At 73.4% G+C, this 227478-nt stretch carries 213 protein-coding genes, 2 tRNA genes, 3 rRNA genes and 9 pseudogenes (2 of these 227 only partly in view); 138 read left to right on the top strand and 89 right to left on the bottom strand.

The window, feature by feature from the left end; all coding sequences use genetic code 11:
- The 4 genes from HOP40_RS28245 to HOP40_RS28230 all read left to right on the top strand — a co-directional run.
- Positions 1–374, top strand: the end of a protein-coding gene (locus HOP40_RS28245) for an ABC transporter ATP-binding protein (protein WP_172164308.1). Its footprint begins 454 nt before the window's first position; the window shows 374 of its 828 coding nt (coding positions 455–828); its start codon lies beyond the left edge, outside the window; it ends in the stop codon at positions 372–374.
- Positions 371–1093, top strand: coding sequence for an alpha/beta hydrolase (locus HOP40_RS28240; RefSeq protein WP_172164305.1), 723 nt, complete (start codon positions 371–373; stop codon positions 1091–1093). The genes HOP40_RS28245 and HOP40_RS28240 overlap by 4 nt, the downstream gene beginning before the upstream one ends.
- Positions 1090–1554 (top strand): cupin domain-containing protein, encoded by a 465-nt coding sequence (locus tag HOP40_RS28235; protein ID WP_240157326.1) that lies wholly within the window; start codon positions 1090–1092, stop codon positions 1552–1554. Before HOP40_RS28240 ends, HOP40_RS28235 begins: the two co-directional genes overlap by 4 nt.
- 107 nt (positions 1555–1661) lie before the next feature.
- Positions 1662–3125 carry an alkaline phosphatase PhoX gene (locus HOP40_RS28230; RefSeq protein WP_172164302.1) on the top strand — a complete coding sequence of 488 codons (1464 nt, stop codon included), beginning with the start codon at positions 1662–1664 and terminating at the stop codon, positions 3123–3125.
- Between the two features lie 4 nt (positions 3126–3129).
- On the opposite strand, the gene HOP40_RS28225 is transcribed toward HOP40_RS28230, so the two are convergent.
- The 5 genes from HOP40_RS28225 to HOP40_RS28205 form a co-directional block, all read right to left on the bottom strand.
- On the bottom strand, positions 3130–3606 hold the full coding sequence (locus HOP40_RS28225) for a DUF5134 domain-containing protein (RefSeq protein WP_172164299.1): 477 nt from the start codon (positions 3604–3606) through the stop codon (positions 3130–3132).
- Positions 3607–3609: 3 nt separating this feature from the next.
- On the bottom strand, positions 3610–5544 hold the full coding sequence (locus HOP40_RS28220; protein ID WP_172164296.1) for a primary-amine oxidase: 1935 nt from the start codon (positions 5542–5544) through the stop codon (positions 3610–3612).
- A gap of 14 nt (positions 5545–5558) precedes the next feature.
- Positions 5559–6983: an APC family permease gene (locus tag HOP40_RS28215; protein WP_172164293.1), complete on the bottom strand. Its 1425-nt coding sequence runs from the start codon at positions 6981–6983 to the stop codon at positions 5559–5561.
- A gap of 156 nt (positions 6984–7139) precedes the next feature.
- A complete protein-coding gene (cynS, locus tag HOP40_RS28210; RefSeq protein WP_172164290.1) occupies positions 7140–7610 on the bottom strand; it encodes a cyanase in 471 nt (156 codons plus the stop codon).
- Positions 7591–7956: a cupin domain-containing protein gene (locus HOP40_RS28205; protein ID WP_172164287.1), complete on the bottom strand. Its 366-nt coding sequence runs from the start codon at positions 7954–7956 to the stop codon at positions 7591–7593. The genes cynS and HOP40_RS28205 overlap by 20 nt, the downstream gene beginning before the upstream one ends.
- Before the next feature lie 83 nt (positions 7957–8039).
- Here HOP40_RS28205 and HOP40_RS36655 point away from each other — a divergent pair.
- A pseudogene (locus HOP40_RS36655) lies at positions 8040–8876 on the top strand (helix-turn-helix transcriptional regulator); the annotation flags it as partial.
- A 17-nt stretch (positions 8877–8893) separates the two neighbouring features.
- On the opposite strand, the gene HOP40_RS28190 reads toward HOP40_RS36655, so the two are convergent.
- The 4 genes from HOP40_RS28190 to HOP40_RS28175 all read right to left on the bottom strand — a co-directional run bounded on the left by HOP40_RS28190 (position 8894) and on the right by HOP40_RS28175 (position 11744).
- Positions 8894–9247, bottom strand: coding sequence for a sigma factor-like helix-turn-helix DNA-binding protein (locus HOP40_RS28190; RefSeq protein ID WP_240157324.1), 354 nt, complete (start codon positions 9245–9247; stop codon positions 8894–8896).
- Between the two features lie 66 nt (positions 9248–9313).
- Entirely contained in the window at positions 9314–9925 is a 612-nt protein-coding gene (locus HOP40_RS28185; RefSeq protein WP_240157323.1) for a class F sortase, read from the bottom strand.
- Positions 9926–9927: 2 nt separating this feature from the next.
- Positions 9928–10362 (bottom strand): excalibur calcium-binding domain-containing protein, encoded by a 435-nt coding sequence (locus HOP40_RS28180; RefSeq protein ID WP_172164284.1) that lies wholly within the window; start codon positions 10360–10362, stop codon positions 9928–9930.
- A gap of 176 nt (positions 10363–10538) precedes the next feature.
- Positions 10539–11744 (bottom strand): PP2C family protein-serine/threonine phosphatase, encoded by a 1206-nt coding sequence (locus HOP40_RS28175; RefSeq protein WP_205346953.1) that lies wholly within the window; start codon positions 11742–11744, stop codon positions 10539–10541.
- Between the two features lie 116 nt (positions 11745–11860).
- Here HOP40_RS28175 and HOP40_RS28170 point away from each other — a divergent pair, with 116 nt between their 5' ends.
- A complete protein-coding gene (locus tag HOP40_RS28170) occupies positions 11861–12040 on the top strand; it encodes a hypothetical protein (protein ID WP_172164281.1) in 180 nt (59 codons plus the stop codon).
- Between the two features lie 22 nt (positions 12041–12062).
- Here the strand turns inward: HOP40_RS28170 and HOP40_RS28165 are convergent, their stop codons facing one another.
- A complete protein-coding gene (locus tag HOP40_RS28165) occupies positions 12063–12770 on the bottom strand; it encodes a DsbA family oxidoreductase (protein WP_172164278.1) in 708 nt (235 codons plus the stop codon).
- 386 nt (positions 12771–13156) lie between these two features.
- On the opposite strand from HOP40_RS28165, the gene HOP40_RS28160 reads away from it, so the two are divergent.
- From HOP40_RS28160 to HOP40_RS28150, 3 genes and pseudogenes are all read left to right on the top strand, one after another.
- Entirely contained in the window at positions 13157–13390 is a 234-nt protein-coding gene (locus tag HOP40_RS28160) for a hypothetical protein (protein ID WP_172153794.1), read from the top strand.
- A 575-nt stretch (positions 13391–13965) separates the two neighbouring features.
- Positions 13966–14700, top strand: a pseudogene (locus HOP40_RS36155) (maleate cis-trans isomerase family protein); the annotation flags it as partial.
- Positions 14701–15314: 614 nt separating this feature from the next.
- Complete coding sequence (locus HOP40_RS28150) at positions 15315–15947, top strand: class I SAM-dependent methyltransferase (RefSeq protein WP_172164272.1); 633 nt, start codon at positions 15315–15317, stop codon at positions 15945–15947.
- Here HOP40_RS28150 and HOP40_RS28145 read toward each other — a convergent pair.
- Genes HOP40_RS28145 through HOP40_RS28135 form a run of 3 tightly spaced genes read right to left on the bottom strand, consistent with a single transcriptional unit; the run spans position 15880 to position 17307 of the window.
- Positions 15880–16245, bottom strand: coding sequence for a DUF2256 and DUF3253 domain-containing protein (locus tag HOP40_RS28145; RefSeq protein ID WP_172164269.1), 366 nt, complete (start codon positions 16243–16245; stop codon positions 15880–15882). The two genes, HOP40_RS28150 and HOP40_RS28145, sit on opposite strands and share 68 nt — an antisense overlap.
- A complete protein-coding gene (locus tag HOP40_RS28140) occupies positions 16238–17017 on the bottom strand; it encodes a shikimate dehydrogenase (RefSeq protein WP_172164266.1) in 780 nt (259 codons plus the stop codon). Before HOP40_RS28140 ends, HOP40_RS28145 begins: the two co-directional genes overlap by 8 nt.
- A 20-nt stretch (positions 17018–17037) precedes the next feature.
- A complete protein-coding gene (locus HOP40_RS28135) occupies positions 17038–17307 on the bottom strand; it encodes an MSMEG_0570 family nitrogen starvation response protein (RefSeq protein WP_240157839.1) in 270 nt (89 codons plus the stop codon).
- A gap of 60 nt (positions 17308–17367) precedes the next feature.
- Between HOP40_RS28135 and HOP40_RS28130 the strand changes: the two genes are divergently transcribed.
- Complete coding sequence (locus tag HOP40_RS28130; protein WP_172164260.1) at positions 17368–18102, top strand: decaprenylphospho-beta-D-erythro-pentofuranosid-2-ulose 2-reductase; 735 nt, start codon at positions 17368–17370, stop codon at positions 18100–18102.
- Here the strand turns inward: HOP40_RS28130 and HOP40_RS36150 are convergent.
- The 3 genes from HOP40_RS36150 to HOP40_RS28115 form a co-directional block, all read right to left on the bottom strand.
- The gene (locus tag HOP40_RS36150) at positions 18099–18716 is read right to left on the bottom strand and encodes a class I SAM-dependent methyltransferase (RefSeq protein WP_240157322.1); all 618 of its coding nucleotides are present in this window, start codon (positions 18714–18716) and stop codon (positions 18099–18101) included. The two genes, HOP40_RS28130 and HOP40_RS36150, sit on opposite strands and share 4 nt — an antisense overlap.
- 409 nt (positions 18717–19125) lie before the next feature.
- Positions 19126–19602, bottom strand: a complete 477-nt coding sequence (locus HOP40_RS28120; protein WP_172164254.1) for a DUF309 domain-containing protein — start codon at positions 19600–19602, stop codon at positions 19126–19128.
- Between the two features lie 984 nt (positions 19603–20586).
- Positions 20587–20660 (bottom strand) — tRNA-Leu (locus HOP40_RS28115).
- Positions 20661–20810: 150 nt separating this feature from the next.
- Between HOP40_RS28115 and HOP40_RS28110 the strand changes: the two genes are divergently transcribed.
- The 6 genes from HOP40_RS28110 to HOP40_RS28085 all read left to right on the top strand — a co-directional run bounded on the left by HOP40_RS28110 (position 20811) and on the right by HOP40_RS28085 (position 27177).
- On the top strand, positions 20811–21413 hold the full coding sequence (locus HOP40_RS28110; protein ID WP_240157838.1) for an ANTAR domain-containing response regulator: 603 nt from the start codon (positions 20811–20813) through the stop codon (positions 21411–21413).
- A gap of 194 nt (positions 21414–21607) precedes the next feature.
- Positions 21608–22834, top strand: a complete 1227-nt coding sequence (locus tag HOP40_RS28105) for a branched-chain amino acid ABC transporter substrate-binding protein (protein WP_172164248.1) — start codon at positions 21608–21610, stop codon at positions 22832–22834.
- 107 nt (positions 22835–22941) lie between these two features.
- On the top strand, positions 22942–23874 hold the full coding sequence (locus tag HOP40_RS28100; RefSeq protein WP_240157321.1) for a branched-chain amino acid ABC transporter permease: 933 nt from the start codon (positions 22942–22944) through the stop codon (positions 23872–23874).
- Complete coding sequence (locus HOP40_RS28095; protein WP_172164245.1) at positions 23871–25658, top strand: branched-chain amino acid ABC transporter permease; 1788 nt, start codon at positions 23871–23873, stop codon at positions 25656–25658. The genes HOP40_RS28100 and HOP40_RS28095 overlap by 4 nt, the downstream gene beginning before the upstream one ends.
- On the top strand, positions 25655–26458 hold the full coding sequence (locus HOP40_RS28090; protein ID WP_240157320.1) for an ABC transporter ATP-binding protein: 804 nt from the start codon (positions 25655–25657) through the stop codon (positions 26456–26458). Before HOP40_RS28095 ends, HOP40_RS28090 begins: the two co-directional genes overlap by 4 nt.
- Positions 26455–27177 (top strand): ABC transporter ATP-binding protein, encoded by a 723-nt coding sequence (locus HOP40_RS28085; RefSeq protein WP_172164242.1) that lies wholly within the window; start codon positions 26455–26457, stop codon positions 27175–27177. The genes HOP40_RS28090 and HOP40_RS28085 overlap by 4 nt, the downstream gene beginning before the upstream one ends.
- Positions 27178–27183: 6 nt before the next feature.
- On the opposite strand, the gene HOP40_RS28080 is transcribed toward HOP40_RS28085, so the two are convergent.
- Genes HOP40_RS28080 through HOP40_RS28065 form a run of 4 tightly spaced genes read right to left on the bottom strand, consistent with a single transcriptional unit; the run spans position 27184 to position 30031 of the window.
- Positions 27184–27666, bottom strand: coding sequence for a cupin domain-containing protein (locus HOP40_RS28080; RefSeq protein ID WP_172164239.1), 483 nt, complete (start codon positions 27664–27666; stop codon positions 27184–27186).
- A complete protein-coding gene (locus HOP40_RS28075; RefSeq protein WP_172169364.1) occupies positions 27663–28052 on the bottom strand; it encodes a hotdog fold thioesterase in 390 nt (129 codons plus the stop codon). The genes HOP40_RS28080 and HOP40_RS28075 overlap by 4 nt, the downstream gene beginning before the upstream one ends.
- A gap of 45 nt (positions 28053–28097) precedes the next feature.
- Positions 28098–29219 (bottom strand): DNA glycosylase AlkZ-like family protein, encoded by a 1122-nt coding sequence (locus HOP40_RS28070; protein WP_172164236.1) that lies wholly within the window; start codon positions 29217–29219, stop codon positions 28098–28100.
- Positions 29216–30031, bottom strand: a complete 816-nt coding sequence (locus HOP40_RS28065) for a class I SAM-dependent methyltransferase (protein ID WP_172164233.1) — start codon at positions 30029–30031, stop codon at positions 29216–29218. Before HOP40_RS28065 ends, HOP40_RS28070 begins: the two co-directional genes overlap by 4 nt.
- Before the next feature lie 220 nt (positions 30032–30251).
- On the opposite strand from HOP40_RS28065, the gene rpsA reads away from it, so the two are divergent.
- The 5 genes from rpsA to HOP40_RS28040 all read left to right on the top strand — a co-directional run bounded on the left by rpsA (position 30252) and on the right by HOP40_RS28040 (position 35516).
- Positions 30252–31748 (top strand): 30S ribosomal protein S1, encoded by a 1497-nt coding sequence (rpsA, locus tag HOP40_RS28060; RefSeq protein WP_172164230.1) that lies wholly within the window; start codon positions 30252–30254, stop codon positions 31746–31748.
- Between the two features lie 154 nt (positions 31749–31902).
- On the top strand, positions 31903–32589 hold the full coding sequence (locus HOP40_RS28055) for a hypothetical protein (protein ID WP_172164227.1): 687 nt from the start codon (positions 31903–31905) through the stop codon (positions 32587–32589).
- A 23-nt stretch (positions 32590–32612) separates the two neighbouring features.
- The gene (gene coaE / locus HOP40_RS28050) at positions 32613–33794 is read left to right on the top strand and encodes a dephospho-CoA kinase (RefSeq protein ID WP_172164224.1); all 1182 of its coding nucleotides are present in this window, start codon (positions 32613–32615) and stop codon (positions 33792–33794) included.
- A gap of 88 nt (positions 33795–33882) precedes the next feature.
- Positions 33883–34863 (top strand): RNA polymerase sigma factor, encoded by a 981-nt coding sequence (locus HOP40_RS28045; RefSeq protein WP_172164221.1) that lies wholly within the window; start codon positions 33883–33885, stop codon positions 34861–34863.
- A complete protein-coding gene (locus tag HOP40_RS28040) occupies positions 34863–35516 on the top strand; it encodes a hypothetical protein (RefSeq protein WP_172164218.1) in 654 nt (217 codons plus the stop codon). Before HOP40_RS28045 ends, HOP40_RS28040 begins: the two co-directional genes overlap by 1 nt.
- On the opposite strand, the gene HOP40_RS28035 is transcribed toward HOP40_RS28040, so the two are convergent.
- A complete protein-coding gene (locus tag HOP40_RS28035) occupies positions 35509–36051 on the bottom strand; it encodes a ribonuclease FAU-1 family protein (protein WP_172169361.1) in 543 nt (180 codons plus the stop codon). The genes HOP40_RS28040 and HOP40_RS28035 overlap by 8 nt on opposite strands.
- A gap of 61 nt (positions 36052–36112) precedes the next feature.
- Here HOP40_RS28035 and uvrB point away from each other — a divergent pair, with 61 nt between their 5' ends.
- From uvrB to HOP40_RS28020, 3 genes are read left to right on the top strand one after another with little or no spacing between them, the layout of a single operon-like run.
- Positions 36113–38308 carry an excinuclease ABC subunit UvrB gene (gene uvrB / locus HOP40_RS28030; protein ID WP_240157319.1) on the top strand — a complete coding sequence of 732 codons (2196 nt, stop codon included), beginning with the start codon at positions 36113–36115 and terminating at the stop codon, positions 38306–38308.
- A gap of 25 nt (positions 38309–38333) precedes the next feature.
- Positions 38334–39578, top strand: coding sequence for a glycosyltransferase 87 family protein (locus HOP40_RS28025; RefSeq protein ID WP_240157318.1), 1245 nt, complete (start codon positions 38334–38336; stop codon positions 39576–39578).
- Positions 39575–39928, top strand: coding sequence for an MmcQ/YjbR family DNA-binding protein (locus HOP40_RS28020; protein WP_172164212.1), 354 nt, complete (start codon positions 39575–39577; stop codon positions 39926–39928). Before HOP40_RS28025 ends, HOP40_RS28020 begins: the two co-directional genes overlap by 4 nt.
- Positions 39929–40394: 466 nt before the next feature.
- Here the strand turns inward: HOP40_RS28020 and HOP40_RS28015 are convergent, their stop codons facing one another.
- Complete coding sequence (locus HOP40_RS28015) at positions 40395–41306, bottom strand: LysR family transcriptional regulator (protein ID WP_172164209.1); 912 nt, start codon at positions 41304–41306, stop codon at positions 40395–40397.
- 71 nt (positions 41307–41377) lie between these two features.
- Here HOP40_RS28015 and HOP40_RS28010 point away from each other — a divergent pair.
- Positions 41378–42265: pseudogene (locus HOP40_RS28010) on the top strand (EamA family transporter); the annotation flags it as partial.
- A 2-nt stretch (positions 42266–42267) separates the two neighbouring features.
- Here HOP40_RS28010 and HOP40_RS36145 read toward each other — a convergent pair.
- The 7 genes from HOP40_RS36145 to HOP40_RS27980 form a co-directional block, all read right to left on the bottom strand.
- A complete protein-coding gene (locus HOP40_RS36145) occupies positions 42268–43119 on the bottom strand; it encodes a hypothetical protein (RefSeq protein ID WP_240157317.1) in 852 nt (283 codons plus the stop codon).
- Positions 43120–43211: 92 nt separating this feature from the next.
- On the bottom strand, positions 43212–44120 hold the full coding sequence (locus HOP40_RS28005) for an ABC transporter permease (protein ID WP_172164203.1): 909 nt from the start codon (positions 44118–44120) through the stop codon (positions 43212–43214).
- Positions 44117–46885 (bottom strand): alpha/beta fold hydrolase, encoded by a 2769-nt coding sequence (locus HOP40_RS28000; RefSeq protein WP_240157316.1) that lies wholly within the window; start codon positions 46883–46885, stop codon positions 44117–44119. Before HOP40_RS28000 ends, HOP40_RS28005 begins: the two co-directional genes overlap by 4 nt.
- A 46-nt stretch (positions 46886–46931) precedes the next feature.
- Positions 46932–47237 (bottom strand): antibiotic biosynthesis monooxygenase family protein, encoded by a 306-nt coding sequence (locus HOP40_RS27995; protein ID WP_172164200.1) that lies wholly within the window; start codon positions 47235–47237, stop codon positions 46932–46934.
- A 15-nt stretch (positions 47238–47252) separates the two neighbouring features.
- The gene (locus HOP40_RS27990; RefSeq protein ID WP_172164197.1) at positions 47253–48209 is read right to left on the bottom strand and encodes a DNA polymerase domain-containing protein; all 957 of its coding nucleotides are present in this window, start codon (positions 48207–48209) and stop codon (positions 47253–47255) included.
- A gap of 2 nt (positions 48210–48211) precedes the next feature.
- Positions 48212–48727 (bottom strand): metallophosphoesterase family protein, encoded by a 516-nt coding sequence (locus tag HOP40_RS27985; RefSeq protein WP_172169352.1) that lies wholly within the window; start codon positions 48725–48727, stop codon positions 48212–48214.
- A gap of 13 nt (positions 48728–48740) precedes the next feature.
- Positions 48741–49115: an FKBP-type peptidyl-prolyl cis-trans isomerase gene (locus HOP40_RS27980; protein ID WP_172164194.1), complete on the bottom strand. Its 375-nt coding sequence runs from the start codon at positions 49113–49115 to the stop codon at positions 48741–48743.
- A gap of 190 nt (positions 49116–49305) precedes the next feature.
- Here HOP40_RS27980 and HOP40_RS27975 point away from each other — a divergent pair, with 190 nt between their 5' ends.
- Positions 49306–50370 (top strand): sodium:calcium antiporter, encoded by a 1065-nt coding sequence (locus tag HOP40_RS27975; RefSeq protein ID WP_172164191.1) that lies wholly within the window; start codon positions 49306–49308, stop codon positions 50368–50370.
- Between the two features lie 22 nt (positions 50371–50392).
- On the opposite strand, the gene pqqE is transcribed toward HOP40_RS27975, so the two are convergent.
- The 7 genes from pqqE to HOP40_RS27940 form a co-directional block, all read right to left on the bottom strand.
- A complete protein-coding gene (gene pqqE, locus HOP40_RS27970) occupies positions 50393–51475 on the bottom strand; it encodes a pyrroloquinoline quinone biosynthesis protein PqqE (RefSeq protein ID WP_172164188.1) in 1083 nt (360 codons plus the stop codon).
- Complete coding sequence (pqqD, locus tag HOP40_RS27965; protein WP_240157315.1) at positions 51468–51749, bottom strand: pyrroloquinoline quinone biosynthesis peptide chaperone PqqD; 282 nt, start codon at positions 51747–51749, stop codon at positions 51468–51470. The genes pqqE and pqqD overlap by 8 nt, the downstream gene beginning before the upstream one ends.
- Positions 51739–52467 (bottom strand): pyrroloquinoline-quinone synthase PqqC, encoded by a 729-nt coding sequence (pqqC, locus tag HOP40_RS27960; RefSeq protein WP_172164185.1) that lies wholly within the window; start codon positions 52465–52467, stop codon positions 51739–51741. Before pqqC ends, pqqD begins: the two co-directional genes overlap by 11 nt.
- An 8-nt stretch (positions 52468–52475) precedes the next feature.
- Positions 52476–53375, bottom strand: coding sequence for a pyrroloquinoline quinone biosynthesis protein PqqB (pqqB, locus tag HOP40_RS27955; RefSeq protein WP_172164182.1), 900 nt, complete (start codon positions 53373–53375; stop codon positions 52476–52478).
- A 100-nt stretch (positions 53376–53475) separates the two neighbouring features.
- Complete coding sequence (gene pqqA / locus HOP40_RS27950) at positions 53476–53568, bottom strand: pyrroloquinoline quinone precursor peptide PqqA (protein ID WP_172164179.1); 93 nt, start codon at positions 53566–53568, stop codon at positions 53476–53478.
- A gap of 41 nt (positions 53569–53609) precedes the next feature.
- Positions 53610–55298 carry a PQQ-dependent dehydrogenase, methanol/ethanol family gene (locus tag HOP40_RS27945; protein ID WP_172164176.1) on the bottom strand — a complete coding sequence of 563 codons (1689 nt, stop codon included), beginning with the start codon at positions 55296–55298 and terminating at the stop codon, positions 53610–53612.
- Positions 55299–55313: 15 nt separating this feature from the next.
- Complete coding sequence (locus HOP40_RS27940) at positions 55314–55772, bottom strand: MSMEG_3727 family PQQ-associated protein (protein WP_172164173.1); 459 nt, start codon at positions 55770–55772, stop codon at positions 55314–55316.
- Positions 55773–56317: 545 nt separating this feature from the next.
- Between HOP40_RS27940 and HOP40_RS27935 the strand changes: the two genes are divergently transcribed.
- Entirely contained in the window at positions 56318–57085 is a 768-nt protein-coding gene (locus HOP40_RS27935; protein WP_172164170.1) for a hypothetical protein, read from the top strand.
- Here HOP40_RS27935 and HOP40_RS27930 read toward each other — a convergent pair.
- From HOP40_RS27930 to HOP40_RS27880, 11 genes are all read right to left on the bottom strand, one after another.
- Positions 57072–57833 (bottom strand): ribonucleotide-diphosphate reductase subunit beta, encoded by a 762-nt coding sequence (locus HOP40_RS27930; protein ID WP_172164168.1) that lies wholly within the window; start codon positions 57831–57833, stop codon positions 57072–57074. The genes HOP40_RS27935 and HOP40_RS27930 overlap by 14 nt on opposite strands.
- A gap of 11 nt (positions 57834–57844) precedes the next feature.
- The gene (rd, locus tag HOP40_RS27925; protein ID WP_338053038.1) at positions 57845–58054 is read right to left on the bottom strand and encodes a rubredoxin; all 210 of its coding nucleotides are present in this window, start codon (positions 58052–58054) and stop codon (positions 57845–57847) included.
- 62 nt (positions 58055–58116) lie between these two features.
- Positions 58117–58548 carry a YkvA family protein gene (locus HOP40_RS27920; protein ID WP_240157314.1) on the bottom strand — a complete coding sequence of 144 codons (432 nt, stop codon included), beginning with the start codon at positions 58546–58548 and terminating at the stop codon, positions 58117–58119.
- Between the two features lie 72 nt (positions 58549–58620).
- Positions 58621–59889: an iron uptake transporter deferrochelatase/peroxidase subunit gene (gene efeB, locus HOP40_RS27915; RefSeq protein ID WP_172164162.1), complete on the bottom strand. Its 1269-nt coding sequence runs from the start codon at positions 59887–59889 to the stop codon at positions 58621–58623.
- Positions 59889–61337 (bottom strand): EfeM/EfeO family lipoprotein, encoded by a 1449-nt coding sequence (locus tag HOP40_RS27910; RefSeq protein ID WP_172164159.1) that lies wholly within the window; start codon positions 61335–61337, stop codon positions 59889–59891. The genes efeB and HOP40_RS27910 overlap by 1 nt, the downstream gene beginning before the upstream one ends.
- A gap of 75 nt (positions 61338–61412) precedes the next feature.
- Entirely contained in the window at positions 61413–63518 is a 2106-nt protein-coding gene (locus HOP40_RS27905) for a S9 family peptidase (protein WP_172164156.1), read from the bottom strand.
- A 26-nt stretch (positions 63519–63544) separates the two neighbouring features.
- Complete coding sequence (locus HOP40_RS27900) at positions 63545–64816, bottom strand: LCP family protein (RefSeq protein ID WP_172164153.1); 1272 nt, start codon at positions 64814–64816, stop codon at positions 63545–63547.
- Between the two features lie 148 nt (positions 64817–64964).
- On the bottom strand, positions 64965–66089 hold the full coding sequence (locus tag HOP40_RS27895; RefSeq protein ID WP_172164150.1) for an ABC transporter substrate-binding protein: 1125 nt from the start codon (positions 66087–66089) through the stop codon (positions 64965–64967).
- Positions 66090–66102: 13 nt separating this feature from the next.
- Positions 66103–66846: an ABC transporter permease gene (locus HOP40_RS27890; RefSeq protein WP_172164147.1), complete on the bottom strand. Its 744-nt coding sequence runs from the start codon at positions 66844–66846 to the stop codon at positions 66103–66105.
- On the bottom strand, positions 66843–67652 hold the full coding sequence (locus HOP40_RS27885) for an ABC transporter ATP-binding protein (RefSeq protein ID WP_172164144.1): 810 nt from the start codon (positions 67650–67652) through the stop codon (positions 66843–66845). The genes HOP40_RS27890 and HOP40_RS27885 overlap by 4 nt, the downstream gene beginning before the upstream one ends.
- The gene (locus tag HOP40_RS27880; protein ID WP_205346951.1) at positions 67649–68530 is read right to left on the bottom strand and encodes an ABC transporter permease; all 882 of its coding nucleotides are present in this window, start codon (positions 68528–68530) and stop codon (positions 67649–67651) included. The genes HOP40_RS27885 and HOP40_RS27880 overlap by 4 nt, the downstream gene beginning before the upstream one ends.
- Positions 68531–68645: 115 nt before the next feature.
- Here HOP40_RS27880 and HOP40_RS27875 point away from each other — a divergent pair, with 115 nt between their 5' ends.
- On the top strand, positions 68646–69413 hold the full coding sequence (locus HOP40_RS27875) for an AraC family transcriptional regulator (protein ID WP_240157313.1): 768 nt from the start codon (positions 68646–68648) through the stop codon (positions 69411–69413).
- A 24-nt stretch (positions 69414–69437) separates the two neighbouring features.
- On the opposite strand, the gene HOP40_RS27870 is transcribed toward HOP40_RS27875, so the two are convergent.
- On the bottom strand, positions 69438–70124 hold the full coding sequence (locus tag HOP40_RS27870; RefSeq protein WP_172164138.1) for an MBL fold metallo-hydrolase: 687 nt from the start codon (positions 70122–70124) through the stop codon (positions 69438–69440).
- A gap of 153 nt (positions 70125–70277) precedes the next feature.
- On the opposite strand from HOP40_RS27870, the gene HOP40_RS27865 reads away from it, so the two are divergent.
- Genes HOP40_RS27865 through HOP40_RS27845 form a run of 5 tightly spaced genes read left to right on the top strand, consistent with a single transcriptional unit; the run spans position 70278 to position 74799 of the window.
- Positions 70278–71498 (top strand): ABC transporter substrate-binding protein, encoded by a 1221-nt coding sequence (locus HOP40_RS27865; RefSeq protein WP_172164135.1) that lies wholly within the window; start codon positions 70278–70280, stop codon positions 71496–71498.
- 4 nt (positions 71499–71502) lie between these two features.
- On the top strand, positions 71503–72360 hold the full coding sequence (locus HOP40_RS27860) for a branched-chain amino acid ABC transporter permease (RefSeq protein WP_172164132.1): 858 nt from the start codon (positions 71503–71505) through the stop codon (positions 72358–72360).
- Positions 72357–73328 carry a branched-chain amino acid ABC transporter permease gene (locus HOP40_RS27855; RefSeq protein ID WP_172164129.1) on the top strand — a complete coding sequence of 324 codons (972 nt, stop codon included), beginning with the start codon at positions 72357–72359 and terminating at the stop codon, positions 73326–73328. Before HOP40_RS27860 ends, HOP40_RS27855 begins: the two co-directional genes overlap by 4 nt.
- Entirely contained in the window at positions 73325–74086 is a 762-nt protein-coding gene (locus HOP40_RS27850; RefSeq protein WP_172164126.1) for an ABC transporter ATP-binding protein, read from the top strand. Before HOP40_RS27855 ends, HOP40_RS27850 begins: the two co-directional genes overlap by 4 nt.
- Complete coding sequence (locus HOP40_RS27845) at positions 74083–74799, top strand: ABC transporter ATP-binding protein (protein WP_172164123.1); 717 nt, start codon at positions 74083–74085, stop codon at positions 74797–74799. Before HOP40_RS27850 ends, HOP40_RS27845 begins: the two co-directional genes overlap by 4 nt.
- Positions 74800–75819: 1020 nt before the next feature.
- Here HOP40_RS27845 and HOP40_RS27840 read toward each other — a convergent pair.
- Complete coding sequence (locus HOP40_RS27840; RefSeq protein WP_172164120.1) at positions 75820–76221, bottom strand: OsmC family protein; 402 nt, start codon at positions 76219–76221, stop codon at positions 75820–75822.
- A 135-nt stretch (positions 76222–76356) separates the two neighbouring features.
- Between HOP40_RS27840 and HOP40_RS27835 the strand changes: the two genes are divergently transcribed.
- The 8 genes from HOP40_RS27835 to HOP40_RS27800 all read left to right on the top strand — a co-directional run bounded on the left by HOP40_RS27835 (position 76357) and on the right by HOP40_RS27800 (position 84395).
- Complete coding sequence (locus HOP40_RS27835) at positions 76357–76863, top strand: DUF2617 family protein (RefSeq protein ID WP_172164117.1); 507 nt, start codon at positions 76357–76359, stop codon at positions 76861–76863.
- Positions 76860–77261, top strand: a complete 402-nt coding sequence (locus HOP40_RS27830) for a DUF4247 domain-containing protein (RefSeq protein WP_172164114.1) — start codon at positions 76860–76862, stop codon at positions 77259–77261. Before HOP40_RS27835 ends, HOP40_RS27830 begins: the two co-directional genes overlap by 4 nt.
- A 14-nt stretch (positions 77262–77275) precedes the next feature.
- On the top strand, positions 77276–77719 hold the full coding sequence (locus HOP40_RS27825) for a DUF350 domain-containing protein (protein ID WP_172164111.1): 444 nt from the start codon (positions 77276–77278) through the stop codon (positions 77717–77719).
- Positions 77720–77735: 16 nt separating this feature from the next.
- A complete protein-coding gene (locus tag HOP40_RS27820; RefSeq protein WP_240157312.1) occupies positions 77736–79292 on the top strand; it encodes a polyamine aminopropyltransferase in 1557 nt (518 codons plus the stop codon).
- A gap of 42 nt (positions 79293–79334) precedes the next feature.
- Complete coding sequence (locus HOP40_RS27815) at positions 79335–79931, top strand: SMI1/KNR4 family protein (RefSeq protein ID WP_172164108.1); 597 nt, start codon at positions 79335–79337, stop codon at positions 79929–79931.
- A gap of 278 nt (positions 79932–80209) precedes the next feature.
- The gene (gene uvrA / locus HOP40_RS27810) at positions 80210–83134 is read left to right on the top strand and encodes an excinuclease ABC subunit UvrA (RefSeq protein WP_172164105.1); all 2925 of its coding nucleotides are present in this window, start codon (positions 80210–80212) and stop codon (positions 83132–83134) included.
- Between the two features lie 241 nt (positions 83135–83375).
- Positions 83376–83624: a hypothetical protein gene (locus HOP40_RS27805; RefSeq protein ID WP_172153793.1), complete on the top strand. Its 249-nt coding sequence runs from the start codon at positions 83376–83378 to the stop codon at positions 83622–83624.
- A gap of 183 nt (positions 83625–83807) precedes the next feature.
- Positions 83808–84395: a hypothetical protein gene (locus tag HOP40_RS27800; RefSeq protein ID WP_172164102.1), complete on the top strand. Its 588-nt coding sequence runs from the start codon at positions 83808–83810 to the stop codon at positions 84393–84395.
- A gap of 49 nt (positions 84396–84444) precedes the next feature.
- Here the strand turns inward: HOP40_RS27800 and HOP40_RS27795 are convergent, their stop codons facing one another.
- The 4 genes from HOP40_RS27795 to HOP40_RS27785 are packed head-to-tail and all read right to left on the bottom strand — an operon-like array spanning position 84445 to position 87044.
- Positions 84445–85119, bottom strand: coding sequence for a class I SAM-dependent methyltransferase (locus HOP40_RS27795; RefSeq protein WP_172164099.1), 675 nt, complete (start codon positions 85117–85119; stop codon positions 84445–84447).
- Positions 85116–85358 carry a hypothetical protein gene (locus HOP40_RS35625; RefSeq protein ID WP_205346949.1) on the bottom strand — a complete coding sequence of 81 codons (243 nt, stop codon included), beginning with the start codon at positions 85356–85358 and terminating at the stop codon, positions 85116–85118. The genes HOP40_RS27795 and HOP40_RS35625 overlap by 4 nt, the downstream gene beginning before the upstream one ends.
- 19 nt (positions 85359–85377) lie before the next feature.
- Positions 85378–86229: a class I SAM-dependent methyltransferase gene (locus HOP40_RS27790; RefSeq protein ID WP_205346948.1), complete on the bottom strand. Its 852-nt coding sequence runs from the start codon at positions 86227–86229 to the stop codon at positions 85378–85380.
- A complete protein-coding gene (locus tag HOP40_RS27785; RefSeq protein WP_172164096.1) occupies positions 86226–87044 on the bottom strand; it encodes a hypothetical protein in 819 nt (272 codons plus the stop codon). The genes HOP40_RS27790 and HOP40_RS27785 overlap by 4 nt, the downstream gene beginning before the upstream one ends.
- On the opposite strand from HOP40_RS27785, the pseudogene HOP40_RS36880 reads away from it, so the two are divergent.
- Positions 86961–88298, top strand: a pseudogene (locus tag HOP40_RS36880) (AfsR/SARP family transcriptional regulator); the annotation flags it as partial. The gene HOP40_RS27785 and the pseudogene HOP40_RS36880 overlap by 84 nt on opposite strands.
- A 1728-nt stretch (positions 88299–90026) precedes the next feature.
- Here HOP40_RS36880 and HOP40_RS36875 read toward each other — a convergent pair.
- Complete coding sequence (locus HOP40_RS36875) at positions 90027–90500, bottom strand: GNAT family N-acetyltransferase (RefSeq protein WP_420821829.1); 474 nt, start codon at positions 90498–90500, stop codon at positions 90027–90029.
- 159 nt (positions 90501–90659) lie between these two features.
- On the opposite strand from HOP40_RS36875, the gene HOP40_RS36870 reads away from it, so the two are divergent.
- The 6 genes from HOP40_RS36870 (at position 90660) to HOP40_RS27755 (ending at position 95865) form a co-directional block, all read left to right on the top strand.
- Positions 90660–91721: an alpha/beta fold hydrolase gene (locus HOP40_RS36870; protein ID WP_420821828.1), complete on the top strand. Its 1062-nt coding sequence runs from the start codon at positions 90660–90662 to the stop codon at positions 91719–91721.
- A 174-nt stretch (positions 91722–91895) separates the two neighbouring features.
- Positions 91896–92591, top strand: a complete 696-nt coding sequence (gene infC, locus HOP40_RS27775) for a translation initiation factor IF-3 (RefSeq protein WP_172169337.1) — start codon at positions 91896–91898, stop codon at positions 92589–92591.
- 37 nt (positions 92592–92628) lie between these two features.
- Positions 92629–92853: a 50S ribosomal protein L35 gene (gene rpmI, locus HOP40_RS27770; RefSeq protein ID WP_172164090.1), complete on the top strand. Its 225-nt coding sequence runs from the start codon at positions 92629–92631 to the stop codon at positions 92851–92853.
- A 34-nt stretch (positions 92854–92887) separates the two neighbouring features.
- Positions 92888–93274, top strand: coding sequence for a 50S ribosomal protein L20 (rplT, locus tag HOP40_RS27765; RefSeq protein ID WP_172164087.1), 387 nt, complete (start codon positions 92888–92890; stop codon positions 93272–93274).
- Positions 93271–94083: a TrmH family RNA methyltransferase gene (locus HOP40_RS27760; protein WP_172169334.1), complete on the top strand. Its 813-nt coding sequence runs from the start codon at positions 93271–93273 to the stop codon at positions 94081–94083. Before rplT ends, HOP40_RS27760 begins: the two co-directional genes overlap by 4 nt.
- A gap of 75 nt (positions 94084–94158) precedes the next feature.
- Complete coding sequence (locus HOP40_RS27755; RefSeq protein WP_172164085.1) at positions 94159–95865, top strand: carbamoyltransferase family protein; 1707 nt, start codon at positions 94159–94161, stop codon at positions 95863–95865.
- On the opposite strand, the pseudogene HOP40_RS27750 reads toward HOP40_RS27755, so the two are convergent.
- Together HOP40_RS27750 and HOP40_RS27745 are read right to left on the bottom strand one after the other, a co-directional pair.
- Positions 95862–96853: pseudogene (locus HOP40_RS27750) on the bottom strand (IS481 family transposase). The gene HOP40_RS27755 and the pseudogene HOP40_RS27750 overlap by 4 nt on opposite strands.
- A 132-nt stretch (positions 96854–96985) precedes the next feature.
- The gene (locus HOP40_RS27745; protein WP_205346946.1) at positions 96986–98413 is read right to left on the bottom strand and encodes a N,N-dimethylformamidase beta subunit family domain-containing protein; all 1428 of its coding nucleotides are present in this window, start codon (positions 98411–98413) and stop codon (positions 96986–96988) included.
- A 48-nt stretch (positions 98414–98461) separates the two neighbouring features.
- On the opposite strand from HOP40_RS27745, the gene pheS reads away from it, so the two are divergent.
- The 3 genes from pheS (at position 98462) to HOP40_RS27730 (ending at position 103527) form a co-directional block, all read left to right on the top strand.
- A complete protein-coding gene (gene pheS / locus HOP40_RS27740) occupies positions 98462–99496 on the top strand; it encodes a phenylalanine--tRNA ligase subunit alpha (protein ID WP_172164082.1) in 1035 nt (344 codons plus the stop codon).
- An 8-nt stretch (positions 99497–99504) separates the two neighbouring features.
- Complete coding sequence (gene pheT / locus HOP40_RS27735; RefSeq protein ID WP_172164079.1) at positions 99505–101991, top strand: phenylalanine--tRNA ligase subunit beta; 2487 nt, start codon at positions 99505–99507, stop codon at positions 101989–101991.
- A 72-nt stretch (positions 101992–102063) separates the two neighbouring features.
- Positions 102064–103527 (top strand): carboxylesterase/lipase family protein, encoded by a 1464-nt coding sequence (locus HOP40_RS27730; RefSeq protein WP_172164076.1) that lies wholly within the window; start codon positions 102064–102066, stop codon positions 103525–103527.
- Between the two features lie 318 nt (positions 103528–103845).
- Here the strand turns inward: HOP40_RS27730 and HOP40_RS27725 are convergent, their stop codons facing one another.
- On the bottom strand, positions 103846–104562 hold the full coding sequence (locus HOP40_RS27725) for a hypothetical protein (protein WP_172153792.1): 717 nt from the start codon (positions 104560–104562) through the stop codon (positions 103846–103848).
- 54 nt (positions 104563–104616) lie between these two features.
- A pseudogene (locus tag HOP40_RS36140) lies at positions 104617–104874 on the bottom strand (DNA alkylation repair protein); the annotation flags it as partial.
- A gap of 596 nt (positions 104875–105470) precedes the next feature.
- On the opposite strand from HOP40_RS36140, the gene argC reads away from it, so the two are divergent.
- The 24 genes from argC (at position 105471) to HOP40_RS27600 (ending at position 135375) form a co-directional block, all read left to right on the top strand.
- Entirely contained in the window at positions 105471–106496 is a 1026-nt protein-coding gene (gene argC / locus HOP40_RS27715) for an N-acetyl-gamma-glutamyl-phosphate reductase (protein WP_172164074.1), read from the top strand.
- Positions 106493–107653, top strand: coding sequence for a bifunctional glutamate N-acetyltransferase/amino-acid acetyltransferase ArgJ (gene argJ, locus HOP40_RS27710; RefSeq protein WP_172164071.1), 1161 nt, complete (start codon positions 106493–106495; stop codon positions 107651–107653). Before argC ends, argJ begins: the two co-directional genes overlap by 4 nt.
- Positions 107637–108527, top strand: coding sequence for an acetylglutamate kinase (argB, locus tag HOP40_RS27705; protein ID WP_172164068.1), 891 nt, complete (start codon positions 107637–107639; stop codon positions 108525–108527). The genes argJ and argB overlap by 17 nt, the downstream gene beginning before the upstream one ends.
- Positions 108524–109708 carry an acetylornithine transaminase gene (locus HOP40_RS27700; protein ID WP_172164065.1) on the top strand — a complete coding sequence of 395 codons (1185 nt, stop codon included), beginning with the start codon at positions 108524–108526 and terminating at the stop codon, positions 109706–109708. The genes argB and HOP40_RS27700 overlap by 4 nt, the downstream gene beginning before the upstream one ends.
- Positions 109705–110628 carry an ornithine carbamoyltransferase gene (gene argF, locus HOP40_RS27695; RefSeq protein WP_172164062.1) on the top strand — a complete coding sequence of 308 codons (924 nt, stop codon included), beginning with the start codon at positions 109705–109707 and terminating at the stop codon, positions 110626–110628. The genes HOP40_RS27700 and argF overlap by 4 nt, the downstream gene beginning before the upstream one ends.
- Positions 110625–111110, top strand: coding sequence for an arginine repressor (locus tag HOP40_RS27690; RefSeq protein WP_172164059.1), 486 nt, complete (start codon positions 110625–110627; stop codon positions 111108–111110). Before argF ends, HOP40_RS27690 begins: the two co-directional genes overlap by 4 nt.
- A 41-nt stretch (positions 111111–111151) precedes the next feature.
- Positions 111152–112591: an argininosuccinate synthase gene (gene argG, locus HOP40_RS27685; RefSeq protein WP_172164056.1), complete on the top strand. Its 1440-nt coding sequence runs from the start codon at positions 111152–111154 to the stop codon at positions 112589–112591.
- Positions 112591–113997: an argininosuccinate lyase gene (argH, locus tag HOP40_RS27680; protein ID WP_172164053.1), complete on the top strand. Its 1407-nt coding sequence runs from the start codon at positions 112591–112593 to the stop codon at positions 113995–113997. Before argG ends, argH begins: the two co-directional genes overlap by 1 nt.
- 25 nt (positions 113998–114022) lie before the next feature.
- On the top strand, positions 114023–115273 hold the full coding sequence (locus HOP40_RS27675) for an aspartate aminotransferase type Ic (protein ID WP_172164050.1): 1251 nt from the start codon (positions 114023–114025) through the stop codon (positions 115271–115273).
- Positions 115270–115890, top strand: coding sequence for a DNA-3-methyladenine glycosylase (locus HOP40_RS27670; RefSeq protein ID WP_172164047.1), 621 nt, complete (start codon positions 115270–115272; stop codon positions 115888–115890). Before HOP40_RS27675 ends, HOP40_RS27670 begins: the two co-directional genes overlap by 4 nt.
- Positions 115891–115912: 22 nt before the next feature.
- On the top strand, positions 115913–117208 hold the full coding sequence (tyrS, locus tag HOP40_RS27665; RefSeq protein WP_240157311.1) for a tyrosine--tRNA ligase: 1296 nt from the start codon (positions 115913–115915) through the stop codon (positions 117206–117208).
- A 422-nt stretch (positions 117209–117630) separates the two neighbouring features.
- A 16S ribosomal RNA gene (locus HOP40_RS27660) occupies positions 117631–119157 on the top strand.
- A 385-nt stretch (positions 119158–119542) separates the two neighbouring features.
- Positions 119543–122659, top strand: a 23S ribosomal RNA gene (locus HOP40_RS27655).
- A 147-nt stretch (positions 122660–122806) separates the two neighbouring features.
- Positions 122807–122923 (top strand): 5S ribosomal RNA (gene rrf / locus HOP40_RS27650).
- Together the 16S, 23S and 5S rRNA genes form the textbook arrangement of a ribosomal RNA operon.
- A gap of 1778 nt (positions 122924–124701) precedes the next feature.
- The gene (locus tag HOP40_RS27645) at positions 124702–125991 is read left to right on the top strand and encodes a hypothetical protein (RefSeq protein WP_172164044.1); all 1290 of its coding nucleotides are present in this window, start codon (positions 124702–124704) and stop codon (positions 125989–125991) included.
- Entirely contained in the window at positions 125988–127028 is a 1041-nt protein-coding gene (locus HOP40_RS27640; RefSeq protein WP_205346945.1) for an HAD-IIA family hydrolase, read from the top strand. The genes HOP40_RS27645 and HOP40_RS27640 overlap by 4 nt, the downstream gene beginning before the upstream one ends.
- On the top strand, positions 127025–127210 hold the full coding sequence (locus HOP40_RS27635; protein ID WP_172164041.1) for a hypothetical protein: 186 nt from the start codon (positions 127025–127027) through the stop codon (positions 127208–127210). Before HOP40_RS27640 ends, HOP40_RS27635 begins: the two co-directional genes overlap by 4 nt.
- Before the next feature lie 5 nt (positions 127211–127215).
- Positions 127216–128004 (top strand): TlyA family RNA methyltransferase, encoded by a 789-nt coding sequence (locus HOP40_RS27630; protein WP_172169319.1) that lies wholly within the window; start codon positions 127216–127218, stop codon positions 128002–128004.
- Complete coding sequence (locus HOP40_RS27625) at positions 128001–128912, top strand: NAD kinase (RefSeq protein ID WP_172164038.1); 912 nt, start codon at positions 128001–128003, stop codon at positions 128910–128912. Before HOP40_RS27630 ends, HOP40_RS27625 begins: the two co-directional genes overlap by 4 nt.
- 50 nt (positions 128913–128962) lie before the next feature.
- Complete coding sequence (recN, locus tag HOP40_RS27620; protein ID WP_172164035.1) at positions 128963–130777, top strand: DNA repair protein RecN; 1815 nt, start codon at positions 128963–128965, stop codon at positions 130775–130777.
- Between the two features lie 63 nt (positions 130778–130840).
- Positions 130841–132025 carry a putative cytokinetic ring protein SteA gene (gene steA, locus HOP40_RS27615; RefSeq protein WP_172164033.1) on the top strand — a complete coding sequence of 395 codons (1185 nt, stop codon included), beginning with the start codon at positions 130841–130843 and terminating at the stop codon, positions 132023–132025.
- A complete protein-coding gene (locus HOP40_RS27610; RefSeq protein WP_172164030.1) occupies positions 132022–132924 on the top strand; it encodes a copper transporter in 903 nt (300 codons plus the stop codon). The genes steA and HOP40_RS27610 overlap by 4 nt, the downstream gene beginning before the upstream one ends.
- Before the next feature lie 124 nt (positions 132925–133048).
- Positions 133049–134758 carry a CTP synthase gene (locus HOP40_RS27605; RefSeq protein ID WP_172164027.1) on the top strand — a complete coding sequence of 570 codons (1710 nt, stop codon included), beginning with the start codon at positions 133049–133051 and terminating at the stop codon, positions 134756–134758.
- A gap of 53 nt (positions 134759–134811) precedes the next feature.
- Complete coding sequence (locus tag HOP40_RS27600; RefSeq protein ID WP_275691376.1) at positions 134812–135375, top strand: NUDIX domain-containing protein; 564 nt, start codon at positions 134812–134814, stop codon at positions 135373–135375.
- 10 nt (positions 135376–135385) lie between these two features.
- Here HOP40_RS27600 and HOP40_RS27595 read toward each other — a convergent pair whose 3' ends face one another.
- Entirely contained in the window at positions 135386–135880 is a 495-nt protein-coding gene (locus HOP40_RS27595) for a DUF1707 domain-containing protein (protein WP_240157310.1), read from the bottom strand.
- Positions 135881–135931: 51 nt separating this feature from the next.
- Between HOP40_RS27595 and HOP40_RS27590 the strand changes: the two genes are divergently transcribed.
- Genes HOP40_RS27590 through HOP40_RS27580 form a run of 3 tightly spaced genes read left to right on the top strand, consistent with a single transcriptional unit; the run spans position 135932 to position 139220 of the window.
- Complete coding sequence (locus tag HOP40_RS27590; RefSeq protein ID WP_172164022.1) at positions 135932–136918, top strand: LLM class F420-dependent oxidoreductase; 987 nt, start codon at positions 135932–135934, stop codon at positions 136916–136918.
- A 34-nt stretch (positions 136919–136952) separates the two neighbouring features.
- Complete coding sequence (locus HOP40_RS27585; protein ID WP_172164019.1) at positions 136953–138290, top strand: FAD-dependent oxidoreductase; 1338 nt, start codon at positions 136953–136955, stop codon at positions 138288–138290.
- A gap of 15 nt (positions 138291–138305) precedes the next feature.
- A complete protein-coding gene (locus tag HOP40_RS27580) occupies positions 138306–139220 on the top strand; it encodes a site-specific tyrosine recombinase XerD (protein ID WP_172164016.1) in 915 nt (304 codons plus the stop codon).
- A gap of 174 nt (positions 139221–139394) precedes the next feature.
- Here HOP40_RS27580 and HOP40_RS27575 read toward each other — a convergent pair whose 3' ends face one another.
- Positions 139395–140576, bottom strand: coding sequence for an NADH:flavin oxidoreductase/NADH oxidase (locus tag HOP40_RS27575; protein WP_172164014.1), 1182 nt, complete (start codon positions 140574–140576; stop codon positions 139395–139397).
- A gap of 300 nt (positions 140577–140876) precedes the next feature.
- Between HOP40_RS27575 and HOP40_RS27570 the strand changes: the two genes are divergently transcribed.
- The 10 genes from HOP40_RS27570 to HOP40_RS27525 all read left to right on the top strand — a co-directional run bounded on the left by HOP40_RS27570 (position 140877) and on the right by HOP40_RS27525 (position 148895).
- Positions 140877–141776 carry an AAA family ATPase gene (locus tag HOP40_RS27570; protein ID WP_172164011.1) on the top strand — a complete coding sequence of 300 codons (900 nt, stop codon included), beginning with the start codon at positions 140877–140879 and terminating at the stop codon, positions 141774–141776.
- Positions 141773–142543 (top strand): segregation and condensation protein A, encoded by a 771-nt coding sequence (locus HOP40_RS27565; protein WP_240157309.1) that lies wholly within the window; start codon positions 141773–141775, stop codon positions 142541–142543. Before HOP40_RS27570 ends, HOP40_RS27565 begins: the two co-directional genes overlap by 4 nt.
- Entirely contained in the window at positions 142483–143124 is a 642-nt protein-coding gene (gene scpB / locus HOP40_RS27560) for an SMC-Scp complex subunit ScpB (RefSeq protein WP_420821771.1), read from the top strand. The genes HOP40_RS27565 and scpB overlap by 61 nt, the downstream gene beginning before the upstream one ends.
- A gap of 9 nt (positions 143125–143133) precedes the next feature.
- On the top strand, positions 143134–143910 hold the full coding sequence (locus HOP40_RS27555; RefSeq protein ID WP_172164008.1) for a pseudouridine synthase: 777 nt from the start codon (positions 143134–143136) through the stop codon (positions 143908–143910).
- Positions 143911–144051: 141 nt separating this feature from the next.
- Complete coding sequence (cmk, locus tag HOP40_RS27550; protein WP_172169310.1) at positions 144052–144726, top strand: (d)CMP kinase; 675 nt, start codon at positions 144052–144054, stop codon at positions 144724–144726.
- The gene (locus HOP40_RS27545; RefSeq protein WP_172164005.1) at positions 144723–145382 is read left to right on the top strand and encodes a lysophospholipid acyltransferase family protein; all 660 of its coding nucleotides are present in this window, start codon (positions 144723–144725) and stop codon (positions 145380–145382) included. Before cmk ends, HOP40_RS27545 begins: the two co-directional genes overlap by 4 nt.
- Complete coding sequence (der, locus tag HOP40_RS27540; protein WP_240157308.1) at positions 145379–146815, top strand: ribosome biogenesis GTPase Der; 1437 nt, start codon at positions 145379–145381, stop codon at positions 146813–146815. The genes HOP40_RS27545 and der overlap by 4 nt, the downstream gene beginning before the upstream one ends.
- 20 nt (positions 146816–146835) lie before the next feature.
- Positions 146836–147492: a response regulator gene (locus HOP40_RS27535; protein WP_275691316.1), complete on the top strand. Its 657-nt coding sequence runs from the start codon at positions 146836–146838 to the stop codon at positions 147490–147492.
- Position 147493: 1 nt separating this feature from the next.
- On the top strand, positions 147494–148591 hold the full coding sequence (locus tag HOP40_RS27530) for a sensor histidine kinase (protein WP_172164002.1): 1098 nt from the start codon (positions 147494–147496) through the stop codon (positions 148589–148591).
- A gap of 230 nt (positions 148592–148821) precedes the next feature.
- Positions 148822–148895, top strand: a tRNA-Pro gene (locus HOP40_RS27525).
- A 110-nt stretch (positions 148896–149005) separates the two neighbouring features.
- On the opposite strand, the gene HOP40_RS27520 is transcribed toward HOP40_RS27525, so the two are convergent.
- Positions 149006–150205 carry a site-specific integrase gene (locus HOP40_RS27520; RefSeq protein ID WP_172164000.1) on the bottom strand — a complete coding sequence of 400 codons (1200 nt, stop codon included), beginning with the start codon at positions 150203–150205 and terminating at the stop codon, positions 149006–149008.
- Positions 150202–150438: a helix-turn-helix domain-containing protein gene (locus tag HOP40_RS36135; protein WP_240157307.1), complete on the bottom strand. Its 237-nt coding sequence runs from the start codon at positions 150436–150438 to the stop codon at positions 150202–150204. The genes HOP40_RS27520 and HOP40_RS36135 overlap by 4 nt, the downstream gene beginning before the upstream one ends.
- A gap of 388 nt (positions 150439–150826) precedes the next feature.
- Here HOP40_RS36135 and HOP40_RS27510 point away from each other — a divergent pair, with 388 nt between their 5' ends.
- Complete coding sequence (locus HOP40_RS27510) at positions 150827–151609, top strand: thermonuclease family protein (RefSeq protein WP_172163995.1); 783 nt, start codon at positions 150827–150829, stop codon at positions 151607–151609.
- A gap of 317 nt (positions 151610–151926) precedes the next feature.
- Here the strand turns inward: HOP40_RS27510 and HOP40_RS27505 are convergent, their stop codons facing one another.
- Positions 151927–152184 (bottom strand): aldo/keto reductase, encoded by a 258-nt coding sequence (locus tag HOP40_RS27505; protein ID WP_172163993.1) that lies wholly within the window; start codon positions 152182–152184, stop codon positions 151927–151929.
- A 350-nt stretch (positions 152185–152534) separates the two neighbouring features.
- Here HOP40_RS27505 and HOP40_RS27500 point away from each other — a divergent pair, with 350 nt between their 5' ends.
- Positions 152535–153971 carry an aldehyde dehydrogenase family protein gene (locus HOP40_RS27500; RefSeq protein ID WP_172163991.1) on the top strand — a complete coding sequence of 479 codons (1437 nt, stop codon included), beginning with the start codon at positions 152535–152537 and terminating at the stop codon, positions 153969–153971.
- A 60-nt stretch (positions 153972–154031) separates the two neighbouring features.
- Here the strand turns inward: HOP40_RS27500 and HOP40_RS27495 are convergent, their stop codons facing one another.
- Complete coding sequence (locus HOP40_RS27495) at positions 154032–155159, bottom strand: CaiB/BaiF CoA transferase family protein (protein WP_172163989.1); 1128 nt, start codon at positions 155157–155159, stop codon at positions 154032–154034.
- 358 nt (positions 155160–155517) lie between these two features.
- Between HOP40_RS27495 and HOP40_RS27490 the strand changes: the two genes are divergently transcribed.
- The 10 genes from HOP40_RS27490 to HOP40_RS27445 all read left to right on the top strand — a co-directional run bounded on the left by HOP40_RS27490 (position 155518) and on the right by HOP40_RS27445 (position 165073).
- Positions 155518–155985 (top strand): cupin domain-containing protein, encoded by a 468-nt coding sequence (locus HOP40_RS27490; protein ID WP_172163986.1) that lies wholly within the window; start codon positions 155518–155520, stop codon positions 155983–155985.
- 2 nt (positions 155986–155987) lie between these two features.
- Positions 155988–156503, top strand: a complete 516-nt coding sequence (locus tag HOP40_RS27485; RefSeq protein ID WP_172163983.1) for a pyridoxamine 5'-phosphate oxidase family protein — start codon at positions 155988–155990, stop codon at positions 156501–156503.
- The gene (locus tag HOP40_RS27480) at positions 156500–157279 is read left to right on the top strand and encodes a glutamine amidotransferase (RefSeq protein WP_275691315.1); all 780 of its coding nucleotides are present in this window, start codon (positions 156500–156502) and stop codon (positions 157277–157279) included. The genes HOP40_RS27485 and HOP40_RS27480 overlap by 4 nt, the downstream gene beginning before the upstream one ends.
- Before the next feature lie 36 nt (positions 157280–157315).
- Positions 157316–158314, top strand: coding sequence for a LacI family DNA-binding transcriptional regulator (locus HOP40_RS27475; RefSeq protein WP_172163980.1), 999 nt, complete (start codon positions 157316–157318; stop codon positions 158312–158314).
- A gap of 10 nt (positions 158315–158324) precedes the next feature.
- Positions 158325–159308, top strand: a complete 984-nt coding sequence (locus tag HOP40_RS27470) for a PfkB family carbohydrate kinase (RefSeq protein WP_172163977.1) — start codon at positions 158325–158327, stop codon at positions 159306–159308.
- A 388-nt stretch (positions 159309–159696) separates the two neighbouring features.
- Positions 159697–161169, top strand: a complete 1473-nt coding sequence (locus tag HOP40_RS27465) for a nicotinate phosphoribosyltransferase (RefSeq protein WP_240157306.1) — start codon at positions 159697–159699, stop codon at positions 161167–161169.
- A gap of 81 nt (positions 161170–161250) precedes the next feature.
- On the top strand, positions 161251–161910 hold the full coding sequence (locus tag HOP40_RS27460; RefSeq protein ID WP_205346943.1) for an HAD family hydrolase: 660 nt from the start codon (positions 161251–161253) through the stop codon (positions 161908–161910).
- The gene (locus tag HOP40_RS27455; protein WP_240157305.1) at positions 161907–162938 is read left to right on the top strand and encodes a ribose-phosphate diphosphokinase; all 1032 of its coding nucleotides are present in this window, start codon (positions 161907–161909) and stop codon (positions 162936–162938) included. The genes HOP40_RS27460 and HOP40_RS27455 overlap by 4 nt, the downstream gene beginning before the upstream one ends.
- A 217-nt stretch (positions 162939–163155) precedes the next feature.
- On the top strand, positions 163156–164325 hold the full coding sequence (locus HOP40_RS27450) for an acyl-CoA dehydrogenase family protein (protein ID WP_420821770.1): 1170 nt from the start codon (positions 163156–163158) through the stop codon (positions 164323–164325).
- Between the two features lie 163 nt (positions 164326–164488).
- Entirely contained in the window at positions 164489–165073 is a 585-nt protein-coding gene (locus tag HOP40_RS27445) for an LOG family protein (protein ID WP_420821769.1), read from the top strand.
- Positions 165074–165564: 491 nt separating this feature from the next.
- Here the strand turns inward: HOP40_RS27445 and HOP40_RS27440 are convergent, their stop codons facing one another.
- The 3 genes from HOP40_RS27440 to HOP40_RS27430 form a co-directional block, all read right to left on the bottom strand.
- Entirely contained in the window at positions 165565–165786 is a 222-nt protein-coding gene (locus tag HOP40_RS27440) for a hypothetical protein (protein ID WP_172163974.1), read from the bottom strand.
- A gap of 278 nt (positions 165787–166064) precedes the next feature.
- Positions 166065–167360 carry a tyrosine-type recombinase/integrase gene (locus tag HOP40_RS27435; RefSeq protein WP_240157304.1) on the bottom strand — a complete coding sequence of 432 codons (1296 nt, stop codon included), beginning with the start codon at positions 167358–167360 and terminating at the stop codon, positions 166065–166067.
- On the bottom strand, positions 167357–167563 hold the full coding sequence (locus HOP40_RS27430; RefSeq protein WP_172163971.1) for a helix-turn-helix transcriptional regulator: 207 nt from the start codon (positions 167561–167563) through the stop codon (positions 167357–167359). Before HOP40_RS27430 ends, HOP40_RS27435 begins: the two co-directional genes overlap by 4 nt.
- A gap of 529 nt (positions 167564–168092) precedes the next feature.
- On the opposite strand from HOP40_RS27430, the gene HOP40_RS27425 reads away from it, so the two are divergent.
- Positions 168093–168983: an STAS domain-containing protein gene (locus tag HOP40_RS27425; protein WP_172163968.1), complete on the top strand. Its 891-nt coding sequence runs from the start codon at positions 168093–168095 to the stop codon at positions 168981–168983.
- 98 nt (positions 168984–169081) lie between these two features.
- On the opposite strand, the gene HOP40_RS27420 is transcribed toward HOP40_RS27425, so the two are convergent.
- The 3 genes from HOP40_RS27420 to HOP40_RS27410 all read right to left on the bottom strand — a co-directional run bounded on the left by HOP40_RS27420 (position 169082) and on the right by HOP40_RS27410 (position 170734).
- Complete coding sequence (locus HOP40_RS27420) at positions 169082–169636, bottom strand: GntR family transcriptional regulator (RefSeq protein ID WP_172163965.1); 555 nt, start codon at positions 169634–169636, stop codon at positions 169082–169084.
- A 115-nt stretch (positions 169637–169751) separates the two neighbouring features.
- Complete coding sequence (locus tag HOP40_RS27415) at positions 169752–170402, bottom strand: copper chaperone PCu(A)C domain-containing protein (RefSeq protein ID WP_172163962.1); 651 nt, start codon at positions 170400–170402, stop codon at positions 169752–169754.
- Positions 170399–170734, bottom strand: a complete 336-nt coding sequence (locus HOP40_RS27410; RefSeq protein ID WP_172163959.1) for a hypothetical protein — start codon at positions 170732–170734, stop codon at positions 170399–170401. Before HOP40_RS27410 ends, HOP40_RS27415 begins: the two co-directional genes overlap by 4 nt.
- A gap of 103 nt (positions 170735–170837) precedes the next feature.
- On the opposite strand from HOP40_RS27410, the gene HOP40_RS27405 reads away from it, so the two are divergent.
- Entirely contained in the window at positions 170838–171311 is a 474-nt protein-coding gene (locus HOP40_RS27405; RefSeq protein ID WP_172163956.1) for an NUDIX domain-containing protein, read from the top strand.
- A gap of 31 nt (positions 171312–171342) precedes the next feature.
- Complete coding sequence (locus HOP40_RS35620; RefSeq protein ID WP_205346942.1) at positions 171343–171780, top strand: hypothetical protein; 438 nt, start codon at positions 171343–171345, stop codon at positions 171778–171780.
- Positions 171781–172027: 247 nt separating this feature from the next.
- On the opposite strand, the gene HOP40_RS27395 is transcribed toward HOP40_RS35620, so the two are convergent.
- Positions 172028–173632 carry a GGDEF domain-containing protein gene (locus HOP40_RS27395; protein WP_172163953.1) on the bottom strand — a complete coding sequence of 535 codons (1605 nt, stop codon included), beginning with the start codon at positions 173630–173632 and terminating at the stop codon, positions 172028–172030.
- A gap of 314 nt (positions 173633–173946) precedes the next feature.
- On the opposite strand from HOP40_RS27395, the gene HOP40_RS27390 reads away from it, so the two are divergent.
- From HOP40_RS27390 to HOP40_RS27375, 4 genes are read left to right on the top strand one after another with little or no spacing between them, the layout of a single operon-like run.
- Positions 173947–176454: a glycosyltransferase gene (locus HOP40_RS27390; protein ID WP_172163950.1), complete on the top strand. Its 2508-nt coding sequence runs from the start codon at positions 173947–173949 to the stop codon at positions 176452–176454.
- On the top strand, positions 176451–177689 hold the full coding sequence (locus HOP40_RS27385; RefSeq protein ID WP_172163947.1) for a hypothetical protein: 1239 nt from the start codon (positions 176451–176453) through the stop codon (positions 177687–177689). Before HOP40_RS27390 ends, HOP40_RS27385 begins: the two co-directional genes overlap by 4 nt.
- 34 nt (positions 177690–177723) lie before the next feature.
- A complete protein-coding gene (locus tag HOP40_RS27380; RefSeq protein WP_172163944.1) occupies positions 177724–178854 on the top strand; it encodes a glycosyltransferase family 4 protein in 1131 nt (376 codons plus the stop codon).
- Positions 178851–180452 (top strand): phospholipid carrier-dependent glycosyltransferase, encoded by a 1602-nt coding sequence (locus HOP40_RS27375; RefSeq protein WP_172163941.1) that lies wholly within the window; start codon positions 178851–178853, stop codon positions 180450–180452. Before HOP40_RS27380 ends, HOP40_RS27375 begins: the two co-directional genes overlap by 4 nt.
- An 18-nt stretch (positions 180453–180470) precedes the next feature.
- Here HOP40_RS27375 and HOP40_RS27370 read toward each other — a convergent pair whose 3' ends face one another.
- Together HOP40_RS27370 and HOP40_RS27365 are read right to left on the bottom strand one after the other, a co-directional pair.
- Positions 180471–181919 carry a glycosyltransferase family 4 protein gene (locus HOP40_RS27370; protein WP_172163926.1) on the bottom strand — a complete coding sequence of 483 codons (1449 nt, stop codon included), beginning with the start codon at positions 181917–181919 and terminating at the stop codon, positions 180471–180473.
- On the bottom strand, positions 181919–182653 hold the full coding sequence (locus tag HOP40_RS27365) for a glycosyltransferase (protein ID WP_240157303.1): 735 nt from the start codon (positions 182651–182653) through the stop codon (positions 181919–181921). Before HOP40_RS27365 ends, HOP40_RS27370 begins: the two co-directional genes overlap by 1 nt.
- 251 nt (positions 182654–182904) lie before the next feature.
- Here HOP40_RS27365 and HOP40_RS27360 point away from each other — a divergent pair, with 251 nt between their 5' ends.
- A complete protein-coding gene (locus HOP40_RS27360) occupies positions 182905–183585 on the top strand; it encodes a response regulator transcription factor (RefSeq protein ID WP_172163920.1) in 681 nt (226 codons plus the stop codon).
- On the top strand, positions 183585–184886 hold the full coding sequence (locus tag HOP40_RS27355; protein ID WP_172163917.1) for a HAMP domain-containing sensor histidine kinase: 1302 nt from the start codon (positions 183585–183587) through the stop codon (positions 184884–184886). Before HOP40_RS27360 ends, HOP40_RS27355 begins: the two co-directional genes overlap by 1 nt.
- On the opposite strand, the gene HOP40_RS27350 is transcribed toward HOP40_RS27355, so the two are convergent.
- The 7 genes and pseudogenes from HOP40_RS27350 to HOP40_RS27325 form a co-directional block, all read right to left on the bottom strand.
- Positions 184782–185333 carry an ANTAR domain-containing protein gene (locus HOP40_RS27350; RefSeq protein WP_172163914.1) on the bottom strand — a complete coding sequence of 184 codons (552 nt, stop codon included), beginning with the start codon at positions 185331–185333 and terminating at the stop codon, positions 184782–184784. The genes HOP40_RS27355 and HOP40_RS27350 overlap by 105 nt on opposite strands.
- A 70-nt stretch (positions 185334–185403) precedes the next feature.
- On the bottom strand, positions 185404–185928 hold the full coding sequence (locus HOP40_RS36130; RefSeq protein ID WP_240157302.1) for a hypothetical protein: 525 nt from the start codon (positions 185926–185928) through the stop codon (positions 185404–185406).
- Between the two features lie 98 nt (positions 185929–186026).
- Positions 186027–186440 (bottom strand): annotated as a pseudogene (locus tag HOP40_RS36865) (DUF2306 domain-containing protein); the annotation flags it as partial.
- Between the two features lie 238 nt (positions 186441–186678).
- Positions 186679–187449: a CPBP family intramembrane glutamic endopeptidase gene (locus HOP40_RS27340; protein WP_172163911.1), complete on the bottom strand. Its 771-nt coding sequence runs from the start codon at positions 187447–187449 to the stop codon at positions 186679–186681.
- A 33-nt stretch (positions 187450–187482) separates the two neighbouring features.
- Complete coding sequence (locus HOP40_RS27335) at positions 187483–188310, bottom strand: ABC transporter permease (protein ID WP_172163908.1); 828 nt, start codon at positions 188308–188310, stop codon at positions 187483–187485.
- Positions 188307–189227: an ATP-binding cassette domain-containing protein gene (locus HOP40_RS27330; protein ID WP_172163905.1), complete on the bottom strand. Its 921-nt coding sequence runs from the start codon at positions 189225–189227 to the stop codon at positions 188307–188309. Before HOP40_RS27330 ends, HOP40_RS27335 begins: the two co-directional genes overlap by 4 nt.
- Positions 189224–189991, bottom strand: coding sequence for a CPBP family intramembrane glutamic endopeptidase (locus tag HOP40_RS27325; RefSeq protein ID WP_205346940.1), 768 nt, complete (start codon positions 189989–189991; stop codon positions 189224–189226). Before HOP40_RS27325 ends, HOP40_RS27330 begins: the two co-directional genes overlap by 4 nt.
- Before the next feature lie 325 nt (positions 189992–190316).
- Between HOP40_RS27325 and HOP40_RS27320 the strand changes: the two genes are divergently transcribed.
- The 3 genes from HOP40_RS27320 to HOP40_RS27310 all read left to right on the top strand — a co-directional run bounded on the left by HOP40_RS27320 (position 190317) and on the right by HOP40_RS27310 (position 194383).
- Positions 190317–190991: a response regulator transcription factor gene (locus HOP40_RS27320; protein ID WP_172163902.1), complete on the top strand. Its 675-nt coding sequence runs from the start codon at positions 190317–190319 to the stop codon at positions 190989–190991.
- 78 nt (positions 190992–191069) lie between these two features.
- Complete coding sequence (locus HOP40_RS27315; RefSeq protein WP_172163899.1) at positions 191070–192320, top strand: sensor histidine kinase; 1251 nt, start codon at positions 191070–191072, stop codon at positions 192318–192320.
- Complete coding sequence (locus HOP40_RS27310; protein ID WP_172163896.1) at positions 192317–194383, top strand: GAF domain-containing sensor histidine kinase; 2067 nt, start codon at positions 192317–192319, stop codon at positions 194381–194383. The genes HOP40_RS27315 and HOP40_RS27310 overlap by 4 nt, the downstream gene beginning before the upstream one ends.
- On the opposite strand, the gene HOP40_RS27305 is transcribed toward HOP40_RS27310, so the two are convergent.
- On the bottom strand, positions 194266–194691 hold the full coding sequence (locus HOP40_RS27305) for a response regulator (protein WP_172163893.1): 426 nt from the start codon (positions 194689–194691) through the stop codon (positions 194266–194268). The genes HOP40_RS27310 and HOP40_RS27305 overlap by 118 nt on opposite strands.
- A gap of 1403 nt (positions 194692–196094) precedes the next feature.
- Between HOP40_RS27305 and HOP40_RS27300 the strand changes: the two genes are divergently transcribed.
- Both HOP40_RS27300 and HOP40_RS27295 read left to right on the top strand, forming a co-directional pair.
- Positions 196095–196541, top strand: coding sequence for a histone-like nucleoid-structuring protein Lsr2 (locus HOP40_RS27300; RefSeq protein ID WP_172163890.1), 447 nt, complete (start codon positions 196095–196097; stop codon positions 196539–196541).
- Between the two features lie 568 nt (positions 196542–197109).
- The gene (locus tag HOP40_RS27295) at positions 197110–197262 is read left to right on the top strand and encodes a hypothetical protein (protein WP_172163887.1); all 153 of its coding nucleotides are present in this window, start codon (positions 197110–197112) and stop codon (positions 197260–197262) included.
- On the opposite strand, the pseudogene HOP40_RS27290 reads toward HOP40_RS27295, so the two are convergent.
- A pseudogene (locus tag HOP40_RS27290) lies at positions 197259–197573 on the bottom strand (integrase core domain-containing protein); the annotation flags it as partial. The gene HOP40_RS27295 and the pseudogene HOP40_RS27290 sit on opposite strands and share 4 nt — an antisense overlap.
- Before the next feature lie 383 nt (positions 197574–197956).
- On the opposite strand from HOP40_RS27290, the gene HOP40_RS27285 reads away from it, so the two are divergent.
- The 13 genes from HOP40_RS27285 (at position 197957) to HOP40_RS27225 (ending at position 208458) form a co-directional block, all read left to right on the top strand.
- Entirely contained in the window at positions 197957–198253 is a 297-nt protein-coding gene (locus HOP40_RS27285; RefSeq protein ID WP_172163884.1) for a hypothetical protein, read from the top strand.
- Positions 198254–198652: 399 nt separating this feature from the next.
- Positions 198653–199888 carry a hypothetical protein gene (locus HOP40_RS27280; protein WP_172163880.1) on the top strand — a complete coding sequence of 412 codons (1236 nt, stop codon included), beginning with the start codon at positions 198653–198655 and terminating at the stop codon, positions 199886–199888.
- Positions 199889–200010: 122 nt separating this feature from the next.
- Entirely contained in the window at positions 200011–202674 is a 2664-nt protein-coding gene (locus HOP40_RS27275) for a winged helix-turn-helix domain-containing protein (RefSeq protein WP_240157301.1), read from the top strand.
- A 133-nt stretch (positions 202675–202807) separates the two neighbouring features.
- Positions 202808–203497, top strand: coding sequence for a hypothetical protein (locus HOP40_RS27270; protein WP_172163874.1), 690 nt, complete (start codon positions 202808–202810; stop codon positions 203495–203497).
- A gap of 181 nt (positions 203498–203678) precedes the next feature.
- Entirely contained in the window at positions 203679–203936 is a 258-nt protein-coding gene (locus HOP40_RS27265; protein ID WP_172163871.1) for a hypothetical protein, read from the top strand.
- 207 nt (positions 203937–204143) lie between these two features.
- Positions 204144–204284 carry a hypothetical protein gene (locus HOP40_RS27260; RefSeq protein ID WP_172163868.1) on the top strand — a complete coding sequence of 47 codons (141 nt, stop codon included), beginning with the start codon at positions 204144–204146 and terminating at the stop codon, positions 204282–204284.
- A gap of 5 nt (positions 204285–204289) precedes the next feature.
- Complete coding sequence (locus HOP40_RS27255) at positions 204290–204448, top strand: hypothetical protein (protein WP_172163865.1); 159 nt, start codon at positions 204290–204292, stop codon at positions 204446–204448.
- A gap of 134 nt (positions 204449–204582) precedes the next feature.
- Positions 204583–205107 (top strand): DoxX family protein, encoded by a 525-nt coding sequence (locus HOP40_RS27250; protein ID WP_172163862.1) that lies wholly within the window; start codon positions 204583–204585, stop codon positions 205105–205107.
- 127 nt (positions 205108–205234) lie between these two features.
- Complete coding sequence (locus tag HOP40_RS27245; RefSeq protein ID WP_205346939.1) at positions 205235–205924, top strand: hypothetical protein; 690 nt, start codon at positions 205235–205237, stop codon at positions 205922–205924.
- 89 nt (positions 205925–206013) lie between these two features.
- Complete coding sequence (locus tag HOP40_RS27240) at positions 206014–206631, top strand: DUF2306 domain-containing protein (RefSeq protein WP_240157300.1); 618 nt, start codon at positions 206014–206016, stop codon at positions 206629–206631.
- Complete coding sequence (locus HOP40_RS27235; RefSeq protein ID WP_172163856.1) at positions 206628–206873, top strand: hypothetical protein; 246 nt, start codon at positions 206628–206630, stop codon at positions 206871–206873. Before HOP40_RS27240 ends, HOP40_RS27235 begins: the two co-directional genes overlap by 4 nt.
- A gap of 311 nt (positions 206874–207184) precedes the next feature.
- Positions 207185–208231: an NAD(P)-dependent alcohol dehydrogenase gene (locus HOP40_RS27230; protein WP_172163853.1), complete on the top strand. Its 1047-nt coding sequence runs from the start codon at positions 207185–207187 to the stop codon at positions 208229–208231.
- 86 nt (positions 208232–208317) lie between these two features.
- The gene (locus HOP40_RS27225; protein ID WP_172163850.1) at positions 208318–208458 is read left to right on the top strand and encodes a hypothetical protein; all 141 of its coding nucleotides are present in this window, start codon (positions 208318–208320) and stop codon (positions 208456–208458) included.
- A gap of 75 nt (positions 208459–208533) precedes the next feature.
- On the opposite strand, the gene HOP40_RS27220 is transcribed toward HOP40_RS27225, so the two are convergent.
- Positions 208534–209190, bottom strand: a complete 657-nt coding sequence (locus tag HOP40_RS27220) for a response regulator transcription factor (protein ID WP_172163847.1) — start codon at positions 209188–209190, stop codon at positions 208534–208536.
- On the bottom strand, positions 209184–210311 hold the full coding sequence (locus HOP40_RS27215) for a sensor histidine kinase (RefSeq protein WP_172163844.1): 1128 nt from the start codon (positions 210309–210311) through the stop codon (positions 209184–209186). The genes HOP40_RS27220 and HOP40_RS27215 overlap by 7 nt, the downstream gene beginning before the upstream one ends.
- Before the next feature lie 374 nt (positions 210312–210685).
- Here HOP40_RS27215 and HOP40_RS27210 point away from each other — a divergent pair, with 374 nt between their 5' ends.
- The 4 genes and pseudogenes from HOP40_RS27210 (at position 210686) to HOP40_RS27195 (ending at position 212113) form a co-directional block, all read left to right on the top strand.
- Positions 210686–211204: a hypothetical protein gene (locus HOP40_RS27210; RefSeq protein WP_205346938.1), complete on the top strand. Its 519-nt coding sequence runs from the start codon at positions 210686–210688 to the stop codon at positions 211202–211204.
- Positions 211205–211419: 215 nt separating this feature from the next.
- Positions 211420–211656, top strand: coding sequence for a hypothetical protein (locus tag HOP40_RS27205; RefSeq protein WP_172163841.1), 237 nt, complete (start codon positions 211420–211422; stop codon positions 211654–211656).
- A gap of 92 nt (positions 211657–211748) precedes the next feature.
- Positions 211749–211859, top strand: a pseudogene (locus HOP40_RS36860) (hypothetical protein); the annotation flags it as partial.
- A 5-nt stretch (positions 211860–211864) separates the two neighbouring features.
- Entirely contained in the window at positions 211865–212113 is a 249-nt protein-coding gene (locus HOP40_RS27195) for a DUF2568 domain-containing protein (protein WP_476705429.1), read from the top strand.
- A gap of 111 nt (positions 212114–212224) precedes the next feature.
- On the opposite strand, the gene HOP40_RS27190 is transcribed toward HOP40_RS27195, so the two are convergent.
- Positions 212225–213574 carry an MFS transporter gene (locus HOP40_RS27190; RefSeq protein WP_172163835.1) on the bottom strand — a complete coding sequence of 450 codons (1350 nt, stop codon included), beginning with the start codon at positions 213572–213574 and terminating at the stop codon, positions 212225–212227.
- Positions 213575–213802: 228 nt separating this feature from the next.
- On the opposite strand from HOP40_RS27190, the gene HOP40_RS27185 reads away from it, so the two are divergent.
- Positions 213803–214483: a hypothetical protein gene (locus HOP40_RS27185; RefSeq protein WP_172163832.1), complete on the top strand. Its 681-nt coding sequence runs from the start codon at positions 213803–213805 to the stop codon at positions 214481–214483.
- A gap of 309 nt (positions 214484–214792) precedes the next feature.
- Here the strand turns inward: HOP40_RS27185 and HOP40_RS27180 are convergent, their stop codons facing one another.
- Together HOP40_RS27180 and HOP40_RS27175 are read right to left on the bottom strand one after the other, a co-directional pair.
- Positions 214793–214981 carry a helix-turn-helix transcriptional regulator gene (locus HOP40_RS27180; protein ID WP_172163829.1) on the bottom strand — a complete coding sequence of 63 codons (189 nt, stop codon included), beginning with the start codon at positions 214979–214981 and terminating at the stop codon, positions 214793–214795.
- A 20-nt stretch (positions 214982–215001) separates the two neighbouring features.
- Positions 215002–217824, bottom strand: coding sequence for an AfsR/SARP family transcriptional regulator (locus tag HOP40_RS27175; protein WP_172163826.1), 2823 nt, complete (start codon positions 217822–217824; stop codon positions 215002–215004).
- Between the two features lie 68 nt (positions 217825–217892).
- Between HOP40_RS27175 and HOP40_RS27170 the strand changes: the two genes are divergently transcribed.
- The 5 genes from HOP40_RS27170 to HOP40_RS27150 are packed head-to-tail and all read left to right on the top strand — an operon-like array spanning position 217893 to position 221385.
- Positions 217893–218264 carry a hypothetical protein gene (locus HOP40_RS27170; RefSeq protein ID WP_172163823.1) on the top strand — a complete coding sequence of 124 codons (372 nt, stop codon included), beginning with the start codon at positions 217893–217895 and terminating at the stop codon, positions 218262–218264.
- Positions 218237–218953, top strand: a complete 717-nt coding sequence (locus tag HOP40_RS27165; protein ID WP_172163820.1) for a DUF4386 family protein — start codon at positions 218237–218239, stop codon at positions 218951–218953. The genes HOP40_RS27170 and HOP40_RS27165 overlap by 28 nt, the downstream gene beginning before the upstream one ends.
- On the top strand, positions 218950–219504 hold the full coding sequence (locus HOP40_RS27160) for a hypothetical protein (protein ID WP_172163817.1): 555 nt from the start codon (positions 218950–218952) through the stop codon (positions 219502–219504). Before HOP40_RS27165 ends, HOP40_RS27160 begins: the two co-directional genes overlap by 4 nt.
- On the top strand, positions 219501–220496 hold the full coding sequence (locus HOP40_RS27155; RefSeq protein WP_172163813.1) for an NAD-dependent epimerase/dehydratase family protein: 996 nt from the start codon (positions 219501–219503) through the stop codon (positions 220494–220496). Before HOP40_RS27160 ends, HOP40_RS27155 begins: the two co-directional genes overlap by 4 nt.
- A gap of 10 nt (positions 220497–220506) precedes the next feature.
- On the top strand, positions 220507–221385 hold the full coding sequence (locus HOP40_RS27150; protein WP_205346937.1) for an SDR family oxidoreductase: 879 nt from the start codon (positions 220507–220509) through the stop codon (positions 221383–221385).
- A gap of 1054 nt (positions 221386–222439) precedes the next feature.
- Here HOP40_RS27150 and HOP40_RS27145 read toward each other — a convergent pair.
- Positions 222440–223477 carry an NAD(P)-dependent alcohol dehydrogenase gene (locus HOP40_RS27145; protein WP_240157299.1) on the bottom strand — a complete coding sequence of 346 codons (1038 nt, stop codon included), beginning with the start codon at positions 223475–223477 and terminating at the stop codon, positions 222440–222442.
- A 32-nt stretch (positions 223478–223509) separates the two neighbouring features.
- Positions 223510–224274 carry a DUF4386 domain-containing protein gene (locus HOP40_RS27140; protein WP_172163810.1) on the bottom strand — a complete coding sequence of 255 codons (765 nt, stop codon included), beginning with the start codon at positions 224272–224274 and terminating at the stop codon, positions 223510–223512.
- A gap of 243 nt (positions 224275–224517) precedes the next feature.
- Between HOP40_RS27140 and HOP40_RS27135 the strand changes: the two genes are divergently transcribed.
- Positions 224518–227478: the 5' portion of an AfsR/SARP family transcriptional regulator gene (locus HOP40_RS27135; protein WP_205346936.1), read on the top strand. The gene runs 348 nt beyond the window's last position; only the first 2961 of its 3309 coding nucleotides appear in the window; it begins with the start codon at positions 224518–224520; its stop codon lies off the right edge, out of view.

Below are 227478 nucleotides of genomic sequence, written 5' to 3'. Positions count from 1 at the left end.
AGCGCCAGCGGGCCGCCATCGCCCGCGCGATGGTGCTCGCGCCGCGGCTGCTGCTCGCCGACGAGCCGGTGAGCGCGCTCGACGCGGCCGGGCGCGTGCAGGTGCTGGAGCTGCTGCTGCGCCTGCGGGAGGACGGCGGCCCCGGGATGCTGTTCGTCTCCCACGACCTGGGGTCGGTCGCCGGCACCACCGACCGGGTCGCGGTGCTGCACCGCGGCCGGATCGTCGAGTCCGGGCCGACGCGGCGCGTCGTCACCGCTCCGGAGCACCCCTACACCCGGCTGCTGGTCGGCTCCGCGCCGACGGTCGACGGGCACTCGCTGAGCCGTACCGAGCGCGCGGAGCTGCGCGCGGAACTGGAGGAGATCGCATGACCGTGGCCGCAGCGGACACGCTCACCTGGACCGGTCCGCCGGAGGTCGCCCCGCGGGGCACGCTGGTCGTCCTGCCCGGGCGGGGCGAGCACCCCGGGATCTACGAGCGGTTCGGACGGCGGATCGCCGTCGACGGGTACCGGGTGACCGCCGTCGCCGACCCGGTCGCCGACGCCGGGAGAGCGGCGTCGCTGGTGGCGGCCGCGCTCGACGGGGCCCCGGGCCCGCACGTGCTCGTCGGCTCGGACACCGGCGCGCTGCTCGCCGCCGCGCTCGTGGCGGACGGCCGGGTCCCGGCCGACGCGCTGGTGCTGGCCGGGCTCCCCGCCGGACCCCCCGGCGCGCCGGAGCCGGACGGCGAGGTCGCCGCACGCACGGCCTGCCCGACGCACGCGGCCCGGATCGCCGCACCCGACGGCGTGCGCGCCGGCGCGCTGGCCGAGCCGGTGCCCGACGGCTGGCTCGAGCGCGCCGACCCCGCCCGGATCGGCGTCCCCGTGCTGGGACTGCACGGCGCCGCCGACGCCGTCGCCCCGCTCGACGCCGCCCGGGCCTGGTACGCCCGGGTGCCGCTGGCCGAGCTGGTCGCGGTCACCGGGGGACGGCACGACGCCCTCAACGACGCCACGCACCGCACCGCCGCCGCGTCGGTGGTGCTGTTCCTGGAGCGGCTGCGGCTCGGCGCGGACCTCCCGCTCATCGCACGGGTGACCCGGTGACCGCGCAGGGCTTCCACCCCGACCTGGGCACGGCCCCCGCGCCGCCCGCGCGCATCCACCACGTCCGCGCCGGCGAGCTGACCGCGGACACCGCGCAGACCCCCGGGATGCGGCGCTACGAGGCGATCAGCGGCCGGACCGTCGGGTCGGCCGTGCTCTGGACGGGCGAGACGCACGTCGCCCCGGCCACGAGCTCGGGCGACCACCACCACGGCGAGGCCGAGACGTCGATCTACGTCGTCTCCGGGCGTCCCGAGTTCGTCTTCCACGACGGCACGGACGAGGTCGTGGTCCGCACCGGTCCCGGCGACCACGTGTTCGTCCCGCCCTGGCTGCCGCACCGCGAGGTCAACCCCGACCCCGACGACCCCGCGGTCGTGGTGATCTCCCGCTCGACGCAGGAGGGGATCGTCGTCGCCGTGCCCTCGCTGCGCCCGGCGGACGGAGCGGCGCCGGGCTGAGGTGCCCCGGTAGCGCGATGGCGGGCAGAGGTTCATCCGGAGGCCACCGCTCGTTCGTCGTCGGGGTATGGGGTCGGGGGGTCACCACCACCCGGAAGAGGGACACGATGAGCTCGTTGCACGACGTTCCGCACCCGCACGACGACGACACCGCACCGCGACCGGCGGGGGTGAACCGCCGCGCGCTGCTGCGCGCCGCGACCGCAGGCGGCCTGGGGATCGCCTTCGCCGGCAGCATCGACGCCGTCGCCGGCACCGCGGCCCACGGCGCTCCCACCCGTGTCGCGGCCGGGTACGGCCCGCTGGTCGCCGACCCGGCGGCGACGCTGGCCCTGCCCGAGGGCTTCTCCTACCGCATCGTCGCCCAGGCCGGTGTGACCACGCTGTCCGACGGCGGCGAGCCCACGCCCAGCGACATGGACGGCACGGCCTGCTTCGCGACCGGTGGGGGCTTCACCCTGGTCAACAACCACGAGATCGGCGGCAACGAGCCGTTCCGGGTGCCGGCGCGCGACGGGCTCACCTACGACCCCGGCGCCGGCGGCGGCACCACGAACATCGAGGTCGACGCGGACGGGGAGCGCGTGGGCGAGTACGTCAGCGTCGCCGGCACGCACAACAACTGCGCCGGCGGCGTGACGCCCTGGGGCACCTGGCTCACCTGCGAGGAGACCGAGGCCCGGGCCGGGGGCGCGCTCACCAAGGACCACGGCTTCGTGTTCGAGGTCAGCCCGGTCGCGGAGGAGAACCCCGGCAACAGCCCGGTCCCGCTGACGTTCCTGGGCCGCTTCGCCCACGAGGCCGTCGCGGTCGACCCCGACTCGTCGGTCGTCTACCTCACCGAGGACGCGTCCGGGCCCAACGGGCTGCTCTACCGCTGGGTCCCGCCGGCGGGGTTCTCCGGCGAGAAGTGGGAGCTCAAGGCGCTCGCGGAGGCCACCGGCGGGAGCACGGCCGGCGCGCTGCAGGCCATGCGCTGCCTGCGCGGCAGCCAGCACGTCCGCGACCTGTCCGAAGCCACCCGCCCGGGCACCCGGTACCAGGTGGAGTGGTACGACGTCCCCGACCGGCTCGCCGGCACGGTCCCCACGCGGGTCCAGCTCCCCGAGGACCGGGTGACCCGCAGCCGCAAGTTCGAGGGCGCGTGGTGGGGCGACGGCGGCGCCTACATCGTGGCGAGCTACGCCCGGACCGAGGACGGCAGCGTCAACCCGCACGACGGCCAGGTCTGGTTCTACGAGCCGCGGACCGAGAGCATCACGCTGCAGACGATCTTCGGGGTCAACCCGGCCCCCGAGCAGGACGGGACGAACTTCGACGGCCCCGACAACATCACCGTGTCCCCCTACGGCGGGGTCATCCTCGCCGAGGACGGCGAAGGGGTGCAGCACCTCGTCGGGGTCACCGACCAGGGGCAGTCCTACGCCCTGGCCCGCAACGACCTCAACGACAACGAGTTCGCGGGCCCGACCTTCAGCGAGGACGGCGCGATCCTGTTCGCCGCGATCCAGTCACCCGGCCACGTCTTCGCCATCACCGGGCCGTGGCGCCGCCCGTCGAACGGCTCCTGACCGGTCACACCAGGGTGAGGAAGGTCGTCGCCATGGCCGCTCCCATGACGAGGTGGGCGGCGGGCTCGGAACGGGAGCGGGAGCTCGTGAGGGAGTGCCACCAGGTGCCGGTCCGGACCGCGAAGTAGCCGGTCAGGGCCAGGCAGAGCACGCCGACGGCGAGCCCGCCGTGCTCGCGCGGGAGCAGCGGCATGAGCACCATCGCCGCGCCGGCCGCGCAGCTGTGCAGGGTCTCGGCGGCGCTGCTCTCGCCCCGGCCGCGACCGGCCAGGGCGAACAGGCAGGAGACGGCGGCGAGCACGGCGGAGATCCCGTGCCCGCCCGCCGCCATGGCGCCCATGGCGACCGCCATGACGCCGTGCCCCAGCGCGGTGGAGCGGTGCGCCGGGGCCCGGCGGGCGCGGGCCAGGAAGACCACGGCGGCGGCGAGGCACGCCGCGCCGAGGACGGCCTCCCAGAGGCCCGCGCCCGCGTGGTGCACGGCTCAGCCGTCCTCGGGCCGGCGGTCCTTGCCGGGACCGTGGACGTCGCCCTCGGTGTGGCAGTGCCCGCCGGAGGACGCCGGGACGTTCAGCGCCGGGTTGCGGTCGAAGAACCCCGAGGGCTTGAGCACGAAGCCGGTGTAGTCGACGGGCATGATCGGCCAGTCCTCCGGGCGCGGGAAGTGCGTGAGCCCGAAGGTGTGCCAGACGACGATGTCCTCGCCGTCGACGGGCCGGTCGGCCTGCACCCACGCCGGGAGGCCGGCGCCGCCCGGGTTCTGGTTCACGAAGTCCCCGGCCGGGTAGCGCTCGTCCTTGTCGTACCCGGTGACCCACAGCGCCTTCGTGGCGAACGTGGCGCGCGAGTGGATGCTCGACGCCTCGTCGGCGAGCAGGGTCGGCTGACCCAGCGGGTGCAGGGCGTAGCCGACGGGCTGGCCCAGCGCGTTGGTCTTCTCGGTGTTGACGATGTGCCAGACGCGGCCGGTGGAGGCGTTGGCGTCGCGCTGGGCATCGGACTCACGGCTCAGGCGCGTGACCTTGCGGCGGAACGCGTTGCCGTAGGGGTTGCCCTCGCCCATCGGGACGCGGGCGGCCTCGACCTCCTCCACCGCGTTCGCCGTGCCGTCGACGGTCATGTCGAGGCGGGCGGAGAACAGGTGCTGGTGGAACGGGGCGCCCAGGCCCGGGGCGATCTCGGTCGCGTACTCGCCGGGGGTTCCGGAGGTGAACACGATGCCGGTGGCCTTGCACTCGAGCTCGATGGTGCCGTCGAGGTAGAGGTACCAGTAGAAGCCGTAGTCGTAGTTGCCGATCGGGGTGAAGAAGCTGATCACCAGGCGGCGCTGGCGGCGGGTCTCACGGGCGCCGGTGAACATGTCGGAGTGCTTCCAGAGGACGCCGTAGTCCTCCTCGTGCATGCAGATCGCGTTCTCGATGGTGCGGGGGTTGCCGAGGTCGTCGGCGATGACGGCGTCGGTGTAGAGGATGTCGCCCAGGCAGTCGCAGCCCAGCTGCAGGGAGTCGGCGTAGCGGGCGAACATGTACTCGCCGCAGTCGAAGTAGTTCTGCCAGAACCGGACCGGCGACGGGTCGGCGTAGGGGACGACCATCTCGGCGACCGAGGCGCGGTAGCAGATCGGGCGGCCGTCGAAGCTGATCTGGTGCAGGGTCAGGCCCTCGCGCTCGTTGAAGCCGATGCGCAGGTCCCAGTTGCCCCAGCGCACGCGGCCGTCCTCGACGGTGAAGCTGCGGCCCTCGGGCTGGGTGATCTCGATGGGCTTGAGGTCCAGCGGCGCGCCCTGGACCTGCGGGTCGTCGAAGTTGCCGCTGGTGGCGGGCACCTCGTGGACGGCCTCGTCGACGACGCGGTCGACCCGGCGGCCGGTGAGGTCGACGTAGGCGACCATCCCGTCGATCGGGTGCGCCCACGGGTGGTCCTTCTCGTGGTCCTGGCGGAACCCGAACGCGCGCACGACCCGGCGGCCGGGGGTCTCGGGGTAGTCGGTGAACGCGCCGGCGGACAGCGGGACCGCGCGCACGGTGGTGGGGTCGATGCCGCGGCGCTCGAGGGCCGCGAGCCACTCGGGCGAACTGTTGAGGACGTCCTCGATGAACTCGAACTCGGTGTCGATGATGGGCGGCTGGCCCTCGGTGACCGGGTCGATCCGGCGCTGGGTGACCACGGAGCGGGAGTCGGTGGAGACCACGACGTCCCAGGAGGTGCCGGTGGCGATGTCGAGCAGGACGACGCGGAAGCGGCGGTCGGCGCCGCCGCCGGCGAGCACCTCGTCCTTGGCGGGCTCCTCGGGCGCGAAGAAGGTGTAGCGGACGTTCTCGCCGAGCAGCCCGGAGTCGAGCAGGACCTCGCGGACGGTGGTGACCTCGGCCTCGCTCGTCATCGCGAGCGCGTGGGTGCGGTTCTCGAGTGTGGTCATGGGTGGTTCTCCTTTCAGGCCGCGTCGGCGGCGAGGGAGGGGATGGACGGATCGGAGGCCGGGCGCACGCGGGACCAGACGACGCCGAAGACGACGGACAGCACCAGGACCGCGAAGATCACGGAGGCCAGCAGCCCGGAGCCGCCGATCAGGGTGGGGAAGTTCGAGACGGTGAGGACCAGGCAGGCCAGCAGGCCGACCAGGCCGAGGGCGGGGGCGGCCACGGTGTGCCACACGCGGGAGTCGACGCGGGTGCGGCGGAAGAAGACGATGACCGCGGCGCAGGTCAGCGTCATCAGGGCGAGCACGCCGACGGTCGAGGTGCCGGCCATCCAGGCGAAGACCTGCGCGACCGGGTCGAGCCCGGCGATCGCGAAGACGACGAGGAAGGCCGCGGCGACGGTGCTCTGGGTCAGCGACGCGACGTGCGGGGACCGGTGCCGGGGGTGGCTGCGGCCCACGGCGGAGTGCAGCGCCCCGGAGTTGCCGAGGGCGAAGTAGTAGCGGGCCAGCACGTTGTGGAAGGCCAGCGCCGCGGCGAACAGGCTGGTCATGAGCAGGACCTGGGCGACGTCGCCGCCGACCGGCCCGAGGACGTTCGTGATCGTCGTGACGATCATGCCGCCCGGGTCGGCCGCGGCGGCCTCGACGGCGGCGGCGTCGCCCCACGCGGACACGACGGCCCAGCTGGACAGCGTGTAGAACACGCCGATCAGCAGCAGCGCGGTGTAGGTCGCGCGCGGGATGGTCCGCTCCGGGTCGACGGCCTCGTCGCGGAACACCGCGGTCGCCTCGAACCCGATGAACGAGGCGATCGCGAACATGATGGCGATCCCGAGCGAGCCCGAGACGACCTGCGGGGGCGAGACGAACGCGGTCGAGAACTGCTCGCCCCGGCCGACCACGACCGCGTCGAACACCAGCACGATCGCCACCTCGGCGATCAGCAGGGCGCCGAGCACCTTGCCGGACAGCTCGATGTTGCGGAACCCGAGGAGGCCGACGACGGCGACCACGAGGAGCGACCAGATCCACCACGGCACGACCGGTCCGCCCCAGTTCTGGACCAGGGCGTCGATCACCGCGCCGATGTAGCCGTACACCGCGAGCTGCACGGCCGCGTAGGTGACCAGCGCGAGGAACGCCGAGCCGAGCCCGAGCGGGTGCCCGAGCCCGCGCTGCACGTAGGCGTAGAACGCGCCCGCGTCCGGCACGTGCCGGCTCATCGCGCAGAACCCGACCGCGAACAGCAGCAGGATCCCGCAGCAGAGGGCGAAGGTGGTGGGGAAGGCGGCGCCGTTGCCGGCGGCCAGCCCCAGCGGGACCGTGCCCGCGATGACGGTCAGCGGCGCCGCGGCGGCGACCACCATGAACACGATCGACCCCACCCCGAGCCTGCCGGTGAGGGTGCGTGGTGGTTCCGGATCCGTGACGCTCATACGCGCTCCAGTGATGTCCGTGGGTGACTGCGGACACCGTGGCGGCCTCGCGCCGGCCCGGCAACGGCCGTTCTCATTCGGGCGCCACCTGGCGAGGGGGATTCTCGTTCGGTGCGTTCCCGCTGATCACGGATGTGGGAGGGCCGCGCGAGGCCCTCACCACTGGTACGGCAGGAACTTCCCGTCGAACGTGACGACCACCCTGTCGCCGTCGGGGTCGGGCCGGCGGGCGACCGTCAGGTGGAAGTTGATGGCGCTCATGATCCCGTCGCCGAACTCCTCGTGGATCAGCGCCTTGATTGCGGCGCCGTAGACGTCGAGCGCCTCGTGGAACCGGTAGACGGTGGGGTCCGACGCCGTCTCGGGGTCGGGGGTGCGGGTGGGCTGGAGCTGCAGGGCCTCGACGACCTCGTCGTCGAGCCCGAGGAGCGCGCCGACGGCCTGCGCCTCCTCGGCCGGGACCGGGTGCTTCCCGAGCAGCGCGGCCACGGTCCACACCGGGGCGCGTCCGACGGCCTGCGCGACCTCGGCCCACGTCAGGCCGCGCCGGATGCGAAGCCGGTCGACGATCCGACCGGCCCCGGCCTTGTCCAGGAACCTCACGGGCTCAGGCGGAGTAGTAGTCATTGCCCCTCGAGAACTCGAGGAAGCGGCAGTCCTGCTCGCCGACGGCCCAGGCGTCGTGCCCGGGCGGCAGGAGCATGACGTCGCCGGCGGAGAACTCCTCGGTCGCGCCGTCGGCCATCCGCACGCCCAGGGTCCCGGCGCCGACGTAGGCGACGTGGGGCAGCTCGCACAGCTCGGTGCCGGCGTGGTCCTTGAGGTCGCTGGACCAGCGCGCCCCGACGGCGAACGTCACCTCGGTGACGCTGACGCCGTCGAGCTCGGCGGTCCTCTTCGAGATCAGGCCGTGCGCGTCGCTCTCGACCGCGGCGAGGGTCGCCTTCTGCATCACGGGGTTGTACGTGCCCATGGTGGCTCCAGGGTGGTGGGAGGATCCGGTCCGGCCATCCCATCCCACGGCGCCGGGCGGGGCCAGGGCGATCCGCGCGGCGGGTGCGGCGTTCCGCGCAGGCGGGGGCGGCGGTAACACGCGCACAACCTCGCCGACACGTGCGTGGACGACGCTGCACGCACCGGGCCCCCGCCATCGAGCCCCCCGTCGAGCCGGAGAACCGTGATGCCGCCGCCCGCCGACCTCGCCGTGCAGATCCTCGCCCGGGTGCCGCTGCCCGTCTGGGTCCTCGACGTCGACGGTGTGGTGGCGTTCGCGAACGACGCCGCGGCCGCGGCGCTGGGCTACCGGGACCCCGGTGTCCTGCGCGGCCTGCAGGGCCACGAGACCGTGCACCACCACCGTCCCGACGGCTCGGAGTACCCCGTGGCGCAGTGCCCGCTGCTGCGGCCGGCGTCGACGGGGGAGGCGGCCGCGGCCGACGACGAGTGGTTCATCCGCCGGGACGGCACCCTGCTGCCGATCGCCTGGTCGGCCGCGCCGATCGAGCTGTCGAACGGCCGCGGCACCGTCCTGTGTCCTTCCGGGACCGGACCCCCCGGCTCCCGCGGCCCGTCGACGGCGCCGGGCACGACGGCCCCGGGCACGACGGCCTCGTCGAGACGGTCGTCGACCACGTCGTGCGGCACGCCGCCGATCCCGCGCTCACCCCCCAGCGGCTCGCCCGCGAGCACCACGTCTCGCTGCGCCTGCTGCAGTCGCTCTTCGCCGCCGAGGGCACCTCGCCGGCGCGCTGCATCCGGGAGCAGCGCCTCCTGCTCGCGCGCGGGCTGCTGCTGGAGGGGACACCGGTGGCCGTCGCGGCGACGCGGAGCGGGTTCAGCGAGGTCGGCACGTTCACCCGCGCGTTCCGGCGCTGGGCGGGCACGACACCGTCGGCGTTCGCGAGCCGCGCTCAGGCGCCGCCGACGCGGCGGATCCCCACCGGCGAGGTGCCGTCGAGCGCGGCGACGAGGTCCTCGCGCGCGCGGGCGACGCGGGAGCGGATCGTGCCGACCGGGCAGCCGCAGACCTCCGCCGCCTCGGCGTAGCTCAGGTCCAGCAGCTGGGTGAGCACGAACGCCTCGCGGCGGTCGGCGTCGAGGGCGTCGACGAGACCGCGGAGCAGCACGGCCTCGTCCACCGCCGAGCGCACCAGGCCCGGGCGGGGCGCGACGGCGGCGGCGAGGGCGTCCCAGTCCTCGACGCCGCTGGTGCGGGGTCTGCGCACCGCGGTGCGGACCGCGTCGGCGCAGACGTGGCGCGCCACCGAGAGCAGCCAGGTGCGCGCGCTCGAGCGGCCGCCGAAGCCCGGCAGCGAGCGACTGACCGGTCCTCAGGCCGCCCCCGTGAGCCGGGCGTAGACGACGATGTTGTCCTCGTAGTCCCCGGTGCCGCCGTCGAACTCCCCGCCGCAGGTGATCAGGCGCAGCTCCGCCCGGTCGACGTCGCCGTAGACGGCGTCGCTGGGGAAGCTGTCCTTCGCGTACTGCTCGACCCGGTCGACGGTGAACACGGCGGTGGAGCCGTCCGCGCGCCGCACCCGCACCTCGTCGCCGGGCTCGGTGTCGCGGAGGCGGTGGAAGACGCCCGGCTCGCCCTTCCAGTCGACGTGCGCGGCGAGCACCGCGGGCCCGATCTCGCCCGGGGTGGGCGACAGGGCGTACCAGCCGGCGGTGGTGCCGTCCGGCGGGACCTCCATCGTGCCGTCGTCCTGCAGGCCGAGGTCCATCATCGCGCTGTCGACGCCGAGCGCCGGGATCACCACCCGCTCCGGCCGCGACTCCGCGAGCACCGTCGGCCGGTCCGCCGCCGGCGCGGTGGTGGTCGGGGTGGGGGCGACCGGAGCGGCCGGGGCCACCGGCTGCTCCGCGCCGCAGCCGGAGAGCAGCAGCGCGAGGGCCGCCCCCGCCAGGACGCGGCGGGGACGGCCGGGACGGCTGCGCACGGTCAGCGGGCGGTGTGCGCGCGCCGGCGCACGGCGGCCGCGGTGACGCCGAGGGCCAGCACCCCGCCGACGAGGAGCGGGGCGGGCGCCGAGCCCGACGAGCCGTCACCGGTGTCGACGCCGCCGCGCGGCACGACGGAGACCTGGGCGTCGTCGTCGTCCGCCGGCGCGGGCGCGGTGGTCTCGGCCGGCTGCTCGTCGACGGGGTCGGTCTCGGCGGGCGTGGCCGCGGCGTAGTCGTAGTTCTCGCAGGCCTGGCCGTTGCCGTTGGCGTCGAGGCGCTCGGGGTCGCCGGGGAGCAGGGCGGCCTGGGCCTCCTCCTGCGAGGAGAAGTCCTTGCAGTCGCGGTCGGCGGTCTGAGCGGACGCGATGCCGGCGAGCGGGAGCGTCGCGGCGGCGGCCACGAGGCAGGACACGGTGAAGGTGCGGAGTCGCATGGTTCCTCTACGTCGTCGTCGGTGTCGGGTGTCTTGTCGGGGAACGACGCACTCCACGCGCACGGGGATGACGGCAGGGAGCCGTCGGACGCGGGGAGCGCGTACGACGGGCCTTCGTCGATGCAGCGGAGAGTGTTACACCCGTCACCGACCGGAGCCGGTCGGCCGGTGCGCGGTCAGTCGTCGAGCACGAGGGCCAGGACCGCGATGTCGTCGTGGGCGTGGTCGCGTCCGACGAGCTCGGACATGACCGCCGCCGTCACCTTCTCCGCGGCGTCGGCCCGCACGGCGCGGCGGAGCAGTTCGAGGCCGGTGTCGATGTCGGCGTCGCGGCGTTCGACGAGGCCGTCGGTGTAGAAGCAGACGGCCGCGCCGGCGTCGAGGTCGAGCTCGACGACGTGCCGGGGGAGCGTCGCGTCGACGCCCAGCGGCAGGTCGGGTCGCAGGTCGAGGACCTCGGACTCCCGGCCGGGGCGCGCGACGACCGGCGGCGGATGGCCCGCGGTGGAGACCCGGAGCCGCCGGAGGTGGGGCTCCAGCACCGCGCACAGCGCCGTCGCCAGCGTCGACGGCTCGAAGAACCGCACGTGCTCGTTGACCCGGGCCAGCAGCTTCGCCGGGTCCTCGACGTCGAGCGCGTGCGCGCGGAACACCGTGCGCAACCGGCCCATCGTGACCGCCGCGGGCAGGCCGCGGCCCGCGACGTCGCCCATGACGATGCACACCCGCCCCGAGGGCAGCTCGAACACGTCGTACCAGTCACCGCCGACCTGGCCCTCGCCCGGCACGTAGCGCGCGTCGAAGCCCAGGCCCGGGACGGGTGGGAGCGCGGCCGGCAGGAGGCTGCGCTGCAGCGCGGCCGCGGCCGTCCGCTCGGCCTGCGAGCTCCGGGCCCGGGTCGCCAGCGCCACGCGGTCGGCGACGAGCTGGAGCAGGCCCGCGTCCTCGTCGGTGAAGCGCCGCGGCGTCAGCGTCCCGACGTGCAGCACGCCCAGGACGTCGCCCTCGACGAGCAGCGGCACCCCCAGCAGGGACCGGATGCCGCGCCGGACCAGCAGCGGGTTGCGCACGGTCGCCGGGCTGACCTCCTCGAGGATGACGGGACGCTTCTCGGCGGCGATGCGGCCGGCGAACCCCGCACCGAGCGGGATGCGCACCCCCTGCTGGACCTCCTCGTCGATGCCGTGGGCCGCGGTCGCGATGAGGTGGCCGCCGGAGGGGTCGAGCAGCAGCACCGCGACCGTGTCGACGTCGAGGACCGCGCCGAGGCGCGTGACCAGCGCCCGCAGCAGGTCCTCGACGCTGAGGTGGCCGAGGTCGCCGTCGAGCAGCGCTTCGATCCGGCGCATCCGCTCGAGGTCCTCGCTGGGCGCGGACGACACGCCGGAGAGCCTAGCCAGGGTCGGGCCGATCGGCCGGGTGTCCGGCGACCGGGGGCGCGACTATCGTGCTCTGGTCGAGTGAACGCCGAGCTCGAGGAGCAAGCACCGTGCCGCCGATGAAGGATGTCGACGGGGACGTCGACACGCTGTCGACCTCACGCAGCGCCCGCTTCCAGTCCCGCTACCTGCGCGAGCGCGCGCGGGACGCGGTGGCGCGGGCCGAGGCGCTGCGGTCGGAGAGCAGACGACTGTTCGCGCGTTCCTGGTTCGGGTCCCGCCCGGCCGGACGGGCCTGACCGGCCGGCCCCGGGCCGGGACTCAGACGGCGCAGGTGCCGTCGGTGCAGACCCCGGCGTCGGCCGACCCGGCCGGCGTGAGCACCTGCAGCGGGTGCGACTCGGCCCAGGCCGTCTCCAGAACGTGCAGGAGCTGGTCGGCCGGCTGCGCGCCGGAGACGCCGTAGGTCGCGTCGACGACGAAGAACGGCACGCCGCTGATGCCGTAGGCGCGGGCCTGCTGCTCGTCGGCGCGCACGGCGTCGAGGTAGCGGTCCGACGCGAGCACCTCGCGGGCCTCGGTCTCGTCCAGCCCCGCCTCGGCGGCGAGCCGGGCCAGGGTCTCGTGGTCGCCGACGTCCTCGCGCTCGCTCACGTACGCGCTCACCAGCCGCTCCTTGACCGCGTCCTGGATCCCGCGGTCGTGGGCGAGGTGGATCAGGCGGTGGGCGTCGACGGTGTTGCCGCCCCGGGCGTCCTCCAGGTGGAACTCCCAGCCCTCCTCCGCCGCGGTCGCGGTGATGCCGCCGACCATCTCCCGGGCCTTGTCGACCGAGGTCCCGTACTTCCCGGCGAGGTGCTCCACCAGCGTGCCGTCGCGCTGCTGCGGGGCCGTGGGGTCGAGCTCGAAGCTGCGCCAGCGCACGGTGACCTCGTCACGGTGCGGGAAGCGGGCGAGGGCGCTCTCGAACCGGCGCTTGCCGATCGCGCACCAGGGACAGACGACGTCGGACCAGATCTCCACCTGCATGTCGCGATCAACCACGTCGTTGCCTGGGGTGTTCCTGCGTCGTCGGGGGTGTTGTGTCACGGTCGTTGTGGGGGCGGTGGTTCCGTCGATCATGTCGGCCCCGGCCTGCGCGACGCCGCTCCGACGGGTCGGTTCTGGTGATCATCGAGAGGGTGACGTGGCGGTCGTGGGCAGGGCTGTGGTGGTGCGGTTCCGACGATCAAGGTGGGTCCGGACGGACTAGCCGGCCGGCAGTGCGGGGTCCGGGCGCGTGATCGTCGGGAGTGTGACGTGAGGGTCGTCGGCAGGGCCGTGGTGCTGCGGTTTCGGTGATCACCAGTCCAAGATCTTCGGGAGTGTGACGTGGGGGTCGTCGGCGAGACCGTGGTGGTGCTGTCTCGGCGATCATGGCCCGGCCCCACCCGGCGCCCGCCCGGCTCCGGCCGCCCCCCGCCCGCCCGCCCGGCCCGACGCAGCCCGCCCGCCCGCCCGGCCCGACGCAGCCCGCCCGCCCGCCCGGCCCGACGCAGCCCGCCCGCCCGCCCGGCCCGACGCAGCCCGCCCGCCCGCCCGGCCGCCGCGGCCCGGCCGCCCCGGCCCGGCCCGACGCGCCGCCACCGCCGGACTCGGGCCACCCGTGATCGTCGAAAGTGTGACGAGCGGGTCGTCGGCGAGACCGTGGTGGTGCGGATCCGGTGATCACCGGTCGGAGATCGTCGGGAGTGTGACGTGCCGGTCGTCAGGGAGACCGTGTTGGTGCGGTCTCGGCGATCATGGCTCGCGAGCGCCGAACCCGCCCGACCCGGCCCGGCCCGGCCCCCCGACGCACCGCCGGAGCCGGACCCAATCGCCCGTGATCGTCGAGAGTGTGACCAGACGGCCGTCAGCACGACCGTGGCGGTGCGGTCTCAGCGATCACCCACCGGTGATCGCCAGGAGTGTGACGTCAGGGCCGTCGCCGCGACCCTGGCGGCGCAGTCCCGACGATCATGAGGGCCCCGGGCTCGACCCGCCGCCGGCGCCGCAGATCATCGTCCGGAGCGCCACACAGCACCCGTCGGCAGCACCGCCGACTACCGGCCCCCAACCGCCGGCAATCCGACACCAGGGCCCCGGCCCCACCGCCCCGACGATCACCCGAAGTGGACACGACCGTTCGGCGCGGCCTCACAGGCCCGTAACACTGCGGACGCCAGGCGGGCCCTACCGTGTGCCCATGCACGAGGACCTGGGTGCGGGTGTGCTCCCTCCGCCCGACCCCGCAGGCGGTATCGGCGTCATCGTCCCGTTCGACTTCGCCCTGGACCGGGAGCTCTGGCGGTGGGTGCCGGAGCCCGTCGAGCTGCACCTCACGCGCACCCCGTTCGTGCCGTCCCCGGTCACCGCGGAGATGGCGCGGGCGATCAGCGACCCCGAGCCCGTCCGGTGCGCCACGCGCGACCTCCTCGAGCCCGGCCCCGGCATCGTCGCCTACGCCTGCACGTCGGGCAGCTTCGTCGACGGCATCGCGGGGGAGCGGGCGCTGCTCGACGTCATGCACGCCGCCGGCGCCCCGCACGCGCTGACGACGGCGGGCGCGCTGGTGTCGGCGCTCGGGGCCGTCGGGGCGACGCGGGTCGCGATCGTCACGCCCTACGTCGACACCCTGACCGAGCTCCTCGGTGCGTTCCTCGCCGCCCACGGCATCACGTCGACGTCCGCGGTCGGGCTCGGCCTGCTCGGTCAGATCTGGCGCGTGTCCTACGAGGAGGTCGTGCGGGCCGTCCGCGCCGCCGACCGCCCCGACGCCGAGGCCGTCTTCATCTCCTGCACCAACCTCGCCACCTACGACGTCATCGCCCCGCTCGAGCGCGAGCTCGGCAAGCCGGTGCTCACCGCCAACCAGGTGACGATGTGGGCCGCGCTGCAGGCGATGGGCGTCGCCGCGAGCGGGCCGGGGCAGCGCCTCATCTCCCGCGACGCGTCCCGCGTGCCGCACCTGCGCGCCGTGCCCGACCCCTCGCCGCTGCTGCGCCGCTCCGGCGGGTCGGCCGCGCTGCACCGCGTCCGCGTCCGGCTGCCCGACGAGTCGGGCGCGCTGGCCCGCCTCGCCGACGCCGTCGCCTCGGCCGGGGGCAACATCCTCGGGCTGTCGGTGCACGGGCAGGACTCGACGTCGGTCGTCGACGAGCTGATCGTCGGCGGCGCGTCCGACCCGGAGCTGCTGGCGGGCTCGGTGCGGTCGGCGGTCGGCCGGGCGGCGGGCGCGGTGCTCGTCACCGAGGCCGACCCGCACGACCTCGTCGACGGCCAGACCCGCGCGCTCGACCTCGCCGCGCAGGCCGTGCAGAACGGTGACCCCGCGGCGGCGCTGGCGGCGTTGCTGCACGCCGACTCCGTCGAGACCGTCGACGAGGAGCCGGCCACCGAGCCGCACGTGCTCACCGTCCCGGCCCCGGCGGCGGAGGGCTGGCTGGTGGCGCGGCGGTCCTGGGCGCCGTTCACCGTCACCGAGACCGCGCGCGCGGAGGCGTTCGTCCGGGCCCTGCTCGCGCTGACGTCGGTGCCGCCGGCGCTCGACGCGCCATGAGCCTGCCTCCCGACTGGTCGCAGTGGCGCGACCAGGTCGACCTCGACGGCTACGACGAGCGCTGGGCCCGCATCGAGGCCGAGGGCGGCAACCCGCACGGCGAGGCCGACTTCGTGCGCTCCCACAACCCGCGCTCGGTCCTCGACGGCGGCTGCGGCACCGGGCGCGTCGGCATCGAGCTCGCGCGCCACGGGATCGCGGTGCTCGGCGTCGACCCCGACGCGGACATGATCGCGGCCGCCCGCGCCAAGGCGCCCGAGCTGGAGTGGCTGCGCCTCGACCTCGCCGACCTCGACCGCCCCGAGCGCTTCGACCTCGCCGTCCTCGCCGGCAACGTCATCCCCTACGCGGAGCGCCGCGCCGAGGTCGTGGCCGCGTGCGCGCGGCACCTGGTCCCCGGCGGGCGGCTCGTCGCGGGCTTCCAGCTGCAGGCGGGCTGGCCCACCCTGGCCGAGTACGACGCCTGGTGCGTCGCGGCCGGCCTCACCCGCGAGGGGCGCTACGCGTCCTGGGACCGCCTGCCCTACGCCGGCGGCGACTACGTCGTGACCGTCGACGTCCTCAGGGCCGGCGGATCCGGATCGGGCCCTTCGCGGCCGACGGGTCCACCACCCGGCCACCCTGGGTGATCACGACCTCGCCCGCGTCGACGAGCCGGCGCGCGGCGCGACGGGCCGGCTCCATCAGCTCGCGCCACCCGTCGGCGTCGACGCGCCGGGCCGCCTCGGACGGGCAGATCGTGCCCGACCGCGACGCCAGCAGGTCGGTGATCGCCGCCTCCAGGCGCCGGTCGACGTCGGTCACGCCGCGGCGCCGGCACGCGGCCGAGCAGTAGCGCACGGACTCCCAGTCGCGCTCCCACTTCTTCCGCCACTCGATCCGCCGCCCGCACGCGGCGCACACCTTGTCCTCGGGGGTGTCAGGCACGGGCGGTCACCGCGGCGTCGAGGGCGGCGCGCATGGCGTCGACCGGCCCGGGACGCCCCGTCATCAGCGCGACCTGCGCGACCGCCTGGTGCAGCAGCATCTCCAGCCCGCTGACGACGCGCGCCCCCGCGGCCGCGGCCGTCGCGGCGAAGGCGGTGGGCCACGGGGCGTAGACGACGTCGAGCACGGTGCCCGCCGCTCCGGTCACCGCGTCGGCCGCGCCCTTCGGGAGCGTGCTGACGACGACGTCGGGCGCGTCGAGGTCGAACCCCTCGCGGATCCGCGGGGCGACGCCGAGCCGGTCGGCGGCGGCGCGCAGGTCGGCGCTGCGGGCGGCGTCGCGCACGCGCACCTCGACGTCGTCGACGCCCAGCTCGCGCAGCGCCGCCAGCGCCGCCTGCGCGGTGCCGCCCGCACCCAGCACGACGGCCCGCCCGCGCACCGACCCGAGCGCGGCGACGATCCCGGCGACGTCGGTGTTGTCGGCGAACCAGCCGCCGTCGCGGCGCACGAGCGTGTTGGCCGCGCCGGTCGACGCGGCGAGCTCCGACACCGTCGTGGCGACGTCGAGCGCGACCCGCTTGAGCGGCATCGTCAGCGACAGCCCCGCCCACTCCGGCCCGAGCCCGGCGACGAAGCCGGCCAGCTCCGGCTCGGTGCACTCGTGCCGGTCGTAGTGCCAGCCGTCGAGACCGAGCGCCGCGTAGGCCGCGGTGTGCAGGACGGGCGAGAGCGAGTGGGCGACCGGGGAGCCGAGGACGGCAGCGCGCATCACCCCAGGCTAGTGCCGTCCTACGTCCGGAACCGCTCGACGTGCACGGTGCCACCGTCGAACCCGCCGGCGGCGGCCTCGATCTGCGCCACCGCGACCGGTGCCATGGAGCAGCCCATCCCGTACTTCGCGCGCACGCGGGCGTCGGCGATGCCCATCGCCTCACGGACGCGGTCGACGAAGTCGGCGACCGGGTAGTCGTGTCCCGCCTCCAGGTACTCCCGCACGATCAGCGACGGGGAGTAGTAGGTCTGGTGCGACCCGTCGGGCCACCGCACCTCGAACAGCATCTCCGGCACGCCCGCCACGCTAGATCGGCGACGTTTCCGGCGTGTGTCAGGCTCGCCGTCATGGGGACGGTGCTGGTGCTGGGCGGACGCAGCGAGATCGGGGTCGAGGTGGCGCGGCGGCTCGCCCCGGGCGCGACGGTGGTGCTCGCCGCCCGCCGGGCCGACGACCTGGACGACGAGGAGAAGCTGCTCCGCGAGGCGGGTGCGGCGGCCGTCGACCGGGTGGAGTTCGACGCCGACGACCTCGCCGCCCAGCGCCCCGTCCTCGACGCCGTCCTCGCGCGGCACGGCCGGCTCGACACCGTCGTCGTCGCGTTCGGGGTGCTGGGGGAGCAGGCGCGGGCCGAGCGGGACGTCGGGCACGCGCTGGCCGTCGTGCACACCGACTACGTCGCGCACGTCGCCGTCCTCACCCACCTCGCGTCGCTGCTGCGGGAGCAGGGGTCGGGCGACCTCGTCGTGTTCTCCTCGGTCGCGGGCGCGCGGGTGCGCCGCGCCAACTACGTCTACGGCTCGGCGAAGGCGGGGCTCGACGGCTTCGCCTCCGGCCTGGCCGACGCCCTGCACGGCTCCGGCGTGCGGCTGCTGCTCGTGCGCCCGGGCTTCGTGATCGGGCGGATGACCGAGGGCATGGCGCCGGCCCCGTTCTCCTCGACGCCCGCGCAGGTCGCCGACGCCACCGTCCGCGCCCTGGCCTCCGGGCGCGGCGAGGTGTGGGTGCCGGCGGTGCTGCGACCCGTGTTCGCCGTGCTCCGCCACGCCCCGCGCGCGGTGTGGCGGCGCCTGCCCCGCTAGAGGGCCGCCGCCCAGACCGCGTACAGCGGGTCGCCCGGCGTGCCCGGCGGCGTCCGCAGCGCGCCCGTGACCTGCCCGAACCCCTCCGACAGCGCGAAGAACGCGTTGACGATCTGCAGGTGCGTCTCGTCGTCGGACGCCAGCCAGCCGCGGATCGCCTTCGTCGGGAAGCAGCGGTTCGAGAACGTCACGACGAACCGCCCGCCCGGCCGCAGCACCCGCGCGACCTCGCGGAGCACCGCGACCGGCTCCACGAGGTAGTCGACGGAGACGCAGCACGTGGCGTCGTCGAAGGAGCCGTCGTCGAAGGGGAGGGAGGGGTCGGTGTTGAGGTCGTGGACGACGTGCGCGGCCAGCAGCGGGTTCGCGGCCAGCTCGGCCTCGTTCATGCCGAGCCCGACGAGACGGCGCGGTGGGGTGGTGAAGTGCGAGATCCAGGACGAGCAGAGGTCGAGCACCTCGCCGTCGAGCCCGAGCTCCGCGTAGAGCGCCCCGACCGCCGCGATGGCCCGGTCGTCGATGTGGGTGACGAGGCGCGGCGGACCGTAGAAGTCGGTGTCGGGGGAGGGGTCGGCGCGGTCGAAGAAGCCCGGCGGGAACACGGCGTCGGTCACGCCTCGACGGTAGGCGGGGGGCGGGTGGGGCGCGCGGGGAGCGTGGGTGGGGGCGGTGCGAACTGCGCACTCGTCTACGTCTTGCACATGTCCGGACGTGTGTGGTGCGCCAGCAGGTGCGCGGGACGGTGGGCGACGGGCGCATCCGCGTGCTGGCGGCGCGGTTGGGCGGCGCGGTTGGGCGGCGCGGTTGGGCGGCGCGGTTGGGCGGCGCGGTTGGGCGACGCGGTTGGGCGACGCGGTTGGGCGACGTGGTTGGGCGGCGCGGGTGGGCGGCGCGGGTGGGCGGCGCGGGTGGGCGGCGCGGGTGGGCGGCGCGGGTGGGCGGCGCGGGTGGGCGACGTGGTTGGGGGCGCGAACCATCGGCGTGGTTCAGCGGTGCGGCGGATCGGCGGGGTCGGCGCGCGGGTCACGCGCGCGTCAACCGGGGGCTCAGGTCGTCGGAGGTCGGGGCCGCGCCGCCCTCGATCCGCCGGGCGAGGGCGTCGGCGTGGGCGGTGAGGCCGGGCAGGTCGAGGCCGGCGGGGGCGTCGCCGACCCAGCGGCGGACGTGGTCGGCGCCGCGGTCGAGCAGGGCGACGGCACCCCGGGCGTTGCCGCGCTGGGCGTGCGTCAGGCCGACGGCGAGCTGGGCGAGCCCGCGCCACAGCTCCCGTTCCGCCTCGGGCGCGGCCTTCCACGCCCCCTCCAGCACCTCGTGCGCGCCGAACGGCAGGCCGGCGTCGAGCAGGCGCTGCGCCTCGGCGACGGCCTCGTCGGCGGTGAGCACCAGGTCCTCGGGCACCCGCTCGACGCCGTCCGCCCCGTGCGGCAGCGGCCGCCCGGCGGCGTCCCGGGGGCGGGCGTTGCGCGCCCTCCCCGCCTCGTCCCGGTCGCGTGCGGTCATCGGACCAGGGTGTCAGCAACCCGGGCGGGGCACCGGACGAGCGGTCCGCCCGCCAGGTCCCACCCGCACGGCAGCCGCAGCGGACCGGCCACTCCGCGCGGCGGGCGCGGGTCGTCGGGGGTGGCGGCGGGCCGAGGTGCACGGTGTCGGCGGAGCGAGGGAGACCGGACGGCCGTCTGACGCACGCGTTCCCGTCTGCCGCGCGCGTTTCCAGCTCCCGCGCGCCGCCGGGGGCGCGCGGGAACGTGTTCAGTGCGCGGGAGCCTGCTCGGCGCGCGGGAAGGGCGAGGCGCCCGCCGTGATCGCGTCGCCCACGGAGATCAGCGTCGATCAAGGTGAGATGGTCGTCGCCGGTGATCCACGGGCGACCATCCGCCCTTGATCGGCGAGAACGGGCCGCTGCGCCCCGCCGCCCCGCTCCCGCGCCGCCCGCGCGCCGCCCTCGCCCGCTGCCGCCCCCCGCCGCCCCCCCCGCCGCCCGCCGCCGCCCGCCGCCCGCCCCCCGCCCGCCGCCCGCCGCCGCGCGCCGACCACCCGCTGCCGCCCCCGCCGCGCGCCTGCCACCCGCTGCCGCGCCCCGCTGACCTGCCGCTCCACGCGCCCACCGCAGCCGGCCCGCGCGCCGATCAAGGGGAAATGGTCGTGATTGGTGATCCACGAGCGACCATCCACCCTTGATCACCCTGCTCGGCCGGCCGGGGGCCGGGCGGGAGGCCCCGTTGCCGCGTCCCGCTCCACGCGCCCACCGCAGCCGGCCCGCGCGCCGATCAAGGGGAGATGGTCGCGGCTGGTGACCCACGAGCGACCATCCGCCCTTGATCACCACGCTCGGGGGGCCGGGTCGCGGGCGGGCGGGCGGGCGCGGGGCGGCCGGGGCCCGGTCGGGAGGCCGCGCTCGAGGGGCTCGGGCTGCAGCGGCGGCAGGCCCGCCGGCCGCGGCCGCCGCGGGGAGGGAGGGAGGCCGCACACAGCCCACCACCGCAGTGCCCCCGGTGCGATTCGAACGCACACTGGGTGGGTTTTGAATCCACTGTCTCTGCCGGTTGGACTACGGGGGCGGCGAAGGTCACGATAGCGGGTGCCCCCACCGCACCGGATCACAGCAGCCGCCCCCCGGCGGGCCGATACCCTGGACGCTTCCGGTTCGACCCCCGTCCGGTGTGAGGAGATGCCCGGTGACCCAGTCGGTTTCCGAGGAGAGCAGCCCCGTGGAGGCCACCGCACCGGTGGTCGGTCTGCGCGTGCTGGTGGTCGAGGACGAGGCGCTGATCCGCCTCGACCTGACCGAGATGCTGCGCGAGGAGGGCTACGTCGTCGCCGGCGAGGCCGGTGACGGCGAGCAGGCCGTGAAGCTCGCGCGCGAGCTCGCGCCCGACGTCGTGATCATGGACGTCAAGATGCCGAAGGTCGACGGCATCGCCGCGGCCGGGGAGATCGTGGGGGAGCGCATCGCGCCCGTCGTCATGCTCACGGCGTTCAGCCAGCGCGACCTCATCGAGCAGGCGCGCGACGCCGGCGCGATGGCGTACCTGGTCAAGCCGTTCGCCCGGCACGAGCTCGTGCCGGCGATCGAGCTGGCCGTGTCGCGGTTCGCCGAGAAGAAGGCCCTGGAGGACGAGGTCGCCACGCTGACCGACCGCCTCGAGACCCGCAAGCTCGTCGACCGGGCCAAGGGCCTGCTGATGAGCCGCCAGTCGATGTCGGAGCCCGACGCGTTCCGCTGGATCCAGCGCACCGCGATGGACCGCCGGACGACCATGAAGGCCGTGGCGGAGGCCGTCGTCGAAGGGCTGAACCCTCCGCGCGCCTGATCTTCCCTCACGCACGGCTACGCGCCCGATCACGGTGCGCGATGTCCGAGTTGCGGTCCGGTAAAGGACGGCGGGGGGGTGGTGACGCGCCGTCCGCCGTCCGTCTAACGTCCCCGTCGCTTCCCACAAGGCGGGAGCGGCGTGGCGGTCGGGCGCCGCGAGATCGAAGTCGTGCAGTACGGAAGGACAACACCATGAGTCGGAGGCGCGCAGTCGTCACCGCCGCGATCCTCGCCGGGGGCCTCGTGCTCTCGGCCTGCGGTACGAACCGGGAAGAGGGTGGCGGCGCCGCCGGAGGTGCCTGCGACACGAGCAAGGGCACGCTGGTGGTCGGCATGGTCGCTCCGCTGTCCGGGCCCCTGTCGGCCCTGGGCCTCGGGATGCAGAACTCGGCCGACCTCGCGGTCGACCAGGCCAACCAGAACTGCACCGTGCCGGGCTACGCCCTGCGCCTGCAGGCCGAGGACGACCAGTCCCAGCCCGCCATCGCGGCGAACGCGGCCACGCGGCTCGCGTCGGACCCCAACGTCGTCGGCGTCGTCGGCACGCTGAACTCCTCGACCGCGCAGACCGTGCAGCCGATCCTGCTCGAGCGCGGGATCGTCCAGATCTCCCCGGCGAACACCAACCCCACCCTGACCCAGGGCGAGAACTACGCGACCGCTCCGCAGCGCGCGTTCTCGAACTACTTCCGCGTCGCCACCACCGACGCGGTGCAGGGCCCCTTCGGCGCCCAGTACCTGGTCAACACCGCCGGCAAGAAGAGCATCGCGGTGATCGACGACGGCAAGACCTACGGTGCCGGCCTCGCGGCCGCGTTCGCCGCCGAGGCGGAGCGCCTGGGCGCCACCATCGTCTTCACCGGCAAGGTCGGCGAGAACGACACCGACTTCTCCGGCATCGTCACGCAGGTCCGCGCCGCCAACCCGGACGCGGTCTACTACGGCGGCGAGTACCCCGCCGCGGGTCCGCTGTCGGCGCAGATCGCCCAGGGCGGCCTGAACATCCCGGTCATGGGTGGCGACGCCCTGATCAACGCCGAGTACGTCCCGCTGGGCGGGCGTCCCGGTGACCTGGGCACCAGCGTCGGCGCTCCGGCGGAGACCCTGGACAGCGCGAAGCAGTTCATCGCCGACTACGAGGCGGCGAACTACGTCGAGGGCTACGAGACCTACGGCGCGCTGACCTACGACTCCACGAACATCATCATCAACTCGCTGGTCACGGCGCTGGGCGGCGGCGACTGGTCCGAGGACACCCGCGGCGCGGTCGTCGAGGCCGTGCAGGCCACCGACTACCAGGGCGCGGCGGGTCCGGTCACCTTCGACGAGTTCGGTGACACGACCAACAAGCTGCTGACGGTCTACACGGTCGAGGGCGACGCTTTCGTGCCGCTCGAGACGGGCACCTACGAGGGCTGACCTCTGGTCAGTCGATGAGCGACCCCGACCAGGGGCCGCACTGTTCGAGCCGAGCGGTGGGGGTGGGCCACGAGCCCGCCCCCACCGCGGCGTAGGAGGGACCCCTCTTGCTGTCCACGTTCCTGTCCCAGGTCGTCAACGGCCTGATCCTGGGGTCGTTGATCGGGCTCATCGCCCTGGGCTACACGATGGTCTACGGGATCATCCAGCTGATCAACTTCGCCCACGGCGAGATCTTCATGGTCGGTGCCTACGGGGGCCTGGCCATGTTCACCTACCTGCTCCCCACCGCGATCCAGAACCAGTGGTGGTACGCGCTGCCGCTGCTGCTCATCGCGGGCGCCGGCATCGCCGTGATCGTCGCGGTGCTCATGGAGCGCTTCGCCTACCGGCCACTGCGCAACGCCCCCCGGCTCGCCCCGCTGATCACCGCGCTCGGGGTCTCCGTCGCCCTGCAGGAGGCGGTCCGGGTCTTCTACCCGAACGCCACCGCGGCCGTCCCGTTCCCGAAGGTGTTCGTCGAGGGCACGCTCGCGATCCCGGTCGGTGACGGCATCGTCCCCATCCGCTACACCGGCGTGCTGATCATCGTCGTGTCGCTGGTGCTGGCGTTCGCGCTCAACGCGTTCGTCAACGGCTCCCGGATGGGCCGCGCGATGCGCGCCACCTCCCAGGACCGCGACGTCGCGCGGCTCATGGGCATCGACCCCGACCGCGTGATCGTGCTGACCTTCGTCCTCGGTGCGGCCCTGGCCGGCGTCGCGGGCATCCTGTACGGCGCGGACCTCGGCCTGATCAACATCAACATCGGCCTGCAGAACGGCCTGTTCGCGTTCACCGCGGCCGTGCTGGGCGGCATCGGCAACATCAAGGGCGCCGTCGCGGGCGGCCTGGTGATCGGCCTGGTGAAGACCCTCGGCGGGCAGTACCTGCCCGGCGGCAGTCCCTACGACTACGTCTGGATCTTCGTGGTGCTGATCGCGGTGCTGGTCTTCCGTCCGCAGGGCTTCTTCGGCGAGACCGAGCGGGTGCGCGCATGAGCAGCACCCTGGAGGAGCAGCGGGCGGCCCCGACCCCCGCACCGTCCGGACGCCTGGCCGGGCTCGCCGCCTACGCCACGCCGCTGCGCGTGGCCGGTGCGCTGCTGACGATCGTCGGCGCCTACCTGCCCTGGGCCACCTTCGTGCTCAACGAGGGTCCCTACCCCGAGCAGTCGACGCTCGAGTTCTTCACGGTGCCCTTCGGGGTCACCGGCTTCCGGCTGCACCTGGTGCTGTTCGGGATCGCCGCGCTAGTCGTGGCGCTCGTGGCCGTCCCCGCGAAGGGCCGCATCCTGCGGGCCGTCGGGATCGGCGTCATCGCGATCAGCGTCGTCAACGGCGTGTTCATCGTGGCCGAGGGCGGCGGGTTCGGGGCGATCACCGTGGCGGACGGCATCGCGTTCGGCGCGATCGTCGCGCTGGTCGGCGGCGTGCTGCTCGTCGTCGGTGCGGTGGCCGGGGGCGTCGAGCCGCAGCCGGTCTGGGACCGGCGGCTCAACACCTGGGTCGAGCGGGCCCTGCTGGTCGTGGTCTTCCTGCTCCTGCTGCTGCTCGTCGCCGCGGTGCTCACCAGCGGTGGTCAGGGCGGCGGCGCGATCTACGCCGGCCCGATCTTCCTGTCCGTCCTGGGCGCGGTCGGCGGCCTGATGGCCGCCCTCTCGGCGTCGGGCGTGCTGGGCTGGATCACGGCGATGACGGAGCGGCACCGCCTCTACAGCGTGCTGCTGCTGCTGGTCATGGCGCTGCTGCTGCCGCTGACGTCGGCGGGCACCGAGTACTGGATGACGGTCGCGGCCACCATCGGCGTCTACGCCGCCACCGCGATCGGGCTGAACATCGTCGTCGGCCTCGCCGGCCTGCTCGACCTCGGCTACGTCGCGTTCCTGGGCATCGGCGCGTTCGTCGCGGCGAACCTGTCCGGCGCGGCGGCGTCGACGATCGGGATCGCGCTCCCGTTCCCGCTGGTCATGATCATCTCGGCGATCGTCGCGGGCGTCTTCGGCGCCATCGTCGGCTCGCCGACGCTGCGCGTGCGCGGTGACTACCTGGCCATCGTGACGCTGGCGTTCGGCGAGATCTTCGTCCGCAGCGCGCAGAACAACATCGGCGGGCTCACGGGCGGGTCGAACGCGATCCCGAACATCCCGCCGGTGTCGCTGTTCGGCACCGACTTCAACGACAGCGTGCAGATCGGCGGACTCGAACTGCCGCCGGGCTTCCTCTACTACGTGCTGATCGTGCTGATCATCTCCGTGGTCATGGTGATCTTCGCGAACCTCAAGTTCTCCCGGCTCGGCCGGGCGTGGATCGCGATCCGCGAGGACGAGGACGCCGCCCGGGCCATGGGCATCCGCACCGGCCCGATCAAGATCCTCGCCTTCCTCATCGGGGCCATGCTGGCCGGGCTGGCCGGGGCGTTCTACGCCCACAAGCTCGGCACGGTCTCCTACGAGAGCTTCCGGTTCCTGGAGTCGGTCACGCTGCTCGCGGCCGTCATCCTCGGCGGCATGGGCACCATCCCGGGCGCCGTGCTCGGGGCGTCGGTGCTGTTCGTCCTGCCCGAGAAGCTGCGCGAGTTCTCCGAGTACCGGCTGCTGCTGTTCGGCATCGCGCTCGTGCTCATCATGCGGTTCCGACCGCAGGGCATCCTGCCCGACGCGCACCGCCGCGCCGAGCTGGCGCCGGAGACGGACCCGTCGATCGTGGCGGCCGAACACAAGGCCGCGGAGCACGAGGCCGCGCCTGCGGCCCGGACCACCGACGGGAAGGGGGCGTCGTCGTGACCGACTCGATCCTGGCGGCCACCGGCGTCACCATGAAGTTCGGCGGGCTGACCGCGCTCAACGACGTGTCCTTCGGGCTGTCGGAGGGCGAGGTCATCGGGCTGATCGGGCCGAACGGCGCCGGCAAGACGACGCTGTTCAACTGCCTGACCGGCCTGTACTCGCCCACGGCGGGGCAGGTCGCGCTGCGCGGCAAGCAGCTGCCCGAGGACCCGGCGAAGGTCACCGAGCTCGGCGTGGCCCGCACGTTCCAGAACATCCGCCTGTTCCCGTCGATGACGGCCACGGAGAACGTCCTGGTCGGGCGGCACTCGCGGATGAAGCAGAGCCCGTTCTCGTCCCTGCTGCACGGGCCGGGCTTCCGGCGCAGCGAGGCCGAGGCGGCCGCGCGCTCCGCGGAGCTGCTGGAGTTCGTCAACCTCACCCGGTTCTCCGACGAGCTCGCCCGCAACCTGCCCTACGGCGACCAGCGGCGGCTCGAGATCGCCCGCGCGCTGGCCACCGACCCGTCCGTCCTCCTGCTCGACGAGCCCACCGCAGGCATGAACGCGCAGGAGACGGAGGTGACCCGGCAGCTCATCTTCGCGATCCGCGACCTGGGCGTCTCGGTCGTCGTCATCGAGCACGACACCAAGTTCATCTTCACGCTGTGCGACCGGGTGCTGGTGCTGGTGCAGGGCGAGCTGCTCGTCGAGGGCACGCCGGACGAGGTGCGGGGCGACCCGCGCGTGGTCGAGGCCTACCTCGGGGCGCCGCCGGAGGAGATCGAAGCGCAGCTACACGCGGGGGAGCAGCCGTGAGCTTTCTGGAGGTCAACGACCTGACGGTCGCCTACGGCGCGATCCAGGCCGTCCGCGGGGTCTCGTTCACCGTGGAGAAGGGGCAGATCGTCAGCCTGATCGGCAGCAACGGCGCGGGCAAGACCACGACGCTCCGGACGATCTCCGGGCTGCTGCGCCCGGTGACGGGGTCGGTGGTGCTCGACGGGAAGCCGATCCACGCCCTGCCCGCGCACGAGATCCTCGGGCTCGGGGTGGCCCACAGCCCCGAGGGCAGGCGGCTGTTCGCGCGGATGACGGTGGAGGAGAACCTCCGCCTCGGCGCCTACACCCGCTCCGACGAGCCGGGCATCCTGTCCGACCTCGACCGCGTCTACGACCTGTTCCCGGTGCTCGGCGAGCGCCGCCGGAACAAGGCAGGCCTGTTCTCGGGCGGCGAGCAGCAGATGCTCGCCATCGGGCGGGCGCTGATGTCGCGGCCGAAGCTGCTGATGCTCGACGAGCCGTCGATGGGTCTCTCGCCGATCATGACGCAGAAGATCTTCTCGACGGTCCGCGAGCTGCGCGACGAGGGCACCACGGTGCTCCTGGTCGAGCAGAACGCACTGGCGGCGCTGGCGCTGTCGGACCGCGCGTACGTCATCGACCTGGGGCGGACCACGCTCTCGGGCACCGGGCCGGAGCTGCTCGCCGACCCGCGCGTCCAGGAGGCCTACCTGGGCGAGGGCGTCGCGAACTGAGGGCCCTCACGGGAGGCCGCGCAGGTTGACCTGGTCGTGCCGCGCCGCCAGCTCGTCGATCTCCTCGGCGGTGGGCGGCACGTCCCGGGTCGCCAGCGCGGCCATCTCGGCGAAGTACTGCTCCCGCGGCTGCCCGGCCGGGGTGAACAGGATGAGGAAGCGCGCCTCGTCGTCGCCCTCGGGGTGGAAGGCGTGGACGCCGCGTCGCGGCACCCGGACCAGGTCCCCGGGTGCCGCCGACGTCCACCGGTCCCCGGTGCGGACGGCGAGCCGGCCCGACAGCACGTAGAAGGACTCGCTGAAGCCCTCGTGGTAGTGCGGCACCGGGCCGGGCGAGCCGGCCGGGAGGCGGGCCTCGAACAGGCCGTACTCCTCGTCGGTCACCGACCCGGGGGCCAGCAGCACGGTGGTCATCGCCGGGCTCACGATCCGCGGGCTCTCCGCGGCGAGCCGGACGACGCCGTCGGGGTGGTCGGACAGGTAGGTCATGCGGACCGGGGCTTCGTGTCGCGGTGCAGGCAGGTCAGCTTCGCCGTGCAGACGCGACGGCCGTCCTCGTCGGTGACGACGATCTCGCTGGTGGAGGTCGAGCGGCCGACGTGCAGCGGGCGGGCCACCCCGGTGACGAACCCGGCGGTCGCGGACCGGTGGTGGGTGCAGGCGAGCTCCAGGCCGACGGGGAAGCGCTCGGGCAGTGCGTGCAGCGCCGACAGCGTCGAGCCCAGCGTCTCGGCGAGCACCGCGCTCGCGCCGCCGTGCAGCAGCCCGAACGGCTGCTTGTTGCCCGCCACCGGCATCCGGCCGACGACCTCCTCGAGCGTGAGGCTCACGAGCTCGATGCCCATGCGCTCGGCGAGCTGCTCGGTCGTCTGCATGGGCGGGAGGTTCTCGGGATCGATCGGCACGCCCCGGACCCTAGGTCAGCCGCCGACCGCGACCCGCACCACGCCCACCCCGAGCAGCGGCCCGTAGAGCGCCGCCGCGGCGGTGAGGGCGTCGGGGTCGGGCGCCGCGGCGAAGGGCCGCACGGTCAGCGTCGCCGTCCCCCCGGCGACGGCGTGCTCCCACACCCCGGCCACCACCCCGTCGACGACGAGCACGGGCGAGATCCAGCCCGCCGTGCGCGAGACCTCGGCGGTGCGGTCGGCGGGGACGGCGCGGACGCGGTGGCTCAGCGGGGCGAGCACCCACGGGTCGAAGCCGGGCAGCAGCAGCGGGGCGTCGGCGGGGTCGGTGCCGCCGTCGGGGACGGCCGCCAGCTCGTCGACGTCCCCCGCGCGCACGAGGAACCCGGGCTCCCCGTCGACGGCGACCTCGGCGAGCGCGTCGGCGTTCGCGCGGACCGTGCGCCTCGCGGGCGCGGGCTGCTCGCCCCACCAGCGCGCGACGTCGGCCGCGGTGGCCGGGCCGTTCGCGGCCAGGAAGCGCAGCAGCACCTCCCGCTCGGCCTCGGCGGCCGGGGGAGGGGCGAGCGGGCGGCCCAGCCAGGCGGCGGGGGAGACGAACGTGACGGCGCCGTCGGCGGCGGGGCCCGAGCACAGCAGCCCGCGCGCCGCGGCCGGCTTGAGCAGCGCGCCCCAGCCCGTCGACAGCGGGCCGGCGACCCCCGGGTCGCCCAGGTGCGCGACGACGGCGTCGACGAGCTCCGCCCGGGTCAGCGGCACGTCCCCGAGCACCTCGCCGATCGCGTCGGTGACCGCGTGCAGCTGCGCGGCGGTGACGCCGTGCTCGCGCTCCCACGAGGGCGGGAACCGGCGCCGGGCGTCGCGGGCGGTCAGGGCGCCGACCCAGAGGTCGATCTCGTCGGCCGGGAGCAGGTGCAGCGTGCCGCGGGCGGCCCAGGTGCGGACGAGCCGGCGCGCCGCCAGGTCGGCGTCGGGCGCCGAACCGCACCGGACGCCGCTGATCAGGGCGGCGCACGACGCCACCTGGGCGTGGACGCCGCCGAGCGCCCGGGCCACCTCGACCGGCGACGGGCCGGGGGAGAGCAGGAGCTGGCGCCGGACCCGCCACCGCCGCACCTGTCGCCAGGTGAGCTTCACGGCCGCTCGCACACGAAGACCGCGGTGCCGGGGAACAGCGCGCCGCGCAGCGGGCTCCACTGCCCCCACACGCGGTCGCGGCCCTCGGGCCACTCGGGCTCCACGACGTCGCGCAGCACCAGCCCGGCGGCGACGACGTCGCGCACGCGGTCGCCGATCGTGCGGTGGTGCTCGACGTAGGTGGCCGCGCCGGTGTCGTCGACCTCCACGTAGGGGGTGCGGTCGAAGTACGACTGGACGACGGTGAGGCCGTCAGGGCCGGGGTCGTCGGAGAACATCCAGCGCATCGGGTGGTTGACCGCGAACACCCACCGCCCGCCGGGGCGCAGCACGCGCGCGACCTCGCGCATGACGCGCTCCGGCTCGGCGACGAAGGGGACGCCCCCGAACGCCGAGCACGCGACGTCGAAGGAGGCGTCGGCGAACGGCAGCCGCTCCGCGCCCGCCTGCACGAGCGGGACCGCCACGCCGGTGGACGCGCCGAGGGCCGCGGCGTGGCGCAGCATCGCGGCGGACAGGTCCAGTGCGACGGCCCGCGCCCCCTGCGCGGCCAGCCAGCGCGCGCACGGCGCCGACCCGCAACCGATCTCCAGCACGTCCTTCCCGGCGACGTCGCCGAGCAGCCCGGCGTCGGCCTCGCGCAGGCCCTCGGGGCACCAGACGAAGTCGACGTCGCCGATGTCGGAGGCGTGCTCGGCCAGGTAGTCGTCGGCGTCGGCGTCCCACCACGCGCGGCTCGCGCGCTGCGACTCCGCCCCGTCGACGGCCCGCCGCGCGACCCCCGTGGTCCCCAAGAGCTCCTCGGCACTCACCGGCCCATCGTCGCAGCTCGCGACGGCCCACCCGCGTTGTGCCGTGGTTCACCTCCCGCGTAGCATGGTGGGAGCACTGTGGTCAACGCCGCGGCGTCCGCGCCGGTGGTCCTCCACGGGCTCCTCGTACCACCAGATCAAGGGTGACAGCACCACGTCACGAGCCGTACACCACCAGCCCAGCACCACGCCGACATCCATCACCGGAGCACCCCACTACATGTCCACCGACACCACCGCCGCGCCGACCTCCACGACCCCCCAGGTCGCCATCAACGACATCGGGTCGGAGGAGGACTTCCTCGCCGCCATCGACAAGACGATCAAGTACTTCAACGATGGCGACATCGTCGAGGGCACGATCGTCAAGGTCGATCGTGACGAGGTCCTGCTCGACATCGGCTACAAGACCGAAGGGGTCATCCCTTCCCGCGAACTGTCCATCAAGCACGATGTGGACCCCGCCGAGGTCGTGTCTGTCGGTGAGTTCGTCGAGGCCCTGGTCCTCCAGAAGGAGGACAAGGAAGGCCGCCTGATCCTGTCCAAGAAGCGCGCGCAGTACGAGCGCGCCTGGGGCACGATCGAGGCCCTCAAGGAGGCCGACGAGCCGGTCGAGGGCACCGTCATCGAGGTCGTCAAGGGTGGTCTCATCCTGGACATCGGCCTCCGCGGCTTCCTCCCGGCCTCGCTGGTCGAGATGCGCCGCGTGCGCGACCTGCAGCCCTACGTCGGCCGCAAGATCGAGGCCAAGATCATCGAGCTGGACAAGAACCGCAACAATGTGGTCCTGTCCCGCCGCGCGTGGCTCGAGCAGACCCAGTCCGAGGTCCGCAGCGAGTTCCTCAACCAGCTGGCCCGCGGCCAGGTGCGCAAGGGCGTCGTGTCCTCGGTGGTCAACTTCGGTGCGTTCGTCGACCTCGGTGGTGTCGACGGTCTGGTGCACGTGTCCGAGCTGTCCTGGAAGCACATCGACCACCCCTCCGAGGTGGTGGAGGTCGGCCAGGAGGTCACCGTCGAGGTCCTCGACGTCGACCTCGACCGCGAGCGCGTCTCGCTGTCGCTCAAGGCCACGCAGGAAGACCCGTGGCGCCTGTACGCCCGCACCCACGCGATCGGCCAGATCGTCCCGGGCAAGGTCACCAAGCTCGTCCCGTTCGGCGCGTTCGTGCGCGTCGAGGAGGGCATCGAGGGCCTGGTGCACATCTCCGAGCTGGCCGAGCGCCACGTGGAGATCCCGGAGCAGGTCGTCCAGGTCGGCGACGACGCCATGGTCAAGGTCATCGACATCGACCTCGACCGGCGCCGCATCTCGCTCTCGCTCAAGCAGGCCAACGAGGGCATGACGGTCGACACGGAGTTCGACCCCACGCGCTACGGCATGGCGGCGGAGTACGACGACCAGGGGAACTACATCTACCCCGAGGGCTTCGACGTCGAGTCCGGCGACTGGCAGGAGGGCTTCGAGGCCCAGCGCGAGGCGTGGGAGAAGGAGTACGCGGAGGCCCACGTCCGCTACGAGCAGCACATCACGCAGATCAAGAAGTCGGCCGAGGCCGAGGCCGAGGCGGCTGCCGACGGCGGGGGCACCAGCTACTCGTCCGACACCGCCGACGCCGAGGCGGGCACGGGCGGCGGCGCGCCGGCCCAGTCCGGCGGCTCGCTGGCCAGCGACGAGCAGCTCGCGGCCCTGCGCGAGAAGCTGTCGGGCGGCGCCTGATCAGCAGGTAGCACACCGGGACGGCCCCGGCGACCACACGGTCGCCGGGGCCGTCCCCGTTCGTCGCCCTGCGTCGGTCACGGTTGCGCTGCGTTCCCCGAACGCGCCGCTCCGGAGGCCACCGGATCGCCCGGACCGCACTACCCTTGGACCCGTGGGTGGGGGAACACGGGCGGGTGCGGTACGGCTCCTGGTGGTGCTGCTGGGGCTGGTGGTGGTGGCGGGGTGCGCCTCGACCGATGTCGAGACCACGGCGGTGCCCACGTTCGCCGTGTCCACCGGCACCGCTTCGGGCGAACCGGGGGAGCCCGACCGCAACGGCGCCCTGCCCACCGAGTGCGGTGAGCTGCTGTCCGCCGCCGACCTCGGGGCCCTGCTGGGCCTGCCGCTCGACAGCGTCACGGTCCGCACCACGATCGGCATCGCCGAGCCGTCGGTGGGGCGCACCGAGCGCGTCGCGTGCCGCTACTCCGGCACCGGGACGGTCCGCGGGACCCTGCTCGACATCAACGCGGCCCGCTACACCGACGCCGCCGCCGCGGCGGCCCAGTGGGGCAAGAACACCGGTGTGGAGGACGGCACCCGCCGCGACCTCTCCATCGGAGCCGCACCGGCCGCGCTGTTCGACCGCGCGCGCGAGTCGGTCCTCATGGTCACCTTCGACGACGACACGCTGACCTTCGTCCTGCCGGAGGGGCCGCGTCCGGGCGGCCGGGCCCGCGGCGACGTCCTCGTCGACCTCGCGCTGCGCGTGCTGCCGGTCGTCGGCCCGCCGCGGACCGCCGAGCCGGTGGTCCCGTCGCCGGCCGCGAGCGAGGGCCCCGCGGTCGCCGCCGGATAGGGCCATCCCCTAGCGTGCGGCGCATGCTGCGCGTGGGGCTGACCGGGGGTATCGGATCGGGCAAGTCGACGGTCGCGCGGCGGCTCGTCGCCCGCGGGGCCGTCCTCGTCGACTCCGACGTGCTGGCCCGCGAGGTCGTCGCCGCCGGCACCGACGGCCTGGCCGAGATCGTCGCGGCCTTCGGCGAGGAGGTCCTCGGCCCGGACGGGGGGCTCGACCGGCCGGCGCTGGCGTCCGTCGTCTTCGGCGACGCCGACGCCCGCGCCCGGCTCAACGCGATCGTGCACCCGCGGGTGCGGGCCGCGTCCGACGCGCTGATCGCCGCCGCTCCGGCCGACGCCGTGGTCGTGCAGGACGTGCCGCTGCTCGTCGAGGGCGGGATGGCGCCGTTCTTCCCGCTGGTCGTCGTCGTGCACACCGAGGCGGAGGAGCGCGTGCGGCGGCTGGTGGAGCAGCGGGGGATGCCCGAGGCGGACGCGCGCTCGCGGATCGCCGCCCAGGTCGACGACGACGCGCGCCGCGCCGCCGCCGACGTGTGGCTCGACAACTCCGGCGCCCCCGACGCGCTCGAGGCCGTGGTCGACGCGCTGTGGGACGAGCGGCTGGTGCCGTTCGAGGCGAACCTGCGCCGCGGGGAGGCCGTCCGCACGACGGAGGCCGTGCTCGTCGACCCCGACCCGGACTGGCCGGCGCACGCCGCGCGGCTCGCGGCGCGGGTCTCCGCGGCCGCGGGCGGGCGTGAGGTCGCGCACACCGGTTCGACCGCCGTGCCCGGCCTGCCCGCGAAGGACGTGATCGACCTGCAGCTCGCCGTCGGGTCGCTCGACGAGGTGGCCGGGTTCCGCGGGGCGCTCGAGGCCGTCGGCTTCCCGTGGCGGCCCGAGGTCGATCACGACAACCCCAAGTCGCCGGGCGCCGCCTGGCCCAAGCTGTACCACGGCACCGCCGACCCCGGTCGTCGCACGCACCTGCACATCCGCGAGATCGGCTCACCCGGTTGGCGGTACGCGCTGCTGTTCCGTGACTGGCTCCGCGCCGACCGGGAGGCCCGGGAGGAGTACCTCGCGGTGAAGCGGAGGGCCGCCTCGGAGTCGGGGGGCGACGGGCCGCGCTACGCCGACCTCAAGGAACCCTGGTTCGACGGGGCCGCCGACCGCGCGGAGGCCTGGGCCGTATCGTCGGGGTGGGTTCCCTCGTTGGCCTGAGTGGAGATGACCCGCCGGTAACGGAGCGCGACCGCTCCACGATGGAGTGACAGAGGGCCGGACAGGACGAACGGGACGGGGAGTCGATGTGAGCGCGCAGGTCGAGCACCGCGCGGACGGGACCGACGGCGAGCAGGGGCTCCAGGAGCAGCCGCACGCCGAGGACCCGCGCGTGGACGAGCCCTCCGCCGACGCCCCCGGTGCTTCCGGCAGCGGCCCGGAGGCCGGCGACGAGCCCGCTCCCGCCGAGGCGCCCACCACCGTCGCCGAGGCCCCGACCAGCGCGGCCGACGTCCCCGACGGCTCCGGCGAGCCCCCCACCGCCTACGCCCCGACGGCGTACGCCGCCCCCGCCTCCGGCGGGTCGCCGGTCGCCGACCCGTACGCGCCCACGGCGTACGCGCCGGTCCCGCACACCTCCGGCCCGCACACGCCCGGCCCGCACACCCCTGCGCCGTACCAGCCCTACGCCCCGGCGTCCGGCGGCTCGGCGCCGGTCGTCGTGCAGGACGCCCCGGCCCCGTCCCCGGCCTCGCTGCGCATCGACTTCGGTGCGCACCTGGAGGCCAACTACCAGCGCCTGGTCGCCCAGCTCTACGCGATCACGCTCGACGCGGGCGAGGCGCACGACGTCGTCCAGGACGCGTACTCGCGGGCCTGGCGCAAGTGGTCGGAGATCCGCGTCGGCCCCGACCCCACCGGCTGGATCCGCCGCGTCGCCGTCCGCTCCACGCAGCGGGGCTGGCGCCGGGTCCTGGAGCGCGTCGGGCTCGCCCGCACGCGGCCCGTCGGCGACGGCGACGCCCGCACCGCGGCCCTCCTCGGCGCCCTCGGGCGCCTGACCATCGCCGAGCGCCGCGCGGTCGTGCTGTTCCACATGGTCGGCATGTCCCGGCGCGATATCGCGTCCCTCGAGCAGGTCCCCGCGGAGACCGTCCGCGACCGCCTCCGGCGCGCCCACCAGGTGGTGTCCGAAGGCATGGCCGACGAGCTGCCGAGCGTGCTCGGCGTCGCCCCGGCCTACGACGACCCCTACACGCCCCACGCGGGTGCGGAGAGGCAGTACTGATGGACGCCCTGACCCGGGTCACCGACGAGTTCCGCCGGCTCGACGACGAGTTGGCGGCGGCCGTCACGCTGCCGCAGGTCGACGACGTCATCCGGCACGCCGGTTCGACCAACCGGGCCAGCACCGCCGCCGCTGTCGCCGTCATCGCGGTGGGCGCGCTGGGCGGCGTCACCGCCGTCACGCAGATCGGGAGCGCACCGGCCACCGCGCAGGTCGCCCCGGCCGCGTCCGCCATCGGGGAGGCCGTCCCGGTGCTGCCGGAGTCGACCACCGCCACCACCACGGTCGTCCCGCCGCCGACCACGGAGGAGGCCGCGCCCGCGGAGGAGACGGAGCGGTCGTCGGCCACCACCCGCCGGCAGACGCGCGAGCGCAACCCCGTGGCCCCGCCCACGACGGCGGCCCCGCCGCCGGTGGTGGTGGCGCCGCCGCCCCCCGTCGTGACCACCACGCGGCCGCCGGCCACTACGACGCAGCCGAACAACGAGGGGACGCCGGACCCGACGACGCCGCCCGTCACGACGACGAATCCGCCGGACGAGACCACCACCACCTCGATGCCGCCGTCGAGCGAGACGGAGACCAGCGAGCCCACCGAGTCCGGCACCATCTCGCCCGGAAGCCAGGCCGGCTCCCGCGCCGGGATCAGCTGACGCCGCGCCACCCCGGGCCCGGCCGCTCCCGCCAGGTCAGGACGACGCCCAGGCTCCCGAGCCAGGCGTCGAGGTCGTGCCCGTGCGCGGCCAGGCCGTCGACCGCGCGGTGGGTGCGGTGCATCGCCGTCTCCGCCGCGCCCGGGTCGAGCACCCCGCAGGCCACCGCGCCGACGAACTCGTCGACGTCGATCACGGTCGAGTCGAGCCCCGTGCGGACCACGATGTCGAGGTAGTGGTCGGTGAGCAGCCACCGGTGGCCGTCGCGCACGACGTCGCACACGTCGAGGTAGAAGTCCTGGTCGCGCTCGTGGCCGGGGTTCCACCACCAGTCGGTCACGGCGAGCCCGAGGTCGGGCAGCAGCCACGTCTGCATCCAGTGCGCCGTGGGGCGGGCCACCATCGCGCGGCTCATGTACAGCCCGAACGGCGTCTCGCGGTACTCGTCCACCTCGCGCACGTGGCCCTTGGTGTCGACGTTGAGCCGGGCGGGGACGTCGAAGGTCGCGGTCTTCGGCGGGTGCACGGGCCCGATGCTGTCAGAACCGGGCCGCCGTCGGCGGAAACTGTCGGTGGGGGCTCGTACCCTGGGGGACGTGGCATTCGCAACCGAGGTTCCCGGCAGCGCACGTGATCACGGGCAGCACGAGGGTGACCTGCCGCTCGCGCACTCCGAGCACCGCCCGGTGGGCGACATCCCGCGCACGGGCGGGAAGTTCGAGGTGGTCAGCCCGTACGACCCGGCGGGCGACCAGCCCGCGGCCATCGAGGAGCTGGAGAAGCGCATCCGCGGCGGCGAGCAGGACGTCGTGCTGCTGGGCGCCACCGGCACGGGCAAGTCGGCCACCACGGCCTGGCTGATCGAGCGGCTGCAGCGGCCGACGCTGGTGATGGCGCCGAACAAGACGCTCGCCGCCCAGCTGGCCAACGAGCTGCGCGACATGCTGCCGAACAACGCGGTCGAGTACTTCGTCTCGTACTACGACTACTACCAGCCCGAGGCCTACATCGCGCAGACCGACACCTACATCGAGAAGGACTCCTCGATCAACGAGGACGTCGAGCGCCTGCGCCACTCGGCCACGCACAACCTGCTGTCCCGGCGCGACGTCGTCGTGGTCGCGTCCGTGTCCTGCATCTACGGCCTCGGCACTCCCCAGTCCTACCTCGACCGGTCGGTGCAGATCGCGGTCGGCGACACGATCGACCGCGACACGCTGCTCCGCGCCCTGGTCGACGTCCAGTACACGCGCAACGACCTCGCGTTCAACCGCGGCACGTTCCGGGTGCGCGGCGACACCGTCGAGATCATCCCGGCGTACGAGGAGCTGGCGCTGCGGATCGAGTTCTTCGGCGACGAGGTGGAGTCGCTGTACTACCTGCACCCGCTCACCGGTGACGTCGTCCGCCAGGTCGACGAGCTGCGCATCTTCCCGGCCACCCACTACGTCGCGGGGCCGGAGCGGATGGAGCAGGCCGTCCGGGGCATCGAGAAGGAGCTCGAGGAGCGGCTCGCGCAGCTGGAGGGCCAGGGCAAGCTGCTGGAGGCGCAGCGGCTGCGCATGCGCACCCAGTACGACCTGGAGATGATCCGCCAGGTCGGGTTCTGCTCGGGCATCGAGAACTACTCGCGCCACATCGACGGCCGCGGCCCCGGCACGGCGCCCGCCACGCTGATCGACTACTTCCCCGACGACTTCCTGCTGGTCATCGACGAGTCGCACGTCACGGTGCCTCAGATCGGCGGCATGTACGAGGGCGACATGTCCCGCAAGCGCAACCTCGTCGAGTTCGGGTTCCGGCTGCCCTCGGCGGTCGACAACCGGCCGCTCACGTGGGAGGAGTTCGCCGACCGCATCGGGCAGACGGTGTACCTCTCGGCCACCCCGGGCAACTACGAGCTCTCCCGCACCGGCGGCGAGTTCGTGGAGCAGGTCATCCGGCCCACCGGCCTGGTCGACCCCCAGGTCGTGGTCAAGCCGACCAAGGGCCAGATCGACGACCTGGTGCACGAGATCCGCGAGCGCTCCGAGCGCGACGAGCGGGTCCTGGTCACCACGCTGACGAAGAAGATGGCCGAGGACCTCACCGACTACCTGCTCGAGCTGGGCATCCGGGTGCGCTACCTGCACTCGGAGGTCGACACGCTGCGCCGCGTCGAGCTCCTGCGCCAGCTCCGCCTCGGCGAGTACGACGTGCTGGTCGGCATCAACCTGCTCCGGGAGGGCCTCGACCTGCCCGAGGTGTCGCTGGTGGCGATCCTCGACGCCGACAAGGAGGGCTTCCTCCGGTCGGGCACCTCGCTGATCCAGACGATCGGCCGCGCGGCGCGCAACGTGTCCGGCGAGGTGCACATGTACGCCGACAAGATCACCGACTCGATGCGGCACGCGATCGAGGAGACCGACCGCCGCCGCGCGAAGCAGATCGCCTACAACACCGAGAAGGGCGTCGACCCCCAGCCGCTGCGCAAGAAGATCGCCGACATCCTCGACCAGGTCTACAAGGAGGCCGAGGACACCGAGGTGGTGCCGATCGGCGGGTCGGGCCGCAACCAGTCGCGCGGCAAGCGCGCGGCGGGGGAGGCGGGCCGGGCGAGCAGCGGGGTCGTGTCGGGGCGCGACACGAAGTCGATGCCGCGGGCGGAGCTGGCCGACCTCGTGCAGTCGCTCACCGACCAGATGCTCGCCGCGGCCCGCGACCTGCAGTTCGAGCTGGCCGGGCGGCTGCGCGACGAGATCGCCGACCTGAAGAAGGAGCTGCGCGGGATGGACGCCGCCGGGATCCGGTGACCGCGGGCCGGATACCGTGGTCGGCGTGACGGTCACCGAGGAGGCGGGCGCGCGGGCGCCGGTCCTCCTGCGCGACCCGCGCCGGATCCTGCCGTTCACGGTTCCGCTGCTGGCGCTCGTGCTGACCGGGCTGGTCGTGCACACCGGCGGGCGGCACATCGACCTCGAGGTCTACCGCTTCGGCGTGCAGGCCTGGCTGTCGGGCGGCGACATGTACGGCCCGCTGCCCGAGACCTCCGGGCACATCGCGCTCCCGTTCATCTACCCGCCGTTCGCGGCGCTGCTGATGACGCCGCTCGCGGTGGTGCCGTGGGTCGTCGCGTGGCCGGCGCTGCTCGCGCTGTCGGTGCTCGCGCTGGGCGGCACGCTCTACGCCTTCGCCCGGCGGCTGTGGCCCTCGGGCGGGCGCGGCGGGGCGCTGTCCACCGCCTCGATCGCGCTGCCGCTCGCGCTGGCGGTCACGCCCGGCTACGCGATCGACTTCGACACCCCGGTCGAGGGCTACCCCTACGCGCTCGACCCGGTGCTGCAGACGATCGAGTTCGGGCAGGTCAACCTGCTGCTCATGGCGCTGGTCGCGCTCGACTGCCTGGTCGACCACCCGCGCTGGCCGCGCGGGATGCTCATCGGCATCGCCGCCGCCGTCAAGCTGACGCCGGCGGCGTTCGTGCTGTTCTTCCTGCTGCGCCGCGACTACCGGGCCGCGGCCGTCGCCGCGCTGTCCGGACTCGTCGCCACCGCCGCCGGGTTCGCCGTGGCGCCCCGCGAGTCGCTCGCGTTCTGGCTCGGCAACCCCACCGGCGGCGTCAGCGGCTCGCCGTTCTTCACCAACCAGACCGTGCAGGCCGTGCTGGTGCGGGCCGGCGTCGACGGCACCGCGCGCACGGTCGCCTGGCTGGCCCTCTCGGCCGCGCTGCTCGCCCTCGTGGTGCCGGTGGTCCGCCGCGCGCCCGCGCCGCTCGCGCTCGTCGCCGTCGCCGGGGTGGCGCTGCTCGCGTCGCCGACGTCGTGGTCGCACCACTGGGTGTGGGTCGCGCCCGCGCTGCTGGTCGCGGCCGCCTCGGCCTGGCGGGCCCGGTCGGCCGGGTGGGGGCTGGTCACGGTGCTGGCCGCCACGGTGTTCGTCGTCGCCCCGCACCGGCTCGGGCTGCCGCGCGCCGGGGAGGCCGAGCTCGGCTGGACGGTGTGGCAGCAGGTCGTCGGCAGCACCTACGTGTGGTTCACGGCGCTGCTGCTGGTGGTGCTGTTCCTGCGGTGGCGGCGGGCGTGACCCACGAGGAGCTCGTGGCGCACTGCCTGGCGAAGCCGTGCGCCGTCCCGGACAGCCCGTGGGAGAACGACCTGGTCGCCAAGGTGGGCGGCAAGATCTTCGCGTTCCTGGGTGACGGGGCGGGCGGGGGCACCCTGGGCGTCAAGTGCGGCCGCGACGCCGACGAGGCCGCCGAGCTGCGCCTGCGCTTCCCCGACGCCGTCACGGTCTCGGCCTACATCGGGCGCCACGGCTGGAACACCGTCCGGCTCGGCGTCACGCCCGGCCCCGACGACGACGAGCTGCGCGAGCTCGTCGACGCCTCCTACGACGCGGTCGTGGCGAAGCTCCCGAAGCGCCTGCGGCCCTGACGGGCGTGCTCCTGGGACCGCTGCTCCGGGCGCTCGCCGTGCACACCCTGGCCACGGCCGCCGCCGGCGTGCTGCTGCGCCTGCTCCGGCCGCCCCTGCGCGCACGGTGGTTCCGCGTGGGCGCCGCCGAGCGGCGCTGGCACCGCCGCGCCGGGGTGGCGGGCTACCGCCGGGCGCTGCGCGCGCTCGGGTGGGAGCGCGTGATCGCCCGGGTGCGCGGCTTCGACGGCACCCGCGCCGGGCTGCCCGGGCTCGACCGGCACACCCGCCTCTCGGAGGCCTCGCACCTGCTGGGCGGAGCGGCGGCGCTGCTGCTGCTCGGCACCGATGCGCGGAGCGCGGCCCTGGCCGTGGCGGTCCACGCGCACCCGGTGCTGCTGCAGCGGGCGCTGCGGGCGCGGATCGCCGCGGTGACGGTGACGGTGACGGTGACGGTGACGGTGACGGGAACAGGGACGGGGGACCGTCAGCCGGCCCGCGAGGTGATCGCGGCCGCCTCCGCCACGAGCGCGTCGAGCACCGTCCGCACGGCCGGGCGGGCGGCCGCGCTGGGCCGCAGCACCGCCTCCACCAGCCGGGCGGCCCGCACCCCGGCCAGCGGGCGGCGGACCAGCCGCCGCCCGCCGCGGTCGTCGGTGGAGTAGCGGGGCAGCAGCGCGATCCCGCGCCCGGCCGCGACGAGCTCCTCGGTGACCGAGAAGTCGTTGATCCGTTGCACGACCCGCGGCGCGGTGCCGGTGCGCACCGCGAGCGAGCGCAGCACGTCGTCGACGGGCCAGCCCACCTCCACGCTGATCCACGACTCGCCGGCCAGCTCGTCGAGGCGCAGCCGGCGCCGGCGCGCGAGCCGGTGCCCGGGCGGGAGCACGACGTCGAGCGGCTCGCGCAGCAGCGGCACGACGTGCCGGCCGGGCGCGGTGCCGGGCCCGTGCTCGTCGCGGTGGGTCACGACGACGTCGAAGTCGGCGGTGAGGGCGACGACGGCGGCCGGGCTCATGTCGACGTCGCGGCACGCCACCTCGACGCCCGGCGCGGCGTCGAGCCGGGCCAGCACCCCGGCCAGCATCATCCGCGCGGCCGACGGGAACAGCGCCACGCGCACCAGCCCGCGCGGCGTCGTCCGCAGCCCCTCGACGGCCGCCTCGGCGCGGGCGAGCGCGGCGAGCACCTCCTCGGCCTCGGCGGCGAGCACCCGCCCGGCGTCGGTGAGACGCAGGCCGCGCCCGGCGGGCTCGGTCAGCGCCGTGCCGACCTCCTCGGCCAGCGCCCTGAGCTGCTGCGAGATCGCCGAGGGCGTGAACGACAGGGCGGCGGCGACGGCGGTGACCGACCCGCGGTCGGCGAGCTCGCGCAGCACCCGCAGCCGCTGGACGTCCATGAAGCCAGGCTAAAGCATCCCTGCAGAACGATTCGCTGGTCTGGAGGGACGGCGGCCCGCAGGGTGGAGGCGTGCCCCTCCGCGACCGCCTGCTCGCCGTCCTCGTCGCCGCCCTGTGGGGCGGCAACTTCCTCGCGATCCACGTCGGGCTCGAGCACTTCCCCCCGCTGTTCCTGGCCGCGCTGCGGTTCGCGCTGATCGCGGTGCCGACGGTGCTGCTCGTGCCGCGCCCGCAGGTGCCGCTGCGCTGGCTGCTCGGCTACGGGCTGGGGTTCGGGACCGTGCAGTTCATCGGCCTGTTCGTCGCGATGGACATCGGGATGCCGCCCGGCCTCGCGTCGCTGGTGCTGCAGGCGTCGGCGCCGTTCACGGTGCTGCTGGGGGCGCTGCTGCTGCGCGAGCGGCTCGCCGTGCGCCAGGGCGTCGGGATCGGGCTGGCCGTGCTCGGGCTCGCCGCGATCGTGGTGGCGCGGGCGCAGACCGCGGCGGTCCTGCCGGTGCTGCTCACCCTGCTCGGGGCGCTGGGCTGGGCGTTCGGCAACCTCGCCAACCGGCTCGCGCACGCGCCGAACCCGCTGCACCTGACGCTGTGGATGTCGGTGGTGCCGCCGGTGCCGCTGCTCGCGATGTCGTGGCTGACGGAGGGCCCGCAGGCGGGGCTCGACGCGCTGGTGGCCGCGGCCGGCCCGTCCGGGGTGCCCGGGCTGCTCGCGCTGGCCTACCTCGTCGTGCCCGCGACCGTCCTCGGCTCCGGGATCTGGACGTGGCTCATGGGGCGGCACCCGGCCGGCGTCGTCGCGCCGTACTCGTTGCTGGTGCCGGTCGTCGGGATGGGGCTGGCCGCCGTGGTGCTGGGGGAGCGGCCCTCGCTGGTCGAACTGGTGGCCGGCACCGTGATCGTCGGGGGTGTCCTGCTGGGCACACCCGGGGTCACGGCGCCGGCCACCTCACCGGCCCCGCCTCAGGGCGTTGCGGTCGGGACCGGTGGCACGGCGCGGTCGACGCGGCGGTGGAACCGCATCCCCGCGAGGCCCCCGAGGACGGCGCCGACCAGGCCGACCACGAGGGCGGCGGCCAGCGCGCCGATGGCGGCCGGGGTGAACGCGGACGGGTCGACGACGCCGCCGACGAGCGCGGCGACCGGGGTGAGGTCGACGGGCGTGCCGGACACGGCGATGAGCACCGTCACCGCGACGGCGACGAGCACGGCCCAGATCCACACCGCGACGCCCTGGCGGGCCCCGTCGAAGCGGGCCATGCGGCCGGCGACGTACCCGCCGCAGAAGTAGGCGAGGAACAGCACGACCGCCACGACGATCGCGGCGACGATCCCCTCCGGCGGGCCGCCGGGGGCGGTCGTCAGGCCGTAGCCCTCGGTGACGCCCGCCACGATGCCGCTGAGCAGCACCGCGGTGCCCAGCGCGGTGAGCCAGCCGAAGAACGCCGACCCCCACTTGATGCCGCCGAACTGGCGGCGCTGCTCGGTGCGCGCGGCGCGGCGCTGCTGGCGGGGGGTGAGGGCGGTGCCGCCGGCGGTCCCGGTCGCGACCGTCGGGGCGTCGGCGTGGCCGCCGCCGGCGGCGTAGGTGCCCGGGGGGCGCTGGTCGACCCCGCGCTGGTCCACACCGCGGGGGTCGTTGTCGCGGGGATCGGTGCCGCGGGGGTCGACGCCGCGGGGGTCGGTGCCCCGCGGGTCGGGGTCCCGGTGGTCGGGGGCGCGGTGGTCGCCGACCCGGTCGTGGGGTGCGGGGCCGTGATCGGGGGTCCGGCCGTAGTCGGCCGCTCCCGGTCCGCGGTCGGTGCTGGACGTCATCTGGGGCTCCCTCGTCACGCCCGTCGATGACGGGCCGTGCGGGGGTGTACCCACAACCGGTGACCGACCACACACCGGGCGGGACACCGACGTCAGCTCGTGACGTCCTTGCGTCCGAACCGGTACACGGCGGCCGCTCCGAGCACGAGTGCCCAGGTCAGCGAGGAGAACACGCCGCGGGTCATGGCGTCCCAGTCGACGTCGGTGGCGAGCAGGTCCGACCACGCCGTCGAGAAGCGGGTGGGCAGGAAGTCGCGCAGGTCCTCCAGCGCGGTGATCTGGTTGAGGATCTGGCTGACGATCGACGCCATCACCGCCCCGCCGACGGCACCGAGCGGGGCGTCGGTGGACACCGACAGCAGCAGCGCCAGCGCCGCCACCCAGCTCAGCTGCACGGCCACGTACAGCGCGCCGAGCAGGACCCGACCGGCGCCCGCCGCGAACGTCAGGGACTCGCCGGTGGGGCTGACCAGGTTGCCGGCGCCGTAGGCCAGGCCGCCCACGAGCAGCGCCACCAGCGGCAGGGTGAGGATCGCGGCGAGCGAGAGCCCGGCCGCGACGACCGCCTTCTGCCGCAGCAGCCGCGTCCGCGGGATCGGCGCGGCGAGCAGGTAGCGCAGGCTCGACCAGGACGCCTCCGCGGCCACCGTGTCGCCGAAGAACAGCGCGACCACGACGACGAGCAGGAACCCGGCCGAGGCGAACAGCGCGAACACGGCGAAGTTCGTGCCGCTGCCCTGGGCGAGGTCGACGAGGTTGAGCGAGCCGGTGGGCGGGCCGTCGGGCGCCAGCGAGAACGCGATCCACAGGATCACCGGCAGTGCCGCGACCAGCCCGAACGTCACCTGCGTGCGGCGCCGCCGGAGCTGGCGCACCAGCTCGACGCGCAGCGGGAGGGTCGAGCCGGGCCGGTAGGCCGCGGGCGGCGGCCCGGCGGCGAGGGCGCCGACGGTGCCCTTGCGGGTGCTGGGTCCGGGCGTGCTCGGTCCGGGCGTGGTCACGACGGGCCGTCCTCTCCGACGAGCTGCAGGAACGCGTCCTCGAGGCGGCGCCGCGGCCCGGCCGACGCGACGTCGACCCCGGCCGTGACGAGCGCCCGCACCGCCGACGCGCGCGGGGTGCCGTTGAGCTCGGCGTGCACCTGCTCCCCGTCGACCTCCACCGCGTGGACGCCGGCGAGCGCGCCGAGGACGTCGGCCGCCCGGGACGGCGCGTCGACGGCGAACGTCGCGGCCCCGCCCCCGGCGATGACGTCCTCGACCGAGCCGTCGGCGACGACCTGGCCGTGGTGCATGACGACCACGTGGTCGCACGTCTGCTCGACCTCGGCCAGCAGGTGGCTCGACACCAGCACGGTGCGCCCGCCCGCGGCGTAGCGGCGCAGGACCTCGCGCATGGCGTGGATCTGGGGCGGGTCGAGCCCGTTGGTCGGCTCGTCGAGCACGAGCAGCTCGGGCAGGCCGAGCATGGCCTGGGCGATGGCCAGGCGCTGGCGCATGCCCTGGCTGTAGGCGCCGACGCGGCGCTGCACGCTGGCGCCGAGCCCGGCGATCTCCAGCGCCTCGTCGAGGTGGGCCTCCGCGGTGGGGCGGCCGGTGGCGGCCCAGTACAGGCGCAGGTTGTCGGCGCCGGACAGGTGCGGCAGGAAGCCCGGCCCCTCGACGAAGGCCCCGATCCGGGCGAGCACGGGGGCGCCGGGCCCGACGGGCTCGCCGAACGCGGTCATCGTGCCCGCGGTCGGGCGGATGAGGCCCATCAGCATGCGCAGGACGGTGGTCTTGCCGGCGCCGTTGGGTCCGAGCAGGCCCAGCACCTGCCCGCGCTCGACACGGAAGGACACGCCCCGCACGGCGCTGAACCCGCCGCGGTAGGTCTTGGCGAGGTCGCGGATCTCCAGCGGCGGGGCGTCCGGGGCGGGGTCGACGGCGGCCGCGCCGCGCCGGCGCAGCAGCGCGGCCGCGCCCCAGGCCAGCAGCGCGACGCCCAGCACGACGCCGATCCCGACGGCCGGGCCGAGCGGCACGGTGTTCGCCGTGACGGCCTCGCCGGGCACGACGGGGACGGTCAGCACGGTGCCGGCGTCCACGGACCAGGCCGCCGGGTCGGTGCCGCCCGCGTAGGCCTGGTCGGTGGTGCCGACCGTGACGACGACGCGGTTGCCCGCCTCCACCGGCGCGACGACGCCGGGCAGCGTCACCGGGACGGTGACCGGGGAGCCGTCGGCGGGGACCGCGACCCGCACCGGCGCGACGGCCCCGCCGAGCAGGGTGCGCGTGCCGTCCGGGGTGACCTCGGAGGCCGAGACGAACAGGATCGCCTCGTCGGGGCCGGGCTGGCCGGGGACGCGGGAGACGGTGAGGTCGATCCGGGGCGCGCCGGTGAGCAGCAGCGGGTCGGCCAGCGCGGCCGAGGCGTACTGCGCCGACTGGCCGGGCAACGCCGCGGTGAGCGCGGAGATCCGGCCGCCGAGGCTGCCCAGCGCCCCGCCGAGCCCGGGCAGCGCGGTGATCGCGGCGGGGCTGCCGCCCGCCGGGGTGGCGACGACGCGCGCGCCGCCGGTCAGCGCGAGGTCCTGCGTCGGCACCGCGCCGGCCCCGGCCAGGCCGGGGTAGCCGGCCGCGACGACCGTGCGGCCGGTCGCGGTGCTGCTGCCGGCGCGCAGGCCGCTCTCGACGCCGTAGGAGAACGTCGTGCCCGGGTCGTCGCCGGTGCCGAGCAGGTGGTGGTCGAACCAGTCGCCGACCGCGGTGCGCACGTCGTCGGCCGGGGCGGCGCCGTCGTGCCCGCCCGCGTACCAGCGCACCTGCACCGGGGTGCCGTTCGCGGCGATCTCGCGGGCGTTGGCGTCGGCCTGGTCGAGGCCGAACAGCGTGTCCTGCTCGCCCTGCACCAGCAGCGTCGGGGCGGTGATCCGGCCGGTCACGGTGCGGGGGGAGGAGCGCTCGAGCAGGGCCGCCGTGGCCGGGGACAGGCGCCCGGTCGTCGCGGCGTCGGTGTAGGCGGCGCAGACCTCGGGGGTGAACCTGCCGCAGGTGGGGGAGGCGCCGGGTGCGGGGGCGGCGGGGACGGCGGGCCTCGTGGCGTCGTCGGTGCCCGGCTCGCCCGGCGCGCCCGTGCCCAGGCCCGCAGAGAAGAAGACCCCGGCCCAGCCGCGCTTGAACACCCCGTCGGCGGCGAAGGCGCCGCGCGCCGGGGTGTCCGCGGGCAGCGCACCGGCCGCGGCGGCGTTGGGGAACAGCGCCTGGCCCAGGTCGTTCCAGGTGATCACCGGGGCGATCGCGTCGACGCGGGGGTCGTAGCCGGCGAGCAGCAGCGCGAGCGCCCCGCCGTACGACGCCCCGGTGACGCCCGCGCGCGGGTCGCCCGGCCCGTCCTGCACGACCTCGGGCATCGCGGCGAGCCGGTCGAGCAGCGCGCTCGCGTCGGCGACCTCGGCGTCCGGGGCGTTGAGCGCGATCTGCCCGGTGCTCGCGCCGAACCCGCGGGCCGACCAGGCGAGCACGACGAAGCCGCGGTCGGCGAGCGCGCGGGCGTCGTCGTCGACCGAGGCCTTGCTCCCGCCGAAGCCGTGGGCGACCAGCACCGCCGGGGCCGGCGTCGTCGCGGGGAGGTAGAGCGTGGTGTCCAGCGTGGCCCCGGGGACGTCGACGCGCGCCTCGGTGACGCTCCCCGGGCCCGAGCTCGGAGCGGGGGAGGCGAGGGCCGTGGCGGGGACGAGCACGAGGAGCGCGAGCGCGAGCAGCAGCACGCGCGGGAGGCGGGGCACTCCTGCGACGCTAGGCGACCGGCCGTGACCCGCCCTCAGCCGCCTCTCAGTCCCCGGGATGCGCGACGAGCTCCTCGACGTGCTCGACCGTCGGCGGGCCGTCGAAGAAGGGGCCGACGATCGCGCGCCACTGCGGGAACAGCTCGGACTCGCGGAAGCCGACGGTGTGCGCCTCGACGCTGTCCCACTCGATGAACAGCACGAACCGGGTGGGCGTCTCGATGCTGCGGGTGAGGCGGGCGCCGCGGAACCCGGGGCTCTGCGCGGCGAGCGCGAGGCCCTCGCGCACGGCGTCGGCGAACTGCTCCTGCTTGTCGGGGAGGACGGCGAAGTCGGCGATCTCGGTGATCATGGCCTCATCCTCGCATCACTGCCGGCGCGCCCGCGCCCGCCGCTTGCCCTCGTGCATGGCGGCCACGCGGGCGACCGGGATGGTGTGGCCCTGCTCGACGAGGTCGGCGGGCAGCGCCTGCGGCGCGGGCAGCGCGGCGGCCCACGGGTCGGCGTCGCCGAGCAGCCCGGGGGCGGTGCGGATCGTGAAGTCGGTGGGGTGGACGCCCGCGAGGTCGTCCCAGGCCACCGGGAACGACACGGGCGCCCCGGGCCGCACGCGCGGGCTGTAGGCCGCGACGATCGTGGCGCCCCCGGCCCGGGTGGAGTCGACGAAGACCTTCCCCTCCCGGTCCTCCTTGATGTACGCGGTGGTCGCGACGGCGGGGTCGAGGGCCGCGGCCCGGGCGGCCAGCGCGCGGGTGGCCGCGGCGGCGTCGTCGACGGCGGACGGCTCCAGCGGCACGACGACGTGCACGCCCTTCGCACCGCTCGTCTTCAGCGCGCCCGCGAGCCCGGAGTCGGCCAGCGCCCGCCGCACGAGCGCGGCGGCGGCCACGACGTGCGCGAAGTCGTCGTCGACCGGGGGGTCGAGGTCGATCACGAGCTGCGTCGCGACGGTGTCCCCGGCCCGCATGAGCGTCGGGTGGTACTCGACCGCGCGCTGGTTGGCGAACCACAGCAGGGTGCGGCGGTCGTCGCACAGGGCGTAGTGGACCTCGCGCTGCGAGGCGTGCGCCCACGCCGCCGTGGTGGCGATCCAGTCGGGCGCGTACTTCGGGACGTTCTTCTGCATGAACGGCTCCTGCCCCGGCCGCACGCGCACCACCGACAGCGCGCGCCCGGCGAGCCCGGGCAGGATCCGGGCGGAGACGGCGTCGAGGTAGTCGACGAGGTCGCGCTTGGTGGCGCCGGAGCCGTCGAACAGAGGGCCGTCGAGGCTGCTAAGCTCGACGCCCTCGCGGGTCTCCTTCGGCGCCTTCTCCTTCGCCACCGTCAGCGCTCCACGCGGTGCGGGGTCTCCAGGTGGTGCAGGGTCACCGCGCCGAGGATGCCACCGTCGACCTCGGCCGTCATCCAGGTGTGCGTCGGCTGCCGGCGCCGGTCGGTGGGGGAGCCGGGGTTGAGCAGCCGCAGCCCGGACGCCGTCGTGGAGTCCCAGGGGATGTGGCTGTGCCCGAACACGAGCACGTCGGCGTCGGGGTAGGCGGTGGAGCAGCGCTTCTCCCGGCCCTTCGACGAGCCGGTCTCGTGCACGACGGCGAACCGGACCCCGCCGAGCTCGGCGCGGGCCACCTCGGGGAGCCGGGCGCGGAGGGCGTCGCCGTCGTTGTTGCCGTGGACGCCGACGAGCCGCCGCGCGCGGGCCTCCAGCGCGTCGAGGGCGGCCACGGAGATCCAGTCGCCGGCGTGGATCACCACGTCCGCGGCGTCGACGGCGTCCCACACCGGCGCGGGCAGGTCGCGCGCCCGCGCCGGGAGGTGGGTGTCGCTGAGGATCAGGAGGTGCAGGGCCCCGGTCCGATCAGGAGACGCCGAGCAGGTCGACCACGAAGATCAGCGTCTCGCCGCTCTTGATCGCGCCGCCGGCGCCGCGGTCGCCGTAGCCCATGTGCGGCGGGATGACGAGCCGGCGGCGTCCGCCGACCTTCATGCCGACGACGCCCTGGTCCCAGCCCGCGATGACGCGGCCGGCGCCGAGGGGGAAGCGGAACGCGGAGCCGCGGTTCCAGGAGGCGTCGAACTCCTCGCCGCTGCTGTGCGCGACGCCGACGTAGTGCACCTCGACGTTCTGGCCCGCGCGGGCCTCGGCGCCGTCGCCGACGACGAGGTCGGTGACGAGCAGGTCGGCGGGCGCCGGGCCGTCGTGCGGGTCGACCTCGGGCTTCTGCTGGGCCACGGTGGTCCTCTCGTTGGTGGGGTGCGCGGACGACAGCCTGCCAGACCGGCTGACGGGGTGCCGGGAGCGATCCCGGGAACGCGCGGTGCTTCGGCACTAGCGGGCGACGACGCCGGTTTGCGACCATCGGGGCGCGGTTGCGGGGAACCGCACGATGTCGGCAGTGCGGCCGGTGCGAGGGGGAAGTCGCATGACCTCCGTGTTCGTGTTCATCTCCGGCGCGACGCTGCTGGTGTTCAGCGCCGAGAAGCTGATCGGCTACCTCGTGGGGGCCGCGAGCGGCCTGCGGGTCTCGCTGTTCCTGCTCGCGATCGTCTTCACGGGCATCGAGTTCGACGACATCTTCCTCGGGGTCGCGCTGAACCTCGAGGACCTCAGCGGCGTCGCGCTGGGCACGGTCTTCGGCACGGCGATCTCGCTGACCGGGGTCGTGCTCGCGATCGCCGCGATCCTCACCCCGGTGCGGCTGCAGATCCCGCGCGACTACGTGGCGCTGCTGGCCGGAGCACCGCTGGTGATGATCGTGTTCACGCTGACGGCGCCGCTGACCCTCGTCGACGGCGTCGTGCTCGTCGCCCTGTTCGTGCTGTTCATCACCTACGTCGCGGTCCGGGAGTCCCAGCGGGCGATCCCGGTCTTCCGCAACGCCGAGATCTACGCGGGGATGGTGGAGACCGGCGGCGGGCGGGAGGACCGGGCGGAGGGGGACCCGGCGGAGGGGGAGCAGGCGCCGGGGACGTCGTTCGCCGACGAGATGCCCTTCGCCGAGGCGCGCAGGCTCCCCGGCTGGGCCGGGCTGGCGCTGGCGCTGCTCGCGCTCACCGGTCTCGTCGTCGGCGCGGCGACCACGGGCATCGGCGTCGAGGGGATCCTGGAGGCCTACGGGATCGAGGGCACGCTCTTCGGCGCCACGATCGTCACCGCCGTCCTGACCCTGGAGGACGTCTTCCTGACGGTGGAGCCCATCCGGAGGGGCGCGCCGGAGGTCGGGATCGGCAACGTCATCGGGAGCGTCGTCTTCTCGGTGACCGGGAAGCTCGGCGTCATCATCCTCGCGGGCGGCGCGATCGTCGTCGGTCCGGACGTGCTCACCTGGCACCTGACCGCGCTCATCGCGGTGACCGGTCTCGCGGCGTACTTCCTGTGGACCGGGCGGTTGCAGCGGTGGCACGGCTTCGTCCTGCTCGCGCTGTACGTCGCCTACTGGGTCCTGAGCTTCGTCGTGCTCGGGGGACCCCCGATCGAGGTCGACTAGCCCCACCCACCGTCCCCCGCACTCAGGCGCGGTGCGGACGCGGGACGAGCACCTCCTCGTGCCGTCGGCCTCCCGCGTTGGCCGCCTCGACGGCGTCGGCCACGAGGGCGTGGTCGGGCGAGAGGTGGCACACCGGATCGGTGCGGGCGGCGTCGCCGGTGAGCTGGAACGCCTGGCAGCGGCACCCGCCGAAGTCGATCTCGCGGCGGTCGCAGGTCCGGCAGGGGTCGCTCATCCAGCCGGTGCCGCGGAACGCGGTGAACACCGGGGCGTCGTCCCAGATCCGCTGCAGGGACTCCTCCCGCACGCTGGCCCGCGGCAGCGGCAGGGTCTGCGCCGCCGGGCAGGGCAGCGCGTCGCCGTTGGGGGCCACGGTCAGCTGGCGCGCGGCCCACCCGCCCATGCAGGGCTTGGGGTACGCGCTGTAGTAGTCGGCCAGCACGTGCAGGACCTCCATCCGGCCCGCCAGGCGCTCGCGCGCGGCGCGGACGACGTCCTCGGCGGCGGCGAGCTGGGCGCGGCTGGGCAGCAGCGCCGCCCGGTTGCGCCACGCCCAGCCGTAGTACTGGGTGTTGGCCAGCTCGACGCGGTCGGCGTCGAGCTCCTCGACCAGCGCGATGATCTCGGCGAGGCGGTCGATGTTCTGCCGGTGCACCACCACGTTGACCGTCAGCGGCCAGCCGAGCTCCTTCACCACGGCGGCCGCCCGGAGCTTGCGCTCGAACGACGGGATGCCGGCGATGCGGTCGGAGGTGGCGGGCTCGTCGGCCTGCACGCTGACCTGCACGTGGTCGAGCCCGGCCTCCTTCAGCTCCTCCGCGCGGCCGCGCGAGAGCCCGATCGCACTGGTCACCAGGTTCGTGTACATGCCGAGGTCCGCGGCCGTGCGCACCAGCTCGACGAGGTCGCGGCGCAGCAGCGGCTCGCCGCCGGAGAGGTGGCACTGCAGCACCCCCATCGCGGCGGCCTCGGTGAACACGCGCTGCCACTCGGCGGTGCCCAGCTCGTCGTCGTAGGCGGCGAGCTCGAGCGGGTTCGAGCAGTAGGCGCAGGCCAGCGGGCAGCGGTAGGTGAGCTCGGCCAGCAGTCCGAAGGGCCTATCCATCACTGATCTCCACACATCGCTTCGTGACGAGCCGGGCGAGGAACGCCGTCACCTCGTCGTCCACCACCCGCTCGTAGCGGACCCGCAGCGCCGCGGCGACGTCGGACACGGTCCGCCGCCCGTCGCACAGGCCGAGGATGTCGGCGCCGGTCGGGTTGAGCACGATCACCGACTCCGGGCCCAGCAGCACGTGCCGCTCGCGGGTCGGGTCGAACCGCATCCGGACGTGGCGCGCCAGCGCCGGGCGGCCCGACGGCGGGACGTCACCCGGCACGGGACCGGTCCCCGTACGCCTGGTCGATCGCGTCCATCATCGACCACAGGACGTCGCACTTGAACGACAGCGCGGCCACCGCCGCGTCCTGGTCCTGCAGGGTCCGGCAGTACCGCAGCACCACCTCCAGGGCGTGCTCGGAGTCGCGGGGCGCCTGCTCCAGGCGGTTGCGGAAGTAGGCCAGGCCCTCCGGTGCGATCCAGGTGTAGCGCTGCTCGAACGCCCGGAGGCGCTCGGCCATCAGGTCCGGCGCGAACAGCTCGGTCAGCGACGACGCGACCGCCTCCACCCAGGGCCGCGTCCGGGCGAACGTGACGTAGGCGTCCACCGCGAACCGCACGCCCGGCACGAGGTGGCGGTGGTCGGCGATCTCCTCGCGCCGCAGCCCGCAGGCCTCGCCGAGGCGCAGCCACGCCTCGATGCCGCCCTCGCCGTCCGCGGTGCCGTCGTGGTCGGTGATGCGGCGGATCCAGCGCCGGCGCACCGCCGGGTCCGGGCAGTTGGCGAGGATCGCGGCGTCCTTGCGCGGGATCATCTCCTGGTAGTAGTAGCGGTTGGCCACCCACCCGCGGATCTGGGCGGGAGCGAGCAGGCCCTCGTTCATCCGCAGGTGGAACGGGTGCGCGCTGTGGTAGCTCTGCGAGTGCGCGCGCAGCCGCTCGACGAGGGCGTCGACCTCGGGGGGCGCTCCCGTCGTCATCGCGTCCGTGTCCGTCATCGTGTCCGTCATCGTGCGGGGACCTCCACCTCGAGACCGTCGTGGGCCACTTCCATCCCGCACCGCTCGACGTGGCGCCGTTCCGGCGAGTCCTCGAGCAGCATCGGGTTGGTGTTGTTGATGTGGACGTAGATCCGGCGGGCGATCGGCAGCCCGGCCAGCTGCTCGAGGCTGCCCCCGGGGCCGCCGACGGCGAGGTGCCCCATGCCGTGGGCCGTCTTCGCGGCCAGGCCGAGGCGGATCATCTCGTCGTCGTGCCAGCAGGTGCCGTCGACGAGCAGGCAGTCGACGCCCTCGAGCTCGGCGAGCACGGCCGGCGTGAGCTCCTGCACGCCCGGCAGGTAGACCGCCGCGGCCCCGGTGGCCTCGTCGGTGAACCGGTAGCCCACGACCCGCCCCTCGCCGGTGCCCCCGCCGAAGCGGTCGTGCTTGCCGGTGGGGGCGTCGAACGCCTGGTAGGAGATGCCGCCCAGCGACACCTCCTTCCCCGGGACGACGGGGGTCCACCCGACGGGGCAGTAGCGCTCCAGGGTGGTCAGCACGCCGGTGCCCGCGGTCAGCGTCGCGTGCGTCGCCGCGGTGGCGTGCAGCTCGATCCCACGTCCCTCCCGCAGCAGGAGCAGCCCCAGGGTGTGGTCGAGCTCGGCGTCGGTGAGCAGCACCGCCTCCAGCGGCGTGGCCCGGCCGGCGCCGGGGTGCAGGCGCGGGAACGCCTCGACCTGCGCCCGGACGTCGGGGGAGGCGTTGACCAGGAACCACCGCTCGCCGTCCGGGCTCACGGCGATCGAGGACTGCGTGCGCGCCCGGGCCGGCCGGGTGCCCTCGCGGACCGCCCGGCACGTCGGGCAGCTGCAGTTCCACTGCGGGTAGCCCCCTCCCGCCGCCGATCCCAGCACCCGCACCCGCATTCGCGCCCCCGTCCTCGACGCCGGGGAGGGGCGCCGGAACCCGTGTCCCGGCGCCCCTCCCCGTCCGTCGTCCGCCGTCGTCGTCCTCAGGCCGTCGGCCTCAGTCCTCCGAGCGAGCGATGTACATCGTCACCTCGGGCGCACACCCGACTTCGTCGAAGTCGGGCGCCTCCCACTCGGCGAGACGCTCCATGTGCCGTCACCTCCCTCCTGCGTGTCGTGCGGGGTGCGGACCTAGTCCTCGGGCAGCGCGAAGACGAACAGCGAGTCGCCCGACGCGGCGCCGAGCAGCCCGGGCGTGAAGCCCTCGACCCACCCGCCGAACCCGGTCGGCACCGCGACGTACTGCCGGCCGTCGATGCTGTACGTGCTGGGGCTGCTGTGGTGGCCGCTGCCGCACTGGAACTGCCACAGCTTCTCCCCGGTCGCCGCGTCGAGGGCGATGAACTCACCCGTCGCAAGGCCCACGAAGACCAGCCCGCCCGCCGTGACCAGCGTCGAGGCCGTCATCGGGTACTCGTAGCGCCAGCGCCACTTCTCCTCGCCGGTCAGCGGGTCGACGGCGCTCACGAAGCCGTAGAAGTCCTCGAGGTCCACGGCGACGCCCGCGCCCCAGTACGGGATGCTCTCCTTGAACTCGCGGCGCCGCCGGGTCGCGGTGGCCCCGACCTCCTGCACCGGGATGTACACCAGCCCCGTCTGGGGGCTGTAGGACATGTGCGTCCACTCCTTGCCGCCGGCCGGCCCCGGCCAGAAGTGCACCGGGACGCCCTCCTCGTCCGGGTACAGCTTGGGCGTGACCTTGCCGTCGGGGCTGATCTCGCCCCAGGTGATCCGGTCGACGAAGGGGAAGACCCGCACCAGCTCGCCGTTGGTGCGGTCCAGGACGAAGAAGTACCCGTTCTTGTCCGCGTGCGCCATCAGCTTGCGGCCGTCGGGCGCGTCGAACAGCAGGTTCTCCATCGTGGAGTCGTAGTCCCACAGGTCGTGCGGGGTGAACTGGTAGTGCCACCGGATCTCGCCGGTGTTCACGTCCACCGCGACGACGCTGTCGGTGTAGAGGTTGTCGCCCGGGCGGACCCCGCCGTCGAAGTCGGGCGCCGGGTTGCCGGTGCCCGGGAACAGCAGCTCCAGCTCCGGGTCGTAGGTCGGGGTGACCCAGCAGTTCGCCCCGCCGCGCTGCCACGCCTCGCCGTCGTCGGGCCAGGTCTCGGAACCGGGCTCACCCGGCTTCGGGATCATGTAGCGCCGCCAGCGGCGCTCCCCGGTGTCGGCGTCGAAGGCGTCGAGGCACCCGCGGGTGCCGAACTCGCCGCCCGAGCTGCCGACGATGACCATGTCCTTCACGAGCAGCGGCGCCACGGTGCGGCTCTCCCCGGCCCGCACGTCACCGGCGGTGGTGTCCCAGACCTTCTCGCCGGTGGTGGCGTCGAGGGCGATCACGTGGGCGTTGAGGGTGGCCATGTAGACCTTCCCGTGCCCGACGGCCACCCCGCGGTTGACGTTGCCGCAGCACAGCGAGACGTCGTAGGGCGAGGCGTGCTTGTACCGCCAGAGCTCCGCACCGGTCTTCGCGTCCAGCGCCCAGCACCGGCCGTCGGGGCCGGAGACGTACATGACCCCTTCGACGACGATCGGGCAGGCCTCGAACGAGTAGGTCGAGGCGCCGGCCTGCATGCCCGTCGAACCGGCCTGGAACACCCACGCGGGGGACAGGCGCCGGACGTTGTCCTTGCTGATCTGGTCGAGCTCGCTGTAGCGCTGACCGTCGAAGGTGCCGTAGTAGGTGAGCCAGTTCTCCGGCTCCGTGCGGGCGCGCAGGATGCGGTCGTGGTCCACGTTGCCCGTGGCGGGCGCACTGCCCTTGATGGCGCTGAGCTGCATCTGCGGGATCGCGGCGCCCGCGTCGACGTAGTCGGTCATGGTCTGCTCCTCATCTCACGGGCGCGGCTGCGGCGGGCGGTCGAGCTTGGCGTGGTCCGGTACTTCCCCGCCGATGACGATGGCGCCGGTCAGGCCGCGGCCCTCGTCGTTCCCGGTCGTGGACCCGTAGTAGTAGGTGCCCGGGCCGTCCAGGTTGAGCGAGGCCGTGCCCTTCGAGTGGTTCACCAACCAGATGATCTTGGGGTCCCCGTTGTGCGGCAGCACCGCGCAGTGGGTGTTCTTGTCGTCGTTGATGAGCGTGAGCTCGAGGTTCCCGCCGTGGGGCAGGATGAGGGTCCCGGGCTCGAAGCAGAGCTCGTCCTCGGGGATCCGGACGGTGGCGGTCATGGTGCCGTCGGGCCCCTCCTCGGCGTGCCCGACGCCGCCGGAGCCGAGCAACCGGCCCAGGCCGGTCGCGTTCTGCCGGTGCAGGCCGTCGGCCAGCTTGCCCGAGGGATCGTCTGTCGTCGTCATCTGCCGTACCTCCTCGTCACGAACGTCCGTCCTGCCCACGGCAGCGTCGCCACCACCTGGGTCCTCCCCTCCTCGTCGGTCGTCCACGGCCGGAGGGCCGTGGCGGGTCGGGGATCGTCGGCGGAGGAGGCTCGTCGGACGGGGAACCGGGTGCTCCCGGCGATCCCGGACCCGCTCACGGGCACTCCCACGTGCGCCTCCATGCGTGCGCAGCCGAGCACCGCGCAGCCGGGCACAGGGGTGCCGCCACGGGGTCACTCGGCCGTCTGCCGATGATGTCGACCACTGGGGCGGCAGGACACGGGTCCGCGGCGCTGTCGAGAACGGCCATCGGAAGTGTGTGCTGAGCCACATTCGACCCTACGGAGCGGGTCCGAGATCGGCAAGGGGGGAGCGGCGGTCGATGTGGATCGCCGTCCCGGCGGCCCCGGGACGGCGTGGATCCGGCCCGCCGAGGCGGTGTCCGGGAGCCGGTCGCGGTCCTATAGTGCGACGGGGCCGACGTCGACGCGGACGCCGGCCGGACCGTCCACGCAGGGGGGCTCGTGCGGAGGTTCGGATCACCCGAGGCGCTGGCGCGGCTCAGCGCCCGGTGCGCGCACGCCGACAGCGTCGAGCTGAAGGCACTGCTCGTGCCCCCGGCCGGACCGGCCGCCGAGGCGCTGACCGGGCGGTGCGCGCCGACGTGGAGCGTGCGCCAGACGTACCTGCTCGACACCCCGGCCCTGGACCTGCTGGAGGCCGGGGTGGAGGTCCGCCTGCGGCGCCGGGCCCGCGGCCGCTTCGACCTGTCGGTGTCCACCTGCCGCAGCGGCGACGCCCGCCGGCGGGCGTTCCCGCGCGGGGTGCGCGTGGAGGTCGACGTCGTGCCGGGGGCGCTGTGGCAGGACGTCGAGGTCCGGCGGGAGGTCGACGCGGCGGCGGCGGCCGACGTGATCGCCGGCGCGGCCCGGTCCCGGGAGCTGCTCACCGCGGACCAGTCCGCGTGGGCGCGCCGCGCCGCGCACGGGTGCGTGGACGAGGGGCACCTGCGCCGGCTGGGGGTGCACGGGCCCCTGGTGGTCCGCCGGGTCAAGGTCGGGGCCGACCGGCTGGGCCTGCACCGGGCCGACCTGGAGCACTTCCGGTACCCGAGCGGCCGGGAGCTGCTCGAGCTCTCCACCCGCTGCTGGCCCCGGGAGGTGCTGGCCACCGCCACGGCGTTCGAGCAGCTGCTCGACGAGCGGGACGTCGTCGTGGCGGCGGGGCACCGCACCAAGGCCTCGATGTGGCGCGACGAGATCGGTCAGCGGGCCGCGGTCACCAGAACTTGATGCCGGCGGCCTTGAGCCGGCGCCGGTGCTGGCGCACTGCGGTCTCGATGGCCTCGGTGGTGATGAGGTCCCCCCAGACCTTGGCGGCCGTCTCGCCCTGCTCGAGCAGCGCGTCGGCCTCCTCCCGGCCGATCGCCGCGCTCTGCACGACGCGCGACCCGAACCCGATGTGCCAGCGCTCGTCGCGCAGCACCAGCTCCATCCCCTTGCGCACCCCCGGCAGCCCGACCGACAGGCCCTCGAGCGCGTCGAGCATCGCGTGCTGCCCCGCCAGCAGGACCACGCCCTCGATCACCATGTGGTAGAGGCCGACCGCGGCCGTCAGGCCCGCGTGGTCCTCGGCGAGCCGCCGTGCGGTGGCCGGCAGGCGGTGCTCGAACAGGTCGACCAGCTCGTCGCCGACGTGGGCGCGCAGCGCGTCCCGCCGCTGCGCGGGCAGCTCGCCGGGGACGCAGGCGACCTCGGCGGAGACGCGGTCGAAGAAGCGGGCGTGGCGCGCCTCGTCCCGGGCCTGGGCCTGGAAGACCGCCGCCATCGACTCGTCGGGCGCCGCCGCCTCGTAGGCGCCGAGCTGCCCGGACACCGAGGTCTCGGCGATGACGAACCCGGCGACCAGCCCGAGCACCCGCGCGTTCTCCGCCCCGGTCAGCCGCGGCCAGGCCTCGCGGTCCGCCGAGAAGTCGATGGCCTTCTCGTCCCACTGCAGCGACTCGGCCAGCTGTGCGAAGTGGGCGTATCCGGTGATCATGACCGTGGTCCTCAGTCCTCCGGGAACTCTCCCGGCTCCAGCTCGCGGAAGTCCGCCTTGGTGGCACCGCAGATGGGGCACATCCAGTCGTCGGGGATGTCCTCGAAGGGCGTGCCCGGTTCGATGCCGCTGTCCGGGTCGCCCTCGGCGGGGTCGTAGACGAACCCGCAGGGCTCGCAGATCCACCGCGTGGGCGAGGCCTGCAGCGTGCCCTGGTCCACCCCCACCACCTCCCGACGTCACCTGCGTCACCCCCGAGGGAACCAGGTCGGGCCGCGACCCGCTACCGGGGCTCCGGGTCGCGGTCGGGTCGGCGGCGGCCGTCCAGCAGCCTTTCGAGCAGGCGGAGCTCGGCGGGCCAGGCCGCGACGAGCTGGTCGCGCGGGATCGAGCGCGCGGCGTAGCGCAGCAGGAGCACCACGGCGACGACGTCGTCGAGCGGCCCGATCACCGGCAGGAACTCCGGCAGCAGGTCGATCGGCGACACCACCCAGATGATCGCCACCAGCAGGGCCACCTTCGCGCGCCGCGGGACCGCGGGGGAGCGGCGCAGCCGCCGGGCGGTCGTGACGCAGGCGGGCAGGAACTCCGCGATGTCGCGGAGCAGACCCGGCGGCAGCCTGCTGGCCAGCAGCACCATGACGACGCACAGCACGCCCCAGACCGCGGCGGCGATCCCCAGCCCGGTCAGCCACGCGGCCCAGTCGACGTCCACGGGCGACATGGTGCGCCCGACCCGGGCGCCGGGACAAACGGGGTGGCGTCCCGGTGCCGCGGGTGCGGACCGCTAGGCGGGGTTGCCGAAGAGCGTGCGGCCCCAGTGGTCGCCCGTGCCCACACCCGGCGGGCAGGCGAACAGCGCCGAGCTCGTGTGCACCAGGTACTCCATCATGATGTCCTTCGTCGACAGCGCCTGCTGCATCGGCACGAACTGCGCGCCGGGGTCGCGGACGAAGGCGATGAAGAACAGGCCGGCGTCGAGGTGGCCCTCGGCGTCGGTGCCGTCGATGAAGTTGTAGCCGCGGCGCAGGATCCGCACCCCGCCCAGGGTGGAGGAGTGGGCGAGGCGCACGTGCGAGTCCATGCCGACCAGCGGGCCGGAGCCGTCGGGTCGGGTGGCGGAGAAGTCGACCTCGGCGAACTCGTCGGTGGCACCCAGGGCGGCACCGCTGCCCTTGTGCCGCCCGACGATCTCCTCCTGCTCGAGCAGCGAGGTGCGGTCCCACGGCTCGATCGCCATCCGGATGCGGCGGGCGACGAGGTAGCTGCCGCCCGTCATCCAGTCGGCGCCGTCCTCCGCGGCCGCCCAGACGTGGCGGGCGAGGCCGGCGGTGTCCTCGGCGGTGATGTTGGAGGTGCCGTCCTTGAAGCCGAACATGTTGCGCGGCGTCGCCTGCCCGACCACCGTCGACGACGTGCGCCCGTAGCCCATCTGCGCCCACCGGACGGCCGTGGTGCCGAAGCCCATCCGGATCAGGTTGCGGACGGCGTGCACCGCGACCTGCGGGTCGTCGGCGCAGGCCTGGATGCACAGGTCGCCGTTGCTGCGGCCGGGCTCGATGGCGTCGCCGGCGAACAGGGGCAGGTCGATCAGCTTCGGCGGGCGGCGGTCGGCGATGCCGAAGCGGTCGACGCCGTCGCGCGTGAACAGGCTCGGGCCGACGCCGAACGTGAGCGTGAGCCGGGCCGGCGGCAGGCCGAGCGCCTCGCCGGTGTCCTGCGGCGGCGCCTCGGGGTGCCCGCCGATGGCCCCGTCGACGGCGACCTCCGCGCCCGTGGTGAGCCGCTCGGCCGCGAGCGTCCAGCGCTGCAGCAGGTCGACGAGCTCGGCGCGGTCGGTGGTGGTGACGTCGAGGGCGACGAAGTACAGGTGGTCCTGCGCGGCGGTGGTGATCCCGGCCTGGCGCGCCCCGCGGAACGGGACGACGTCGTCGGGCCCGCCCCCGACGGAGGCGGGCAGGACGTGCTCGGCGGCGAGCACGGCCCCGGCGCCCGCGGCGGCGGCGGCCCCGGCGCCGGCGATGCCGAACAGGGTGCGGCGGTTCATGCGCGGCATCAGACGAGCACCGCCCCGCCGACGTGGCTGACCGGTTCGCCCAGCGCGTCGAGGACGTCGGCGACGGCCTTGAGGTCGGCCGCGGTCATGTCGGTGTAGGGCCGGAACCCGCCGCCGGTGCGGTAGCGGTCCAGGACGGCGTAGGTCTCGGCGAACCGGCGGTCCAGCTCCGTGAGCAGCGCGGGGTCGACGTCGGTGAGCAGCGGCCGCAGCGCCTCGACCGCGGCCTCCGAGCCCTCGACGCGCGCCGCGAGGTCGGACATGTCGGTGCCGGCGAAGCGGTTCTCGCGCCCGGAGAGCGTGGTGACGACGGCGAAGTCGACGAGCTCCTTGGCGCTGCCGCACAGGTCCGGCCCGCCCAGCTCGAGCGCGACCGCGCCCTGGGCCAGTGCGGTGACGTCGGCGAGCAGGTCGTCGGCCACCTGCCGGGTGTCGGGCTGCAGGCCGTCGACCCACAGGTCGCGCTCGAGGCGGTGGAACCCGGTGAACGTCTCGCCCGGGTCCATGCCGACCCCCTGCCCGTCGATCGCGGGTCCGAGCTCCTCGCCGTCGGGGCCGGTGACGGCCTCGGTGGCGACCTGGATGCGCTCCCAGTGCGTCCGCGCGGCCGGGTAGCGGTCCTGCGCGACGGCGACGCGCCCGGCCCGCACGGCGGCGACGAGGTCGGCCGTGCTCTCGCGCAGCGCGTCGGCCTCGGCGACGACGAAGTCGCGGTAGCGCGCTCCCGCCTCGTCGAGCGCGGTGGCGTGCTGGAACACCACCGGCACCCCGAAGACCGGCGCGGGCTCCCGATCGGGCGCGCCGACCGAGAGCACCCCCCACGTGACCCCGCCGGCCGCCGCGACGGCGGCGGCCGCGAGCACGACCGGCTGCAGCCGCCGCCGGCGGCGGCGCGGCGCGGGCGCCGGCGGCCGGGTGCGCTGCGACGGGATCTCCGGCGCCGGACGCCGGACGGGCGGCTCGGGCAGGGAGGCGGCCCGGACCGGCTCGGGCCGCAGGGGCTCGGGGCGCACGGGCTCGGGGCGCAGTCCCTCGGGCCGCAGGGGTTCGGGCCGCAGGGGCCGTCCCACCGGACCGGTGCCGGTGCGCGGGGCGGGCGGACGACCGCCGGGACCGCCGGGACGGGCCAGGGGCACCGGCGACACCGGCGCCGGAGCGGCGACGACCTGCGGCACCGCGGCCGTGAGCGCGGCGGCGGCGGTGACGACCGGGACGACGGGCACCGACGGCGCTCCGGGCACCAGCGGGCCGGCCACCGTCGCGTCGACCGGAGCGGCCGGGGGTGGCACGACCGGGCGCCCCGCGCGGGGGGCCCGGCGGGCCGGCGGGACCGGTGGCACCGGGCCCTCGCGCCGCGCCGGCATCTTGTCGGTGGCCGTGTCGATCTTCGGCCGGCCGGCGACGAAGCTCGTCGTCGACTCGGGGTCGTCTCGCCGCTGGTCCCGCACGCCCGGATCCTCCCGCACTGCCTACGCTGTGTAGCACTCGGGGACTCATCGGAGGGGCGGTATCGCCCGTTACGGTCAGTCGGCTGGACCACTCGGTCCTGACGACGCTGCGCCCTGCGGCGGCAGTCCGAGAGCCGTTCGGAGGAACTGCACCTGCAGGAGCAGGAGGTTCTCCGCGACGACCTCCTGGGGCGTCATGTGAGTGACCCCGGACAGCGGCAGGACGCTGTGCGGGCGCCCCGCCGCGAGCAGCGCCGACGAGAGCCGCAGCGTGTGCGCGGCCACCACGTTGTCGTCGGCGAGGCCGTGCACGAGCAGCAGCGGCCGCGCCAGCGAGGGGGCGTCGGCGATCAGCGAGGAGTGCGCGTAGGCGTCCGGGTGCTGCGCCGGGTGCCCGAGGTAGCGCTCGGTGTAGTGGGTGTCGTAGAGGCCCCAGTCGGTGACGGGGGCGCCGGCGACCGCGGCGTGGAAGACGTCGGGGCGGCGCAGCACGGCCAGCGCGGCGAGGTAGCCGCCGAAGGACCAGCCGCGGATGCCGACGCGGGTGAGGTCGAGGTCGGGCAGCGAGGCCGCGACGGCGTGCAGGGCGTCGACCTGGTCCTCCAGCACGGGCGACGCGAGGTCGCCGTGCACGGCCTTCTCGAACTCCGGCCCGCGCCCCGGCGTGCCCCGCCCGTCGACGACGACGACGGCGAACCCCTGGTCGGCGAACCACTGGCTGGTGAGGTGGGCCGCGCGCAGCGCCGTGACGCGCTGGGCGTGCGGGCCGCCGTAGGGGTCCATGAGGACCGGCAGCTTCGTGCCGGGCGTGTGCCAGGAGGGGAGCAGCACCGCGGTGCGCAGCCCGCGCTCGCCCACCTCGAACAGCGCGACGGCGGACTCCAGGCCCGGGGCCTCGGCGAGCGAGGTGACCGTCCGCTCGACCTCGCCGCGGCGCACGACGGTGCGGGCGCCGTCGGACCGCAGGTCACCGCTCGTGACGACGGTCGTGCCGCCCGCGCGCCGCCCCGCGTGCACGCCCGGGGTGGTCGCGACCTCCACGAGGCCGTCGCGGTCCCACGTCCACAGCCCCACCGACACCGGGTCGGTGCTCGCGCGGAACAGCACGACGTCCTCGTCGACGTCGACGACCTCGCGCACCTGCACCGCGGGCGGCGTCACCGCCTGCCCGTCGACGACGAGCCGGTGCGCGCCGTCGCGGGCCTCCACGGTGACGAGCGCGCCGGACGCCGTGTGCGCGGGCACGCCGGGGACGACGTCGACCCAGGCCGGGTCGGTCTGCTCGTGCACGGTGGTGGCCGCACCCGTGCGGGGGTCGACGCGCAGCGTGCGCAGGGCGGTCTGGTCGCGCGGCGCGGTGGTGACGAGCAGCCCGTGCACGCCCCACGTGACGCGGACGAGGTACTCGTCGTCGCCGTGCGAGACCGGGACGCGGGTGCCGTCGAGCGCGACCACGTCCAGCCCGACCAGCGCGTTCGGGGTGCCCGCCGCGGGGTAGGCGACGACGGCCGGGGTGCGCCCGGGGTTCTCCGGGTCGGCGATGTGCCAGCGCTGCACCGGGGAGGTGTCGACGCGCGCGACGGCGAGCCTGTCGCCGTCGGGGGCCCACCAGAACCCGCGCATCCGGCCCATCTCCTCGGCCGCGACGAAGTCGGCGAGGCCGTGGGTGACGTCGGGGCCGTCGGGCTGGGCGACGGTCGTCGTCGCCCCGGAGGCGAGGTCGTGGACGTGCAGCGCGCCCGCGCTGACGTAGGCGACGCGGCGCCCGAGCGGATCCGGGTGCGGGTCGATGACGCCGCCGGGGGAGGGCAGGTGCCGCGGCGGGGCGCCCCCGGCCAGGTCGGCGACGTGCAGCTGCCCCGCGAGGCTGAACGCGGCCGTCGTGACCGCGCGGTCGGTGGCGTACCCGACGATGCCGCCGGCCTGCTCGCGGCTGCGCTCGCGCCGCGCCCGCTCCTCGGGCGGCAGGTCGCCGTCCTCGCCGAGCAGCCGGGCGTCGGCGACGAGGTGCTCGCGCCCGCTCGCGACGTCGAGGACCCACAGGCAGGTGACCGGGTCGGTGCCGCCGCGGCTGCGCAGGAACACCACGCGCGAGCCGTCGGGGGAGACGGTCAGGCTGCGCGGCGCACCGAGGGTGAAGCGGCGGGTGCGGGCCTGGCGGCGCGGGAAGGAGTCGACCACGGCGACAGTCTGCCGGGCGTCCGCGATCAGTCGACGCAGGGCACCGTGGCCGCGGTGATCGGGCGTTCGGTGGTGGTGGCCGCGACGACCGGGTCCGGAGCCGGGGCCGGGCCGGGCGACGGGCTCGGTGACGGGCTCGGCGACGGTGACGGGGTCGTCGTCGGGGGCCACAGCGGCACCGCCGTGCCGCGGACGGTGGTGGGCGCGGCGCCGGCGTCGTCGGTCAGCGGTGCGGCCAGCCGCTCGCGCACGGAGTCGAGCTCGAACACCCCGGTCGTGAACGCGCGGACCGCCTCGGGGTCGACCTCCACCGCCACCCCGTCGACGGGGGTGCGCAGGTCGGGGCGCCCGGTCGGGATGGTGCGGAACTCGATGTCGCCGCCCGAGGCGCGGCGCAGCTGGGCGACGAGCCGGTCGAGGTCCCAGCCGCGGTCGAGCACCACGTAGCGGGTGACGGCGCCGACGAGCCGCTCGACGCGCACCGGGTCGGCGAGCGCCCCGGACCCGAGCGCGGTGCGCGCGAGCCCGGCCAGGAAGGCCTGCTGGCGCGTGACGCGGTCGAGGTCGCCGTCGGGCAGGTCACGGCGCTGGCGGACGAACGCGAGCGCGTCGCCGCCGCTGACGACCTGCGGCCCCGCCGGCAGGTCGACGCCCGAGCGCTCCTCGCGGACGGGGTTGTTCAGGCAGACCGGGACGCCGCCGATCGCCTCGGTGATCTCGACGAACCCGGCGAGGTTGACCTCGGCGAAGTGGTCGACCGTGGCGCCGGTGAGCTCCTCGACGGTCTCGACGAGCGTGCGCCGCCCGGCCTCCCGCGTGCCGCGCTCCAGCGCGGCGCCGCTCAGCCCGCGGGCCGTCAGCTCGTCCTCGGCGGCCGACATCCCGCGCCGGTACGCCGCGTTGATCTTGTGCTCGCCCAGGTCGCCCGCGATCTCGACGAACGAGTCGCGCGGTATGGACACCGCCGACGCGCGCGCGTCCGGGCCGGCCGGGACGTGCAGCAGGATGATCGTGTCGGTGTTGAACTGGCCCTCGTCGACGCCGGCGCGGAGCTCGGCGAGGACCTCGGGCGGCAGGGGGTTGCCCGCGGCGTCGGTGCGGGAGTCGATCCCGACGAGCAGCGCCGTGAACTCCGCGTCCAGCCCGGCGGGCTCGCGCTCGCCGAGCGCCTCGCTCGTGACGAGGGTGTCCGTGACCTCCCGCAGGACCGACCAGCCGTAGCCGGTGGTGGCGAGCACCGCGGCGGAGAGCAGGACCACGCCCGTCCGCAGCACGTATCCGAGGTGGCGCCGGCTCATGCCTTCCCTGTACCCCGCCCCACACCCGGCCCCACACCCGGGCGGACAGCCGGGAGCCACGACCGGCCCCACCGGCGTTCACCCACTGTAGCGATCAGTGGGTGAACGCCGCGCGTTCGAGTGTGACGATCTTGCGACGGCGCCCGGCTCAGCTACCGCCCGGGTTCAGCGTGACCTCCATCGGCGCGTACGAGGTGCCCTCGACGTCGACGCCCTCGGCCCGCAGCAGCTCCAGCGCCTGCTCGACGTAGGTGTTGGTGTAGGCGTCGGCGTCCGGGTCGGCGGTGATGACCGTCTGCCCGTCGGCGTTGACCGCGGTGCGCGCGACGCCGACGGTGCGCGCCCAGGCGGCCTCGTCGATGGTGCCGGCGCCGGCGGGGGCCGGCCAGATCAGCTTGTTGACCTCGTTGATCTGCCACAGCTGGTGGCTCGCGCCGAGCGTCGACCCGGCGGCCACGACGATGTCGCGGCACGACTCGACGTTGTCGCGGCAGTACGCCCAGCCCTGCAGCGACGCGGCGATGAACTTCGTCGTCGTGTCCTGGTAGGTGGGGTCGGCCAGGCGCTCGGTGTTGGCCCAGATCGCGTCCTGCAGCATCGCGGTGCCCTGGTCCTCCCAGTTGATCACCGAGAAGTCCGACGGCTGGTAGAGCGCACCGGTGGCGGGGTTCGTCGCCTCCAGCACCTGCGCGTACTCGTTATAGGACATGGCCTGCGCGGCGTCGATCTCCCGGGAGAGCAGGGCCTCCATGTCGAACTGCTGCTGCACCAGCGTCACGTCGGCGGCGGGGGCGATGCCGGCCGCCGTCATGCCCGCGAACAGCTCGAACTCGTTGCCGAAGCCCCAGTTGCCGACGCGCTTGCCCCGCAGGTCGGCGGGAGCGGCGATGCCGGCGTCCGCGAACGACACCTGGTAGGTGCCCGAGCGCTGGAACACCTGGGCGACGTCGGTGATGCCGGCGCCCTGCTCCCGCGACGCGAGCGCCTTGGGCACCCACGCGATGGCGTAGTCGGCCTGGCCCTGCGCCAGCACCGTCTGCGGGACGATGTCGACCCCGCCCTCCAGGATCTCCACGTCGAGGCCCTGGGCCTCGTAGAAGCCCTGGTCGACGGCGGCGAGGTAGCCCGCGAACTGGCCCTGCGTGAACCACTGCAGCTGCAGCTTCACCGGGGTGAGCCCGCCCTCGGCCGGGGCCGCGGGCTCGGCCACCGTGGAGCAGGCCGTGAGGGCGAGTGCGGCGGCGGCCGCCGCCAGGAACCTTCGAGCGGACACGAGCGTCTCCTTGCTAACGGGGGCTTCGGGTGGCCAGGCGCTCGAGGAGCACCCCGGCGAGGTGGAACAGCAGGCCCAGCACGATCGAGGCGACGACGAACGCCCACGCCCGCGCGTACGCGGTGTTGGCCGCGGCCGAGGAGATGCGGCTGCCGAGACCGTTCTGCGGGCCGCCGAAGTACTCGGCGACGATCGAGGCGATCACCGCGGCCGGCGCGGCCAGGCGCAGGCCGGTGACGATGTAGGGCACCGCACCGGGCAGCCGCACGAACCGCGACGCCTGCCAGGGCGTGGCGGCCAGCGCCGTCATCAGGTCGGCGTGGACCGGCTGCACCTGGCGCAGCCCGCGCGCGGTCGACACGAACACCGGCACCACGACGACGACGGTCACGACGAGCCGGCGCGGCACCTCCGTCGTCGAGCCGAACATCGTCGTGAACACCGGGGCGAGCGCGACGATCGGCACCGCGCTCGCGGCCAGGACCACGGGCGTCGCGAGCTCCTGCACCAGCCGCGACCGCGCCGCCAGCAGTGCCAGCGCCACCCCGAGGACGAACCCGGCGACGAGCCCGGCGAGCGCGTTGCCGCCCGTCACCGACGCCGTGGGGAGGATGACGCCGACCTGCGCGGCGAGCTGGGCCGCGATGGCGGTGGGCGCGGGCAGCAGGAACGACGGCACGGCCAGCGCGACGACCAGCACCTGCCACGCGACGAGCACGCCGGCCCCGAACAGCAGGGGCGGCGCGTACCCCCTCACTCGTGCCCCTTGCGCAGGGCCTCGCGGACGTCGGTGATCGCGGTGAAGAACGCGGCCGACTCGCGGACGTCCTCGACGTCGTCGGGGTCGAGCTCGCCGCTCGCGCCGGGGCGCCGCCCCGCGACCACCGCCGTGATCCGCCCGGGCCGCGGCGACATGACGACGACCCGGTCCGACAGCACCACGGCCTCGGGGATCGAGTGGGTCACGAACAGCACGGCGGCGCCGGTCTCGCCCGCGATCCGCAGCAGCTCGGCCTGCATCCGCTCCCGCGTCATCTCGTCGAGGGCGCCGAACGGCTCGTCCATGAGCAGCAGCGAGGGCCGCGGCGCGAGCGCGCGGGCGATCGCCACGCGCTGCTGCATCCCGCCCGACAGCTCGCCGGGCCGCGACCGCGCGAACTCGGCCAGGCCCACCATGTCCAGCAGCTCCGCCGCCCGCGCCCGGCGCTCCGCCTTGGCGACGCCGTGCACCTGCAGCGGCAGCTCGACGTTCTCCGCGACCGTGCGCCACTCCAGCAGCCCGGCCTGCTGGAACGCGATGCCGTAGTCCTGGTCGAGGCGGGCCTGCGCGGCCGGCTTGCCGCCGACCCGCACGGTGCCCGCCGTCGGCTGCTCCAGGTCGGCGACGACCCGCAGCAGCGTCGACTTCCCGCACCCCGACGGCCCGATCAGCGACACGAACTCGCCCGCGCCGATCGTCAGGTCGACGCCCTCCAGCGCCTGCACCGGCCCGAACACCTTGTCGACGCCCACGAGGTCGACGGCGGGCAGGTCGGTGTCGGGCCGCGCGTCCGGGGCGCTCACGCGACGTTCCCGCGGTAGCGGCGCAGCGCGAGGTCGAGCAGGCCGACGGCGCCCGCCGCGACCAGCCCGAGCACGGCGGCGCCCAGGATCGCGGTGTACATCCGCGACGGGTCGCCGGTGGCCGACTGCGCGTACTCGATGATCAGCCGCCCGACGCCGCCGCGGGTGCCGGTGGAGATCTCGGCGACGATCGCGCCGACCACGGCCGCGGCCGCGGCGAGGCGCACCGCGGGCACGAGGTGCGGCACGGCGGCGGGGAGCCGCAGCCGCAGCAGCGTCGTCCACCAGCCGCAGGCCAGCGCGCGGAACAGCTCGAGGTCGGCGCGCCGGGGCGAGGTCAGCCCCCGCAGCGCGCCCACGGCGATCGGGAAGAAGGCCAGGTACGAGGAGATCACCATGACCGACGCCCAGGGCTGCCAGGGCTGTCCGAACACCGCGATCTTCCCGCCCCAGCCGGCCACGAGGGGGGCGATCGCGATGAGCGGCACGGTCTGCGACAGCACGACCCAGGGCAGCAGCGCCCGCTCCAGCAGCCCCGACCGGGCCATCCCCAGCGCCAGCAGGGCGCCCAGCACCCCGCCGATGAGCAGCCCGCCCAGCGCCAGCCCGAGCGTGAACAGCGCCCCGGAGGCGACGGCCTCGCCGACCGTCCGCTGCGCCGCGGCGCCCGCGACCTCCGGCTCGCCCAGGCGCGCCAGCACCGTCCACACGTGCGGCATCGCCGCGTCGTCGGTGCGGGGCAGCACGCGCGTGCCCCCGATGCTCACGCCCGCGTCGGGCAGCACCGCCTTGGCCAGCTCCCACAGCCCGACGAGCAGGGCGAACGCGACGACCGCGCTCACCGCCGTCCGCACCCGTCCCGCACTCACAGTGGCCACAACCGCACAGGGTCCTTCCCGATCACGTGAAAGGGAAGACTGCGCAGCGCGGATGACGACGGTGTTGCCGAGCTGTTGCCGTTCGCGGCTCCGAGGGGGCGGTCACACTGGTGCCGTGGACCGCGACCCCCGCGAGCTCGACGGCGCCTGGACGCGCCACCAGCGCCACGCGTTCGCGGTGCCCGCGCCCGACCTGGCGCCGTTCGTCGCCGCGTACTGGGCGGTCGAGTGGGACTACGCCACGCCGTACCGGCAGAAGATCGTCCCGTACCCGCAGGTGCAGGTCACGGTGCGGCCCGGGCGGGCCCCGGAGGTGCACGGGGTGTCGAGCAGGCACGTCGTCCGGGTGCTGGAGGGGCGCGACCGGGTCGTCGGCGCGGCGTTCCGCCCGGGGGTGTTCCGGGCCGTGCTGGGCGGGCCGGTCTCCGCGGTCACCGACCGGGTGCTGCCCGCGTCCGCCGTCGCCGCGCTCGCCGGCGGGCCCGACGAGCCGGTGGACGCCGCGTCGGTGGAGCGGTGGCTGCGCGGCGCGCTGCCCGCGTCCGGTCCGGGGCCGGCCGCGGCGGAGGCGGAGGCCGCCGTGGCGCTGGTCGCGGCCGACCGGGACCTCACCCGCGTCGACCGGCTCGCCGCCGCCACCGGGGTCGGTGTGCGGACGCTGCAGCGGCTGTTCGCCGAGCACGTCGGCGTCGGGCCGAAGTGGGTGATCCGCCGCTACCGGCTGCACGAGGTGACCGAGCGGCTCGCGGCCGGCGACGCCGTCGACTGGGCCGGGCTGGCCGCCGACCTGGGGTTCGCCGACCAGGCCCACCTCTCGCGCGACTTCGCCGCCCTGTTCGGGGAGCCGCCGACGACCTGGGCCCGGCGCTACCCGGGCCGGTGACGGGTCAGCTCCCGTCGACCCGGCTCAGCTCTCGTCGACCCAGCCCCGGGCCTTCCAGTCCGGGATCGACGGGCGCTCCTTGCCCAGCGTCGTGTCGTCGCCGTGGCCGGGGTAGACCCAGGTGTCGTCGGGCAGCACGTCGAAGACGCGGGCCTCCAGGTCGGCCACGAGCGACCAGAAGTCGGGCTCGGACCAGGTGCGCCCGGGGCCGCCGGGGAACAGCGAGTCGGCGCTGAACAGGTGCGGGTGGTCGCTGCCGCGGTAGAGCAGCGCGATCGAGCCCTGCGTGTGGCCGCGGAGGTGGATGACCTCCAGCTCGATCTGCCCGAACCGGATGACGTCGCCGTGCTCGACGAGCTCGTCCATCGGGATCGGCAGCTCGGGGGCGTCGATCGGGTGGGCGATCAGGTGCGGCTGGAACATGCCCGCGACCGCCCCGAGCGCCTGCCAGTGGTCGGCGTGGCGGTGCGAGGTGACCAGCGTGCGCAGCTCGGGCCGCGTGGCGCCGGAGCCGATCAGATCGGCGAGCCGTTCGGCGTCGTTGGCCGCGTCGAGCAGCAGCGCCTCGCCGGTGGCCCGGCACACCAGCAGGAAGGCGTTGTTGTCCATCGGGCCCACGGACAGCTTCGTGATCGTCAGCGCGTCGAGCTCGCGCCGCGCCGCGGGGCCGCCGGGATCGGTGTGACCGGAGTAGTTGTCGAGGACGTCCACGTGCGACAGCCTAGAGCGTCACGATCGGGTTGCGGCCTGCTCCGGTCGTCACGGGGCGCGTTGACAACCCCGGTTCAGCACTACACCATCCGTCCGGTTCGCTCCCCATCTGTAGAACGTCCCACCACCGGTCACTCACCGAGGAGTCCCGACATGGAGCACCCCGCCCTCTCCCGCCGCCGCCTCCTGGGTCTGTTCGGTGCCGCCGCGACCCTGCCGGTGCTCTCCGCCTGCGGCAGCAGCGTCGGCGGCGGCGGTTCCGCGCCCGCCGCGGGCGGGGGAGGGGGCACGATCAAGGTCGGCCTCGTCGTGCCGCAGTCCGGGGTCTACGCCGCGCTCGGCGAGGACATGACGCGCGGCTGGAACCTCTGGCTCGACGCCAACGGCTCCAAGTTCGGCGACTACACCGTCGAGACGATCGCCGTCGACGAGGGCGAGACGCCGCAGACCGGTGTCCCCGCGGTGCAGCGGGTGATCCAGCAGGACAACGTCGACGTCGTGGTCGGCCTCGTCAACTCGGCCACCGCGCTGGGCGTCAAGGACCTGCTGACGGAGTCCAAGAAGCTGCTGATCGTCACGAACGCGGGTGCGGGCGCCCTCACCGGCCCCGACCGCACCCCCTACATCTGGCGCACCTCGTTCACCAACGCCCAGATCGCGGCCGCGATGGGCACGCACCTCGCCGAGACCGGCTTCGCCGAGGGCGTCTTCCTCATCGCGCCCGACTACGCGGCGGGCACCGAGGTCATCGAGGGCTTCAAGGCCGCCTACACCGCGGGCGGCGGCACGATCGCCGGCGAGGCCAAGCCGCCGTTCGGCTCGACGTCGGACTACCAGCCGTTCCTCTCCACGATCCAGGGCTCCGGCGCGCGCGCGACGTTCTGCTTCTTCTCCGGCGCCGAGGCCATCACGTTCGTGCAGCAGTACGCCCAGTTCGGGCTCGCCGGGTCGATCCCGCTCTACGGCTCGGGCTTCCTCACCGAGGGCAACGTGCTGGCGCAGCAGGGGCAGGCCGCGCTCGGGGTCCAGACGACGCTGCACTACACCGACCAGCTCGACAACCCGGCCAACACCGCGTTCGTCGAGGCCTACACGGCGGCCAACGGCGAGGCGCCCAGCACGTTCTCCGTGCAGACCTGGGACGCGGCCAACGTGCTCGACCGCGCGCTCGCCACGGCCACCGCGCTCGACGGCGACTCGCTGGCCACCGCGCTCGGCGGCATCGGCGTCATCGACGACAGCCCGCGCGGCACCTGGGAGTTCGACGGCCAGACCCCGCGCCAGAACATCTACCTGCGCAGCGTCCAGGACGCGGGCGGCACGCTGGTCAACGCGGTCGTCGAGGACCTCGGCCCGCAGAGCCAGCCGGGCTGACGGCGTGCTCGTCAGCATCCTCAACGGGTTCGCCATCGGCTTCCTGCTGTTCATCCTCGCGGTCGGGCTCTCGCTCGTCTTCGGGATGATGGACGTCCTCAACCTGGCCCACGGCGCGCTGTTCCTGGGCGGCGCCTACGTCGGGGCCACGCTCGCGGGCAGCTGGGGCGGGTTCCTCGGCGCGCTGGCGATCGCCGCGGTCGGCGGGCTGGTCGGCGGGGTGCTGCTGTCGCTGATGACCGAGCCGCTGCGCAAGCGCAGCCACCTCGACCAGGCGCTGCTCACGCTCGGCGTCGCCCTGATCGCGGCCGAGCTGCTGATCATCGCGTTCGGTGACGACCCGCTGTCGGCCGCGGCCCCGCCCGGGCTCGACGGCTCGGTGTCGGTGCTCGGCGCGGTCTACCCGACCTACCGGCTGCTGATCATCGTCATCGGGGCGGTGCTCGCGCTGGCCGTCTACCTCGTCGTCGACCGGACGCGGGTGGGCGCGCTCGTGCGCGCCACGGTCGCCGACCGCGAGATGGTGGCGACGCTCGGGATCGACAACCGGCTCGTCAAGGGGGCGGTGTTCGCGGTCGGCTCCGTGCTGGCCACGGTCGCGGGCGTGCTCGGCGGCCCGATCTACGGCGCCCGGCCCGGCCTCGACGCGACGGTGCTGATCCTGGCGCTCGTCGTCGTCGTCATCGGGGGGCTGGGGTCGGTGCGCGGCGCGCTGGTGGGGGCGCTGGTGATCGGGCAGATCGACACCGTCGGCCGGGTGCTGCTGCCCGACTTCGCGTCGTTCGTGCTGTTCGGGGCCCTGGCGCTGGTGCTCGTGCTACGGCCGCAGGGCCTGTTCGGGACGCGGGCGGTGGCGCGGTGACCGCCGTCGAGTCGTCCGTCGCGCCCGTCGAGACGGTCCGTCGGCGCGGGTACGGCCGCTGGATCTCGGTCGCGGTGCTCGTCGTGCTCGCCGCCGCGCCGCTGTTCCTGGCCCCGTTCGCCACCACGACGCTGAGCCGCGTGCTGGTGTTCGCGCTGTTCGCCGTGAGCCTCGACCTGCTCGTCGGCGTCACCGGGCTGCCCTCGCTGGGGCACGCCGCCTACTTCGGCTCGGGCGCGTACGCCGCGGGCTGGGTGTCGATCAACGTCACGGCGGAGGCGCCGGTGCCGCTGCTCGCCGGGCTCGGCGTCGGCGCGCTCGCGGCCGCGCTCACCGGCTGGATCACCGCGCGGTCGGCCGGGGTGTTCTTCCTGATGCTCACGCTCGCGATCGGCGAGATCGTCGGGCAGGTCGCCAACACCTGGGAGTCGGTGACGGGCGGGGCCAACGGCCTCACCGGCGTGCCCGCGGTGCGGATCGCCGGGACGCCGCTGGCCAACGCCGGCTACGCCCACTGGTACGTGCTGGCGGTGTTCGCGATCGGGTTCGCGCTGGTCTGGGTCGTGGCGCGCTCGCCGTTCGGTGACGCGCTGCGCGGCATCCGCGACAACGAGCCCCGGATGCGGGCGCTGGGCTACTCGACCTCGTACTACAAGTACGCGGTGTTCGTGCTGGCGGGCGGCGTCGCGGGGATGGCGGGGTCGCTGCTCGCCGCGCAGCAGCGGCTGGTGTCCACCGCCGACGCCGGGTTCCTCATCTCCTCGCTGATGCTGCTCGCCGTCGTCATCGGCGGGGCGGGGTCGCTGTGGGGGGCGGTGCTCGGGGCGGCGCTGGTCGTGATCGTCCGCGACGCGCTGGGCCCGACGTTCGACGGCCACGGCCCGCTCGTGCTGGGGATCGTGTTCGTCGCCGTCGTCTACCTGCTGCCGCGGGGCGCGGCAGGGCTGCTGCGCAGGAGGTCGGGATGAGCGCGCTGACGTGCACCGGGGTCGGCCGGGCGTTCGGCGCGCTCAAGGCCGTCGACGACGTCGACCTCGTCGTCGAGCCGGGCGCCCGGCACGCCCTGATCGGCCCCAACGGCGCCGGGAAGTCGACGTTCTTCAAGCTGGTCACCGGGACGATCCGGGCCGACGCCGGGCGGATCGAGCTGGCCGGCCGCGACGTCACCCGGCTCTCGGAGGTCCGGCGCAGCCGGCTCGGGATGAGCCAGACGCTGCAGCACTCCAGCCTGTTCTCCTCGATGACGGCGGTGGAGACGCTGACGCTGGCCATCCGGCGGCACGCCCCGGGCGGCTCGATCCCGCCCTGGCCGCGCCGCGAGCCGGGACTGCGCGACCGCGCCGAGGAGCTGCTCGCCGACGTCGGCCTGGCCGGGCGCGGCGACACCGGCGTCCCGTCGCTGTCGCACGGCGAGCGCAAGCAGCTGGAGGTGGCGCTGGCGCTGGCCTGCCGCCCGTCCCTGTTCCTGCTCGACGAGCCCGCCGCCGGGATGTCGCCCGCCGAGCGCTCGCGGCTGGTCGAGCTGCTGTCCGGGCTGCCGCCGGAGATCACGGTGCTGTTCGTCGAGCACGACCTGGACCTGGTGTTCGCCCTGGCCGACGCCGTCACCGTGCTGCACCTCGGGCGGGTGCTGCTCTCCGGCACGCCCGCCGACGTGCGGGCGAGCGACGCCGTCCGCGAGGCCTACCTCGGCGCCGGGCGCCGCGAGGAGCTGTTCCTCCGATGACTCTCCTGGTGGTGCGCGACCTCGTCTCGGGCTACGACCGGAGCACCGTGCTGAGCGGGGTCGACCTCGACCTCTCCGCCGGCTCGACCCTCGCGCTGCTGGGGCGCAACGGCGCGGGCAAGTCGACGCTGGTGATGACACTCGCCGGCCTGGTGCCGGTGACGTCCGGCTCGGTCGTGCTCGACGGCGTCGAGCTCGCCGGGCGGCGCGCCGACGTCATCGCGAAGACCGGGGTGGCGCTGGTGCCGCAGGGCCGCCGCGTGTGGTCGACGCTGACGGTGGCGGAGCACCTGTCGCTGGCCTCGCGCTCCCGTCGCGGGCACCGGCACAGCGCGACCTGGACCGTCGACGGCATCCTCGACCTGCTGCCCCGCCTGCGGGAACGGCGCAAGCAGCTCGCCGGCCAGCTCTCCGGCGGGGAGCAGCAGATGCTCGCCGTCGCGCGCGCCCTGCTCACCAACCCCCGGCTCGTGCTGCTCGACGAGCCCTCCGACGGCCTCGCCCCCGCCATCGTCGAGCAGATCGGCGGGGTGATCACGACGATGCGGGCCGAGGGCGTCGCGGTCCTGCTGGTGGAGCAGGACCTGCACCTGGCCTTCGGCGTGGCGGACGAGGTGGCGGTGATGGCGCGGGGGGAGATCGTGCACCGGGTGCCGACGGGGGAGTTCCGGCGGGACCCCGACACGGCCCAGCGGCTGCTCGGGGTGGCCTGACTCCCGCCCCCGCCCCGCCCCGCCCCGCCCCGCCCCGCCCCGCCCCGCCCCGCCCCGCCCCGCCCCGCCCCGCCCCGCCCCCGCCCCGCCCCGCCCCGCCCCGCCCCGCCCCCGCCCCGCCCCGCCCCTGCCCCGCCCCGCCCCGCCCCGCCCCGCCCCGCCCCGCCGCGCCCCGCCGCGCCCCGCCCGGCCGCGCCCCCGCCGCGCCCCCGCCGGGTCCGCCCGGCCCCCGCCCGGGGCCGGCGCTCCCGCGCGCGTTCCCGGTTGCCGCGCGCGTTTCGGGGTCCCGCGCGGCCCCGGGGGCGCGCGGGAACCTGTTCGGCGCGCGGGAAGCGCCGGCCGGGTGGGTCCGCGGTGAGCGGGGCGGTGATCGCCGGGAGTGTGACGCGGTGGTCGCGCGGAGGGCGCCTGCGGTGCGGTCCCGGCGATCAAGGGCAAAGGGTGTGGGGCGGCGGGTGTGGTGATCGCCACCGGCCGCACGCCAGGGTCGTCGCGGGAGCCGTGTGGTGCGACGGGCGGCGATCAAGGGCAGATGGTGGCGCGACGGGTGCGCGCACCTGTCGGTCCCGCGCGCGTTCCCGGTTGCCGCGCGCGTTCCCCGCTCCTGCGAGCCCCCGGCGGCGCGCGGGACCCTGTTCGGCGCGCGGGGCCCTGTTCGGCGCGCGGGGCCCTGTTCGGCGCGCGGGGCCCGGCTCGGCGCGCGGGGCCCGGCTCGGCGCGCGGGAGCTCGTTCGGCGCGCGGGACCCGGTTCGGCGCGCGGGTCCCGGTTCGGCGCGCGGGACCCGGTTCGGCGCGCGGGAGCGGCCGACGCCGCGCGAATGCCGCGACCCGTCACGTGCGGCCCGTCACGAGCGGTCCGTGATCGCCGGGAGTGTGACGCGGCGGCCGCGCGGAGGGCGCTGACGGTGCGGTCCCGCCGATCACGGGCGGCGGGCGCGGGTGATCGCCACCGGCCGCACACCACGGTCGCCGCGGGAGCCGTCAGGTGCGGCGGGCGGCGATCGAGGGAGGGACGAGCCTCAGCCCGTCACCAGCACCGTCCGGATCGGCACGGCGTCCCGCAGCAGACGGGTGACCGGGGTGTTGTCGACCTCCACGGCCAGCTGCTCGCGCAGGTCCGCCTCCACCGCCCCGTCGACGGTCACCCGGCGCTCGAGCATGGGCGTGGGCCCGGGCAGGACCGACACCCGCACGGTGACCTCGCCCGGCTCCACGCGCCAGCGGTGCAGGAACGTCCGCACCGACATCACCGTGCACGAGGACAGCGAGGCGGCCAGCAGGCCGAAGGGGGTGGCGCCGGTCGGCTCGGCGTCGTCGTGGGGGACGGCGCAGCTCAGCACGTACCCGTTGACCTCGACGTCGGCGTCGCGGCCCGTGCCGTCGGCGAGGCGGGCGGTGGACCACACGTTCGGTTCTCCCACCGCTCGACCCTAGCCCCTCGCCCCCGGGCCACCGCCCCGTCGTCGGGCCTCCGTCACGGTGCCGCAACGATCGGCGTCCCGGAACCCGCCAGCCGGTACGTTCCCGGCGTTCGCAAGATCACGGGGAGAACGAGGATGACGCTGCACCGGCTGCGGGTGCTGCCGCGCGACGTCGCCGCCGACGCGCTCGGCCTGCTGCTCGACGGCCCCGTGCCCCCGGTCCTCGCCGAGCTGGCCCTGGACCACGGCGGGCAGCGGCTCGTGCTGGGCGTCCTCGGCGCCTCGCACGCCGTCACGGCCACCGCGGGCGCCGACCGCCTCACCGAGCAGGTGTCCTGCGACGCCGTGGCCGCGGGCGGGCGGCCGCTGCCGCGCAGCGCCCGGGCGGGGGCGTACCGCATGACCTCGCAGAGCACGACCGTCCCCGCGGCCGACCTGGCCGCCACCGCGGCCGACCTGCGCGCCCGCGCGGCCGACGACGGGTCGTGGATCTGCGGCGCGTTCCCCGGCGACGGGGCCGCGCTCACCGCGCTGACCGGCTCACCGGTCCCCACCGGCGGCTGGACCTGGCGCACCTGGCACCTCTACCCCGGACCCGAGGAGGGCGTGATCGTGACGACGCGGAGCAGGTGGACGCCGTGAGGCGGGGCGCGAGGCGGTGGGCCGCCGGGGCGCTGCTGCTCGCCCTGCTGACCGGCTGCGGCGCGGGCTCGGACGTCCGCAGCTTCCTCGACGACACGTTCGACGAGCAGAGCGAGTCCGGCGACACCAGCACCTACCTGGCCGCCGCGCCCGTCGCGGCGGCGGCGTCGCAGATCACCGGGGCCGTGCCGCCGGCGGCCCGGGCGACCGACGCGGGCACCGAGTACCTGCGCTACGACGACGACATCGTCGTCGTCAGCCCGGCGAGCGGCGGCAGCACCGTCCGGGTCGAGGACCTCGACGGCCCCTACCGCGACGGCACCTACGCCTACCTCGGCCAGGGCTTCACCCCCGGTTCCCCGGCCGCCACCGACGATGACGACGACGACGTGAAGTGAGGATGATCTTCGCCATGGAGTTCGGATCCGTGGACGCCACCCTGCTCGGTCAGGGCGTGCTCGCCACCCTGCTGTACTTCGTCGTCGGGTTCGCCGTGCTGGCGCTGGGCTTCGTCGCGCTCGACGTGCTGACGCCAGGCAACCTGCGGCACCAGGTCTACACCGACCGCAACCCCAACGCCGCGATCCTGCTGGCCGCCAACCACCTGGCCCTGGCGCTGATCGTGGTCACCGCGATCCTGACCAGCGACGACGCGCTCGGCCAGGGCCTGGTCGACTCGCTGGTCTACGGCCTGCTCGGCGTGGTCCTGCAGGGCGTGGCCCTGCGGCTGCTCGACGCCTTCGTGCCGGGGCACCTGCGCGCGCTGGTCACCGAGACCCGGATGAGCGGCGCCGCCTGGGCCGTCGGGTCGAGCCTGCTCGCGATCGGGGCGGTGAACGCGGCGGCCCTCTCGTGACGGGAGGATCGGGGCCGTGACCGCCCCGCCCGTGCTCGACGTCCCCGCCGACGCCCCGCCGCTCGGGACGCGCCGGGCGCGCCCGCTCCTGCTCGCCGCGGTCGCGGTGTGCGCGGCGTGCGGGCTGGTCTACGAGCTGGTGCTGCTCACCCTGGCCGTGACGCTCGCCGGGGGCGGCATCGCCGTCACCTCGCTCATCGTGGCCGGGTTCGTCGCCGCGCTGGGTGTCGGGGCGCTGGCAGCCAAGCCGCTGCTGCCGCACGCGGCGCCGGCGTTCGTCGCGATCGAGATCGTGCTCGGGGTGGTCGGCGGGCTCTCGGCCACCGCGCTCTACGTCGCCTTCTCCTTCCACGGCACGAGCAGCGCCGTGCTCGTGCTGGCCACGGCCGTGATCGGGGTGCTGGTCGGCGCCGAGGTGCCGCTGCTGATGACGCTGCTCGCGGGCGACGGGCGCTCCGCCGGACGGCTCGTCGCCGACCTCAACGCCGCCGACTACGCCGGTGCGCTGGTCGGCGGGCTGGCCTGGCCGTTCGTGCTGCTGCCGCTGGTCGGGCAGATCCGCGGCTCGGCCGTGACGGGCATGGTCAACCTCGTGGCCGCCGCGGTCGTCGCGGCGTTCGTCCTGCGCGGGCGGCTCGGCGTGCGGGCGCGGGCCGTCGCCACGGCGGCGCTGCTCGTGGCGGCCACCGGGCTCGCCGTGCTGCTGGTCGAGGCCCAGGACATCGTCGAGACCTCGCGCCAGCGGCTCTACGCCGACCCGGTCGTCGTCGACGAGACGTCGGCCTACCAGCAGATCGTGGTCACCGAGCGGGGCGACGACGTGCGCCTCTACCTCGACGGCGACCTGCAGTTCTCCAGCGTCGACGAGCACCGCTACACCGAGGCCCTCGTGCACCCCGTGCTCGCGCGCGATCCGGCGCGGGTGCTCGTGCTCGGCGGCGGCGACGGCCTCGCGGCCCGGGAGCTGCTGCGCCACCCGTCGGTCACCGAGGTGGTGCAGGTCGAGCTGGACCCCGCCGTGCTCGACCTGGGCCGCACCCGCCTGGCCGAGCTCAACGACCACTCCCTCGACGACCCGCGCGTGCGCCTCGTCGTCGACGACGGGTTCCGCTGGCTGCGCGAGGCGCCGCCCGGCACCTTCGACGCCGTGGTCGTCGACCTGCCCGACCCCGACACCCCCGTGCTCGGGCGGCTGTACTCCACGGAGTTCTACGGCCTCGTCGCCCGCGCGCTGACCCCGGGCGGGCAGCTCGTCGTGCAGTCGGGCAGCCCCTACTCGACGCCGCAGGCCTACTGGCGCACGGTGTCGACCGTCGCGGCGGCCGGGCTCGGCGTCACGCCGTACCACGTGCACGTGCCCAGCTTCGGCGACTGGGGCTTCACGCTCGCCGCGCCCGGCGCGGCGCCGCCGCTCGTGCTGTCCCCGCGGGCGCCGGAGCTGCGGTTCCTCGACGAGGCCGGGCTCGCCGCCGCCGCGGTGTTCCCGCGCGACCGCCCGCCCCTGGACCTGGAGCCGTCCACGCTGGACCGGCCGCTGATCGTCGACGACACCCGGGCCGGCTACGTGCGCTGACCTCCCGGGCGGGCTTCCGGCGGGGTGCGCCAGGGTGGGTGAGTGGACGACCTCACCGCCGCCTGGACCGCCTGGACCATGGCGCTCGCCGCCGCCGGGTTCGACGTCGGCCCGCACCTGAACGCACCGGCCGACGCCGGGGCGGTGGCCGCCGCGCAGGAGTCGTCCGGCGTCCGGTTCCCCGCGGAGCTGGTGGCGCTCTACGCGCTCGCCGACGGGCAGGGGCCGTCGCCCGAGGCGCCGCAGGCCTTCCCGCACCACCGCTTCCTGCCCGTCGCGCAGGCCCGCACCGCGTGGGGCGGGTGGGACGACCTGCTGCGGCACGAGGGCCCGTCCGGGACGGCCGCCCACGCCGAGTACGTGACGGTCCGCCCCGGCGACCCGGTCCGGCGCGCCTACTGGCTCGCGGGGTGGTGGCCGCTGGCCGAGGACGGCGGCGGGAACGTGCTGGTCGTCGACACCGACCCGGCGCCCGGCGGGACGGTCGGGCAGGTCGTCGTGGCCGGGCCCGACGAGGACGAGCGCCGCGTCCTCGCCCCTGGTGTGGCGGCGTACCTGCGCGCGCTCGCGGCCGCCGACCTGGAGACCGAGGAGGTCGACGAGGGCGTCGTGTGGTGGGACGCCCGCGGCCTGCGGTGACGGGGCCGTCCGGCGCAGCGGGAGGACCGGTCGCCGTCGCGGACGGCCGTGTGCTCAGGGCCGGGACGGCCGGGCCCTCGGCGTGCGAACGGGACGCGCACCCCGGCTGAGCTGCCGCGATGATGGACGGCGCCGAGCGGACGAGGGCGCGCCGAGCGTGATCGAACGTCTGTGCGATCCTCGTGGCCGGCGCGTGGTTGTCGGTGCCCCTGCTTAGCATGGAGGAACCGGCGCGAGCACCGCCGTCCCGTCCCCTTCCGGACACAGGAGGCCATTCCGTGGCGGATCGTCTGATCGTGCGCGGCGCCCGCGAGCACAACCTGCGCGGCGTCGACCTCGACCTGCCGCGCGACAGCATGGTCGTGTTCACCGGGCTGTCCGGCTCGGGCAAGTCGAGCCTCGCGTTCGACACGATCTTCGCCGAGGGGCAGCGCCGGTACGTCGAGTCGCTCTCGGCCTACGCGCGGCAGTTCCTCGGGCAGATGGACAAGCCGGACGTCGACTTCATCGAGGGGCTCTCGCCCGCGGTGTCGATCGACCAGAAGTCCACCAACCGCAACCCGCGCTCCACCGTCGGCACGATCACCGAGGTCTACGACTACCTGCGCCTGCTCTACGCGCGCGCCGGCGTCCCGCACTGCCCGGTCTGCGGGCACGTGATCGAGAAGCAGACGCCGCAGCAGATCGTCGACCAGGTGCTGGCGATGGAGGAGGGCGCGCGGTTCCAGGTGCTCGCGCCCGTCGTGCGCACCCGCAAGGGCGAGTTCGTCGACCTGTTCGACCAGCTGCAGACGCAGGGCTACTCGCGCGTGCTGGTCGACGGCACGGTGCACCAGCTCACGAACCCGCCGAAGCTGAAGAAGCAGGAGAAGCACGACATCTCCGTCGTGGTCGACCGGCTCTCGGTCAAGGGGTCGGCGAAGCAGCGGCTCACCGACTCGGTGGAGACGGCGCTGCGGCTGGCCGACGGGCTGATCGTGCTGGAGTTCGTCGACCTCCCCGAGGACGACCTGCACCGCGAGGTCCGGTTCTCCGAGCGCATGGCCTGCCCCAACGGGCACACGCTCGCGCTCGACGAGCTGGAGCCGCGCACGTTCTCCTTCAACTCGCCCTACGGCGCGTGCCCGGAGTGCAGCGGCATCGGCATCAAGAAGGAGGTCGACCCGGAGCTCGTCGTGCCCGACCCGGACGCCTCCCTGGCCGCCGGGGCGATCGCGCCGTGGTCCACCGGGCAGTCCGCCGAGTACTTCGGGCGGCTGCTGGAGGGGCTGGCGAGCGCGATCGGGTTCCGGATGGACACGCCGTGGCGCAAGCTGTCGGCCGCCGAGCAGAAGGCCGTGCTGCACGGCAGCGACGACCAGGTGCACGTCCGCTACCGCAACCGCTACGGCCGCGAGCGCTCGTACTACGCCAGCTACGAGGGCGTCATCCCGTTCCTGGAGCGCCGGCTCGACCAGACGGAGTCCGACTCGCAGCGCGAGCGCTACGAGGGCTACATGCGCGACGTGCCGTGCCCGGTCTGCAAGGGCGCGCGGCTGCGACCCGAGGTCCTCGCCGTCACGCTCACCCACCGCGACCAGGGCGAGCGGTCGATCGCCGAGATCTCGGCGATGTCGGTGGCCGAGTGCTCGGAGTTCCTCGACGGGATGGTGCTCGACCGCAGGCAGACGGTCATCGCAGGCTCCATCCTCAAGGAGGTGCAGGCGCGCCTGGGCTTCCTGCTCGACGTCGGCCTGCACTACCTCTCGCTCTCGCGCGCGGCCGGCTCGCTGTCCGGCGGCGAGGCGCAGCGCATCCGGCTGGCCACGCAGATCGGCTCGGGCCTGGTCGGCGTGCTCTACGTCCTCGACGAGCCGTCGATCGGGCTGCACCAGCGCGACAACCGCCGGCTCATCCAGACGCTGGTCCGGCTGCGCGACCTGGGCAACACGCTGATCGTCGTCGAGCACGACGAGGACACCATCCGGGCGTCCGACTGGGCCGTCGACATCGGCCCGGGCGCGGGCGAGCACGGCGGGCACATCGTCTACAGCGGCCCCGTCGACGGGCTGGAGTCCCACGACACCTCGCTCACCGGCGCCTACCTGTCCGGGCGGCGGTCCATCCCGGTGCCGGCGGAGCGGCGCACGCCCGACCCGGAGCGCAAGCTCACGATCGTCGGCGCGCGTGAGCACAACCTGCGCGGCATCGACGTCGACATCCCGCTCGGCTGCCTCGTCTCGATCACCGGGGTGTCCGGCTCGGGCAAGTCGACGCTGATCAACGACATCCTCGCCACGGTGCTGGCCAACAAGCTCAACGGCGCCCGCCAGGTGCCGGGCCGGCACACCCGCATCACCGGGCTCGACGAGCTCGACAAGCTGGTGCGCGTCGACCAGAGCCCGATCGGCCGCACCCCGCGCTCCAACCCGGCCACCTACACCGGCGTGTGGGACCAGGTGCGCAAGCTTTTCGCCTCCACCACCGAGGCCAAGGTGCGCGGCTACCAGCCCGGGCGGTTCTCGTTCAACGTCAAGGGCGGGCGCTGCGAGGCGTGCTCCGGCGACGGCACGATCAAGATCGAGATGAACTTCCTGCCCGACGTCTACGTGCCGTGCGAGGTCTGCAAGGGCGCGCGCTACAACCGCGAGACGCTCGAGGTGCACTACAAAGGCAAGACCGTCGCCGACGTGCTCGACATGCCGATCGAGGAGGGCGCCGAGTTCTTCGCGCCGATCAACTCGATCAGCCGGTACCTGCGCACGCTCGTCGACGTCGGGCTGGGCTACGTCCGGCTCGGCCAGCCCGCGCCCACGCTGTCGGGCGGCGAGGCCCAGCGCGTGAAGCTGGCGTCGGAGCTGCAGAAGCGGTCCAACGGGCGCACCGTCTACATCCTCGACGAGCCCACCACCGGCCTGCACTTCGAGGACATCCGCAAGCTGCTGCTCGTCATCAACGGGCTGGTCGAGAAGGGCAACTCGGTGCTGGTCATCGAGCACAACCTCGACGTCATCAAGACCAGCGACTGGATCATCGACATGGGCCCGGAGGGCGGCTCGGGCGGCGGCACCGTCGTCGCGGAGGGCACGCCGGAGCAGATCGCCGCGCACCCCACGAGCTACACCGGGCAGTTCCTCCAGGGCCTCGTCACGCCGCAGGAGGTGCGCCCGGCCCCGGCCCGGCGCCGCAAGGCCGGGTCGACGGCGGTGCGCGCGGCAGGGTGAGCCCGGCCGGCGCTGCTGAGGTCCGCGCCGGGTCGAGGCCCGCGCCGCGTCGAGGTGGGCGTCGGGCTGAGGCCCGCGCCGGGTTGAGGTGCGCGCCGGGTTGAGGTGCGCGCCGGTTGAGGTCCGGCCCGGCGGGTAGCCGTCCGGCACCCCGGCGGGGACGTCCGCCGGGCGAGCCGACGCGACGAGGTCGGCCGCGGCGGCCGTTCCCGGCCGCCCGGCCCGACCGGGGAGGACCACGATGACCCAGGACGCAGGCAGCCAGGACACGGGCGGCCGGGAGTCGGGCGGCGGCACCGTCCCGCCCGGCACGAACACCGAGCAGGTGGCGCCCAACCCGGCGGGCATCCCGCAGCCCGATCCGCCCGAGGGCGGCGCCGCGGCCGACCCGGACAGCCCCGACCCGGCCGACCTGGCACCCGGCTTCGGCGGCGACTCCGAGAGTCGTCCCGAGGGCACCGTGGAGGGCGATCTGGGAGACGCTTCGTAGTCGTACCCCTACTGGCGGTCACCCGTACCGCCGACTGCCTCCGTTGGGCACGGCCCGTTGGACCAACGGGTGCGGCAGAAGTCTGACGTCGCGCCCGCCTGTGGAACCGCCATCCGAAACGCTGTTACGACTGGAAGGGCGGCGGGCAGCGGCCCGTCGCCCGGACGGTCGGCAGGGGTCGGGATGACGGTGGAAGCGAGCTCGTGCGTGGCGTTCCCGGCGACGGAGCCGCCGTTCCCGGACGCGCTCGCCGTCGCCGAGCGGATCGAGGCGGGGGTGTTCCGGGCGACCTACGGCGAGTCGGCCGAGGACCTCGGCTCGTACTACGCCGAGCACCTCCCGCAGACGCAGATCGTGCTCGTCCACGACGGGGGATGGGCCGGGATGATGCGTCTCGGCCTGCCCGGGCCGCGCACGTCGCTGAGCCTGGAGGACGCGGTCGCGCCCCCGTTCGAGGCCGACGTCGAGGCCGACCTCGCGGGCGGGGAGCCGGTGGTGCTGCTCGACGTGCTCACCGCCGCCGTCCGCTCGCGCTTCCGCAACCGCCGCATCTTCGAGCGCATGCTCGACGCCGCCGCCCGGGTGGCGGCGGAGCACGGCTGCACCCACCTCGTCGCGATGGCCGACCGGCGCGTGCTGGTCTACCTGCGCCGGCGCCGCCTGCGCTACACGCTGCACACCGGCCTGCACGACTACTACGGCTCCCCGGCCACCGGCTTCGTGTCCGTCGAGACCGGGGAGCTGCACCGCTGGCTCGGGCAGGCGGCCTGACCCCCGGCCCCACCGGCTCGGCCCACGGGCCCGGCCTACCGTGCCCGACCTATGTGCGGGGCCTGGCCGAGCCCACCACCAGCGGGTGCACGAGCACCGGCATGCCGCGCCAGGTCTCCACGTCGACCCGGTCGACGTCGAGCGCGCCGCGGATCGCGGTGAGCAGGTCCCGGTCGCAGCGGCAGCCGGACGCGAAGCCGGCCCAGGCGTCGGCGAACCGGTGCTGGCGCCGCACCGTGCGCTCGTCGGCGGCCAGGACGTGCTCGCAGAACAGCAGCCGCCCGCCCGGAGCCAGCACCCGGGCGATCTCGCGCAGCGCGGCGAGCGGGTCGGGCACCGTGCACAGCACCATCGTGGACACGACGGTGTCGACCGACCCGTCGGCGGCGGGGAGCGCCTCCGCCCCCGCCTCGACCACCGCGGCGCGCCGCCCGGACCGGCCCACCGTGCGGCGCAGCCGTGCGGCCATCCCCGGGTCGGGCTCGGTGAGCACGAGGTCGTCGAGGTCGTCGGGGTAGTGGCGCAGGTTCAGGCCGGTGCCCGCGCCGATCTCCAGCACGCGGCCGCGGGCCTCGCCGAGGAGCGCCGCGCGGCGCCGGCGCATGCCGCGCAGCTCGCCGAGCAGCAGCACCGGCCCGTACAGGGCGGCGTCGACGCGCGAGCCGAGGCCCGGGCGGGTGGGGGGTGCGGGGACGGACACGGCGGGGACCTCCTGGGCGGTCATCGGGTGAGCAGGCGGTAGAAGCGGAAGAAGTCGTCCTCGATGTCGAGCACGTCGACACCGGCGAAACCGGCGGCCGACGCGTAGCGCCGCAGCGTGTCCGGGCGCATCACGGTGCCCGTCCCGGCGGAGGGCCGGTGCGCGAGGCCGTCGGGCAGGCAGCACATCAGGCTGTAGCCGTACATCAGGCGCTCGACGTCGTCGCCGGGCGCGGTGAAGACCTCGGCGACCCGCTCGTCCATGACCAGCACGGTCCCGTGGTCACCGGCGAGGGGCCCGCATCGCGGCCAGCACGCCGACCGGGTCGGGCAGGTCGTGCACGCACTCGAACGCCGCGACGAGGTCGAAGTGCTCCCCGGAACCGGCGACGGTCGCCGCGTCCGCCAGGTGGAACCGCACCCGGTCGCCGACCCCGGCCTCGGCCGCGTTGCGCCGGGCGCCCTCGATCGAGGGCTCGTCGAGGTCGTAGCCGTCGACGGTGGCGTCCGGGTAGGCCAGGGCGATCCCGATCGCCGACCAGCCCAGCCCGCAGCCGACGTCGGCGACCCGGCCACCGGCGCGCAGGGCCGCGTCGACGTCCGGGATCGACGGCAGGTGCTCGCGGCCCAGCGGCCCCAGGAACAGGGGGCGGTTCGCCGCGGCCTGCGCCTCGCGCGCGTCCGCGCCGTGCTGGGCCCACGAGACGCCACCGCCGGTGCGGTACGCCTCGACCAGCGCGTCCATCTGCTTGCCGACGCCGGCGAGGAACCGCGTCAGCGGCACGAGGTGGTTGGGGCTGAGCACGTCGGTCAGCGGCTCCGCGTGCGCCGCGGGGAGGGTGAACCGCCGCGCCGCGGCGTCGGCGGGGTCGTGGGCCGCGTCGGTCGCGACCAGCAGGCCGGTGACGGCCTGCTGCTCGAGCCACTCGCGGGTGTACCGCTCGGCCGTGGCGGTCCGGGCCGCGAGCTCGGCGGAGGTCAGCGGGCCGGCGTCGCGCAGGGCCCGGTAGTAGCCGAGCCGGTCGCCGAGGTGGATCGACTGGACGTCGAGCGCGGCGAGGACGGCGCCGAACAGGCGCTCGACCAGTGCGGTCGTGGCGGCGGTGTCGGCCGCGGTGTCTGCGGTCGTGGTCATGGGGTTGCTCCTTCTGTCAGCGGGACCGGTGCCACAGTGCGTGGCGCAGGAGGGGGACGAAGCCGAGCCGTTGGGCGCCGGGGCGGCTGTCGTCGGAGAAGACGCCGACGTGCCAGAGGTCGGGCCGCTCGTGCAGCCGGACCCGGGCGCCACCAGTGCCCGCGGCGCCGGGCGCCGGGCAGGGTGACCCCGAGGGCGAAGCTCGCGAGGCCGTGCGCCACGAACCGGGCCGACGCCGAGCACGCGCGGCCGTCCTCGGCGGTCGTCCAGAACCGGAACCGCTCGTCGTCGAGCAGCGCCGGCCCGGCCAGCGCTCCCGGCCGGAACGGCTGCAGAGCCGGTTCCGGGTAGCCGTCGACGACCACGCGCTCCCACTCGACGAGCGCCGCGGGCGTCGTGACCGGGTCGGGCTCCTCGGACGGGTGCAGGTCGGGCGCGGGCGCCGGCGGGCGCGCCATCAGCGGCGGGTGCCCGTCGAGCACCCAGCCGCGGCCGTGCAGGTCGGGGGTGGGCCAGAGGCTCCACAGGTACAGGTCGCCGGTGCCGCCCGCGGTGCGGGCCTCGACCTCGTCGAGGAGGTCGTCGAGCTCGCCGGGCCCGCGGGGCGGGGCGAGCAGCACGACGGAGTCGAGGAACGAGGCGGGGCGGCCGTGGTCGGCGAGGACCATGCGCTCGTCGCGGACGACGGTGCCCCCGGCCGCGTCGGCGAAGGCGGCGACCTGGTCGCTCCAGTGCCGCAGCCAGCGCAGGCACAGCGAGTCGGCGTCGGGGAGGTCCGGTTCCCAGCCGGTGGTCAGGGTGAGTGGTGCGGTCATGGCGGCGACGCTACGAACCCCCGCTGCCGGAGCGCTGTCGGTCCGCTGTCGGTTCCCCGTGCCGGGCGGCGGTGCCACGATGGCCCGGTGACAGCGGTCGGCGTCCTGGGCCCGGTGCTGCTGGCCGGGGCCGACGGCGAGGTGCGCCTCGGGTCCGCGCGCCAGCGCCGGCTGCTCGCCGCCCTCGTCGCGCACCTCGGGTCGCCCGCCGGTGCCGACGTCCTCGCCGACCTGGTGTTCGACGCCCCGCCCGTCGACCCGGCCGGCGCCCTGCAGACCCACGTGGCCCGGCTGCGCCGCCTGCTGCCGCCCGGCGTCCGGATCGTCACGACGCCCGAGGGCTACCGGCTCGACACCGACCGCTCCGCGGTGGACGTCCTCGCGTTCGCCGACCACGTCGCCGCCGGCACCGCCGCCGCCGATCCGGAGGTGCGCCGCGAGCGGCTGGCGAGGGCACTGCGGCTGTGGCGCGGCCGCCCGTTCGCCGAGCTCGACCACCCGTCGCTCGCCCCGGAGGTCGCCCGGCTCACCGAGCTGCGCGCCACGGCCGCCGAGCAGCACGGCGGGGCGCTGCTGGCGACGGGGCGCACCGGCGAGGCCGTCGCGGCGGCCGAGGCGCTCGCGGCGGCCGAGCCGCTCCGCGAGTCCGGGGTCGCCCTGCTGGTGCGGGCGCTCGCCGCGGCGGGCCGGCAGAGCGACGCCCTCGCCGCGATCGCCCGGCTCCGCGCCCGCCTCGCCGACGAGCTGGGGATCGACCCGGCCCCGGAGCTGCGCGCGCTCGAGCAGCAGGTGCTGCGCCAGGAGCTGCCGGCGTCGCCGGGCCCGCCGACGGCGCCGCGCCGGGCGGCGCGGGTGCCGGTCAGCTCCTTCGTGGGCCGCGAGACCGACCTCGCGCGGGCGGTGGACCTGGTCGGCCGGTGCCGGGTGGTCACGCTGTGCGGGCCCGGCGGGGTGGGCAAGACCCGGCTGGCCACGCACGTCGCCGCCGCGGTCGAGGACCGCTACGACGACGGCGCGCTGGTCGTCGGCTTCGCGGACGGCGGGCCCGGCGACGTCGTCCCGGTGCTGGCGGCGGCGCTGCGGCTCGCCGACGACGGCCGCGCGGGTGCCGGGCCGCTCGTCGACCGGATCGTCGACGTGCTCGCCGTCCGCAGGCAGCTGCTGGTGCTCGACAACTGCGAGCACGTCGCCGACGACGTGGCCGTGCTGGTGGAGGCCGTCGCGACCGGGACCGACGGCATCGACGTGCTGCTGACCAGCCGGGAGCCGCTGCGCGTCGACGGGGAGCACGTGCTGGCCGTCGACCCGCTGGACGACGGGGCGGCGCAGCGGCTGCTCGTCGACCGCATCCGCGCGGGCGACCCCGCGGCCGTGCCCGGCCCGGACCAGGCCGAGCTGGTCGCCGAGCTGTGCCGACGGCTCGACCGGCTGCCGCTGGCCCTGGAGCTGGCGGCCGCGCGGGCGCTGCCGCTCGGCCTGCGCGGGCTGCTGGCGGCCGTGGAACGCCCGCTGGAGGAGCTGCGCGACGGGCGCCGGACGGCGGCGGCGCGGCACCGCTCGCTGCGCGACGTGGTGGCGTGGTCGCACGGCCTGCTCGACCCGGCGCAGCGCACCCTGTTCGAGACCATGGCGGTGTTCGCCGGGCCGGTGGACCGGGCGGCGGTCGCGGCCGTCTGCGGCGACGCGGCGGCGCTGCCCGACCTCGTCGAGCGGTCGCTCGTCGTCCGCACGCCGGGTGACCCCGACCGCTTCGGCATGCTGGAGACCCTGCGCGCCTTCGGCCGCGCCCGCCTCACCGCCGACGCCGCGGGCCCGGCCCTGCGCGCGCGGCACGCGGCGTGGGCGGTGCGCCTGGCCGGGGAGCTCTCCGACGCCCGCCGCGGACCGGGCGAGGCCGCGGCGGTGCGCCGGTTCGACGACCACCTGCCCGACCTGCGGCGCGCGCACGCCTGGCTGTGCGAGAACGGCCCGGTGGAGGACCTGCTCCGGCTCGGCGTGCTGTTCGGCGAGCTCGGCTACCTGCGGGGCCGGATCGACCTCGTCCGGCTGGTGGAGGAGGCGCTGGACGCCGCGGACGGCTCGGGTCCCGGCGGTGCCTCGGGCGGCGGGCCGGCGCACCCGCTGGCCGCCCGGCTGCTCGGCCTGCTCGCGACCTCGCACTGGCAGCGCGGGAACCTCACGGCGGCCGAGGCCTGCGCCCGGCGCGCGCTCGCGACGGCCGGGGCGGCGGGGGAGCCCACAGCGGGCCGGGAGGCCGCCGAGGCGCTGTCCAACGTGGCGAGCTTCCGCGGCGACCTGCCGGGGGCGGCGCGGTGGGCGCGGCACGGCCTGGAGCTCGCCGAGCAGGCCGGGGACACCGAGCTCGCGTTCGTCTGCCACCTCGACCTCGTGCTCGACGCCACGTACTCCGGCGACGACGACGCGGCCGGCCGCCACGAGGACGCGATGGTCGCGCTGCTGCCGCGGCTGGGCTCCCCGACGGCCCGCGGCTTCCTCGCCTACGCCCGGGGCGAGCGGCGGGCCGAGCGCGGCACGCCGGACGCGGCCCGGTACCTGCGGGAGGCGATCCGCTGGGCGGAGGAGGCGGACTCGCGGTTCGTCGCCGGCATCGCGCGCCACACCCTGGTGACGTCCGCGGCCCGGGAGGGCGAACCGGCCGCCCTGCTGCCCGGGCTGCGGCCGCTCCTGGACCACTGGCACGGGTTCGGCGCATGGACGCACCTGTGGATCGCCGTCCGGGCGCTGATCGAGGTGCTGTCCCGGCTGGGTCGTCACGACGAGGCCGTGCTGCTGCTCGGCGCGCTGCGGGCGAGCCCCCGCGCCACGGCCGCGTTCGGCGCCGACGCGGCGCGCGAGCAGCAGGTCGAGGACGCCGCCCGGGCCGCGCTCGGGGCGGACGTCGACGCCCGGCTGGCGGAGGGGGCGGCGCTGGGCGACGCGGCCGCCGTCGCGCTGGCCCGCCGGTCGACGCTGCCCGGCCCGTCAGCGGAGCAGGTCGGCGAGGACGTCGTCCAGGGTGATCCCGGACCCGCCCCCGAGCACCCCGACGAGCTCGAGGACGTCGCCGTCGTACCGGGTGAGGCAGAGCGGCAGCACGGTGCGGAACAGCCCGAGCGCGGGAGCGTTGCCCGCGAGCACGCGCGCGTGCAGGCGGTCGAGGCCGGTGGTGCGGGCCCTGGCGACGGCCGCCTCGACCAGCAGCCGCCCGACCCCGCGGCCCTGCCAGGCGTCGACGACGGCGACGGCCACCTCGGCCTCGTCGCGGGCACGCGCGTCGCGGACGAGCTGGGTCATCCCGACCGGCCCGTCGTCGGTGTGGGCGACGAGCGCGATCCGGTCGCGCCCGTCCACGTCGAGCAGGCCGCGGCGCACCACCCCGGTCAGCCGCGGGGTGGGGGAGTGGAAGCGCAGGTACCGGCTCCGCGCGGAGAGCCCGGCGAACAGGGCGTCGAGCACGGCGTCGTCGTCGCGGCGGAGGTCGCGGAGCCGGACGTCGGTGGGAAGGAGGGCGGTGCGCACGGCGGGCTCCTGAGGGGTGGGTCGGGAGCACCCAGTGCAGCCGCCGACGCCGCCGCCCCGCGTCCCACGAAGGGGCCATCGACGGGCGGGCCGTCGATGGCCGGAAACGTCCAGCAGGTGCGGTTCACGCGGGTGGACGGCCACCCCGTCGCCTGGTCGGCGGTGGGGACGGGCCCGCCGCTGGTGATCGGCGGCTGGTGGTCGAGCCACCTCGAGCTGGACTGGCGCGACCCGGCGTTCCGGGCGCTCGTCGAGCTGCTGGCCCGGCACCGCACGGTCGTCCGCTACGACCGCCCCGGCACGGGGCTCTCCGGCCGCGACGCGCCCCCGCCCGCCGAGCTCGACGCCGAGGTCGCCGTGCTCGACGGGGTCCTCGACGCCGTGGCGGCCGCGCTCGGCCCGGGCCCGGTGGCGCTGTGGGGCGCCTCCTCGGGCGCCCCGGTAGCCGCGGCGCTCGCGGCCCGGCACCCGGCGCGGGTGGCGGCGCTCGTGCTCTACGGCAGCTACGCCGACGGCTCCCGGATCGCGCCGCCGCGGGCGCGGGCGGCCCTGGTCGAGCTGGTGGCCCACCACTGGGGCCTGGGCTCGCGCGCGCTGACCGACCTGTTCCTGCCCGGTGCCGCGCCGGCCGAGCGCGAGGCGTTCGCCCGCTTCCAGCGCGCGTCGGCCGCACCCGCGGACGCCGCGCGCTCGCTCGCCGCGGTGTACGCCTTCGACGTGCGCGACGCCCTGCCCCGCGTCACCGCGCCCACCCTGGTGCTGCACCGCGCCGACGACCGGGCCATCCCGGTGGCGCTGGGCCGCGAGGTGGCCGCGCTCGTGCCGGGCGCGGTGTTCACCGCGCTCGAGGGCACCGAGCACTTCCCGTGGCGGGGGGACGCGGGCGCCGTGGCCCGCGCGGTCCTGGGCTTCCTCGGGGTGGGCGCCACCGCGCCGGACGGCCCGCCGCCCGCCCTCGCGGCCGTCGGCGGTCTCTCCGGCCGGGAGCTGGAGGTCCTGCGGCTGGTCGCGCAGGGCCGGGCCGACCGCGAGATCGCGCGCCTGCTCGTGCTCAGCCCGCACACGGTGCACCGGCACGTGGCGAACGTCCGGGCCAAGCTGGACCTGCCCTCGCGCGCGGCGGCCGCGGCGTTCGCGGTGCGGGAGGGGCTGATCTGACGGGGTCGGCGCGGGGGCTGCTACCCTGCGGAATGCGACCACCCTGTCGCGCGTTCACATCTGCGTCAGGGCGATCAAGTGGAGCCCCGCTCCCACCCGCCCACCCCAGGGTGTTCGGGTCCGGTCGCCGGCCGACGTGCCGCCCAACGGCGGCACCAGTCTGCCGGTGATCGTCTGTCGGGTCTCCGCTCCGTCGCTCCCACGACGTCGATACGAGGAGACCCCATCAGCACAGAGACGCGCATCAACGACCGAATCCGCGTTCCCGAGGTCCGGTTGGTCGGGCCGAACGGGGAACAGGTCGGCATCGTGCGTATCGAGGACGCCCTGCGGCTGGCGCAGGAGGCCGAGCTCGACCTCGTCGAGGTCGCCGCCCAGGCCCGCCCGCCCGTCTGCAAGCTCATGGACTATGGCAAGTTCAAGTACGAGTCCGCGCAGAAGGCCCGGGAGTCCCGCCGCAACCAGCAGCTCACCACGATCAAGGAGCAGAAGCTCCGACCGAAGATCGACAAGCACGACTACGAGACGAAGCGCGGCCACGTCCGGCGCTTCCTCGAAGGCGGCAACAAGGTCAAGGTCACGATCATGTTCCGTGGGCGCGAGCAGTCCCGGCCCGAGCTCGGGTTCCGGCTGCTGCAGCGCCTCGCGGAGGACGTGGCTGATCTGGGTGTGGTCGAGGCGTCGCCCAAGCAGGACGGGCGCAACATGACGATGGTGATCGGTCCGACCAAGAAGCCGGCCCCGCGCGCCCGCCCGGCGTCCGCCGAGCAGGAGCAGGCAGCCGATCACGAGCAGGCGGTCGCGCAGGAGCAGGCACCTCAGCAGGTGTCCGCCGACCAGGCGCCCGCCGCCGACACGGACCAGGCCTGACGGCCTGTCCCGTCCCAGCACTGGAGTAGGAACTGCCATGCCCAAGAAGGCCCGGAACCACAGCAAGACCCCGAAGAACAAGCGCCACAGCGGCATCGCGAAGCGGGTCAAGGTGACCGGCGGCGGCAAGCTCATGCGGCAGCAGGCCGGCCTGCGCCACCGCCTCGAGGTCAAGTCGAGCAAGGAGACGCGCGACCTGTCCGGCACGGTCGAGGTCGCCAAGGCCGACACCAAGCGCGTCAACACCATGCTCGGCCGCTGACCTCCCCCTTCCACCCCCCACGTTAGGAACTCTCATGGCACGCGTGAAGCGCGCGGTGAACGCCCAGAAGAAGCGGCGCACCACCCTCGAGCTCGCGAGCGGCTACCGCGGGCAGCGCTCGCGGCTGTACCGCAAGGCGAAGGAGCAGATGCTCCACTCGCTGAACTACGCCTACCGCGACCGTCGCGCGAAGAAGGGCGAGTTCCGCAAGCTGTGGATCACCCGCATCAACGCCGCGGCCCGCGCCAACGGCATGACCTACAACCGCTTCATCCAGGGCCTGTCGGTCGCGGGTGTCGAGGTCGACCGCAAGATCCTCTCCGAGATCGCGATCAGCGACCCGGCCGCGTTCGCCGCGCTGGTCGAGGTCGCCCGGGCCAACGTCCCGGCGCAGGCCTCGCAGAAGGAGCCGGCGGCCTGACCAGGCCGCAGGGCGCACCGCCCGGCACCGAACGCTCCCCCCGCGTCGTCGCAGCGCGCAAGCTGCTGCGGCGCGCGGGGCGCGATCGGGCCGGGCGGTTCCTCGTGGAGGGGGCGCAGGCCGTCCGCGAGGCGCTCGACGCGGGCGCAGTGCACGAGCTGTTCGTCACCGACGCCGCGGCCGCCCGCCACCCCGAGCTGGCCGCGCGGGCCGCGCGCGTCACCGTCGTCGACGACCGCGCCGCCGACTCGCTCTCCGACACCGTCACCCCGCAGGGGCTCGTCGCCGTCTGCGACCTGCTCGACGTGCCCGTCGCCGAGGCGCTGCGCGGCACACCGCGGCTCGTCGCCGTGTGCGCCGGGATCGCCGACCCGGGCAACGCCGGCACCGTCATCCGCGTCGCCGACGCCGCCGGGGCCGACGCCGTGCTGCTCGCGGGCGACACCGTCGACCCGCACAACGGCAAGGCCGTGCGCGCGTCCACCGGCAGCGTCTTCCACCTGCCGCTGGCCCGCGACCGCGACGCCGCCGCCGTGCTGGACGCCTGCCGGGCGGCCGGGCTCGTGCTGCTCGTCGCCGACGGCCACGGGGAGCTGGACCTGCACGACCCCGCCGCCGACGCCGTGCTGGGCGGGCCGGTGGCCTGGGTCTTCGGGGGCGAGGCGCACGGCGTGCCCGCCGAGCTCGCCGCGAGGGCCGACCACCGCGTCCGCGTGCCGATCCACGGCCGCGCCGAGAGCCTCAACCTCGCCACGGCGGCCGCGATCTGCCTGTACGCGAGCGTGGCCGCGCGGACCCGCCGGGGTTGACCGCGCTGCTGCCGGGTAGCCGCCGGGCGGTGGGCCGATCGGCGGCCCGGCCGTGCGGACCCAGGAGGCAGCCCGATGCGACCCGAGCCCACCGTGGTGGGGATCAACCGCACCCAGGACGGCGCCGTGGCCGTGGCCCGCGGCGCGGCCACGCTCTACACCCTGCAGAAGGAGCGCCTGAGCCGGCGCAAGCACCACTGGGGACGCCTCGGTGACCTCCCGACGCTGTACCGCCCGGCGATGCCGGCGCTGCGCGAGCCCGTCGACCTCGTCGTGGAGTGCTTCTCCTCCGACGACGAGGTCAAGCACATCGAGGCCTACCACGACGAGGTCCGTGACACCCTCGCGTTCCGGGGCGAGCCGCGCATCGTCACGATCTCCCACCACCTCTCGCACCTCTACAGCGCGTTCCCGCCCTCCCCGTTCGACGCCGCCGCGGCCATGGTGATCGACGGGCAGGGCAGCCCGGTGCGCGACTTCACCGAGGCCTGCGGCTACGGCGAGGAGACGCCGCCGGACCTGCTCGAGGTGTCGTCGTTCTACCGCTGGGAGCGCGGCGGGCAGCCCGAGTGCCTGGCCAAGCAGCTGTGGGACGGCGACTGGGACCACCCGACGGGCCTGGGCTGCTTCTACTACCTGCTCACGCGCGTGATGTTCACCGGAGAGGGCAGCGAGGGCAAGGTCATGGGCCTGGCCCCGTTCGGCCGCGCCGACGCGTTCGACCTGCCCGAGCTCACCGTCGACGGGTACGAGGTGTCGATCCCGCGCGAGTGGCTCGACCTGTTCCGCCAGGAGGAGCGCTTCTCCCACTTCCTTGACGGCCCGGGCACCTTCCAGGACGCGGCCGACCTCGCCGCCGCCGGGCAGCGCGCCTTCGAGACCGCTCTGCTGCGGGTCACGGCCTGGCTGCGCGACCGCACCGGGACGGCCGACCTCGTGTTCGCCGGCGGCACCGCGCTGAACTGCTCGGCCAACGGGCGGATCCTGCGCGAGAGCGGCTTCCGCGACGTGTTCATCCCGCCCAGCGCCCACGACGGCGGCACCGCGGCGGGCTGCGCCCTGTACGGGCTCATCGAGTGCCTGGGGGAGACCGCGGACTTCCGGTGGTCCGACGACTTCCTGGGCCCCGATCCCGAGCAGGCGCAGCTCGACGAGGCCGTCCGCGCCGCGGAGTCCGACCCGGCCCTGCAGGTCGAGCACCCGGGCGACGACGCCGCGCTCGCGGGACGGGTGGCCGACCTGCTCGCCGCCGGGCACGTCGTCGCCGTGCACCAGGGGCGCAGCGAGTCCGGGCCCCGCGCGCTGGGCCACCGCAGCATCCTCGGCGACGCCCGCCACCCCGCGATGCGCGACTTCATCAACTTCCGGGTCAAGGGGCGCGAGTGGTTCCGCCCGCTGGCCCCGCTCGTGCTCGCCGAGCGCGCCGCGGAGGTGTTCGACGTCGACCGGCCCGTGCGGTTCATGCAGTTCGCGATCGACGTGCGCCCCGAGCAGCGGGCGGGCCTGCCCGCGATCACCCACGTCGACGGGACCGCGCGGATCCAGAGCGTCGAGCCCGAGCACACCCCGTTCCTGCACGCGCTGCTCCGCGCGTTCGACGCCCGCACGGGCTGCCCGGTGCTGCTCAACACCTCGCTCAACGGCAAGGGCGACCCCCTCACCGAGCACCCGGCCGACTCGCTGGCCGTGCTGACCGGGACGCAGATGCACGCGCTGGTGCTGGGCGGGCACCTGGTCGTCAAGCGCGACGCCGCTCCGGTGCCGGCGGACTGGGAGCCCTAGGTGTACTGATCGGACAGGTTGGTCAACCTGGTGATCGGTGGGTGTCCGCCGCAGGCGGTGTGGGGTCGGTGATGGTTGTACTCGTGAATCCAGCCGGGTAGGGCTTTGCGGCGGTGGGTTTCGCTGGCGTAGAGCCGGCGGAACGCCCACCCCTCGACCAGCGTCCGGTGAAACCGTTCGACCTTGCCGTTGGTCTGCGGGCGGTAGGGGCGGGTGCGGCGGTGGCGGATCTCGAGCTCGGCGCAGGCCTCGCGCCACAGGTGTGAGCGGTAGCAGGCTCCGTTGTCGGTCAGGACCGCTCGGACGGTGATGTGGCGGGCGGCGAACCAGGCCACTGCCCGGTGTAGCACCGCGACCGCGGTGGTGGCGGTTTCGTCGTCGCATATCTCGGTGTAGGCGACGCGGGAGTGGTCGTCGAGGACGGTGTGCAGGTAGCCGGTGCCCATCTTGGGCTGGTGGTGGCGGTTGCGCGGCTTGCCCGGGGTCGCGGCTCGATGACGCTTGCCTTGGGCTCGTCCGACGAAGCGCCATCCGCCGCCGTCGGGGATGTTGCCCAGCTTCTTCACATCCACGTGGGCCAGGTCGCCGGGGTGGGGGGGTGTTCGTAGCGGCGCACCGGTTCCCCGGTGGCCCGATCCAGGTGGGAGAGCCGGTTGATCCGGCATGAGGTCAGGATGCGGTGCACCGTGGAGGTCGACAGCCCGAGGATCGCGGCGATCCCGACCGGGCCCAGGCGTTGCTTCCAGCGCAGGTGCACGATTTTGCGCACCGCCGGGGCCGGGGTCGCCAGCGGCGAGTGGTGCGGGCGGGAGGACCGGTCCTGCATCCCGGCCTCGCCCTCGCAGGCGTAGCGGTCGGCCCAGCGTTTCGCCGTCGGCCAGGACACCTGGAACCGTTCCGCGGCCCGGGCGACGGGCCAGTCCTGCTCGACGACCAGCTTCCCCAGGCGTAGTCGTGCGGTCGGGGTCAGCGCAGCGTTAGCGTGCACGGTGAGGACCTCCTGGGGTCGTGGTGTGGGTGCCGTCAGACAGCTCCACACCACCCCAGGGGGTCCTCACCTATCAAGATCAGTCAGACCGTGTCGTCACACGACCTCGACCAACGTCTCCGATCAGTACACCTAGGACGCGCCTCCCGCGAGCCGGCTCACCACGTTGTGCGTCACCTGCTCCACCGCGGGGCAGGTGCCGCCGGCGAGCAGCCGCGGCCAGTCCGTCGTCGACGCGGTGAAGACGGTGCCGCCCCCGCCGTCGTGCAGGCCCATGGTGGCCGCGGCGTTGCCGTGGCCCCAGCCGCCGGGGGCGATGTCCCCGACGCCGAGGATGGTGAAGCCGCCCGGCGTCCCGTCGTCGCCGGTGGGGCGGGCCGGCAGCCCGCGCGCGGTGCGGGAGCGGTCGAAGTGCGCGCCGTCGGCCTCGTAGCCGATCAGGTACTCGTCCGGGCCGTCGCCGATCACGTCGCCGTCGGCCAGGCCCGTGCCCTCCCACACCCAGTGGTCGGCGTGCTGGACCCGGTACCCGACGGGGACGGGGTGGTCGTCGCGGTCGCGCTCGCCGCCGTTGCGGAAGCTCACCCCGGTGAGGTGGTTCTCCGGGCGGTCCGGTCCCGCCGGGTCCCACCAGTTCGCGACGCGGCGGAACGCGTGGTCGTCGTCGAACTCCACCCGCCACCAGCACGTGTTCCCGCCGAAGAAGGCGACGTTGCCGCCGTCGGCCACGAACTTCTCGGCCCCGTCACGCATGGCGTCGGTCCAGTACTCGTCGTGCCCGGCGGAGAGCAGGAGCGTGCAGCGGTCGAGCAGCGCCGGGTCGCGGTGCAGGTCGAGGTCGGTGCAGAGGTCGACGGCGACACCGTGCCGCTCCAGCCAGGCGAGGAACGGGGCGTCCCAGTGCCGGAAGGTCTGGCGCGGGCTGGGGTCGAACGGGTCGTGGTTGAACACGTCCCACGGCGTCCCACCGGTCCCGCCGCCGGGGCGGCGCACCGAGACCGTCGGCGGCACCTCGGCCGGGCGCGGCTCGGGCAGGCTGTAGAGGCTCCACGCCCGTCCGGGGTCGGGCACCCCGAGGTTGTAGGCGTGGTAGGTCAGCAGCGGCAGCTTGTAGAGGACCCGCGGCCGCCGGTCGGCGGGGGCGCGCACCACGAACAGGACGCGGGCGGTCCGCGCGTCGGGGTCGGGCGCGACCTCCGGGGTCGTCCACCGCCGTCCGTCGCCCTCCACCAGCACCGCGACGTGGACGCCCGCGGCCCGGTCGGCCGGCACGTCGAGGGCGTGGGCGGGCCAGTCCCAGTCCTCGAACGGCAGCAGGCGGGGCGCCGACCGGCCGGGCAGCCAGTCCGTGGCCTGCACGAGCTCGGTGCGGGCGCCGCAGCGGTAGACGAGGACCCGGAACGCGGGGGCGTCGGTCGACACGCGCAGGACGATCCGTCCCCCCGCGGTGACGGTCGGGTCGTCCGGGTATCCGAGGATCACGGCCGCCGGGTTCCCGGCCGGGGGCGGGGCAACCGCCCGCGCCGCCGGGGCGCGTCCGGGCGGCACCCGGACGTCCACCTAGAATCCCCTCGCCCTGCACCGCGGTCGAGAGGTTCCCTGGTTCCCATGTCCGATGCGCTCGATCCCGACGTCCTCGCCGCAGCCGTGCAGGCGGCCCGCGGGGCGTTCGACGGCGCCGCGGACCTGGCGGAGCTCGCCGCGGTCCGCCCCGCGCACCTCGGCGACCGCGCGCCGCTGCTGCTGGCCCGCCGCGAGCTGGGGTCGCTGCCCGGCCCCGACCGGGCCGACGCCGGCAAGCGCGTCAACGCCGCCCGCCAGGAGGTGCAGGAGGCGTTCGACGCCCGCCGCGCCGTGCTCTCCGCGGAGCGCGACGCGCGCGTGCTGGCCGAGGAGGCCGTCGACGTCACGCTGCCCTGGGACCGCACGCCCCGCGGCGCCCGCCACCCGCTCACGCAGATCTCCGAGCAGATCGCCGACGTGTTCGTCGCGATGGGCTGGGAGGTCGCCGAGGGGCCCGAGGTCGAGTCGTCCTGGCTCAACTTCGACGCGCTGAACTTCGGCAAGGACCACCCCGCGCGGACGATGCAGGACACGTTCTACCTCGCCGACGACGCGGGCGACGCCGGGGCGGTCCTGCGCACGCACACGTCACCGGTGCAGATCCGCTCGCTGCTCGACCGCGACCTGCCCGTCTACGTCGTCTGCCCCGGGCGCACGTTCCGCACCGACGCCCTCGACGCCACCCACACCCCGGTGTTCCACCAGGTCGAGGGCATCGCGATCGACAAGGGCCTCACGATGGCCCACCTCAAGGGCACGCTCGACGCGTTCGCGCGCGCGATGTTCGGCACGACGTCGAAGATCCGGCTGCGCCCGTCGTACTTCCCGTTCACCGAGCCCTCCGCCGAGCCCGACGTGTGGTTCCCGGAGAAGAAGGGCGGCGCGGGCTGGGTCGAGTGGGGCGGCTGCGGGATGGTGCACCCCAACGTCCTGCGGGCCTGCGGCGTCGACCCCGAGGTGTACTCGGGCTTCGCGTTCGGCATGGGCCTGGAGCGCACGCTCATGTTCCGCAACGGCATCCCCGACATGCGCGACATGGTCGAGGGCGACGTCCGCTTCTCCCGCGCCTTCGGAATCTAGGAGTACTGGTGCGAGTCCCGCAGTCCTGGCTGTCCGAGCTCGTCGGCGAGCTGCCGTCGGTCGACGAGACCGCCGAGGCGTTCGTGCGCGTCGGCTTCGAGGTGGAGGAGGTCCACCGCGCCCCGGAGCTGACCGGGCCGCTCGTCGTCGGCCGCGTCCTGGAGATCGAGGAGCTCACCGGCCTCAAGAAGCCGATCCGCTGGTGCCAGGTGCAGGTCGGCCCGGAGCAGACCAACGGCGTCATCTGCGGGGCGCGGAACTTCGCGGAGGGCGACCTCGTCGTCGTCGCGCTGCCCGGCGCGGTGCTGCCCGGCGGCTTCGCGATCTCCGCGCGCAAGACCTACGGCCACGTCTCCGACGGCATGATCGCCTCGGTCCGCGAGCTGGGGATCGGCGCCGACCACGCGGGCATCCTCGTGCTGCCGCCCGGCGCGGGGGAGCCCGGCGACGACGCCCGTGAGCTGCTGGGCATCGACGACCCGGTGATCGAGCTCGACGTCAACCCCGACAGCGGCTACTGCTTCTCCCTGCGCGGTCTGGGCCGCGAGATGGCGTGCGCGCTCGACGCCGACTTCTCCGACCCGGCCGCCCGGGTCACCGTGCCCGACGCCGAGGGTGCGGCCTGGCCGGTCGTCGTCGAGGAGCCGGAGCGCTGCCCGCGGTTCGTCGCGCGGCGCGTCGACGGCGTCGACCCGCGCCTGCCGGCGCCGTGGTGGATGCAGCGGCGGCTGCTCGCCGCCGGGATGCGGCCGATCTCGCTCGTCGTCGACGTCACCAACTACGTGATGCTGGAGCTGGGCCAGCCGCTGCACGCGTTCGACGCCGGGCGGCTGAGCGGCCCGATCGTCGTGCGCCGGGCGCGGGCCGGCGAGCGGCTGGTCACGCTCGACGAAGCCGCCCGCACCCTCGACGCCGACGACCTGCTGGTCACCGACGACTCCGGCCCGATCGCGCTGGCCGGGGTGATGGGCGGGGCGTCCACCGAGATCGCCGGGCCGGGCCCCGACGGCACCATCGACGTGCTGCTCGAGGGCGCGCACTGGGAGCCCACCGGCATCGCCCGCACCGCCCGCCGGCACAAGCTGCCCAGCGAGGCGTCCAAGCGCTTCGAGCGGGTCGTCGACCCGCAGCTCCCGCCCGCGGCCGTCGAGCGGGCGGCGCAGCTGCTCGTCGAGCACGGCGGCGGCACGATCGCCGACGGCCGCACCGACGTCGGGTCCGTGCCCGACCGCTCCGCCGTCACGATGCCGCTCGACCTGCCCGACCGCGTGGCCGGGCGCGCCTACCCCCGCGGGGCCACGGTCCGCCGGCTCGGCCAGGTCGGCTGCGCCGTCGAGCTCGTCACGGGCGACGACGGCCGCGCGCAGGTGCTCGCCACCCCGCCGTCGTGGCGTCCCGACCTCGTGCAGGCCGCCGACCTCGTCGAGGAGGTGCTGCGGCTGGAGGGGCTGGACACGATCCCGTCCGTGCTGCCCGCCGCCCCCGCCGGCCGCGGCCTCACTCCGGCGCAGGTCCGGCGCCGAGCGGTGTCGCGCGCGCTCGCCGAGGCCGGGTACGTCGAGGTGCTGCCGTTCCCGTTCGTCGGGCCCGCCGCGTGGGACGCGCTGGGCCTCGACGCCGACGACGTCCGCCGCCGGACCGTCCGCGTGCTCAACCCGCTCGACGCCGAGCGCGCCGAGCTCACGTCGACGCTGCTGCCCGGCCTGCTCGACATGCTGGTGCGCAACCGCTCCCGCGGTGCGGCCGACGTCGCGCTCTACCACGTCGGGCAGGTCGTGCTGCCGCACCACCAGCCCGTCGCGATGCCGGCCCCGCCCGTCGACCGCCGTCCGACCGACGCCGAGTACGCGCAGATCCGCGCCGCGCTGCCCGCGCAGCCGCTGCACGTGGCCGCCGTCCTGGCGGGCGACCGCGAGGCGCGCGGCTGGTGGGGCCCCGGCCGCGCGGCCGGGTGGGCAGACGCGATCGCCGCGGGCACGCTCGTCGGGCAGGCCGCGGGGGTCGAGCTGCGGGTCACCGCGGCCGCGCTGGCACCCTGGCACCCCGGGCGGTGCGCCGCGCTGCGCGTCGGCGACTGGATCGTCGGGCACGCGGGCGAGCTGCACCCGAAGGTCGTCGAGGCCCTCGGGCTGCCGCCGCGCACCTGCGCGATGGAGCTCGACCTCGACGCGCTGCCGCTGCGCGAGCTCCGCACGGCGCCGCGGGTGTCGCCGTACCCGCCGGTCGGGGTCGACGTGGCGCTGGTCGCCGACACGGCCGTCCCGGTCGCCGCGCTCACCGACGCGCTGGTCGACGGGGGCGGGGAGCTGCTGGAGACCGTCCGCCTGTTCGACGTCTACGCGGGCGAGCAGGTCGGCGAGGGCAAGCGGTCGCTGGCCTTCACGCTGCGCTTCCGCGCGCCCGACCGGACGCTCACGAGCGAGGAGGCCAACGCGGCCCGCGACGCCGCGGTGGCGGTGGCCACCGAGCGGCACGCGGCGGTGCTGCGGGCGTAGTGCGGCTCCGCCGCCCGTGAGTGGCGATCGTGGCCGGAGCCACGATCGCCACTCACGAGGTAGAAACGGGGCATGCACTCCGTCGTGAAGACCTCCTCCGGTGAGCTGCGCGGCCGCACGGCCGACGGCGTCACCGCGTTCCTCGGCGTCCCCTACGCGGCGGCGCCGTTCGGGCCGCGCCGGTTCCGCGAGCCGGCGCCCGTCACGCCGTGGGAGGGGGTCCGCGACGCGCTCGAGCACGGGCCGACCGCGCCCGCGCCCGGCTACCCGCTGCCCTTCTCCGCGCTGCTGCCCGTCGTGCGGGTGCCGGGGGAGGAGATCCTCAACGTCAACGTGTGGACGCCGGACCCGACGGCGTCCGGGCTGCCGGTCATGGTGTGGATCCACGGCGGCGCGTTCGTCAACGGCTCCAACTCGATCCCCTCCTACGACGGGTCGGCGTTCGCCCGCGACGGCGTCGTGCTCGTCTCGGTCAACTACCGCCTCGGCGCCGAGGGCTTCCTGCACCTGCCCGACGCCCCGCCCAACCGCGGCCTGCTCGACCAGGTTGCGGCGCTGCGCTGGGTCCGCGACAACATCGCCGCGTTCGGCGGCGACCCCGACGCCGTCACGGTGTTCGGGGAGTCCGCCGGCGGGATGAGCGTCGGGGCGCTGCTGGCCATGCCGTCGGCGGCCGGGCTGTTCCACCGCGCGATCCTGCAGAGCGGGGCCGGGCACCACGCGCTGAGCGCGGCGACGGCGGCGAAGGTGGCCGGGTACATGGCCGAGGAGGTGGGCGTCGCGCCCACCGTCGAGGGCTTCGCCGGGGTGGAGCCGGCGCGGCTGGTCGCGGCGCAGCAGGCGCTCAGCGCGCAGTCGGCCACCACGCCCGACCCCGCGCGCTGGCGCGAGATCACGCTCAACTCGATGGTCTTCGAGCCCGTCGTCGACGGCGAGGTGCTGCCGGTGCTGCCGATCGAGGCGGTCGCGGCGGGGGCGAGCGCCGACGTCGAGGTCCTCGTCGGCAGCAACCGTGACGAGCACCGCTTCTTCCTGGTGCCGACCGGCGCCGTCGACAGCGTCACCGACGCCGCGATCGCGGCGGTCGTGGGGGCGTACCGGCTGCCGGCCGGTGCCGTCGAGGCCTACCGGGCCGAGCGGCCCGACACCCCCGACGGGCTCGTCCTCGCCGACCTCATGAGCGACTGGTTCTTCCGCATCCCCGCCGTGCGGCTCGCCGAGGCGCACGGGCGCGCGCACGTCTACGAGTTCGACTGGACCACCCCCGTCCTCGACGGGCGGCTGGGCTCCTGCCACGCGCTGGAGATCGGGTTCGTGTTCGACACCCTCGCCGCGGGCTCCGACCTCTCGGGCGGCGCACCCCCGCAGGCGCTCGCCGACGCCATGCACGCGGCGTGGGTGGCCTTCGCCCGGACCGGCGACCCGGGCTGGCCGCGCTACGCGGAGGGTCGGGCGGTCCGGCGGTTCGGGGACGTGGTCGAGACGCTGACCGACCCGCGGGGCGACCTGCGGGAGCTGTGGGCGGGCGTCCGGTAGGTCGTTCGACCGGGGTCGCCCGCTCGTCCGCCTGCTCGTCTGCCCGGTCTGCTCGTCTGCCCGGTCTGCTGGTCTGCCCGGCCTGCTGGTCTGCCCGGCCTGCTCGCCCGGTCGGCCGGATCGCCCGGTCGGCCGGATCGCCCGGTCGGGCGGGGCGGGCGGTTGGGCGGGGCGGGCGGTCGGGCGGGGCGGCCGGTCGGGCGGGGCGCGGGGCGGTCAGGTGGGCGGGCCTGGATCACGTGGGCAGGGCCGCGAGCGCGGCGGCCGCGGCGACGCGCCACGCGTCGTCGCCCGGGGCGCCGTCGAGCACCGCGATCGTCACGACGTAGCGGGCGCCCGCGAGCTGGAGGTGACGCCCGGGGCGGTGTCGACGAGCGCGGCGGCCTCGCCGGCGCCGTCGAGGGTGCGGCGGCCCTGCGGCGGGGCGGAGCGCACGAAGTCGGCGGGGGTGCCGGTCCGGGGCTCGTAGACGTTGACCGACGCCAGCGGCTCCGGGGGTCGTGCCGTGGAGGTGGCCACGCAGCTCGTGGGGCGGGAGCCGTCGGATCGCGTCACCGGCATCTGCCGCGGCGGGAGGACCGGCTCGCCGAGGAGCGCGCTGAGCGCCAGGGCGTCGAGGAGGCACTCGTCGGCGAGGACGTCGGCGGCGAGTGCCGGGCGCGGAACTCCGGTCCCGTTCGCGGTCCCGGCGTCCGGTCCGGTCCCGGTGTCCGTCCCGCTGCCGGTGTCCGGTCCGGTCTCGGAGCCGGTCCCGTCCTCAGGCCCGGTCCCGCCTCCGGGCCCGGTCCCACCCCCGGGTCCGGTGTCGGAGCCGGTCCCACCCTCGGGCCCGGTTCCGGTTCCCGGCCCGGTGGGGTCGGCGGCGTCCGGCGCAGCCGTCACGACCACCGGCGCGGCCGCCCGCCCGGCCCCCGGGACGACGGTGGCGGAGCAGCCGGTGAGCGCGAGAGCGGCCGCCACGAGCACCGCCGCTGCCGCCGGCACCGCCACCGGCGCGCCGGTCCGCCGCCCCTCGTCCCCTCGGGCGCTCCCCACGGCGGGGACGCTAGCCGGGCACCCCTGCGCCCCGTGGCCGTTCCGCGGAACCCGTCAGGCCTGCAGGTGCCTGAGCGCCTCCTTCCGCGACAGCGGCGACAGGGCCGCGTGGGCGGCGACGAACGCGCGCACCCACTCCGGGTCGACCCGCCCGTGCTGGCGCAACGCCCAGCCGATGCCCTTGCGGAGGAAGAAGTCGGGGTTGTCGAGGGTGGCCTCGATCGTGTCGGTGAGCAGTGCGAGGTCGGTGTCCGGCCCGGATCCGACCCCCGTCGCCCCGTGGGCAGGAAGATCGTCGGGACCGCGCCGCCAGGGTCGCGGACCGGTCGCTGACGGTGCGGTTACGGTGATCACGCCACCGCGATCGTCGCCGTCCGCACACCACGGTCGTCCCTCCAGCCGTCAGGTGCGATCGGGGGCGATCACGCCGGGCGACCGCGCACCTCCTGGCTTCCAGCGCACCGCTGCACGTGCGCAGACAGCCACCGGCTGCCCGGTTCGAGCTGCCGTCGCGGCGTCCTGGGCACCGCCGGGCAGGCGCAGACGGCGCTGCGCCGGTCCGGCGACCAGCTCGGCGCTGTACGCACCCGGACGGCCAGAACGCGGCCGTCATCGAGGGCCCTTCCGCAGGCGGCGGGCGCGGTGACGCCAGGACCGTGACACCGCGGACGTCCCGACGACCCCGGTGTCACGCTCTCGACGATCACCCCGGCTCGAGCTGACGAAGATCCGCGAGACCGCACCATCACGGTCGCGGGAGGGGCACTGGTGGCACGATCTCGGCGATCACACCGCCGGTCACACCGACGATCGGACGGGCAGCAGCGGACGCGGCCACCCCACCGCCCGCGCCACCACGTCCGCGCTCAGCAACTCGTTTGCATCAGGTTGCACAACAGTGCATAGTCATGCACATGGTGCGGATCGCGGTGGCCGGGGCCAGCGGGTACGCCGGAGGAGAGGTCCTCCGGCTGCTGCTGGCCCATCCCGACGTCGAGATCGGGGCCCTCACGGCCGGGGGGAGCGCGGGGACGACGCTGGGCGAGCACCAGCCGCACCTGCTGCCGCTGGCCGACCGGGTGCTCCTCGACACGACGCCGGAGACCCTCGCGGGTCACGACGTCGTCTTCCTCGCGCTGCCCCACGGACACTCCGCGGCGCTGGCGGCCCGGCTCGGCGACGAGACCGTCGTCGTCGACTGCGGCGCCGACCACCGCCTCACCGACCCGGCCGCCTGGGAGCGTTGGTACGGCGGCGAGCACGCCGGGAGCTGGCCCTACGGCCTCCCCGAGCTGCCCGGCGCCCGCGACGCGCTGCGCGGCACCCGCCGCGTCGCCGTCCCCGGCTGCTACCCGACGGCGATCAGCCTCGCCCTGTTCCCGGCGCTGGCCGCGGGTCTGGCCGAGCCGTCGGTCGTCGTCACCGCCGTGACGGGCACGTCCGGCGCGGGCAAGTCGCTCAAGCCGCACCTGCTCGGCGCCGAGGTCATGGGCTCGCTCTCGGCCTACGGCGTCGGGGGCGGGCACCGGCACACGCCCGAGATCGTCCAGAACTTGTCGGGGGTCGCCGGTACGACTGTCGACGTGAGCTTCACGCCCGTCCTCGCCCCGCTGCCCCGCGGCATCCTCGCGTCCTGCTCGGCGCGCACGTCGGCGAGCGCCGAGGAGGTCCGTGAGGTCTACGCCAAGGCCTACGCCGACGAGCCGTTCGTGCACCTGCTGCCCGAGGGGGTCTGGCCCACCACGGCGGCCACGCTCGGCGCCAACACCGTGCACCTGCAGGTCACCGTCGACCCCGACGCCGGCCGGCTGATCGTCGTCGCCGCGATCGACAACCTCACGAAGGGCACCGCCGGCGCCGCCGTCCAGTGCATGAACCTGGCGCTGGGCCTGCCCGAGACCGCCGGCCTCCCGTTGACGGGGGTCGCGCCGTGAGCGTCACGTCGGCGCAGGGCTTCCGGGCCGCGGGCGTCGCCGCCGGCATCAAGTCCAGCGGCAACCCCGACCTCGCCCTCGTCGTCAACGACGGCCCCCGCACCGCCGCCGCGGGCGTCTTCACCCGCAACAAGGTCAAGGCCGCGCCCGTCCTGTGGTCGGAGCAGGTGCTCACGTCCGGCGCGCTGCGCGCGGTCGTCCTCAACTCCGGCGGCGCCAACGCCTGCACGGGACCCGAGGGCTTCCAGGTCGCGCACGCCACGGCGGAGCGGGCGGCCGAGCTGCTGGGCTGCGGTGCGGTCGAGGTGGCCATCTGCTCCACCGGGCTGATCGGTGCGCAGCTCCCGCGCGACACCGTCCTGGCCGGGGTCGAGAAGGCCCACGGCGCGCTCGCCGCGGGCGCCGACGCCGGCACGGCCGCCGCCGGCGCGATCATGACCACCGACACCGTCGCCAAGCAGGCCGACGCGGTGTCGGAGGCCGGCTGGCGCGTCGGCGGCATGACCAAGGGCGCCGGCATGATCGCCCCGTCGATGGCCACGATGCTCTCGGTCCTCACCACCGACGCCCTGCTCGACGCCCCGGAGCTCGACGCCGCCCTGCGCGCGGCCGTCCGCGTGAGCTTCGACCGGCTCGACGTCGACGGCTCGATGTCCACCAACGACACCGTGCTGCTGCTGGCCTCGGGCGCGTCCGGGGTGCGGCCGGACCCCGCGGAGTTCACCGCCGCGGTCACCGACGTGTGCCGCGACCTGGCCCGGCAGATGCAGGCCGACGCCGAGGGCGTCACCAAGCGGATCACGGTGCGGGTCACCGGCGCCGCCACCGAGGACGAGGCGGTCGTCGTCGCGCGGACGGTCGCGCGCGACAGCCTCGTCAAGACCGCGCTGTTCGGCTCCGACGCCAACTGGGGCCGGATCGCCGCCGCCGTCGGCTACTCCGACGCCGCCGTCGACCCCGACCGCCTCGACATCACCGTCAACGGGGTCCCGCTGTGCGTCGGCGGGGTCGCCGCGGGCGGGCGCACGTCGGTCGACCTGTCCGGCGCCGACATCCTCGTCGCCGTCGCGCTCGGCCTGGGCGAGGGGGAGGGCGAGATCCTCACGACCGACCTCTCGCACGCCTACGTGGAGGAGAACAGTGCGTACCCCTCTTGAGCAGCGGCTCGCCCGCGCGGGGGAGAAGGCCGGCATCCTCGCCGAGGCCCTGCCCTGGCTGCAGCGGTTCCACGGGCGCATCGTCGTCGTGAAGTACGGCGGCAACGCCATGATCGACGAGGAGCTCAAGCAGGCCTTCGCCCGCGACATGGTGTTCCTGCGCCTGGCCGGGATCCTGCCGGTGGTCGTGCACGGCGGCGGCCCGCAGATCAGCGCGATGCTCACGCGGCTGGGCCTGCCCGGCGAGTTCCGCGGCGGGCTGCGCGTCACCACCCCCGAGACGATCGACGTCGTGCGGATGGTGCTGGTCGGCCAGGTCGGGCGCGAGCTCGTCGGGCTGATCAACCAGCACGGGCCCTACGCCGTCGGGCTGTCCGGGGAGGACGCCGGCCTGTTCACCGCCGAGAAGCGGACGGCGCTGGTCGGTGGCGAGGCCGTCGACATCGGGCTGGTCGGCGACGTCGTCGAGGTCAGCCCGGACGCCGTGCTCGACATCGTGCGCGCCGGGCGGATCCCGGTCGTCGCGGGCATCGCGCCCGACGTCGACGGGCAGGTCTACAACATCAACGCCGACAGCGCGGCCGCCGCGCTCGCCTCGGCGCTGGGCGCGGCCAAGCTCGTCGTCCTCACCGACGTCGTCGGCCTCTACGCCGACTACCCCGACCCCGACTCGGTGATCAGCGAGCTCACCGCGGCCGAGCTGGAGCCGATGCTCCCGGGGCTGGAGGCGGGGATGGCGCCGAAGATGGAGGCCTGCCTGCGCGCGGTGCGGGGCGGCGTCCCCCAGGCCCACGTGATCGACGGCCGGGTGCCGCACTCGGTCCTGCTGGAAGTGTTCACCCACGAGGGAGTCGGAACGATGGTGATCCCGTGACCACCCACGCCGAGCGCTGGCAGCACGCGCTCATGGACAACTACGGCACGCCGCCGCTCACCCTGGTGCGCGGCTCCGGCGCCGAGGTGTGGGACGCCGACGGCCGCCGCTACCTCGATCTGCTCGGCGGCATCGCCGTCAACGCCCTCGGGCACGCGCACCCCGCCGTCGTCGAGGCCGTCACCACCCAGCTCTCGACGCTGGGGCACACCAGCAACCTCTACATCACCGAGCCCCCGCTGGCCCTGGCCGAGAAGCTGCTGGAGCTGCTCGACGCGCCGGACGCGCGGGTGCTGTTCTGCAACTCCGGCGCCGAGGCCAACGAGGCCGCCTTCAAGATCGCGCGGCGCACCGGTCGGTCCGGGGTCGTGGCCTGCGAGGGGGCGTTCCACGGGCGGACGATGGGCGCGCTCGCGCTCACCGGCCAGCCCCCGAAGCGCACGCCGTTCGAGCCGCTCGTGCCCGGCGTCACGCACATCCCGTTCGGCGACGTCGCCGCGCTCGACGCCGCCGTCACGTCCGACACGGCCGCGGTCTTCCTCGAGCCGATCATGGGCGAGGCCGGCGTCGTCGTGCCGCCCGAGGGCTACCTGGCCGCGGCCCGCGAGATCACCACCGCGCGCGGCGCCCTGCTCGTCCTCGACGAGGTGCAGACCGGCATCGGCCGCACCGGCGCGTGGTTCGCCCACCAGGCGTCGGGGATCGTGCCCGACGTGATCACCCTGGCCAAGGGCCTCGGCGGCGGCCTGCCGATCGGCGCCTGCATCGGCATCGGCGCGGCGGCCTCGCTGCTGGAGCCGGGCCAGCACGGCACCACCTTCGGCGGCAACCCCGTGTGCTGCGCCGCGGCCCTGGCCGTGCTCGCCACGATCGCGTCCGACGGCCTGCTCGAGCACGTCACCCTCGTCGGGAAGACCATCGCGGCGGGCGTCGAGGACCTGGCGCACCCGCTGGTGAACGGCGTCAGCGGGGCCGGCCTGCACATCGGGATCGGTCTCACGCAGCCCGTGTCGGCCGCCGTCGCCTCCGCCGCGCGCGACGCCGGGTTCCTCGTCAACAACGCCGTGCCCGACCGCGTCCGCCTCGCCCCGCCGCTGGTGCTCACCGAGGCCCAGGCGGGGGAGTTCCTCACCGCGCTGCCCGGGATCCTGGACCGGGCCGTCGAGGGCGGGACGACGTGATCCGCCACCTGCTGCGCGACGACGACCTCACCCCTGCCGAGCAGCGGGAGGTCCTCGACCTCGCCGACGTGATGAAGGCCGACCGCTACGGCCACCGGCCTCTGGAGGGCCCGCGCCCGGTCGCGGTGGTGTTCGACAAGTCCTCCACGCGCACGCGCATCTCGTTCGAGGTCGGCATCGCGCAGCTGGGCGGCACCGCGCTGATCGTCGACGCCAAGGCGAGCCAGCTCGGGCGCGGCGAGACCATCGCCGACACCGCGCGGGTGCTGTCGCGCTACGTCGACGCGATCGTCTGGCGCACCGGCGACCAGTCGCGCATCGAGGAGATGGCGTCGGCGGCCACCGTGCCGGTCGTCAACGCGCTCACCGACCAGTTCCACCCCTGCCAGGTCCTCGCCGACCTGCAGACGGTCCGCGAGCGCTTCGGCCGCCTCGCCGGGCTCACGATGACCTACCTGGGCGACGGCGCCAACAACATGGCGCACTCGCTGCTGCTGGGCGGGGCGACGGCGGGGATGACGGTGCGGGTCTGCGCGCCCGAGGGCTTCGCGCCCGACGCCGAGGTCCTGCGCGACGCCAAGCACCGCGCCGGCGACACCGGCGGCTCGGTGGAGCTCGTCGCCGACCCGGCGGCCGCCGCCGAGGGCGCGCAGGTGCTGGTCACCGACACGTGGGTCTCGATGGGCCAGGAGGACGACGGGCTCGACCGGATGGCGCCGTTCCGGCCGCTGCAGGTCAACGACGCGCTGCTGGCCCGGGCCGACGCGAGCGCGATCGTGCTGCACTGCCTGCCCGCCCACCGCGGCGACGAGATCACCGACGAGGTGATCGACGGGCCGCGCAGCGCGGTGTGGGACGAGGCCGAGAACCGGCTGCACGCGCAGAAGGCGCTGCTCACCTGGTTGCTGGACCGGCGATGACCGCGGTGCAGGGCGGCCGGTCGCGCGCCTCGCGGCAGGCCCGGATCGTGGAGCTGATCGCGCAGCGCCAGGTCCACAGCCAGAGCGACCTGCTCGCCATGCTGGAGGCCGACGGCATCGGCACCACGCAGGCCACGCTCTCGCGCGACCTCGACGAACTGGGCGCGGTCAAGCTCCGCGGCGCCGACGGCGGCACGCCCGTCTACGTCATCCCCGACGACGGCAGCCCGGTGCGCGGGATCGAGGGCGGCACCGCCCGCCTGGCGCGCTTGCTGGGGGACCTGCTCGTGTCCGCGGACGCGAGTGGGAACCTGGCCGTCCTGCGCACGCCGCCCGGCGGCGCGTCGTTCCTGGCCAGCGCGCTGGACCGCGCCGCACTGCATGACGTCGTCGGCACCATCGCCGGCGACGACACCCTGCTGGTGGTGGCCCGCGAGCCGCTCACCGGCGCCGAGCTCGTCGCGATCCTGCGCGCGCTCTGACCGAACCCGAACCCCGAACTCCGACCTAGGAGCTGTCACCCGTGAGCAAGGTCCTGACCTCCCTCCCGAAGGGCGAGCGCATCGGCATCGCCTTCTCCGGAGGGCTCGACACCTCCGTGGCGGTCGCCTGGATGCGCGAGAGCGGCGGGATCCCGTGCACCTACACCGCCGACCTCGGCCAGTACGACGAGCGCGACATGTCCGGCGTGCCCGGCCGCGCCAAGCAGTACGGCGCCGAGATCGCCCGGGTCGTCGACATCCGGCCGCAGCTCGTCGAGGAGGGCCTGGCCGCGCTCGCGTGCGGCGCCTTCCACATCCGCTCCGGGGGCCGCACCTACTTCAACACCACGCCGCTGGGCCGCGCCGTCACCGGCACCCTGCTGGTGCGCGCCATGCAGGCCGACGACGTGAACATCTGGGGCGACGGCTCCACGTTCAAGGGCAACGACATCGAGCGGTTCTACCGCTACGGCCTGCTCGCCAACCCCGAGCTGCGCATCTACAAGCCCTGGCTCGACGCCGACTTCGTCCAGGAGCTGGGCGGGCGCGACGAGATGAGCCGCTGGCTCACCGCGCACGGGCTGCCCTACCGCGACTCGGCCGAGAAGGCGTACTCCACCGACGCCAACATCTGGGGCGCCACGCACGAGGCCAAGACCCTCGAGCACCTCGACGTCTCGCTGGAGACCATCGAGCCGATCATGGGCGTGAAGTTCTGGGACGCGTCGGTGGGCATCGAGGCCGAGGACGTCGCGGTCACGTTCGAGGGCGGGAAGCCCGTCGCGATCAACGGCACGCGGTTCGCCGACCCCGTCGACCTCGTGCTGGCGGCCAACGCGATCGGCGGCCGCCACGGCCTCGGCATGTCCGACCAGATCGAGAACCGGATCATCGAGGCCAAGTCCCGCGGCATCTACGAGGCGCCCGGCATGGCGCTGCTGTTCGCCGCCTACGAGCGGCTGATCAACGCCATCCACAACGAGGACACGGTGGCGGCCTACCACTCCGAGGGGCGCAAGCTCGGCCGCCTGCTCTACGAGGGGCGCTGGCTCGACCCGCAGGCGCTGATGATCCGCGAATCGATCCAGCGCTGGATCGCCTCGCTCGTCACCGGCACGGTCACGCTGCGCCTGCGCCGCGGCGACGACTACACGGTCCTCGACACCCAGGGCAGCGGCTTCTCCTACCACCCCGACCGGCTGTCGATGGAGCGCGTCGAGAACGCCGCGTTCGGCCCGACCGACCGCATCGGCCAGCTGACGATGCGCAACCTCGACATCGCCGACTCCCGCGCCAAGCTCGAGGCCTACGCCGGCCAGCCGCACGACCAGGGCACGGTGCTCGTCGAGCACGGCACCCTGTTCGGCGAGCTGCCCTCGGGCGGCTTCGACCGGATCGCGGCGGCCACCGACGACGCCACGGGCGAGCTCGACGCCGGCAAGTCCCTCGACGAGGCGGCCCTGGAAGCGGGGACCGACTGATGGCGGGATCCGCGCTCTGGGGCGGGCGCTTCGCCTCGGGCCCGGCCGACGCGCTGGCGGCGCTGTCGAAGTCCACGCACTTCGACTGGCGCCTCGCCCCCTACGACGTCCGCGGGTCGATGGCGCACGCCCGGGTGCTGGCCTCGGCCGGGCTGCTCACCGACGCCGAGCTCACCGGCATGCTCGACGCGCTGGCCAAGCTGGGCGCCGACGTCGAGTCGGGCGCGTTCGGCCCGGCCCCCGACGACGAGGACGTGCACTCCGCCCTGGAGCGCGGGCTCATCGAGCGCGCGGGCCCGGAGCTGGGCGGCAAGCTGCGCGCCGGCCGCTCGCGCAACGACCAGGTGGCCACGCTGTTCCGGATGTGGCTGCGCGACGCGGCCGCCCGGATCGGCGCGGGTGTGCTCGACGTCGTCGACGCGCTGGTCGCGCAGGCGTCGGCGCACCCGGACGCGCCCATGCCCGGCCGCACGCACCTGCAGCACGCGCAGCCGGTGCTGCTGGGCCACCACCTGGCCGCGCACGCGCACGCTCTGCTGCGCGACGTCGACCGCCTGCGCGACTGGGACGCCCGTGCCGCCGTCTCGCCCTACGGGTCGGGCGCGCTGGCGGGCTCGTCGCTCGGGCTCGACCCGGAGGCGGTCGCCGCGGAGCTGGGCTTCGCCTCCTCCAGCGCCAACTCCATCGACGGCACCGCGTCGCGCGACTTCGCGGCCGAGGCGGCGTTCGTGCTCGCCATGGTCGCGGTCGACCTCTCCCGCCTCGCCGAGGAGGTCATCATCTGGGCCACGGCGGAGTTCTCCTACGTCACGCTCGACGACGCCTACTCCACCGGCAGCTCGATCATGCCGCAGAAGAAGAACCCCGACGTCGCGGAGCTGGCGCGCGGCAAGGCGGGCCGGCTGATCGGCAACCTCACCGGCCTGCTGGCCACGCTCAAGGGCATGCCGCTGGCCTACAACCGCGACCTGCAGGAGGACAAGGAGCCGCTGTTCGACTCCGTCGAGCAGCTGGAGCTGCTGCTGCCCGCCGTCGCCGGCATGGTCGCCACGCTCACGTTCCACACCGACCGGCTCGCCGAGCTGGCCCCGGCCGGGTTCACCCTCGCCACCGACGTCGCCGAGTGGCTGGTGCGCCAGGGCGTGCCGTTCCGCGTGGCGCACGAGGCGGCGGGCGGCTGCGTCCGGGCGGCGGAGAGCCGCTCGGTCGGCCTGGCCGACCTCACCGACGCCGAGCTCGCCGCCGTGCACCCCGCGCTCACCCCCGGGGTGCGCGAGGTGCTCACGGTGGCGGGCTCGATAGCCTCGCGCAACGCCCGCGGCGGGACCGCGGGGGGGCGCGTCGCCGAGCAGCTCGACGACCTGCGCACCGCCGCGGCCACCGCCCGCGGCACTGTCTCGCCCTGATCTCGGCAACGACCGGAGGACCCTCATGAGCACGGATCTGGCCCGCCCCGACCTGGCCGGCGCCCAGGCCGACTACGACGCCCTCGTCGCGCAGGGCATGAAGCTCGACCTCACGCGCGGCAAGCCCTCGGCCGCGCAGCTCGACCTGTCGTCCGCGATCCTGGGTCTGCCGGGGGAGCGGTACAAGGCCGACGACGGCACCGACACCCGCAACTACCAGGGCCTGCAGGGGCTCAAGGAGCTGCGCGAGATCTTCGCGCCGTCGCTGCAGGTGCCCGTCGACCAGCTGATCGCGTTCGGCAACTCCAGCCTCGAGCTCATGCACGACACGCTGGTGCACGCGCTGCTCTCGCCGCTGCCCGGCGCCGAGCGCCGCTGGGTCGACGAGGAGCGGGTCGTCTTCCTCGCGCCCACGCCCGGCTACGACCGGCACTTCGCCGTGTGCGACCGCCTCGGCATCGAGCTGCTCGCCGTCCCGATGACGCCCGACGGCCCGGACATGGACGTCGTCGAGCGGCTGGTCGCCGAGGACCCGTCGATCAAGGGCATCTGGTGCGTGCCGAAGTACGCCAACCCCGACGGCGTCGTGTACTCCGACGAGACGACCCGGCGCCTGGCCGCCATGCCCACGGCCGCCCCGGACTTCCGGATCATGTGGGACAACGCGTACGCGGTGCACCACCTCACCGAGGACGCGATCGAGGTCGCCGACGTGCTGGCCCTGGCCGACGCGGCCGGCAACGCCGACCGTCCCTTCGTCTTCGGCTCCACGTCGAAGATCACACTCGCGGGCGCGGGCGTCGCGTTCCTGGGGGCCTCGCCCGCCAACGTCAAGTGGTGGCTGGCGCTCACCGGCAAGCGCACCATCGGCCCGGACAAGGTCAACCACCTGCGCCACGCCCTGTTCTTCGGCGACGCCGCGGGTGTCGCCGCGCACATGGCGCGCCACCGGGAGCTGATCGCGCCGAAGTTCGCCGTGCTGGAGAAGATCCTCACCGAGAACTTCGCCGACACCCCCGGGGTGTCCTGGTCGTCGCCGAAGGGCGGCTACTTCGTCACGCTGACGGTGCCCGAGGGCACGGCCACCGAGATCGTGCGCCTGGCCCGCGAGGCCGGGATCGCGCTCACGCCGGCCGGGGCCACGCACCCCGGCGGCGAGGACCCGCAGGACGCCATCATCCGGCTCGCGCCGACGTTCCCGCCGCTCGAGGAGGTCGAGAAGGCGATGACCGGCGTCGCGGTGTGCGTCAAGCTGGCGCTGGCGCAGCAGGCGTGAGGACGCTCCTCGACCGCGAGGAGCTGAGCACCGACGTCCTCCCCGCGGCCGTGCGGCTGCTGGGGTGCACCGTGGAGGCGGACACCCCGGACGGCACGGTCGCGGTGCGGCTCGTCGAGGTCGAGGCGTACCGCGGGGCCGACGACCCGGCGTCGCACAGCTACCGGGGGCGGACGCCGCGCAACAGCGTGATGTTCGGCCCGGCCGGGCACCTGTACGTCTACTTCGTCTACGGCATGCACTTCTGCGCCAACGTCAGCTGCCTCGACGAGGGGGAGGCGGGCGCGGTGCTGATGCGCGCGGGGGAGGTGGTGTCCGACCTCACGGTCGCCCGGAGCCGCCGCCCCACCGCCCGCCGCGACACCGACCTGGCCCGCGGCCCGGCCCGGCTCGCGTCGCTGCTGGGCCTGGACCGCGGGCACAACGGGGTCGACGTGACGAGCGCGACGTCGCCGGTGCGCGTCCTGTCCGGGCCGCCGGTGCCGGCGTCGCGGATCCGCACCGGGCCGCGCGTCGGGGTGGCGGGGGCGCACGAGCTGCCGTGGCGGTTCTGGGTCGACGGCGCTCCCGAGGTCAGCGTGTACCGCCCGGGCCGGGTCCGGCCCCGGACCCGGTAGCCCGCTGCGGGAGGATGGGGCGGTGAGCACGGACATCTCCCGCAGCACCGGCATCCTGGACGACCTGGAGTGGCGCGGCCTCATCGCGCAGAGCACCGACCGGGAGGCGCTGCGGCGCGACCTGGTTGACGGCGTCCTGACGCTCTACGCGGGCTTCGACCCGACGGGCCCGAGCCTGCACGCCGGGCACCTGGTGCCGCTGCTCACACTGCGCCGGTTCCAGCAGGCCGGGGCGCGGCCGATCGTGCTCGCCGGAGGGGCCACCGGGATGATCGGCGACCCGCGCGACGTCGGTGAGCGGTCGCTCCACGACGTCGAGACGATCCGCGACTGGGGGTCGCGCATCCGCGGGCAGCTCGAGCGGTTCGTCGAGTTCGACGACACGCCGACCGGTGCGCTCGTCGTCAACAACCTGGACTGGACCGGCGGGCAGACCGCGCTGGAGTTCCTGCGCGACGTCGGCAAGCACTTCTCGGTCAACGTGATGCTCGGCCGGGAGACGGTGAAGCGCCGCCTCGCCGCCGACGGGCTCTCGTACACCGAGTTCAGCTACCTGCTGCTGCAGAGCCAGGACTACCTGCACCTGTACCGGCGCCACGGCTGCCGGCTGCAGATCGGCGGCTCCGACCAGTGGGGCAACATCGTCGGCGGGGTGGAGCTGATCCGGCGTGTGGAGTCCGCCGGGGTGCACGCGCTGACGACGCCGCTCGTCACCGACGCCGAGGGCCGGAAGTTCGGCAAGTCCACCGGCGGCGGCAACATCTGGCTCGATCCGGCGATGACCTCGCCGTACGCCTGGTACCAGTACTTCGTGAACGTCGGTGACGCCGACGTCGGCCGGTACCTGCGCCTGTTCACGTTCCTGCCCCGCGAGGAGATCGAAGCTCTCGAGGAGGACGTCGCCGAACGGCCCCACCTGCGCGCCGGACAGCGCGCGCTCGCCGCCGAGCTCACCACGTTGGTGCACGGCGCACGCCAGACGGAGCAGGTGGTGATGGCGAGCGGCGCGCTGTTCGGGCGCGGGGAGCTGCGCGACCTCGACACCGGCACGCTCGACGCCGCCCTGGCCGAGGTGCCGCACGCCGACGTGGTCGCGTCCGACCGGCCGACGATCGTCGACCTGCTCGTCGCCACCGGTCTGTCCGAGAGCCGGGGGGCCGCGCGGCGGGCCGTGGGGGAGGGCGGCGCGTACGTGAACAACGCGAAGGTCGCCGACGAGGCGTGGACGCCGGCCCCCGGTGACGCCCTCGCGGGGGGCTGGCTCGTCGTGCGCCGCGGGAAGCGCAATCTCGCCGGTGTGCGCGTCCTGGGCTCGTGACCTGCGGAAACGCCGAAACGACCCCCCCGATTTGACTCCCCGGAACCGGGGTGTGTAACTTTCTCCTCGTCGCCACGGCGGGCAGCACGACAGACCGGGACGAAATCTTCGGCCCAGAGTCAGCCCGCGGAACGGTGACCATCCGCAAGGCCCAGCACCGCGAGGTGTAGCCTTGCCAGCACGTCCCAAGTAGTTGGGCCTGGCGGGAGTTTGACACCGCGATCAGGACCATGTAGCTTGGAAAAGTTGCCCCGGCCCGGTCCGCGAGGATCGCGATGGTGTGCGGGTGTCTTTTGAGAACTCAACAGTGTGTCGAACAGTGCCGTCTCTGGACGGTACGGATGTGAAATTGGTTTTTGTGCCAGTTTGTTTTTCCTGCGACCCCGTCGCAGGTACTTTGGTTGGGTTTTCAACCTCTTTTTTTGTTGGAGAGTTTGATCCTGGCTCAGGACGAACGCTGGCGGCGTGCTTAACACATGCAAGTCGAGCGGTAAGGCCCTTTCGGGGGTACACGAGCGGCGAACGGGTGAGTAACACGTGGGTGACCTGCCCTCAGCTCTGGGATAAGCCTGGGAAACTGGGTCTAATACCGGATATGACCTCTCATCGCATGGTGGGTGGTGGAAAGTTTTTTCGGCTGGGGATGGGCCCGCGGCCTATCAGCTTGTTGGTGGGGTGATGGCCTACCAAGGCGACGACGGGTAGCCGGCCTGAGAGGGCGACCGGCCACACTGGGACTGAGACACGGCCCAGACTCCTACGGGAGGCAGCAGTGGGGAATATTGCGCAATGGGCGAAAGCCTGACGCAGCGACGCCGCGTGGGGGATGACGGCCTTCGGGTTGTAAACCTCTTTCGACCTTGACGAAGGCCTTCGGGTTGACGGTAGGGGTAGAAGAAGCACCGGCCAACTACGTGCCAGCAGCCGCGGTAATACGTAGGGTGCGAGCGTTGTCCGGAATTATTGGGCGTAAAGAGCTCGTAGGCGGTGTGTCACGTCGGTCGTGAAAACTTGGGGCTTAACCCTGAGCTTGCGGTCGATACGGGCATCACTTGAGTTCGGCAGGGGAGACTGGAATTCCTGGTGTAGCGGTGAAATGCGCAGATATCAGGAGGAACACCGGTGGCGAAGGCGGGTCTCTGGGCCGATACTGACGCTGAGGAGCGAAAGCGTGGGGAGCGAACAGGATTAGATACCCTGGTAGTCCACGCCGTAAACGGTGGGCGCTAGGTGTGGGGGCCATTCCACGGTCTCTGTGCCGCAGCTAACGCATTAAGCGCCCCGCCTGGGGAGTACGGCCGCAAGGCTAAAACTCAAAGGAATTGACGGGGGGCCCGCACAAGCGGCGGAGCATGTGGATTAATTCGATGCAACGCGAAGAACCTTACCTGGGTTTGACATGCACTAGACGCTGGTAGAGATATCAGTTCCCTTGTGGCTGGTGTGCAGGTGGTGCATGGCTGTCGTCAGCTCGTGTCGTGAGATGTTGGGTTAAGTCCCGCAACGAGCGCAACCCTCGTTCCATGTTGCCAGCGGGTTATGCCGGGGACTCATGGGAGACTGCCGGGGTCAACTCGGAGGAAGGTGGGGATGACGTCAAGTCATCATGCCCCTTATGTCCAGGGCTTCACACATGCTACAATGGCCAGTACAGAGGGCTGCGAGACCGTGAGGTGGAGCGAATCCCTTAAAGCTGGTCTCAGTTCGGATCGGGGTCTGCAACTCGACCCCCGTGAAGTTGGAGTCGCTAGTAATCGCAGATCAGCAACGCTGCGGTGAATACGTTCCCGGGCCTTGTACACACCGCCCGTCACGTCACGAAAGTTGGTAACACCCGAAGCCGACGGCCTAACCCGTAAGGGAGGGAGTTGTCGAAGGTGGGACTGGCGATTGGGACGAAGTCGTAACAAGGTAGCCGTACCGGAAGGTGCGGCTGGATCACCTCCTTTCTAAGGAGTTCTCACCGTGTGGTGAGGCTGACCGGCCACTCTGAAGGTGGTTGGTTCTCCTTTCACGATATCCATCGACTTGTCCGGCCGGCCCTTCGTGGGTTGGTGGTGGGGGTTGGTGGCTGGGTGGAACATAGAGACCAAGTAGACCTTTCACATCTTCCTGCTCCTGTCATGGGTGTGGGTGTTCGGCACGCTGTTGGGTCCTGAGGGGACACCTGCTTGCAGGGTTTTCTCTGGCTGCTCCTGGCCTGGACCGTCTAACGCTTCACTTCTGTTGCTGGCTTGGTTGTCGGTGGCGGGTGTTGGGGTGGTGGTGGTCGATTGAGGGTTGGGGTGTGGTTGTGTGTTGAGTGTTGCATAGTGGATGCGAGCATCTTGTTGTGAACAAGTGTTTAAGGGCACATGGTGGATGTCTAGGCATCAGGAGCCGATGAAGGACGTGGGAGGCCGCGATAGGCCTCGGGGAGCTGTCAACCGAGCTGTGATCCGAGGATGTCCGAATGGGGAAACCCAGCACCCGTCATGGGGTGTTACCAGCATCTGAATACATAGGGTGTTGGAGGGAACGTGGGGAAGTGAAACATCTCAGTACCCACAGGAAGAGAAAACAACCGTGATTCCGTGAGTAGTGGCGAGCGAAAGCGGAAGAGGCTAAACCTATGTCGTGTCAAGCCGGCAGGCGTTGCGATGTGGGTGTTGTGGGATGTCGTCGTAGGTGGACTGCCGTCTGCCTGACTGCGTGGTGTCGCGTTAGCGGAAGACTTCTGGAAAGGGTTGCCGTAGTGGGTGAGAGCCCCGTACGCGAAAACCCGACACGCGTGGTGGATGATGCTCCCGAGTAGCAGCGAGCTCGTGGAATTTGCTGTGAATCTGCCGGGACCACCCGGTAAGCCTAAATACTCCCTGATGACCGATAGCGGACTAGTACCGTGAGGGAAAGATGAAAAGTACCCCGGGAGGGGAGTGAAATAGTACCTGAAACCGTGTGCCTACAAGCCGTCAGAGCCTTTGGGTGATGGCGTGCCTTTTGAAGAATGAGCCTGCGAGTTATGCTTCGTGGCGAGGTTAACCCGTGTGGGGTAGCCGTAGCGAAAGCGAGTCTGAATAGGGCGTCTGAGTCGCGGGGTGTAGACCCGAAGCGGAGTGATCTACCCATGGCCAGGTTGAAGCGACGGTAAGACGTCGTGGAGGACCGAACCCACCAGGGTTGAAAACCTGGGGGGATGAGCTGTGGGTAGGGGGTGAAAGGCCAATCAAACTCCGTGATAGCTGGTTCTCCCCGAAATGCATTTAGGTGCAGCGTCGCGTGGTGGATGCCGGAGGTAGAGCACTGGATGGGCTAGGGGGACCAAAATCTTACTGAACTCAACCAAACTCCGAATGCCGGTATTTCTAGCGCGGCAGTGAGACTGTGGGGGATAAGCTTCATAGTCGAGAGGGAAACAGCCCAGATCACCGGCTAAGGCCCCTAAGCGTGCGCTAAGTGGGAAAGGATGTGGGATCGCCCAGACAACCAGGAGGTTGGCTTAGAAGCAGCCACCCTTTAAAGAGTGCGTAATAGCTCACTGGTCAAGTGGTCCTGCGCCGACAATGTAGCGGGGCTCAAGCGCACCGCCGAAGCCGTGGCAATACCACATGAGATCCGCTTCCTGGTCTTCGGGCCTGGTTGTGTAGTCGTGGTGTTGGGTAGGGGAGCGTCGTGCATCCAGTGAAGCGGCGGGGTGACCCAGTCGTGGAGGGTGTGCGAGTGAGAATGCAGGCATGAGTAGCGAATGCAGAGTGAGAACCTCTGCCGCCGAATGACCAAGGGTTCCTGGGCCAGGTTAATCCGCCCAGGGTGAGCCGGGACCTAAGGCGAGGCCGACAGGCGTAGTCGATGGACAACGGGTTGATATTCCCGTGCCCGTGATAGTGCGTCCGTGCTGAGGCCGGTGATGCTAACCATCCGAACCCGCTTACCGACCTTTGGGTTGGTTTGTTGGGGGAGCGTGGGACCCGATCCGGTAGTAGGCAAGCGATGGGGTGACGCAGGAGGGTAGCTCCGCCAGTGAATGGTAGTACTGGTGCAAGCCTGTAGCCCGACATCCAGGTAAATCCGGGTGTCATACAAGGGTGAGAGGTGACGCGTAGCCGATTGAGGCGAAGTAGAGTGATCCCATGCTGCCGAGAAAAGCCTCTAGCGAGTGCTGTTGCGGCCCGTACCCCAAACCGACACAGGTGGTCAGGTAGAGAATACTAAGGCGATCGAGTGAACTGTGGTTAAGGAACTCGGCAAAATACCTCCGTAACTTCGGGAGAAGGAGGACCGGCTGCTGTGAAGCTCCTTGCGGGCTAGCGGTGTCCGGTCGCAGAGACCAGGCCCAAGCGACTGTTTACTAAAAACACAGGTCCGTGCGAAGTCGCAAGACGATGTATACGGACTGACGCCTGCCCGGTGCTGGAACGTTAAGAGGACCTGTTAGTCCTTCGGGGCGAAGCGGAGAATTTAAGCGCCAGTAAACGGCGGTGGTAACTATAACCATCCTAAGGTAGCGAAATTCCTTGTCGGGTAAGTTCCGACCTGCACGAATGGCGTAACGACTTGGGCGCTGTCTCGACCACAGACTCGGCGAAATTGCACTACGAGTAAAGATGCTCGTTACGCGCGGCAGGACGGAAAGACCCCGGGACCTTTACTACAGCTTGGTATTGGTGCTCGGTTCGGCTTGTGTAGGATAGGTGGGAGACTGTGAAGCGGCCACGCCAGTGGTTGTGGAGTCATTGTTGAAATACCACTCTGGTCGAATTGGGTGTCTCAACCTCGGGCCATGATCTGGTTCAGGGACAGTGCCTGGTGGGTAGTTTAACTGGGGCGGTTGCCTCCCAAAATGTAACGGAGGCGCCCAAAGGTTCCCTCAGCCTGGTTGGCAATCAGGTGTTGAGTGTAAGTGCACAAGGGAGCTTGACTGTGAGACCGACAGGTCGAGCAGGGACGAAAGTCGGGACTAGTGATCCGGCACCACCTGGTGGAAGGGGTGTCGCTCAACGGATAAAAGGTACCCCGGGGATAACAGGCTGATCTTGCCCAAGAGTCCATATCGACGGCATGGTTTGGCACCTCGATGTCGGCTCGTCGCATCCTGGGGCTGGAGTAGGTCCCAAGGGTTGGGCTGTTCGCCCATTAAAGCGGTACGCGAGCTGGGTTTAGAACGTCGTGAGACAGTTCGGTCCCTATCCGCCGCGCGCGCAGGAGACTTGAGGAAGGCTGTCCCTAGTACGAGAGGACCGGGACGGACGGACCTCTGGTGTGCCAGTTGTCCCGCCAGGGGCACGGCTGGTTGGCTATGTTCGGAAGGGATAACCGCTGAAGGCATCTAAGCGGGAAGCCTGTTCCAAGATGAGGTCTCCCACCACCTTGCGTGGTTAAGGCCCCCAGCAGACCACTGGGTTGATAGGCCAGAGATGGAAGCCCGGCAACGGGTGGAGTTGACTGGTACTAATAGGCCGAGGGCTTGTTCATGACGAGTTGTTCGCATCCACTGTGCGACCCTGAACACACAAACACTGTGTGGTCGGGTTGCGAATCGGTTCGATGAGACTGCGTCTCGTGTTCGCATCCACTAATTGTATACGCTTTGATCGAGTACGACACTAGTTGGATAGTGTTGTCGGTGGTTATGGCGGAGGGGGAACGCCCGGTCCCATCCCGAACCCGGAAGCTAAGCCCTCCAGCGCCGATGGTACTGCACCTGTCAGGGTGTGGGAGAGTAGGTCGCCGCCGACATCAAACATGATTTGTGGGCCCCCGCCGTCAGGCGGGGGCCCACTTTTTTGTATCCTCTGTCGGTGAGTATCGCGGATGGTTCCGGCGATGACCGCCCGCGACGGGATGATCGCGGCGGCTCCCCGGCACGACAAGATCGATCAGGTGGAGAACGACGCGGAAACCCGTCGCGAGGTGGATCCGGTTCCGGCCGTGATTCCCGTGGCGATTCCCGTCGCAGTGGTGGGGCCGGCGGTTCCGGCGGCGTGGGGAGCGGCTGGTCCGACTCCCGCGCGCGTGGCTCGTCGGACCGGCGGCGTGACGACCGTCCCCAGGGGGGCGGGTACGCCGGCGGGCGGTCTGGCGGCGGCTACTCCCGGAAGGACGACGGCGGTTCGCGCGGCGACCGGCCCTCCTACGGCGGCGCCCGGCATGACGACGACCGCGGTGGACGCGGTGCACCGTCCCGGGACGACCGCGGATCGCGCGACGACCGCGGTGCGCGTGACGACCGCGGCTACCGCGGTGGCGGCGGTGGACGTCCCGACACCCGCGGTGGCTCCGGCTGGCGCTCCGACGGTCCCGCACGGTCCGACGACCGCCGCGGGGGCTCCGACGACCGCAGGGGCGGCTACGGCGGCAAGGAGCGCACCGGCGGCACGACGGGGGGCTCGGACCGTCCGGCTCGCAGCACGTGGAGCGACCGGTCCCGTCCGGACTCGCGTGGCGGTGACCGTCCGGGTGGCGACCGGCGCGACGGCGGCTCCGCACCCCGAGGCGATCGCTCCGACGACCGACGTCCGGCGCGCGACGACCGCCCGGCCGGCCGCAGCGGCGGCTACCAGGGTCGCGACGACCGGGGTCGGTCCGGCTCGTCCGACCGTCGTCCCGGCTCCGACCGTCCGTCGGGCGGCTCCGGTGGGTACCGGGGCTCGTCCGACCGCGAGGGGACCGGTGGCTACCAGGGATCGTCCGACCGGCCGCGCTCGTCCGGCTACCAGGGGTCCGGCGGCGGCCAGGGGTCTGCGGACCGGCGCGGCTCCGGCTACCAGGGATCCGGTTACCAGGGCTCGGGCGGCAAGGGAGCCGGCTACCAGGGCGCCGGCTACAAGGGATCACGGGACGACGCGGGATCGCAGACGGGCAACCGCGAGGAGCGTCGTGCCGGCTACCAGGGCAACCGGGACGACCGGCGCTCCGGGTACCAGGGTTCCCGTGACGACAGCCCTCGTGACGACAGGGGTTCGCGCGGCGACCGCGGTGGGTACCAGGGCTCGGGCCAGCGCTCCGGGGGCCACCAGGGCGGGCGCGACGACCGCGCTCCGCGTCGTGACGACGAGCGCGCCGGGTCCCGCCCGGTAGGGGACCGTCGGGACGACCGGCCGTCACGCACGACGTCCGACCGCCCGGCATCCAGCCGTCCCACGTCCGACCGCCCCGCCTCGGACCGGCCGTCGTACGACCGCTCGGCCTCGGATCGCGCGAGGTCCGACCGTCCCGTCTCCGACCGCCCCACCTCGGACCGTCCCGCATCGGACCGCCCGCGTGCGGACCGGGCCGGATCGGACCGTCCGGCGTCGGACCGCCCGTACCGCGAGCGCCGCGAGGACGGGCCCCGGCGCGACAGCGCGGACCGTCGGCCGGCGCGGTCGGGGGACCGGCCGGACCGCGGCTCGTCCGCGGGCCGCCCCTTCGCCGAGCGGACCGGACGCTCCGACCGCCCCTCGGGCGACCGCCGCACCGACCGCCGGTCCGACGACCGGCGCCCGGCCACGGGCGGTGCCCGTGAGCGGGCGGGGGTGCCGGAGTCGGCGCGGGCGTCGTTCGTCGCGGAGCCCGCGCTGAGCGACGAGTTCACCGTGGCGGCGCTCGACCCGGAGGTCCGCCGCGACCTGCGCGGGCTGCAGAAGGACACCGCCGACAGCGTCGCGCGGCACCTCGTGGCGGCGGGGACCCTCGTCGAGGAGGACCCCGAGCTCGCCCTGGAGCACGCGCGGTACGCGAGGCGGAGGGCGTCGCGGATCGCGGTGGTCCGCGAGGCCGCCGGGATCACGGCGTACCACGCGGGGGAGTGGGCCGAGGCGCTCGCGGAGCTCCGCGCGGCCCGGCGGATGGGCGGCGGGCCGGTGCACCTGCCCGTGATGGCCGACATCGAGCGCGCCCTCGGGCGCCCCGAGCGGGCGATCGACATCGCGCGCGGGCCGGAGGCGTCCGAGCTGGGCACGGCCGAGCGGATCGAGCTGGCCATCGTGGCGGCCGGTGCGCGGCGCGACCTCGGTGAGCTCGACGCCGCGGTCGTCGGCCTGCAGCTCCCGGAGCTCGAGCCCACGCGGCGCGAGCCCTGGAGCCCGCGGCTGTTCTACGCCTACGCCGACAACCTGCTGGCCGCCGGGCGCGAGTCCGACGCGCTGCAGTGGTTCGTGCACGCGGCCGACGCCGACGCCGAGGGCGAGACCGACGCCATGGGCCGCATCGCCGAGATCACCGGCGAGGACCCGGACGACGCCGACGACTTCGCCTTCGGGGTGGAGGACGGGGACGTCGTCGTGGAGGTCGAGCCCGCCGCCGAGGCCGAGGATCCGGTGGGCGACCCGGTGGCGGACGAGGCCGACCTCGACCAGGTCGAGGAGCTGGCCGACGGGGCTGGGGCTGGGACGGCCGCGGTGGAGGAGCCGGTCGAGGACCTGGCGGGCGAGGAGCCCGTGGTCGACGACGCGCTGGTCGAGGAGGCTGTCGACGAGGCTGTGGTCGACGGGGTCGCGGCCGATGGGCCGGATGACGAAGTCGAGGCTGACGAGGGCGTGGCCGCCGACGGCCCGGTCGACGAGGGCCCGATCGACGGACCGACCGACGGTGTCGAGAGCGAAGCGGCCGCGGTCGAGGTCCCCGTCGTCGACGTCCCCGTCACCGCTGCACCGGTCGACGAGGTCGTCGTCGAGGTGCCGGCCGACGTGGTCACCACCGAGCCGGTGGGGTCGGCGGCGGACGAGGTCGTGGTGGAGGCCGACGAGGCCGACGACGTCGCCGAGCCGGCGAGCCCGGCGCAGGAGCCGGACGAGGCGGACGGGACGGGGGGCACCTCCCGGTGACCACCCCGCTGGACCGGCACGACGTCCTGCTCGCCGACCTCGACGGCACCCTCTACCGCGGCGCGGTCGCGGTGCCGGGGGCGGTGGAGGCCGTGCTGGCGGCGCAGGAGCGGGGCCTAGCGACGATGTACGTCACCAACAACGCCTCCCGCCGGCCGGTCGACGTGGCCGCGCACCTGGTGGAGCTGGGGTTCCCCGCCACCGAGCGGGAGGTCGTCGCCAGCTCGCAGGCCGCCGCGACCATGCTCGCCGCGCAGCTCCCGCCGCGTGCGGCGGTGCTGGTCGTGGGCACCGAGGCGCTCGCCGAGGAGGTGACGCGGGTCGGGCTCACGGTCACCGCCGACGCCGCGGAGGCCGCCGCCGTCGTGCAGGGCCACAACCCGGAGACGGGCTGGCGGGTGCTGGCCGAGGCCACGGTCGCGCTGCGGGCGGGGGCGGTCTGGGTGGCGTGCAACGTCGACCCGACCCTGCCCACCGAGCGCGGGCCGCTGCCCGGCAACGGGTCGATGGTGGCCGCCCTGCGCATGGCGTCGGGGCGGGAGCCGCAGGTGGCGGGCAAGCCCGCGCCCGCGCTGCTGCACGAGGCCGCGAGCCGCTCGGGCGCGCGGAACCCGCTGATGATCGGTGACCGCCTGGACACCGACGTCGAGGGCGGCCGCGCCGCCGGGATGACCACGCTGCTGGTGCTCACCGGCGTCTCCGACGCCACCGAGCTGCTGGGCGCGCCGCCCGCGCTGCGCCCGGACCTGATCGGCGCCGACATGGCCGCGCTGGCGCTGCCCGCCGACGAGCTGGCCCCGGGGCCGCGCCCCGGGTGGGACGTGCGGGCGTCCGACGGGGGCCTGGAGCTCTCCGGCGACGGCCACGCGCTCGATGCGCTGCGCGCCCTGTGCGCGGCGCACTGGGCCGCGGGCGGCGGGCCGGCGCGCGTCTCACCGTCGGGTGAGGGGGCTATGCGGGTCCTCGGCGAGCTGGGGCTCGTCCCGGCTACCGTGGCGGGAGCCGACACCCCCGACCCGGCCGGAGCCCGACCATGACCGTCCCGATCCCGGGACCCCCCCGCCCGACCGACCCGCGCGGGCCCGACCCGCGCGCGGCCGTCGCCGCGGCGATGGCCGGCCTCGACGCCCTGGCCGAGCGCCCGCTCGCGGAGCACGTCGACGCCTACGAGCGGGTGCACACCGCGCTGGGCGACGCGCTGGCCGCGGGCTCGGCGTGACGCGGGTGGTCACCCGGGCCCGGCTGGACGCGGAGCTGGTGCGGCGGGGCCTGGCCCGGTCGCGGCAGCAGGCGGCCGAGCTGGTCGAGCAGGGGCTCGTCACCGTCCACGGCGTGGTGGCCGGCAAGCCCGCCACCGTCGTCGACCGCGACACCCCGGTCGTCGTCCGCGAGACCGGCGAGCGCGAGTGGGCCTCCCGCGGCGCGCACAAGCTGATCGGCGCCCTGGACGCCCTCGACGTCGACGTGTCCGGCGCCCGCTGCCTCGACGCCGGCGCCTCCACCGGCGGTTTCACCGACGTGCTGCTCGACCGGGGCGCGGCCGAGGTCGTGGCCGTCGACGTCGGCTACGGGCAGCTCGTGTGGCGGCTGCGCAGCGACGGGCGCGTGCGGGTGCACGACCGCACCAACGTCCGCGCGCTCACCCCCGACGACATCGGCGGGACGGTCGCGGTGACCGTCGCCGATCTGTCCTTCATCTCCCTGCGCACGGTCCTGCCCGCGCTCGCGGCCTGCACCGACGGCGTGCTGCTGCCGATGGTGAAGCCGCAGTTCGAGGTGGGGCGCGAGCGGCTGGGGTCCGGCGGGGTCGTGCGCGACCCGGCGCTGCGCCGCTCCGCGCTCGTCGACGTCGCGGCGGCCGCGCGGGCGCTCGGGCTGGTGCTGCGCGGGGCGCAGGCGAGCCCGCTGCCCGGCCCGTCGGGCAACGTCGAGTACTTCCTGCTGCTGGCCCGCACCGGCGAGGACGCCGGCGACGACGTGCTCGCCCGCGCGGTCGAGCAGGGGCCGGCGTGACGCCCCGGGAGGTCGTCCTCGTCCTGCACACCGGGCGGGAGACGAACCGGCGCACGGCCGCGGCGGTCGCGGCCCGGCTCGCCGCCGACGGCATCCGGCTCCGGGTGATCGGCGAGGAGTGGGCCGAGGTCGGCGACGGCGACCTGCCCGCGTCGCTCGCCCCCCGGATCGTCGACGGGCGCCCGGGGTGCGCGGAGGGCGCGGAGGTCGTGCTGGTCCTCGGCGGCGACGGCACGCTGCTGCGCGCCGCGGAGATGGCCCGCCCGGTGGGGGTGCCGCTGCTGGGCGTCAACCTCGGGCGGGTGGGGTTCCTGGCCGAGGCCGAGCAGGACTCGCTCGGCGAGGCCCTCGACCTCATCGTCGCCGGCGGCTACCGGGTCGAGGAGCGGATGACGCTCGACGCCGTCGCCCGTCGCAACGGCGACGTCCTGGCGCGCACCTGGGCGCTCAACGAGGCCGCCGTCGAGAAGAGCACGCGCGAGCGCATCCTCGAGGTGGTGCTGGAGGTCGACGGCCGGCCGGTGTCGGCGTTCGGCTGCGACGGCGTGCTCTGCGCGACGCCCACCGGCTCCACGGCGTACGCGTTCTCCGCGGGCGGGCCGCTGGTGTGGCCGCAGGTGGAGGCGCTGCTGCTGGTGCCGAGCAACGCGCACGCGCTGTTCGCCCGGCCGATGGTGATCTCCCCGGACTCGCAGGTGGCCGTGGAGATCGACGCGAACGGGCCGCCCGCGGTGCTCGACTGCGACGGCCGCCGCCTCGTCGAGCTGCCGCCCGGGGCGCGCGTGGAGCTCTCCCGCGGGGAGCAGGGGGTGCGGATGGTGCGCCTGGACGGGCAGCCCTTCGCCGACCGGCTCGTCCGCAAGTTCGACCTGCCGGTCCGCGGCTGGCGCGGGGCTCCGAAGCCGTAGCCGGCCCTCCTCGTCCGGAACTGTCGGGGGGCGCCCGTACCCTCCGACACATGCTGGCCGAGATGCGGATCCAGGGGCTCGGCGTGATCGACGACGCCACCCTCGAGCTCGATCCCGGGCTCACCGTGCTCACGGGGGAGACCGGCGCGGGCAAGACGATGGTGGTCACCGGGCTGTCGCTGCTCGGCGGCGGGCGCGCGGACGCGTCACGGGTCCAGGAGGGGGCCAAGCGGGCGGTGGTCGAGGGCCGGTTCGCCGCCGGGGAGGCAGCGCTGGCCGTCGCCGACGAGGTGGGGGCCGACGCCGACGAGGACGGCACGCTGATCGCGGTCCGCACGGTGGGGGCCGACGGGCGGTCGCGGGCGCACCTGGGCGGGCGGTCGGTGCCGGTCGGGGTGCTCTCGCGGCTGGCCGAGGCCACGCTGGCGGTGCACGGCCAGAACGACCAGCTGCGGCTGCTGCGCCCGGCCGAGCAGCGCGCCCTGCTCGACCGGTTCGCCGGCGACGCGGTCGCGGGCCCGCTCGCGCGCTACCGGTCGGTGCGGGCGGAGTGGCAGAAGGTGGCCGCCGAGCTGGTGGAGCGGCGCGACGGCGCCCGGCGGATGGCGCAGGAGGCCGACCTGCTGCGCCACGGGCTCACCGAGATCGGCGCCGTCGACCCGCAGCCGGGGGAGGACTCCGAGCTCCAGGCCCAGGCCCGCCGCCTCGCCGCGGCCGACGAGCTGCGCGAGGTGGCCGTCCTCGCGCAGGTCGCGCTCGTCGGGGCGGAGGAGGGCGACCCGGACGCGCCCGCGGCGCTCGCGCTGATCGGCGACGCGCGCCACCGCCTCGCCGGGTCGGGCGACGACGAGCTCGCCGCGCTCGACGCCCGGCTGGGGGAGGTGCTGGCCCTGCTCGCCGACGTGGGGGCCGAGCTCACCGACTACCTGGGCCGGCTCGACGCCGACCCCGAGCGGCTCGCGGCGGTGCTGTCGCGGCAGGCCGAGCTCAAGGCGCTCACGCGCAAGTACGCCGCCGACGTCGACGGCGTGCTCGCCTGGGCCGAGGAGGCCCGCGGGCGCCTCGACGGGCTCGACACCTCCGAGGAGACGCTCGGCCTGCTCGCCGAGCGCCGCGACGCGCTCGCCGAGGAGCTGGCCGGGCACGCCGAGGAGGTCACGGCCGCGCGGGTCGAGGCCGCGGAGCGCCTGGCCGCCGGCACCACCGCGGAGCTGGGCGGGCTCGCGATGGCCGACGCCCGGCTGCTGGTCGACGTGCGGCCGCGCCCGGCCGGGCCCGACGCCCCCGACGCGCTCACGGTCGGCGGGCTGCGGCTCACGGCCGGCACCACCGGCGTCGACGACGTGGAGCTGCGGCTGGTGGCGCACGGCGGGGCCACGCCGCAGCCGCTGCACAAGGGGGCGTCCGGCGGCGAGCTGTCGCGGGTGATGCTGGCGCTGGAGGTGGCGCTGGCCGGGGCCGACCCGGTGCCGACGATGGTGTTCGACGAGGTCGACGCCGGGGTCGGCGGGCGCGCCGCGGTGGAGATCGGGCGTCGCCTGGCCCGCCTCGCCGCGCGCCACCAGGTGATCGTGGTGACGCACCTGCCCCAGGTGGCGGCCTACGCCGACCGGCACCTCGTCGTCGACAAGTCGGTGCCCACGGGCGCGGGAACCGACCGCGCGCGCAGCCGGGTGCGCACGCTGGCCGAGGGCGACCGGATCGTCGAGCTGGCCCGGATGCTCGCCGGGCTCGACGACACCGACACCGGCCGCGCCCACGCCGAGGAGCTGCTCGGCGCGGCCCGCGCCCACCGCGAGGCCGACCGCGCCCCGGCGGCGAAGCGCGGTGCGGCGCGCAAGGGGGCCGCGAAACGGACACGGTGACGCTGGGGTGACGGTCCGGCGTGCCTTCCTGGCCCTCGGTCCACCCGGTGTCACAGTGCGTGCATGAAGTTGTCCGGCCTGCTGCACCGCACTCGCCCCGAGCTGCCCGGGATCTCCGGGATCGCCCGCGTCGACCGCCGCACCGACGCCCTCCTGCGCCGGGTGAAGGCGGGGGAGATCGCGGTGCTCGACCAGATCGACCTCGACCGCGCCACCGCCGACGCGCTGGTGGCCGCCGACGTCGCCGCCGTCGTCAACGCCTCGCCGTCGATCTCGGGGCGCTTCCCCAACCTCGGGCCCGAGGTGCTGGTGGCCGCCGGGATCCCGCTCGTCGACAACGTGGGCGACGGGGTGCTGCACGCCGTCCGCGACGGCAGCAAGCTGCGCCTGCTCGACGGCGTGCTGTACCTGGGCGAGATGCAGGTCGGCGAGGGTGTCGAGCAGGACGCCGACTCGGTGGCCGACGCGCTGGTCGAGGCCCGCTCCGGGCTGACCCACCAGCTCGAGGCGTTCGCCGCCAACACCATCGAGTTCATGCGCCGCGAGCGCGCGCTGCTGCTCGACGGTGCCGGGGTGCCCGACGTCGACGTGGACCTGGCCGGGCGTCAGGTGCTCGTCGTCGCCGCCGGGTACGACCACGTCGCCGACCTCGCCAAGCTGCGCAACTACATCCGCGAGTACCGGCCCGTGCTCGTCGGGGTCGGGGCGGGCGCCGACGCGCTGCTCGCCGCCGGGCACTCGCCCGCGCTCATCGTCGGCAACCCCGGCGAGGTGTCGAACGAGGCGCTGACCAGCGGCGCCGACGTCGTCGTCCCCGCCTTCGCCGACGGCCAGGCGCCGGGCCTGCACCGCGTGCAGGACCTCGGCACCGGCGCCGTCACGTTCCCCAGCTCGGGCAACCCGGAGGACCTCGCGCTGCTGCTGGCCGCGCACCACGGGGCGTCGATGGTGGTGACCGTCGGGCTGTCGGCGAGCATGGCGGAGTTCCTCGACCGCGGCCGCTCGGGCAGCAACGCCTCCACCTTCCTCACCCGCCTGCAGCTCGGCGGGATCCTGGTCGACGGGCGGGTGATCGCCGCGCTCTACCGCAGCCGGGTCTCGCTCGGCGCGATCGTGCTGATGATCGCCGCGGCGGTGGTGGCCGTCGTGGCCGCGCTGCTGGTCTCCGACGCGGGGGACGCGGTGCTCGACGCGATCGCCCAGGCCTGGAACGGCCTCGTCGGCACCGTGCGGGGCTGGTTCGGATGATCTCCCTGCGCTACCACGTCGTCTCGATCGCGGCGGTGTTCCTCGCGCTGGCCCTGGGCGTCGTCCTGGGGGCCAGCGGGGTGTCCGACCGCCTGCTGTCGGCCGTCTCCGCCCAGCGCGACGACCTCGGCAGCCAGGTGCAGACGCTCACCACCGAGCGCGACGACCTCGCCGCCGCCGCCCGTGCCTCCGACGAGTTCGCCCGCCGCGTCGGCCCCGCCGCCGTCCGCGGCCTGCTCGACGGGCGCGCCGTCACGCTCGTCACCGCCGGCGCCGACCCGGCCGCGCGCGACGGCCTCGTCGCCCTGCTCGGGCAGTCGGGCGCGACCGTGAGCGGGGAGGTCGCGCTCACCGACGCCGTCGGCGACCCGGGCCGCGCCGACCAGCTCCGCGAGCTGACCGCCGGCCTGCTCCCGACCGGGGCGCAGCTCCCCGCCGCGTCCGACACCGGCAGCCTGCTCGGCGGGCTGCTCGGCGGTGCGCTGCTCGAGGGCGGCGACCCGGCCGCGGTCCTCACCGGACTCACCACGGCGGGCTTCGTGGCCGCAGGCGACGTCCCGGAGCCCGCCTCGCTCGTCGTGGTGCTCACCGGCGGGGCCCTCACCGGACTCGACGCCGCCGACGCGGCCGCCGTCGTCGCCCGCCTGGCCGCCGAGCTCGACCGCCGCGGCGCGGGTGCCGTGCTGGCCGGCAGCACCGGCTCGGCCGAGGCCACCGGCGCCGTCGGGGTGGCCCGCGCGGACTCCACCGTGACCGCCGCGCTCTCGACCGTCGACGACGTGCAGTCGGGCACGGGGCAGGTGTCGACGGTGCTGGCCCTGCGCGAGCAGCTCGACGGCCGCGCCGGGCGCTACGGCTCGGCCGCGACGGCGGCCGACGGCGCCGCTCCGGTCGCCTGAGGACGGTCGCAGGGACGGCCCGGCGACGGCCCGGGGACGGCTCGGGGGACGGGGTCCGGCGCGATCGGGTGAGCCGGGCACCCCGCCGGCCGTCCGCGGGGGAACCGCTGTAACCTGAAAACCCGTGCAGACTCGTGCGACGCGTCATCTGTTCGTCACCGGCGGGGTCGCGTCCTCGCTGGGCAAGGGTCTGACGGCTTCGAGCCTCGGCCAGCTCCTCACCGCCCGCGGGTTGCGGGTGATCATGCAGAAGCTCGACCCGTACCTCAACGTGGACCCGGGCACGATGAACCCGTTCCAGCACGGCGAGGTGTTCGTCACCGAGGACGGGGCCGAGACCGACCTCGACGTCGGTCACTACGAGCGGTTCCTCGACCGCAACCTGCACGGGCGGGCCAACGTCACCACGGGCCAGGTCTACTCGACGGTGATCGCCAAGGAGCGCCGCGGCGAGTACCTCGGCGACACCGTGCAGGTCATCCCGCACATCACGAACGAGATCAAGGACCGCATCCTCGCGATGGCCGAGCCCGACGACGACGGGCTCGCGCCCGACGTCGTCATCACCGAGGTGGGCGGCACGGTCGGCGACATCGAGTCGCTGCCCTTCCTCGAGGCAGTGCGCCAGGTCCGCCACGAGGTCGGCCGCGACAACTGCTTCTTCCTGCACGTCTCGCTGGTGCCCTACCTCGCGCCGTCGGGCGAGCTGAAGACGAAGCCGACGCAGCACTCGGTGGCGTCGCTGCGCAACATCGGCATCCAGCCCGACGCGCTGGTGCTGCGCGCCGACCGCGAGATCCCCGAGGGCATGAAGCGCAAGATCTCGCTGATGTGCGACGTGGAGCTCGACGGCGTCGCGGCCTGCGCGGACGCCCCGTCGATCTACGACATCCCCAAGGTGCTGCACGGCGAGGGCCTCGACGCGTACGTCGTGCGGCGGCTGTCGCTGCCCTTCCGCGACGTCGACTGGACGGTCTGGGGCGACCTGCTCAACCGCGTCCACCACCCCGACGAGACCGCGCGGATCGCGCTCGTCGGCAAGTACGTCGACCTGCCCGACGCCTACCTGTCGGTCACCGAGGCGCTGCGCGCGGGCGGGTTCGCGCACAAGGCGCGCGTGGAGATCGTCTGGGTGCAGTCCGACGAGTGCCGCACTCCGGCCGGGGCCGCCGCCGCGCTCGACGGCATGGACGGCGTGCTGATCCCCGGCGGGTTCGGCGTGCGCGGCATCGAGGGCAAGCTCGGCGCGCTCACCCACGCCCGCACGCGCGGGATCCCGGCGCTGGGACTGTGCCTGGGCCTGCAGTGCATGGTGATCGAGGCCGCGCGCAGCCTCGCCGGGCTGGCCGACGCCAACTCCACCGAGTTCGACGAGCGCACCCCGCACCCGGTGATCTCCACGATGGCCGACCAGCGCGACGTCGTCGCCGGCGACCGCGACATGGGCGGCACCATGCGCCTGGGCTCCTACCCGGCGACGCTCGGCGCGGGCACCGTCGTGGCCGCGGCCTACGGCGACCGCGAGGTCACCGAGCGGCACCGGCACCGCTACGAGGTCAACAACACCTACCGGTCGCGGCTCGAGGAGGTCGGGCTCGTGTTCGGCGGCACCTCGCCCGACGGGAAGCTCGTGGAGTTCGTCGAGCTGCCGGCGTCGACGCACCCGTTCTACGTCGGCACGCAGGCCCACCCCGAGCTCAAGAGCCGCCCCACCCGGCCGCACCCGCTGTTCGCCGCGTTCGTCAAGGCCGCGCTGCGCTACCGCGGGGAGGGCCTGCTGCCCTTCGACGAGCCGGCGCGCGAGTCGGTCTCGGTGAACGGGGCCGGCGCGTGAGTCGTCACGACTTCCCGGTCGAGGCCACGGAGGACGTCTACGCAGGGCGCGTCATGGCGCTGCGCTCGGACCGCGTGGTCATGCCCGGCGGGAGGGTGGCCACCCGGGAGATCCTGGAGCACCCGGGCGCGGTGGCGGTCGCGGCGCTCGACGCCGACGACCGGCTGATGATGATCCACCAGTACCGGCACGCGGTCGGGCGGCGGCTGTGGGAGCTCCCGGCCGGCCTGCTCGACGTGCAGGGCGAGGACCCGCTGCTCACCGCGCAGCGCGAGCTGGCCGAGGAGTCCGGGCTCGCCGCGGCGGAGTGGTCGGTGCTGATCGACGTCGTGCCCTCGCCCGGCTTCTCCGACGAGTCGGTGCGCGTCTACCTGGCCCGGGACGTCTCCGAGATCGGCCGCCCGGACCTGGGCGACGACGAGGAGGCCGACCTCACCACGCGCTGGGTGTCGATGCCGGTGGCCGTGCGGATGGTGCTCGCGGGCACGATCGTCAACGCCGTCACGGTCGCGGCCGTCCTCGCGGCGCACGTGCTGGCCGGGGCGCCGACGGCCGCCCGGCCCGCGGACGCGCCGTGGACGGACCGGCCGACCCGGTTCGCCGCGCGGAAGGCCTGACGGGCGCGCGTCAGGTGCGCAGCGGCCGGCCGTACGGGTCGGTCGGGTTCCCGGCGAGCAGCACGATGCCGTCGACCCAGGCCCACAGGATCCCGATGCCGAACACCGACAGCAGCAGCTGGGCCACCCCGATGCCGTGGTGGCCGCTGTAGAAGCGGCCGACGCCGAACGGCAGCACCAGCTGCAGGACGCCGGCGACGACCTTGTTGCGGTCGGAGAACGGCAGGCCGGTGCGCAGGTCGACGCCGTAGGGGGCATCGGAGGCCGGCCGCGCCGGGTAGGGCGAGGGGTAGGACACCGGCACCACGGCGGCGGAGGGCCGGGGCAGGTCGGCGAACAGGGCGTCGAGCTCGTCGTCGGTGCGCGCGGAGTACGCCGCGGCGGCGCGCTCGGCGTACTCATCGGGGTCGAGCCGGCCCGCGGCGAGGTGCTCGCCCAGCTCGGTGACGGCCCACTCGCGCTCGGCGTGACCGACGCGGATGCGCCGCGGTTCGGGCGTGCTCACACCCGCGACGGTACCGGCCCCGACGCTCTAGGCTCGGGGACCGTGACCGGTATGCGATTCGGACTGTTCGTTCCCCAGGGCTGGCGACACGACCTCGTCGGCATCGACCCGAAGGACCAGTGGGCCACGATGAAGGGCCTCGCGCAGCACGCCGACGCGGGTCCGTGGGAGTCGATCTGGGTCTACGACCACTTCCACACCGTGCCCGCCCCCACCGACCAGGCCACGCACGAGGCGTGGTCGCTGATGTCGGCGTTCGGCGCCGTCACCGAGCGGGTGCGGCTGGGCCAGATGTGCACGAGCATGGGCTACCGCAACCCCGCCTACCTGGCCAAGGTCGCGGCCACCGCCGACATCATCTCCGGCGGCCGGATCGAGATGGGCATCGGCGCCGGCTGGTACGAGCACGAGTGGCGCGCCTACGGCTACGGCTTCCCGTCGGGCCCCGAGCGGCTGAAGATGCTCGACGAGGGCGTGCAGATCATGAAGCAGGCCTGGGAAACGGGGTCGGCCACGCTCGACGGCAAGCACTACCAGGTCGACGGCGCCATCGTGGAGCCCCGGCCGCTGCAGGAGGGCGGCATCCCGCTGTGGATCGCGGGCGGCGGCGAGAAGGTGACGCTCAAGATCGCCGCCAAGTACGCGCGCTACACGAACTTCGACGGCACGCTCGAGGGCTTCACCCGCAAGTCCGAGCTGCTCAAGGGCCACTGCGAGACCGTCGGCACCGACTTCGACGCCATCGTCCGCTCGGCCAACTACAACGTGGCGATCGGCAGCAACCAGGCCGAGGTCGAGCAGCGGATGCAGGACGCGAAGGCGCGGCTGCTCCCGCACGTCGGGGAGAAGAAGGCGGAGGGCTCGCTCGGCGCGGTGCGCGGCCTGCCCGCGTGCGGCACGCCCGACCAGATCATCGAGAACCTCACGAAGCTCAAGGAGGCCGGCATGACCTACGCGATCCTCAACTTCGCCGAGGCCGCCTACGACCGGTCGGGGATCGAGATGTTCGAGCGCGAGGTCATCCCGGCGCTGGCCTGACGTATCGCGGACCCGGCCACCGGCTCCTGTCGACATGCGCACCGTCATCGCCGGGGCCGGGCCCACCGGCCTGTTCGCCGCGATCGCACTGGCCCGCCGCGGTCACGCCGTCACCGTCGTGGACCGCGACCCCGGCCCGCGGCCCGACGGGACGTGGGAGCGGGCCGGGGTGATGCAGTTCCACCACCCGCACGGGTTCCGCAACCAGGTCGTCGACGCCCTCGCCGCGGAGATGCCCGAGGTCCTCGACGCCCTGGTCGCCGCGGGTGCCGAGCGCGTGACGCTGCCCGACCGGTCGATGGCCACCGGGCTGCGGTGCCGGCGGACGGTGTTCGAGCGCGTGCTGCGCGCCGCGGCCCGTGCGGAGCCCGGGGTCGCCCTGCAGCGCGGGCACGCCCAGGAGGTGCTGCGCCACCGCGGGCGCGCGGCCGGGCTGCGGGTGGACGGGCGCCGGGTCGAGGCCGACCTGGTGCTCGACGCGTCGGGCCGATCCGGGCGGCTGGGCCGCGGCCTGCGCGAGCGGCCGCAGGGCGGCGACTGCGGGGTGGCCTACGTGTCGCGCGAGTACCGGCTGCGGCCGGGTGTGGAGTTCGGGCCGATGGAGAACCCGAGCGCGGCCGGGGCGCTGTACCCCGGTTACGGCGCTCTGGCGTTCCCGCACGACAACGGGGTGTTCTCCGTGCTGGTGCTCCGGTCGGGCGACGACCGGGAGCTCGCCCTGCTGCGCGACCGCCGGGCCTTCGAGGCGGCTGCGGCCGCGATCCCGCTGCTCGCCGCGTGGACCGACCCCGGCCGGGCGGAGCCCGTCGGTCCGGTCCTGCCCGGCGGGCGGCTGCACAACACGTGGTCCGGCCAGCTCGACGCGGACGGGGAGGTCCCGCTGACCGGGCTCGTGTTCGTCGGCGACACCGTGTGCACCACGAACCCGGCCGCCGGCCGGGGCATCGCCCTCGCGCTGGTGCAGGCCCGTCGGCTGCTCGCGCTGTCCGGCGACCTCGCCGCCGACCCCGAGCCCGCCACCCGGGCGTTCGACGCGTGGTGCGTGGAGGCCGTCAAGCCGTGGTTCGACGACCACGTCGAGGTCGACGCCGCGCTCCGGGCGCGGTGGGCGGGGGCGGACGTCGACCTCGGCGCACGGTTGCCGTCGGACCTGGTCTGGGCGGCCGCGGAGGCCGACCCGTCGCTGATGCGGGTGATCGGCCCGTACGCGGTGATGCAGGCGCTGCCGTCGAGCCTGCACGAGGTGGAGCCGCGGGCGCGGGAGGTCTACGCGTCGGGCTGGCGGCCGCCGGTGCCCGCCGGGCCGACCCGCGACGAGCTCGCCGCGCTGGTGACACGCGCGGCCGAGCGGGCCGGGAACGGCGCCGGGTAGCGGCATGATGGCGCGGTGGGCGTGGCGGTCGGTGCGGCGGTGGAGGCGTTCCTGCACCACCTGACGGTGGAGCGGGGGAGTGCGGCCAACACCGTCGCGTCCTACACCGCCGACCTGCGGCGCTACACCGCGCACCTCGCCGGCCTGGGGATCGACGACCTCGCCGCCGTCCGGGAGGCCGATGTCGGCGCGTTCGTCGCGGCCTTGCGCAGCGGCCCGAGCCCGCTGGCCGCGTCGTCGGCGGGGCGGGCGCTGGCCGCGGTGCGGGGGCTGCACCGGTTCGCCGCGCGCGACGGACTGGTGCCCGACGACGTCGCCCGTGCCGTCACCCCGCCCGCGCTGCCCTCGACGCTGCCGCGGGCGCTGGGCGTCGACGAGGTCGACCAGCTGCTCGCGGGCTGCATCGGCGACGGGCCGGTCGCGCTGCGGGACCGCGCCCTGCTCGAGCTCCTGTACTCCACCGGCGCCCGGATCTCCGAGGCCGTCGGCATCGACCGCGACGACCTCGACGTCGACGGGCGCACCGTGCTGCTGCGCGGCAAGGGCGGCAAGCAGCGGATCGTGCCCGTCGGGCGGCCCGCACTGGCCGCCGTCGACGCCTACCGGGTGCGGGCCCGACCGGCCCTGGCCGCCAAGGGCCGCGGTACGCCGGCGCTACTGCTCAACGCCCGCGGCGCCCGGCTCTCGCGGCAGAGCGCCTGGCACGCGCTGCGCGGGGCCGCCGAGGTGGCGGGGCTGACGGCCGACGTCTCCCCGCACACCCTGCGGCACTGCTTCGCCACGCACCTGCTCGCCGGGGGCGCGGACGTCCGCACCGTGCAGGAGCTGCTGGGCCACGCGTCGGTGACGACGACGCAGATCTACACCCACGTCACCGTCGACGCCCTGCGCGAGGTCTACGCGACCAGCCACCCCCGCGCGCTGGCCTGAGCGCCCTGCCGAGCCGCCGCCCGGTTCTCGCGCGCGACGTGGGTTCCCGCGCGCCGAACCGGCTCCCGCGCGGCCCCGGGGGCGCGCGGGAGCGGGAAACGTGCGCGGCAGCCGGGAACGCGCGCGGGACACCACCGCGGCAGGCGTGGTCCCGTGGCTGTCGACCGGTGAGGGTCAGGCGGCGCCGGGCAGGCCCGCGGGCGGGGCCTCCTCGCCCGGGATCTCCGGCCAGCCGATGCTCGGGGCGTGGCCGCGGAAGTTCTTCAGCCACCAGCCCCAGTCCTCGGGCACGAGGTCGAAGGGCTCCTTGTGGCCGAGCTCGCGGGCGGCCCACACCGGCCAGTGCGCGTTGGCCAGGGCGGGGCGGCCCAGCAGCACGACGTCGACGGCGCCGTCGCGGACCGCGGCGTCGGCGTTCTGCGGGACGCCGAGGTTCCAGCTCGTCGCCATCGGGATGTCGACCTGCTCCTTGACCTGCCGGGCCCGGTCGACCCACGCGCTGACGTCGCCGAAGAACGGGTCGCGCATGTCGTCGGAGTTGCCGCCCATGCTGATGTCGGCGAGGTCGAGGCCGTGCTCCTTGAGCCAGCCGATCACGGTGATCGAGTCCTCGAACTGCACGCCGTCGGGGTGGAAGTCGTCGCTGCCCAGCCGCATCGTGAGCGGGAGGTGCTCGGGCCAGACCTCGCGGACGGCGTCGAGGGCCTCGATGAGGAACCGGGCGCGGTTCTCCAGGCTGCCGCCGTAGGCGTCGGTGCGCTTGTTGGCCATCGGCGAGTAGAAGCTCGCGGCGAGGTAGCCGTGCGCGAAGTGCATCTCCAGCCACTCGTAGCCCGCCTCGAGCGCGCGGACGGCCGCCTCGGCGTACTGCCGGTGGACGGCCTTGATCTCCTCGACGGTGAGCGGGTGGACCGGGTGGGGGCGCTTGCCGAACCCGTACGGCACGTCCGACGGGCCGACGACCTGCCAGCCCTCGGGGTGGTCGGGCGGGAGCTGGTGGCCGAGGTCGCCCGCCACCCACGGCTTGACCTCGCTGCCGTTGCGGCCGGTGTGCCCGAGCTGGATGCCCGCGACCGAGCCCATGTCCTTGATCATCGCGGTGACGCGGGCGTGTCCCTCGATCTGGTCGTCGTCGTAGATGCCCGCGCAGTGGACCGTCGTGCGCCCCTCGGGCGCGATGGCGACCTGCTCGGGGAACACCAGCCCGAACCCGCCGGCGGCGCGGGCGCCCAGGTACATGAGGTGGTAGTCGTCCATCCTCCCGTCGACCGACCGGTACATCGTCATCGGCGACATCGCGATGCGGTTGCGCAGCGTGACGTCCTTGAGGGTGAAGGGGCTGAACAGGTCCGGCATGGTGGCCTCCGGTCACGCGGTGGGGGACGGGGGAAGTAGACCGTCGCGGCGAGTCACCGCCGTGTCGTCGCGGTGACGTCCGGGACACCGCGGGCTCACCGGACCCGGCCGATCGCGGTGACCTGCACGACACCCGTGCGACCCCGGACCGCCACTGATCGGTAACGTGCCGTCCCCGTCGGCTCTGATCAGCCGAAAGACGGCGGCGGTACGGCGGGGCGCGTTGCCGGTCGTCGTCGGCGCCTCCTAGTCTGCGCGGAACGGCCCCCACGGGCCGCCCCGTCACAGAGCGGAGCCCGCATGGACACGCCGCGGCCCTTCGTCCCCCGCCCGGAGCCGCACTACGAGGACGAGCCGGATCCGCAGCCGGAGCCGCTCGACCCGGGGGAGGGACATCGCGTGAACGCACCCGAACCGGCCCCGCTGACCCAGCACGGACCGGCGCGGATCATCGCCGTGGCCAACCAGAAGGGCGGCGTCGGCAAGACGACGTCGACGATCAACCTGGGGGCCGCGCTCGCCGAGTACGGCCGGAAGGTGCTGCTGGTCGACTTCGACCCGCAGGGCGCGCTCTCGATCGGGCTCGGCGTGCAGGCCCACGAGCTCGACACGACCGTCTACAACCTGCTGATGGAGCGGGGCGTCGAGGTCGAGGACGTCATCAAGGAGACCGGCGTCGAGGGGCTGGACCTGCTGCCCAGCAACATCGACCTGTCGGCGGCCGAGGTGCAGCTCGTCACCGAGGTCGGGCGCGAGCAGGCGCTGGGCCGGGCCATCAAGCCGGTGCTCGACCGCTACGACGTCGTCCTCATCGACTGCCAGCCCTCGCTCGGCCTGCTCACGATCAACGCCCTGGCCTGCGCCGACGAGATCCTCATCCCGCTGGCCTGCGAGTTCTTCTCGCTGCGCGGTGTCGCGCTGCTGATGGACACCATCGAGAAGGTGCAGGACCGGCTCAACCCGGACCTGAAGATCCTCGGGATCCTGGCGACGATGTTCGACCCGCGCACGCTGCACACCCGCGAGGTGCGCCAGCGGGTGCAGGAGGCGTTCGGGAAGCTCGTGTTCGAGGCGGTGATCAACCGCACCGTCCGGTTCCCGGAGACCACGGTCGCCGGGGAGCCCATCACGACGTGGGCGCCGCACTCCAACGGCGCCGAGGCGTACCGGATGCTGGCGCGCGAGGTCCTCGCCCGGTGACCCTGCTGAGCGACGAGCCGGTCCCGTCCGGCCCGCAGCGGTTCACCGTCCGCCTGCACAACTTCGAGGGCCCGTTCGACCTGCTGCTGCAGCTGATCGGCAAGCACGAGCTCGACATCACCGAGATGGCGCTGCACCGCGTCACCGACGACTTCATCGCGCACCTGAAGTTCCTCGGCGACGACGCCGACCTCGACGAGACCACCGAGTTCCTGGTCATCGCGGCCACCCTGCTCGACCTCAAGGCGGCGCGGCTGCTGCCCGACGCCGAGGTGGAGGACGCCGAGGACCTGGCGCTGCTGGAGGCCCGCGACCTGCTGTTCGCGCGGCTGCTGCAGTACCGCGCCTACAAGGCGGTGGCGTCGCTGTTCGTGGAGCTGGAGGCGGGGGCGGCGCGGCGGTTCCCGCGGTCGGTGGCGCTGGAGGAGCGGTTCTCGGTGCTGCTGCCCGAGGTGCTGCTCGGCGTCGACGCGGCGACGTTCGCCGACCTGGCCGCCAGCGTGTTCCGCCCGAAGCCGCCGCCGGCCGGGCCGGGGCTGGGGCACCTGCACCAGCACGAGGTGTCGGTGGCCGAGCACGCGGAGCTGCTGCGCGCGCGGCTGGCCGAGCTGGGCGTGGCCACGTTCGCGGTGCTCACCGCCGACTGCGTGGCGCCGATCGAGGTCGTCGCCCGCTTCCTGGCCGTGCTCGACCTGTTCCGCGGGGCGTGCGTGGAGCTCGACCAGCCCGAGCCGTTCGGGGAGCTGACGGTGCGGTGGACGCCGTGACGGACCCGGAGGCCGTCGAGGAGTCCGGGGAGCTCGTCCTCGTCGACGACGACGAGCTCGCGTCGGCGCTGGAGGCGCTGCTGCTCGTCGTCGACGCCCCCACCGAGGCCGAGTCGCTGGCACTGGCGCTGGGGCTGCCGGTCGCGCGGGTCACCGAGGCGCTGGTGCGGCTGTCCCGCGGCTACGCCGACGCGCGGCGCGGCATCGACCTGCGCCACGTCGGCGGCGGCTGGCGCTTCTACACCCGCGACGCCTACGCCCCCTACGTCGAGCGGCTGCTGCTCGACGGGCAGCGCGCGAAGCTCACCCGCGCCGCGCTGGAGACCCTCGCGGTGATCGCCTACCGGCAGCCGGTGACCCGCGCGCGCGTCTCGGCGGTGCGCGGCGTGAACTGCGACGGGGTGCTGCGTACCCTGGTGAGTCGCGGGCTGGTGCAGGAGGCCGGCATCGACGGCGCGACGCAGGGCACCCTGTTCCGCACCACCGAGCTGTTCCTGGAGCGGCTGGGGCTGTCCTCGGTGGAGGACCTGCCCCCGCTCGCCCCGCTGCTGCCCGATGTGGACTCGATCGACGACATGTGAAGTAGGACCGTGAACCCCAGCGAAGACCGTGACGGCGTACGACTGCAGAAGGTGCTGGCCCAGGCCGGTGTGGCGTCGCGGCGCGCGTCGGAGGAGATGATCGCGCAGGGCCGCGTCAGCGTCGACGGCAAGACCGTCCGCGAGATGGGCAGGCGGATCGACCCCGCCACCGCCGTCGTGCACGTCGACGGCTCGCGGATCGTGCTCAACGAGGACATGGTCTACCTCGCGCTGAACAAGCCGCGCGGGCTGCTCTCGTCGATGTCGGACGACCTCGGCCGGCCCAGCGTCGGCGACCTGATCGTCGAGCGCGGCATCATGGCCGAGCACTTCACCGGCGAGCCGCGCAACCGCCTGTTCCACGTCGGCCGGCTCGACGCCGAGACCGAGGGCCTGCTGCTCCTCATGAACGACGGCGACCTCGGCCATCGCCTGATGCACCCCTCCTACGAGGTCGAGAAGACCTACGTCGCCGAGGTGATGGGGCAGGTCCCGCGCGACCTGGGCAAGCGGCTGCGCTCGGGCGTCGACCTGGAGGACGGGCCGGTCGTCGTCGACTCCTTCAAGCTCGTCGACTCCACGCCGGGCCGGTCCATGGTGGAGCTGAAGATCCACGAGGGGCGCAAGCACGTGGTGCGGCGCCTGCTCGAGGAGGTCGGGTTCCCGGTGCAGCGCCTGGTGCGCACCTCGGTCGGGCCGGTGCAGCTGGGCGACCAGCGGCCCGGGCGCTTCCGCGCGCTCACCCGCCGCGAGGTCGGCGACCTCTACAGCGAGGTCGGTCTGTAGCCCGCCCGGGGCCGCCGCGCGGCTCCGGGGCATGATGGACAGCTGGTCCGGCGATCACGGAGAACGGGGCCGTCAGCGAAGGGGGCCGCGGGGCCCGGGAGGTCGGGGAACGTGGTGGGCAGGCTGCACGGGGTCGTCGCGATGGACGGGCCCTCGGGCACCGGCAAGTCCACCGTCTCCCGCCGGCTGGCCCGCGAGTGCTCGGTGCCCTACCTCGACACCGGCGCCATGTACCGCGCCGCCACCCTCGCGGTGCTGCGGGCGGGGCTCGACGCCGACAGCCCCGCACCCGAGGTCGTCGCCGCCGCGGCGGCCGCGGAGATCGAGTCGGGCACCGACCCGTCGGCGCCGCGGATCCTGCTCTCCGGTGAGGACGTCGAGGCCGAGATCCGGGGTGCCGCGGTCACCGGGCTGGTCAGCGCCGTGTCGGCGCACCCGGAGGTCCGCGAGCTCGTCGTCGCGCGGCAGCGGGAGCTGATCGCCGACGCCGTCGAGGCCGAGGGCGGGATGGTGGTCGAGGGACGCGACATCGGCACCGTCGTGGCCCCGGAAGCGGCGCTCAAGGTCTACCTCACCGCGTCCGACGAGATCCGGGCCGCGCGCCGCGGTGCGCAGGACCGGAAGGCCGGGCGCGGGGCCGACGCGGCGACGGTGCTCGCCGCCGTGCGCCGTCGCGACCACCTCGACACCACCCGCACGGTCTCGCCCCTGACCGCCGCCGCCGACGCCGTCGTCCTGGACACCGACCACCTGAGCGTGGACGCCGTGCTCGACGAGCTGCGCAGGCTGGTGGGGGAGCGGGGCCTGGTGCGGTGACCGGCACCCAGGTCAGGGGCACGCAGCTCCCGCCGGGGTCGTGGCCGTGGCTGCACGACCTGGCCCGGTGGGTCGGCACCTGGCTGTTCACGCCCTTCTACCGCGTGTACGTGCAGCACGGTGAGCGGTTGCCGGCCACCGGCCCGGTGGTGCTCGTCGCCAACCACAGCGCGTTCGTCGACGGGCCGCTGCTGTTCGGACTGGTCGGGCGCCGCGCGGTGTTCCTGGTCAAGCAGGAGATGTTCGACGGCCCGCTGGGCCGGGCACTGCCGCGGATCGGGCAGGTGGGCGTGCGCCGCGGGGCGCCCGACCGCCGCCCGCTCACGGCCGCGCTGGCGGTGCTGCGCGAGGGCGGGCTGGTCGGGGTGTTCCCCGAGGGCACGCGCGGCGACGGCGACATGGCCGCCGCGCAGCACGGCGCGGCCTGGCTCGCACGGACCGCGGGCGCGGTGGTGGTCCCGGTCGTGTGCCGGGGCACCCGGCGCCGCCCGGGCGAGCGGCGGCGCCACCGCCCCCGGGTCGACGTGCTGTTCGGCCCACCGCTGGACCTCCCCGCAGGTGGTGGGCGAGCAGGACTCGCCGCCGCCACCGAGACCATCCGGGCCGAGCTGGCCGGGATGGTCCGAGAACTCGATGCCATACGGAGCAGGACATGAGCGATTACGACGAGGACACCCTCTCGGAGATGGGTCGGCTGGGCCTGGACCCGTCCGAGTTCACCGACGCCGATGGGGCCGAGAGCGCCGACGGCGGGTCGGAGGGGCTGGTCCCCGCACCGGTGCTCGCCGTCGTCGGGCGGCCCAACGTCGGCAAGTCGACGCTTGTCAACCGCCTGCTGGGCCGCCGCGAGGCCGTCGTGCAGGACATCCCGGGCGTCACGCGCGACCGGATCGCCTACGACGCGCTGTGGAACGGCCGGCGCTTCACCCTCGTCGACACCGGCGGCTGGGAGCCCGACGCCAAGGGGCTGCAGGCTTCGGTGGCCGCGCAGGCGGAGATGGCGATGCAGACGGCCGACGCCGTGCTGCTCGTCGTCGACGCCTCGGTGGGGGCGACCACCACGGACGAGGCCGTCGCGCGGGTGCTGCGCCGCGGCGACGTGCCGGTGATGCTGTGCGCCACCAAGGTCGACGACGACCGGCTCACCTCCGACATCGCGGCGCTGTGGCGTCTCGGGCTCGGCGAGCCGTATCCGGTGTCGGGCCTGCACGGGCGCGGCTCGGGCGACCTGCTCGACGCGATCCTGGAGATCCTCCCGGAGAGCCCGCGCGACCTCGGGCTGGGCACCGCGGGCGGGCCGCGCCGGGTGGCGCTGGTGGGCAAGCCGAACGTCGGCAAGTCGAGCCTGCTCAACCGCGTGTCGGGGGAGGTGCGCTCGGTCGTGCACGACGTCGCCGGCACCACCGTCGACCCCGTCGACTCGCTGGTGGAGCTCGACGGCGAGGTGTGGCGGTTCGTCGACACGGCGGGCCTGCGCAAGCGCGTCAACACCGCGAGCGGCATGGAGTACTACGCCAGCCTGCGCACCAAGGCCGCGATCGAGGCGGCCGAGGTGGCCGTCGTCCTGATCGACGCGGGCGAGCCCATCGCCGAGCAGGACCAGCGGGTCATCACGATGGTCGAGGAGGCCGGGCGCGCGCTGGTGCTCGTGTTCAACAAGTGGGACCTCGTCGACGAGGACCGCCGCCTCGCGATGAAGCGCGAGCTCGAGCGCGACCTCGTGCGCGTGCGCTGGGCCGAGCGCGTCAACATCTCGGCGCTGACGGGCCGGTCGGTCGCCAAGATCGCGCCCGCGCTGCGCACCGCGCTGGCGTCGTGGGACCGGCGGGTGCCGACCGGGAGGCTCAACGGCTGGCTCGCCGAGGTCGTCAACGCGACGCCGCCGCCGGTCCGCTCCGGCAAGCAGCCCAAGATCCTGTTCGCCACGCAGGCCGCCACCCGCCCCCCGACGTTCGTGCTGTTCACCAGCGGGTTCCTCGAGGCGGGCTACCGGCGGTTCCTGGAGCGGCGGCTGCGCGAGGAGTTCGGGTTCACCGGCTCCCCGATCCGGATGTCGATCCGGGTGCGCGAGAAGCGTCCTCGCAAGTAGGTGGCAGTAGGCTCCGTCGGGTGAACCGGGGGGAGCACGCGGTGGGGGCCGCCGTCGTACGGGTGGTGCTGGCCGACGACGAGCCGCTGATGCGGGCTGGCCTGCGCACGGTCCTCGAGGTCGGGGGCGCGGTGGACGTCGTCGGCGAGGCCGACGACGGCCCGGCGCTGCTGGCGCAGGTCGACCTGCACCGGCCCGACGTCGTGCTGGTGGACGTCCAGATGCCCGGCGGGGGCCTCGCCGCCCTGCGCACGCTGTGCGCGCGGCCGGACGCACCTCCCGCCGCGGTCCTCACCACGTTCGATCTCGATGAGTACGTGTCGGAGGCCCTGCGGATCGGGGTGCAGGGCTTCCTGCTCAAGGACGCCGAGCCCGACGCCCTGGTGCGCGCCGTGCTCGACCTCGCCGCGGGCGGGGCCGTCCTGGACCCCCGGATCACCGCGCGGCTGCTGCCCCGGCTGGCCGGCGGCACGGTCGCCCGGCCCCCGGTGGAGCTGACGCTGCGGGAGCGGCAGGTGCTGCGCGGGCTCGCGGCGGGGGAGTCGAACGCGGCCATCGGGACGGGGCTCGGGCTCGCGCCGGCCACGGTCAAGAAGTACGTCTCGGCGCTGCTGGTGAAGACCGGCGCGGAGAACCGCGTCCAGGCCGCGCTGCTGGCGCAGGGCTGGGACCTCTGAGGTGCGGCGGGCGGCGGTCGAGGCGTGCGTCGTGCTGGTCACGGCGCTGGCGACGGTGCTGGGGGAGCCCGCGTTCGCGTGGTCGCTCCCGGCGGCGCTGCTCGGCTGCCTGCTGCTGCCGCTGCGGCGGGTGTGGCCGCCGCTGGCCGTGCTCGGCGTGCTGCCGGGGCTCGCGGGCGGGCTCGGGTGGCCCGCCGCGACCGTCGCGCTGTACCGGTTGGGGCGCCACAGCCGCTCGGTGCCGCGCCTGCTGGCGTGGCTGGCGCTGCCCGTCGTCGCCGCGGTGGCGCCGGTGCTCGCCGCGCAGGACCTGCGCTGGAACCAGGGACTGCTCGCCGCCGGGTACGTCGTCGTCAACGCGGCGGCGGCGACCGTCGTCGGGATGCTGGTGGGGACGCGCGCCCGGCTGGTCGAGAGCATGGCCGAGCTCGACCACGTCCGGGAGGCGGCGCTGGCCGCCCGCGCCGACGCCGCCCGCGCCGAGGAGCGCGCCCGCATCGGCCGCGAGATCCACGACGCCGTCGGCCACCACATCACCCTGATCGCCGTCGGCGCCGCCGCGCTGGCCGCCTCGACGGAGGACGAGCGCACCCGCGCCGCCGCCGAGGACCTGCGGGTGCTCGCGAAGCGGTCACTGGGTGAGGTGCGCAGCGCCCTGGGCCTCGCCGGCGGGGCCGTGCCCCGGCCCCGCGGGCACGACGGGGTCGCCGCGCTGGTGGCGCAGTGGCGGGCCGCCGGGATGGCCGTCGACCTGGACGACGACGGCGGCGCGGCGGGCGTCGACGCCGCCGTCGGGCGGGCGGCGTACCGGGTGGTGCAGGAGTCGCTGACGAACGCGGCGCGCCACGCCCCCGGTGCGACGGTGCGCGTGCGGGTGGCGCGGGCCGACGGGGAGCTGACCGTGCGCGTCGAGAACACCGCCACGGTGGGGCCGCGCGACGTCGTCGGACGCGGCGGGGCCGGTCTGGTCGGGCTCGCCGAGCGCGTGGGCCGGGCCGGCGGGCGGCTCACCGCGGGCCCCCGCCCGGACGGCGGCTTCCGGGTCGCGGCCGCGTTCCCGCTCGGGGTGGCGGCGCCGGTCTGCCCGACGCCCGGCTAGACCCGGCTACCCGTCGGTACCCACCGAAGTCGCCCCCGCGGGGCGACCGAGGGCGGTGGTGCTCGCCCGCCCGGCCGCGCAGGATGGACGGGCCGCAGGCTCCGGGAGACCGGGGCCGGCGGCCGGCGGCCGGCAGGTGCGGCGACCAGGTGGTGGGGGGAGCCACGACCGGCCGGGCGAGGCGGGCGATCGGTCGTGGGGTAGGCTGATCGAGCCTCTTCGGGGGCGGCCGGGACGTGGCGCAGCTTGGTAGCGCACTTGACTGGGGGTCAAGGGGTCGCAGGTTCAAATCCTGTCGTCCCGACGGTCTGAACGGGCGGTTCCTCCTCACGGAGGAGCCGCCCGTTCTGCGCTGACCTGCGGAAACGTACGTCGAGGTCGGCAATGGGTTGGGACCAGTCTCCGCCCCCTTGATCATCGGGTGAGGCCCGATCCCCGGGGTGAGTGACTAACTGAGTGACTATCTCCGGCGGAGCCCCTCGCGCGCTCCGGGAAGATCCCGTCCATGGCCCGCGCGCCCTCGTCGAGCACGGCGTGCAGTTGGTGCCGGTAGACCTTCTCGGTGACGGCCGTGCCGCTGTGCCCGACCAGGCGGGAGATGTCCTCGATGCGCACGCCCGAGGCCGACAGCAGCGAGACGAAGCTGTGGCGCAGCTCCCGCGGCGTCCACTCGCGCGGTTCGAGTCCGGCGTCGGCGACGATGCGGCGGAACGACCGGCGCACGTTGTGGGCGTCGAGCTCGGTGCCGTTCGAGGTGGCGAAGACGAGCTCGTGCGGCGCGGGGAAGCGGCCGAGCAGCTCGAGGTGGTGGTGCAGTGCGTCGACGCAGCGCTGCGGCAGCGCCAGGCGGCGGCGGGAGGTGGTGGTCTTGGTGTCGCCGCCGGCGCGGACGGAGCGGTACACCGCGATGGACGGCGGGACGGGTGGCTTCGCGTCCGGCTGTCCGAGGAGGTCGACCTCGTGCCAGTGCATGGCGCGCAGTTCCTCGGTGCGGGCGCCGAGGAGCAGGGACAGGACGACGTAGGCGTGCAGGGCGTGGCCGCGGGCGGCGTCGAGCACGGCCTCGGCCTGGTCGAACGACAGCGACTTCGAGCGCCGTCCGGCCTGCCCGGTGGGGACGTCGCAGAGCAGGACGACGTTGCGCTTGACCTTGTCCCGGGCCATGGCGTGGCGGACGCTGCGGCTGAGCAGCGAGTGCATCAGGCGCAGCGTGCGCGTGCTGACGGTGCGGGCCTCGGCGCGGAGCCAGCGCTCGACGTCCTCGGCGGTGAGGTCGCGCAGGCGGTGGGCGCCGAGCGGGGCGATGACGTGGCCGTGGGCGATGGTGCGGTAGTTCGCGGCGGTGCTGGCCGCCCGTCCGGAGAGGCCGAACTCGAGCCAGTCGCGGACGGCGTCGCCGACGGTGTAGTGGTTCGCCGCGATCGTCAGGCCGTCCTCGTGGTCGCGCAGGATGGTTCGCAGCCGCGTCTTCGCCTCGGTCTTGGTCCGTCCGCTGGCCCTACGCGTGATCCGCTTGCCGCGCCCGTCGAAGCCGACCGTCGCGGTGGCGATCCACCGCTGGCGGCGCTCGTCCCAGTGCAGGCCGCCGTCGCCGCGGCTGCGGCGCGTGGTCACGAGGCGGTGCCGAGGGCGCGCGGAGCGCCGGTCGCCTCCTGCTCGAGCAGCGCGACGTAAGCGGTGATCGCCGACGCGGGCACGAGGCGGGTGCGTCCGACCCGCACCGAGCGCAGCCGTCCGGAGCGCAGCTGCTCGTACATCACGCTCCGCCTGAGCGAGAGGATCTCCATCGCCTCCGGGACGCGGTACAGCTCCTTCCCGGTCACGTCGACCGGACTCGCCAAGTGCACGGGTGCTGGTGTCGTCGATCCACGGTGGCCTCCCTGATCGTGACGCGGCCTCCTACTGGCCGCGCCGGCGAGCAGAGCGTCGTCGTCCTCGTGGACGGGTCCGTGGTCGCGCCGTCGGCGGGTGCGTGGTCGGGGAGGTGAGGTCGATCGAACGGCCCGCATCAGCACAGCCTGTTGCCGGACAGACCAGCTACCAAGGACGGATCCAGAACTGTGGACAACTCCGGACGCCGGTGGCGGTCGTGGAGTGGCTGGGCCGTGGTCGTTCCGTGGTCGCGCTCCTCCGTCCGCTCCAACGGGCGGTAACGAGCGGCGGGTTGCTGCCGAAACGGTGATCGAGACTCCCGATCCGGGTGCTGCGAGGTTCGACTGCGGGAGTGTGCGCGAGGTGGCCAAGGCCAAGCTTCTGTTCGGGGCGGTGGCGTTCGTCGTCGTGGTCGGGTCGTGCAACAACGCGATGCGCGACGACGGAGACGCCGGTACGCGGGCCGCATCGTCGAGCAGCGCCGCAGCGCAGGTCGCCGCTGCACCCGCGGTCGCTCCGGCCGTCGAGCGCGCAGTGGAGGCGGAGTGCGTTTCGAGGGACGTCGTCTACTACGGCGAAGACACGTGCCATCCCGGCGGCGAGCTCGTGCCGGTGGCGAGAGTCGTGGACGGCAACACCCTCGAGCTCGGCGACGGGCGGGTCGTCCGTCTGCTCGGGGTGCAGGTCCCCGACGGCGACGCCTGCGCCGGCCCGGGCGCGACGGAGTTCACCCGGGCCCTCGTCGAGGGCGAGCAGGTGAAGCTGCACGTGGAGCCCGGAGTGGAGACGGACGAGGACGGTCAGTTCCTGCGCTACGTCCAGTACGCCGAGTCGACCGACAGCGACGGCCTGCCGATGCACGCCCAGGACCTCGGCAACGAGATCGTGCTCAACGGCTGGGGCAAGCCCGTCGACGACCAGGCCAACGCCACCTACGACGAGAGCATCGCGCGGGCTTCCGGCATCGCGGAGTACCGGGCCGAGGGCATCTACGCCCCGCCGTGCGGGAGCCCGAAGGTCTACGGCGACGACGACGGCAACGGGGTGGCGGACTGGGACGAGCAGGTCTACGTCGACACCCCCGACGTGAACATGCCCGATGGTGCGTTGACCGGGGGCTTCTGCAGTCGCAAGTGGTGGTGCTGACCCTGCTGCGCACCTGCGGTGTACGACTCGGCAGAGCGAGGACCAGGCAGAGCAAGGGCAGAGCGAGATATGTCAGAAGGGATCCTTCTGACGAGGGCCGAACGTGGTCAGGGACGGAACGGGGGCGTTCCTCGTCGTGCCGAGCGACAGCCAGAGCCAAGTTGTGCGCACGGGAAGCGCGAACGCGCCGCGTCGTTCGAGGCAGCGGATCGCGGCAACTGAGTTCTTGCCGCAGCGGTGACCACGGTTCCGCAGCAGGCCCCGACCGCACCTCCTCACGCTGTCGCCGTCGTGGGCCGGGTCCGCGTCGGCGCGGGTCAGCGGTCGATGTAGCGCTGCATCGCCTCCGGGTGGCGGTGGCCCTCGACGGTGGTGCGGGCGGCCGCGTCGTCGATCTCGGTGAGGACGTCCGGGGTCAGCGCGATCTCGGCGGCGGCAAGGTTCTCCTCCAGCCGTTCGAGGCGGCGGGTCGCGGGGATCGGGACGATCCACGGTCGCTGGGCGAGCAGCGACGCGAGAGCGATCTGCTCGAGTGTGCTCGAGCACCCGCGGCGATCGCGAACGCCTGGTCGCATGCGCTCGGTACCGAGCTCAACGACCTGCCACTGACCCCGGAGTGGGTGTGGGCAGCGGCGGGCGACAGGGATCAAGCGGCATGACCACCGCGATGACGACCTGACGGCGCTTCGTCGAAGAGACTTCCTGGGCGAGGTGCGCGAGCTTGTGGATCAAGGCCCTTTGCCGGCAGTGGCGCACACCCCTCTTGACCCTTCCCCGGGGCGGTCACTACCGTGGTCCAGAATCGTTTCTATTCCCGTCGACTGGCCCAGACGTGCCGAACGGTCGTCTGAACGCCAGCGCGCTCTCCAGCTGAGTGCCGAGACCGCACCGACAAGATCGACCCGCAGCTCGTACGAACAAGGGGATGACAGTGAAAGATGCGAACGCTTTCTACATCGGGGGCGAGTGGGTTGCCCCGACGGGTGCTTCGACGATAGAGGTGCTCAACCCCTCGACAGAGGAGCCGGTCGCCACAGTGGCTCTGGGTACTGCTGAAGACGTCGACCGTGCGGTACGGGCAGCGCGAGCAGCCTTCGAGTCCTACTCGCAGACCTCTGTCTCCGAGCGCGTGCAGTTGCTGGAGCGGATCGTCGAGGTGTACCAATCACGGTCGCAGGACATCGCGACCACGCTGATGGCCGAGATGGGAGCGCCCGCTGGGCTCGCGAGCACGGCTCAGGTGGGCGCCGGGCTCGGTCAGTTCACCTTCGCGATCGACGCCCTGAAGAACTTCCAGTTCGAGGAGCAGCGGGGCAGCACCCAGGTCCGCTACGAATCGATCGGCGTCTGCGGCCTGATCACGCCCTGGAACTGGCCGCCCCTGCTGATCGCGGCGAAGGTGGCGCCTGCGCTGGCTGCGGGGTGCACGATGGTGCTGAAGCCCTCAGAGCTCGCTCCGCTCAACGCGGTGATCATCGCGGAGATCCTGCACGAGGCGGGCGTCCCGGCCGGTGTGTTCAACCTCGTCCACGGCGATGGTCCCACGGTCGGGAGTGCTCTCACCTCCCACCCGGACGTCGACATGGTCTCGTTCACCGGATCGACGCGCGCCGGTGTCGAGGTGGCCAGGAGCGCGGCCCCGACGGTCAAGCGGGTGGCCCAGGAACTGGGCGGCAAGTCGGCGAACATCATGCTCGACGACGCTGACTTCGCCTCCGTCATCCCGCGCGACATGGGCGACGTGTGCGCGAACTCCGGACAGTCGTGCAACGCGGGTGCCCGGTGGCTGGTCCCCGAGTCGAAGTTGGAGGAGGTGCTCGCCCACGCCCGGTCTGCGGCCGAAGCGATCGTCGTGGGACATCCCGAGCAGGAGGGCGTGCAGATAGGGCCGCTCGTGTCCCAGGCCGCGTACGACAAGGTGCAGCGTCTGATCCGAGCTGCCGTGGATGCCGGCGCCACGGTCGTGGCCGGGGGACCAGGCCGTCCCGCCGGATTGGATGTCGGCTATTTCGTGCGTCCGACCATCCTCGCGAACGTCACCAACGACATGGAGATCGCGCAGGAGGAGATCTTCGGACCGGTCATCACGGTGACCACCTACTCCGACGTGGACGACGCGATCCGTCTCGCCAACGACACCGTCTACGGTCTGGCGGGATTCGTCTCGTCCGCGGACCTCGAACGGGCCCGCGCCGTGGCGCGCCGCCTGCGGACGGGCATGGTCCACGTCAACGGGGCCGGGCTCGACTTCGCCGGTGCGTTCGGCGGCTACAAGCAGTCCGGCAACGGCCGGGAGTACTCCGACTTCGGCCTGCGCGAGTTCCTGGAGACGAAGTCCGTCTTCGGCTACGCGGGGAGCTGAGTGGCATGACCGGCGGTGGACGCGACGGCGCCCACCGCCGGCTTCCGGGTTCGGCTCGGGCTAGTGCTCAGGCAGCGGAGGCGGGGCCGTCCGGTAGCGCACCGGGGTCCTCGAGAGCGTGATCGGATTGCGGGTCAGGTCGATCGAGCTCCCGTCGGCGCGCGGTAGCCGCACCACGGGGTCGAGCCCGAGGGATTCGGCCAGCGCGAAGGCGCCGGCGACGTCGTTCACTACGCCGGCGGGGACCCCGACGCGGGTCAGTCGCTCCACCCACTCCGCAGCGGTCTGCCGGCGCAGTCGCGACCCCAGTACGGGCTGGAGGAGTTCGCGGTTGCCGACGCGATCGGAGTTGGTGGCGAAGCGGGCGTCGCCCGGGACATCGGGGAGGTCGAGCACGGTGCAGAGGGCGCGGAACTGGCGGTCGTTGCCGACGGCCAGTACGAGGTCACGATCCGAGCAGGGGAACAGCTCGTACGGGGCGATGCTCGGATGCCGGTTGCCGAGCCGACGGGGAACCACACCGCCCGCGGTGTAGGCGGAGCCCTGGTTCACCAGCGCCGCGAGGAGGCTGGAGAGCAGGTCGACCTCGATCCGCTGGCCGTGCCCGGTGGTCTCGCGGTGACGCAGGGCGGCGAGGATGCCGACCGAGGCGAACAGGCCGGCGAGGACGTCGACCAGCGCCACCCCGACCTTCTGGGGCTCGCCGTCCGGCTCGCCGGTGATGCTCATCAGACCACCGAGGGCCTGGACCAGGAGGTCGTACCCCGGCATCTCGGCGCCAGCGCCCGCACCGAAGCCGGTGATGGAGCAGTAGACGAGACGCGGGTTCGCGGCGCAGAGCTCGGTCGGACCGAGTCCCAGTCTGTCCATGACTCCGGGCCGGAAGTTCTCCACCAGCACATCCGCCTCCGCCGCGGCGGCGCGTGCGGCGGCCAGGCCGGCCGGCGAGGACAGGTCGAGCGCGCTGGTCGTCTTGTTGCGGTTGACCGCCTGGAAGTAGGTGGCCTGCCCTGCGTCGTCATAGGGAGGCCCCCATGCCCTCGTGTCGTCCCCGCCGGCGGGTCGCTCGACCTTCGCGACGGTGGCGCCGAGGTCGGCGAGCAGCATGGTCGCGAAAGGTCCCGCCAGGACCCGGGAGAAGTCGAGCACCTTCAGGCCTTCGAGTGCCGTCGGCTCGGATGACGCCACCAGACCTCCTGAATAGAAAGCTTTCTACCACCCTAGGCCGCGCTGTTAGAGCTCGTCAAATCCACGAAGACCAGGCGTGCGCTCTGGAATGTCGAGGTGCTCGCACAGCACGCACAGCCGGGCTCACCTGGTGATGACCGCTGGACAGCAGGAGTCCGGCCACGGGCCACGTGGAACCGGGAGGACGGGTTCCGGTAAATCGGCTGCGTGCGGGTCTTGACCTCGGGGCAGTGTGTACCGCTACGCTAGAAACGAATCAACCCTGCGGTCCGTTCGAGCACAAGCGGCGCGGTCAGGCCCGTGCGAAAGCTTTCTCGAAGCGTACCCGAGTCGGACAATCTGAGAGGAGGCCGTTGCCGTGACGGAGTACGACCCCGACGCTCGCAACGCGCGTCGTTACCCGCGGGTCATCGTGCCTGAGGAGATCGACAAGATGCCGGTGCTGACGTTCAACACCGGCATCGTGACCAACATCTTCCTGTCGCGGGAACGCGACGACGCCCGCTACTTCCGGCACGGCTACTGCTACGGCGAGCCCGACCACCTGCCCTACCACTGGGACCAGAAGGACTTCGACGAGACGCACTACGTCCTCGAGGGCAAGATCCATCTGGTCGTCGAGGACGCGGCCGGTCGCACGATCGTGCTCGAGGCCGGGGAGGGTGAGCACATCTACCTGCCTGCCGGTTACAAGTACACGCTCGAGAACACCGGGGTCACGTGGAAGTTCTTCTGGACCTCCGGCCCGTCCCCGAAGGTCGGCGTTGCCGATGCTGCCGACTACAGCCGTGAGCTGAAGGCGCTGCGCGCCGCGGAGGGGAACTGATCATGGCTGTTACCGCGAGCACCTGGCAGCCCCTGCGGGGCGACAAGCGCTGGGCGTACCTGTCCCGGGCGAAGACGATCCGCGTGGCGACGGCCAACGAGGACGGATCGATCTACCTCTCGCCGCTCTGGCTGGTCGTGCACGACAAGAAGATCTACATCCCCATCGACGCCGCGTCCCGGCACGGCGACAACTTCCGTGCGGGACGCGCGCTCTCCGCTCTGGTCGACCAGGGCGACGAGTACGCGACCGTGTCCGGGGTCCGGATCATCGGCAGCATGCGCGAGGTCGAGGACGCGGCGCTGGCCGCCGATCTGGCGCAGCTCGTGCTCGACAAGTACTTCCACGTCGGGCACCCGTTCGCCGAGCAGTACCTCGAGTTCGGCGACGTGGCCGGCCGCACCTACTACGAGCTGGTGCCCGACAAGATGATCGGGTGGGACATGCGCGAGCTCAGCGTGCTTCCCATGCCGGAGTCGCGCGTGCTCCCGGCCCACGTCGAGGACCGCATCCTGTGAGCGCCGGAGTCGGGGCGGGTCGCCCCCCGCGGGTGCTGTTCGCCGGTGAGTCGTGGATGAAGCACACCATCCACATGAAGGGGTTCGACCAGTTCCACACCACGGAGTACGAGGAGGGCGCGGGGGAGTTCCTGGCCGCCCTCGACCGGGAGGGGTTCCCGGTCACCTACATCCGCGGGCACGAGATCTCGTCGAGGTTCCCCAGGACCATGACCGAACTCGACGAGTTCGACGTCGTGGTGCTCTCCGACATCGGGTCCAACTCGTTCCTGCTGCCGGACGAGACGTTCCTGCGGTCGGAGCGCAGCACCAACCGGCTCGCCCTGCTGCGCGACTGGACGCGGGCGGGCGGGGGGCTGGTCATGATCGGTGGCTACATGTCCTTCACCGGCATCGACGGGAAGGCGCGGTTCGGCATGACGCCGCTGGCCGACGTGCTCCCGGTCGTGATGCTGGACCACGACGACCGGATCGAGGAGTCCGAGGGCGTCAAGGCAGACTTCGACCAGCCGGCGCACGAGGTGCTGGGTGGTACCCCTGCGGAGTGGCCGTTGCTGCTGGGGTACAACCGGGTCATCGCCAAGCCGGAGGCGACGACCGTCGCGCGGGCCGGCGACGACCCGCTGCTGGTCGTCGGACAGGCGGGTGAGGGCCGGTCCGTGGCCTTCACCTCCGACCTGGCGCCGCACTGGGCGCCACCTGAGTTCGTGGGGTGGCCGCACTACCAGCAGTTCTGGGCGTCCGTCCTGCGATGGGCGGCTCGCGCCAGCTCCTAGAGAGGTCCGACCGTGGTTGCACGTCGTCGTCCCACCATGAAGGACGTCGCAGAGCGCGCGAACGTCTCGGTCAGCACGGTCAGCTACGTGTTGAACGACAGCGGGCCCGTGGCGCAGGACAGGAGGAACCGCGTTCTCGACGCGATCCGACTCCTGGACTACTCCCCTAACGAGTCGGCGCGGAGCCTGAAGCGGCGCTCGGCCTCGACGATCGCCATGGTCGTCCCCGACCTGACCAACCAGTTCTTCGCGATGGTCACCGAGGGGGTGCAGCGGGCGGCGTCGGCGGTCAACGTGCTGGTCGTGCTCGTGGTGCCCGACGCGATCGAGCTGCCGGAGGAGAACTACGCGAAGCTGCTGCGCAGTCAGCGGGTCGACGGGGTGATCTACCTGTCGGGGACGGGTTCCATGCCCGAGTCCATCTACGACCTCGCGAAGTCCGGACCGGTGGTCCTCGTCGACGAGCAGATCCCGGGCCGGGACCTGCCCGCGATCGTGTGCGACTCCCGGCGCGGTGCGCGCGAGGTGGCGACGCACGTGCTGGACCAGGGGCACCGCCGCATCGCGGTGATCGGCGGGCCCCCGGCGCTGTGGACCGCGCAGCAGCGGCTCGCCGGGTACCGGGAGGCGATCGCCGGTGCCGGGATCGACCCCGATTCCGTTCCGGTCCACGCGGGGGACTACCGACAGGAGTCGGGCAGGGCTGCGGCCACGCAGATCCTGTCGGGTCCGGCGGGTGAGCGTCCCACCGCACTGCTGTGCGCCAACGACCTCATGGCCATCGGCGCCATCGACTGCCTCAGGAACAACGGGTTGAGGGTGCCTGAGGACATGAGTGTGGTGGGCTTCGACGACCTGCCCATCTCGGCACTGCTGACCCCACGGCTCACCAGTGTGCGTCAGCCGGCCCACGACATGGGCTTCCGCGCCGCGAACGTGCTGTTCAACCTGCTGGAGGGCAACGATGTCGACACCAGTGGCACGCTTCCCGCCATCGTCAAGATCCGTGAAAGCGTGGGTCCGCCGTGTCGCTGAGGACGCGCCGATGAAGGACATCGATGTCGTGGTCGTCGGTGCCGTCAACGTGGACATGGTGGTGAACGCCCCGCGCCTGCCCGCGCCGGGCGAGACCGTCGTCGGCCGGGGCGTCGAAAGGCACGGCGGAGGAAAGGGTGCGAACGCCGCGGTCGCAGCAGCCCGCGCGGGTGGTGCTGTCTGCTACGTCGGTGCTGTCGGTGACGATGACACCGGACGGCAAGCTCTTCGGGACCTGCAGGACGACGGTGTCGACACCAGCGGCGTCGAAGTCAGCGCGTCAGCGCCGACAGGGGTGGCGTTGATCGTGGTCGGTCCCGGCGGAGAGAACCAGATCGCCGTTGGCGCCGGTGCGAACGACGATGTGACCGCGGAGGCGGTCCTGGCCCAGCTCGGCCGCCTGCTTCCCCGTGCGGGCTGCCTCCTCGTCAGCACGGAGATCCCGGCCGCCGCGGTCGCAGCAGCCGTGCACGCTGCTCGGGCCGCCGGCGTGCCATGCATCCTCAACCCTGCGCCGGTCCTTCCCGTCGTCGTCGACCTGCTCGGGCTCGGCCCCCTCCTGACGCCCAACGCCGGCGAGTGCCTCGCACTCGCCGAGCAGGCCGGTGTCACCTCGCAGGAGGTCGCACCGGGAGATGCGCCGCCCGACGAGGTGCCATCGCTGTCATCGGTCGGCGAGGCCGCCCGGGCCCTGGCGGAGCTGACCGGCTCGGAACTGGTGGTCACTCTCGGGGCCGATGGGGTCCTCGTCGTCGACCCCGCAGGAACGGTCACCCACGTGCAGCCCCGACCGGCCACCGTTCGAGACACGACGGGAGCGGGGGACACCTTCAACGGTGTGCTCGCCCTCGCGCTGGCCCGGGGTGAACCCCTCGACGCCGCGGTCCGCCTGGCCAACGTCGCGGCGTCCCTCTCGGTGGGTGGAGACGGCGCCCGGGGCGGCATGCCCACCGCCGACGAGTTGACGACGGAGGCCGCCGTTCATGCCCGGTGAACTTCCTGATGTCCAAACTAGAATCGTTTCCGGCGCTCCGTTGGACAGGACCGACCGCTCGTGGGTCGGCGCTCCCGACGCGGCACCGCTCCAGTTCCGCGCCTGGGGCGCTGAACAGCGCTGAAGGTGGTGTTGTAGGCCACCTGGCATCAAGGTGCATCCCGCGGCGCGCGTCGTCCTGCCGCACGAACCGAATTCGGTCTCCAGATGAGTTGACGGTCACACTAGAAACGTTAATATGGTGTTGCCGATGAGGCCAACCCCTGGTGGTGGGTCAGTGCATACGCAAGGCTGCACGAAGGCGCAGAACCGCGGTTCCGCGCATCCCAAGTCTGTCGTGCCGTCCGACGTCGGCACGCAGGGCAGGTAGAAACGACTCTCGCGGAAGGTGGACGGGCCGATGGGCTACCTCGACAACCTGATCATCAACACCGACAACTACAAGCACTGCCACTACCCGCTGTACCCCCCGGGCACCGAGTACGTCTCGAGCTACATCGAGTCCCGAGGCGGCGACTGGCCGGTGACTCAGTTCGTCGGGTTGCAGGCGTACCTGCGCGAGTACCTGATGCGCCCGATCACGCTCGAGGACATCGACGAGGCCGAGTTCGTCACGCGCGAGCAAGGCATGCACTTCAACCGCGAGAACTGGCTCGGCATCCTCAACGATCACGGCGGCTACCTGCCCGTCGAGATCGAGGCCGTGCCGGAGGGCATCGTCCTACCGGCGCGCAACGTCCTCGTCCAGCTGATCAATACCGACCCGAAGTACTTCTGGGCGACCAGCTTCTTCGAGACCGCCCTGCTGCGTGCTGTCTGGTACCCGACGACGATCGGCACGGTGAGCTGGCTGTCGAAGATGGTGATCAAGGAGGCGCTGGCCCGCACCTCTGACAACCCCCACCTGATCCGCAACATCCTGCACGACTACGGGGCGCGCGGAGTGAGCTCCCAGCAGTCCGCCGCGCTCGGCGGCCTTGCGCACCTGGTCAACTTCGACCAGTCCGACACGGTGCCCGGCATCCTGGCCGCCAAGCACTTCTACAACGCGGGCAAGGTCTCCAACTCGGGCCCGAACTCCGAGCACGCCGGCTTCTGCGCCTGGGGACGCGAGAACGAGGCCGACGCGCTCCGGAACATGCTCGACATCTACGCCAAGGATGGTGTCGCACTCCTCCTCAGCGACACCTACGACCACGAGAACTGCGTCAAGAAGATCATCGGCGTCGAGCTCAAGGAGCAGATCCGGAACTTCCCGGGTCTGGTCGGGATCCGGCCGGACTCCGGCGACATCGTCGAGGTCACCGCGGACACCACCGAGTGGCTCATGGAGGCCTTCGGCTACGAGGTCAACTCGAAGGGCTTCAAGATCCTTCCGCCCTACATCCGGGTCGTGCAGGGCGACGGCGTGAACTTCTACAGTCTCCCGCAGGTCTACATGGAGCTCGAGCGCCGTGGTCTCGCCGCCGACAACGCGGTCTTCGGCATGGGCGGTGGCCTGCTGCAGCACTGGAACCGCGACACGATGAACTTCGGGCAGAAGGCGTCGGCGGTGTGCGTCAACGGCGAATGGCGCGACATCTCCAAGCAGCCGACCGGCGCCTCGTTCAAGACCTCGAAGGCGGGCCGACTCGCGCTCAAGTACGAGAACGGCACGTACGTCACCGTGCCGAAGGGGTCGATCCCGGAGTCGGAGAACGTGCTCAAGCCGGTGTTCCGCAACGGCAAGCTGCTCAAGAAATGGGACTTCACCGAGCTCATCGCCAACGGCGAGCGCGAGGTTCCGGAGTCCTACTACATCAACCACGTCGGACAGATGCGCACCGTGGTCAACGAGGCCGCCGTGATCGCTTCGGCCTGACGCACACCTGTCGTGCCGTCGCGGCCGGCCCCTTCCCCGGCCGCGACGGCACCGCACTCCAACCCCCCTGGAGCCCGCTCGATGACCCGGACGCACCTGCACGTCTTCGACATGGACGGCACCCTCCTGCGCGGAGCCGGCTCGGTCGAGCTCGCCCGGCACCTGGGGACCCATGAGCCGGCCGACCGGATCGAGCAGGCATGGCTCCGCGGCGAGATCACCGACGTGCAGTTCTGGGAGCAGATGCTGCCGCTCTGGGCCGACGTCAGCGAAGCCGAGATCGATGCGGCGTTCGCCGCGTCGGCCTGGATGGACGGCGTCCGCGAGGTCTTCGCCGACATCCGGTCGCGCGGCGAGCACATCGCCGTCATCTCGCAGTCGCCGCACTTCTTCGTCAGGAGGTTGGAGGCCTGGGGTGCCCATCGCACGTTCGGATCCGACGTGGTGCCGAACGTCCCGACCCGCAAGGAGCGGCTCCTCACGCTGCAGCACAAGGTCGACATCACCCTGGCGCTGCTCGACGAGCTCGAGATCACCGATCAGGAGTGCGTGGCATACGGCGACTCGACCTCGGACACCCTGCTCTTCGCACGTCTGCCCTACACCGTGGGGGTCAACTGCACCGCCCGGCTGCGGGAGAGTGCGACGGTGTGCTTCGAGGGCGACGACATCCGTGGCGCCTACGCGCTGGGCAGGGAACTGCTCGACGGCGCACGGACCGGCCGCGGGTGCCCGGCATGACGACCGACATCGCGTCCGTGCGGCCGGGGCCGACGAGCATGCGGTTCAGCTACGACAAGCGCCTCATGCTGTTCGCAGGCCGCGCCAACCCCGCTCTGGCCTCGGCGATCGCCGGACAGCTCGGCGTCGAGCTCGGCCCGGTGATCCTGAAGACCTTCTCCAACGACGAGATGTACTGCCGCTACACCGACTCCATCCGAGGCGCGGACGTGTTCATCGTCCAACCGATGTGCGGCAACCCCGCCACCGGCCTCAACGCCAACGACGCCCTGCTCGAACTGCTCGTCATGATCGACGCCGCGGTCGGAGCCAGCGCGCACCGCGTGATCGCGGTGACACCGTGGTACGGCTACTCCCGCCAGGACAAGAAGTCCGCACCGCGCGAACCCATCTCAGCCAGGCTCGTGGCCCGCATGCTCGAGTCCGCAGGCGTGGACCGAGTCCTGACCATGGATCTGCACGCCGGTCAGCTGCAGGGCTTCTTCTCCCGCCCGGTGGACCACATGACCGCGCTGATGATGCTCGCCGACCACTTCCGCGGGATCGAGGCGGATCCCGGGGAGCTCGTCGTCGTCGCACCGGATGCGGGCCGGGTCAAGCTCAACAAGCAGTTCGCCACCCGCATGGGCGCGGGGCTCGCGATCCTGGACAAGGAACGCCCCCGCCAGCAGGTCGCCGAGATCGGGCACGTGATCGGCGACGTGCGTGATCGCACCGCGATCATCGTCGACGACATCATCGACACCGCGGGAACTCTGAGGGCAGCAGGCGAAGCCGTCGTCAAGGCCGGTGCCCGACGCGTGTTCGCCGCCGCGACGCACCCGGTGCTCAGCGGCCGCGCGCACGAGAACCTTGCGGTCGCACCGTTCGAGCGCATCGTCGTCACCGACACGATCCCATTGCGCCCCGGTGTCCCCGACAACGTCGACGTCGTCTCCTGCGCGCCGCTACTGGCTGATTCCATCCGTCGCATCTTCACCGACGACTCCGTCAGCGAGGTCTTCGGCGGCAACAACCACTTGTTCTGACCACCCGAGCTGTTCCGACGAAGGGAACGTCCGTGTATCCAGCTCCCTCGATGATCGGACCGGGCCGGGGGAGGTCCGCATCGGCTACGGGGACGCTGCCACGGGGGACACGCTTGCAGCGCGCTCGCACGGCTCGGTGCTGCCGGCTCAGCGACGACGACCGTCCACCTCTGGCCGGCCACTCGTACAGACCCTCTGACACCACACCGGAGAACCCATGCCCGTGATGACGGACCCGCTGGACCTGCTGGACACCGCTTGCCTGCTCACCGAGGAGGAGCGGGACATCCAGCAGACCGTGCGCGCCTTCCTCGACGACCGGGCCCGGCCGCACATCGCGGAGTGGTACGACTCAGCGACCTTTCCCCGCGATCTGGTGCCCGAACTCGGCAAACTCGGACTGCTCGGCATGCACCTCGACGGCTACGGCTGCGCGGGCACGAACGCGGTGAGCTACGGCCTGGCCTGTCTGGAACTCGAGGGGGTCGACTCCGGCCTGCGCAGCTTCGTCTCCGTGCAGGGCTCGCTGTCGATGTTCTCGATCTGGCGGTGGGGCTCGGAGGAGCAGAAGTCCGAGTGGCTTCCGCGACTCGCCGCAGGCGAGGCCATCGGCTGTTTCGGGCTGACCGAGCCCGACTTCGGTTCCAACCCCGCAGGCATGCGCACCCGGGCGGTCCGCGACGGCGACGACTGGGTGATCAACGGCTCCAAGACGTGGATCACGAACGGTGGCCTGGCCGACATCGCGACGGTCTGGGCGCAGACCGACGACGGCATCCGCGGCTTCCTCGTCCCCCGCGGTACCCGCGGGTTCACGACGACCGACATCAAGCAGAAGCTGTCCCTGCGCGCGTCGGTGACCTCGTCGCTGCACCTGGAGGACGTCCGCCTCCCGGCGTCCGCACAACTGTCCGAGGCCCGTGGGCTGCGTGGGCCACTGGCGTGCTTGAACGAAGCACGGTTCGGGATCCTCTTCGGAGCGGTCGGGGCTGCTCGAGACAGTCTCCGCACAGCGCTGCGGTACGCGGACTCGCGCATCCAGTTCGACCGGCCGATCAGTGCCTTCCAGCTGACGCAGAAGAAGCTGGCCGACATGGCGGTCGCGCTCAACTCCGCCATGCTGCTGGCCCTGCACCTCGGTCGTCTGAAGGACCGGCACGAGCTCCGCGCCGAGCAGGTCAGCGTGGGCAAGCTGAACAACGTGCGCGAAGCGATCGCCATCGCACGGGAGTGCCGCACCGTCCTCGGCGGCAGCGGCATCTCCGGGGAGTACTCGCCGCTGCGCCACGCCAACAACCTCGAGTCGGTCCGCACCTACGAGGGCACCGATGAAGTGCACACACTGGTCATCGGCGAAGCGCTCACAGGCCAGGCGGCATACCGGTGACGACAGCCCGCGAGTGCGTCATCCGGCTCGTGGATGCGGCGCGATGCCTACGACCGTCATGGGGCCAGGTCGCATGGGCCGTCCAGCACTCGTCACGGACGTGGGTGGCAGGACCCGGAGCTCGACACTATCGAGCGCCGCATGGAGCGGGACAGAGGAGCTGATGACGATGATCACGAGCCTGTGCGTGTTCTGCGGCTCGAACACCGGCCGGGGACCGCGGTACGTCGACGGCGCCCGACGGCTCGGACGGCACCTCGCAGAGGAGGGCATCGCCGTCGTGTACGGCGGTGCGAGCGTCGGCACGATGGGAACACTCGCGGACGCCGCCCTCGAAGCCCGCGGGACGGTGATCGGTGTGATCCCCCGCGAACAGGCCGGCCAGGAGATCGCTCACCAGGGCCTGACGGAGCTGCACGTCGTGGAGTCGATGCACGAGCGCAAGGCGAAGATGGTCGAACTCGCAGGGGGTTTCATCGCGCTCCCCGGCGGCCTCGGAACACTGGAGGAGTTCGCCGAGGTCCTCACGTGGTCCCAGCTCGGCATCCACTCCCTACCCACCGGCCTGCTCGACACCGACGGGTACTACGGGCACTTCCTCGCCTTCCTCGACCACGCTGTGATCGAAGGGTTCCTCCGACAAGGCGACCGGGATCTTGTGCTCGCCGGACAGGATCCCGCGGAGCTCCTGGATGCGTTGCGAGCCTGGGCGCCTGCAGGGGATCAGCAGTGGCAGCCGGTCGAATGACCCTCGATGACCGGGGCTACCAGGCGGACGCTGCAGGTCGTGAAGGAGCGCCACCGCGTTCGGCACCGATCGGGTCGTTGCAGGACAGCCGCTTCGTGCTCGCCGAGCTCGCGACCGAGGTGGCGTAGCGCACCACGTCGACAATGGCGTCCGTCCTCAGCCTCGACGGATGGACGGCCATGGACGCACGAAGGCCAACTGGCGGTACGTCGAACTGCAGGGCCGCGCTGTCGACCGCTGCCTGCATTCGCCTGACAAGACCACAGAGATGCAGCACATCGCGGACCTGTGCGGGGACGATCGGGGCAACGGTGGGGTCGTCGTAGGCCTTGCACCACAGGACGGTCCGCGTGGTCGGAGTGTGGTTGTTCCGTGGTCACCAGACCGACGGGACGGAATGCCGACACCGCGCATCGTCGGCTGCGCAACTCCCACGCCGCCTGGGCGGTCGCCTCACCCGCCCGCCGCCGGACCGGAAGGATGTCGTCGTGTCAGGCGGCCTCGAGGACGGCTCGACCGGACGCCGTCAGACAGGCCGGCCCGATCGCCGTCGCGTCGATGAGGCCGGCCTCGGTCAGGCGGGCGCCGAGGAACTGGTCGGCGCAGCAGAGGCCGTCGACGAGCAGGGTGGGTCCGGCGAGTGCGCACCGGCCCGCGGCGACGGCCCGCAGGGCGGCGCGGTCCCGGTGGTTCAGCGTGCTCGGTGTCACCATGGCCGTGGCTCCTCTCGCGCTTTGCGTCCTCACGAGGAGGAGTGCGGGGAAGGGGCGGGAGTTACGCGTCGAGGGGTGTCGACTGAGTGACTAACTGAGTGACTAACTGAGTGATTACGGCCACGGCAGCGGGCGGACGCAGCCGGACGCACACGCACTGTGAGCTGCGGAAACAGTCGTTTCGGGCCGACGTCAGGAAGTCATCTGGTGTGCCTGGGGGTCAAGGGGTCGCAGGTTCAAATCCTGTCGTCCCGACGGTCGACACGGGCGGTTCCTCTTCACGGAGGAGCCGCCCGTTTCGTTGTTCTACCTGCTGATTCGTGCGATGGAGCCGGAGCACGTCCGGTGGCAGTCTCCACTCTGACGATCTGCCTCGCCTCAGGCTGGGGACCCCTCGGGGACCGCGGAGTGCGGAGGTAGGCAGTGAGTGCCTCTCCGGCGTCGGTGATGCTGCGGCGGTCGGGGTGCAGGTAGCGCTGCGTCGTCGTCAGCGATCCGTGGCCGGCGATGACGCGCAATACGTGCACGGGCACTCCGGCGTCCGCCATCCATGTGAGCCCGGTGTGGCGCAAGGCGTGGCGCCGGAGGTGCTCCAGGCCGAGCGAGCTCACGACCTCGTCCCAGTGGGTAGCGTCACGAAGGACGGCGGTGGTGATGCGCCCGCCACGGGGGCCGGTGAACAGTCGGGCGTTGGGCCTTCCGCCGGCGGCGGCGATGCGGTGCTGAACGAGCTCGCGGACGTCGGCGATCAGCGGCACGACCCGTGCCCGCTTGCCCTTGGTGCCCTTGTCGACGAGGCCGCCGGGTGAGGGTGTCGTCTGGCGACGGACGGTCCACATCCAGGTCCGGGTGTCGATGTCTCCGACGCGGCATCCGGACACCTCGCCGATACGCGCCGCCGTACAGGCGGCAAAGACCGTCACGTCGCCCCAACCGCGGTGCCGGTCGGCCGAACGCGCCACGAGCGCGTCCGCGAGCCTGACCAGCGTGGTCCAGTCGGGGAGCGCCAGCGAGCGGGGGTCGTCGAGCTCGTCCTCGGCCGCGCGGAACTGGTGCTGCCAACCGGTGATGCGGGCCGGGTTCCGGTCGAGGATGCCGTCCCGCACCGCCTGCTCCATCACGCGGACGAGGACGGCGAGGCTGTTCTTGATGGTGGAGCGGCTGCACTCATCGGCGATCCAGCTACCCGCGGCGCGGTCGACGGCTCCGTTGGTGATCATCCTGGGCGTGAGGTGCCCGAGCGACGGAACGACGCGTCGCCGCCAACCCGACAGGTACGGGTCGAGCGTCTTGGCCTCCAGACCGCGCAGCGCCAGCGGCATGACAGCCTCGCCGTACTCCGCGAGTGTCATGGTGGCTGTTTCCGGGTGGACGCCGCCCAGCGCGAGCCGCTGCATCTGGCCGATCCACGCGGTTGCCGGCTCCTCGGCAGCGAAGGCCTCGGACTTCGAACGTCGCCTGCCCGACGCAGGGTCGGTCCACCGGACACGGGCGCGGTACCGGAGCGGCCGATCGGGTCGCTCCTCGATCGCGCCGTGCAGCATGACGCCGAGCGGTATGCCGGGGGTGGTCACGCGGCGTTGCCCGGATCGGTGCGGTGCTGCTCCAGCCAGGCCTCGATATCGGTCCTCGCGTAAATGGTGTGCCGCGTCGAGACCCGGACGAACGGGGGCCCCTCCGGTGGGGTGGCAGTGCGCCAGCGGCGCACCGACGAGGGATCGACTCCGAGGAGATCGGCGAGCTCCTCGGTCGTGAACCACGTGTCGTGAATCTTCATGATCGACTCCAGCGGGTGGACGTGATCGCGCCCTGCGCGGCGTTCGAGCCCGATGGTCCGGATCCGGAGCGGCCTGCCCGTGGTCGTACGCGGTCGGACCGTGTCTGTCGCGTGGTCGAGCATGGGACAGCTGACGAGGGGCGTCCACCACGGATCGAGAGCTGTGGACAACTGGACCGTGTCCTGCTGGGGTCGGGCCGTGGTCGTTGTGTTGTCACGCGTGCTCGGTGGCCCGGTGTCCAGGTGAAGTCAAGGCGCGGGCGAGCCCGGCGAGGCCGTTGGCGCACAACCTCCTTCACGTCCGGCGGCGCCGGTAGAACGCGAAGTCGCTGTCACTGCGGACGGGCGAGCGCTCGCGTCCCACAGTGCCGGCCGCGCCCGGACAGTCGGCGCATCTGGGTGTGAACTGCGGGGACGGCGGCAGAGGGACAACGAGCTGCCCCCTATCACGGGAGGACGGCCCCTCGTGTCCGATGGGCCAGGCAAACCGCGAGCGGCGGCTGACGATCCGCAACCCACAGCGCGGTCGGTGCTGTCGGTCGAGGTCGTCGAAGCCGTGCCCGGTGTCCTCGTGCTCCAACCACGCGGGGACATCGACCTCTCGACCGCCTGGGTCCTCGACGACGCCCTGGACGCGGCACTCGCCTCGACCGCGCACGGTGTCATCCTGGATCGCGACGCCGTGGCGTTCCTGGCCGCGGCCGGCGTTCGGGCACTGGTCGACGCCCGGACGACCGCCTACAGACGGTCGATCGGTTTCAGGCTCGCGGGTGGCAGCTCGTTCGTGCTCCGCGTGCTGGGAGTCGTCCACCTGCGACGCCCGGTGGCCGCTCTACGAGTCCGTCGCTCATGCGCTCGTCGAGATCGAGTCGCCGGATCCGACGCTCTGAGCGAAGCGTGCGGGGCAGCGGGCGGTTTCGAACCGGCTGTCGGCGGGCATGCACCCGAAATGCGCAGGAGTTCTCTGTGTGGGCGGGGCGGAGCTGCTCCCTCGTCGTGGCGACGAGAGGGTGAGTCGCGTATGGGCGTCGATCGTGCTCACCCGGCCGTGACCGCCTCGTTCGACACGTCGCCCGGGGTCGCTCAGCAGGCGCGGATCACCGCTGCCCGCGCGGCGAGCGCGTGGGGTGTGGACGGCGACAGCGTGCGGGATCTGCTGATCGTGGTCACCGAACTGGTGTCCAACGCTGTGGAGCACGCTCGCACGCCGTCGACCCTGGCGCTGCACCTGCACGGGTCCGTGGTGCACGTCGCGGTGTCGGACGCCTCAACGGCGCTACCGGTGGTCCGTCCCTTCGACCCACGAGCCGCACGGGGCAGGGGAATGCAGATGGTCGAGGCGGTGAGTGCCCGCTGGGGTCATCGGACGACGACGCGGGGCAAGACCGTGTGGGCCGAGGTGCCTGTCGTACTCGTGTGATCCGCATGCGGAACGCGGCACAATTGCCATCGATGATGATCTGCGGCACCCGTTCCGGTGACGGGTTAGCTGGCCACGACGCATGAATGAAAGCTGGTTCACGCGTTCTGCGTATCAGCTGACACGTCGAAGGGCGCGTGGCGGCTCGCGTCCGAGAAGCGGTTGGCCCGGATCGTGCTCCGCGTCCCGAGACGTTCGCCGAACGGGTTCCCGGCCCGGCTGAAGTGGACTCCGTCCGCCCGCAGCGCTCGTAGCGCTCGGCGAACCGTGTTGCCGGAGACGCGGTAGTGCTGGGCGAGGGCTGCGGTGGTGGGCAGCTCCCCGCTCTCGAACACACCGCGTTCGAGTGCGATGCGCAGATCATTGGCGATCTGCCGAGCCAGGTGCCGGTTGACGTGTCGGTCGATGCAGCCGAGAGCCGATGTCTGGCCCGCCCGCACCTCGTCGGACCGCGTGGCCGCGCTCAGCGCCTGGGCAAGGGCGTCCACGTCCCAGTAGCGCCTTGTCGTAGGACCACGGCCGTGCGGTACGAGGCCGAGGAGTGCGATCCGGCGTCGCAGTGTCGAGGGGGCTATTCCGAGCGCGCGTGCCGCGACCGTCTCGGTGACGAGTTCCGGATGCATCCAGCTGCGGCAGGAAGGATCTTCGTCCATGCGGTCCCTTCCGCGTCGCAGTCTGAGTTGTGAACTACCCATCCTGCAGGGCTGACAACCGATGCAGAGCAGAGCGACCGCCCTGTGCCGCCTTTCCGTTGCTCCTTAGATCGGGCTAGGCGTCGTCGCCGGCTCGGGGTGGCAGGATCGACGGGTTCTCCACGCCGATCTGCAGGCGCAGTTCGCCGGCGTCGGCGAAGGTGAGCACCACCGGGTAGGTCATGCCGGCGCGCACGGGGGTGGTGAGGTCGAGCAGGGTGAGCTCCACCTCGCGGGCGCCTTCGGTGACGGTGGACGCCACCGGCTGGTCGTAGCCCGCGGTGAGCACGTTCCCGTCGGGGATGGTGGCGTCTCCGACGATGAGCCCGGATGAGGCGATCGGGCTGGACAGCGAGACCAGGGTGTCGGCGCCGCCCGGTCCGGCGTCGGTGGTGTTGACGATGGTGAGCTGCAGCGGTGCGTCCTCGCCCACCGCGTAGACCTCGTCGCCGGGCACTGCGCCGGACCAGGCGATCTGCGCGTCGCGAACCTGCAGCGACCCCACCGCTGCGACCGATCCCGGTGAGGACGTCAGTTGGTTCGCCGTGGCGGCCTGCTGGCCCGCGCCGCAGCCGGTGAGTGCGGCGGTGCAGCAGATCACCACCGCGACGGATGCGCGGTGACTCGGGGTGGTTCGAATACTCCGCATGGCCCGTGCGTACCCAGGCAGTGTCGCGCCGCATCGCCGCAGGGCGGGGAGCTCGGTGCTTCGTGTCCGGATCGTCACCTTCGCCCTATCGAGCGCTTCGCACGGGGTGCGATGTCCTTGTGTCCCCATTCCGCGGCTCGGTAGTGGCAGGCGATGATGGCCATGCGGTGCAGTCGGCGGAAGTCGCCGAGGACGAACGCGTAGCGGCGTTTCGTCTCCTCTGCCGCGCCGTCGGTGAGGCCGAGGTGCCAGGCGCCGTACTCCGCCCAGCTGTGGTTCCTGAGGTACCGGGTGCCGTCAGCGGCGCGGGGCTGCACCTCGCCCCAGTTGCTGCGCAGCACGTACCGGCGGGCGCCGATGAGCGCGTGGGCGTGAGCGAGGGCGGCGTCGTTGACCGTGTACTTCGCCATGCGTCCATGGTGGCGGCCGACGCAAGGCGAGGGGCCGGATCGTCACCCGGCGCGACGTCCGGTGGACGCTGCCGACCCGGCAGGCGCGCGTCAGACTGGTGGGATGCGAGAGGAGTACTACCACGACCCGGATGCGCCGACGTCGAACTCGTTGGCGCCCAGCGCGTTCGCGGTCGTGCGCGACGACGCCGGCCGGGTGCTGCTGGTGCGCCGGGCCGACAACGGGCACTGGGAGCTGCCGGGTGGGCGGGTCGACCTCGGCGAGTCCGCGCCGACGGCCGCGGAGCGGGAGGTGGCCGAGGAGAGCGGGGTGACGGTGAAGGTGACCCGGCTGGCCGGGCTGTACACCGATCCGGGGCACATCATCGTCTACCCGGAGTCAGGGGAGGCGCGCCAGCAGTTCGCGGTGTGCTTCCACGCCCTGCCCGTCGACGGCGAACTACATCCGGACGGTCACGAGACGTGCGAGGCGGCCTGGGTGCCCGTCGACCGGCTCGACGCGCTGGTGATGCACCCGACGATGCGCCGACGCGTCATCGACGCCCTCAACGAGCCGAACGTGCCGCATTTTCAGTAGCACGTCTCGGGCAGGCGCGGACGACGATCTGGTGATCAGACTGGAGACTCCGTGGTGGTACGTGAGAACTTCCGGGAGTACCTGGAGCAGCTGCTGCGCGAGGGCTACAGCGTGCGCCACGACGAGCACCTCGGACCCTGACCTGATCGACCCCAGTGGGGATCCCGTCGAGACCTGGCGTGAGGACTACCCCTACGACGAGCGGCTCGACCGCGACGTCTACGAGGAGCAGAAGTACCAGCTGCAGATCGAGCTGCTGAAGTTCCAGTACTGGGCGCAGGACACCGGCACCAGGCACGCGGTCCTGTTCGAGGGGCTACGGCAGATCGCGACACAGATTGACAGATCGAGGTGGGATACCCGGGATGGTGAAGCAGAGCTCGATCAGCTCCCACTGCGCGTCTCCAACCGACCGCTCCACACACACGATCGCTTCGCCGTCGACGACCATGATCAGCAACAGTCGTAGCTCCGGACAGGACCGACACGCCAGCTCCTGAGACAGCGTCTGAGGACCACTGCCCGGTCTGCACAGTCAACCGGAGTCGTCGCCGAGCCGAGGTCGGCCGAGGTTTCCCTCTACCTGGGAGATCCGGGCACTGCGGCGCTCAGGGCTGTCGGAGTTCGTGCTGTTCGTCGGCCACGATGTCGAGATCCGCAGGGCCATCTGCTCGACCTACGCGGTCGGGTCGATCAACGCCCGCTACCAAGGCGGTTCATCGATGACGGGCCGGGACCGGCCAGCCACGCATGGTGGCCTCACGACGCCGACCGTGCGGATGAACCCAGTCGACCGGGGTCGCTGTGGCCAGATCTGCGACTGCGACGCCTGCCGGGGTCTTCTTCGCCCGGTACATCGCTCGGTCAGCCGCACGCAGCAGCTCCGCCGTGGTTGTCGTGGAGGGGGTGCTCGTGCTGATGCCGATGCTGCCGTGAACCACGAGCCCCTCCGTGCGAGCATCTTCGACGGGTACGGACAGGGCCTCGTGGATGCGGTGGGCGATGCGGGTGCCCACCGAGGCGGGGGTGGCGGGAAGGAGCGCGACGAACTCGTCGCCGCCGAGGCGGGCGAGCAGGTCGTCGCGGCGCATGACTCCGGTCAGGCGGTCGGCGACCTCGACGAGGAGCCGGTCGCCCGCCTCGTGTCCGCGAGTGTCGTTGATGTCCTTGAACCCGTCCAGATCGAGCAGCAGCAGCGTGACCGGTGTCGCGTCGGGGTGGTCGAGGAGGCGGACGCATTCCTCGTGCAGGCCTCGGCGGTTCGCCAGCCCGGTCAGAGGGTCCGTGCGTGCTTCGCGGCGGGCCTGCGGAAGGGCGCGCAGCTCCTGGACCGTCACGACGGTGCGCGCGGTGGCGGTCAGGATGCAGGCGCCTGCAAGCACGCCTGCCAGGACGGGCAGGTCGTGGCCGAACCCGGCGAGCAGCACGCCGAGGGCGGCGAGGTTGGCGGTCATGGGCAGGGCCACCGCGTACCACCCCACCGGGTGGCGGGGACCGGCACCGAGCGGCGGGGTGTGTTCGACCGGCTTGTCCCGCATCCGCGCGGCCACAGCAGTGATGGTGACGGCGAGCAGCCAGACCAGGTCCAACGGCCCGCCCTCCCGATAGTCGCCGGTGATGTCGAGCAACAGGTAGGCGGTGTCAGCGCCGAGGTTGAGGGCGAGCCCGACGCCGAGCCAGCCCAACCGGGCGTCCATCCGCAGCCCGGTGATTCCCGCCGCGGTGAGCAGCACGATCAGCAGTGCCAGATCCGCGACGGGGTAGGCCAGCACGGTCACGACCTCGGCGCTGACCGCTCGACCGAGCTGCAGCAGCGGCGCGAGGAGGAACGCGCCGGCGACCGCGCCGGCGCCGAAGCCCACGACGAGGCCGTCGAGCCACACCGCGGCCACCGGGCGGACACGGGCTCGCAGCAGAAGTACCACCGCGACGTTGACCAGCGGATAGAAGGCGAGGTAGAGCGCGTCGCTCACGGACGGTACAGCTGTGAGCAGGCCGGAGGAGACGAAGAGCGAGAACCAGATGTTGCCCGCCGTGGACAGCACCAGCCCGAGAGCGATCAGCCGCCAGGCCCACCGCTCACCCGACGTCGCGGCGTGAGCCCACCAGCACAGGCCGGCAGCGCAGACGTACAGGACGTTGTAGAGGATCACATCCGGTACGAAGCGCGACGAAGCGCCAGGAGCAACCGGTAGATGGGCGGCGTACAACAGGAGCGATCCGATGAGCCCGACCCACAGTGTCCGCAGTCCGACGCGATGGGGAGTGGGCGTGGCGACATGGCGGATAGATGACAGGCGGCGGCGATGCTTCGAAGCCATCGCACCTCCCGATCCCCGACGCTGCAGTCCGCCTGACAGTCAAATTCAGCCACGACAACGGCCTCGGCCATCGCTCGGACATGATGAACCGCCGGGGCGCCGGCGCCGCTGCCGACACTCGGCTGCAGCGCGTCCGGAAGGGTCGTCAGCGTTGCTGCACGTACGACATACGCGGCCTCCCACTCCGGTCGGGTCGAGGGGCCGGTCCTGCGAGCGGAGTTGCGGCGGTGAACGATGGCGTCCGTGACGGGACGCTACGGCTCGGCGGCTGGGTGACGACGACTGGCGGTCCGCGCGCCACGACGGTGTCGCTCGTGGGCGGGGCGCGGTGGTTGACAGCAGCGACGGTCGGCGTCGGGCTGCTCAACTACCTGTACTCCCTCGGCCTGACCCGAGCCCTCGACGTCGAGGACTTCGCCGTCTTCGCCGCGGGACAGGCATTGCTGCTCACCGCGGGCTCGGTCGCCAACACCTCTGTGCCGTGGGTGCTCGCACAGGCGCTGGCCGGGGCGGAGACCCCGCTCGAGCGGCGGCGGGCGGTGACGTTCGCGCTGGCCATGAACACGACGCTGGCGGTCGGCGGCGGGGGTGTGCTGTTCGTCATCGCCTCGGCTTTCGCGCCGCCGGGGCCTGCGCTCGTCGTCGCCGCCGCGGGCGGGCTGGTGTTCCTGTCCTCCACCACGTCGGGCTTCTTGCAGGGCGGGCAGCGGTTCGCTCTGCTCGGCGTCGTTCGTACCGGCGATGCCGTGCTGAAGATCGTGGCCGGGCTGATCCTGGTCCTGGCGGGGCTCGGCGCGACCGGAGCGCTCGGTGGGTTCGCCATCGGGTCGCTGCTCGTCATCGTCACCGGTGCGTTCCTGATGGGGTCCGACCTGCGCCCGGCGGCGGGCGCTCTGCGACTCGGCCGCCTGTGGCGCTCCGCTGCAGGGGTCGCGGGAGTCCAGGTGCTGGTGTCGGCGCTGGCGACGGCCGACCTCGTGCTGGTCGCCGTGCTCGCCGACGACGCCGGTGCGGCGAGCTACCAGGCCGCGATGATCCTCTCGCGGGTCCCCCTGTTCCTCGCCGGCGCTGTGGCGGTCGCCGTGTTCCCGATGCTCGCGCGGGACGAGACGGGCGGCGCCGCGCTCGTACGCACGGCGCTGCGGCTCTACCTCGCGCTCGTTCTGCCGTACACGGTCGCGCTGCTCGCCATGCCCGGTGAGCTCGTCGGGCTGCTGTTCCCGCCGGAGTACCGCGCGCTGGCCGCCCTCCTGCCCGTCACGGCGGTCGGGGGACTGCTCATCGGTGCGGTCAACCTGACGACGACCGCGTTCCAGGCGCAGCGTCGCTTCGCCTCCGCGGTCCGCGCCCAGCTCGCCGGGCTGGCTGTCTACGTCGGCGCACTGCTGCTCGGCAACCTGTGGGGCGGTGTCCTCGGTCTCGCGGTCGGGGCGGCGGTCGGGGCCGCCGCGACTCTCGTGCTGCTCGTCGTGTCGGGGTCCGCGGTGTGGCCGCGCGCCTTCCGCCCGCCCGCGGCCGTCCTGCTCGGGTGCGCCCTCCTGCTCGTCGCCCTCCTCCTCCTGCGGGAGCACCTCCTGCTCTGGCTGGTCGTCGCCGGTACAGTCGGCGGACTGAACGCCCTTCGGGTGCTGGGGCGGATGCCCCGGGGTTCACAGGCCCTGGCCGATCGAGCGGCGGAAGGGAGTGCGCCCGTGGACGAGCGGCCGCGCCTGCGCATCCTGCACCTCGGGTTCGAGGACTGGCGGAAGCCCGGCAGCGGCGGCGGTGCGGTGCGCACCCGCGAGGTGAACGCGCGGCTGGCCCGCCGGCACGACGTCACGGTGCTGGTGAGCCGCTACCGGGGCGCGCGGGCACGGGTCGAGGACGGCGTCCGCTACGTACCGGTGGGACTGGCCCTGGGGTACTGGGGTGGCATCCTCAGCTACTTCGCCGCCCTCCCGTTCGCGGCCCGCCGCCGGGCCGCGGACGTCGTGGTCGAGGACTTCGCCGCCCCGATCGGCAGCGTGCTGCCCGCGATCTGGTGCCGTCGCCCGCTCGTCGCGGTCGTGCAGTGGCTGGACGCGGAGGGCAAGTCGCGGCAGTACCACCTGCCGTTCCACCGGGTCCAGGCCGCAGGGGTCCGGCGCCACGGCCGGTTCGTCGCGATGTCGGAGGACCTCGCCGAGCGCCTGCGCGAGGGCAACCCGTCGGCGCGCGTGGAGGTCATCCCCAACGGGGTGCCCGTCGAGGCGTTCTCGGTCGACGTGCCCCGCGGGGACGACGTCGTGTTCCTGGGTCGGCTGGAGATCGCGCAGAAGGGTCTCGACATGCTCGTCGAGGCCCTCGGACCCGTCGTCGACCGCCTTCCGGGGCGGATCGTGCTCGCCGGCGACGGGCCCGACCGTCGCGCCGTCGAACGACTCGTCGACCGCGCCGGTATCGGGCATCGGGTGGTCTTCGCGGGACGGGTCGACGGCGCCGACAAGCTGCGCCTGCTGGCCGGCGCGCGACTGGTCGTCATGCCGTCGCGGTACGAGACCTTCGGGATCGTGGCGGCGGAGGCGCTGGCTTGTGGAACGCCCGTCGTGGCGTTCGAGATCCCCTCGCTGCGCGAGGTGGTCGTCCCCGGCGCGGGCGTCCTCGTGGAGGCGTTCGACGTCACCGCGTTCGGCGAGGCCGTCGTCGGGCTGGCAGGCGACACCGGACGGATCGCCCGGGCCGGCGCGATCGGGCGCGAGCACGCCCGGCGGTACGACTGGGACGAGGTGGCCGAGCGCCAGGAGGCGGTCTACGTGGCAGCCGCCGGTCGGCCCGCCGTCGCTGCTCCGCCGGAGCGGCCGTGAGCGACCGCGGCTGGACCCGCCGGCAGGTGCTGGGGGCCGGGCTGGTCGGTGCGGGGGTGCTCGCGGTGGGCGGCGTCGGCCGCTCGCTCTACACGGGGCCGACCCGGCCGTGGGACCCGGCGGCGCTGCCCCGGCCGGTGTTCGGACTGCTGCAGGCCGACCCCGCCCGCTACGAGGAGCTGCGGGAGGCGGGGCTCGACGCCGTCACCCTCTCGCTGACCTGGAGCAGTGCCGAGCCGTCCGGCCCGGGCTTGGATGAGGTGTACCTGCGCGAGATCGAGGACCGGCACCGCCGCGCCCGCGACGCCGGCCTCCAGGTCGCGCTCGGCGCGGGGCTGCAGTACCCACCCGCATGGGTCGCCGACCTGCCCGGCTCGCGGTTCGTGGACCAGGACGGCCGCGAGTGGACCGGCGGGTCGGGCGACGACGTGGTGGACGCCGTCTTCAACCCCGAGGTCCGGGCGGCGCAGGAGGGTTACCTCCAGCGGCTCGGCGAGCGCCTCTCCGCACTCGAACCGGCCGGGATACGGGTGGGCGGGCTGACCCGCGGCGAGCTGCACTACCCGACGGGCGGCCGCGACGAGCCGCGCAACACCTTCTGGGCCTTCGGGCCGGCTGCGCTCACCGCCTCACCGCTCCCCGGCTACCGCCCCGGCTCGGGTGCGCCCGACGACGCTCGGGTGTTCCTCGACTGGTACCTCGACGCGCTCGCCGGCTACGGGCGCTGGCAGCTCGACGTCTACCGCCGGTACTTCGGCCCGGAGCCCCGGCTGATCGTGCTGCTCCCCTCCTGGGGCGTGCGTCCCGGTGAGGTCGACGCCGCGGTCGCGGGCGGGCTCACCGGCACGACCCCGGGCGAGCGGCGCGACTCCCTCACCCAGGGCGTCGACTGGGAGCGCCAGCTGCCCCTGCTGCGCGAGGTCGAGGGCGTAGCGGTGTGCAGCACCTGGTTGGACCCCCCGGACCAGGGCGCCGACGACGGCTTCACCAGTCCCGGCGTGTACCTGGCGGGGCTGGCGCGCCGCCACCGGCTGGGGGTGTGGGGGGAGAACACCGGCGGCAACGACGCCGCCGAGCTCCGCCGGTGCGGCGACCGCGTGCGGGACCTCGGCCTCGAGGGGATGTTCTGGATGGGCGGTGAGGACCTCGGCGAAGACGGGAACGCCACCCTCGAGGACTACGCGGCGCTCGTCGAGCGGGACGACTGGCGGCCTCCGCCGCCCTCCCCGTACTGACCACTCGATCCATCGACCAGCGAGGGAACCGCCGATGACCGCGGACCGCAGGCGTGTGCTGCTGTTCACCAGCCACCCGATCGACGCGCGCGACGGCGCCGACAAGGAGCTGTCCGTCGCGATCGCCTCCGGGCTGCCCGAGTTCCGGTTCACGTGGTTCGGGCGGGTGGGCGGCCGCGGCCGCGAGCCGCTCTCGGGCGGGCGGCGCATCCCGCTGCTGTCGCCGTCCGGGATGCCGGGACGGGCGGAACGGGCTCAGGCCGCGGCCTGGGCGCTGGCCCTGGAGCCGCGCAGCGACCTGCTGCACGCGGTGATGACGATCGGGCCCGCGTTCGGTGCGTTCACCCGGATTCGCGAGCGGGTGCTGGGCGGGCGGCGCCGGCCGGCGCTGCACACCGTCCCCGCTGTCGAGGATCCCGCCCGGCTCGCCGGGGTGACCCCGCTCGGCACGACCGTGGCGCTGTCCCGTTCGACCGAGCAGATGCTGTGCGACGCCGGCTTCCCCGACGTCCGACTGATCCCGCCGGGGATCGACCTCGACCGGTGGTCCGCCCGCCCGCGTCCGGCCGGACGGCTGCCCGTCGTGGCGTTCGCCGGGCACTACGACCCCGGCGGCGGTGTGGACGAGTCGGTGGCGGCGCTCGGCTCGGTCGCGAGCAGCGGACGACCGCTCTCCGCGCTGTTCCTCATGCGGCCCCGCCCGGGCCAGGACGAGGACCGGGAGGCCGAGCGGCTGCGCGAGCGGGCACGTGCGGCGGGGATCACCGACGTCGTCGTGCAGGGCCGCACCCCCGACATGCCGGCGGCGGTCGCCGGTGTCGACGTCCTGCTGCTGCCGGCCCGGCACTTGCACGGCAAGGCCGACGTCCCGCTGACGGTGCTGGAGGCGATGGCCACCGGGCGTCCGGTGGTGGTCAGCGACCTGCCGCAGATGGCCGCTCTCGGTTCCGCCGCGACCCGCGTGCCTGCCGGCGACGTCGCGGCGCTGGCCGGGGCCGTCCTCGATCTGCTCGATGGGCCCGGCCGGTGGGACGCGATGGCGCAGGCCGGCCTGGACCTGGTCCGCCGGGAGTTCTCCGCCGACGGCATGACCGCGCGCTACGCCGCGCTCTACGAGGAGCTGCTGGCTCCGCGAGCGGCGTCCGGGGCGACGGAGGCGCGGTGACGGCGAGGGGAGACGCACCGGCCGGGCCGGCCGTGGAACCGCGCGGCGCGCCCTCTCGGGGGCGGAGCTCTGCCGCGGTCGGCGCGGCCGTCGCCCTCGCGGTGGTGGTGCTCGCGGGCGCGCTGCGGCTGTGGCGGGTCAGGGAGTCCTACGAGCTGTTCATCGACGAGGTGACGTACGCCGAGATCTCCCGGACCGTCGCACTCGGGCAGGGCGTCCTGCTCTACGGCGAGCCCTTCTTCCTGCATCCGCCTGCGCTGTTCGGCACCCTCGCACTGGCGATGACCTGGATCGGGATCGACGCCGACATCGCCGCGCAGGTCGTCGCGCTGCGCCCGGTGCCCGCGGCGATCGGGGCGCTGACGCCCGGGCTGGTCGCGCTGCTCGTGCACCGCGTGACGCGCTCGACCGCCGCCGCGGCCGCGGTCGGGGTGCTGCTGGCGCTGGAGCCCTTCCTCATCCGCTTCGACAGTCGCGTGCTGCTCGAGGCGCAGGCGATGGCTGCGGCAGCGGCGGGCTTCCTCGTGCTGCACATCGTGGTCGAGCGGGAGCGACGTGGCCGCTCCGCAGTGGTGGCGGCCGTCGCCGCGGGGCTCCTGCTGCTGGTCTCGCTGCTGACGAAGGAGACCTACGCGTTCGTCGGCGTGCTCCCCGTCGCCGGGCTGCTCGTGGCGGGCACGCCGGTCCGCCGCGGCACCTCCGGCCTCGTCCTCGGCACCGCCCTCGCGGGCTACGCCGCGTACGTCCTCGCTCTGGTGTTCGCGGGGCAGGCCGGTGAGTGGTTCGCCCAGAAGACCCGCGGTGTGAGCCGCCTGCTCGGACTCACCCAGATCACGGGGTTCAACCAGGAGGGTGGGGTCGGGCTCGTCGAGCGGGTGCTGGCCAACCTGGCCTCTTTCGCGGTGACCTATGCGGTGATCGGGCTCGGGCTGCTCGCGCTGGCCTGGCTCGTCCTGCGCCTGCGCCGCGACGACGTACCCCACGACGTCCGGCCCGGCGTGGTCCTGCTGGTGGCGTGGTCGGCCGGGGCGACGGCGCACCTGGCGTACGCCGTGACGCTGGGGACGCTCGAGGAGCAGATGTTCTACCTGCTCGTGGTCACCGCCGTGCCGCTGGTCGCGACCGCGGGAGTGCTGCTGGTGCGGCCCGGCGAGCCGGCGGCCCGGCACCGCTCGGGGCGCCGGTCACCCGCGCTGGGGCGACGGCTCGGTGCGGCGCTCGTCGCTGCGCTGGTGATCGCGGTCGGCGTCGACGCGGTGGTCTGGTGGCGGGTGCACACCGTCCCGGACGACGCCTACGGGCGCTTCCTCGCCTGGGCCACGGTGGAGCTGCCGCAGGGCAGCACGCTGGCGGTGACCGACGAGACCACCCAGTTCGTGCTGCGGGAGGTCCGCGTCGGGCGCTGGGAGACCGGCGCTGAGCTGCGCGACAACGACGTCGAGTACGTGCTGCTCGTCTCTGAGCTCGTCCGCCAGGGCTACAGCGACGTCGACGAGGAGTTCCTGCGGATCGCGGAGCAGGGGCCGGTGGTGTTCCGGTCCGAGGGGCGCAGCCTCGGAGTGATCACAGTGCGCGACATCCGCGGGGCGACCGGCTGAGCCGGCACCCCACGGACGTCAGACGCCCGCCGCGTCGGTCACGGGGTCGATCAGGGGAGCCACCGGGACGCCCGCGGGACCGGCGAGGAGGTCGTAGCGGTCGGCCAGGCGGAGCTCGGCCGAGTCCACGCCCAGTCGCTGCAGCGTCCCGGCCGCGTCGACCTCGTCGCACCCGTGCAGGAGCAGGCTGACCACCTCGCCGTCGTCACGCGCCTCGTCGGTGACGCGGAGCCCCGCGCCAGTCCAGCCCGCCGGGCGGCGGAACCGGGCCACCGTCGTGATGTCGGACCGGGCGCTGCGGTCACCCGGAGCAGGTGTGCCGTCGGCGGCCTGGACCAGCACCGCGGCGAGCAGGCCGGCGCTGCGGTCCCACGTGAAGCAGCGCGCCCAGGTCTGGCACGCGTCGGTCACGCGCTCCGCGGCCGACTCGTCGGCGAGCAGCCGCAGCGCCCGGATCATCGCCTCGCCCAGCTCGCGTTCGTCGTCGACCAGCCAGCCCGTGCTCCCGTCGACGACCGAGTCCCGGATCCCCGGGACGCGGACGGCGACCGTCGGGACGCCGAGGCCGGCCGCCTCCACCACCGAGCACCCCCAACCCTCCGCGGCGGAGGTCACGGTCGTGAGCCAGGCCCGGCCCAGCACCTCGTCGCGCACGGCGTCGGGCTGGTACCCGTGGAAGGTGACCGTCCCGCCGAGCCCGAGCTCGTCGGCCATGGCGCGCAGGCGGGGCAGTTCGGGCCCGTCGCCGACGACGTCGACGCGCAGGCCCGGCACCGCGGCCGCCACGGCCACGAGCTGCTCGAGCAGGAGGTCGATCCGCTTGTGCGGGACGAGCCTGCTGACCACGGCGAGGGTGGGGTCGGGGTCGCGCGGGCCCCGCACGTCGGGCACGGGCGCGGTGCCGTTGGGCACGACGCTGATCGCGCTGCGGAACCGCAGGCGCCGACGCAGCTCCTGCCTCGTGGAGGGAGAGACGGCTGCGATCGGACGCAGCCCGTAGACGCGCCGGGCCGCGCGGCCCTCCAGGAACCGGCCGACCGCGGCGAGCACCGGCCCGAAGCGAGTGGCGAACTGGTCCTGGTGCACGTGGTGCACGAGCTGCACGATCGGCACGCCGGTGGCGACGAACAGCGGGGAGAAGAACGGGATCCCGTTCTGGCAGTCGACCACGTGGTCGACGTCGCGGAAGCGGCGGCCCAGCAGCCTCAGGGCGGTCCGGGGATACAGGGTGAGGGCGCCGCCGGCGCGGTGGACCTCCACGCCGTCGACGACCTCGCTGCACGACGCCCCCTCGGGCTGCGCAGCGAGCCAGGTGACCCGCGCACCCGCGGCGACCCAGCGCGTCGCGATGCGGTGCATGTAGAGCTCGGCGCCGCCGGCCTGCGGGTGGCGGACGTCGCGCCAGTTCAGCACCAGGATGTGCCGGCCATCCAGCGCGGCGACAGGGGAGCGGTGGGGGGCGGACATCAGAGCGAGCTCCTCAGGCTCAGGACGGCGCCGAAGCTCGGGATGCCGTCGCGGACGGGATGGAAGGTGGAGCCGGCGTGGTCGGTCCACGCCACGGGCAGCTCGACGATCGCGCCGCCGTCACGCTGGATCTGCGCGAGGAGCTCGACGTCGAAGGCGAAGCCGGTCGTACGGCAGCGAGCCACCGCACGCTGCACGGCGCGCCGCTCGAAGAACTTGAAGCCGCACTGGGTGTCGTGGACGCCGGGGACCAGGCTGCGGGTCAGCGCCCGGAAGGCCGAGCCGCCGAGGCGACGGCCGACCGGCTGGGGCTGCACGAACCGGGCGCCGGGCGCGTGCCGGGAGGCGATCACGGCGACGGCACCGTCCTGCAGCGCCCGCACCGTCGCCTCGAGGGTCTCGACCGGGGTGGCCATGTCGGCGTCGAAGAACCCGACGAACTGGGATCCGCTCGTCATCAGCCCGCGCTGCACGGCGCTGCCCTTGCCCGGCCGTGAGCAGCCGATGACCGTGAGGTCGACGCGCCCGCGGGGGCGGACGGCGGCGCGCGCGACCGCGGCGGTCTCGTCGACGCTGCCGTTGTCGACCACCACGATCCGCGAGGTCCACGGCCGGTCGGCGAGGAAGTCGACGGTGTCGCGCAGCGTCCTCGGGAGCCGCGCCGCCTCGTTGTAGGCCGGGATGACGATCTCGACGTCGACCCGGGCGCGGCGCGTGGAGGACCTCGGGACCACGGGACAGGTCGGCCGCGCGGGACGGGGACGCGGCGCCGGGGTCCGGGGAGCGGTCGTCGTGCTCACGGTCATGGCAGGTCTCCAGCAGGGGTGGGGGGCGCAGCGAGCCGGGGAGGGTGAAACGACTTCGGATGTTCACTCGAAAGAGTGTGTGAGTTGGCTGAGCCGTCCCTTTCGTCAAGCTGAGCGCTTACTGAGCGCTTCGAGGGGGAACGTCCGGCCTAGCCCGACTGGTCCGAAAGGAGCGGCGCGTGAAGCAGGACGTCACACCGAGGCTTTTGGTCGTCGAGGACGACTCGGCCGTCCGGGATGCCCTCACCGGAGCGCTCGTCGCCGAGGGCTACACCGTCCGGGCGTGCGCCGACGGCCTGTTCCCCGACTCCCTCGTCGCCGAGTTCGCGCCCGACCTCGCCGTCCTCGACGTCCGGCTCGGGCACGGCCCGAGCGGATTGGCCGTCGCCAGGCGCCTGCGTGCCGACCGCGACCTCCCGATCATCTTCCTGACCGCGGCCGACGCGGTTGAGGACCGGCTGGCCGGTTTCGACGCCGGCGCCGAGGACTACGTCACCAAGCCGTTCGCGATGGCCGAGCTGCTGGCCAGGGTCCGGGCGCTCCTGCGCCGTTCCGGACGCCTCGACAGCGGATCCTGGACGGTGGCCGACCTGACCGTGGACGAGGCCGCGCGTCGGGCCCACCGGGGCGACGCGGACCTGATCCTGACCAAGGTCGAGTTCGATCTGCTCAGCGCGCTCGGCCGCAGCGCCGGGCGCGTCCTGTCCAAGGGGCAGCTGCTCGCCGACGTGTGGGGCTTCGAGGACTACGACCCCAACGTCGTCGAGGTGGCGATGAGCGGGCTGCGGCGCAAGCTGGAGGCCAACGGTCCACGACTCGTCCACACCGTGCGCGGTGTGGGTTACGTGCTGAGGCCCTGATGCGCACACCGTCGCTCCGCAGGCGGGTGGCGCTCGCCAGCACCGCGGTCCTCGTGACCGTGCTCCTCGCCATCGACGCCTTCCTCTACGTGACCCTGGACGCCCACCTCGAGGTGGCTCTGGACGAGGTGCTCGACACCCGACTGGGGGTCGCGGAGCGGCTCGCCGCTCAGTTGCCGCCGCAGCAGCTCCCCGGGGCGCTGACCGAGCTCGGCATCCCGGCCTCGGTCCGGAGCCCGTCCGGGGAGCTGTACGAGGCGGCGCCCGTGACGCCCCGCGTCGGGCAGTACGTGCCCCCGACCGCGCTGACCCTGCCCCGAGTCGAGCGCAACGTCGTACTGCCGGACGGGGAGAGCCTGACCGTCTACGCCTCGCGGGCGGGCGTGGACGCGACGCTGCGGCAGCTGCTCCTCCTCGAGCTGTTGGGCACCCTCGCCGCGATCGTGGTCGCGTTCGTGCTGCTGCGCTGGGTCAGCAGGATGGCGCTCGCCCCGCTCGGGCTCGTGGTGGACACGGCCGAGCGCACCGCCACCGGGTCGTCCGGGCTGCGCCTGCGCCCGGACCGGCCGCACACGGAACTCGGCCGGGTCGCGGCGGCCTACGACCGGATGCTCGATTCGCTGGAGGCCGCCGTCCGGCGGGCCGAAGAGTCCGACGAGCGGTCGCGGCGGTTCCTCGCCGACGCCGCGCACCAGCTGCGCACCCCCGTGACCCGCATGCGCACGACCGTCGAGTCGATGTTCCGCGCCGACGACGCCGAGGACCGCGACCGGCTCCTCACCACGCTCGTGCGCGAGACCGGGCGCACCCGCAAGCTGCTCGCGGCGCTGCTGCGGGTCGCGCGGCTCGACCGCGGTGGTCCGCCGACCCGCACGCCCACCGACGTCGAGGCGATCTGCCGCAAAGAGGTGGAGCGCGCCGAACCGTTCGCCCCGCACCTGCGGTTCACGCTCCGGGGAGATGTCGACCTACCGCTCGTCGAGATCGACGAGGAGGGGGTGCGGGAGGCGCTGTCGAACCTGCTCGACAACGCGCGCCGGCACGCCAGGGAGGAGATCGTGGTGGAGGTGCGGGCCGAGGCGGGCGCGGTGCGGATCTCCGTCGGCGACGACGGACCCGGGGTGCCCCTGGCGGACCGGGACCGCATCTTCGAGCGGTTCGCGAGCCTCGACGACAAGGGCGGTTCGGGTCTCGGACTACCCATCGCACGCGGGGTCGCTCGCGCCCACGGCGGCGACCTCGTCCACACGGGCCGCGCCTTCGAGCTCGCGCTGCCGATCCCCGCCGCTGCCCGGTCGTGAGAACGGCCGCTCGAGCAGGCGGTGCAGTGCGGCGAGGTCGTCGGCCGGCACCACGTCCGTGGTTCTGGGGAACCCGGAGAGCTCGAGGCCGGAGGGGCACAGCACCACCAGGGCGGCCGACGTCGAAGCATGCAGCTCGGTGAGCAGGTCCACGCCGCGCGTCACGAGCAGCGCGGCGTCGATCACCACGACGTCCGGGTCGTACTCGCGCACCGCGGCGGCCAGGAGCGCGGCGCGGTCCAGCAAGGCCAGGATGCGGACGTCATGTGCGTTCAGCACTGCCCGCAGTGCCACAGCCAGGCCGGTGTCGTCCTCGCATACGACCGCCGACCGGGACACTCTCCCGAGCCCCACAATGGCACCTCCGGCGAAGAGTGTGGTGCTGCTGCCTGTGCCCCAGCTGTGCTGAACCTGAGCCGGAGCTGAGCGCCGCAACCACACCGCCACCCGTCGCTCCATCGGTGTGCCCGCAGTGGCGGGTAGCGCAGGTTGAGCGGGTGCTCAGCGCCAGATCGCCTCATTCGGCGTGGACGTCACGCAGCTGCGCGGCGACTCCACTGATGACACGGGCGAACGCGGCGGTGCCCGCGACGACGTGTGTCGGGGTGTCGAGGACGGCCAGGATCTGTGCTGGCAGGGTCGCCAGGCGCGGCGAGCGCGGTCGCATGACCGCGGCGATGCCATGGGCGCCGAGCTCGCGCAGCGCGGCCGGAGTCGGCGCGGCCGCGAGTAGGTCCTGGATCCCGCCGCGATCGAGGCGAGGCCCCGGCAGGCGCTCCAGGGCCGGGTGGACGTGCAGAAGCGCGTCGCGCGTCCGGTAGGCCAACATCGTGGATCGCCCGGCGAGGTCGTCGTCGGAGCCGGCCGGTACCGACAGCTCGGCGAGGGTCTCACGCTCACCGGCTCGACTGGCTGTTCCGCCAGACCAGTCCGCGCAGGCCGGAGGTCCGGCGGCTGCAGCAAGGCCCTCGACATCGACCCGCGGATCCTCGACCTCGACCTCGACGCCGATTGACTTTGCAACGCCGATGATCTGAACCACAGCCTCCGCGATCCCAAGGTGGGTCTAGTTTGCGCGCGTCGTGAGAACGGCGGCGCGAACGGCGCGGAGCCTCGCTCGGCGCGCAGCAGCATCTCGGCGACGATGAGGTTGGGTATCCAGCACAGGAAGGGCACGATCGTGTATGCGGCGAGGAAGTCGCCTCCCAATGCGGGCACCAGGACGGCCAGCCACAGGCGCAGCGTCACCGCCGCGTAGGTCAGGGCGAACGTCCGGACCATCCAGCGGCGGTGGACGGCGATGTCGCCGCGGCGGATCGCCCGCAACCCCAGTGCGGCGAAGCCGACCCACAGGATCGCGAGCGTGCCGAACCCGGCCGTGCCGACGGGGCCGGCCAGGCTCATGGGCGCTAGTACGAGTCCGCCGACGCCGCCGACGGCGATGCACACCAGCACGACCCGGCCGACCGTGCGGTGCAGCCGTGGGGCGCGGACCCGCACGCGCTCGGCGAGCTGCACCGTCGACAGCAGCAGCGCGAGGCCGCCGCCGACCACGTGTGCGTAGAACGTCAGCTGCGCCCACTCCGGTCGGTCCGCGTAGTTGGCCGCGAGCTGGTTGCCGCCCTCGGCAAGGCCGGGCAGGGAGTCGGTAGGTAGCGGAGCGGGGCGAACACCGCGATCGCCGCGGCGGTGAGCGCGAGCCACCAGAGTCCGCCCGTGCGGAGCCGGGTCGAGCGCGGAATCGTCGTCGTCATCATCTCGTCCTTCCGGGCGGCGCGGGGTGAGCGGACGGTCAGCCCGCGAGGAGGGTGGGTGCGACGTTGAGCAGGAACCCGAGCCCGTTGAGCCCGACGTGCACGGCGATGCCGATCCGGATGTCGCGGGTCCACCAGACGGCGTAGACCGTCGGCAGGAGCACGGTGGCGACGGTGACGACGTCCCAGGGCTTCCACAGGTGGTAGACCGCGAAGAGGCTCACGTTGAGCAGCGGGGCCCACCCGGCGAACCGGGCCAGGCGGGGAAGCAGGTAGCCGCGGAAGTAGAGCTCCTCGACCAGTGGTCCGAGCACGACCAGGATCAGTGCGTAGCCGACCGCCGTGAGTACCATGGCGGTCCCGGTCGCGGTGTCGGCGATGTCGGCCGGGAGGGGGTTGATCGCCCAGCCCGGCACCCGGGCGAACACCGTCTCGATGAGCAGTGGTTTCAGGTCGCCGACGAGCATCGGCGCGCCGAGCAGGCCCCACGCGAGCAGGCCGAGGACCAGGAGGGCCTTGCGCCAGGTGAAGGGGCCGGGCCGGTAGGGCAGCACCGAGGTGAGCGACCAGCGGCCGGTCCTGCGGTGGGCCTCGCGCAGCAGCCACCCCAGCTCGGCGGCGACGACCGCCACCGCCGCGGCCAGGACGCCCGCGGCGATCGCGGGGTAGCCCGCCCCTATGACGACGGGGGCGAGGGCGAAGAACAGCGTCGCCGTGGCGATCCCCGGCAGCAGGTGCAGTGCCAGCGATCGGGCGATCGTGTGCTGGTCGACGAGCGAACCGTCGACGATGCGTTCGCGGGTGGTCATGGTGCTGTCCTTCCTGCGGTGACGGTCCGGGGCTCAGGCGTCCCGGCGGATGAGGACGAGTGCGGCGGCGCCGAGACCGAGTGCGGCCCAGGCGGTGTAGACGGCGAGGCCGGTCCAGGGGCCCAGGCCGCCGTTGGCGGGGGTGATCTGCAGGACCGCGTTCCCGGCGTTGCCGGGCAGGTAGGGCAGGACCGCCGCGGCCACGGTCTCGGGGAGCAGCGTCCCGATGCTGGGGACGAGGTGGAGCAGCGCCACCAGCGCCGAGACCGCGCCCGCGGTGCTGCGCAGAAGCCAGCCGAAGGCGGTGGCCAGCACCGCGGTGACGCCGAGGGCGAGGGCTCCCCCGAGTACCGCTCGGGCCACGCCGGGCGAGGTGAGGGAGATCGTGAGACCGTCGGCGGCGACCACGGCGCGGGCCACGAAGAAGGTCGCCAGCAGTGTGGCGGCGCTCAGGGCGGTGGTGACCGCGCCGGCTACGGCCGCCTTGGCCCATACCAGCGGCAGCCGGGCGGGTACGGCGGTGACCGAGGGCAGGATCGTCCTCGTGCGGTACTCCCCGCTCACCACCAGCACACCGAGCGCGATCACCGCGAGCTGGGCGAGCGCGAACCCGCTCAGCGCGCCGCCGGTCGGGTCGGCGGCGATGGCCTCGCTGCCCGGGGGGCTGTGCTGCACGACGATGCCGATCGCGGTGAACGCGCCCATCCCGAGCAGGGACACCATGACGGCGAGCACCGCCCAGAAGGTGGACCGCAGGCTGCGAAGCTTGATCCACTCCGAGGAGACCACGCGGCGGCGGGTGACCCGCACCTCGGGTTCGGTCGTCGCCGCGGTGGTCGTGGCGGCGCTGGTGGTGCTCATGCGGCGGCCCTCCCGGGGCTGGTGGCGCGGTAGCGGACGTCGTGCTGGGTCATGGCGTGGTAGGCGTCCTCGAGTGAGGCGTGGACGGGGGTGAGTTCGGTGAGCAGGATCCGGAAGGAGAGCGCGACCCGCGCTATCTCCTCGGCGGTGCGGCCGGTGACCGACAGCCCGCCGGTCCCTGTGTCCGTGATCGTGACGCCGTCGGCGGACAGGAGCCGCGACAGCTCGTCGGCCTGCGGGCTGCGCACGAGCACCTGCCCCGATGCGGACGCGGTCAGCTCGGCCAGTGACATGTCGGCGAGCAGCCGCCCCTGGCCGAGGATGACCAGGTGGTCGGCGGTCAGGGCCATCTCGCTCATCAGGTGCGAGGAGACGAACACCGTGCGTCCCTCCGCCGCGAGCCCGCGCAGCAGGGCGCGGATCCAGCGGATGCCGTCGGGGTCCAGGCCGTTGACCGGCTCGTCGAGCAGGACGACCTGTGGGTCCCCGAGCAGCGCGGCGGCGATCCCCAGCCGCTGCCCCATGCCCAGGGAGAACCCGCCGGCCCGTTGCCCGGCCACGTCGGTGAGGCCGACCGTGTCGAGCACCTCGTCGACCCGGCGCGGCCCGATCCCGTGGGTCGCGGCCAGCGCTCGCAGGTGGGCGCGGGCGGACCGGCCGGGATGCACGGCGTGGGCGTCGAGCAGCGCGCCCACCTCGTGCAACGGTGCGGCGTGCCGGTCGTAGCGATGCCCGTTGACCACCACCTCCCCGCTGGTCGGGCGGGTCAGCCCCACGGTCACGCGCATCGTGGTGGATTTGCCGGCCCCGTTCGGGCCCAGGAATCCGGTGACGACACCGGGGCGGACGGTGACGCTCAGGTCGTCGACGGCAGTCGTCGGGCCGTAGGTCCTGGTCAGGTTCCGGATCTCGATCATGACTGCTCCGTGGTGCCGGTGCGCCGGCTGAACCCGTCGGTCCAGGTGGCTGCCGCGGCCTTCTCGGCCTCGCGCCCCCATGGGCGGGACTCCGGGTGCCAGACCCGCCGGCCGGCGGCGACGAGCACGGTCAACAGGACGGCGGCGGTGACGACCTGCCACTCGCCGTCGACGGCGTCGAGATTGCCGGCCGCGTTCCAGGCCGCGTGCTGGACGCCGATGGCGAGGATGCTGCCGCGGGTGTCGAGCAGGTGCATGCCGAGCAGGTAGCGGTAGATGGGGGCCGTCGCGAACAGGACCAGCAGCCCGACCCAGATCTGCGACCACGTCTTGTCGCTGCCGAACTGCATCGGCACGTGGATGGCGGCGAACGGCAGGGCGGTGAGCAGTGATCCCACAGCCAGGCCATGGCGGGCCATCAGCCGGGTCTGGGCGAATCCGCCCCAGGCGGTCTCCTCCCACAAGTTGGCCAGCAGCGCACCGATGACGAGCGTGTTGAGCAGGTACCAGCCCGCCTCGACCATCCAGCCGCCGTCGGGGCTGCCCAGCGTCCCGGACGCGACCGCGAGTGCCAGGGTGAGTGCCGGCATGCCGAGCAGGACGACGGCCCAGCGGCCGAGGCCGAAGCGCCAGACGAGCACGCGGGAGAGCAGCCGGCGGGCCGCCCCCGGACCGTCCGCCCAGCGGGTGACCAGAAGCGCCGGTCCCAGCAGTGCGACGAAGAGCAGGACGAGGAGGAACGGCACATCGGGCAGGCCCGTCACGACAGGGACGGTGAGGGCGGGCCATCCGATGGCAAGTGCGATCAGTACGAACGTTGCGACCGGCCGTCGCCGGGCGCGGGTGTCCCGGTGCTGTGGGTCGTGCGTGGCGTCCGGTCGGTTCATCTCGGTGCGGGGCATAGCTCCTCCTGGGACGTCGGTGGTGCGGTTCCTGAAGCAACCGGGGACGCGCTCCGACGCTAGGAATGCGCTGGTTGCCGCGGCATCCGGCGGGCACCACGAACGGCGGCGGGGTCTCGCACCCCGCAGTGCGGTCGGGCTCCCCGGGTGTTGGGTGCCAGCCGCCCGCGCGGATACGGTGTCCGTCATGGCGCTGCGGGTCGTGTTCGCCGACGACAACTTCCTGGTCCGCCAGGGCACCGCGGCGCTGCTCGCGGAGGTCGAGGGCGTTGAGGTCGTCGCCGTGGCGGACACTCCCGACGGCCTGCTCGCGGCCGTCGCCGAGCACACGCCCGACGCCGTGCTCACCGACATGCGGATGCCGCCGACGTTCACCACCGAGGGCCTCGACGCCGCCCGGCTGATCCGCGCCAGGCACCCGCACACCGGTGTCGTGGTGCTGTCGCAGTTCGTCGAACCCGAGGACGTGGTCGCGCTGCTCTCCGACGGGGTCGCCGGGCTCGGCTACCTGCTCAAGGAGCGGGTCGCGCGGGTGGAGGAGCTGGTCGGGGCGCTGCAGACGGTCAGTGACGGCGGCTCCGCGCTGGACTCGCAGGTCGTGGAGACCCTCGTCGCGCGGCGGACCGCCGAGATCGACTCGCCGCTGGCCGAGCTGACCGGACGCGAGCTCGCGGTGCTCGGCGAGATGGCCACCGGCAAGAACAACATCGCTATCGCCCGGACCCTGCACGTCAGCGAGCGGTCGGTGGAGAAACACACCAACGCGCTGTTCGGCAAGCTCGGCCTGTCCGAGGAGCGCGACGTCAACCGCCGGGTGCTGGCCGTGCTCGCGTTCCTCGACGCCCGACCGCCCCGCCGCTGACCGCGGGGGAGGCTGGCACCACCATCACGTGCGGTACTACCCCTGTGCACCCGAACCCGGCGCGGCGAGAATGGCGCCGTGGAACTGGGCGGTTCGCCGGGTCCCCGGTTGCTGGAGCTCGCCGGGACCGCGGTGTTCGTGGGTGCGGTCTACGTTCTCGTGGTGCTCGGGGGCGGCGCGCTGCTGCGCATCGAGCGGCCCGACACGTCGCTGGCCATCCTGGCCACCGCCATCGTGGCGGTCACCCTGGAACCGGTCCAGCGGTCACTGCGCCGTCGGCTGGAGACCTCGCCGTATGACCGGCTCGCGGCGTTCGGCGCCGAGATGGCCGGCGCGGTGGCCACCGAGCAGGTGGCCCCGCGGATGGCCCGCCTGCTGGCCGAGGCCACCGGCGCGCGGCGGGTGGAAGTCTGGCTCGTCGACGACGACGGAGAGGCACCGGCCGCCGCCTGGCCCGTCGACGCCGATCCCGTCGACCGGTCCGCGCCCGGGGTCCGGGTGCACGACGTCGTCGATGCGGGAGAGCTGCTCGGCCGGATCGTGCGGGACCAGGGTGCCGGTGGGGGTCTCAGCCCGGTCGAGCAGCGGCTCGTCACGGACCTGATCAGCGAGGCGGGCCTCGCGGTGCGGTCGGTCGGCCTCACCGCGCGGTTGCGCAGGCGGATCGAGGAGAGCAGGGAGCGGACCGAGCAGCTACGGGCGTCGCGGCAGCGGGTCGTCGCGGCGGCCGACATCGCCCGCACGCGCATCGAGCGCGACATCCACGACGGCGCCCAGCAGCACCTCGTCGCTCTCGCCGTGCGGCTGCGGCTCGCCCGCACCGTCGCCGGCCGGGACCCGCGCCGGGCCGCGGAGCTGATCGCCCAGACGCAGGACGCCGCGAGCGCAGCGCTCGTCACGCTCGGGGAACTGTCGCAGGGGATCCACCCGCGCGTGCTGGCGGAGTCGGGGGTGGCCGCCGCGGTACGCGCGGCGACCGCCACCAGCCCGACCCCGGTGCACGTCACCGACACCACCACCCGCCGCGCCCCTGCCGATGTCGAGGTCGCCGCCTACTTCAGCTGTCTGGAAGCCGTCCAGAACGCCGTGAAGCACGCCCACGCCACGACCGTCAGCGTGGCTCTCGCCGAGACCGCACACGAGCTGACCTTCTCCGTCGACGACGACGGGTGCGGGTTCGCGGTCACCCGGGCCGCGGCCGGGTCGGGTCTGGAGCACATGCGCGACCGCGTCGAGACAGCCGGCGGATCCCTGACCGTGACCGGTGTGCCCGGGGGCGGCACGCGGGTCACGGGCCGGCTCCCAGCGCCGTCGAGGGCACCGGGGTGACCGCGCGGCGCTGGGCCTGGGCGCTGGCCGCGGTCACCGCATCAGGGGTGGCCGCCCAGCTCGTGCTGCTGGTCCTCGCAGGCGTGCCGCTGCTCTCGGCCGAGGCGCTGAACCGGACCTTCCCGTTCGTGCCGGTGGCGGCACTGGTCGGCGCGGTGGTCGGCGCGCTGGTCGTCGGTCGGCATCCCCGGCACCGGATCGGCTGGCTGCTCTGCATCGGGCAGGCCGGGACCGCCGTCGGTCTGGCCGCCCAGGCGCTCGGTGCCGGCGTCCTGGCACACGGTCTCGACGCGCCCGCCGTCGTCGGTCACCTCGCCCTCTGGGCCGGCGCGCTGTTCGGCGCCTCGTACGCGCTGGCCCTGCTCGGCGGCCTGCTCCTGCTCGCGCCCGACGGGCGGCTGCCCTCCCGCCGCTGGCGGCCGGTCGTGTGGTTCCTCGCGGCGAGCTACGGGCTCACGGTGATCGCTGTGCTGCTGACCCCGCCGAGCCGGATCGAGCTCGACGGTCCCGGCGACCTCGGCCAGCTCGCCACCATTCTTGGTGTCACCGGAGATCTCGGGATCACCCTCGCGCTGCCCGCCGGGGCGGCCGCGCTGGCCGTGCGGCTGCGCCGCGCGCGGGACGCGGAGCGCCGCCAGCTGCGCTGGATCGCCGGGGCGGCGGTGTTCCTGGCCGTGGCCGTCGTCGTCACCGTCGGGGTGAACATCGCACGTGGGGGCGACACGGCCGAGCTCTGGTACGCCGAGATCCTGCTCTACCTCGGCTACCTCGCGGTGCCGGCGGCCACGGGCATCGCGGTCCTGCGCTACCGCCTCTACGACATCGACGTGATCATCGGCAGCGCGGTGCGGCTGGGGGTGATGGCAGCGTTCGTCACCGCGGGCTACGTCGCCGTGGTCGTCGTGATCGGCACGCTCCTCGGAGGGGCGGCGGTGGGTTCGTCCCTGCTCGCCTTCGTGCTGGTCGCGCTCGCGTTCCAGCCGCTGCGGCGCCGGGTGGACCAGCTCGCCGACCGGGTCGTGCACGGCACCCGCGCGGCCCCGTACGACAGCCTTGCCGAGTTCACCCGCAGGCTGGCCGGCGCCCCCTCCGACCCCCGGCTGCTGGGTCTGGTCGCGCAGGGATGCGCGCAGGTGGCCGGAGCGGCGCGCGTCGTGGTCACGGTGGCCGTGCCCGGCGCGGTCGACCTCACCGAGACCTGGCCGGACGGGCCCGGGGTGGCGCCGGGCATGTCGATACCGGTGCGCCACCAGGGCGAGGTGCTCGGTGAGATCGGGCTGGCCATGACGCCGGGGCGGCAGCTGACCAGCTCGCAGCGCCGCCTGCTGGAGGAGTTCGCCGGGCAGGCGGGTCTCGCATTCCGCAACATCGCGCTCACCGCGGCGCTGCAGGCCAAGGCGGCGGCCCTGCACCGGTACCGCGAGGAGCTGACTGCGTCCCGCAGACGGCTGGTCCACGCCGCGAACACCGAACGCGACCGGGTCGCTGCCGCGATCCGGCGCGAGGTCGTCGGCCATCTCGAACCGCTTCCGGCCCGGCTCGGCCGGCTCGCCTCGCGCGTGCTGGACGACCCGGTCGACGTCGCGCACCGCCTGCAGCAACAGGAGGAACTCACCACCCGCAGCATCGAGACGCTGCGCACGATCACCGGCGGCGTCCTCCCGCCCTTGCTCGCCCGCCGCGGGCTGGCCGCCGCGCTCGAGTCCTCGGTCGGGCAGTCGACGGCCGTGGTCGTCGGTGACGGGATCGGGGAGCGGCGGTTCAGCACCGGGGTGGAGATCGCGGCGTACTTCTGCTGCATCGAGGCCGTGCGCGGGATGGCGCCGGGCGCCGAGCTGACCCTGGACGCTGTCGACGACCGGCTGCACGTCGTCGTCCGCGGGCACCGCTCCGGCGAGGACGACTCCGAGTTGCGCCTCGTCGACCGTGTCGAGGCACTCGGCGGTCAGGTCGTCGTCAGCGGGGCACCGGGCGGGCCGTCCGAGGTGCGCGCGGCGATCCCCGTGGCGAGCGCCCACACCGCAGCGAGCCCCTCGGAGCCGAAGACCGACTTGCTGATGTAGGCGACCGCCCCGCAGCCGGCCAGCTGACCGCCGAACGTGTCCTCGTCGTAGCTCGACACCAGCACGACCGCCGGGGCATCCGCGGACGACGTCAGCTGCCGCGCCGCCTCGATGCCGTCGATGCCGGGCAGATTGACATCCATCAGCACGAGATCGGGACGCAGCACCGGCACCGCGGCCAGACAACCCTCACCGGTCGCCTCCATGCCGACCACAACGAACGATTCGGTCGCGCCCACCACCTCCGCCGCGGCCAGGCGGAACGGTTCCTGGTCGTCGACGATCAGTACCCGGACCGGCGCAGCCATGCCTCACCTCCTCCCGACTCATTCTGTGCCGTCGCGGGTGGGCCGGGTCATGAGTGCCAGCCGCATGATCGAGGGCGGTCAGCCTCCCCACGGTTCCCGGTGGATGTCGTGGGTCTGCGAGCCTCGCACCGTGGACTGAGCACAGCTTCTGATCACCTCCGGATCTCCCCTCCCGCCGCGCACCTGTTCTCGCTCGGTCGCGCGGGCGCACACGGAGCAGGCCCACGTACCAGTCAGCGATAGGCAGCGTTGCAGACGGACGACCACGGAGCGTGCGCCGCGAGGTCGCGCTCGACTAGCCTTTCCTGCGCTCGATCGCCGACCGCGGCGTGCGGGAGCCGATCACCGTCCGCCGCCGCGCCGACGGCGAGCTGGTCGTGCGCAAGGGCAAGCGCCGCACCCCGGGCGCCAGTTCGACCATCTACCCCGTCCCGAGCACGCCGACCACGGTCCGACCGCGCGGATCTGCGGCCGTAGGGGGTGGCTGCGGCGGGCCCGGGAGCGCCCACAGGGCCGGCGGTGACGGCTCACGACCACGTTCTGACCACGCACCGACCACGTCAACGGACTTCAACAGCATGGTGCGGCAGATCGCTGACACGTGCGGGGAGCACGGCTTGCCGGTCCTGACCGCCATCTATCGACAGGGTCGGTAGTGGGGTGTGGACCTGACGCGACTGGACACGAATCTGCTGGTGTCCCTGGACGCGCCCCCTGAAGGAGCGCAGCGTGACCAGGGCGACGGCGCGCATGGGGCTGAGCCTGCCGGCGGTGTCGCGCGCGCTGGCCAGGCTGCGGAGGTAGGTCGGGATGAGCTGCTCACGCGCGTGGGCAACCGTACGAGCTGACGCCTGTGGCACGGAATGCTGTTCCGCCGGCTTCGCCTCGACGTGCGGGCGGGCGACCTCGCCGCCGGGCAGCCTGTGTAGGCCCGTCAGGGCTCGTCGACGTCCTCGACCATGCTCAGGGTTTGACGTGCCTGCGGTGCCCGTTTCCATGGCGCAGTCCCTTCGAGCACCAGCGACAGGTTGTCTACCGCGACCCGCGCTGCGACCGTCGCGACCTGGTCCAGCAGGGAACGATGTAGCCCGGGCACGTCCCGATCCGGGGCCGCCTAGATCGTACTCGTCAACGTCTGCTGCTCCTGCATGACCGGAGGATGCCCGACCACAGCGCTCCTCGCTGGCAGTTCAAGGAACGTCCGTGATCGCTGCCGTCGTGGCACAACTTTGACTGGTCATGATCTAGCGGGATGTGTAACGAAGCTGCCTTCTCGACCGAGCGAGCTGTAGCTCCGCTGCCCACGATCGCCGTTCTGAGTGTGCCTGGCGATTGTCATTCGTCTCGTCAGGTTGACATTCTGCAGAGTAAGGTAGTCGGACAACAATCGAAGGGAGGTATCCATGGCGAAGCACCTGGTGGAAACTCTCGTTGATGACTTGGATGGCACTGAGGCAGACGAGACGGTGTCGTTCGGGATCGACGGCCGGCAGTTCGAGATCGATCTTAGCGCTGAGCACGCCTCTGAACTGCGAGATCTGTTCGCCCCCTTTGTCCGCGCGGCACGCCGTGCTGGTGGGAGGTCGGCTCAGAAGAGGTCCCATCGTGCGAACTCGAACGCTACAGGCAAGTCGAAGGAGAAGAACGCGATCATCAGGGCCTGGGCGATGCAGAACGGCTTCTCGGTGTGGGAGCGCGGACGGCTGCCCTCGGCCGTGTTGACAGCCTACGAGAACCGCGACAACGCGGCTGCTGATCAGCCCGAGTCGGCTTCGGCTGAGCTGCCCACCTTGATCACTGAGGAGAAGTCGAAGCGGCGGAATCGCAGTAGGGCGACCATCGACGCCTAGTGCACGAAGCGCCAGGCACTCGAGTGAGAGACGCTGGGTACGCAGCTTCTGCAGGCCTGGTTCGCCGAGCGAGTTCAGGTGCGACGCCGGGCCGGGGCGTACGCCGCTCGAGGTCGTCGCAAGCAGGCCATCCACAGTCACCGCGACCGCACCCGGCGATCCGCTCTCCAGGTGCCGCCGCATGCTGCACAGACGAGCGCCGTGCTGCTCGCTGACCGCAAGATCAGCACGCCGAACTCGGCGCTTGCTTTGGGATCGAGCATTCAGCCCGAGGACTGGCCCGCCGTGCGCGAGCGCGTCGACGAGCTGCTCGACATCGCCGAGACGAGCGCGCCGCCGCGGTCGGGGCGTGGTGGAGCTCGCACGGGTGGTGCTGGTCCTGGACCAACCCGGGCAGGCGACGCGGCTACCGGACTTTTCCCCTGTAACAAAGTGAGGTCGGAGGGGGTGGCCCTCGTGTGGACGAAGAACGCAAGGGGTAGAACCGGATCTGCCGATGTCGCCCCGCGATTACGGTTGTCGTATGAACAGATGTCAGCAGCGAGTTCTTCTCGCCTTCGGAATCTCCATGACCGTTCTTGTCGCCTCCGGAGCCGTAGGGGCGCTCATCCTGGCGCCGTCTGTGGTCGGCGTCGTGATCATCCTTCTCGCCTACGGCCTCGTCATAGGCATCGTGGCCGCCGCGTTCGCCGTGCAGTGGATCAATTGCAGTCGCCGCTAGCTGTACTGATCGGACAGGTTGGTCAACCTGGTGATCGGTGGGTGTCCGCCGCAGGCGGTGTGGGGTCGGTGATGGTTGTACTCGTGAATCCAGCCGGGTAGGGCTTTGCGGCGGTGGGTTTCGCTCGTGTAGAGCCGGCGGAACGCCCACCCCTCGACCAGGGTCCGGTGGAACCGTTCGACCTTGCCGTTGGTCTGCGGGCGGTAGGGGCGGGTGCGGCGGTGGCGGATCTCGAGCTCGGCGCAGGCCTCGCGCCACAGGTGTGAGCGGTGGCAGGCTCCGTTGTCGGTCAGGACCGCCCGGACGGTGACGTGGCGGGCGGGGCACTGCTCAACACCGCCCACGCGGCCTGACCCACCTACCGAACCACGGTCAACCGAAGTCTGGGCAGTCCCACCGCGGTGAAATCGAGGTTGGGTCCGCTTCCGACGGCCTGAGTGGGACGGCTACAGGCAGTCAGGGCAGAGCGAGATATGCCGGAAGCGATGCTTCCGGCCGGGTCAGGAGCGTGGTCAGGGCGGAACGGGGGCGTTCCTCGGGTTCGGTTCTGAGCTCGAGCGATGCCGTGACCTGCTGTTTCCAGGGCCGACTGTGCGGCGATGATGTGCAGGTACTGGTGACCACGGTGCAGTAGCGGCGCTCTGGTGCCGTATCGAGCGTGGAGCGAGCAGTTCGGCGTCGGGTGCGGTCGGGCGTGCCGCGTCTGAAGCAGGTGGTGGTCCGTTTCAGCGACGCCGAGCTCGCGGTGGTGCGGGAGCGGGCGGCGTCCGCGGGGCTCGCGGTGGGGGCATGGATCGGGCAGACGGTCCTCGACACCGCGGAGCAGGGAAGCGGCTCGGTGTGGGCGCTTCCGGATCTGCTGAGGCTGCACGCCGACGTGGTGGCGGTGCAGCGCGCCGGTGCCGTCGAGGACGGGCGGCTGGACGCGCTGCTGGTCCGGCTGGAGGCCGTGGTCGAGGTGGCGGCGGCGGAGTTCGAGGCGCGCCGGTGATCACGAAGGTCGTGCACGGGTGGCGGGTCGGTGGGCTCGTCTCGTACTTGATGGGGCCGGGTCGGGCGCAGGAACACGTGCGGCCGCGGGTGATCGCCAGTTGGGACGGGCGGGACGCAGCGTGGCAGCCGGCGCAGGCAGGTGTCGGTGAGTTCGATCTGGAGTTGGGCCCGATGATTCGGGCGCTGCGCGCCCCGGCGATCGCCGCCGGACTGGGCGAGTCCGACGACCAGGGCCGGCGCGGTTACGTGTGGCACTGCTCGGCGCGGGTTGCGGACGGGGACCGGGTGGTGTCCGACGCGGAGTGGGCGCAGGTCGCGCGGGAGCTGCTCGATGGGTCCGGGGTCGCGCCGCGGGGCGATGCGGGTGGTCCGCGGTGGCTGGCGATCCGCCACGCCGATGACCGTCCACATCGCGGTGGTGCTGGTGCGGCAGGACACGTGCCGGCGGTTCTGGCCCTCGCACGACTACCCGCGGTTGCGAACCACGGGCCAGCAGATCGAACGGCGCTTGGGGCTGGTGGTCACGGCGAGGGCGGACGGGACCGCGGCGCGGGCGCCGGGGCGGGGTGAGATCGAGAAGGCGCGCCGGCAGGGCCAGGAGCCGGCGAGCGTCGAGCTCGCCCGGGCAGTGCGGGCGGCGTCGGTGACGGCTGGTGGCCTTACCGGTTTCGTCGCCGCCCTGGGGGCCGGTGGGTATCGGGTGGAGGTGCGGCGCGCCCCGTCGGGGGATCCGCTGGGGTACAAGGTGGCCCGGCCCGGTGACCTGACGGTGGCGGGGGAGCCGGTGTTCTACAGCGGCAGCAAGCTCGCGCCCGACCTGTCCCTGCCGCGGCTGACGCAGGCGTGGGAGTCGGCGGCACGTGGGTCCGGCGCGTCGGTGTCGTCGAGCGGGGCGCGGCGGCGTGTGCAGGTGGCGCGGGCGGCGGTCGGATCAGCGCGTCGCGGCAGGGCGGGGGAGGACGCGGACGGGATCGTGCAGGCCACCGGGACGGTGGTGGCCGCACTTCGGGGGTGGTCGGGAGAGTTGGAATCCGCGGCCGACATGTTCGATCGTGCCGCGCGCGTTCCACGAGGAGTGCGCGTCCAGGAGGGGGACCTCGCGGCTGGGTTGCGTCGGGTCGCGCGGCACCTGCTACGTCAGCGGCGCGGGCAAGGTCCGGTCGACGAGCCGGGTGCGGCGTCGTTGGCGCTGGCCTTGGCGGTGTCGTCGCTGGTCCGGGAGATCGCGGCGTGGCACCAGGACCGCGGCCGGGCGCACCAGGCCGCCGCGGCCCGCGACAGCGCGTCCCTGATCGCGGGCTGGGTGGGAGAGCGGACCGTCGACGGTCTGCGTCCGCCCGCCGCTCTCAACCACACGGTGGCCACGCATGGACCACGACCCGACCACAACGTCCGGCGCGAGCCTGCTGCCGCTGGGGCTCGCGAGGCGGTTCGGACGCAGATCGCCGCGGTCGGCTCGGCGGCCAGGTCCAGCCGCAACGGGGCGGTAGATGTAGTGGGTCCGGGTCGTGGGCTCGGGCACGAGGTGGACTTCTCGCCCGCGACAGGGGCGACACGTCGGACGGGCCGCAGCGAAGTGCTGAACCTCCCCGCTCAGTCGCGTTCCGCCTCCGGAACTGGTTCACCACGATAGGCGACACGTCACGCGGCGAGTTCGCACAGCTCGATCTCGCGTAGTGCAGAATTGTCGTCGACGGCACGCATCTCGGGCACGGGTCGGGCGCGCTGTGGAATGGGGATCCCATGGCACGGCCGGTGATCGCGACCAAGCTGTTCGTCCCGACGTCGCGGCGCGGGCTGGTGACGCGCCCGAGGCTGAGTGAGCTCCTGCGTCGCGGAGCCGAGTCGCGGTTGACGCTGGTGTCCGCGCCGGCCGGGTTCGGTAAGACGACGCTGCTCGCGGCGTGGCTGGGGGACGGCGGGGACCGCTGCGTGGCGTGGGTCTCGCTCGATCCGGCGGACAGCGAGCCCGCGTCGTTCTGGACCTACGTCGTGACCGCGCTCCACGCGGCGGTGCCCGGCGTCGGCTCGGGTGCGCCGGCGCTCCTCGCATCCTCCCCGCTGCACACCGAGCTCGTGCTGACCATGGTGGTGAACGAACTCGCTGCGGTACCGGGCGAGGTGTGGCTGGTGCTCGACGACTACCACCTGGTCGACAACCGCGATGTTGATGGCGGGATGGCATTCCTGCTGGAGCACCTTCCGCGACACGTGCACGTGGTGATCAGTACCCGTGCGGATCCCGATCTGCCGCTAGCGCGGTGGCGGGGCTGCGGTGAGCTTGTCGAGATCCGTGCTGCGGACCTGCGATTCACCTCGGACGAGACCGCTGAGTACCTCAACGAAGCGGCGGGATTGGGGCTCGACGCGGTGGACGTCGGAGCATTGGGGGAGCGCACGGAGGGGTGGATCGCCGCACTGCAGCTCGCTGCGCTCTCGCTCCGGGGGCGCGTGGACGTCGGCGGCTTCGTCGCCCGGTTCGCAGGGAACGACCGGTACATCGTCGACTACCTGGCCGAGGAGGTGCTGTCGCAACAGTCCGACGCGGTTCGAGAATTCCTGCTGCACTCCGCGGTTCTCGACCGGATCACGGGCCCGCTCTGTGATGCAGTTACCGGCGGCGGCGACGGGAGCGACATGCTCGTTGCCCTGGAGCGCGCCAACCTGTTCCTCGTCCCCCTCGACGATCGGCGGCAGTGGTACCGCTACCACCACCTGTTCGCCGACGTGTTGCGGGCGCGCCTGCTCAGCGAGCAGCCCGAGCAGGTTCCGGTGCTCCACCAGCGCGCCAGCCGCTGGTACGAGCTCCACGACTTGGCCGAGGACGCGGTCCGACACGCATTGATCGCCCGCGACGTCGATCGTGCGGTGCACCTCATGGAGCTGGCCGTGCCGACGGTCCGACGCAACCGGCAGGACGGGCTGCTGATCGATTGGCTGAAGGCACTGCCCGACGACGCCGTCCGCCGCAGCCCGCTGCTCAGCGTCGTCGCCGGGTGGAGGCTCATGGTCTCCGGCGAGCTCGACGCCGCCGAGCCCTGGTTCGACGGGGCCGAACGTGCGGTGGCCGGCGTGTCGGATGGGCTTTCGGCCGAGAGCGAGGAGCTCCGCACGCTGCTGGCCACGATCGCGATCCACCGGGCCGGGCTCGCACAGGCCCGGGGGGATGTGCCGGGCACGACGCAACAAGCCCGGATCGCCCTCGACCTGGCTGGCCCGGACGACCATCTCGCGCGGGGCGGTGCGGCCGGGTTCCTCGGGCTGGCGGCGTGGGCGGCGGGAGACGTGTCGGGCGCCCTGCCGATGTTCACCCACGCCGTGGCGAGCCTGCACGCGGCCGGCAACCTGGTCGACGAGCTCAGCAGCACGGTCGTGCTCGCCGACATGTGGCTTGCAGCGGGTCGACCAAGCAAGGCGCGTCAGCTCTACCGACGTGGACTGGCCGCGGCGCAGGGTGATCCCGTGCCACAGGGCACCGCCGATCTCCATGTGGGGCTCAGCGAGCTCGACCGCGAGGCCGGAGACCTCCGGAGTGCGAAGGAACACCTGGAGACGGCCGCGGCGCTCGGCGAGCATGCGTCGACGCCCCACCTCCGCTACCGGTGGTTCGTGGCGATGGGTCGGGTCGCCGCCACCGAGGGCGACCTGGATCGGGGGTTCGACCTCCTGGACCGGGCGGAGCAGCTCTACCTACGAGGTGTCCTGCCGGAGGTGCGTCCGGTCGCGGCGATGAAGGCCCGGGTCCGGATCGCACAGGGAGAGCTGGCTGACGTCACCGGCTGGGCCCGTGACCGAGGCGTGTTCGCCACCGACGACGTCGCCCATCTCCGCGAGTTCGACCACCTCACGATGGTGCGTCTGCTCATCGCGCGACACCGGACGAACCAGGACACAGGCGCGATGGACGAGGCGGTCGGTCTGCTGGACCGGCTGCTCGACGCCGCCGGGACGTCCGGACGCGCCGGTAGCCGCGTCGAGATCCGCATGCTGCAGGCCCTCGCGCACGACGCGCAGGGACACCGGCCGCGGGCCCACGAAGCGCTCGACCGGGTGTTCTCCGAGGCTCCCGAACCGGAGGCCTACGCGCGGCTGTTCCTGGACGAGGGCGCCCCCATGACGGCGCTGCTGCGCGACGCCGAGCAGCACGACGTCGGAGGCGACCACGCACGTCGCCTGCTCAGCCTCGGTGCATCCTTCGATGCCGTGGCCCCCGCCGCCGGCCAGGCCGGCCCGCTGACCGAGCGCGAGATCCAGGTGCTCCGGCTGCTCGCCGGTGAGCTGAGCGGACCGCAGATCGCTCGCGACCTGTACGTCTCGCACAACACGCTACGCACCCACACCAAGCACATCTTCACCAAGCTCGAGGTCACCACCCGCCGAGCGGCGGTCCGCAGCGCCCGCGACCGCGGCCTGCTGTAGTCGGCGGGATCTCACCACCCGGATCTCATCCAGGCCGTCACATCGTCGTGTGACGCCGGGTCACCCCACCTGCTCCTAGCTTCGGATCGTCCCGCAGCGCCCGCCGCGGACACCTGGAACCGAGGAGCCCGACATGACCGTCACCACCACCACGCTCACCCGGGCGGCCGGCCTGGCCGCCGTCGCGGCGGGCCTGCTCTACGTCGGCGTCCAGATCAACCACCCCCACCTGGACGTCACCGTCGTCAACACCGCCGAGTACGCGGTCCGCCAGACCGCCAAGATCCTCTTCGCCGCCCTGTCGCTCGCCGGCATCACCGGCATGTACCTGCGGCAGGTGAAGCAGACCGGCGTGCTCGGCCTGCTCGGATACCTCCTGTTCAGCACCGGCCTCCTCGCCCTCCTGACCGTCCAGGTCATAGCGGTGTGCGTGCTGCCTGCCCTGGCGCTCGGCGAGCCCGGCTACGTCAACGACGTCCTCGCCGTGGCCACCGGCGGCACCGCGACCGGTGACATCGGCCTGTTCCAGACGCTGAGCGGTGTCGCCGGCGCCGGCTACATCGGCGGCGGCCTTCTCTTCGGCATCGCCCTGTTCCGCGCCGGCATCCTCGCCCGATGGGCAGCCGCGCTCCTCGCCGTCGCCGCCCTCGCCACTGCCACCATCCCCCTGCTTCCGATGATCAGCCAGCGGCTGTTCGCCATCCCCGTCGGCGTCGCTCTGATCGGCCTCGGATACTCGCTGTGGCGCGAGCAGCGCTCCGTCGCCACCCGGCCCGTGCCCAGCCCGGCCACCCCGCGGCTCAACCCGACCCCAGCGGCGTGACGATCCCGGTCCCGGCCCGCCCCACCCGGGCGGGCCGGTCGGCCGGGTGGGTGCCGGTCGCGCTGATCGCCCTCATCCTGATCCCCACGTTGGGCGCGGGGTCGGCCATCAACCTCGCGGTCGCCGAGTACCTCATCCGCCGTCGCAGCAGAACCACCAGGTCGTCGGCGGCGGTCGGATCATGACCCGGGCCCCCCGACCACGGGTGCCCGCCGGCTACCGGCTTCGGGTCGACGGGCACCTCGACGACCACTGGTCCGCCTGGTTCGACGGCCTCACCCTGGCCCACCACAGCGACGGCACCACGAGCCTCAGCGGCGCCGTCGCCGACCAGGCTGCGCTGCACGGGCTGCTCAGAGGAGTCCGAGACCTCGGCCTCACCCTGATCTCCGTGGAGATCATCGTCTCGACCGACAGGAGTCGGGATCGACGGCGGTGAGGGCGGTTCACCGGCTCGTCCTGCGGCTGCGGTTCGAGCATCCGGCCCGGCCGTCGCGCAGCACCATCCGCCCGGCCCATTCCCGACCGGAGGTCTGAGATGCTCATCATCCCTGGCGCCGCAAGCTGACGCCCGAGCCCGGCTCCGACTGCCTGGTCATGGCCAGCCGCCTGCCGTTGCTGTCAAATCGCGAAGGTCCCGTTGTTCATGGGCCTGACCGTGTCGGTGGTCCGCCAGCTGGAGCGCGCCGACGGGCTGGTCGGCTGGAGCCTGCGGGCCCAGCCCTTCGCCAAGACCTTCTGGGCCTTGTCAGCGTGGACCGATGAGCGCGTTCTGGCGAGTTCGTGAGACGGATGCCGCACAACGCCGTGATGGACAAGCTCCGCCCCCACATGGGTCCGACGCGGTTCACCACGTGGGAGGCCGACGGATCGACCCTGCCGGTCGCCTGGGACGACGCGCTCACCCGGCTGAGGGAGTCCTCGGCCGCTACCGGGAGCGAGGAGCCGTGACGCCCCGCCCCACGCCGCACTGCTGATCATCCCTACAGGACGTCTACGGCACGGTCGTCGCCGGCCGCGCACTGCCCGAAGACGCCCACATCGTCAGGCCGGCACGAACCGGCCCCGTCCAGAGGAACTCCATCATGGTTCTCCTCGCTGTCCTCGTCGCCGGCTTCCTCGTCGCAATGCTCGTCCCCACGCGTGACGGCCGTCGAGCGCCCCGCGCCGCCGCCCGGCTGGCCATGGCGCTGGCCATGGTGTTCGCCGGGGTGAGCCATTTCGCCGCGCCCGCGTCGTTCATCCCGCTGCTTCCGGAGTTCGTCCCCGCACCCGAGGCCGTGATCGCCGCCACCGGGGTGATCGAGGTACTGCTCGGCGCCGGGCTCGTGGTGCCCCGCGGGTGGCGGCGCCACGTCGCGCTGCTGCTGGTGGCCTACCTGGTCGCGGTCTTCCCCGCGAACGTCCACGCCGCCGTCGCAGGCGCCCAGATCGAGGGGCTGGGGGGCGGGAACAACTGGCTCCGCCTCCCGTTCCAGGCCGTCTACATCACCTGGGTGTTGTGGGCGGTGCCGGGCACATGCGAGCCGGCGCGGGCCGTCATCCGGCGCCTGCGCAATGAGCGGATCACGCACGGGGCGCCGCTCCGCCGCCGTCCGCCGCGGCCATGAGCTCGGCCTGCTGTACGGAGTCACATCGTTGGTCACCACATGTGGTGACGCCCGGTCACCACATCGCGCCCTACGTTCCGGACATCCCGCGGCACCCGCCACGGACCACCGGAGGAAGGCGCCGGACATGACCATCACGCCCACCACTCTCACCCGGGCCGCCGGCATCGCCGCGACCGTCGCCGGCCTGATCTTCATCGGCGTCCAGATCAACCATCCGCACCTGGACGCCGGCTCCATCACCACGACCGAACTGGCCGTGCGGAACTCCCTGAAGGTGCTGATGGCCGCGCTGGCGCTGGCCGGTATCACCGGCATGTACCTGAGCCAGGTCCGCCGCAACGGTCTCCTCGGACTTCTCGGCTACCTGGTGCTCGGCACCGGCTACCTGCTGATCATGGCCACCACGTTCGCCTTGGCGTACGTCCTGCCCACCATCGCCGGGACCGACCCCTCCTACGTCGACGACGTCATCGCCGTGGTCATCGGCGGCACCGCCACCGGTGACATCGGGGCGCTGCAGACCGCCCTCCAGGTCCAGAACATCACATTCCTGGCCGGCGGGCTCATCTTCGGCATCGCGCTCTACCGGGCGGGCGTTCTGGCCCGCTGGGCGGCCGCGCTCCTTGCGGTCGGTGGTGTCGTCACCGTCGTGCTCTCCGTGCTGCCGGACGGGTTCTACCGGCTGCTGGCCTTCCCGAACGGCATCGCCCTGATCGCCCTCGGCTACTCCTTGTGGGGCACCGCGCACGGAATCACGACCACGGAACCGGTCACGGTCGGCAGCAGGCGCGTCACCACGGCAGGTGCGGAATGATCCGGCCCACCGCCCCCGGCGCCCGGCCTGCGCCTCAGCGCCGGCCCGGCTCCCGGGACAGGTCGAGCTGGTGGGTTCCCGCCGCGCTGGTGGCGCTCGGCCTGGTCCCGGTCATCGCCGGCTCCCTTCGCCTCGTCGAACTGGCCGGCGGAACGGAGGCCATGCCATCCGACGCCCGGTACGCCGCGTCGCCACTTCCTGTCGTGATCCACATCGTGTGTGCCACCGTGTTCGCGGTACTGGGTGCCTTCCAGTTCTCGCCCCGCCTCCGTCGGCGGCGACCCGGCTGGCACCGCAGAGCCGGTCGGGTTCTGGTCGTCGCCGGGTTGGGTGTGGCGCTGACGGCGCTGTGGCTCAACCAGTTCTTCCCACGGGCAGACGCCGCGCGTGAGGTGCTGTACCCGCTCCGCACGGTGTTCGGGGTCGCGATGGTGGTCACCATCGTCCTCGGGTTCACTGCGGCCCGCCGTCGTGACTTCGCCCGTCATCGGGCGTGGATGATCCGCAGCTACGCGATCGGCCTCGTCGCCGGCACTCAGGTCTTCACCCTCGGCTTCGGCGGGGTGATCTTCGGCACCGGGGACCTGACGACCGCGCTGCTCCTGGGCGCCGCCTGGGCGATCAATCTCGCGGTCGCCGAGCGGCAGATCCGCAGACGACCCCGCCGTGGTTCCCCAGCGGCGCCGGTCGAGGTGCCGCTGCCATGACCGGCCGGATCACGTCGCGCGATGGGGTCAACGGCTACGAGCTCAGGCTGGAGGGTCACCTCGACGACCGCTGGTACGACTCCTTCGCCGGGCTGACCATGCACCACGAGACCGACGGCACCACCACGCTACGCAGCCCAGGACTCGACCAGGCGGCCCTCCACGGGCTCCTCGCCCGCGTGCGCGACCTCGGCGTCGCCCTCATTTCGGTCACGCCCCTCAAGGCCACTCCTCGGGGCTGACGCGACGAACGTGGTTCACCAGATGCTCAAGATCCCCGCCGTCTTCTGGTCGGTGCTGCCGAACCAGTGCGGTACCGCCGCCGGTGCCGCCATCGCCACACGCCCGACCTCGTCGACGACGACGTGATGCAAGCCCGTGCACGCCTTCATTGCGGCTACACCACCCACCTGATCACCCCGACAGATTTGATCCGCAAGCACCCGACCAAGGAGCCACCATGTCCACTACCCCCGACGTCAACGGCAACATCGGCACGCGCAGTGGCGTCCACTTCGGCGACGTCGCCGCAACGGGCGCGGCCGAGGCCACGATGCGCGCCCTCGTCCAGGACACGTATGGCTCCCCGGACGTCCTCAAGGTCGCAGCCGTTCCAACGCCCGACCCAGGCCCCGGGCAGGTACGAGTCCGGGTCGCGGCCGCCTCGGTCAACGCCCGCGACTGGCACATCATGCGGGGTGAACCCCGCCTCGCGCGTCTGCTGGACCGCACCGTGTTCGGGCGCACCGCCCCGCGGGTGGCCATCCGAGGAACCGACTTCGCCGGCACCGTGGACGCCGTGGGCGCCGGCGTGACCCGCTGGCAACCCGGTGCCCCGGTCTTCGGAGAAGCCGACGCCGCACTCGCGCAGTACGTCGTGGCTTCCCAGTACCTCGTGGCCCCGGTCCCGTCCGGCGCGAGCTTGCCACAGGCCGCGGCGCTACCCCTGGCCGCCAACACGGCGCTCATGTGCCTGCGCGCAGGCGACCCACCCCCCGGAGCATGTCTGCTGATCAACGGCGCGTCCGGTGGAGTCGGCACGTTCGCCATCCAGCTGGCCAAGACGATGGGACTGCACGTCACCGTCGTGTGCAGCACCCGCAACGCCGACCTGGCTCGATCCCTGGGCGCCGAGTCGGTCATCGACTACAACGTCGAGGACTTCTGCGCCGCACCGGACCGCTACGACATGGTCCTCGACCTCGTCGGGAACCGGTCGCTGCGTGACCTCCGCCGGCTCGTCCATCCCGCCGGCACCTTGGTGCTCTCCGGCGGCGGCGTCTCCGGTGAGGGCCGCTGGATCGGCCCGCTCGGACTGCTGGTCCGGGCCCAGCTCATGGCACGCCTGCCAGGCCCGCGGATCGTCATCCCGCAAGCACAGCCGACCACCGAGCGCCTGGAAGAGCTCGCGGCGCTCGTCGCCTCCGGATCGGTCACCCCGGTCATCGACCGGGTCTTCGATCTCGACCACAGCGCCGATGCCCTCCGGTACCTCGAGACCGAGCACGCCCGTGCGAAGGTCATCGTCACCATCCCCGGCGCCGACCAGCACAGCGCACCCGACAAGCAACAGCCAACCATGGAGGGGGGCTCGTCCTGAGCTCAAGAGCACCCGCCGACCTGGCCGCTGCTCCTGCCCCAGCCGAGCCAGGTGTCTCAACGGGCTGCTGTGGCTCGGATGGCTCGATGAGCACGACGTCGGCGCCGACCGGAACCGTGCACGCCGACTTCGATCTCGACGACCTCGGACGGCGAGAGGCCGATGAGCCGGTTGCGACCGAGGTCGACAACATGGCGCCGCGCCCGGCATCGGCCTCCGGACGGTGACGGTCCGGCGCTTCGGTGGACAGCTCGATCGTCCATCGGGCAAGGTCATCAGGCCGCAGTCCGTGGTGAAGGGCGTCAGGACTGGTCGGCGTCGTGCACGACCATCGCGACCTGCACGCGGTTGGCGACGTCGAGTTTGGTGAACAGGCGCGACACGTGCGCCTTGACCGTCGCCTCGCTCATGAACAGCGCGGCGGCCACCTCCGCGTTGGAGGCCCCGGACCCGACCGCGACCGCCACCTCACGCTCGCGATCGGTGAGCGTGGCCAGCCGCTGCGCGGCGGCGCGCCGGCGCTCGTTTGCCTGGGCATCGCCGAAATGTGAGAGCAGCGTGCGGGTGACCGACGGCGAGAGCATCGCCTCGCCCGCGGCGACCAGCCGCACGGCGTTCACGATCTCCGCGGGCGGGGTGTGCTTGAGCAAGAACCCGCTCGCACCGGCACGCAGCGCGCTCATCACCTGAGCGTCTGCTTGATACGTGGTCAGCACGATCACCTGCGGCGGTGCGTCGAGCCGCCGCAGCGCGGCGGTCGCGGCGATTCCGTCCATCTCGGGCATGCGGATGTCCATCAGCACGACGTCTGGCCGGTGCTCGCGCACCGCGGCGACTGCCCGGGCGCCGTCGTCCGCCTCGCCCACGAGCTCCAGGTCCGCGGCCGAGGACAGGATCATGCGCAGGCCGGCGCGCACCAGCGCGTCGTCGTCGACCAGCAGCACACGCACGTTCACCACCGCAGCTCGGCCTCCACCACGAAGTCGCCCAACCCGTCCGGGCCGTGCACGAGTGTGCCGCCGGCGAGGGTGACCCGTTCCTGCAGCCCGAGCAGGCCGGCACCTGAACCCGGCAGCGCCGGTCCGGCATGCGTGTCGATGGGCAGGCGGTTCCGCACGCTGACGTGCAAGCCGCGATCCGCCGCACCGGTGATCCGCACCCGTACCGCCGTATCGCGGGCGTGCTTGCGGATGTTGGTGAGCGCCTCCTGCACGATGCGGTAGGCGTCGCGGCCCAGCGCGCTGGGCGCGGCATCGGGGTGGTCCACGGACATCTCGAGGTCGATCTTCGCGCCGGCCCGTCGAGTCTCCTCGACCAGGCGAGGAATGTCCGACAGAGTCGGCTGCGGAGCTGCTGGCGCCGGCTCCTGCCCCGGCTCCTCGCGGAGCACCCCGATCACGGCACCCAACTCCTCGAGTGCCTGGCAGGCGGTCGAGCGCAGCAGCTCGGCGGTCTCCCGCACCTTCTCCGGTGGCAGGTCGGGCCGGACCTCGAGCGCGCCCGCGTGCAACGCCACCAGCGAGATCCGGTGGGCGAGCACGTCGTGCATCTCGCGTGCGATCCGGGTGCGTTCGGCCATCCGGATCCGGTTGGCGTGCAGGCGCTGATCGGCCTCGGCGCGCAGGGCACGCTCGCGCAGCGTGAGGAGCAGCTGGCGTCGGGCCCGGACGAACATTCCCCACGCGGTGGCCGCGAACGCGAGGGGGGCGACCACCAGGACCACCGAGAGCGCGTCGGTCGTCGGGCTGTAGACCGCGAAGACCAGGAGAGCGGGGATCCACAGCGCAGCGACGAGCAGCGCCGGCCGGGCGCTGCGGTGCACAGCGAGGGAGAACAGCGCGAGGAGCCCGGCGGGGGTCGCGGAGATCGAGAGCGCCCCCAGCACCGCACAGACCAGCGCAACGCCGAGTGGCCAGCGCCGCCGCGACCACAGTGCGAGGCAGGCCAGGGACCCGCAGGCGATGTCGACGACCAGTTGCTGGGTCGACAACAGGCCGGTTGCTGGGTCGACAACAGGCCGGCGCTGTCGCGCAGTGTCGGGATGATGAAGAGCGCCCCGAGTGCGGCGGCGAGGAGGCACCCGGCAGCGTCGAGGGCCATGTCGCGACCGGTCCGCGGACCGGTCGCGTGCGACCGGGCCGGATCGGCTGGTGCCAGCAGCGACGCCGGCACCAGCCGCTCGGCTGAGAACCTGCGTGGCCCGGACATGCCCCGAGCGTAGAGCCCGGCCCGCGGGCAGGACACCGACGACAGTCACATGCGACCCCGACGAAAGACGGTGCCGACCGGGGCGCAGAGCGTCTTTCCGATAAGCGGTTCTATTCCACCCGCCGATGTGCGGGACCGTTTCCGCAGCCATGCTTGGCCCGCGATCACAGCGACTCGCACGTAGTGCGACTGCACGACGCTGGTGACCACATCCGCACCCACAATGACTGAAGAAAGGAGCTGGTCATGAGCTCACGAGACAAGATCGTAACTGCCGTCCAGGGAGAACCCGACCGAGCGAGCGTCCAGCAAGCGGCTCAGCGGTCGTCCAGCGCGGCCCGGACCAGCGATACAACTGCTGTCGATAAGGAGCTGTCCACGCGCCGTCTGAACGTCATGCGTTTCGGCTACGCATTCATGGGAGTGGGGCTGGCGATTGTCAAGTGGCCGATCCTCATCCAGGACGCGCCATCTTTCCCGGCGCTGGAAGCGGCACTCATCTGCCTGCTGACGGGCATGTCGCTCCTGGCACTCCTCGGGCTGCGATACCCCGTCCGGATGCTGCCGATCCTCCTGCTCGACGTGGTCTTCAAAGCGATCTGGTTCGCTGCGGTCGCTCTCCCTCACCTGGTCGCCGACGATATGGACGCCGCAACCAGCGACCTCCTGTTCAGCTGTTCCTTTGTCGTCATCCTCCTCGTCGTCATCCCGTGGGGATACGTCTGGAGACGCTACGTCAGGGCGCCCGGGGACGCGTGGCGCTGACGAATGCGCCCCCGTTACCTGCGTCACGAAGTTCTCCGCTCGCCCATGACAATCAAATGAGGGGCACGAGATGACCGATCCCGAGCCGACCACGTCCCGGCCAGAATTCGAGCCATGATCACCGTCGAGTCGGTCACCAGGAATCACGGTGCCTTCACCGCGGTCGACGACGTCAGCTTCACCGCCTGCTGATCCGCGGCTCGGCCGGGGCGCTCGTGGCCTACTTCGTCTACTCATTCGTGCTGCCGACGCTGTTCATCATCCTCGCCGCTTCGCAGGACTGGTTCCGCGACCTGCAGCCCTGGGTCGACTTCGACTACGCGCAAAGCGCCCTGTTCGACGAAGTCCCGACCGCCCAGCAGTGGGCCCACCTTGGGGTCCCCGGGGTGATCTGGCTGGTCATCCCCTTGACCGTCGGGCCCGGGTTCGTGATGAGCGCCGAAGTTGAGTAGGCGACGTTCGGCCGTCCTCCCGACCCTTGCCGCCGCCATCGCGGTGCCGATCGTCATGTACGAGCTGATGCTCACACCTACCAAGAAGAAGGATGACCACTGTGCATATCGACGAATCCGCTCCGGTCACCGCGGCAGGAACGATTGCGATCGCGGCCGCCCCGGAACTCGTCTGGGACCTGCTGGCTGACATCACCCGATGGCCGGAGTGGTGCGCCGACATCGACTCGGCGTCGTTGCCGGGACCAGTGGCGCACGGGGAGGTCTTCCGAGGGAAGGCCGGGCGCCGTGGCGACTCGCCGATCCCGCTCGGCTGCTCGTCGAGCTCGGTCTGTTCGCCGCAGCAACCGCCGGGATCGCCGCTACCGCCGGGCCGGTGCTCGCGGCCGGCTTCGTGGTCGTCGTCGTGGTCAACGTCGCGTTGATGTTCGTCTGGGCGCAACGGCAGACCACTTGACGGGCCGGAGCGCACGACATCGAGAGCCATAGGAACGCTGTCGGGGGTCCTCATCGTCGGACGACCGGGTCGTGTACCGGCATCCGTCGCGGCCGGCGCCAGACGCGCCGTTCACCGGACACCCTTCACGGGCAGGATGGCGAGGGCCCCGATGGTGGCGCAGATCCCGGCGACCGCGTACAGCACGCCGTAGCTGCCGTTGCCGATCGCCAGGATGGCCGGGGCGATCGCCGGCGCGATGGAGAAGGGGAGGGCACCGGCGATGTTGAACACGCCGAGATCCTTGGCGACGTTGTCCTCGTCCGGCAGGACGTCGGCGACGAGCGCGATGTCGACGGCCATGTACATGCCGAAGCCGAGTCCGCTGATGGCCATGCCGACGAGGAAGCCGTTGAAGGTGCTGGCGACGGCGATGGCGAACATCGCGAGGCCGTACACGATCGACGCGGTGCACACGAAGACCTTCCGGCGACCCGTCAGGTCGGAGATCCTGCCACTGGTGAGGGAAGCAGTGACCAGGAAGGCGGCCTGGACGAGTGTTCCGAGGAATATCTGTTGCGGCACATCGCCGTCGGCGCTGCCGATGTGGTCCAGCAGGTAGTAGGCCTGGAACGTGGTCAGGAAAGCGTAGGCCAGGATGACCATGAAGCGGCTGGCGAACGCCCAGGAGAAGTCCGGGCTCTTCCGCGGATTGACGTAGAACGTGCCGAGGAGTTCCCGCAGCGACCAGGTCGGCACGTCCGCCCGCGCAAGACGGCGATCCTTCAGCGTGGCCGCGAACAGCAGGATGAAGAACCCGCCGATCGCGCACGGGGCCAGGAACATGACGAGTTCGTTGCCGGTGAACAGCTGGACCAGGAAGGTTCCGCTCACCGACGCGATGGGCAGGCAGACACCCAGGACACCCGAGACCTGGCCGCGTTGAGCGGGCGGGACCTGGTCGGGCAGCACCGCCACCATTGCGGCGAGCAGTGCGTTGAAGAACAGCTGGGCGACGCACCATCCGGCGAGGACGACCGGGATGTTCGGTGCCACCGCCACGGTGAGGATGCCGAGGGAACCGCCCACCAGCCCGATGACCATCCAGGGTCGCCGCCTGCCCAGACGGGACCAGGTGCGGTCGCTCATCCTGCCGAAGACCGTATTGGCGAACATGGCCACGAGGGAGCCGATCCCGGCGACGAGCGCCAAGCTGTTCGCCGCCTGGTCGGTCCCCACGAGAAGGTTGATCTTCAATGCCAGGGTGACCAGCAGGGGCGCGATGAACACCAGGCCGGTGCCCATGTAGGCCAGCGCGTACAGCGAGATGAAGCCCCATCCGACCCGGTGTACCGCCTGCGGCTCAGCCGCCACCGCGACCTCGGCCGCGGTTCGGTGCCTCGATCCGTCCAGGCCGGTAGCAGGCGGCAGGTTCGCGGCGGCGGCGGAGATGTTGTCCCCACGACGGGAGACGTGGGGCATGTGAGGTCACCTCCGGTCATCATTCGTCGGGTCGGCGTCGTGTCCGGACAGCTGGAGAGCCTGGCTACCAGGGGACTCGAAGTCGATTCAGAGCTCGTTACACCCGGCTTGGCCTGAGGATCACCACGTCAGTCACATCATGTGATGACGCCCCCTCATCACGCTCGGTCCTAGTTTCGGGGTCGTACCCAGCAGCAGCTGGGGCCGATCCAGGACAAGGAGCAGACCATGTCCACGCCCATCACCGCCGCCAGGCTCACACGGGCGGCTGGCATGTCCGCCGTCGCGGCAGGCCTGCTGTTCATCGTCGTTCACGTAGTCCAGCCCTACGAGGACGTCGCGACCGTCACCACGACCGCGTGGAGAGTCACCCACATCCTGGGCCTGGCGATGGCCGGTCTGGCCCTGGTCGGGATCTCCGGGATGTACCTCCGGCAGGTCACGCAGACCGGACGGCTGGGCCTGATCGGGTTCGTCCTGTTCGGGTCGTTCTTTCTGCTCATCACCGGCTCCCAGTTCGTCGAGGCCTTCGTCCTGCCGTCCCTGGCCGACCAGGCGCCGCAGTTCGTCAGCGACTTCCTCGCGATCCCGACCGGTGGCGTGATCGTCGGCGAGGTATGGGCCCTGGTGACTGTCAACCTGCTGACGGGCGCGACCTACGTGTTCGGCGGTCTGCTGTTCGGTGTCGCGCTCTTCCGGGCCGGCATCCTCGCCCGCTGGGCCGCCCTGCTGCTCGCCGCCGGGACGGCTCTCGCTCTCCTGCTGCCGCTGCTGCCGAACGTCCTTGATCGGCTGACGGGTGTCCCGGTCGGGGTCGCGCTGGCTGGACTCGGGTTCTCACTCTGGCGTGAGCAGCGCACCGCCGCCAATGACATGCACACTCCCTCCAGGTACGTGCAGCGGTCATGAGCGAGCCGTCCACGAAGGTCCACGAGCCCGCTCGCTACGAGCTGCGCATCAGTGCACACCTCGACGATCACTGGTCGGCCTGGTTCGGCGGCTGGACCCTCACCCGCGAGAGTGACGGCACGACCACGTTGCGGGGTCCCGTCGTCGACCAGGCCGCGCTGCACGGACTGCTCGGCCGGATCCGTGATCTGGGACTGACGTTGATCTCGGTGCAGGCCGCCGACGATCCGAGGTGCGACCAGTTCCAGGTCGCGCCGCGCAAAACGATGAGTGGCCGCGCCCGTGGTCGGGGACGACGACGGGTCGGGGTCAGCGGTTGCGGGTCCGCGACAACAGGTCGAGTTCCTCGGCCCGGTGGACCGCTGCCCGACGGTTGTTCACGCCGAGCTTGGCGTGGATGTTCCTGGTGTGGGTGCGCACGGTGTTCAGGGACACGATGAGCCGGCGGGCGATGTCCGGGCCGCCGAGGTCGGTGGCGAGCAGCCTCCTGAGCCGCATCGCGGGCGCCTGAGCACAGGTCACCCGTTGCCTACGGGTGGCTCCACGACGGGGCTCTCGGCGCGCAGCGTGGCCAGCAGGCGGGCGGCGAGTGCCGCCCCGTCGCCGCCCCCGGAGGCCGTGTACCAGCGGTCGGCGGCGAGCAGCAGGTCCTGTGCCGCGGCCCGGTCGCCGGTGAACAGGAGGACCTCGGCGGGGGAGACGCGGGTCTCGGCGAGCAGCCGCAGGTCGCCCTCCTGCTCGGCAGCGGTGAGCGCCCGCTGCAGTGTGCCCGCGGCGGCGGGGTCGCCGGCGTCGTGCTGGGACCGGCCGAGGTTGGCCAGGTGCAGCGCGGTCGCGCCGCCGAAGCCCAGGGCGGCGGCGGACTCGGCGGCGTGCGCGTGATGGCGTGCGGCGTCGGCGAAGCGGTGCTCGGCCCGGGCGATCCCACCGAGCAGGCCCTCGGCGTGCAGCAGCCCCCACGTGTCGTCCAGCGGCGCGATGAGGCGTATCGCGCCCTCGCAGGCGGTCCGGCCGGCGGTGGTGTCGCCGAGGGCGAGGTGGGCGAAGGCCGCGAGCAGCAGGCTCGCACCCTCGTGCCAGGTGCAGCCGCGGGAGGAGAAGGCGGTACGGGAGCACTCCAGGTCGGCGAGGGCGTCGGCGGGTCGGCCTTCCTGGAGCAGGACGAACGCCCCGTGCCAGCGGGTGAGGTCGGCGAGCAGGGTGTCGGGCCCGATGAGGGCGGTTGCGGCGTCGAGCGCAGCCCGGGCCTGTGCCAGGTCACCGGACATGGCCTCGAGCCAACTCTCCAGCAGCAGGGCGGACACGCGCAGATCCGGAGGTGCCTCCGGCGCGGCGGTGCGCGCGGCGCGCAACCTGGCGGCGGCGGCCGCGTCGTCGAGCAGCACCCACGCCCAGCCGAACCCGACGGCGATCCGCAGGCCGGTCGCGGGATCGTGCAAGCGGGAGCGGTCGAGCGCGGCGTCGATCGTCGCGCGTTCGGCGGCGGTGGCGGCCACACGCGCGGCCTGGCCCGGCCCCCGGACGTGCGCGTCGACGACGTCGGCGAGACCGGCCACCCAGCTCAGGAGGGCGTCCGCAGCGACATCGGCCGCTGCCGCCTCGGCCGCCCGGTCGACTGCGAAGGCCCGGACACTGTCGAGCAGCCGGTAGCGGATGGCCCCGGTCCGGTCCGGGTCGGCTGCGCCGACGAAGTCAACCGGGTCGATGGTCGCTAGAGACCAGTCGACCAGGCGCTCCACCACGTCGAGCGCCGACCCGACCGGCACGCCGAGCGCGGCCAGCACGTGCTCGACGCCCGCCATCGTCGCTCCGGCGGGGAACTGCGCGAGCGCCCAGAGGCCGCGCTGGTCGTCGGGGAAGAGCAGGTCGTAGCTCCACCTCAGCGCGGCGGCGAGCGTGCGCCGCCGATGGGGACCGCCGGATGTGGGGTCGGCGAGCAGGGTGAAGCGGTCGTCGAGTCGACGGGCGATGTCGGGGACCGTCAGGATCCGGGCGCGGGCGGCGGCCAGCTCGATCGCGATGGGCAGGCACTCGAGTGCACGGCACAGCTGCGCCACGTCCGGCTCGGTCTCGGCGGTGAGCGTGAACGACGGCCTGCGTTGGGTGGCGCGGTGTGCGAACAGGGCAACGGCGTCGGCCTCGGGCAGCGGGCCGATTACGTCGACGACCTCACCGTCGAGCCCGAGCGCCCGCTGGCTGGTCGCCAGCACACGAACAGCGGGCGCGGTGCCGAGCACGGTGGTGACGAGCTCGGCGACCGGCTCCACCAGGTGCTCACAGTTGTCGAGGACCACCAGGACTTCGGCGCCGCGCAGCCCGGCGATCCCGTCGGTCCCCGGCAGCGCGTCCACGAGCGCCGAGGGCAGCTCGGCTGCGTGACCCACCCCCTCCAGGCGCACCAGCCAGGCACCGTCCGGGGCGAGGCTGCGGCGAGCGACCTCGGTGGCGAGGCGTGTCTTGCCCACACCGGCCGGGCCGACCAGCGTGACGAGCCGGTGGGTGGCGAGGTTCGCCAGCAGCGCGGCGAGCTCGGTAGCGCGGCCGATGAGGGGTGAGGTCAGTGCCGGGAGGTTCCCGCGGCGTCCGGCGGCGATCTCCGGTGCGAGAGCCCGGTCGTGCGTCAGCACCTGCTGCTCCAACCCGCGGAGTCCGGGGCCGGGATCGACACCAAGCTGGTCAGCCAACAGCGCTGTCACCCGCCGGTATGCGGCGAGTGCATCAGCCTGCCGGCCCGCGCGGTAGAGCGCCGTGATCAGCAGCGACCACAGCCGCTCGCGCAGCGGACTCGCCGCGACGCACGACTCCAGTTCGCCGATGACCTCGCCGGCCGCGCCGAGCGCGAGCCGTGCCGCGAGCTCGTCCTCGACCAGGCCCGCGCGGGCCTCCTCCAGCCGCGCGCGGTGAGGGAGGACCCATGCGGCGGCGCCCGCGCCGGGCAGGACGTCGGGGCCGAAGAGCGCGAGACCCGTGCGGCAGGTGTGCAGAGCGCCTGCCGGGTCGCCCGCGTCGAGCTGCGTCGCGCCGGCCTCGGCGAGTCGCAACGCCTCCAGCGCGTCCACGTCACCGGGGGCGACGTCGAGTGTGTAGCCGACAGGTCCAGAGGTGAGCGAGGCCGGAGCGCCCAGGGCCCGGCGCAGCTGCGAGATCTTGGCCTGCAGGGTGTTGAGCCGGACACCGGTCGCGTCCGGCCACAGATCCTCGACCAGCCGTTCGGCGCGCACCGGGCGGCCCGCGTCGAGGGCGAGGCGCACCAGCAGTTCGGTGGTCAGCCCGCCCGGGATCGTCGCGGGGACACCATCGTGGTGGGCCTCGACGCGCCCGAGCACCGCGACAGTGAGCACGGGCGCGAGCATAGGCCCGTCAGCCCGTCGTCAGCGGATCGTCAGCGGTTGTCCCGATGCTCATCGGCGTGGACAGGACCTGCTCGGACCAGCTGATCCGGCGCTTCATCGGCGGAGACGCGGTAGCGACCGGGGTGCTCGCCGAGCGCTCCGGCACCAGCGACGACCCGGCCGTGCTCGTGGCCGCCGCGCTCGTCGTCCCGGCCTGGCCGCAGCTACTGGAACGAGCGGCCGCATGCGCCGTTCGCGGGCGTGACCGCCAGGTCGTCGCCGTGGCCGCCGCACACCTGCGCGGGGACGCCGACCGGGCCCTGCTGCTGGCTCGCGACCACCTCGCCGACCACCCCGACAGCCTGCTCGTCGCGCACATCGCCGCAGCTTGCACCGACTCCCGAGAGACGAGGAACCACCCATGGACACCCGACGCACCGCCGCGCTGATGGTCGCGGCCGCCGTGCTCGTCAACGTGGCCTTCACCGGCCTCGGCGCCGTGTTCGACTACCCCGACGTCCTCAAACAACCCGCCGACGACGTCCTCGCCGCCTTCCGCGCCGACCAGTTCGCCGTGACCGCCGGGTTCCTGGCGCTCGCCCTCGGAGCGGCGATGCTCGCCCCCGTCGCGGTCGGCGTCGGACGGCTCTCCGACTCCCGCGCGATGCGCTGGTCGGTCCCGGTGGGCATCGCCGCCGCGGTGGTGCAGGTCGTGGGCCTGCTGCGCTGGCCGCTGCTGGTGCCCGGCTGGGCGGCGACAGCGGCCGGTGCCGATCCCGCCGCCGCAGCGGCCGCCCGCCAGGCGTTCGGCACCGCCAACCGCGTCCTCGGCACCCTGATCGGCGAGACCGGCGGTTACGTGTTCACCGCCGTGTGGACGGGGCTCGTGCTCGCCGCGCTCGGTGCCGCGTTCGCAGGACGTCTGTTCGTCGTGCTCGGGGCCGTCTCGGCGGTCCTGATCCTGGCCGGCGTGCTCTCCCCCCTGGATCTCCCGCTCGTCGATACGGCCAACTTCGTCGCCTACATCCTGTGGAGCGGCTGGCTCGTCGTCTTCGCCGTCGTCCTGGTGGTGCGCCGCCGCCGGACAGACGGCCAGGTCGAGATCGGCAGCGTCGACGCCGGGAGCGCGGTCCGATGACCGCCGCGCGCACGACACGTCAGGATCTGCTGCGCTCGTGGGCGCTCTGGACCGCAGGCTTCCTCGCCTTCCCGATCGCCGGTCTCGCCGGCCGGGCGGTCTCCGGGCCGGTCGACGACCTCGTCGCGGCCGTGCTCGGGGGAGCGGTGACCGGACTCGTCCTCGGGGCCGGCCAGTACCTCGCCGGGCGCGGCGCGGTCCGCGCGACCACCTGGATCCCCGCGACGGCGCTCGGCATGGCGGTCGGTCTGGCGATCGGAGCCGGCGCGGTCGGCTACCGCACCTCGCTCGCCGACCTCGCACTCATGGGTGTGCTGACCGGGGTACCACTCGGCATCGGCCAGGCGCTCGCCCTCCCGTCGACCCTGCGGCGGCGCTGGCTGTGGGCCGTGACGACCCCCGTGCTGTGGGCCCTCGGTTGGACCGTCACGACGCTCGGTGGCATCACCGTCGACGAGCAGTTCACGATCTTCGGCGCCTACGGGGCCATCACCTTCTCCGCGCTCTCCGGGCTCGTGCTCCACGGACTGATCCACCGGGAGGAACCATGAACGTCGAACACGTCATCTTCGGAGCCGGGGCCATCGGGCTCGCCACCGCCGCTGCGCTGCACCACCGCGGCGAGTCGGTCCGAATGGTCAACCGGTCCGGCCACGCTGCCGCCCCGGACGGCGTCGAGGTGGTCGCCGGGAACGCCGCCAACCCGGCGTTCTCCTCGGCTGTCGCCGCCGGGGCGCGGGTGGTCTACCAGACACTCAACCCGCCCTACCACCGGTGGCCCGAGGAGTTCCCCGCCCTCCAGGCCGGAGTGCTGGCCGCGGCCCGTGCCACCGGCGCCCGCATGGTCAGCATGGACAACGTCTACAACTACGGACGCCCGAGCGGGCGGCCGCTGGGGGAGACCCTCCCGGACGGCGCCCACACGGTGAAGGGCCGGCTGCGGTCACGCATGGCTGCCGAGCTGCTCGCCGAGCACCGCGCCGGGCGGGTCGAAGTGGTGATCGCGAAGGCGTCGGACTACTTCGGGCCCGGGGCGGGTGGGCAGTCCAACCTCGGCGACCGGGTGTTCGGACCCGCCCGGCGTGGTCGACCGGCCACCGTTCTCGGCGACCCCGACCAGCCGCACACCTACACCTTCGTCCCCGACATCGGCCGCGCGCTCGCCGAGCTCGGCACCCGCGACGGCGTCACCGGCGAGGCGTGGCACGTGCCCAACGACCCCGATACGCGCACGACCCGCGAACTGGTGGCGATCGTGCACAGGCTCGCCGGACACCCCGGGGCCGGCCTGCGCCGCACACCCCCGGCACTGCTGCGACTGCTCGGCCTGTGGAACCCGACGGTCCGTTCGCTGTGGGAGATGCAGTACCAGTTCGAGGAGCCCTTCGTCGTCGACAGCACGAAGATCACCGACCGGCTCGGCCTGCGCGCCACCCCGCTCGACGCCGCTCTCGAGCAGACCCGGGTGATGGGCGACCTGACCCAGGGTCAGCCCGGGTGCCCGGCTGCCACACGGGCGCGGCCCGTCTCCCGACCCACCTGAGGAGCACGACGTGCAACACGCGAGCAGCAGCACGATGATCGGCCGGACCGTGGTGGTCACCGGGGCCACGAGTGGCATCGGCCGGGCGACCGCGACGGGCCTGGCCAGGATGGGCGCGCACGTCGCGATCACCGGCCGGGATCGTGGGCGCGTCGAGGACGCGGCCCGCGAGATCCGTGCGGTGGGCGGTGGGCAGGTGGACGTGTTCGTCGCGGACATGTCCTCCCAGGCACAGGTGCGGCGGCTGGCCGGCGAGGTGCTCGGGCGCCTGGGCCGGATCGACGTGCTGGTCAACAACGTGGGCGGGTTCTGGAACACCCGTCACGTCACGGCCGGCGGGCTGGAGCGGACCTTCGCCCTCAACCACCTCGCGCCGTTCCTTCTGACCTGCCTGCTCCTGGACCGGCTGACGCAGGGCGCACCGGCCCGGGTGGTCACGGTCGCCTCCGCCGCACAGGCCACGGGGCGCATCGACTTCGACGACCTGCAGGGCCGGCGGTCCTACTCCGGATCCCGGGCCTACGACCAGTCCAAGCTCGCGAACATCCTGTTCACCTACGAGCTGGCGCGCAGGCTGCGGGGCAGTGGCGTCACCGCCAACGCCCTGCATCCCGGCATGGTGAACACGTCGTTCGGGGCCGAAGACCCCGGACGCATCCAGCGAGTGCTGGTCCCGTTGCTGCGACCTCTCATGAAGTCCCCGGCCCAGGGCGCCGCCACGTCGATCCACCTGGCGTCCGCTCCCGCCGCCGAGCAGACGTCGGGACGCTACGTCGCCGGCGACCGGCTCAGGCGGTCGTCGGCGCGCAGCTATGACCAGGTCGTAGCGGCGCGGCTCTGGGCGGTGAGCGCGGATCTCGTCGGCCTGACCGCAGCGGCCCGTGGATGAGGTATCCGGCCCGCTGCGGTGCGACCCTTGGGAATAGCCGTTCGGGTGGTGTTACGGACGACCACCCCTCCTTCCGTTCAATGGCGAGTCACGTTCTGACGGCGGACGGGTTCCTCGTGGTAGGGGAGGCGTCCGATGGGGCGGAGGCGATCCGCTCGCGCGTGAGCTGCGTCCTGAGCTCGTGCTGCTCGAAGTGCAGCTCCCGGATCTCGACGGCTTCGCCGTGGCCGCGATCCTCGGCGCAGGTTCCGTCTGTCGTGCTCGTGGCGAGCCGGTCGCGCGCCGACCAAGGGTGCCGGATCCAGGACCGCGGCGCCCGCGGTTTCATCGCCAAGGCGGGCTGAACGAGCCCGCGGTGCGCGCGCTGCTGCTGAACCCGCAGCGATCCCCGTGGTCAGGCGCCGGTAAGGGTGATGGTCGCCGACGACGCGGTACTGTTCCGGAAGAGGCTTTCCCGGGTGCTCGCCGACGCCGAATATCAGGTGACCGCCAGGTCGGCGACGGGCAGGCGTTGCTGCAGCGCGTCCGCGAGGACCCGCCTGACGTGTGCGGTCGATATCCGGCCGCCCCGATCCGCGCCTCCGAAGGTCTCGATGGCCCGGGCGCTGCTGCAGAGCTGCCCTGAGGTCGGGGTGCTCGTCACTCTCGGTCCACATCGAACCGCACTTCGCCCTGGCTCTCGTCGAGAACGGGACCCGCGCCGCGGATTCGGGCGCCGGGTGCTGCTCATGCTCCGTCGTCGCTGATCACAGTCGGACCCTGGGAGAGCAAGGGACCAGCACACCGAGAACGGCCGCCGCGAGCGCGATCCATCCCACGATCCAGATGGCGAGATGTCGCTCGGGAGCGGCGATCAGACGCACGACGCGCGCGCTGCCCGAGCTGAGTGAGGCTGCGATCGGCCCCGCCGCTGTCGTCCCGGCACAGCCGATCATCGACTGGCTCGTCGGCGCAGCTGGCGTCCCCTTGCGCATGGGCTGCTGCCAGGCGCTCGACGCTGGACCGCACGTGGGTCGGCCGGCACCGCTGAACGGTGCCGGCCAGGGTGGGGGCCTCAGTCCCGACCCGGTGCCCACACCGCGATGACGATCTTGCCTTGAGGGTGGCCCTCGACCAGGTGGCGGACGGCCGTGGGGACCTCGCCGAGCGGATACGTCCTGTCGATCACGGGCGCGATTCGTCCCGACTCGATGAGTCCTCGGAGGACCGCCAGGTCGTCGGCGTTCTCCGACGTGACGAACGTGCCCAGCGTCTGGCTGACGAACGGGGACAGCAGGAGCGCCCGGAGCTGGCGTCCGGTGCCGCCCAGCCACCGGCCGTCGGTCTCGCCCCCGACGATCACGAGCCGTCCCGTGGGAGTGAGGGCGCGTCGGAGCCGGGACAGCCGCCGGTTGCCGGCGATGTCGAGGATCACGTCGTAGCGGTGCGAGCCGCCGGTGGGATCGGCGCGGGTGTGGTCGATGACGTGATCCGCCCCGGCGCCTCGCACCGACGTCGCCGCCGCGGTGCCGCACACGCCGGTGACCTCCGCCCCGTACGCCTTGGCGATCTGCACGGCGAAGCTGCCTACACCGCCCGAGGCGCCGATGATCAGTACCATCTCACCGGTCTGGACACGTCCGTGGTCGCGCACGGCCTGCAGTGCGGTGAGCGCGGAGACCGGGACGGCGGCCGCCTCCTCGAAGGACAGGTTCGAGGGTTCGGCTGCGAGCGTGTCGGTGCGGACGCCGACGTACTCGGCGAACGAGCCGGCGCCGATGCCGAACACCTCGTCGCCCGGCTCGAAGCCGCTCACGCCGGTGCCCACGGCGTCGATGGTCCCGGAGAGGCTCCGTCCCGGGTTGAGATGCTTCGGCCGGGGCAGTCCGAAGCCCGCGGCCCGGATGGGATAGGGCAGGCCGGCCATCACGTGCCACGTTCCCCGGTCGACGCTGGCCGCGTGCACCCGCACCCGGACCTCGTTGTCCCGGATCGACGGCCTGGCGACCGTCGCGAGGCGCAGGACGCCCTCGGGTTCGGTGCCGTACTCGTCCTGGACGATCGCGGTCATGCTGGCCGTCGCCGTCGCCGTCGCCGTCGCCTGGTCGGTCATGCCGGTCGTCTGCGTTGCGTCGCTCCTCCCGTTCATCGGGTTGCCGCGATCCCGCTCGCGGTGATGCGGCGGCCCCGGATCACCAGCCACAGCGCCAGGAGGAACTCACCGACGAACGTGAACATGGCGACCGGGGTCCACGTGCCTGCGGAGAGCACGACGCCGAAAGTGTCGATCAGGTACCCGAGACCGGCGACGGCGATCAGGACGCCCAGCCACCGCGGAACACCAGCCGATCGGTTCGCCAGGTAGCCCTCGAGGAGCAGGTGCAGGCCGAACAGGCCGAGCCCGAGCATCCAGAGATCGTTGAACGCCGTGACGCCCAGCAACGCCTGGGCGTGCCGCTGCTCTGCGTCGATCACCGAGAGGTAGCCGTCGTCGCCGAGCAGGCGCAGCACCCCGAGGAGTTCGCCGGCGGCCGCGAGGTAGACGCCTGCGTACACGAGCCGGAACGCCGCCGCGACCATCGAGATGCTCCTGCTCACCGGGCTGAACACCCGGTACAGGCCGCACGCCACGACGACGTCGAGCGCGATCACCACGAACAGGCTCGCGATACCGACCCGGAACAGGTCCGCGGACGCGCTGATGTCCGTTACCGTCTGCGCGGCATCGCCCGGGGTCACCAGTCCGTTGATCGCGATGAATGTGGCGGTTCCGCCCAGCACCGACATGACGAGAAGCCCGATTCCCGCGGTGATGGCGGCGTGGCGAAGCGATCGGTCCGCCGGCGTTACGCTCGGAGCGGGTGGCTGCGCGTCCCTCGGTGCGACCGGATTCTGGGTGGAGCTCGTCATCGGAGTTCCTTTCACGGGAGGTCGGGTCGTGTGGCCCTGGACCGGTGGACCCCGGCCGTGTGCAGACCGTGACTGGGCCGGGTCGGGATCCGGTGGAGTTCCGGTGCAGCCGCGGTTGCACCGGTCGGTCGCGGCTCAGCCGATCGATCTGTGGGACGCTCGGTCCCCGAGGGCGGGAGCAGCCCGGTGGTGCGGATCAGTCTTCTCGGCGGTGTCAGTGCCGCCACCGACGGCGGAGAACCGGTGGACGTCGGACCGGCGAAGTGCCGCACCGTGCTCGCCGCGCTCGCTCTGTCCGCAGGCTCGGCCGTCGCGGTGTCGCGGCTGGTGGAGCTGGTGTGGGGCGAGGATCCCCCTCGTACCGCCGAGAAGACCCTGCAGTCCTACGTCGTTCGGCTCCGCAAGGGCCTGGGTGCCGGCTCAATCGTGCGGACCGGTGCGGCCTACCGCCTGGCGGTGGCACCCGATGCGGTCGACGTGGCCCGGTTCCAGCGGCATCTCGACGCGGGCGACGTCGTGTCGGCGCTGGCGCAGTGGACGGGTAGTCCGCTGGCAGGTCTCGGTGAGCACGGTCTCGCCCCGGTGGTGGACGGGCTGGTGGAGCGGTGGCTGGGTGCGGTGGAGCTCGACCTCGCACGCCACGTCGAAGCCGACGCACCGGCGGCCGTCGGCCCGCTGACCGAGCTCACCGCGAACCATCCGTTCCGCGAAGGACTGTGGTGCCTGCTGATGACAGCCCTGTACCGGGCGGGACGGCAGGCCGATGCGCTCGCGGCGTTCCGGCGCGCGCGGCGGCACCTCGTCGAGCAGCTCGGGGTGGAACCCGGTCCCCGCCTGCGTGATCTGGAGTCCCTGATCCTGGGCCACGACGAGCAACTGGGCCACGACGGGCAGCTGGGCGGCGCCGCGCCGTGGGGCCGGCCCACGGGGACGGTGACGTTCGGCTTCTGCGAGATCCCGGACTCGTCGGGGCTGTGGGCGAGGCACCGTAAGAAGATGGCCGTGGCCATTGCCCGTCTCGACGAGCTCGTCCGGGCCGCGGTGGCCCGGCACCGCGGGCACCTGTTCGCCTCCGGCGGCGAGTCCTTCGAAGCGGCGTTCCACCGCGCCGACGACGCCGCGGCGTGGGCGGTCGAGCTGCAGCTGGCGGTGAGCGGCGAGCCATGGCCCGGCGGGGTCGAGGTGGCCCTGCGGATCGGGCTGCACACCGGTGAGACCGACGAGCGGGCGACGGGCTACTTCGGGCCGGCCGTCATCGCGGCGGCACGGATCGCCGGCGCCGGGCACGGCGGTCAGACCCTGGTGTCGGGCGTGACCTCGGCCCTGCTCGACCGGGACGACCTGCCCGAACTGGGTACCTACCGCCTCGGCGGCGACCGGGCCGGGCTCCGCCTGTTCCAGCTCGGCGACGGCGAGCATCCCCCACCTCGGATCGAGGGCGGCCTGCGCGGGAACCTCCCGTGGCGATCGGGCCGGCTCATCGGCCGTGACGACGACCTTGACGCCGTCGCCGACGCTCTCGCGCAGTCCCCGGTCGTGACGCTGGTGGGGCCGGGTGGCATCGGTAAGACCAGCCTCGCCGTGGCGGCCGCGCTCGGCGTCGATCCCCGCAGCGCCGTGTGGCTCGTCGAGCTGGCCCGGATCACGTCGTCGAGCGACGTATCCCGCGCGGTGGCCGACGCCCTGGAGATCACCGAGACCACCGGACACACCGTGTCCCGGTCGATCACCGCGGCACTGCGGGCGCGCCCGGCGCTGATCGTCCTGGACAACTGCGAACACGTCATCGACGGCGCGGCGGCGTTCGCGCAGGCCGTCGCCGCGACCTGCCCCGGGACGCGGATCCTGGCCACGTCCCGAGAAGCCCTCGGCGTCGCTGACGAGCGGCTCGTCGTCGTGGCCTCCCTGGACCCGGCCGGGCCCGGCGCCGAGCTGTTCGCCGAGCGGGCCCGGGCCGTGTCCGCGACGTTCGACCGTCACGCCTCCCGGGCCCACATCGAGGAGATCTGCCGCCGGGTCGACGGCATCCCGCTCGCCATCGAGCTGGCCGCCGCGCGCATTACCACCCTCACCCCGGCGGATCTCGTCGACCGGCTCGACCATCCGCTTCGGCTCCTGACCGGCGGCCGCCGGACCGGTGCGGAGCGGCACCGGACACTGCGGGCCACCATCAGGTGGTCCTACGACCTGCTCACCCATCGCCAGCAGGCGCTCCTCGCGCAGCTCTCGATCTTCACGGCTGCCTTCGACCTGGGGGCCGCCCGCACCGTCGCCACCGACGACGACGGGTCGGCCGGCCACGACATCGACGATCTGCTGGGCGACCTCGTCGAGCGGTCGATGCTGACCGTCGAGTCCGGTCCGTTCGGGAGGCGCTTCCGGCTCCTGGAGACCATGCGCGAGTACGCTGGCGAGCGCCTCGCGGAGGACGGCGAGGTCGAGACGATCGCCCGGCGCCACGCCACGTGGTGCCGGACCCAGGTCACCTGTATCCATCACTTGCTGGTCGGCCCGGCCGAGGTCGATGGGGTCGCCCGCCTCGCCGAGCTGTGGCCCAACCTCCGTGCCGGGTTCGACTGGGCCTGCGCCACCGGTGACCGCGAGCTGGCCGAAGCCCTCGTCCGCCCGATCGCGGGCGAGGTCAACCTGCGACGCCAGACCGAAGTCAGCGACTGGGCCGAGCGGATCCTCGGCCTCACACCCTCGGCCGACCAGCAGCAGATCGTCTTCTGGCTCGCTGTCGCCGCACGTCGGAACCTGCAGATCGGGGACCGATACGGGTTCGAGCGTCTCGTCCGCCGCCACGGGGAGCCCGACCACGCCCTGATCCGCTACCTGCGCGCTCAACTCGACGACGACGGGGAGGCGCTGACCGGGTGTTGCGCCGAGGCGGTGGCCTGGCTCCGCTGCAGCGGCGACGACTACACCGCGGCTCTCACGGAGCTCGGGGGAGCGTCCGGCCTGCTGAGCACCGGGCGGTTCGCCGAACACGACGCGGTCGTCTCCGAACTAGCAGACCGGTACCGCGTAGACGGCCCGCCGACCCTGCTCTACGTGGCGTTGACGCTGCTCGGCTACTCCGCCTTCTTCCAGGGCGAGCCGGAGCGGGCCCATCGGCTGTTCGACGAATCGGCCGACATCGACGTCCCCGACCGGACCATCTCGGTGAACGCGCCCATCGACGCCCGATCCGCCTTCCGGCGT

It is taken from the genome of Pseudonocardia broussonetiae (assembly GCF_013155125.1).
Lineage (GTDB): Bacteria > Actinomycetota > Actinomycetes > Mycobacteriales > Pseudonocardiaceae > Pseudonocardia > Pseudonocardia broussonetiae.
The sequence above is the reverse complement of the archived record's forward strand: the minus strand, read 5'-3'. Positions and strand labels throughout refer to the sequence as shown.

Coding starts and splice junctions, on each gene's coding strand:
- pqqC (WP_172164185.1), bottom strand. CDS start 52,467: ATGACGGACACGGACGCGATGACGACGGGAGCGCCCCCCGAGGTCGAC.
- HOP40_RS27420 (WP_172163965.1), bottom strand. CDS start 169,636: ATGGACGAAGATCCTTCCTGCCGCAGCTGGATGCATCCGGAACTCGTC.
- HOP40_RS28165 (WP_172164278.1), bottom strand. CDS start 12,770: ATGCAGGTGGAGATCTGGTCCGACGTCGTCTGTCCCTGGTGCGCGATC.
- HOP40_RS36145 (WP_240157317.1), bottom strand. CDS start 43,119: ATGACGTCCAGCACCGACCGCGGACCGGGAGCGGCCGACTACGGCCGG.
- pheS (WP_172164082.1), top strand. CDS start 98,462: ATGTCCGATGCGCTCGATCCCGACGTCCTCGCCGCAGCCGTGCAGGCG.
- HOP40_RS27785 (WP_172164096.1), bottom strand. CDS start 87,044: ATGACCGCACCACTCACCCTGACCACCGGCTGGGAACCGGACCTCCCC.
- HOP40_RS27850 (WP_172164126.1), top strand. CDS start 73,325: ATGAGCGCGCTGACGTGCACCGGGGTCGGCCGGGCGTTCGGCGCGCTC.
- HOP40_RS28215 (WP_172164293.1), bottom strand. CDS start 6,983: ATGAGCGTCACGGATCCGGAACCACCACGCACCCTCACCGGCAGGCTC.
- HOP40_RS27445 (WP_420821769.1), top strand. CDS start 164,489: ATGACGATGATCACGAGCCTGTGCGTGTTCTGCGGCTCGAACACCGGC.
- HOP40_RS28160 (WP_172153794.1), top strand. CDS start 13,157: ATGGCCCGGCCCCACCCGGCGCCCGCCCGGCTCCGGCCGCCCCCCGCC.
- HOP40_RS27845 (WP_172164123.1), top strand. CDS start 74,083: ATGACTCTCCTGGTGGTGCGCGACCTCGTCTCGGGCTACGACCGGAGC.
- HOP40_RS27180 (WP_172163829.1), bottom strand. CDS start 214,981: ATGCGGCTCAGGAGGCTGCTCGCCACCGACCTCGGCGGCCCGGACATC.
- HOP40_RS28095 (WP_172164245.1), top strand. CDS start 23,871: ATGAGCAGCACCCTGGAGGAGCAGCGGGCGGCCCCGACCCCCGCACCG.
- HOP40_RS28140 (WP_172164266.1), bottom strand. CDS start 17,017: ATGCGCGCTGCCGTCCTCGGCTCCCCGGTCGCCCACTCGCTCTCGCCC.
- pqqA (WP_172164179.1), bottom strand. CDS start 53,568: ATGGAGCGTCTCGCCGAGTGGGAGGCGCCCGACTTCGACGAAGTCGGG.
- HOP40_RS28205 (WP_172164287.1), bottom strand. CDS start 7,956: ATGGGCACGTACAACCCCGTGATGCAGAAGGCGACCCTCGCCGCGGTC.
- pqqB (WP_172164182.1), bottom strand. CDS start 53,375: ATGCGGGTGCGGGTGCTGGGATCGGCGGCGGGAGGGGGCTACCCGCAG.
- HOP40_RS27585 (WP_172164019.1), top strand. CDS start 136,953: ATGCGCACCGTCATCGCCGGGGCCGGGCCCACCGGCCTGTTCGCCGCG.
- HOP40_RS27430 (WP_172163971.1), bottom strand. CDS start 167,563: ATGAAGATTCACGACACGTGGTTCACGACCGAGGAGCTCGCCGATCTC.
- HOP40_RS27225 (WP_172163850.1), top strand. CDS start 208,318: ATGAGCACGACGTCGGCGCCGACCGGAACCGTGCACGCCGACTTCGAT.
- HOP40_RS27610 (WP_172164030.1), top strand. CDS start 132,022: ATGATCTCCCTGCGCTACCACGTCGTCTCGATCGCGGCGGTGTTCCTC.
- der (WP_240157308.1), top strand. CDS start 145,379: ATGAGCGATTACGACGAGGACACCCTCTCGGAGATGGGTCGGCTGGGC.
- HOP40_RS27410 (WP_172163959.1), bottom strand. CDS start 170,734: ATGGCGAAGTACACGGTCAACGACGCCGCCCTCGCTCACGCCCACGCG.
- HOP40_RS27635 (WP_172164041.1), top strand. CDS start 127,025: ATGACCGTCCCGATCCCGGGACCCCCCCGCCCGACCGACCCGCGCGGG.
- HOP40_RS35625 (WP_205346949.1), bottom strand. CDS start 85,358: ATGGACGAGCGGGTCGCCGAGGTCTTCACCGCGCCCGGCGACGACGTC.
- HOP40_RS28230 (WP_172164302.1), top strand. CDS start 1,662: ATGAGCTCGTTGCACGACGTTCCGCACCCGCACGACGACGACACCGCA.
- steA (WP_172164033.1), top strand. CDS start 130,841: ATGAAGTTGTCCGGCCTGCTGCACCGCACTCGCCCCGAGCTGCCCGGG.
- HOP40_RS27690 (WP_172164059.1), top strand. CDS start 110,625: ATGACCGCGGTGCAGGGCGGCCGGTCGCGCGCCTCGCGGCAGGCCCGG.
- HOP40_RS27320 (WP_172163902.1), top strand. CDS start 190,317: ATGGCGCTGCGGGTCGTGTTCGCCGACGACAACTTCCTGGTCCGCCAG.
- HOP40_RS27500 (WP_172163991.1), top strand. CDS start 152,535: ATGACAGTGAAAGATGCGAACGCTTTCTACATCGGGGGCGAGTGGGTT.
- HOP40_RS27145 (WP_240157299.1), bottom strand. CDS start 223,477: ATGACCGACCAGGCGACGGCGACGGCGACGGCGACGGCCAGCATGACC.
- HOP40_RS28180 (WP_172164284.1), bottom strand. CDS start 10,362: ATGCGACTCCGCACCTTCACCGTGTCCTGCCTCGTGGCCGCCGCCGCG.
- HOP40_RS27405 (WP_172163956.1), top strand. CDS start 170,838: ATGCGAGAGGAGTACTACCACGACCCGGATGCGCCGACGTCGAACTCG.
- HOP40_RS28240 (WP_172164305.1), top strand. CDS start 371: ATGACCGTGGCCGCAGCGGACACGCTCACCTGGACCGGTCCGCCGGAG.
- HOP40_RS27265 (WP_172163871.1), top strand. CDS start 203,679: ATGACCCGGGCCCCCCGACCACGGGTGCCCGCCGGCTACCGGCTTCGG.
- HOP40_RS27370 (WP_172163926.1), bottom strand. CDS start 181,919: ATGTCCGCCCCCCACCGCTCCCCTGTCGCCGCGCTGGATGGCCGGCAC.
- HOP40_RS28080 (WP_172164239.1), bottom strand. CDS start 27,666: ATGACCTACCTGTCCGACCACCCCGACGGCGTCGTCCGGCTCGCCGCG.
- HOP40_RS27255 (WP_172163865.1), top strand. CDS start 204,290: ATGCCGCACAACGCCGTGATGGACAAGCTCCGCCCCCACATGGGTCCG.
- HOP40_RS27800 (WP_172164102.1), top strand. CDS start 83,808: ATGACGGTGGAAGCGAGCTCGTGCGTGGCGTTCCCGGCGACGGAGCCG.
- HOP40_RS27340 (WP_172163911.1), bottom strand. CDS start 187,449: ATGACCACCCGCGAACGCATCGTCGACGGTTCGCTCGTCGACCAGCAC.
- HOP40_RS27805 (WP_172153793.1), top strand. CDS start 83,376: ATGACCCAGGACGCAGGCAGCCAGGACACGGGCGGCCGGGAGTCGGGC.
- cynS (WP_172164290.1), bottom strand. CDS start 7,610: ATGACTACTACTCCGCCTGAGCCCGTGAGGTTCCTGGACAAGGCCGGG.
- HOP40_RS27570 (WP_172164011.1), top strand. CDS start 140,877: ATGGACACGCCGCGGCCCTTCGTCCCCCGCCCGGAGCCGCACTACGAG.
- HOP40_RS28150 (WP_172164272.1), top strand. CDS start 15,315: ATGAGCCTGCCTCCCGACTGGTCGCAGTGGCGCGACCAGGTCGACCTC.
- HOP40_RS27825 (WP_172164111.1), top strand. CDS start 77,276: ATGGAGTTCGGATCCGTGGACGCCACCCTGCTCGGTCAGGGCGTGCTC.
- HOP40_RS28105 (WP_172164248.1), top strand. CDS start 21,608: ATGAGTCGGAGGCGCGCAGTCGTCACCGCCGCGATCCTCGCCGGGGGC.
- HOP40_RS28015 (WP_172164209.1), bottom strand. CDS start 41,306: ATGGACGTCCAGCGGCTGCGGGTGCTGCGCGAGCTCGCCGACCGCGGG.
- HOP40_RS27335 (WP_172163908.1), bottom strand. CDS start 188,310: ATGAGCACCACCAGCGCCGCCACGACCACCGCGGCGACGACCGAACCC.
- HOP40_RS28130 (WP_172164260.1), top strand. CDS start 17,368: ATGGGGACGGTGCTGGTGCTGGGCGGACGCAGCGAGATCGGGGTCGAG.
- HOP40_RS27790 (WP_205346948.1), bottom strand. CDS start 86,229: ATGACCACGACCGCAGACACCGCGGCCGACACCGCCGCCACGACCGCA.
- cmk (WP_172169310.1), top strand. CDS start 144,052: ATGGACGGGCCCTCGGGCACCGGCAAGTCCACCGTCTCCCGCCGGCTG.
- HOP40_RS27795 (WP_172164099.1), bottom strand. CDS start 85,119: ATGACCGCCCAGGAGGTCCCCGCCGTGTCCGTCCCCGCACCCCCCACC.
- HOP40_RS28120 (WP_172164254.1), bottom strand. CDS start 19,602: ATGACCGCACGCGACCGGGACGAGGCGGGGAGGGCGCGCAACGCCCGC.
- HOP40_RS27440 (WP_172163974.1), bottom strand. CDS start 165,786: ATGGTGACACCGAGCACGCTGAACCACCGGGACCGCGCCGCCCTGCGG.
- HOP40_RS27485 (WP_172163983.1), top strand. CDS start 155,988: ATGGCTGTTACCGCGAGCACCTGGCAGCCCCTGCGGGGCGACAAGCGC.
- HOP40_RS27155 (WP_172163813.1), top strand. CDS start 219,501: ATGAACGTCGAACACGTCATCTTCGGAGCCGGGGCCATCGGGCTCGCC.
- HOP40_RS27185 (WP_172163832.1), top strand. CDS start 213,803: ATGTCCACGCCCATCACCGCCGCCAGGCTCACACGGGCGGCTGGCATG.
- HOP40_RS27305 (WP_172163893.1), bottom strand. CDS start 194,691: ATGGCTGCGCCGGTCCGGGTACTGATCGTCGACGACCAGGAACCGTTC.
- HOP40_RS28075 (WP_172169364.1), bottom strand. CDS start 28,052: ATGCAGACGACCGAGCAGCTCGCCGAGCGCATGGGCATCGAGCTCGTG.
- pqqE (WP_172164188.1), bottom strand. CDS start 51,475: ATGGATAGGCCCTTCGGACTGCTGGCCGAGCTCACCTACCGCTGCCCG.
- HOP40_RS27450 (WP_420821770.1), top strand. CDS start 163,156: ATGCCCGTGATGACGGACCCGCTGGACCTGCTGGACACCGCTTGCCTG.
- HOP40_RS28170 (WP_172164281.1), top strand. CDS start 11,861: ATGAAGGATGTCGACGGGGACGTCGACACGCTGTCGACCTCACGCAGC.
- HOP40_RS27455 (WP_240157305.1), top strand. CDS start 161,907: ATGACGACCGACATCGCGTCCGTGCGGCCGGGGCCGACGAGCATGCGG.
- HOP40_RS27945 (WP_172164176.1), bottom strand. CDS start 55,298: ATGACCGACTACGTCGACGCGGGCGCCGCGATCCCGCAGATGCAGCTC.
- HOP40_RS27900 (WP_172164153.1), bottom strand. CDS start 64,816: ATGAGCCGGCGCCACCTCGGATACGTGCTGCGGACGGGCGTGGTCCTG.
- rpmI (WP_172164090.1), top strand. CDS start 92,629: ATGCCCAAGAAGGCCCGGAACCACAGCAAGACCCCGAAGAACAAGCGC.
- HOP40_RS27300 (WP_172163890.1), top strand. CDS start 196,095: ATGGCGAAGCACCTGGTGGAAACTCTCGTTGATGACTTGGATGGCACT.
- HOP40_RS28040 (WP_172164218.1), top strand. CDS start 34,863: ATGGACGCCCTGACCCGGGTCACCGACGAGTTCCGCCGGCTCGACGAC.
- efeB (WP_172164162.1), bottom strand. CDS start 59,889: ATGCCGCGCATGAACCGCCGCACCCTGTTCGGCATCGCCGGCGCCGGG.
- HOP40_RS27230 (WP_172163853.1), top strand. CDS start 207,185: ATGCGCGCCCTCGTCCAGGACACGTATGGCTCCCCGGACGTCCTCAAG.
- HOP40_RS27995 (WP_172164200.1), bottom strand. CDS start 47,237: ATGATCACCGAGATCGCCGACTTCGCCGTCCTCCCCGACAAGCAGGAG.
- HOP40_RS27380 (WP_172163944.1), top strand. CDS start 177,724: ATGACCGCGGACCGCAGGCGTGTGCTGCTGTTCACCAGCCACCCGATC.
- HOP40_RS27270 (WP_172163874.1), top strand. CDS start 202,808: ATGACCGTCACCACCACCACGCTCACCCGGGCGGCCGGCCTGGCCGCC.
- recN (WP_172164035.1), top strand. CDS start 128,963: ATGCTGGCCGAGATGCGGATCCAGGGGCTCGGCGTGATCGACGACGCC.
- HOP40_RS27505 (WP_172163993.1), bottom strand. CDS start 152,184: ATGCGACCAGGCGTTCGCGATCGCCGCGGGTGCTCGAGCACACTCGAG.
- HOP40_RS27675 (WP_172164050.1), top strand. CDS start 114,023: ATGAGCACGGATCTGGCCCGCCCCGACCTGGCCGGCGCCCAGGCCGAC.
- argC (WP_172164074.1), top strand. CDS start 105,471: ATGCACATGGTGCGGATCGCGGTGGCCGGGGCCAGCGGGTACGCCGGA.
- HOP40_RS27190 (WP_172163835.1), bottom strand. CDS start 213,574: ATGCCCCACGTCTCCCGTCGTGGGGACAACATCTCCGCCGCCGCCGCG.
- HOP40_RS27250 (WP_172163862.1), top strand. CDS start 204,583: ATGGTTCTCCTCGCTGTCCTCGTCGCCGGCTTCCTCGTCGCAATGCTC.
- HOP40_RS27460 (WP_205346943.1), top strand. CDS start 161,251: ATGACCCGGACGCACCTGCACGTCTTCGACATGGACGGCACCCTCCTG.
- HOP40_RS27755 (WP_172164085.1), top strand. CDS start 94,159: ATGCGACCCGAGCCCACCGTGGTGGGGATCAACCGCACCCAGGACGGC.
- HOP40_RS27590 (WP_172164022.1), top strand. CDS start 135,932: ATGCGATTCGGACTGTTCGTTCCCCAGGGCTGGCGACACGACCTCGTC.
- HOP40_RS27730 (WP_172164076.1), top strand. CDS start 102,064: ATGCACTCCGTCGTGAAGACCTCCTCCGGTGAGCTGCGCGGCCGCACG.
- HOP40_RS27865 (WP_172164135.1), top strand. CDS start 70,278: ATGGAGCACCCCGCCCTCTCCCGCCGCCGCCTCCTGGGTCTGTTCGGT.
- HOP40_RS28135 (WP_240157839.1), bottom strand. CDS start 17,307: ATGCTGTTCGAGGTGCGGTGGCCCGACGGGTCGCACCAGACCTACTAC.
- HOP40_RS36870 (WP_420821828.1), top strand. CDS start 90,660: ATGGCCGGAAACGTCCAGCAGGTGCGGTTCACGCGGGTGGACGGCCAC.
- HOP40_RS27235 (WP_172163856.1), top strand. CDS start 206,628: ATGACCGGCCGGATCACGTCGCGCGATGGGGTCAACGGCTACGAGCTC.
- HOP40_RS27835 (WP_172164117.1), top strand. CDS start 76,357: ATGACGCTGCACCGGCTGCGGGTGCTGCCGCGCGACGTCGCCGCCGAC.
- HOP40_RS27160 (WP_172163817.1), top strand. CDS start 218,950: ATGACCGCCGCGCGCACGACACGTCAGGATCTGCTGCGCTCGTGGGCG.
- coaE (WP_172164224.1), top strand. CDS start 32,613: ATGCTGCGCGTGGGGCTGACCGGGGGTATCGGATCGGGCAAGTCGACG.
- HOP40_RS27165 (WP_172163820.1), top strand. CDS start 218,237: ATGGACACCCGACGCACCGCCGCGCTGATGGTCGCGGCCGCCGTGCTC.
- HOP40_RS27975 (WP_172164191.1), top strand. CDS start 49,306: ATGACCTCCGTGTTCGTGTTCATCTCCGGCGCGACGCTGCTGGTGTTC.
- HOP40_RS27245 (WP_205346939.1), top strand. CDS start 205,235: ATGACCATCACGCCCACCACTCTCACCCGGGCCGCCGGCATCGCCGCG.
- HOP40_RS27260 (WP_172163868.1), top strand. CDS start 204,144: ATGGGCCTGACCGTGTCGGTGGTCCGCCAGCTGGAGCGCGCCGACGGG.
- HOP40_RS27140 (WP_172163810.1), bottom strand. CDS start 224,274: ATGACGAGCTCCACCCAGAATCCGGTCGCACCGAGGGACGCGCAGCCA.
- HOP40_RS27940 (WP_172164173.1), bottom strand. CDS start 55,772: ATGACGACGACAGACGATCCCTCGGGCAAGCTGGCCGACGGCCTGCAC.
- HOP40_RS27210 (WP_205346938.1), top strand. CDS start 210,686: ATGAGCTCACGAGACAAGATCGTAACTGCCGTCCAGGGAGAACCCGAC.
- rpsA (WP_172164230.1), top strand. CDS start 30,252: ATGTCCACCGACACCACCGCCGCGCCGACCTCCACGACCCCCCAGGTC.
- argH (WP_172164053.1), top strand. CDS start 112,591: ATGGCGGGATCCGCGCTCTGGGGCGGGCGCTTCGCCTCGGGCCCGGCC.
- HOP40_RS27330 (WP_172163905.1), bottom strand. CDS start 189,227: ATGATCGAGATCCGGAACCTGACCAGGACCTACGGCCCGACGACTGCC.
- HOP40_RS27395 (WP_172163953.1), bottom strand. CDS start 173,632: ATGGCTTCGAAGCATCGCCGCCGCCTGTCATCTATCCGCCATGTCGCC.
- HOP40_RS27475 (WP_172163980.1), top strand. CDS start 157,316: ATGAAGGACGTCGCAGAGCGCGCGAACGTCTCGGTCAGCACGGTCAGC.
- HOP40_RS27470 (WP_172163977.1), top strand. CDS start 158,325: ATGAAGGACATCGATGTCGTGGTCGTCGGTGCCGTCAACGTGGACATG.
- HOP40_RS27355 (WP_172163917.1), top strand. CDS start 183,585: ATGCGCACACCGTCGCTCCGCAGGCGGGTGGCGCTCGCCAGCACCGCG.
- HOP40_RS27600 (WP_275691376.1), top strand. CDS start 134,812: ATGGCGCTGCGCTCGGACCGCGTGGTCATGCCCGGCGGGAGGGTGGCC.
- HOP40_RS28220 (WP_172164296.1), bottom strand. CDS start 5,544: ATGACCACACTCGAGAACCGCACCCACGCGCTCGCGATGACGAGCGAG.
- rplT (WP_172164087.1), top strand. CDS start 92,888: ATGGCACGCGTGAAGCGCGCGGTGAACGCCCAGAAGAAGCGGCGCACC.
- HOP40_RS27295 (WP_172163887.1), top strand. CDS start 197,110: ATGACCGTTCTTGTCGCCTCCGGAGCCGTAGGGGCGCTCATCCTGGCG.
- HOP40_RS27280 (WP_172163880.1), top strand. CDS start 198,653: ATGACCGTCCACATCGCGGTGGTGCTGGTGCGGCAGGACACGTGCCGG.
- HOP40_RS27930 (WP_172164168.1), bottom strand. CDS start 57,833: ATGATCACCGGATACGCCCACTTCGCACAGCTGGCCGAGTCGCTGCAG.
- HOP40_RS27575 (WP_172164014.1), bottom strand. CDS start 140,576: ATGCCGGACCTGTTCAGCCCCTTCACCCTCAAGGACGTCACGCTGCGC.